Genomic DNA, 224,366 nt, shown 5'->3' on the forward strand with positions numbered 1-224,366 from the left:
GGGCCTCTCGGGCTTCACCGCCACCGGTGCGCTCGAGTCGCGCCCCCTGCCCGACGGCTTCCAGGTCGAGCTCCGGCCCTACCAGCAGCTCGGCTACGACTGGCTGTCGTTCCTCTACGACAACCAGCTCGGCGGCGTGCTCGCCGACGACATGGGCCTCGGCAAGACCGTGCAGTCCCTCGCCCTCATCGCCCGCGCGATGCAGGAGCAGCGGGCCGCTGCGGGCGACGCGGGCACCTCCCCGCGCCCCTTCCTGGTCGTCGCGCCGACGAGCGTCGTGCCCAACTGGGTCGGCGAGGCGAAGCGGTTCGCACCGGGGCTCACGGTCGTCGGCATCGACGAGACGTCGAAGAAGAAGCGCCGCGCCCTCACGAGCACGATCGGCGAGGCCGAGCTCGTCGTCACCTCCTACGCCCTCTTCCGCCTCGACTACGAGTCCTATGCGGGCATCCAGTGGGCCGGCCTCATGCTCGACGAGGCGCAGTTCGTCAAGAACCGGCAGTCGGCGACGCACCAGCTCGCACGCCGCCTCGACGTGCCGTTCAAGCTCGCCATCACGGGCACGCCGATGGAGAACAACGTGATGGAGCTGTGGTCGCTGCTCTCCATCGTGGCTCCGGGCCTCTTCCCCTCGCCGGCCGGCTTCGCCGAGTACTACCAGAAGCCGATCGAGCGGGAGGCCGACACCGAGCGCCTCACGCAGCTGCGCCGTCGCATCCGCCCGCTGATGCTGCGCCGCACGAAGGAGCTCGTCGCCACGGAGCTGCCGCCCAAGCAGGAGCAGACCATCGAGGTCGAGCTCGGCACCCGGCAGCGGAAGGTCTACGACACCTATCTCGCCCGGGAGCGGCAGCGGGTGCTGGGACTGATCGGCGACTTCGAGAAGAACCGCTTCGCGATCTTCCGGGCGCTCACGGTGCTCCGCCAGGTCGCGCTGGACGCCGCGCTCGTCGACGAGGCGCACGCCACCGTGCCCTCGACCAAGCTCGACCTGCTCGACGAGCTGCTCGCGGACGCGCTCTCCGAGGGCCACCGCGTGCTCGTCTTCAGCCAGTTCACCCGCTTCCTCGGCCGCGTGCGCGACCGCCTCGACGGGGCGGGGATCGAGTACGCCTACCTCGACGGAGCGACGAAGAAGCGCGACGAGGTCATCGACCGCTTCCGCTCGGGCGAGGCGGGCGTGTTCCTCATCTCGCTGAAGGCGGGCGGCTTCGGCCTCAACCTCACCGAGGCCGACTACTGCATCCTGCTCGACCCGTGGTGGAACCCGGCGACGGAGTCGCAGGCCGTCGACCGGGCGCACCGCATCGGCCAGACCCGCTCGGTGATGGTCTACCGCCTCGTGGCGAAGGACACGATCGAGGAGAAGGTCATGGCGCTCAAGGAGGCGAAGGCCGCCCTGTTCGCCGCCGTCATGTCGGACGACGGAGCGGCGTCGGCCGGCGGCATCACGGCCGAGGACGTGCGGGAGCTGCTGGGCTGACCGGCGTGGTCGTCAGCGCTGACCCGCGCGGTCGTCAGAGCTGACCCGCGCGGTCGTCAGCGCGAGGCCTGCTCCGCGGCCTCGCGCGCGGTGCGGACCGCGTGCACGACGTCGGCCGCGCGGCGACCGACCGCGGTGGCGGCGCGGAGCGACGGCGCTCGGTGCGGGTGCACGAGGCGCTGAGCGGCGGTGCAGGGCAGGCAGAACGCGCCGGTGACTCCCGCGTCGATGCCCTCGAGGCCGCCGTCGTCCCTCCCGAAGATCAGCTCGCGGCCCTCGCGGGCGAGCGCCTCGGGCAGGTCGGCCTCGCCGATCGGGAGGTGGAGCGCCCAGAGCAGCGTCGCGGCCGCGATCCGGCCGGGCAGCGGGCGCCCCAGATGCGAGGCGGCGAGCTCGCCGAAGAAGTCGGCGTGGCGCTCGAGGATCCCCGTGACGGCCTCCGCGAGGCGCTCCATCTCGGGGTGCAGCGAGAGCCGCGCGAGGCGGCGGTAGGCGTGCAGCGCGATGTGGGAGTCGACCGCGAGCACGAGCGCGACCGGTCCGGGCAGGAGCCGCGCGACGCGGGCGCGCAGGGCCGACGGAGCGGCGACCGGCTCCGGCGGCGCGGTCTCGACGCCGCGGATGCGCGGCGAGGCGGTCAGCACGTCGCCGAGCGCGTCGGCGATGCGGTGCCGCTCGGCGGCCCAGGCGGTCGCGAAGCCGCGGACCCGGGCGTCCGGGTGCGTCCGGGCGACGGGCAGGACGCGCGCGATCACCGCGTGCTCGAGAGCGCGGAGGTAGGCGGTGGCGACGATCGCCTCGCGGTCGAGCGGCACGTCCTCGAACTCCCGGATCGAGAAGTCCTCCCGGAGACTGCCGTGGGCGCTCCTGCTGTAGCTCTCGACGTCGAACGGCTCCGCGATGCCCATGACCCCGCCTCTCCTGCCGACGGCGTCGACGCTACCCCTCATCCTCCGCCGCCCGCTCGACGGGATCCTGGGAAACGACGGAACGCGCGGCGCCGGGCGCGAGTCGGGTCGCGGGCGCGCGTCCTGGAAGACTGGTGCGGCGCGCCGACCGGTGCGGGATCGGGGACCGGATGAACGCGCGCCTGCCGGCGATCGGCGCCGTGGTCCTCGCCGCCGTCTGCTTCGGCACCACCGGAACCGCTCAGGCGCTGGGAGCCGAGGGACTCGATCCGCTCCTGCTCGGGGCCGCGCGCATCGTCCTCGGCGGTGCGCTGCTGGCGCTGCTCCTCGGCGTCGAGACCGCCCGGTCGCGTCGGGTCGCGCGGCCCTCCGCGGCGGTGCTCGTCCTCGTGCTGCTCGGGGCCGCGGGAGTCGCGGCGTACCAGCCCGCGTTCTTCACCGGCACGGCCGAGAACGGGGTGGCCGTCGGCACGATCGTGGCGCTGGGCTCGGCGCCGGCGTTCACCGGCCTGCTCGAGTGGCTCGTCCTGCGCACCGCGCCCAGCCGGCGCTGGTTCGCGTCGACCGCGCTGGCGGCCGTCGGCGTGGTGCTGCTCTCGGGGCTCGCCACGGGCAGCGGATCCGGAGGCGTCTCGGTGCCGGGGCTGCTCGGCTCCGCGGGCGCGGGCGCCTCCTACGCCCTCTACGCCGTCTGCGGCAAGCTGCTGCTCGAGCGCGGGTTCACGCCCGCGGCGGCGATGGGGTCGCAGTTCGGGGTCGCCGCTCTGCTCTCGCTGCCGGTGCTGCTCGCGCGCGATGCGAGCAGGCTGGGCCCGGCGCTCCCCGCCGTCCTCTGGCTCGGCGTCGTGACGGTGGCGATCGCCTACACCTTCTTCGCGCGGGGCCTCCGGGTCCTGCCCGCCGCGACCGTGTCGACCCTGACCCTCGTCGAGCCCGCGACGGCGACCCTCCTGGGCGTCGCGCTGCTCGGAGAGCTCCTCACGCCCGACGCGGTCCTCGGAGTGGCGGTGCTCGTCGCCGCGGTGCTCCTGCTGGCCGTGCCCGGCCGCCGTCGCGTAAGAGCGCTCGGGCGCTGACCGGGCCCCGCCCGCACCTCTTCCCGCGAGACGTCTCCTCGACGGTTAGACGGACGGCTGGGGCGGAGCGGTGGCGGTGGCCCCCGTGCTCAGGCGCAGTCCGACTTCGGAGCCCTTGACGACCGACGTCCCCGCTGCGGGTTCCGTCAGCGCGACCTGTCCCGTCGGCACCTCCGAGTCGATCTGGGCGGTGTCGCCGACCATCAGGCCGGCCGCTCGGAGCGCGCTCGTCGCCGCGTCGACGCTGCGACCGGACACGTCGGGGACGGTCACCCGCGGTGCGGTCAGGAAGGACTCGTCCGCGCGGGTGAAGGCGCGGCCGCCGTAGGCGTCGTCGTACGCCGCCATCACCGGATTCCAGATCCGATGGCGCGCGAGGATCGCGGACCCGCTGTCGAAGTCGATCGAGTCCAGCGCCATCCGGTCGCCCGCGGGGTTCAACGGCGAGATGCTGCCGACCCACACGGCCAGCGCGACCTCGGTGGAGGCGCCGAGCGTCCACCCGTCCGCCGCCGCATCGGTCGTCCCGGTCTTGGTGATGTGCTCGGTGCCGTCCCCCGGGCTCGCGGCCGCGCCGGTCCCCTGCGACGTGACCTGGAGGAGGGCGTACTGAGTCGCGTGGGCGACGTCGGAGCCCATCGAGCGAGTGCAGCTGGATTCGGGTGCGGCGATGTCCTGTCCGTCGGGGCCCACGATCGAGTCGATCGCGACGGCCGAGCAGGTGACTCCGTCGTTCGCGATGCCGGCGTAGGCGACGGCCATCGTGAGCGGGGCGATCTCGTTCGTGCCGAGCACGGTCGCCGGCGACTTGAGGAGCGCCGTGGCGTCGGCCCGGTGCACGCCGAACGCCTCGGCCGTCTCGCGGATCGCGCAGAGATCGAGCAGGTGCGCCATCCCGATGAATCCGGTGTTGATGGACTGGATCGTCGACTCGAGCGCGTTCAGCGAGTCGGGGAAGATCTGCCCGCCGTTGTTCTGCGGATTGAAGGAGGCGTAGTTCTGCGTCCCGTCGCAGCTGTCGCGGAAGCCGGTCCAGTTCTGGTTCCGCGCGTCGAACTGCTCCAGCAGCGTGTGGTCGTTCTCCAGCCACTCGATGAGGGTGAAGACCTTGTAGGTCGACCCCGTCTGGAAGCCGTTTCCGCCCCCGTAGGCCGCATCGACGTTCAGATTGATCGCGGAGTACTCGCCACCGTCCTCCGACGCGATCTGCTCGGGATCCTGGCTGTAGCGCTTGTTCTGCACCATCGAGAGGATGCGCCCGGTCCCGGTCTCGACCCCGACCGCTGCGGCACCGACGTCGAAGCGGGGATCCGTCGCGGGGACCTGCTCGGACATGACATCGGCCGAGCGCTCCTGCATCGCGAGGTCGATCGTCGTGTAGACCTTGAGTCCGCCGCGCTTCACCGCCGCATACCGCTCGTCGTCGGTGTCGCCGAGCGCGCGGTCGTTCCGCAGCACGTGCGAGACGTAGTCGCAGAAGTACGCCGCGTCCCCCGCGGTCTGGCAGCCGGTCGACGGCGGGGTGATACGTGGCTGGAGCGCCTCCTCGACGGCGGCGTCGTGCACAGCGGCGTCGATCCTCCCGTACTCGAGCATGCGATCGAGGATGTAGTTGCGGCGGGCGGTGGTCAGCGCGTAGCCGTTCGCCTCGCCGTTGTCCGCATCGTCCGGACGGTCGAAGCGGAACTTCTCGGGATTGTTGACGATGGCCAAGAGCGCGGCGGACTGCCCCACCGTGAGGTCGGCGGCCGGGACGCCGTAGTAGTACTCGGCCGCAGCCTCGATGCCGTAGACCGTCCCTCCGAACAGGGCGATGTTGAGATAGCCGAGCAGGATGTCGTCCTTCGAGTACTCCTTCTCGAGTCCGATCGCGAGGCGCATCTCCCGGAGCTTGCGCTCCGGTGTCGTCGCCGTGGCGTCGGCGTAGGCCTTCTCGCGATCCGCCTCATCGCTGATCGTCTCGGCCTTCTGCACCAGCACGTTCTTGACGTACTGCTGGGTGATCGACGACCCGCCCTGCGTCTCGCTGTTCAGGACGTAGGTGCTCGCGATCGCGCGCAGGGTGCCCTGGAGGTCGATGCCGCCGTGGTCGAAGAACCGCGGATCCTCGCTGGCGACGAGCGCGTCCTTGACGGAATCGGCGATGCGGTCCGACGAGACCTCGATGCGGTTCTGGTCGTAGAAGGAGGCGAGGAGTGTCGGATCCTCCGGGTCGCCGGCGTAGACGTCGGTCTTCTGCATGAGCGCCCCGACCTCGAGGTAGCTCGGCAGCGACTGGAACGCCGAGATCGTCCCGGAGGTCGCCGCCCCGGTCAGGGCGACGGCAGGGGCGACCGCGAGGGTCGCCAGCAGGCCGGCGAGGACGCTGACGATGACGAATCCGAACAGCGCGCCGAGGGCTCCGTGGACGGTTCGACGGGGCTGGAAGACGGGGACGTTCGGTCGCTTCAGGATTGATCCTCTCGCTGCACCAGCACTGTAGGCGAGGTTCCCGGTCGCATCGCGGAGGCGCGCTGCGCGTCGGTGGCGGTGCGGAGGAGCCGCCGTCGCGAGGTCACCGGCCCACGTCACCGTCCCACGTCACTGTCCGATCAGATCGCCGTTCAGATCCGAGATGTCGCTCGAGTTCGCGGGGGGCTCGCCCGAGCTGACCTGCAGGGGGATCACGGTCCCGGTGAGGACGTCCTCCTCGGCGCTGGGGGTGGTCGAGACGACCGAGCCCGCGGGCACGGAGGACGACTGCACGACCTCGTTGCGGCCGACGGTGAAGCCGGCGGCGTTCAGCGTCGCGGTGGCCGCCTCGACGGTCTGGCCGGTCACGTCGGGGACGGACGAGACGGTGCCGCGGCGGGGCGAGGAGGCGAGCATCGACGTGGGCGGGTCGCTGAAGTCGTCCCCGCCGTACTTCGCGTCGATCGCGGCCATGATCGGCCGGAAGATCACGTGGCGGGCGTTCGAGGCGCGGACCGTGCCCTCGGCCCCGGTGAGGCTCAGCTGGCGCAGGCTGACCTTCGAGCCGTTCGCACGACCCTTGGTGCTGCCGACCCACACCGCGAGCGAGACGGCGCGGCTCGCCCCGGCCGTCCACACGTCCGCGGCGTCGTCCGTGGTGCCGGTCTTGCCGATGTGCTCGATGCCGTTGTACGGGTTCGACGCCTGACCGGTGCCCGAGGTCATCACGCGCTGCATCGCGTACTGCATGCCGTGCGCCACATCCGCCGAGACAGCCGCGGAGCAGTCAGCCGAGGGGACGGCCACCGCCGCGCCGTTCGCGTCGGTGATCCGGTCGATCACGACGGCCGAGCAGGCGACGCCGTCGTTGGCGATCCCCGCGTACGCGACCGCCATCGTCAGCGGCGCGATCTCGTTGGTGCCGAGCACGAACGCCGGTCCGTTGCGCAGCTCCGTGCCATCGGCGCGGTGCACGCCGAACGACTCCGCGGTGGTGCGGATGTCGCACAGATCGAGCTCGTGAGCCATGCCCATGAAGCCCGTGTTGATCGAGTTCGCCGTCGCGGTCAGCGCGGTCATCGACGAGGCGTTCTCGGAGGCGACGTCGTTGCGGGGTGCGAAGCGGGAGCCGGCGTAGAAACCGTCGTTCGCGATGTTGCACTTCTGCGAGTAGCCGGAGAAGCCGCCGGTCGGCGACGGGAACGACTCGTTGACGGTGTGGCCGGCGCGCAGCCACTCCGCGAGGGTGAACACCTTGAACGTCGACCCGGTCTGGACTCCCGTGCCGCCGCCCATGTCCGCGTCGACGTTGAGGTTGATCGCCGAGTACTCGGGGCTCGTCGCGATGACCTCGGGGTCCTGGCTGTAACGGGTGTTCTGCACCATCGAGAGGACGCGTCCGGTGCCGGCCTGCACCGAGGCGGCGGTCGCGCCGACGGCGAAGCGCGGGTCGGTCGCGGGGACGTAGGCGCTGAGCGACTCCTGGGAGGCGCTCTGGATGTCGAGGTCGAGCGTGGTCACGACATCGAAGCCGCCCTGGCGGATGCGCTGGTAGCGCTCGTCGTCGGTGGCTCCGAAGACCTCGTCGTTGCGGAGCACGTTGAGCACGTAGTCGCAGAAGTACGCGGCGTCGCCCGCGGTCGCGCAGCCCGTCGAGGGCTGCGTGATGTTCGGGGTGATCGGCTCCGCGATCGCGGCGTCGTAGGTCGCCTGGTCGATCTTCCCGTACTTCAGCTCCTCGCCGAGGATGTAGTCGCGGCGCTCCTTGGTCACGGCGTAGCCGTTGGCGGCGCCGTTCACCTCGCTCGAGGGGTCGTCGAACCGGAACTTCTCGGGATTGTTGACGATCGCGAGCAGCGCCGCCGCCTGGGAGGTCGAGAGCTGGCTCGCCGGGATGCCGTAGTAGTAGTTCGCAGCGGCCTCGATCCCGTAGACGGTGCCGCCGAAGAGGGCGATGTTGAGGTAGCCGAGGAGGATGTCGTCCTTCGAGTACTCCTTCTCGAGGCCGATCGCGAGGCGCATCTCCTTGAGCTTGCGCTCCGGCGTCGGCGCGGTGGCGACCTTGTACGCCGCGGCGCGCTCGGCCTCGTCGGCGATCGACTCCGCCTTCTGCACCAGCACGTTCTTGACGTACTGCTGGGTGATCGAGGAGCCGCCCTGGAGGTCGTCGCCCGAGAGGGTCACGGCAAGGGCGCGCAGGGTGCCCTGGACGTCGATCCCGCCGTGCTCGTAGAAGCGCGGGTCCTCACCGGCGACGGCGGCGTCCTTGGCGGTCTGCGCCACCTCGTCCCAACCGACCTCGACGCGGTTCTGGTCGTAGACGGAGGCGAGGAGCGTGGTGCCGTCGCCCGCGAAGATGTTGGTGCGCTGCATGGTCTGGCCGACGTCGAGGTAGCCGGGCAGGTTCTGGAACAACCCGATCGTGTTCGTCGTCGCGAGGCCCGTCAGCGCGAGCGCGGGGGTCACCCCGACCGTGATCAGGACCCCGGCGACCGCGCTCATGCCGATGAACCCCATGACGGCCCTCAACGACATCCCGAGCGGCCTGTCGGAGCGGCGGGACGCGGTGGGGAGAGCCATGGAGCGGAGGTCCTTTCGGCGCGGCGGACCGCGGTCTTCGGAGGGGGACGGGCGGCGCAGAGCCTCGCGGCCGTCGCGCGATGTCCCCCGTGAGAATGGTACGTGACCGTCCCCTCGCGCAGGGGTCCTCCGACAGGACGACATCCGCTCTGGCGGGGGATGTACAGCGGACGCTCCGAGCTGATAGCGGCAGGGGCGGATCGCCGTGGAGCGGCGCGGCGTCACAGGGCTTCCTCCGAGCCGATGCATCCGTATCGTGGGGGGTGCGGGCCCTCGTGAGCACCGCACCAGCACCTCGACCCAGCACCACTCGGCACCAGCGCCGGCCCCGGGGCCCCGGGACGGCCCCTCCCGGCAGGAAGCACACACCATGGCACGCATCCACGACGACGTGACGCAGCTCGTCGGCAACACCCCGCTCGTCCGCATCAACCGCCTCTCGGGCGCCGAGAGCGCCACGGTGCTCGCGAAGCTCGAGTTCTACAACCCGGCGAACAGCGTGAAGGACCGCATCGGAGTCGCGATCGTCGACGCGGCCGAGGCGTCGGGCGAGCTGCCGCCGGGCGGCACCATCGTCGAGGGGACGAGCGGCAACACGGGCATCGCCCTGGCGCTCGTCGGCGCGGCGCGCGGCTACAGGGTGATCCTGACGATGCCCGAGACCATGTCGGTCGAGCGCCGGGTCCTGCTGCGCGCCTACGGGGCCGAGATCGTGCTCACCCCGGGCGGCGAGGGCATGCGCGGCGCGGTCGAGCGCGCTCAGGCGATCGTGGCCGAGACGCCCGGGGCGATCCTCGCGCGCCAGTTCGAGAACGCCGCGAACCCCGAGGTGCACCGCCGCACCACCGCCGAGGAGATCTGGAACGACACCGACGGCGAGGTCGACGTGTTCGTCGCCGGCATCGGCACGGGCGGCACGATCACCGGCGTCGGCCAGGTCCTCAAGGGGCGCAAGCCCGGCGTGCAGATCATCGGCGTCGAGCCGATCGACTCGCCGCTGCTGACGCAGGGCACCGCCGGTCCGCACAAGATCCAGGGCATCGGGGCGAACTTCGTCCCGGCGAACCTCGACCGCGACGTCTACGACGAGATCATCGACGTCACCCTCGACGACTCGGTCCGCGTGGCCCGCGAGATGGCGGCGCAGGAGGGTGTCCTCGGCGGCATCTCCTCGGGCTCGATCATGTGGGCGGCGCTGGAGGTCGCGAAGCGGCCCGAGAACGCGGGGAAGACGATCGTCGCCATCGTGTGCGACTTCGGCGAGCGGTACATCTCGACCGTTCTGTACGAGGACCTCCGCAGCTGAGCCCCTCGGCAACCCGCCCCGGAGTGCTGACCCGGCTCCGGGAGGACGTGCGCAGCGCCCGAGTGCGCGATCCCGCCGCGCGCAGCTCGCTCGAGGTGCTGCTCTCGTACCCGGGTCTCCACGCCGTCTGGGCGCACCGCGTCGCGCACCGCTGGTGGCGGCGCGGCTTCCGCCTGCCGGCGCGACTGCTGTCGCAGCTGGCGCGGGCGATGACAGGGGTCGAGATCCATCCGGGCGCGGTGATCGGCCGCCGCCTCTTCATCGATCACGGCATGGGGGTCGTGATCGGCGAGACGGCACGCATCGGCGACGACTGCCTGCTGTACCACGGGGTCACGCTCGGCGGGCGCTCGACCCGGCGTGAGCGCCGGCACCCGTCGATCGGCGACCGGGTCGTGCTGGGCGCGGGATCGGTCGTGCTCGGGCCGATCGTCCTCGGCTCCGACGTGAGCGTCGGCGCCAACGCGGTCGTCGTGAAGGATGCGGGCGACGGAGCGGTGCTGGTCGGGATCCCGGCCCGCGACCTCCGCGCACTCGGCCGCGCCGAGGAGTCGGTGGCCGACCCGGCGTTCTTCATCGATCCCGCGATGTACATCTGACCCGTCGCGGGGCCGCCGCTCAGTCGTCCGAGGGGTGCGTGATGCTCCGCGGCGAGCTCTTGATCCGGGCGAAGGCGTCGAGCGCGTGCGCCCGCGTCTCCTTGAGGTCGAGGATCGGCGCCGGGTAGTCCTCGCCCTCCGGAGTGAGGGTCTCGGCGAGCGTCCACGGCTCGTGGATCGCGGAGCCCTCGACGGAGGCCAACTCCGGCACGTTCTTCCGCAGGTAGTCGCCGGCGGGATCGAACTTGTGCGACTGCGTCACCGGGTTGAAGACGCGGAAGAACGGAGACGCGTCGGCGCCGGACCCGGCGACCCACTGCCAGTTGGCCGCGTTGCTCGCGGGATCCGCGTCGACGAGCGTGTCCCAGAACCACTCCTCGCCCACGCGCCAGTCGACGAGCATGTTCTTGATCAGGAACGAGGCCGTGACCATCCGGACGCGGTTGTGCATGTAGCCCGTCCGCCAGAGCTCGCGCATGCCGGCGTCCACGAGCGGATAGCCGGTGCGGCCCCGATGCCAGGCGTCGATGTCGTGCTGCGTCGCGTGCGCCCAGGGGAAGCGGTCGAAGCGGGTGTCGAAGTTGGCCGTCGCGAGATCGGGCCAGTGGAACAGCAGGTGGTAGCAGAACTCGCGCCACAGCACCTCCGAGGCGAAGCGCTCGCGCCCCTGCTCGTGGTGCGGTCCCTCGCCGCGCGACTCCACGACGGCCTGCCACACCTGGAACGGGCTGATCTCGCCCCAGCGCAGGTGCGCCGAGAGGTTCGAGGTGGCATCGTCGGCGGGTCGGTCGCGGCCGTCGGAGTAGTCGTCGAGCTGCTCGGCGATGAAGGCCCGCAACCGCTCGGCCGCCGCCTTCTCGCTCGGCACCCAGCGCTCGCGGAGCCCGCCCGCCCAGTCGGGTCGGGTCGGCAGCAGGCCCCAGTCGTCGAGCCGGTCGGACTCGACAGCGGAGGAGACTCCGTCGATCGAGCGCGGCCGGGGGAGCGGCGCGCGGGGCGCTTCCTTCTTCTTGCAGGCGCGGGCGAACGGGGTGTAGACGGAGTAGGGGCCGCCGCCGCCGGTCTGCACGGTCCACGGCTCGAACAGGAGCGATCCCTGGTGGCTCTCGGCCTCGGTGCCGCGCGAGCGGAGCCCCTCCTTCACCGCGGTGTCCACCGCGCGCTCCGCACCGCCGTACCGCCGGTTCCAGTGCACGGCGCCGGCACCGAGCTCCTCGGCGAGCTGCAGGATCACGGCCTCTGCGGGTCCGCGGCGCAGGATCAGCGTTCCGCCGATCGCGGAGAGGTCGTCGCGCAGCGCGCTGAGGCTGCCGTGCAGCCACCAGCGGGCAGCGCCGCCCAGCGGTCGGATGCCCGGCGACTCGTCATCGAGCACGTAGCAGACCGCGATCGGGGCGCCGCGATCGATCGCCGCACGCAGCGCGGGGTTGTCGGCCAGGCGGAGGTCGTCGCGGAGCCAGACGAGGGTCGGGGAGGAGGTGCTCATGGTCCCTCCATGATCCGCGAGGCCGACCGCCCCGCGAAGTGCTGGCCGCGCCGACCGTGGAGTGCTAGCGGCGAGCGCGCCTGGGGAGGAGCGGCCCGCGCGCTGTTCCCGGTGCGGGGGTCAGGCGGAGGCGACGCCGGCGCGGAGCTTGTCGCAGAGCGCCGTCAGCTGCGCGAGCTCGTCGTCGTCGAGTGCGTCGCCGACGTGCTGCGAGATCGTCGTCATGTGGCGGAGCGCGACGGCGCGGAACAGGTCGTAGCCCTCGTCGGTGATCGCGATGACCGTTCCCCGGGCGTCGGTCGGATCCTCGCTCTTGCTGACGTAGCCGCGGCTCACGAGCCGGTCGATCAGGCGGCTGACGCTGGGCTGGGTGAGCAGCACGTGCTTGTTGAGGTCGCGCAGCCGGGCGCGGCGCTCGGGCTGCCGGGTCAGATTGAAGAGCACGTCGTACTCGTTGAGCGAGATCTCCTTGGAGGGGAACTCGCTGCTGAGCGCCCGCATCACGTGCACCTGAGCGCGGAACAGCGCCTCCCAGGCGGCGACAGCGCGTCTCGAACCCACCGGACCTCCTCCGTCGTGCCCAGGATACGGGGTCGCCGGTACACGGCGAGCGCGACTGCGCGATCGGTACGGCGCCCGTACCGGCGTCTCGGAGGCACCGCTCCGGAACGACAGAAGGCCGGCCGCTGAGGCGAGCGGCCGGCCTTCATTCCCTTGCACCAAGAGTGTCCTGCAATCACATTCGCGCTTCGCCGCCACAGCAAACGACTAACGCTCTTGAACTATATAACGGATCGATAACGCCGCAAGAGCCCATTTCCTGACACTTCCCTGAGCCCCGCATCCGCCCGCCGACCCCTACCGGAACGCGCGCCCGAACTCCTCCGTCCGGAGCCGCCGACCATGCGTCCCGTTCCTGATGAGGGTTACCGACGGCCCGCCCGCTCCCGGTACCGAGGCGCGCTGGAGTTCCCACGACCAAAGAGTTTCCGACGTGCTGGAGCGGGCCGCCCACCGGCCTCCCGTCCGAGCAGGGCGCCGGGGCGACAGGACTTCCGTCGCACGGTGCCGGCGAAGCCGCACCTCGTCCGGACCGTGCCGGCGAAGCCGCACCTCAGGCTTCGCGCCTCGACCAGCCGCCCGTCTCGAAGGCGATGGGCGAGAAACGCGTGCGAGCGTTTCGAGCGAGCCGAACGCACCCCGCTCTGCGGAACGCGACCCGTCGCGAAGCCGACCGCGGTTGAGGGAGCGCTCGCGCTCCCTCAACGAACAAGCACCGCCCGACCCGTGAGGGAGGAGCGCTCGCGCTCCTCCCTCAGAAAAGGTCGGGCGACGGCGTGGACGCGTACCGGATGGCGACGTCGGCGTGGCGGTCGAAGCGGTAGCCGACGCCGCGGACGGTTCGGACGATGTCCTCGTAGCGGCCGAGCTTGGCGCGGAGGCGGCGGACGTGGACGTCGATGGTGCGCTCGTTGGGGGCGTCGTCGTCGGCGGCTCCCCAGAGGGAGGCGATGAGCTCGGCGCGCTCGATGGTGCGGCCCTCGCGGAGGACGAGGTACTGCAGCAGCTCGAACTCCTTGTAGGTGAGGGCGGTGGTCTCGTCGTCGAGGATGACGCGCTTGCGGGAGATGTCGATGACGACTCCGCCGGGTGCGCGGTCGAGGTCGGGCTCGGCGTCGGCGCGGCGCTTGGCGACGGCGGCCGGGTCCTGGAGGGCGAGGCGGACGACGTCCACGTCGCGGCCGCCGGCGCCCTGGGGGGCGAGGGCGACGGAGGCGTAGGTCTCGGCGTCGGGGGCGAGGAGGGCGGTGACGCGCTTGAGCTCCTCGACGAGGCGGCCGAGGTCGACTCCGGCGGCACGGGCCTTGGCCTCGTCGATGCCGACGTAGAGGGCGAAGCCGCGGGCCTCGGTGCCCTGGGGCACGGCGCGGAGGCGGGGGGTGGTCGGGGTGCTCTCGGGAGCGGCCTGGAGGCGGGGGGTCTCGAGGGCGGCGGGAGCGGGGACGGTGCGAGCGTGGAGGAGGGACATGGCGAATCCTTGGGGCTGGTCGGATCCGGGACGAGTGTCCGGGAGAGCGGATCCGGGTGTGCGCTGCGGTGCCGGCGGCCGCGTGGTGCGGTCCGGCTGGGGCGGATGGAGTGCATCCGAGGGGTTCACCGCGCCTGCGACGCCGAGCCGATCGGACGGGGCGTGGAGCCCGGTCAGGAGGATCGGAGGGCGGAGGCTGTGCGGGAACCCGGCGAGGTCAGTGCCTCACGCACACATTCGACAACACATGACGAGGCCGCCGGCCATCATCATGCCGGCATCCCCGATGGCCTCAAGGGAGGTCAGGGCGAGCGCGTTGTCAGTCATGGGAGAAAGTAAAGCGGACTGTGACGGACCGAGTCAACAGATTTCGGGTCGGCGTCCAGGATCCGGCGCGGGATCGGCTCCTCCGGGCGCGTCGCGGCACCCGGAGGGGGGACGGTCAGCCGGCGAGGCCGTAGAGGCGGTCGCCGGCGTCGCCCAGGCCGGGCACGATGTAGCCGAGCTCGTTCAGGTGGTCGTCGAGCGCGCCCAGGACGATGGTCACCTCGCGACCCTCGAACGCCTTCTCGACGGCGGCGAGGCCCTCGGGCGCGGCGAGCAGGCAGACGGCCGTGACGTCGACGGCTCCGCGGTCGAAGAGGAACCTGATCGCCGCGATGAGCGACCCTCCGGTCGCGAGCATCGGGTCCAGGACGAAGCACTGGCGGTTCGAGAGGTCGTCGGGCAGGCGCTCGGCGTAGGTGGTGGGCTCGAGCGTCTCCTCGTTGCGCGCCATGCCGAGGAAGCCGACCTCGGCGGTCGGGATCAGCTTGACCATGCCCTCGAGCATGCCGAGGCCCGCGCGGAGGATCGGGACCACGAGCGGCTGCGGGTCGCTGAGCGCGAGACCGGTGGTCTGCGTGACGGGGGTCTCGATCGTCACGGTCCTGGTGCGGACGCCGCGCGTCGCCTCGTAGGCGAGCAGGGTCATCAGCTCCTCGGCGAGCTGCCGGAAGGTGGGGGAGGGGGTGCGCTTGTCGCGCAGCACGGTGAGCTTGTGCGTGATCAGCGGGTGGTCGGCTACGTGGACGCGCATAAGCTCAATCTACTTCCCGGTCCGAGCACGGCCGGACCGGACGCGGGCACGAGGGGGCGCGATGCGCGACAGCGACCTGCGCCTCCCCTCCGCCGCCGACGAGTGGATGGGTCTCGCGCTCGACGAGGCCCGGCGCGCCGCGGGCTGGGGCGATGTGCCGGTCGGTGCCGTGGTGGTCGACTCCGACGGCCGCGTCGTCGGGCGGGGACGCAACGAGCGCGAGCTGCGCACCGATCCGACCGCGCACGCCGAGGTGGTGGCGCTGCGGGACGCGGCGGCCGCCCTGGGCGACTGGCAGCTCACGGGCTGCACGCTCGTCGTGACGCTCGAGCCGTGCGTGATGTGCGCGGGAGCGATCCTGGCCGCTCGCATCGAGCGCGTCGTGTTCGGGGCGTGGGACGAGAAGGCGGGGGCGGTGGGTTCGCTGCACGACCTCCTCCGCGATCGGCGGCACACCTGGACGACCGAGGTCTACCCGGGGCTCCGCGCCGAGGAGAGCACGCGGCTGCTGCTCGACTTCTTCCGCGCGCGGCGCTGAGCGGGCGGCCTCAGTCGCGGGAGTGGCCGCCGAGCCACTCGGCCAGCATCAGCTCCGTCGCCTCCCGCATCCGGTCGAAGCGGCCCTCCTGCACGTCGTCGCGGAGCTGCTCGGCCGTGTAGCCGGCTCCGGCCGCGTACTCGGCGTCGCCCTCGAGCCAGCCCGCGGCCATCGCGCCGCTCAGCTCGGGGTGGAACTGCACGCCCAGCAGCCACTCGTCGATGCCGAACGCCTCGACGGCGTAGGCGTCCGAGGAGGCGAGCAGCGTCGTGCCCGCGGGGAGGTCGAAGGTGTCGCCGTGCCACTGCATCACCGGCACTCCCGCCAGGTGGCGCAGCGGTGAGCGCATCCCGGCGTCCGTGGGGTCGACGCGGCGGAAGCCGACCTCGCGGGTCGGACCGGGACGCACCTCGCGTCCGAGCGCGGCGGCGATCAGCTGGGCGCCGAAGCAGATGCCGAGGGTCGGCCGTCGGTGGTGCAGCCGCTCCTGCAGCAGGGCGATCTCGGGCGAGATGAACGGGTGCCGCGCGGTCTCGTAGACGCCGGCGCTGGAGCCGAGCGTGACGACGAGCTCGGGCTCGTCGAGGTCGACGGAGCCGAGATCGGTGCCGGCCACGGCGTCCACCGTCCAGCCGTGCTCCCGCAGCATCGGCTCGAGGACGCCCAGGCCCGCTCCGCGCTCGTTGACGATCGCCAGTGCGCGCCGCACCTCAGCCGACGCTCTCGGCCGCCGCGGGAGGGTTCCCGCTGTCGGCGCTTCTCGCCCTGCCGCCTCCGGATGCGCTCACGTGGTCTCCTCGTGGATCCTGGTGGTGCCGGTCGGTGGTCGGATCATCCTAGGGTCCTGCGGATCGGGGGAGGACCCCCTTCAGGTCCGCGGTCGCTCGCGGTTCGTAGGATGAGCGGGTGACCGACGACACCGTGCTGCTCCCCTCCATCGCCGTGCTCGGCCTGGGCTCGATGGGCGGTGCGATCCTCAGCGGACTGCTCGCCCCCGGCGTCCGCATCGACGGCGGTGTCCGGGTGACGAACCGCGACGCCGTCAAGGCCGCCGCGTGGAAGGACCACCCGGTCGTCACCGCGTTCGCGACCGAGGAGGACGCCGAGGCGAACCGCCGGGCCGTCGCGGGCGCCTCCGTCGTGCTCGTCGCGGTGAAGCCGCACATGGTGGCCGCGCTGCTCGAGGAGATCGCCGACGCGCTCGCTCCGGGGACCGTCGTCGTGAGCATCGCGGCCGGAGTCACCGTCGCCGCGTTCGAGAGCCGACTGCCCGACTCGGTGCCGGTGCTGCGCTCGATGCCGAACACGCCGGCCGTCGTCGGCCGCGCCGTCACGGGGCTGAGCGCGGGGACCCGCTCGAGCGGCGAGGACCTCGCGCTCGTCCGCCGCCTGTTCGAGACCGTCGGCGAGGTCATCGAGGTCCCGGAGTCGCAGCTGGACGCGCTCTCGACGATCTCGGGCTCGGGACCCGCCTACGTGTTCCTGCTGATCGAGGAGCTGATCACGGCTGCGATCGCCAAGGGGTTCACGCGCGAGCAGGCGTCGACGATGGTGACCGGCACGTTCCTCGGCGCCGCCGAGCTGCTCGTGCACTCGGGCGAGGAGCCCGCCGAGCTGCGCCGCCGGGTCACGAGCCCGAACGGCACGACCGAGCGGGCGATCGCCGTGCTGCAGGAGGCGGACCTGGCGTCGCTCTTCACCCGGGCGACGGACGCGGCGCTCGCCCGCGCACGGGAGCTCGCCGCGTCCTGAACGCCCGGGCCTAGGCCGTGTTGATCAAGATCTCGCGTGCTCCGCTCGTCCTGATCGCACGATCTGCGGCGTCGGAAACCTCGGTCGATGCCCGCATCGACCTTCGGCTTCCTCCTTGCAGCTCGCACGATCAGGCCGTGCTCGCGACGGCGACCTCTTGATCAACACGGCCTAGGAGCCCAGAGCCGCGAAGCGCTCGATGTCGCTGGGTGTTCCGCTGACGACGATGAGGTCGTGGTTCGAGACCACGGTCTGCTCGGTCGCGTAAGTGAACGGCTTGCCGGGGCTCTTGACGCCCACCACCGTGACCCGGTGCTTGCGCCGGACCCCCGACTCCGTGAGCGTGAGCCCGCGGATGGGCTTGGGCGGGTACATCTTGGCGAGCACGAAGTCGTCGTCGAACTCGATGAAGTCGAGCATGCGGCCCGAGACCAGGTGCGCGACGCGCTCGCCGGCCTCGGCCTCGGGGTAGATGACGTGGTTCGCGCCGATGCGCTCGAGGATCTTGCCGTGCGAGCGCGAGATGGCCTTGGCCCAGATCTGCGGGATCTTGAGGTCGACGAGGTTCGCGGTGATGAGCACGGACGCCTCGATCGAGGAGCCGACGGCGACGACGGCCACCTGGAAGTCCTGCGCGCCGATCTGCGCGAGGGCGTCGAGCGAGCGCGCATCCGCCTGGACCGCGTGGGTGACCCGCTCGGACCACTTCTGCACGAGCCCGGCGTCGGCGTCGACGGCGAGCACCTCGCGGTCGAGTCGGTCGAGCTGGCCGGCCGTGGCGGCACCGAAGCGCCCGAGGCCGATCACCAGCACCGGGGCGTCGTACCTGATGCGGTCAACCAACGATGGGCCTCTCTTCCGGTCGTCTGAACAACTGCCTCCGCTGACTCGCGGCGAGCGCGGCGGCGAGAGTCACGGTACCAACGCGGCCCATGAACATCGTCAGCGCCAGAACGTAGACGCCGGACGGCGGGAGCTCGGCCGTGAGCCCCGTCGACAGCCCCGACGTCGCGAAGGCCGAGATCACGTCGAACAGCACGTAGTCGAGGGAGGCCTTGGTGATGTGCAGGATGATCACCGACGAGACGGCGACGGTCGTCGCTCCCCACAGCACGACAGAGACCCCCAGGCGCAGCACGTCGTTGGGGATCCGGCGGCCGAACGCCTCCATGTCGTTGGTGCCGCGGGCCTCCGCGAACGCGGCGAGGAACAGGATCGCCAGCGTCGTGACCTTGATCCCGCCCGCGGTCGAGGCCGAGCCTCCGCCGATGAACATCAGCATGTCGGTGACGAGCAGGCTGGAGCCGTTCAGGTCGGGGACGGAGATCGTCGAGAAGCCGCCCGACCGGGTCATCGTGGAGAGGAAGAACGACTGGAAGACGGTGTCTCCCGCGTCGAGCACGCCGAACGTCTTCGGATTGTCGAACTCGAGCACGATGTAGAGCGCCGCCCCGGCGACCAGCAGGATCAGCGACGTGACGAGCGTGAGCTTGACGTGCACCGACCACTTTCGCGGGCGGCGCCAGCCGCGCGAGAAGGCGTAGATGACGGGGAAGCCGATCGAGCCGAGGAAGACGCCGATCATCAGGATCCCGAGGAACCAGTAGTCGTCCTGGAACGGGGTGAGCCCGGCGGCGTTCGGCGAGAACCCGGTGTTGGTGAACGCCATCGCCGAGTAGTAGAAGGAGTGCCACACCGCCTCGCCGATCGGGATCCCGTCGATCAGCATCCGCGGGAACAGCAGGAGGGCGACGACGATCTCGATGACGGCCGCGCTCACAGCGACGGTGGTCAGCAGTCCGCCGATCTCGCCGAGCCGCACCGCCTGGCCCTCGGCGACGGGGCCGGAGTGGATCCGCAGCGGGTTCGAGTCGCTCGCGACCATGAGCTTGGCGCGGAGGCCGAGGCGGCGCGAGACGGCCATGCCCATGATCGACGCGAGGGTCAGCACGCCCAGGGCGCCGATGTTGACGCCGACGAAGATGACGGAGTGGCCGAACGCCGACCAGTGCGTCGCCATGTCGACCGTGGCCAGGCCCGTGACGCAGATGACGGACATGGCGGTGAAGAACGCGTCGTGCAGCGGAGTGACCTCGCCGGCGGTCGTCGAGACCGGCAGGGAGAAGAGGAGCGTGAAGACCAGGATCAGCGCCGAGAAGATCAGGATCGCGAAGCGCGAGGGGGAGCGGCCGGCGAAGTCGTCGATGAGGTCGCGAGCCCGCTCGAAGCCCGACCACGGGGAGACGGGCGAGACCCCGACGGGGCTGCGGAACTGCTGGCGAACCACCACGGCGGATCCTCCACTCGATCGCGGCCATGCTACCCGGTCGCCGTGCGGCTCCCGGGCCCGCCGGCCGGCCGCTCTCCCGGGCGCCGCAGAGGGCGGCCTGGCTACTCTGGGCGCATGCCGGACATCTTCGCGGTGATCGCCGACGGCACCCGCCGCGACATCCTCTCCCTCCTGCGCGCGCAGAGGGAGGCGGGACCGTCGGGCGCCGGGGGCATCAGCGTCTCGCAGCTCGTCGCCCGCCTCGAGCTCAGCCAGCCCACCGTGTCGAAGCACCTCAAGGTGCTGCGCGACGCGGGACTCGTCACCGTGCGCGAGAGCGGGCAGCACCGCTTCTACGCGCTGCAGTACTCGCCCCTGGAGGAGGTCGAGGACTGGCTGATGCCGTTCCTCGAGACCGAGGACGAGCCCGCGCTGCTCGACGCGGCGGCCGCGGCCCGGGCGGAGTCGCTGGGCCGGGCGATCGCGGAGCGGACCCACCAGGTCAGCACGGTCGTGCAGGACATCCAGCGCGGGGTGAGCGAGGGGGCGACGAAGGTCGCCGAGGCGCTGCGCATCCGGAAGTGACGCGTGTCGGGGCGCTCGCCGCGTCGGGGGTCTGCTAGGCCGTGACCCGGGCGCCCGCTCGGTCGTGTAAGCTCGCGTGAGGCATTTTCTCGTAAGCGGCCGTCCGTCGGGCGGTCGACCCCCCTGAACGTTGTGAGGTCTTCGTGGGTTCTGTTATCAAGAAGCGTCGCAAGCGTATGGCGAAGAAGAAGCACCGCAAGCTGCTTCGCAAGACTCGCCACCAGCGTCGCAACAAGAAGTAGGCCCCGGCCTCTTCCCCTTCGAGCGTCCGCTCCCCACCGGGATCGGGCGCTCGTCTGCGTTCGGGAGCGATGCGGTCCTGTCGCGGTTCGGCCTGCGCCAGCGGGGTCGGGCCGCCCGAGCCTCCCGTCTAAACTGGGAGCATGGTGGACATCGCGCTGACTCTCGTGGGGAAGCCCGGCTGCCATCTCTGCGACGACGCCCGCGCGGTGGTGCAGGGGGTCCTCGCCGATCTCGGGCCCGCCGCTCCGGCCGTCTCGCTGTCGGAGGTCTCGATCCTGGACGACGCCGAGCTGCACGAGCGCTTCGTCGAGGAGATCCCCGTCCTCCTGATCAACGGTCGAGTCCACAACTACTGGCGCATCGACCCCGTCCGCCTCCGCCGAGCCCTCCTGGAGCACCCATGACCGTCCGCCACGTCGTCGCCTGGAAGCTGAACGCCGTCGACCCCGCGCAACGGGCCGAGCACACCGAGCAGATCTCGGAGGCGCTGCGCGGGCTGCTGCCGATCATCCCCGAGATCGAGTCGATGACGATCGGGAAGAACACCCTGTTCCCGAAGGACAACTTCGACATGGTGCTGATCGCGGACTACGCCGACGCCGACGCGCTCAACATCTACGTCGAGCACCCGGAGCACCGCCGCGTCGCGGGCTTCATCCGGCCGCTCGTGCGCGAGCGGGCCTGCGTCGACTTCGAGGTCTGAGCGGCGGGGTCTGACGGCGACCCGCCCCGAACCGACACGCGTCCGTGACCGGATCGTTGCGGTGAACCCCACACACGGGGGACGGACTGGCCGACGAGTGGGGCATGGATCCGCATAGTCTCTTTGCGGGGACCGCCGCTCCCCGCATCCGGGGTGCACTCAGCACTCCGACGGGGAGGAACATCCATGTCACGTCAGCGACGCCGCACCGCGGCCTCCGCGCTCGTCCTGGCCGCGCTCGTCGCCGGCCTCGCGCTGCCCGCCGCCGCTCAGGCGACCGAGCTGGTGCCCGGAGTCTCGGCGCCCGCGGTCACGGAGCCGGTCCTCGCTCCGGTGGTCGCGCCGGTCGTCCCGCCCGTCGAGGAGGTGCCCCCGGTCGTCGAGCCGGAGCCCGAGCCGGAGCCGGAGACGCCGACCGTGCCGAGCGTGCCCTCCGAGGAGCCGGCGCCCGAGGTGCCGGGCGTTCCGTCCGAGCCGGAGCCGACCACGCCGACGCAGCCCCAGCCGCAGCCGAGCACGCCGACCCAGCCGGAGCAGCCGGCGCCGGAGCAGCCCTCGCAGCCGACGCAGCCGAACCAGCCCGCCCAGCCCGCGCAGCCGAACCAGCCCGCCCAGCCGAATCAGCCCGCGCAGCCGCAGGCGCCGGCCGGGGGGACCACCGGCGGCACCGCCACCACCGAGGCCGGCACGACGGCTCCGCGGCCGTCCGCTCCCGGACGCACCCTGCTCTCGACCTCCGCCGCCGACCCGGCCGCGGCGCCCGCTCCCGTCGCCGAGGGCCAGCCGGTCGCCGAGTCCGCGGCTCCCGCCGTCTCGGTCTACCTCACCCGCGACGCGGGAGTGGACCCGGGCGCGCTGACGGTCGACCTCGCCCGCTTCTACGGTGTGGGTGCCGCCTACGCCGGGTTCCAGCGCGGCGAGAGCGCGACGGGCGTGCTGCGCGCGCCCGACGGCACCGAGACTCCGCTGACCGGCGACGACCGCCAGGACGGCGCGACGACCAGCACCGGCTCGGCCACCGTGCCGGCCTCGGCGCTGTCGGCGACGGGCGAGTACTCGATCACCGTCACCGGCGACCGCGGCTCCACCGCCTCGACCACCTTCTCGCTCGTGGCCTCCACCGGGCCGGGCGTCCTCGTCGAGCCTCGCGACGGCTCCGGCGCCGAGACCGGCGCTCCCCGCGGCGCGGTCTGGGGCTTCGACTCCGGCGAGGCCGTGACGATCGCCGCCGTCACGCCCACCGGTGTGAAGGCGGACCTCGCGGTCGGCGCGCTGTCGGTCCGGGTCGACGACCTCGGCTGGTCGGACCTCGTGCTGGGCGACGCGATCGTGGCGACGCCCACCGCTCCGGTCTACTGCCTCGTCGCGACGGGGACCGCCTCCGGGCGCACCGCCGCCGTCACCGTCGGCTACCCCGTGGACGGCGTCTCGGCCGATCTGCCCGACGCGGCGCAGGTCTGCGGCATCGCGATCGCGACCGCCGGCGCCGAGCCGGTGCTCCCCTCCGCCGAGGCCTCCGGGCAGACGGCCGGAGTGGCTCTGACGATCGGCGCGGGCGCGCTGGTGGCCGTGATCCTGGCGATCGTCATCGCGAACATCGTGATCCGCCGCCGCCGCGAGTACGACGACCTCTTCATCGGCGGACCGCTCCCGCACCAGACGCAGGAGTGACCCGACGCCGGCGGGAACGCCGGTCAGGACGCGGAACGCCCGCGGGACGACGAGGTCCCGCGGGCGTGCCGTGGTTCGTGGGCGACTGCGTGCTCAGTCGATCGGGCTGAACCGCAGGAGGATCGTGCGCGCCTCGGGTCGCAGCTGGAAGTCGGGCCAGACGTCGGGTCCGCAGGCGCGGGAGCCCAGGCCGTGCTGGGCCGCGTCGATCGTCAGCACCGAGCGCGTCGACTCCGGGAGCTCGTGCGGGTGCTGCGCGACCCCGATCTCCTGCGGGGTGTGCCGGGCGAGGGTGAAGCCGGGCAGGCGGCCGTGCAGATCGGCGCGGGCCTCGATCCGCAGGCGCGCCGCGCCGTTCTCGTGCAGCACGAGCTCGCGCAGCGAGGAGCGGTGCCCGCTCTCCTGCGGGCGAGCGTACGGCGTCGTCAGGGCGTCGATCCCCGCCGAGAAGCGTCCCACGCGGGCGGCGCGGAGGCTGTCGGGGTACGACTCGAGCGGTCCTGTGCCGAACCACGCGGCTCCGTCGATCGACCCGGGGAGCTCGAACGTGAGCCCGAGGCGGGGCCAGACGAGATCCCAGCGGCCGGTGGGCGCGAGGTCGGCGCGGAGGACGACCGCGTCGCCGTCGGCCGTCCAGTGCTCGTCGACCAGGAGCGCCGCGTCGAGGTCGGCGGCGGACCAGCGGGTGCGGCGGCGGAGGCCGTCCGAGGTGTCCAGGCTCTCGAGTCGGGATGTCAGCCGGTCCAGGCCGACTTCGCGCCAGCGGGCGGCCGAGGACGGGGCGGGCACTCCGCGTCCGTCGCCGGCGTTGGGGTCGCCGCTGAGGTAGGCGGGGAACCCGGCGCCCTCGTCGTTGTCGGTCGGGGCGCGCCAGAGCTCGGCGCGCGGGCCGTCGACCGCCAGCCCCGCGAGCGACCGGAGCCGTCCGCCGGCGAAGCGCGCCGCTCCGACCGCGTCGCCGCCCTGCGTGCCGCGTCGGGCCCGGGCCCACGCGGGCTGCGGCGCGGGGGCGGAGAGGCGGCGCTGCGCCGTGGAGACGAGGTGACCCTCCGGGGCCCAGGCGGTCGCCGCGGCGAGCACGACGTCGACGGTCAGCCAGGTCTCGCCTTCCGCGGCGACGTCGACCTCGGGGAGCGCGACGGTCGCGGAGTCGCCGGCGGCGATCGCTCCGGTCTCGAGGACGCCGTCGGCGATCCTCCGCCCGTCGACCTCGGCGCGCCAGAGCACGCGGAGGTCGGCGGTCGAGGCGTCGTGCCGCCGGTTCTCGATCAGCACGGAGTCCTCGCCGATACGGGCGCGGACGGGAGCGACGATCTGCTTCCACTCGAAGAGGCCCGGGCTCGGCGTGCTGTCCGAGAGGACCATGCCGTCCATCACGAAGTTGCCGTCGTGGACGACCTCGCCGAAGTCGCCGCCGTAGGCGTAGTACTCGACGCCGTCGGGCGTCCGGGCGCGCAGCCCGTGGTCGCGCCACTCCCAGACGAAGCCGCCGTGCAGGCGCGGGTAGCGCTCGACGAGGTCCTCGTACTGGTCGATGGCGCCCGGTCCGTTGCCCATCGCGTGCACGTACTCGCAGAGCAGGAACGGCTTGGAGCGCTGGCGCGCGGACTCGCCGGGGGAGCAGCCCAGGAGCGTCGTGCGCGAGTCGTCGTCGCCGATCTGCCGGGTCTCGGGCACCGAGGAGTACATCCGCGAGTACACGTCGGTGTACGCGCCGGTGTAGTCGCCCTCGTAGTGCACCGGGCGCTCGGGGTCGCGCCCGTGCACCCACGCCGACATCGCGGCGAGATTCGCTCCGGTGCCCGCCTCGTTGCCGAGCGACCAGATCACGATGCTCGGGTGGTTCTTGTCGCGCTCGACGGTGCGCTCGATGCGGTCGAGGTACGCCTCGCGCCAGGCGGGGTCGTCGCTGGGGTTGCCGGCCCAGCCCCAGCGCTCGAAGCCGTGCGTCTCGAGGTCGCACTCGAGGATGACCCAGAAGCCGAGCTCGTCGGCGAGGTCGATCAGGCGCGGGTGCGGCGGGTAGTGGCTGGTGCGGATCGCGTTGACGTTGAACCGCTTCATCAGGGCGAGGTCCTCGCGCGCGGCGTCCTCGTCGAAGGCGCGCCCGCGGTCCGGGTGCGTCTCGTGCCGGTTCACGCCGTGGAACACGACGCGCTCGCCGTTCACCAGGAAGCGGTCGCCGCGGATCTCGACGGTGCGGAAGCCCAGCCGGAGCGACACGGTCTCGCCGGAGGACGCGATCTCGGCGTCGTACAGGCGCGGCGACTCCGCCGACCACGGCTCGACGGCGTCGATCGCGATCGGGGCGACGTCCTCGGCGCTCGCCCACTCGACCTCGAGGTCGAGCTCAGGCACCCGGAGCACCACGGGGTAGGCCTCGGGGGACGCGACGAGCTCGGTCTCGAGCCGGCCCGCGCCGTCGGCGAACGCCGTCCGCACCCAGACGTCCTCGATGCCGCCGACCGGACGGGCGATCAGGTGCACGGAGCGGAAGATCCCGGGCAGCCACCACTGGTCCTGGTCCTCGACGTAGCTCGACGCCGACCACTGGTGCACGCGCACCACGACGAGGTTCTCGCCCGGGCGCACCGCCTCGGTCACGTCGAACTCCTGCGCGAGGCGGCTGCCCGATCCGATGCCGATCTCGACGCCGTTGACCCAGACGCGGTAGCGCGACTCGACCCCGTCGAACCGCAGGACGACCGCCTCGGCGCCGGTCCACGACTCCGGGACCTCGATCGTGCGGCGGTAGTCGCCGGTGGGGTTCTCATCCGGCACGAACGGCGGCTCCGTGGCGAATGGGAACTGGACGTTCGTGTAGGCGGGGAGGCCGTAGCGGCCGTCGCCCTGCAGAACCCAGTGCGCGGGCACGGGGATCGAATCCCAGGCGGAGTCGTCGAAGGACTCGGTGGCGACGTCGTCGACGCCCTCTCCCTCGGGCAGCGCGTCGATCCCGCCGAGGGTGCCCGGAGCGGCCGGCAGCAGGCGGAACCGCCACTGCCCGTCGAGCGGGATCGTCGGGGCGTCGGTGTGCAGCCACGAGCGGGCGCGGCGGCGCAGTCCCCGTCCGGGACCCGTGTCGGTGAGGTAGTGCTCGGGGGTGGGGGTCACTGCGCGGAGCCTTCCGTCAGGCCGCCGCGCCGGGACGCCGCGGCATCGCGCGCCTCGGAGCATCCGATCGGAGTCGAGTCGTCACGTCGTCGTGGGGGGCGCCGCCGCGGGCGGCTGCGCCGTTCTGGACGCTACCACAATCTCGAGTAGCCACTCGAATTTCAAGGGGAGGGGTCACATCGTCACGAACGAGATGATGGTCGGCCCCAGCACCGCGATGAAGAGGACCGGGAGGATGAAGAGCATGAGCGGGAAGAGGATGTTCACCGGGATCTTCATCGCCTTCTCCTCGGCGCGCATCCGCCGCTTCAGGCGCATCTCCTGCGCCTGCGTCCGCAGCACCGCGCTGACCGAGACACCGTAGGCGTCGGCCTGCACGATCGCGCGGACGAAGGTGCGCAGATCCGGGACCGACGTCCGCAGCTCCAGTGCGCGGTACGCGTCGCGGCGGGTCATGCCCACGCGCATGTCCTGCAGGGTGCGCACCAGCTCCTCGGCGAGCGGCCCCTTGCCGTTCTCGCCCGCGCGGGCCATGGCCGCCTCGAAGCCGAGCCCGGCCTCGACGGCGATCAGCATCTGGTCGAGGGTGTCGGGCAGCTCGAGGCCGATCGCCGCCTGCCGCTCGAGACCGCGGCTGTGCAGGAGGAGATCGGGCACGAAGTAGGCGACGACCACGACCACGAGGATCAGCAGGACGAGGATCGGCGGCGGCTGCCGGACGAGGACGAGGGATCCGGCTGCCGCCGCGACGAGCAGCAGGAGCGGCTTGGCCAGGACGACCCGGCCCAGCGGCCACCCGGCGGGGCGCCCGGCGTGCGCATGCAGGCGGTCGAGCCGTGCGAGGGCCCCGGGCGGCAGGAGCCGCTGGGCGATCCGCTCGAGCCGCTCGGCCGTCGACCGGGCGTCGACCGTCTCCTCGACGAGGCCCTGGGTCAGGTTGCGGCGGGCCGCGGTGCGCTCGTCACCGGCCGGCGCGAGAGCTGCGAACAGCAGGGGGAGCGCCGCCAGCAGGCAGAGGGACGCGATCAGCACGGGCTCCTCCTTCAGAACTTGAAGCTGATGACGCGGCGCATCCAGAGACCGCCGATCACGAACATGATCGCGGCGACCACCATCAGGACGAAGCCCAGCCAGTGCTCGGTGAACTTCGCCACGTAGGAGGGACTGGTGAGGGAGAGGATGCCGATCACCGCGAAGGGCATCGCCATCAGGATGTAGACCGACATCTTGCCCTCGGCGGCCAGCGCCGAGATCTGGCGGCGGATCTGGTTGCGCTCGCGGATCGTGTGGCCGACCTGGTCGAGCACCTCGGCCAGGTCGCCGCCGACCTCGCGGTGGATGCCGATCGCCTGCCCGACCCAGCTCAGGTCCTCGCTCCGCATGCGCTCGGCCATCTGGGCGAGCGACACGTTCAGGTCGCGGCCGAGGCGCGTCTCGTTGACGACGCGCGCGAACTCCTCGGCGGTCGGCGACTCCGACTCCCGCGAGGCCGCGTCGATCGCGCGCAGCAGGGAGTGGCCCGCGCGCAGACCGCTCGCGAGCAGCTGGAGGGTGCCGTCGAGCTGGTCGGCGAAGCGGCGCCGCCGTCGATCCGCGAGCGTGCGGAGGAGCACGACCGCACCGCCGAGGACGACGACGACGAGCAGGACGCCCAGGATCGCGGATCCCGCGAGCAGACCGAGCAGGAACGCCACGACGACGGCGGCCGCCACGAGGATCAGCAGCTCGGAGGGGGACTTCTTCAGGCCCGCGTCGCGCAGGGCTCCCGTCAGCCGCTCCGTCCAGCCCTGCTTCAGCAGCGCCGCCGAGATCACCTCGCTCGTCGAGCGGGTGAGCTGGGTCAGACCGGAGTCCTCGGCTCCCGCATCCGGGCGCCGACGCTCGATCGGCAGCCGGGGGCGGGAGGAGGCGAGCACTCCGAAGACCACGACGAGCACCGCGGCGTAGCAGAGCACGGCGCCCAGGACCGCCATCATCGGCGCTCACCCGGCACGGGCTGGGCGAACACCCGCGGCGAGACCGTGATGCCCAGCTCGGCGAAGCGGTCGAGGAACCGGGGCCGGACGCCGGTCGCGACCGGGCCGCCCTGGATCCGACCCGAAGCGTCGACTCCCGCGTAGTCGAAGACGAAGGCGTCCTGCAGCACGACCACGTCCCCCTCCATGCCCTGCACCTCGGTCACGTGCGTGACCCGGCGGCTGCCGTCGCGCATGCGGGTGAGCTGCACGATCACGTCGACGGCCGACGCGATCTGCTCGCGGATCGCCCGCAGCGGCAGATCCATCCCCGCCATCAGCACGAGCGTCTCGAGGCGGGCGATCGCGTCGCGCGGAGAGTTGGAGTGCACGGTCGAGAGCGAGCCGTCGTGCCCGGTGTTCATCGCCTGCAGCATGTCGAGCGCCTCGCCGCCGCGGCACTCGCCGACCACGATGCGATCGGGGCGCATCCGGAGGGAGTTGCGCAGCAGCTCCCGGATCGAGACCTCGCCGCGGCCCTCGATGTTCGCCGGGCGGCTCTCGAGCCGCACCACGTGCGACTGCTGCAGCTGCAGCTCGACCGCGTCCTCGATGGTGATGATGCGCTCGCCGTGGGGGATGAAGGAGGAGAGCACGTTGAGCAGGGTCGTCTTGCCCGTGCCGGTGCCGCCCGAGACGATGATGTTGAGGTGCGCGCGCACGCAGGCGTCGAGCAGCTCGGCCATCTCGGGCGTCACCGAGCCGAAGCCGACGAGGTCGGACACGGTGAGCGGATCGCGGGAGAACTTGCGGATGGTGAGGGACGAGCCGTTCACCGCGAGCGGCGGGATGACGGCGTTGACGCGCGAGCCGTCCTCGAGCCGGGCGTCGACCAGCGGCGACGACTCGTCGATGCGGCGCCCCACGCGGGTGACGATCTTCTCGATCACGGCGCGCAGCTGCGCCTCCGAGCGGAACCGCGTACCGCTCAGCGTCAGGCGGCCGCTGCGCTCGACGAAGATCTGCTCGTGCCCGTTCACCATGATCTCGGTGAGGGTCGGGTCGTCGAGCAGCGGCTGCAGGGGGCCGAAGCCGAGCACGTCGTCGGCGATCTGGGCGACGAGCCGCTGCCGCTCCTCGGGCGTGAGCGGGGCGGACTCGGCGTCGACGATCTCGCCGAGGATCTCGCGGGCCTGGCCGAGGAGGTCGGCCTCGGCGAGCGTGGGGTCGTTGAGCCTCGACCCCATCCGGCGGAAGAGCTCGTCGCCGACCCGGCTCTTGAGGGCGAGCAGTCCGTCCTCCCGCGCGCGCTCGTCCTCCTGCGGCTCGGGATCCGGTTCGGGCGCGGCAGGGGGGAGTGGCGCGGCGACCGGCACGTAGGGCGCGTCGCGCTCGGCGTGCTTGGACGCGAGGCGTTCGGCGAGGCTCACTGGATCCTGACCCTTCTGCGCGGGGCCGTGCCGACCGCGCCGGTGAACGAGCCCGCGAGCCTGCCGAGCAGCACGGCGGCTCGGGAGCGGCGCTTCGAGAGCAGCAGCGGCTGCCCCATGTTGACCGAGAGCGCGAGGTCGGCCGATCGCGGCACGACGGCCGTGACGGACATCCGCACGGTGGCCTCGATGTCCTTGACGGTGATGCCCGACTTCTTCTCGGCGAGGTTCACCACCAGGTGGCGGTTCTCGGGCAGGAGGCCCAGCTCCTCGAGCACGGTGAGCTCGCGGCGGAGTCCCCGGACGCCGGGGACGTCCATCGCCGTGACGAAGAGGGCGTCGGTCGCGACCTCGAGTGCGGCGAGGGTGTGGTCGGTGAGGCCGGCGGACGTGTCGACGACGACGTAGGCGAAGTCGGAGGACAGCTGGCGGAGCAGGTGCGTGACGGCGTCCGAGGAGATGCGGTCGGCGTCGGCGGGGTCCTTGGGCGCACTCAGGGAGTAGAAGCCGGCCTCGTGCACGGCCAGGTACGCCTTGAGCACGAGGAGGTCGGAGGCGGCCGCGGCTCCGACTGCGTCGCGGAGCGTGTGCACCGGATCCAGGCCCAGGGCGCTCGCGACGTCGCCGAACTGGGCGTCGAGGTCGACCAGCACGGTCGAGAGCGGAGCGACGCGGCCGAGCGCGACGGCGAGATTGACCGAGAGCATGGTCTTGCCCACTCCGCCTTTCGGGGACAGGACGACGACGACCTTGCGCTGCGGGCCGCTCCGGGCCGCCGGGCGGTCGCCGATCCGCGCCTGGGCCGCGCGGCTCGAGCGGCGCAGCACCTCGCCGAGGGCGGCGGCGTCCGCATCGGGGGCGATCACGTCGCGGACGCCGGCGCGCATCGCGGCGACGGCGAGCTCGGGATCGGGGTCGTCGACGAGGACGAGCGTGATCCGCGGGAAGGAGGAGTCGAGCGCGGCCGCGAAGCGCAGCGCGGCGGTGCGCTCGATCCCGGGGCCGATCAGGACCACGTCGACCGGCTCCTCGCCGGGCGGAGGGAGGATCGCCTCCGGGCGCAGGCCGGTCGCCTCGGCGGGGACCGCGGTGACGCCGGAGCCGTCGTCGCCGGCGAGGGCCGCCGAGACGCGGTCGAGGAAGGCGGCGGAGTCGGTCACCGCGAGGAAGCGGGTCACGGGAGGATCTCGGCGGGAGTGATCACGCGGATGCCGTTCGGGTCGGTACCCTCGGGCTGCTTGGTGAGCCAGATCGTGGCGGACTGGGCCGCGCTGACGATCAGCTCGGCGTCGGGGCCGTTCACGGCGAAGGTGACGAAGACGGATCCTCCGGGGAGCGGAGTGACTCCGCTCGCGTCGCCCTCGACCGGGGAGCCGAGCCCCTGGAGCGTCGTGATGAGGACGTTCTGCAGACGCATGTGCGTCTTGTCGCCGACTGTGATGACCACTCCGACGGTGTCGCCGGGAGCGAGGGCGCCTCCGACGACCCGCTCGGGGCTCAGCGGGACGGTGACCTCCTGCAGTCCGGCGGGGACGTCGACGCGGCCGGGCACGTCGAGAGCGTCCGGCGAGACCATCCGCGTCGCGAGCAGCTGCTCCCCGGTCACCAGGTCGACCGACGTGACCAGGCCGCCGAGGCCGTCGAGGGTGGTCGCGGCGCCGACGGCGACGGCTGCTTGAGGGAGGGCCTTCACCTCGACGTACTGCGAGAGCTGGTCGGCGGGGGTGCCGGCGGGGGCGTCACGGGCGAGCACGAGGACGTCGATCGGCCGCTGATCCTCGAGGGCGCGCTGATCGGCGTCCCGTGCGTAGAGGGTCACGGCCATCACGCCGACGACGGCGAGCACGAATCCGAGGATCGCGAAGAGGATGCGGAGCTTCACGGGGCAGGGGGTCCTAGTCCGACAGGGTGATGATGGAGGCGCCGAGATCCGCGCCGCCGTAGGTGAACGCGTCGTCGAGGGAGACGAAGCGGACGAACTTGCCGATGAGCCCCTTGCAGGTGCCCTTGCACCCCGCGCCCGCATAGGTCTGGTTGTTCCAGCTCATGCCGGGGAAGTTCCAGCCGAGCACCTGGAAGGCGGCGAACCCCTTGATCGTGTACCAGCCGCTCGATCCGGTCCCGCCCTTGTCGGAGTAGACGGGGAGCAGCACCGTGGTGCCGCCGAGCTTTGCCAACTGGGTGGAGCAGCCCGGAGGCAGGCTGACTCCGGTGCTGCCGGAGACGGGAGCGGGCTTCGCGACGTCGACCTTGGCGCGGCAGGTGCCGAGGGGATCGTTGAGCCAGCCGAAGCCGCCCGGGAGCAGCTGCCCGGAGGGGCTCGTGGTCTGGCAGGCGGTGCCGCCGGAGTCGCCGTGCATGCTGATGACCTGCACGGCTCCGTCGAGTCGGAAGACGCACGGAGCGAAGGCGAGCGCCAGCGCGGCCTCGCCCGCCGCGGGACTGCCCCAGGACGAGGTGGCCGACTGCCCGACCTCGAGGGAGTCGATCCCGAAGACGGGAGCGAACACCGTCGCCAGGGATCCGGCGCCGGTCGTGCCGTCCTCGGCGGAGGTGGTGACGCGCACCGAGTTCGCGGTGGGGAAGGTCGTGACGGCGCCGGACGCTCCGTCGCCGGCATTGGCGTCGGCGTAGGTCGCGGCGAGGGCGACGGCCGCGGCCTTCACAGCGGCGGTGGTGCAGGGGTTCGCCGCGCAGCTCTGAGCCACGGCGAGGGCGGCGGCGTCGGCGCCGTTCTGCAGCTCGGCGCGCTCGAGGTTGAGTCGGGCGAGGTCGATCGCGAGGGCGGCGCAGCCGAGCACGACGACCATCGCGACGGCCACGATGATCGAGACCGCTCCGCGCTCGTCCGAGAGGCGCGCAGTCAGCCGCCGCATCGCATCGCCGCCTTCCCGGTCAGGGTGATGCCGTCGCCGAAGAGGCCGGTCATCAAGTGGTACTGGTAGCGGATGGTGGTCGTCCCGAGGGTGCCCACGGTGCAGGCGGTCGGCGAGACGGTGATCTGAGCGTCCGTGAGACCGGGGGACAGGTTGAAGGCCGCATTCTTGACGGCAGTTCTCGCCGTCGCCGGATTGTTGTGCAGCGCCATGCTTCTGGCGCCTTCTCGGGCCGCATTCGTGATGGTCGTCTGCGCGGTGAAAAGGAGGGAGAACTCCACTATTCCGACGAGGATGACCATGAGTATGGGGAGGAGTAAAGCGAATTCCAGGGCGACTGCGCCTGAGTCCTCGTGCAATCGGGAAGACATGACCTCACTCCGGGCAGAAGCGGAAGAGGAGGGGCGCCGCGGACGGCGCGGCACCCTTCCTCCGTCGGACCGGATCCGCCTTACGGGGTGTTGGTCGGGGTGGCGGTCGCCTTCGGCAGGTCGTTGCTGACGGTGGCGAAGATGCTGCCCAGCTGCGGGCCGAGGAAGACGACGACGCCGATGATCACGACGGCGATCAGGCCGACCAGCAGGCCGTACTCGACGGCGGTCGCACCCTTCTGCTCCTCGCGGAGGCGGTCCTTCGCGGTGGTGACGAGAGTCTGGAGAGTGATGAGGAGAGAGAGCATGGTGAACCTCCGAGATGGGGTGAGCGAGACCGGTTTACAAGGGGAGCAGGCAGTCGACGACCCAGTGTGAGACCGATCGTGCGATAGCCGGTGGTGCTGTCGCGGAGAAAGAGGAGCAGTCGGATCACGGGGGTGATCGAGAGCCCGCCGATATTCATTCGGCTGCATTCACTTCTGCGACATCACTGATGATAGAGAGAACGCCCGGTCCGTCTCGTACCCTTCCGGGGGACAAACCGACTGACGATACGTCCCTCCGCGTCAGACCGGGAGAGCGAGCACCAGCACGGCCCCGGCGAGCATCATCGGCCCGAAGGGCAGCGGCGTCCCCCGCCGTGCTCGGCCGGTCAGCAGGAGCACCGCCGCGGCCAGCGCGGCGAGGACGAATCCGGCGGCGGCGCCCAGGAGCAGCTCCGTCCAGCCGCGCGACGCGAGCATCGTGCCGATGACCGCCGCGAACTTGACGTCGCCCATCCCGAGGCCGCCCGGTGAGACGAGGGCGAGCACGAGGTAGACCGCGAACAGCGCCAGCCCGCCCAGCAGCGCGCGGAGCCCGTCCCCGGGCCGCCCGTCGACGAGGCTCGCGACCAGGACGAGCAGCCCTCCGAGGGCGATCGCGGGCACGACCAGCACGTTCGGCAGCAGATGGTGCCGCAGGTCGATCACCGAGAGGTGCACGCCCACGACGGTGAGCAGCACGAGCACGGCCAGCACGGCGCTCGGCCGGTTCGCGGAGGTGAGGGCCGCCGCGCCCAGGGCGCTCACCACTCCCGTCGCGATCGCCACGGCCGCCGACGAGCGTCCCGGCGGCAGCCCCCGCTCGACGCGGGCGAGGCGGCGGAGCGCCGCGTCGATCAGGGCGCCCGCGGCGAAGGCGACGACGGCCGCGATCACGACGAGGGCGGCGGAGGAGGGCATGCGCTCCATCCTGCACGCCACGCCGCCGGACACGGCGCATTCCCGGCTTGACGGCGCATACTCGCGGCGGCCGCGTGCGGGAGACCCCGCGGTCCGCCGGCGTTCACGTCGGCGAGCGGGAGAGCGAGACCGTTCCACCGCCACACGGGAGCCCCCTGGCGTGAGACCCCGGGGGGCTCCTCCACTTCCTCCCCGGGACCTCCGCCCCTCCTGCTCGGCAGAGCTACTTCACGGAGCCCTCGGTGAGCCCGCCCCGCCAGAAGCGCTGCAGCACGATCATCGCGATCGCCAGCGGGATGATCGACAGCAGCACGCCTCCGGTCGTCAGCTCGTAGAACTCGGGCAGGCGGTCGACCTGGCTGAGCCAGTTGTTGAGCCCCAGCGTGATCGGGAACAGCTCCGTGTCCGACAGCATCACGAGCGGCAGGAAGTAGTTGTTCCAGATGCCGACGAGCTGGAAGAGGAACACGGTGACCAGCGCCGGAGTCAGGATGCGCAGCCCCAGCGTGTGGAAGATCCGCAGCTCGCTCGCCCCGTCGATCCGCGCCGCCTCGATGACCGCGGTGTCGACCGTCGCCTGCGCGTAGATGCGGCAGAGGAAGAGCCCGAACGGCGAGACCAGCGAGGGGATCAGCACGCTCCAGTACGTGTTCGCGATGCCCATCTGGCTGAAGAGGAGGAACAGCGGCAGGGCTGTCGCGGTGCCGGGCACGAGCACTCCCGCGAGGATCGTGCCGAACACGAGCCGGTTGCCCCGGAACTCGTACTTCGCGAGCGCGTAGCCGCCGGCCGCCGCGAGGTACGTCGCGAGCAGGGCGCCGACTCCGGCGTAGAGCACCGAGTTCAAGAACCAGCGGACGAAGATGCCGCCGTCGTACGACAGCACCTGGCCGAGGTTGTCCCAGAGCGCGAACGTCGGCGCGAACCAGAAGCCGTAGGTGGCGAAGAGGTCCTCGGTGGTCTTCGTCGCCGCGACCACGACCCAGTAGACGGGGACGAGGAAGTAGACCGCGACGATCACGAGGATCGCCGTGACGATGATCGTGGAGGCGCGGTTGCGGCCGGCCGAGCGGTCGGGGCCACGACCCGCCTTGGCGGGCCGGTTCGCGGTGACGACTCCGGTCGTCGTGGGCTGCGCTTCGGTACGCGTCGCCTGGCTCATGAGGACTTCCTGTTCGAGATCGAGAGGAACGTGAAGGAGAGGACGAACGCGACGAGGGCGATCAGCACGGCCTGCGCGGCGGCGACGTTGTAGTCGTTGTAGGCGAAGGCGGTCGTGTACGCGCTGAGGTTCGGCGTGTACTGGCTGTCGATCGCGGGCGCCACGGTCTTGAGGACCTGCGCCTCGGCGAAGAGCTGCAGGGTGCCGATGATCGAGAAGATCGTGGTCAGCACGAGCGCCGGGCGGATGAGCGGCAGCTGGATGCTGCGCGCGACGCGGAACGTGGACGCTCCGTCGACCTTCGCCGCCTCGTACAGCTCGACCGGGATCGCCTTCAACTGGGCGACGATGATCAGCATGTTGTAGCCGGTGTAGCTCCACAGTGAGATGTTCGCGATCGACCACAGCACCGAGTCCGCGCCGAGGAAGTCGGGCTCGAGGCCGACCACGTTCGCCGCGTCGATGATCGGGCTGAGCCCCGGCACGTAGAGGAACGACCAGAGGATCGTCGCGATCACTCCGGGCACCCCGTAGGGGAGGAAGTAGGCCGCGCGGAAGAACCCGGGGAACCGGGCCGAGGCCGACTCGAGCATCAGCGCGAGCACGGTGCAGAGCGCGATCATCACCGGCACCTGGACGACGCCGAAGAGGAACATGCGCCCGATCGAGGCGAGGAAGTTGCCGTCGGCGAGGGCCTGCGCGTAGTTCCCGAACCCGGCGAACTCGGTCGTCACTCCGGCCTCGCCGAAGAGGCCCGAGCGGGTCACCTTCGTGAAGCTCGAGCCGATGGCCACGACGATCGGGATGATGAAGGTGAGGACGAACAGTACGAGGAACGGGGCGAGCAGGATCCACGGGGCGCGCCCCTGGGCTCCGCCGCGCTTGCGGTTCCGGGTGCCGCCGGTGGCCGCGATGGCGGCGGCGGCGGGGGAGGTCGTCGTGGTCATGCCGAGGCCTTCCTGATGCTGAGGCCCTTGTTCTGGAAGACCGTGATGATCTGCTGCTCCGCTTCGGCGACCGCGTCGACGAGAGTGGTGCCCGACGCCTTCCTTCGGAAGCCGTCGCTGAGGATGTTGAAGGACTGCTGGGTGACCGGCCACCAGGACCAGTCGGGGTTCTGCTCCTTCGCCGCGGGCACGAGGATCTCCTCGTTGTAGTTCTGGCCCGAGAAGAACTCGCTCGGTCCCTTGCGCGCGGTGCCGATCTCGCCGACGGCGGGCGACCAGCCGATGCCGCTGTTCGCGATCATCGCGTCGATGCCCTCCTGCGAGGTCGTCATCCACACCGCGAACTCGAGCGCCTCCTTCGGGTGCGCGCTGCTGGCGAAGACGGCCGCCGTGGATCCGCCGAGGAAGCTCGAGCCGAAGCCCGTGTCGCCCCAGACCGGCATGGGCGCCACCCGCCACTTGCCTGAGCCGCCGCTCACGCCCTGAATGAGCGCGTCACCCCAGCTGCCCGTCGTGCAGGAGGCGATGCCGCCCGTCGCCGCCGCCGCGAACCACGCGGGGGAGTAGGCGCCGTAGCCGGTCTCGACGAGGTCCTGATCGATCGCGGTGTCGAAGAAGGACGCGACCTGCGTCGTGGCCTCGTCGGTCATGTCGATGACCCAGCCGTCCTCCTCCGCCGTCAGCCACTGCGCGCCGGCCTGCGTGGCGAAGGCCGCGAAGACGGAGGCGTCGGCGAGCGGGAAGCAGTCGATGTAGGAGTCGGCGCCGCGCAGCTCCGTCGCGACCGCCGCCCAGTCGTCCCAGGTGCGCGGCGGCTCGGCTCCCACGCGCCCGAGCACCTCGGGCTGGTAGAAGAAGGCCATCGGACCGCTGTCCTGGGGGATCCCGTAGACGCCGCCGGTGTAGCTCACCTGCCCCCAGAGAGTGGGGTCGTAGAGGTCGGCGTAGTCGGCCGCGCCGTAGCGGTTGAGGTCGACCAGCCCGTTCACGAGCATGAACTCGGGCAGCGAGCGCATCTCGACCTGGCCCAGGTCCGGTCCGCCGCCGGCCGCGAGGGCCGAGTACAGCTTCTGGTAGCCGCCCGCGTTGCCGCCGGGGATCCAGACCGCGTCGACCTGGACGTCCGGGTGCGAGGCGTTCCAGACGTCGCAGACCTTCTGCAGGTCCTTCAGCCAGGCCCAGTACTGCAGGCGGATCGGTCCGCTGGCGGCCGGGATCGCCGGCGCGGTGTTGACCGAGGTGGTCCCCGGGGTGGCGCAGGCCGCCAGGGTCCCGAGTGCGGCCGTGCCGAGTCCGGCGGCCATGAGCTGTCTCCGTGTGAACGGCTTCACTGTCCCTCACTTCGTCGTGGATGGGTGCCGTGGAGGTCTCCCGGCCCGGTGGATCGGACGCTATCACAAATTCGAGTAGCCGCTCGAAATTGGTGGGGACGCGGCCGGAGCGCGCGCTACGCTGGCCGCCTGAGAGCGGTTCCCGCTCTCGTGACCAGCGGAGGAAGGCGTCGTGTCCGAGACCACCGAGCCCGTCCGCACCCGCCGTGGGCCCTACGCGAAGTCGGCTCAGCGGCGCCGCGCGATCATCGAGGCGGCCCACGCGGTCTTCGCCTCCCGCGGCTACGCGCGCGGCTCGCTGCAGGAGGTCGCCGACCGGGTGGGCCTCAGCCAGACCAGCCTCCTGCACTACTTCCCGACCAAGACCGACCTGCTGCTCGCGGTGCTCGAGCACCGCGACGCCATCACCGGCGACGGCTCGGCTCCGCCGGACCCCGACGAGAGCATGGTCGAGGGGATCCTGCGCCAGACCCGCTACAACGAGACGGCCCCCGGAGTGATCGAGCTCTACGCGGTGCTGTGCGGCGACTCGACGACGGCCGATCATCCGGGCCGCGAGTTCTTCGCCCGCCGCTTCCGGTCGCTCCGCCAGGGCTACGCCGACGACCTGCGCGCCCTGCAGGCCGAGGGGCGCCTGCGCGAGGGCGCCGACCCCGACCGGGTCGCGGCGTCGATCATCGCGCTGTGGGACGGCATCCAGCTGCAGTGGCTCCTCGAGCGCGACGCGGTCGACATGGTCGCGTGCCTGACGGACTACCTCGACCTGATGGTCCTGCCGCCCCGGTGACCAGGCCCTAGGCTCCGGGCATGGGGACGACCTGGAACGACACCGGCTGGATCTGGATCGGCTTCGCGCTCGTGACCGCGGGGCTCGCGGAGCAGAAGGGGCGCTCGCGCTGGCGCTGGTTCGTGCTGGGCCTGCTGCTCGGGCCGCTCGCGCTGGCGCTGGTCGTGATCTGGGCGAGGCCCGAGCCGGGAGTGGTCACGGACGTCCGCTGGAACTTCGCGATCGGAGCGGGGGTCGCGGCCGTCGCCCTGCTGATCCTGGCGGCGACGTCAAGCCTGTGGCTCCTGCTCGTCCCGGCGGCGCTCGCGGCGGTGATCGCGGGTCTGCTGGCCTGGCTCAGCCGGCGCGTGCCGTTCGAGCGCCTCCCGCGCTGACCCCGGCTCCCGCACTCGAGCCCCGACGACGAGACGGCCCGGTGCCGTCGAGACGTCCCGATGGAACGGGCTGTCTCGACGGTACCGGGCCGTCTCGTGCGTGGCCCGGCCTACGGCAGCAGGCGCGACGGGCCGCGGAAGAGGTAGGTGACCTCGCGCAGGTTCGCCTGGTGCAGCATCAGCATGATCACGCGCGAGAGGCCCATGCCGAATCCTCCGTGCGGCGGGACGCCGTAGCGGAAGAAGTCGAGGTAGAAGCCGAGCTCCTCGGGGTCGAGGCCCTTCTCGCGGGCCTGCTCGACCAGCACGTCGACGCGGTGCTCGCGCTGCGCCCCGGTCGAGATCTCGACGCCGTTGTAGATGAGGTCGTAGCTGTTGGTGATGGCCCCGTCGCCCTCGCGGCGCATGTGGTAGAACGGCCGGATGCTCGAGGCGTAGTCGGTCAGGAACACGAAGTCGTGCCCGAACTCCTCCTTCACGTAGGCCGCGATGCGGCGCTCGCCCTCGGGGTCCATGTCGTCGTCGGCGCGGGGCACCTCGTAGCCGCGCTCGGCGACGATGCGCTTGGCCTCGGCGAGCGGGATGCGCGGGAACGGGGTGGTGGGCACCTCGAGGTCGATGTCGAAGAGCGCCTTCACCTCGGCGCCGTGCTTCTCGACGACGGCGGTGAGGCCGGCGACCATCAGCTGCTCGTGCAGCTCCATGACGTCCTCGTGCGACTCGATCCACGAGACCTCGGAGTCGACGCTCGTGAACTCGGTCGCGTGACGGGAGGTGAAGCTCGGGTCGGCGCGGAAGGCCGGCCCGACCTCGAACACCTTGCCGAAGCCCGCGGGCTGCGCCATCTGCTTGAAGAACTGCGGGCTCTGCGCGAGGTACGCCTTGGTCTCGAAGTACTCGACCTCGAACAACTCGGCGCGAGACTCCGAGGCGCTCGCCATGAGCTTCGGGGTGTGGATCTCGATGAAGTCGTTGTCGATCCAGTAGGTGCGCAGCGCGTGCTCGAAGGTGGTCTGCACGCGGGCGATGAGGTTCTGCTCCGGGCGGCGGAGGTCGAGGAAGCGCCAGTCCATGCGCTTGTCGATGCCGGAGTCGGGCGCGATGGGCGCCTCGGGGATCGACGCGGCGACGATCTCGAGCGACTCGAGCTTCACCTCGATGCCGCCGAGCTTCACGCGCTCGTCGTGCTTGAGCTGACCCGTCACCGTGACGAAGGAGCCCTGGGCGAGGCCCGAGATCTCCTCGGTGATCGCGAGCTTCGCGGCGGCGACCTCGTCGCCCTCCTCCGCCTCGCGGACGGCGGGGTTCACCAGCTGCACGGCGCCGGACTCGTCGCGGAGGACCACGAACTGCACCTTCTTCTGGTCGCGCACGGTCTCGACCCAGCCGGACACGCGGACGGGTCCGTCCTCGAGCGCGGCGAGCTTCTTGACGGTGGTTCGGGGGAGGCGGGTCTCGTCGGTCACGGTAGGGGAGTCTACCCGCGGGGCGGCGCGGGGCCGAGGGCGCCGGGTAGCGTCGGAGCGTGAGCACCGCACTGATCACCGGAGCGTCCACCGGCATCGGAGCCGCCTTCGCGCGGGCGTTCGCGCGCCGCGGCTGGAGCCTCGTGCTCGTCTCGCGCGACGAGGCGCGGCTCGAGGAGGCGGCGACCGCGTTCCGCGGGGTCGGCGCCCCGCACGTCGAGGTGCTGCCGGCCGACCTGACCGATCGGGAGCAGGTGGAGCGGGTGCGGGCCCGGCTCGTCGATCCGGAGCGGCCCGTGCGCGTGCTGGTCAACAACTCCGGATTCGGGATCGACGGCGGCTTCTCGGAGCCGGACGTCGCCGCGCAGGACGCGGCGTTCGAGGTGATGGTCCGCTCGGTGGCCGTGCTCTCGGGGGCGGCCGCCGAGGTCATGCGCGCCCGGGGCCGCGGAGCGATCCTGACGGTCGCGAGCGTCGCGGGGTTCGTGCACCTGGGCCCCTACTCCGCGGTCAAGGCGTGGGCGACCGCGTTCACGCAGTCGCTCGCGGTGGAGCTCCGCGGCACGGGCGTGCGGGCGGCGGCCCTCTGCCCCGGCTGGGTGCGGACCGAGTTCCACGAGCGGGCGGCGATGGACACCTCCTCCATCCCCTCGTTCCTCTGGCTCGACGCCGATGCGGTGGTCGAGGAGTTCCTCCGCGACGTGGCGCGCGGGCAGGTCGTCTCGGTGCCGTCGTGGCGCTTCGGAGTGCCGGTCGCCGTGGTGAAGCACCTGCCGGACGCGCTGGTCCGACGGATCTCGGCGGCAGTGCTGGCCAGGCGGTGAGAGCACGGCGCTGAGCACCCGTTCAGCCCCCGCCCAGACCCGCTGTTCCCGGCGTTCCCCCACGCGGCGTTCCGTACACTTGACGCTCGTGGTTGCCGATCAGATCCATCTCGTGCGGCACGGCGAGGTGTTCAACCCCGACCGGGTCCTCTACGGGCGACTCCCGAACTTCCGGCTCTCGGAGCTGGGCCACCGCATGGCCCGCGCCGCGGCCGACGACCTGCTCGAGCGGCGCCGCCACGTGACGACGCTCGTCGCCTCTCCGCTCCAGCGCACGCAGGAGTCGGCCCAGCCGATCTCGCAGGCCTTCGAGCTCGAGATCACGAGCGATCCGCGCGTGATCGAGCCGAGCAACCGCTTCGAGGGCAAGTCCCTCGCCGCCCGCAGCTCGGCGCTGAAGAACCCGAAGCACTGGCCGTGGCTGCGCAATCCGTTCGAGCCCAGCTGGGGCGAGCCCTACCTCTCCATCTCGGCGCGGATGTACGCGGCGATCGAGGCGGCGTGGCAGAGCACCGTCGAGGGCGACGCGGTCATCGTCAGCCACCAGCTGCCGATCTGGACCGTGCACCGCGCCCTCGCGGGGGAGCGGCTCTTCCACGATCCGCGCAAGCGCCGGTGCGCGCTCTCGAGCATCACCACGATCGAGCGTCGGGGCGACGGCTTCGTCGAGGTCGGCTACTCCGACCCCGCCGCGGGCCTCCAGGGGCTCGCGACCGACGTGGGCGCCGTCTGATGCGGCGTCGCGTCGTCGCCGCCACGGCCCTCGCGCTCGTGGCCGGAGCCGTCCTCACGGGCTGCACCCAGGATCCGCTCGCCGACCAGTACCGCAGCGGCAGCAACAAGGGCTACATCTCGGGCGACGGGACCGTCACCGAGATCGCGGCAGCAGACCGAAGCGATCCGATCGTCTTCTCAGGCACCGACGAGAACGGCGAGGCGATCGACTCCGACGACCTCGCGGGCCGCGTCGTCGTCGTCAACTTCTGGTACGCCAGCTGCGCTCCGTGCCGTGCCGAGGCCGCCGACCTCGAGTCGGTGAACGCCGAGTTCGACGGCCAGGACGTCTCGTTCGTCGGCGTGAACGTGCGCGACCAGGCGCCCCAGGCCGCCGCCTTCGCGAAGACCTACGGCATCACCTACCCCTCCATCGTCGACGTCGACGGATCCGCGCAGCTCGCCTTCAGCGGCAAGGTCCCGCCGAACGCGGTGCCCACCACCCTCGTGCTCGACCGCGAGGGCCGCGTCGCCTCCCGGATCCTGGGTCAGCTGCAGGAGGCGTCGATCCTGTCGACCCTCGTCGGCGACACGCTCGCGGAAGAGGAGTAGCTCGGTGGGCGAGATCGTCATCAGCGGTCAGCTGCTCCTCGCGGTCCCGATCGCGCTGCTGGCCGGCCTGGTGTCGTTCGCGTCGCCGTGCGTGCTGCCGCTCGTGCCGGGCTATCTCGCGTACGTCGGCGGCTTCACGGACGCCGACGAGCGCCGCGCTCGCGGACGCAGCCGGGTGCTGCTGGGCGTGCTGCTCTTCGTGCTGGGCTTCTCGCTCGTGTTCGTGCTCTACGGAGCGGCCGCCGGGTCGATCGGGTTCTGGATGAGCCGCTACAGCGATGTCATCACCCGCGTCCTCGGCGTGGTCGTCATCACGATGGGCCTCGTGTTCGTCGGCCAGTTCTCGTTCCTCCAGCGGACCCTCCGCCCGAGCATCCGCCCCGCGACGGGCCTGATCGGAGCGCCGCTGCTGGGCATCGTGTTCGGCATCGGCTGGACGCCGTGCCTGGGCCCGACGCTGAGCTCGATCCTGGCGCTCGGACTCGGCGCCGGCTCGCCCTGGCGCGGAGCGCTGCTCGCGCTGATGTACTGCCTGGGCCTCGGCCTCCCGTTCCTCCTGGTCGCGTTCGGCTTCAGCTGGGTCACGTCGACCCTCGCGTTCGTCAAGCGCCACATCCGCGCGATCAACATCATCGGCGGGGTCGCCCTCGTGGTCATCGGCCTGCTGATGGTCACCGGCGTCTGGAACGCCCTCGTCTACGGAGCCCTCGGCGAGGTGATCTATGGCTTCCAGCCCGCGATCTGATCGCAGCGACGTCGACGCGCAGAAGCGCGCCGACGCGAACTTCCGCCCGTCCGACCACTTCGACTCCGACGCCGAGACGATCACGCAGCCCAAGCTCGGCTTGGTCGGCTGGCTGCGCTGGATGTGGCGCCAGCTGACGAGCATGCGCACCGCGCTGTTCCTCCTCCTGCTGCTGGCCATCGCGGCGGTCCCCGGCTCGCTCGTGCCGCAGCGCTCCTCCGACCCCAACGGCGTCACCCAGTACTTCATCGACAACCCCGATCTGGCGCCGCTGCTCGACAGCGTGCAGGCCTTCGACACCTACACGTCGTCCTGGTTCTCGAGCATCTACCTGCTGCTGTTCGTCTCGCTCATCGGCTGCATCATCCCGCGCACGAAGCACCACTTCGAGGCGATGCGGTCGCGTCCGCCGAAGACGCCGGTGCGCCTGCAGCGCCTCGCGGGCTACACCGTGCGTGACGTCGAGGGGGCGACGACGGAGGAGGCGATCGCCTCCGGGCACGCCGTGCTGCGCCGCGCGGGCTACCGCGTCGAGCGCTACGACGACCCGCGCGGGCGCTGGAGCAGCGTGTCGGCCGAGCGCGGCTACCTCCGCGAGACCGGCAACCTGGTGTTCCACTCCGCGCTCGTCGGGATCCTCGTCGCCGTCGGCATCGGCGGCGGCTTCGGCTACAGCGGGCAGCGCGTGCTCGTCGAGGGCGGTCAGGGCTTCGCGAACAACCTGGCGGCCTACGACTCGTTCAACCCGGGGCGCTTCTTCGACAGCTCGCAGCTCGACCCGTACCAGCTGACGCTCGACGGCCTCGACGTGGAGTACGTGACCGAGCGGGGCGAGGCGTTCGGTCAGCCGATCGACTTCACCGCGAACGTCACGACGACGCAGCGCGGCGGCGGCACCGAGGAGCGGACCGTGAAGGTCAACGAGCCGCTCGCGGTCGGCGGCACCAACGTCTACCTGCTCGGCAACGGCTACGCGCCGACGATCACGGTGCGCGATCCCTCCGGTACCGCGATCTTCACCGACTCGGTGCCGTTCCTGCCGCAGGACGCGAACCTGACGTCGGTCGGCGTCGTCAAGGTCCCGGACGGCCTCGCCGAGCAGATCGGCATGACCGGCTTCTTCTACCCCACGCAGGACGAGCTCCAGACGGGCGCCTCGACGTCGATCTTCCCGGACCTGCAGTACCCCGTGCTCTCGCTCAACGTCTTCTCGGGCGACCTGGGCCTGGACGCCGGGGTGCCCACCTCGGTCTACGTGCTGAACACCGACTCGCTCACCCGCCTCACCGGCGGTGACACCGGCGTCGCCCCGCTGACGCTCAAGCCGGGCGAGACCGCGCAGCTGCCGAACGGCCTGGGCTCCGTGACCTTCGACAACGTCGGAGCCGACCCGGACGTCGTCGGCACCGACAGCGTGCGCCGGTTCGCCTCGTTCGACATCCACCACGACGCGACCCAGGGCTGGGTCCTCCTGTTCGCGATCCTCGTGCTCGCCGGGCTGCTGACCTCCCTGTTCGTGCCCCGACGACGGGTCTGGATCAAGGCGACGCCCGCCGAGGACGGCTCGCTGCGCCTCGAGTACGCGGGGCTCGCGCGCGGTGAGGATCCGCAGCTCGTGCGCGCGGTCCGCACCGTCGCCGACCGGCACGCACCGCTCGACTGAACCCCGCGGATCCGCCGAACCTGTGCATCCGTGCAGGGGTGGTTCCGAGCAGCGTCGCCTATCCTTGTCCGGTGATCGAGACCCTCTCCCAGTACTCGGTGCTGACCCTGTCCTCCGCGATGGGCGTCTACGCCCTCGCCTTCATCTTCTTCGCGATCGACCTGGCGCGCCGGTCCTCGCTGGCCGACGGTGAGGCGCTCGGAGTCGTGCAGGAGGCCGAGCGGGTCGCGTCCGTCGCCGCCGCGGACAAGGCCGCCAGCGGCAAGGCCACCGTCGCCGCCGGCACGGGTCGCCCCACCGCGACGCTCTCGCGGCTCGGCAGCCGCGTCGAGGACGAGGTCTACAACGCCCCCGCCCGGTCGAAGACGATGCGCATCGGGCTCTCGCTCACGCTCCTGGCCTTCGTCCTGCACGCCGCCGCCGCGGTCCTGCGCGGAGTGGCCGCCGGTCGGGTGCCGTGGGCCAACATGTACGAGTTCTCGCTCACGGGCACGCTCATCATCATCGGCGTGTTCCTCGCGGTGCAGCTGCGCTGGGACCTGCGCTTCCTCGGAGCGTTCATCACCGGTCTCGTGCTGGTGCTGCTGGGCATCGCGACGGTCAACTACTACGTGGCCGTCGTGCCGCTCCCGCCGGCCCTGCAGTCGTACTGGCTCGTCATCCACGTGCTCGTGGCGATCCTCGGCACCGCGTTCTTCGCGCTCGGCTTCGCGCTGTCGGTCACCCAGCTGCTGCAGGCCCGCCACGAGGGGGCGGAGGAGAACCCGCGCTCCGTCCTCCGGTTCCTGAAGACCCTGCCCAGCGCGCTCACGCTCGAGAACCTCGCCTACCGCGTCACGATCATCGGCTTCATCCTCTGGACCTTCACCCTGATCGCCGGCGCCGTCTGGGCCGAGAAGGCGTGGGGCCGCTACTGGGGCTGGGACACCAAGGAGGTCTGGACGTTCATCATCTGGACCATCTACGCCGGCTACATCCACGCCCGCGCGACCCGAGGCTGGCGCGGCACCCCGTCGGCGTGGCTCGCGATCATCGGCTTCGCGGCCGTGATGTTCAACTTCGGCGTGGTGAACGTGTTCTTCAAGGGGCTCCACGCGTACTCCGGCCTCGACACCGGAATGTAGTCGGCGGGCGCCGGCGGGGCCGCTCGCGGCGTTGTCGTCGGGGCTCGTAGCGCCGCTACGCGCCCCTCCTCCGCCTTGCGATCGACCCCACCGGCACCCGCCGACGGGCGGGCAGCAGAACGAAGGCCGAGAGCCCCGGATCACCGCACGTCTGCGGATCCGGAGCTCTCGGCCTTCACTGTGCGGGCGTCAGGCGTTCGAGACGATGACGTCGATCAGGTGCGGCGCGAATGGCTCGTCGAGCGCGAGCACGAAACGGATGCGGGAGCCCTCGGGGTGCACGTCGCGGTAGATGCCGCGGAGGTCCGGGAGGGTCTGCCCGCGACCCGGGCCCCAGGTGGCGTCGACCTCGACCGGGACGGTCGGGGCGGAGGCGATGCCGATCGCGTCGAGGGCGATGGCGGCGGCCATCGGGTCGTGCATCGCGGCGGTGCGCTCGCCGAAGTGGCCCACATAGAAGTCGAAGTAGTAGTCGAGGGCCTCGCCGATCGCCTCGGCGAGCGGGTCGCCGGAGTCGAGCAGGATCGCGCGGTGCTCCTGGCTCATCAGGTGCTTCATCGTGACGTCGAGCGGCACGAGGGTGAGGTCCCAGTCGGCGGCGACCACCTCGGCCGCCGCGGCCGGGTCGTGCCAGATGTTCGCCTCGGCGACGGCGCTGATGTTGCCGGGCACGAGTGCGGCTCCGCCCATGACGGTGACGGAGTGCAGCAGCCCCGGCAGCTCCGGGTGCCTGCGCAGCGCGAGGGCGATGTTGGTGAGGGGTCCGACAGCGATCAGCCGCAGTTCGCCCTCGTGCTCGCGGGCGAGCCGGAGGAGGAGGTCGGCCGGGTCCTCGTCGACCGGGCTGCCGCCGTCGGGGAGCTCGACGCCTCCGATGCCGTTGTCCCCGTGCACGTGCGGGGCGCCGCCGGCGTAGGGCTCCTCGAGGAAGTCGTGCGCGCCGACGGCGACCGGAACACCGGTGCGGCCCGCGAGCGCGAGCAGTCCCAGCGTGTTCACGGCGGCCTGGCGCGCATCCGTGTTGCCGCTGACGGTGCTGATGCCGACGAGGTCGGCGCGCGGAGAGCGGAGCAGGTAGGCGAGGGCGAGGGAGTCGTCGATGCCGGTGTCGCAGTCGAGGAAGACGGGAACGGTCGGTGCGGTCACGGGACTCCGATGCTCGAGGGGGAGGGGTGCGCCGCGGGCATCGGCGACCGGGCGGGGTCCATCATGCCGCAGTGCACCACTCGGTTCACACCGGGGGCGCCGCGATCCGCTCTCGAGCGAGGGCCAGCGCGCGGACGACGTGCCCGGACCAGCGCCGGAGCGAGGCGGGATCCTCGGCGAGCGGAGGGACGGAGACCCACTCCTTCAGCGGCCGCCGCCCCATCACGACCGGCTCGGCCGCGCCCGCCTCGACCAGGTCGAGCATCTCCTGCCGGGTCAGCTTGACGATCAGGTGCTCGTCGTGGCCGAGGAAGCACACGATCGTGCCCTGGAAGCGGATCGCGGGGGCGCCGAACATGGTCGCGATGTCGACGCCGTCGATCCCGCTCGCCTCGATCAGGTCCTCGAGGAGCGCCCGCCGACGCTCGATCCCGCTGTCCGTGCCCATGCGGTGAGGGTAGCGCCGGGCCGGTGCCCGGCCCAGGTCTCAGAGCAGGGCGTGCGCCGAGCGGAGGCGGTCGCGCCACCAGGCGAGGCGCTCGGGAGCGACGGCACGGCGCTCGAGGAGGGCCTCCGACACCTCGACCCGCTCGACCGGGATCGACCCGTCGACCGGTCGCAGCGGCCGCTCGGTGACGTCGGCGGCGAGGAGGGAGGCGGTGCCGAGACCGCAGTCGTAGGGCAGCTCGGGCAGCGCGGCGGCCAGGGCGGCGCCCATCGCGAGGCCGACGGAGCTGTCGAGGGCGCTCGAGACGACGGCCGGCAGCCCAGCCTCGGCCGTGATCGCCAGGGCCCGGTGCACGCCGCCGAGCGGCTGCGCCTTCACCACGAGCAGGTCCGCGGCTCCCGCCCGGGCGACGGCGAGCGGATCGGCTGCCTTGCGCACGCTCTCGTCGGCCGCGATCGGGATGCCCATGTACTTCACCCGCTTCCGCAGCTGCGCGAGCTCGTCGACGCTCGCGCACGGCTGCTCGACGTACTCGAGGTCGTACTCGGCGAGTGCGTGCACCGCGTGCTCGGCCTCGTCCACGTTCCAGCCGCCGTTCGCGTCCACGCGGATCCGCCCCTCCGGCCCGAGGACCCGGCGCACCTCGGCGACGCGCGCGACGTCGTCGGCGAGCGTCTGCCCGCGCTCGGCGACCTTCACCTTGGCCGTCCGGCAGCCGTGGTAGCTCGCGAGGATCGCCGCGACCTCGTCCACCCGGACGGCGGGCACGGTCGCGTTCACCGGGATGCGGTCGCGCAGCGGCGTCGGCAGCGGGTTCCAGCCGTAGTCGAGTGCTGCGCGGAGCCAGGCGGCCGACTCCTCCGGTCCGTACTCGAGGAACGGCGAGAACTCCGTCCAGCCCTCCGGGCCGCGCACCAGCGCGATCTCGCGGTGGTCGACTCCGCGGAACCGCGTCAGCAGGGGCAGCGCGACGACGCGCAGGCCCGCGTCGACCTCGTCGAGGGAGGGGTGAGCGGAGGGGGGCACGACGTCGTCCATGCCGCCATCATCCTCCGGGCCGGCCGCGCGGACGCCCGGATCGCGCGGCTCCCGTGCGATCTTCAGGGCGTGCAAAACTGGCGGGGTCTGCCGCTCGACACCCGGAGGAACGCGATGAGCCAGGTCCCGATGAGCCCGGTCCCGACGAACCCGCCGCCGTTCCCTCCCGCCGCACCGCCCCAGCGCGCGCCGCTGGGCGCCGGCGCCTGGACCGCGCTGGCGGTCAGCGCGGTGGTCGGTTTGGTCTACACCGGCGTGCTCGGAACGCTGCTCGCGCTCGGCATCGGCGCGGCCCTCGACACCGCGGAGTCGGCGACCACGAGCGCTCCCGCCCCGGGCGGCGCCGAGGGCCCGTTCGGGGAGGACCCCTTCGAGGACCCCTTCGGCGAGGACCCTCTCGGCGAGGACCCGGGCGACGCGTCCGATCCCCTCTACGGCTACCCCGGCTACGAGGACGGCGACGCCGCCGACGTGCTCGACCAGCCCTCCGCCGAGGAGGCGCTCGCCCTCTCGGAGGAGGCCGTCGCCGCGGTCGAGGCCGCCCTGATCGGCGAGTGGGACTCGGCCGACGACGAGTACTACGAGCGGTCCGAGAACCTCTACGGCGGTCCCTCCCTCCTCTACGACTACCTCTCGGCCACCGGCTACGCCGCCGCCGACCTCTCGACGGACACCGACAAGCAGGCCGTCGTCGACCGCTTCACCGCGACGCTCGCGCCGCTCGGCTTCGACACCGTCGACGTCGCCGACTCGCCGTCGGAGTGGGCCCGCGTCGGCTACGAGCTCGACGACGCCGTCGACGACGCGGAGGCGAGGGCGAGCCTCTGGATCGTCACGGCGTCCTCGACGCAGCGCGACGTGCCGGCCGTCGAACTCGGCCTCGTCGACCTCGACTCCGACCCCTCCGGCGCCGTGGAGCGGATGCTGGACGACGTCGGCCTCGAGCCGCCGACGCAGGGGGCGTTCCTCGCCGGCTATGCGAACAGCCTCCTCGAGGAGGGCGACCGCGACGAGTTCACCGCCCGCATGGAGGAGTTCGGCGGGGTGGCGACGGCCTGATCCGAGGCGCCGGTATCCGCATCCGCCCGCCCCCGCAAGCCCAGGTCCGCCGCAGGCGTGCCGCCTAGCGTGAGGGCATGGCGGAACCCCGAGCGACCAGGCCCCTGCGCGACTACGCGGCGATCGGTGACGGGAGGACGGTCGCCCTGATCGCGCGGGACGGCAGCGTCGACTGGATGCCGGTGCCCGACCTCGGCTCGACCCCCGCGTTCGCCGCGCTGATCGACCCGGAGTCCGGCGGCTGCGTCGAGCTGCGGCCCGAGGATCCCGCGGAGGTCACCCGCCGCTACCTGCAGGACACGAACGTCCTCGAGACCACCTTCACGACCGAGAAGGGCTCGGTCACGGTCACCGACGCCCTCGTGACCGGCATCGCGGGCCGCCTCCCGTGGGCCGAGCTCGCCCGCCGGGTCGACGGCGTGACGGGGGAGGTGCGGATGCACTGGGCCGTCCGTCCCGGCACCGGCCTCGGCACGGTCTCGCCGTGGATCCAGAACGCCGACGGCCGCTCCCTGATCCGCGCGGGCGACATCACGATCGGCGTCACCGGTCAGGAGCACGGACCGGACGGCGACGACGCCCCCTCCGGAGCGGGCGACGAGCTCACCGGGTCCTTCACCGTCTCGGGCGGGAAGAAGCCCAGCCGCCACGTCCTCGTGGTCTCGGCCACCCATGACGAGCCGCTGCACTTCCCCGACGCGCACAACGTCGACCGGGGCATCGACCGGACGATCCGCAGCTGGCGCGCCTGGTCGGAGGAGTTCTCCTACGACGGCCCGTGGGCCGACGCCGTGCAGCGCAGCGCCCTCGCGCTGAAGCTGCTGATCTACTCGCCCACCGGTGCCATCGCGGCCGCGGCGACGACCTCGCTCCCGGAGTCGCCCAACGGCGGCAAGAACTGGGACTACCGCTTCGCCTGGGTGCGCGACGCCGCCTACACCGCGCACGCGCTCGTCCGCTTCGGACTGCGGGAGGAGACGCACGCGGCGCTGTCGTGGCTCCTGCGCACGATCAAGGAGCACGGGCCGGACCTGCACATCTTCTACGGCCTCGACGGGTCCCTTCCCTCCGGAGTGACGGAGTACGACGTGCCCGGTTGGGCCGGCATCGGACCGGTCGTCTCGGGCAACGGCGCGCAGGACCAGCTGCAGCTCGGCGTCTTCGGCGACCTCTTCGACATCTGCCGCATCTACGTCGACTCGGGCAACGTGCTCGACATCCAGACCGGCCGCCTGCTCTCGCGCGTCGCCGACACCACCTGCGACCTCTGGCGCAACCGCGACGCGGGCATGTGGGAGCTCAAGGAGGAGCAGCACTACACGTCCTCCAAGATGGGCTGCTGGCAGGCGCTCGACGCCGCCGTCCACCTCGCCGAGCTCGGCCAGATCCCGGGCAGCCCCGACCGCTGGCGCTTCGAGCGCGACCGCCTGCGCGAGTGGATCGAGGAGCGCTGCTGGTCCGACGAGCTCGGCTCGTACGTGATGTACCCGGGCTCCTCGGAGCTCGACGCCTCGGTGCTGCTGCACGCTCCGAGCGGGTACGAGCGCGGCGAGCGGATGATCTCGACGATCGACGCCCTGGTGGGCGAGCTCGGCCGCGGCGCGCTGATGTTCCGCTACTCCGGGATGGAGGGCGAGGAGCATCCGTTCGTCGCCTGCTCGTTCTGGCTGGCGTCGGCGCTCGCCTGCGTCGGGCGGCACGACGAGGCGATCGCGCTGATGGACGAGCTGGTCGCCACCATGCCCAACGACGTCGGCATCATGTCCGAGATGGTCGCGACCGACGATCTGGCCTTCTGGGGCAACCTCCCGCAGGGACTCAGCCACCTGGCGCTCGTCAACGCGGCGATCACGATCGAGGAGCTCGCACCCGAGAAGGTCGGGTCGAGGAAGCCCGGGGCCAGGAAGCCCGGGAGCGGCAAGAGGAGGAGTTCATGAGCGAGCTGACTGCGCGGCTGTTCCGCGACACGAGGGCGATCCTGGTCGAGAGCCTGTTCTGGCTCGACGGCCGCCTGCTGTGGTGCGACATCTCGACCGGCACGATCCACGCGAGCGCGATCGACGGTGCGGTCGACGGCTCCGACGACCTGGTCGTGGCCGTGGAGGCACCGCTGGGATCCTTCCAGCCGGCGCGCGGGGGCGGCTTCGTCGCGGCCCTGGGCGACCGGATCGTGCTGCTCGACGACGCCTTCGCGATCGAGCGCGAGCTCGCTCCGATCGAGCACCTGCACGCCGGCCTCCGGATGAACGAGGGCAAGTGCGACCCCTCCGGGCGCTTCGTCGCGGGCTCGATGAACCTCACCACGGAGGAGCAGGACGGCGCGCTCTACCGCATCGACGCCTCCGGGCGCCTCGAGACGCTGCTCGGCGGCTTCGGAGTGGCGAACGGATTCGACTGGTCCGACGACGGCGCGACCTTCTACTTCACCGACACGAGCGTCTCGACCGTCTTCCGCTGCTCCTACGGCGACGAGCTCGGCGAACCCGAGCCGTTCCTCGTCGGCCGCTCGTTCGACGGACTCGCCCTCGACGTCGACGGCTGCTTCTGGACCGGCGCGAACGGCGAGAGCGCCGTGCTGCGCTGGAGCCCCGAGGGGGAGCTCCTCGACGAGATCGCGATCCCCGCGCCGAACGTGACCGGGCTGGGCTTCGGCGGCGCAGACCTCTCGACGCTGTTCGTCGGCACCGCGCGCGAGAAGCTCGAGGAGCAGCAGCTCGTCGACTCCCCGCTCTCGGGCGGCGTCTTCGCGATCGACACCCCCACGCGCGGTAGACCTGTGGAGGTGTTCGGCGCAAGTCGTTGAGCGGCTCGGGCGGGGGAGCGTAGACCGGAGGCATGGACTTAGGAATCACCGGACGCACCGCCCTCGTCACCGGAGCGGACTCCGGCATCGGACTCGCCACCGCGACGCTCCTCCTCGCGGAGGGGGCGACCGTCGTGATCTCGGACCGCGACCAGGAGAAGCTCGACGCCGCAGCCGCAGGGCTCGACGCACCGGAGGGACGCCTGTACGCCTTCGCCGCCGACGTCACGAGCATCGAGGAGCACGCCGCTCTCCACGCGAAGGTCGCCGAGGCCGTCGGAGAGATCGACATCCTCGTGCAGAGCGCCGGAGTGACCGGCGCCCAGGGTCTCTTCCACGAGATCGACGACGAGGGCTGGACCAGCACCCTCGAGACCGACCTGCTCGGGCCGGTCCGGCTGGTGCGCGAGTTCCTCCCTGACCTGCGTCACGGAGGATGGGGGCGCCTCGTGCTCGTCGCCTCCGAGGACGCGGTGCAGCCCTACGACGACGAGCTGCCGTACTGCGCCGCGAAGGCCGGCGTGCTCGCCCTCGCCAAGGGCCTCTCGCGCTCGTACGCCCTCGAGGGCCTGCTCGTGAACGCGGTCTCGCCCGCGTTCATCCGGAGCCCCATGACCGACGCCATGATGCAGAAGCGCGCGGAGCAGCGCGGCACGTCGACCGACGAGGCGATCTCGTCGTTCCTCGACGAGGAGCGGCCGTACATGGAGCTCAAGCGCCGCGGCGAGACCGACGAGGTCGCCGCCGTGATCGCGTTCCTCTGCTCCGACCGCGCCTCGTTCGTGAACGGGTCGAACTACCGGGTCGACTCCGGATCCGTCGCCACGATCTGGGCCGTCCTGCGCGCCCGGAGTCAACCCCCCTTCGCTCCCGGCCCCCGTCCGGGCACCGTCCAGCCACAGCAGTCACACTCGATGGAGGGGATCACCCCGACACCGTCAAGAGAAAGGAATGGTCCATGACCACCACCCTCGAACGCCACGTCGAAGCCCCCGCCGGCTCCGGAGCCAAGACCAGCCGTCGTCAGAACGCCGAGAAGGGCTTCAAGGCCTCGAAGGAGCTGCTCGACAGCCTCCAGATCGTCCTCGTCGACCTGATCGAGCTCCACGTGCAGGGCAAGCAGGCGCACTGGAACGTCGTCGGCAAGAACTTCCGCGACCTGCACCTGCAGCTCGACGAGATCATCGAGGCCGCGCGCGAGTTCAGCGACGACATCGCCGAGCGCATGCGCGCGTTGCACGGGATCCCGGACGGCCGCAGCGACACCGTCGCGGCGACCACCACGCTGCCCGAGTACCCGCACGGCGAGATCGACACCGCCGAGACGGTCGACCTCGTCACCATCCGCCTCGAGAACACCGCCGCCACCATGCGCGAGGTGCACGACCAGGTGGACGAGGAGGACCCGACCAGCGCGGACCTCCTGCACGCGATCATCCAGAGCCTGGAGCAGTTCGCCTGGATGGTGTCGGCCGAGAACCGCCGCACCTCCACCGCGAAGTAGCACTCCGCAGCACTGACGACAGAGGGACCCCGCGCATCGCGGGGTCCCTCTTCGCGTGCGGCCGGGCTCTGGTCTCGATACGCCGCCTGCGGCGGCTACTCGACCAGCAAGGGTGCTGATCGAGGAGCGCGCGTCTCGAGATCCACGTCTTGCTGGCCCCGGCGTCCGCTCGGCCCGCGACAGTAGGGTCGAGGGCATGAGCACGCAGGTTTCCGAGCTGTTCGACGCGAGCCGGTGGGAGCCGGTGCGCGGCTTCGACGCTCTCGAGGACATCACCTACCACCACGACCGCACCGGGCGCATCGCCCGCGTCGCCTTCGACCGCCCGGAGGTGCGCAACGCGTTCCGGCCGCGCACGGTCGACGAGCTCTACAACGCCCTCGAGGACGCGCGGATCAACCCGCGCATCGGCGTCGTGATCCTCACCGGCAACGGCCCGAGCCCGAAGGACGGCGGCTGGGCGTTCTGCTCCGGCGGCGACCAGCGCATCCGGGGGCGCGACGGCTACCGCTACTCCGACGGCGAGACGGCCGAGGGGATCGACGCGGCGCGCTCGGGCCGCCTGCACATCCTCGAGGTGCAGCGCCTCATCCGTTTCATGCCCAAGGTCGTCCTCGCGGCGGTCCCCGGCTGGGCGGCGGGCGGCGGCCACTCCTTGCACGTGGTCTGCGACCTCACGATCGCGTCGGCCGAGCACGGCCGCTTCAAGCAGACGGACGCCGACGTCGGGTCGTTCGACGCCGGCTACGGCTCGGCGTACTTCGCCCGCCAGATCGGGCAGAAGGCCGCCCGCGAGGTGTTCTTCCTCGCCCGCGAGTACTCGGCGCAGCGCGCCTACGAGATGGGCGCGGTGAACGCGGTCGTGCCGCACGCCGAGCTCGAGACGACGGCGCTGGAGTGGGCCGAGACGATCCTGACAAAGTCGCCCACCGCCATCCGCATGCTCAAGTACGCCTTCAACGCGGTCGACGACGGACTCGTCGGCCAGCAGCTGTTCGCCGGCGAGACGACGCGTCTCGCCTACGGCACCGACGAGGCCGTCGAGGGCCGCGACTCCTTCCTCGAGAAGCGCGATCCCGACTGGTCGCCGTTCCCGTGGCAGTTCTGAGCGCATGACCCGGGAGCTGATCGCGGTCGACTCCGCTCCGGAGTGGGTGCTGATCGCCCTGCGCGCCGCCCTCGACGGCAGCGGCCCGGCGATCCGCGTCGCCGCGCCCGGAGCGTCCGGAGCCCTCGCCGCGGTGGTCCCGCAGCGCGTGGCCGTCGTGGTCGAGACCTCCGGCTCCTCCGGTCCGCCCAAGCGCGTCGCTCTCGCGACCGGGGCGCTGCTGACCAGCGCCGCCGCCACCCTCGCCGAGCTCGGCGGCCCGGGCCGCTGGCTGCTGTGCCTGCCCACGCACTACATCGCCGGCGTGCAGGTGCTCGTGCGCTCGATCACCGCCGACGCCGATCCCGTCGTGCTGCCGGACGGGCACTTCGATCCGCTCGCGTTCCTGGCGCTCGCCCGGACGATGCCGGCGGGTGAGCGCCGGTACTCCTCCCTCGTGCCCGTGCAGCTCGCGCGGCTGCTCGACGCGGCGGAGGCGGATTCGGCCGAGGCTGCGACCCTCCGCTCCTTCGACGCGCTGCTGATCGGCGGACAGGCGGCGCCGCGACCTCTGCGCGAGCGTGCCGCCGCGCTGGGCGTGAAGGTCCGCCTGACCTACGGATCGAGCGAGACCGCGGGCGGCTGCGTCTACGACGGGTCGCCGCTGCGCGACGTGCGCGTCCGGATCGACGACGGCCAGGTGCTGCTCGGCGGCCCGACCCTCGCCGAGGGCTACCTCGACGCCGACGGCGGGTTCGACCTCGACCGCACCGCCTCCGCCTTCAGCAGCGTCGCGGGGGAGCGCTGGTACCGGACGGGCGACGCGGGCGAGCTGGTCGACGGTCGACTCCGCGTCACCGGCCGCCTCGACCGCGTGATCGTCTCGGGCGGGGAGAAGGTCTCGCTCGACGCGGTCGAGAAGGTGCTGCGCGACGGCCCCGTCCCCGACGCGGTCGTCGTGCGCCGGGCCGACGCCGAGTGGGGCGAGGTGCCGGTCGTCGTGACCGCCGCGGCTCCCGTCCCCGTGCTCGCCGAGGTCAGGGCGGTCGTGCGGGAGGCTCTCGGCCGGGCCGCTCAGCCCGTCGCGATCGTCCGCGTGGAGACCGTGCCGCTGCTCGCCTCCGGCAAGCCGGACCGCCGTGCGCTGGAGGGCCTCGCCGCGACCGCGGACTGAGGCGTCTCGGTAGGATTCCCTCCGTGTCGAGTACGAGTCGCAAGAAGAAGCCGCAGGCGAAGCCCCGGAGCGGCCGTCCGGGCGGCAACCCGCAGAAGGTCCAGGTGGCGCCGGCCGGCGCGCGCGAGTGGATCGCCGGAGCGCGCCTGCGCACCCTGCCGCTCGCGATCGCTCCCGTGCTCATCGGCACCGGAGCGACGCAGGTCACCGACGAGGGCTGGCACTGGGTGCGCGCCCTGCTCTGCCTCGCCGTCTCGCTCGCCCTGCAGATCGGCGTGAACTACGCGAACGACTACTCCGACGGCGTGCGCGGCACCGATGCGAACCGCGTCGGCCCCTCGCGCCTCACCGGGTCCGGAGCCGCGAAGCCGAAGCACGTGCTGACGGTCGCACTCGTCTTCTTCGGCCTCGCCGCCCTCGCGGGCCTCGTGCTGACCGTGCTCTCGGGCCACTGGTGGTTCCTGCTCGTCGGCGCCGCCGCGATCGCCGCCGGCTGGTTCTACACCGGCGGACGCCGCCCCTACGGCTATCTCGGACTCGGCGACGTCTTCGTCTTCGTCTTCTTCGGCCTCGTCGCCACCGTCGGCACGACCTTCGTGCAGATCGGCCGCACCAACCAGGAGTCGTGGCTCGGCGCGGTCGCCGCGGGCCTCTTCGCCTGCGCGGTCCTGATGGTCAACAACATCCGCGACATCCCGACCGACCGCGCGTCGGGCAAGCGCACGCTCGCCGTGATCGTGGGGCCAACCGTCGCCCGTGCGCTCTACAGCGCGTTCGTGCTGGTGCCGTTCGGCATCTCGGTGATCCTGGCGCTGTTCTACCCGCTCGCGTGGCTCACGCTGTTCGTGCTGCTCGCGATCCTGCCGGCGATCCTCATCACCCTGACGGCGCGCACGGCGAAGGAGCTGATCCTGGCGCTGCAGCTGACGAGCCTGGGCGGGCTCGCGTACGCGGCGATCCTGGCGGCGGCGCTCGCGTTCTGAGGCGCTGCGCCGGCGTTCGTCGCTTCTAGCGCTCCTCGCGCGAGCGGTCGACGGCGGCGTCCTCGATGTCGTCGTCGGTCGGGGCGCGCGGCACGTCCTTGCGGCGCTCGTAGATCGCCTGCGCGATGGTCTCGCGGGGCTTGCGCAGCACGATGTACGACAGCGACATGCTCGCGACGGCGGCGATCACTCCCGCGGTCACCGCGGCGGTGAGATCGGAGTCGAGGAACGTGCGCGCCGGCAGGTACACCAGCACGAAGACACCGGCGAACATCGCCAGACGCAGGAGCGAGTAGACGACGACGGCGCGGCTGAGTTTCACCGGGACAGTGTACGTCGGGCCCCTGCGCGAGGACCGCTGCACACCCGTCCGTGAGCACCCCGGGAGGCTCCTGTCCAGCCTCCGAGCGCCCGGTCGGCGAACAGCGTGCGGACGTAGACTGAATTCCGTGATCCGCCTCTTCATCGGCCTGCTCGTGGCCCTCGCCGTCTTCACGGTCTACACCGTGATCGACGTCGCGATGAGCAACCGGCACGCGGTGCGCGCGATCCCGAAGTGGTCCTGGGTCCTGGTCGTCCTCCTGCTGCCGCTGATCGGCGCGGGCCTGTGGTTCTGGATCGGCCGACCGCGCAAGGACCGCGCGGCGGGCCGGCGCTTCACGGCTCCCGACGACGACCCCGACTTCCTCGGCACGATCCGCCAGGAGCGCGATCCCGAGAAGGAGCGCGAGCAGGCCGAGCGCATCGCCCAGCTCGAGCGCGACCTGGCCGACCTCGACGACCCCGACAAGTCCGACGGCCCCGGCCGACGGGATGCCTGAGCACCCCCCGGTCGCGCCCTCCACCCGTTCCGCGGTCGACCTCCTCACCCGCTTCGTCGCGCTCGGCGTCCGCGACGTCGTCGTCGCTCCCGGATCGCGGTCGCAGGCCCTGGCACTCGTCGCGGCCGAGCTCGAGAGTCGCGGAGCGATCCGCCTGCACGTGCGCGTCGACGAGCGCTCGGCCGGATTCCTCGCCCTGGGGCTCGCGCTCGAGACGGGGCTGCCCGCCGTGGTGATCACCACCTCCGGGACCGCGCCCGCGAACCTGCACCCCGCCGTGCTCGAGGCCGACGCCTCGGACGTGCCGCTGATCGTGCTCACCGCCGACCGGCCGGACGAACTGCGCGGCATCCGCTCGAATCAGACGACGGAGCAGCGCGAGCTGTACGGCCGCGCCGTGCGGCTGTTCGAGGACGTCGCCGCGCCCGGGCCCGACTCGGCTCCGGAGGAGACCGCGGCGCTCGCCGACCGTGCCTTCTCGGCGGCGTTGCATCCGGGCGGGCCCGTGCACCTGAATCTCGCGTTCCGCGATCCGCTGTCCTCGCGCCTGCCGGAGTTCGAGATCCCGCCGGCGGCCGAGCCGCTCGCCGCAGGGCCCTCGGAGGAGGTCGAGCGGGTCGCCGCCGGTCCCGACGAGCCGCTGACGGTCGTCATCGCCGGAGACAAGGCGGGCGACGTCGCGGAGGCCGTCGCGCGCGCGGGCGACTGGCCGCTGCTCGCCGAGGTCTCCTCCGGCGCCCGTTTCGGACCGCAGCTCGTCGTCGCCTGGCGCCGGCTGCTGGGCGAGGCCGACTTCGGCGGACGCGTCCGCCGCGCGATCGTGTTCGGCCACCCGACGCTCTCGCGCGAGGTGCCGGAGCTCCTGCGCCGGGACGACGTCGAGGTGATCGTCGTCGACCGCGGCCGCCCGCAGTTCTACAACCCGGGCCGCCGTGCGCGCCGGGTCGCGGGGATCGAGGTGGTGCGCCCCTCCGACTCGCCGCGCCCCGACCGCGCCGAGCGCGCCTGGGCCGGGTCGTGGGTGTTCCGCAGCCGCGCGCTCGTCGTCGACCCTGACGCCCTGCCCGAGGTCGCCGACGGCGGCACCATGTCGCTGGAGGACCGCCGCGGCTTCGCCCGCAACGCCCTCGCCGCCGTGCGTGCGCCGCTGACCCGCGAGTTCGTGGTGTCGTCCGTCTGGCGCGTGACCTGGCCGCACGACCGCCTGCTCTTCGGGGCTTCGCGCCTCATCCGCGTGGCCGACGGGTCGCTGCCGGGGAAGAAGATCACCGTGCACTCGAACCGCGGCCTCGCGGGGATCGACGGGACCGTCTCGACCGCGCTCGGCATCGCCGTGGCCTCGCAGGCGGGCGAGCGGGGAGCCGCCGGAGTGACTCGCGTCGTCCTCGGCGATCTCACGCTGCTGCACGAGGCCGGCGGGCTGATGCTCGCCCCCGGCGAGCGGCGGCCGCGAGTGCAGGTCGTCGTGGTGAACGACGGGGGAGGCACGATCTTCGACGGCCTGGAGGTCGCGTCGAGCTCGGCCCCGGATGCCTTCGACCGGGTGCAGTTCACTCCGCAGTCCGTCGATCTCGAAGCGCTGGCGCGGGCGTACGGATGGGCGTACTCGCGGGTCTCGACGCGCGGTGAGCTGGAGCAGGCGCTGACCGCGCCGGGCGACGGGCCGGGGATCGTGGAGATCCCACTGGGGCGCTGAGAGCGCGGTCGATCGGGACGATGGCGTCGCTCCTCCCCAAGGGGACGGTACGGCGTGCTTCCACTGATCCGTGACCGGGCGGAACGGGTCGCGGCGGACCCGGCTTGACTCGGCGCATGGCAGGAACAGGAGCAGCGGAGGCGGCGCTGCGGGAGGTTCGGGCGCACGGCGACCGTGCGGCCGAGCTGGCGCTCAGTGCCGCGCCGGTCCTGCTCGCGGCCGCCGAAGCGCTGCACGCCGGCTACGTGGCGGCTCTCGCCTGCCCGGAATGGTTCGCACGCGGGCGGAGCGAGTCGCACGGCCTGGTGGAGCGATCCATCCGAGCCGAGTTCGCCGTGGTGCTGCAGGTGTCCGAGAGGGTCGCCGCTCGAGAGATCGAGCACGCGCGGCTGCTGGTCGAAGAGCTTCCGCGGACCCGTGCTGCTCTGGCCGAGGCGCGGATGCGATGGGAAGCGGGCGGGATCGTCTGCTCCGTCGCGGCGACCCTCCCGGTTTCCTCGCGGGCCGAGTTCGACGTCCGGGCGGCCGAGCTCGCCGTCGCGATGACCCCGACGCAGCTGAGGCGCGCGCTCGCGCTGCTGCGGGAGGAGCTGCACGAACAGCCTCTCGCCGAGCGGCACGCACGCGCTCGAGCGGACAGGTCGGTGTGGATCACGACCGACGATGACGGGATGGCGACGGTCTGCGCCCGCCTACCGGCGCCGATCGCGGTCGGCGCCCTGACACGCCTCGACAGGATCGCCCGCGAGCTCCGCTGCGACGAGGACCTGCGCACTCTCGCGCAGCTGCGAGCCGATGCTCTCGGCGACCTGCTGTGCCACGGCGAGGTGGCCGGTACGGTTCCGTCCGACGAGCTCTCCACGACCTTCGCGCCCGGCATCCGCGCCGAGGTGAGGCTGATGATGTCGGACGCCACCGCTTCCGGAACCGACGACGCCGCGGTCGATCTGGACGGCTACGGGCTCGTCCCCGCCGACGCCGCGCGCGATCTCGTCGGAGCGGACGCGACATTCACGCCGGTTCGGACCGACCCGAGGACGGGCGTGATCGTCTCGGTCGGGCGAGCGCACCGCACGCCGCCTCCGCCGATGCGCCTGCTCGTCCGACTGCGGGACCGGACCTGCCGATTCCCGGGCTGCACCCGGTCGGTGACCGCCGCGGAAGCCGATCACACCATTGAGTGGCGGAACGGCGGCGAGACGACACCCTCGAACCTCGCCTCGCTCTGCGTCGCGCACCACCACGTCCGACACGGGGACCGCTGGACGTACGTCCTGCATCCCGACGGGGTCGCGGACTGGACGACGCCGACAGGCCGTCGCATCACGACGCGGCCGTCGGCGACAGCTGCGGCACTCGTTCCACGACTCGGATCGGACCATCCGCCGTCACCACTCCGCGAGTAGTGACCGCTGCGCGTGCCGGGACGAGGAGACCCGGTGACGCTCAGCTCAGAGCGTCCTGCACCGGACGGAACTTGATCCGCGTCTCCGCGAGTTCGGCGTCGGGGTCGCTGTCGGCGACGATGCCGGCGCCGGCCCACGCTGTGACCTCGCCGTCCGTGGTGATCTGGGCGCTGCGGAGACCCACGGCCCACTCCCCGTCGCCGCGACCGTCGATCCAGCCCACGGGGCCGGCGTAGCGGCCACGGTCGAACGGCTCGAGCGCGTCGATCAGCTCGAGCGCGGTGCCGGTGGGGGTGCCGGCGACGGCGGCCGTCGGGTGCAGGGCGTCGACCAGGTCGAGCGCGGTGGAGGCGTCGCCGAGCGTGCCGCGCACGTCGGTGGCCAGGTGCCACAGGTTCGGCAGTTCTAGCGTGAACGGCTCGCCACTCGTGCTGAGCGACGTCGTGTGCGGCCGCAGCTCCCTGAGCAGGCTCGCGATCGCGAAGGCGTGCTCGGAGCGGTCCTTCGTGCTCTCCAGGAGCGCCTGCGCGATCGCCGCGTCAGTTGCCGCATCCGTTCCGCGCGCACTCGTCCCGGCGAGGACCCGCGCAGTGATCGCTCCGTGATCGACCCCGACGAGGGTCTCCGGGCTCGCGCCGACGAAGCCGTCGACGGCGAAGGTCCAGCAGTCGGGGTAGGTGCTCGCGAAGTCCACCAGGATCCGTCGCAGGTCGGCCCCGCGGGGCAGGCGCCCGTGGAGGTCCCGGGCGAGCACGACCTTCTCGAGCGCCCCCGCGCGGATGCTGCCGACCGCCGATGCCACCGCCGAGCGGTAGCCGTCGGGTGTCATCGCGCCCGGCACGAGCGAGACGCGGTACTCGTCCCCGAACGGCCGCGCGGCAGTCGGCTCTGAGCCGATAGCGCCCTCCGAGGAGATCGTCGTGACCCAGGAGCGTCCCCCGCGCGACCCGACGACCGTCCGCGGCACGATCAGCACGCTGGTGGCCGACGACCGCCCCGAGAACGCGAACGCCCCGAAGGCGACGAGCCCCGTCCCCGGCAGCCCGATCGGGTCGTCCACCTCGGCGGAGGCGGACAGCACCCTCCACGCGTCGGCCGCCTCGCGCAGACGGTCCGGCCCGGAGAACTCGAGGCGCAGCGCTTCACCGAGTCCCACCAGCCCGGCACCGTTGCGCTGCCAGAGGAGGGGACGCCGCGGGTCCGCGAGAGAGGGGAGCGCTGCGGGGGAGTCCAGCGGGGTCGTCTCCACATGGAGAGGGGGAGCCCCGGCGCCGATGAGCGTCACGCCCCCAGGGTACGCCCGCGGCAGGACGGGGCCGCTCGGAGCGGGAGGGTGTGCAGGCAGCGCGAGGAGCGCCAGAGGAGCGGACGTCCCACGCCTCGCCCTCGCCCGCCGGATCCGCGCCGGTACTGTGATCCGCGCCGGAGCCGCCCGCTAGGCGGAGCTGGGCGGTTCCGGTGTCCCGCACGTCCTCCCGGAACGCTCCGGCGGGGGCGGATGCACAGCCGCCGCCCCGCCGCCCGCTCTAGACTCGATGATCGTGACTAAGGCAGACCTCACCAAGCGCCCCGACGAGGTCGCCGCCATGTTCGACACGGTGGCACCCGCCTACGACCTGACCAACACGGTCCTCTCGGCGGGCAACGACCACCTGTGGCGCATCGCCACGACCCGCGCCGTGAATCCGGCGCCGGGCGAGCGGATCCTCGATGTCGCGGCGGGTACCGGCACCTCCTCCGCCTCGCTCGCCCGCTCGGGCGCGCACGTCGTCGCCGCCGACTTCTCGCCGGGGATGATCGCGGTCGGCCGCACCCGTCAGGCGGGCGACGACCGGATCGAGTTCGTGCAGGCCGACGCCATGGACCTGCCCTTCGAGGACGAGTCGTTCGACGCCGTCACGATCTCCTTCGGCCTCCGCAACGTCGCCGAGCCGCGCACCGCGCTCGCCGAGTTCTTCCGTGTCGTGAAGCCGGGCGGCCGCGTCGTGATCTGCGAGTTCTCGACTCCTCCGCTGAAGCCTCTCGCCGCGGCGTACGACCTCTACCTCGCGAAGGTCATGCCCGCGATCGTCGGACTCGCGTCCTCGAACGACCCGGCCTACGACTACCTCGGCGACTCCATCCGTGCGTGGCCCGAGCAGAAGGTCGTGGCGTCCTGGCTCCGCGCCGCCGGCTTCGAGCGGGTCGCCTACAAGGACCTCACCTTCGGCATCGTCGCGCTGCACCGCGGGATCAAGCCGATCGTCGCCACCTCATGACACCCGGGGGCCTCGAAGGCCGAGACGTTAGGGTTTCAGTGTGAACGCCACTGCGCCCGTCGCCCGCCGCAGCCCGTCCCTGACGGCGCAGCTCGGCCTCTCCGAGCGCATCTTCTCGACCGCATCCGACCGCTCGCTCGCGCGTGCGATCGACGAGGGGCTCGAGCAGGTCGAGACGGGGCTGGTCCACCAGCTGTCCTTCGCCGACCAGGTCGCCGACGTGTCGACGCGCTACCTCCTCGAGGCCGGGGGCAAGCGCGTGCGCCCCATGCTCACGCTCCTCGCCGCGCAACTGGGCCGCGGCAACACCCCGCAGGTGCTGCTGGGCGCCCAGGCCATCGAGATCACGCATCTCGCGTCGCTGTACCACGACGACGTCATGGACGAGGCGGAGAAGCGCCGCGGCGTCCCCTCCGCTCAGACCGTCTGGGGCAACAACGTCGCGATCCTCACCGGCGATCTGCTCTTCGCCCGCGCCAACCAGCTCATGATCGAGCTCGGCGACCGCGCGATCCGCCTCCAGGCCGACACGTTCGAGCGCCTCGTCCTCGGTCAGCTGCACGAGACCGTCGGGCCGACCGAGGGGGAGGACCCGGTCGAGCACTACCTCTCGGTGCTCGCCGACAAGACCGGCTCGCTGATCGCCGCGGCCGGGCGCACCGGAGTCGTCTTCGCCGAGGGTCCCGCCGAGTACGAGGAGGCGATGCGCGTCTTCGGCGAGAAGATCGGAGTCGCGTTCCAGATCGTCGACGACGTGATCGACCTCTCCCCGCAGCCCGAGGAGACCGGCAAGAACCCGGGCACCGACATCCGCGCCGGCGTCTCGACCCTGCCGATCCTCCGCCTGCGCGAGCGCGCCGCCTCCGACCGCGGTGCCGCCGAGCTCCTCGCCCGGATCGAGAGCTACGTCAGCCGCTCGAACGACGAGATCGCGCACACCGACGAGCAGCACGCCGACATCTCCGACGCCATCGCGCAGCTGCGCGACCACGATGTGACGGCGCAGACCCTCGCCGAGGCCCACCGCTGGGCCGACGAGGCCGTCGCCGCTCTCGCCCCGCTGCCCGACGGCTCGGTCCGCAAGGCGCTCTCGCGCTTCGCGGACACGGTCGTCGACCGCAACGGCTGACCCCGATCGTCGCGGCGCGCCCTGCGCCGCAGGAAATGAGACCGGACGTGCGCCACGGCGCCCCGGCAGGAGGAACGCAATGACCAAGCTCAGGCTGGCCATCGTCGGTGCGGGGCCCGCGGGCATCTACGCCGCCGACCTCATGATCAAGGCCGAGAAGAAGTACGACGTCTCGATCGACCTGTTCGAGCAGCTGCCGGCTCCCTACGGTCTCGTCCGCTACGGAGTCGCGCCCGATCACCCGCGCATCAAGGGCATCATCACGGCCCTGCGCGAGGTCCTCGACCGCGGCGACATCCGGATCTTCGGCAACGTGCACTTCGGCACCGACCTCACCCTCGAGGACCTCAAGCGTCACTACCACGCCGTGATCTTCTCGACGGGAGCGATCCGCGACGCCCCGCTCGACGTCCCCGGCGTCGACCTCGAGGGCTCGTACGGAGCGGCCGACTTCGTCAGCTGGTTCGACGGGCACCCCGACGTGCCGCGCACCTGGCCGCTCGAGGCCTCCTCCGTCGCGGTGATCGGCAACGGCAACGTGGCGCTCGACGTCTCGCGGATGCTCGCGAAGCACGCCGACGACCTGCTGCCCACCGAGGTCCCGCCGAACGTCTACGAGGGTCTGAAGGCCTCTCCCGTCACCGACGTGCACGTCTTCGGCCGCCGCGGACCCGCGCAGGTCAAGTTCACTCCGCTCGAGCTGCGCGAGCTCGGCGAGCTGCGCGACGTCGACATGATCGTCCACGACGAGGACTTCGTGCTCGACCCCGCCTCGCAGGCCGCGATCGAGACCAACAAGCAGGTCATGGTCATCAACCGTGTCCTGAACCAGTGGCGCACCCGCGAGACCGGCAGCGCCTCCCGTCGCCTCCACCTGCACTTCTGGGCGAAGCCGCTCGAGTTCGTCGACGACGGGCAGGGCCGCGTCGCCGCGATCCGCTACGAGCGCACGGAGCCCGACGGCGAGGGCGGCGTGCGCGGCACCGGCGAGATCCGCGAGGTCGCGGTGCAGGCCGTCTACCGCGCGGTCGGCTACTTCGGCTCCCCGCTCGACGGCCTGCCGTTCGACGAGATGCGCGGAGTGATCCCGAACCGCGAGGGCCAGGTCCTGGACGACGAGGACCAGCAGGTCCACGGCGTCTACGCGACCGGCTGGATCAAGCGCGGCCCGGTCGGCCTGATCGGCCACACCAAGTCCGACGCGATGGAGACCGTGGGCCACGTGCTGCGCGACCAGGCGTCGTGGTGGACCCCCGCGCACCCCGAGGAGTCGGCCATCGTCGGGCTGCTCGACGAGCGCGGCATCGCGTACACGGACCTCGAGGGCTGGCACCGCCTCGACGAGCACGAGCAGGCGCTCGGGGCTCCGGAGGGACGCGCCCGCGTCAAGGTCGTCCCCCGCGAGGACATGATCGCGATCTCGCGGGCCGAGCTCGTCTCGGACTGAGCCCGTCGCGGGCCGACCCGCCCGCTCCGACGAGGACCCTCCGGTGCACGCCGGGGGGTCCTCGTGCATGTCGGAGGGCTCCCGTACACTGCGGGCAGCCACGAGGGCGGGACGGACGGGGACACGATGACGAGCACGACGCAGCCGGGGCCCCACGACGTGATCCGGGTGCGGGGCGCCCGGCAGAACAACCTGCGCGGCGTCGACGTCGACATCCCCAAGCGCCGCATCACGGTCTTCACGGGCGTCTCCGGCTCGGGCAAGTCCTCGCTCGTCTTCGGCACGATCGCCGCGGAGTCGCAGCGGCTGATCAACGAGACGTACTCCGCCTTCCTGCAGCAGTTCATGGGCTCGCCCGCCCGGCCCGACGTCGAGTCGCTCGACGGGCTCTCGGCCACGATCGTGGTCGACCAGGAGCGGATGGGGGCCAACGGCCGCTCCACCGTCGGCACCGCGACCGACGCCTACACGATGCTGCGGATCCTCTTCAGCCGGATCGGCGACCCGCACGTCGGCACGAGCGGCGCGTTCTCCTTCAACCTGCCCGAGGGCATGTGCCCGCGCTGCGAGGGCACGGGCCGCGCCTCCGACATCGACCTCGACGCCCTCTTCGACCGCTCGAAGTCCCTCGAGGGCGGCGCGCTCGATGCGATCCCCAACTTCGTCGTCGGCGGCTGGTACTGGAAGGGGCTCGCCGAATCCGGCCTGTACCCGGCCGACGTCCCGATCGCCGACTTCACTCCGGAGCAGCTCGACGCGTTCCTCTACCGCCCCGCCACCAAGATGGCGATCGCGGGCATGAACATGACCTACGAGGGCCTCGTGGTCAAGGTCACCCGGCTCTACCTCGCGAAGGAGTCGCCGCAGGCGCACATCCGCGCGTTCGCCGAGCGGGTGGCGACCTTCGCCGCCTGCCCCGAGTGCGGGGGAGCGCGGCTCACCGGAGCCGCCCTCTCCTCCCGCATCGGCGGCCGGAACATCGCCGAGTGCTCGTCGATGCAGGCGACCGACCTGGCCGAGTGGCTGCGCGGGGTCGACGACCCCTCGGTCGCTCCGATCGTCGAGACCCTGCTCGGCACGCTCGACTCGCTCGTCCAGGTCGGGCTCGGGTACCTCTCGCTCGACCGCGAGTCGGGCACCCTCTCGGGCGGCGAGGCGCAGCGCGTCAAGATGGTCCGGCACCTGGGCTCGAGCCTCACCGACATCACCTACGTCTTCGACGAGCCGACCGCGGGCCTGCACCCGCACGACGTCTCGCGCATGATCGAGCTGCTCCGGCGCCTCCGCGACAAGGGCAACACCGTTCTGGTCGTCGAGCACAAGCCCGAGATCATCCTGATCGCCGACCACGTCGTCGATCTCGGGCCGCGGGCGGGCGCGCACGGCGGTGAGATCCGCTACGAGGGCTCCGTCGAGGGGCTGCGCGCCTCCGACACCCTCACCGGCGAGCACCTCGACCACCGCGTCCCGCTCAAGGAGTCGGTGCGCCGCCCGACGGCGTTCGCCGAGATCCGCGGTGCCGCGACCCACAACCTCCGCGGGGTCGATGTCGACGTGCCGCTCGGGGTGCTCACCGTCGTGACCGGAGTCGCGGGCTCGGGCAAGTCGTCCCTCCTGCACGGCAGTCTCGCGAAGCGCCCCGGAGTGGTCGTGGCCGACCAGTCGCCGATCCGCGGCTCCCGCAGGAGCAACCCGGCCACCTACACCGGCGTGCTCGACGCCATCCGCACCGCGTTCGCGAAGGAGAACGGCGTGAAGCCCGCGCTGTTCAGCGCCAACTCCGCCGGAGCCTGTCCCGTCTGCAAGGGGGCCGGCCTGATCTTCACCGAGCTGGGCCCGGCCGCCACGGTCTCGTCGGTCTGCGAGGAGTGCGAGGGCAAGCGATTCACCGCGGAGGTGCTCGAGTACCGGCTCCGGGGCCTGAACATCCACGAGGTGCTGTCGCTGCCGATCGTCGAGGCGGCAGAGTTCTTCGGCTCCGGTCCGGCGCACACGATCCTCGCTCGACTCGTCGACGTGGGTCTGGGCTACCTCACGCTCGGCCAGCCGCTCAACACCCTGTCGGGCGGGGAGCGGCAGCGGCTGAAGCTCGCGATCAACATGGCGTCGAAGGGCGCGGTCTACCTCCTCGACGAGCCGACCACAGGGCTCCACCTCGCCGACGTCGACAACCTGCTGGGACTGCTCGACCGGCTGGTCGACTCCGGGAGCTCGGTGATCGTGATCGAGCACCACCAGGCGGTGATGGCCCACGCCGACTGGATCATCGACGTCGGCCCGGGAGCCGGCCACGAGGGCGGATCGATCGTCTTCGAGGGCCCACCGAGCGCCCTCGTCGCCGACGGCTCCACCCTGACCGCCCGCGCGCTGAAGGCGTACGCGTCCTGAGCGGCGAGTGGCGGCCGGACGTCCTCGGCGCCGGCTTCGAGCAGCGGACGCTCCCGCTGGGGGAGGACGACGAGGGAGAGGTCGTCGCCACGCTCGTTCGCCATCGTCCGGTCGCGCCGCGCTGGCGGGGGCCGGCGTCCGGCATCGACGTGCTCTACGTCCACGGCTGGAGCGACTACTTCTTCCAGACGGGGCTGGCCGAGTTCTGGCACGGGCTCGGGGCCCGCTTCTTCGCGCTCGATCTGCGCAAGTACGGCCGCAGCCTGCGCCCGCACCAGACCCCCGGGTTCGCCTCCGATCTCGCCGTCTACGACGAGGACATCGCGGCAGCGCGGTCGGCGATGGGGGAGCACGGTCACCGCGGCCGGCGACTCGTGCTGATGGGCCACTCGACCGGCGGCCTCACCCTCAGCCTCTGGGCCGCGCGGCACCCCGAGGAGCTCACCGCGCTCGTGCTCAACAGCCCCTGGCTCGAGTTCCAGGCGCGGGCGGTCGGGAGGCAGATGCTCGCGCCGTGGATGATGCTGCGCGCCCGCGTCGCTCCGCACGGCACGCTGCCGGTGATCGACCAGGGCTTCTACTCGCGCACAGTGTCGGCGACGCTCGAGGGCGAGTGGGAGTACGACCCGGCCTGGCGTCCGGAGCGCGGCTTCCCCGTCAGCCCGGCCTGGTTGACGGCCGTGCTCGCGGGGCACCGCCGCGTCGAGCGGGGCCTGAACCTGCGGATGCCGGTGCTCACCCTGCTCTCCTCCCGCAGCGTGCTGCTGCCGTGGTGGAGCGACGAGATGCGCTCGGCCGACGTGGCGCTCGACGTGCGCTCGATCGGCGAGCGGGCCGCCACGCTCGGAACGACGATCACGATCGCCCGGATCGACGGCGCGGTGCACGACGTCGTGCTGTCGGCCCCGCGCATCCGAGCCCGGGCGTACGCCGAGATCGAGCGGTGGGCGCGAGGCTACCTCCCGGCCGACCGCCCGATCAGCGGGCGAACGGGCCGCGCAGCGCCGCCCACTGGAGCAGCATGATCGTCTTCGCGTCGACGATCTGCACGCCGATCTGCGTCAGGGCCTCGTCGAACGACAGCTCGACGACCTCGGTGTCCTCGCCCTCGTCGGCGAGGCCCGCGAAGGCGCCCTCGCGGGAGCCTGCGCGGTACCGCCCCGCGTAGAAGTGCAGCATCTCGGTGATCGAGCCGGGGCTCATGTAGGAGTCGAAGACGTGCTCGAGGCGGCCGACCTCGAGTCCGGTCTCCTCCGAGGCCTCGCGGCGCGCGCCCTCCTCGGGTCCGTCCTCGTCGAGCAGCCCGGCGGGCACCTCGAGCAGCATGCCGTCGAGGTTGCCGTTGACGTAGGTGGGGTAGCGGAACTGCCGCACGAGCACGACCGTCCGCGCCTCGAGGTCGTAGAGCAGCACGGCCGCCCCGTTGCCGCGGTCGTACGTCTCGCGGTGCTCGGTGGTCACCCGGCCGTCGCGGTGGCGGTACTCGAACTCGGTCGTGCGCAGCACGTACCAGTGGCTCGAGAGCAGGGTGACCCGCTTCACCACCACGTCCGGGTTGCCGGTGAGGTCGTAGCCCTCCTGGTCGAGGCCGATGCGGCCCCGACGGTCGGGCTCGTCGATGCCGACACTCATGCGCGTGCTCCTGTGCTCAGCACGCCTCAGCGGAAGTTGACGAACTGGAGATCGAGATCGAGGTCGGCGCCCCGGAGCAGCGACATCGTCGCCTGCAGGTCGTCGCGGCTCTTGGACGAGACGCGCAGCTCGTCGCCCTGGATCTGCGACTTCACCGACTTGGGGGCCTCGTCGCGGATCAGCTTGTTGATCTTCTTCGCGTGCTCCTGGTCGATGCCGTCCTTCAGGGTGGCCTCGATCCGGTACTCCTTGCCCGAGGCGAAGGGCTCGCCGGCGTCGAGGCTCTTGAGGCTGATGCCGCGCTTGATCAGCTTCGACTGGAAGACGTCGAGGATCGCGTTCGCGCGCTCCTCCGTGTTGGCCTTGATCAGGATCTTCTCGCCGCTCCACGCGATCGAGGCGCCGATGTTCTTGAAGTCGTAGCGCTGCTCGACCTCCTTGTGGGCCTGGTTCAGGGCGTTGTCCGCCTCCATCTTGTCGACCTTGCTGACGACGTCGAACGTTGAATCTGCCATGGCTCCGAGTTTAGCTTCCGGGCGTCGCGGACTCCCGGGCGGTGCGGGGCGTCCGCGGAGGCTGTCCTGGTACCACTGGAGGATGCGCCGTCTCCCCGCCCTGCTCCTGCTGCCGCTCGTCGGCGCGCTGCTCGCGGGATGCAGCGCCGCCACCACGTCGACGATCGAGTACGAGGGGGGAGTGGTGACGGTCCCGCCCACCGCGCCGACTCCCGCGGCACTCGATCCCGCTCTGCTCGAGGACTCGGACGCGACGGCCGCGACTCCCGTGCGCTTCCTGACCAGCCCGGAGTGGCTGTCCGGCACCGCCGAGGGGAGCGGGATCCCGGAGCGGGCGCTGACCGCGTATGCGGGAGCCGCGCTCCTCACCTCCTCCGTCGATCCGGACTGCCGCCTCGACTGGGCGACGCTCGCCGGCATCGGCTACGTCGAGAGCCGGCACGGCACCATCTTCGGCAGCGCGCTCGGCGAGGACGGCCGTGCCGCGGAGCCGATCTACGGCCCGCGCCTCGACGGCACCGAGTTCGACCGGGTCGAGGACAACGACGGAGGGGCGCTGGACGGCGATCCGGAGGTGGACCGCGCGATGGGTCCGCTCCAGATCATCCCGGCGACGTGGATGCGGTGGGCCTCCAGCGGCTGGGATCCGCAGAACGTCGACCAGCAGGCCGTGACCGCGGCCCGCTACCTCTGCGAGGCCGGCGGGGACCTGTCGACGGAGTCGGGCTGGCGCGCGGCGATCGCGGCCTACAACCCGGCGACGAGCTACGCGGGCAAGGTGGCCGAGGCGGCGTCCCGCTACGCCGCGGCGGCGGAGTGAGGCGCCGATTTCCGATCGTCGGGCCCCGCGGGTATATTTGTCCAGCGCCTTCGGTCGAGAGCACGATTCCCGGTCGGGTGCGCCACGGCGAGTTACCCTAGCGGCCAAAGGGATCTGACTGTAAATCAGACGGCGTAGCCTTCGGGGGTTCGAATCCCTCACTCGCCACGCACTCCGCAGAACGCCCCGGTCACCAGCAGGTGACCGGGGCGTTCCCGCGTCGCGGGCCCCTTCTCCGGAGCCCGCTCGTTCAGCGCCGCAGGCGCAGCGTCACCAGCTGGAACGGGCGGAGCGACAGGGTCGCGCCGGATTCGGTGACGGAGGAGATCGTCGCGTCGTCCTCGAGCGGGCGCTCGAGCAGGTCGGTCGCCACCACCGCCGACACAGCGAAGTCGGCGGTCAGCTCGGTCGTCGACCGCAGGCCCAGCGCCTCGTAGAGCCGCACGATCACGTCACCGCTGCCGTCCTCGGCGAGTTTGACCGCCTCGACGACCGCAGCAGGGGACGAGAGCGCGACGAGCGGCGCCAGTTCCGACTCCGCCGCGCCTTCGACGCGGCGCTCGGGCAGGTTGATCCGGTAGCCGGCGGTCACCGCGTCCTGGGTCGTGGCCCCGACGACGACGCCGACGCGGAGGCGGTGCTGCCCGCGGTCCTGCTGCGGGTCCGGGAACACCGCCGAGCGCAGCAGCGAGAGCCGCGCGACGGTGGTGCTGCCGCCACCGTGGCGGGGCTGCCGGGTGACGTCGTAGCCGTACGTCGAGTCGTTCGTGATCGCGACGCCGTACGCGCCCTCGCCCACGCGGATCCAGCGGTGCGCGCTGGTCTCGTAGCGGGCCGCGTCCCACGAGGTGTTGGCGTGCGTCGGCCGCTCGATGTGCCCGAACTGGATCTCGGAGGCGAACCGGTCCGCGTGCACGTCGACCGGGAACGCGAGCTTGAGGAGCTTCTGGCTCTCCTGCCAGTCGATGTCGACCGTGAGCCCGAGCTCGGCCGAGCCGGCCTCGAGGGTGATCGTCTCGACAAGGCGGGAGGACGAGAAGGAGCGCTCGACGATCACCGAGACCCCGTCGTCGCCCAGGCGCACGCTGTCGGCGGCGATCAGGTCGGTGACGTGGTGGCGGTAGTGGTGGTCGATGTCCCAGGCGTCCCACTTGTTCGGGGTGTCGCGGTGCAGCTGGAAGACGCCGGCGCGCTCGCCCGGGGGCACCGCGTCACGGCCCGACGCGAGGTCGACCAGCTCGGCCAGCAGGCCGTCGGAGTCGACGCGGACGCGGATCCGCTCGTTCTCGAGCACGAACCCTCCGTCCAGCTCCTGCACCCGGAGGCACGAGGGCGCCATGGCGGAGGACGACGCACCGAGCGCCTCGACGCCGGCACGCGCATGCGGAGCGGCGTTGACGCGGAGCAGGTGCTCACCCGTCCCCGCCAGTGCCCGGAGCGCCTCGGCGATCACGCCCTCCAGCCGCATCGCGATCGCCGCGTAGTTGCGTTCGGCGTCCTGGTGCACCCACGCGATGGACGAGCCCGGGAGGATGTCGTGGAACTGCTGCAGCAGCACGAGCTGCCAGAGTTCGCGCAGCTCGGCGGCGGGGTACTCGGCTCCCGTGCGCACAGTCGCGGTGCTCGCCCACAGCTCGGCCTCGCGGAGGAGGTGCTCGCTGCGGCGGTTGCCCTGCTTGGTGCGCAGCTGACTCGTGTAGACGCCGCGGTGCGACTCCAGGTAGAGCTCGCCGCTCCAGACCTCGGGCTGCGGGTACTCGGCCTCGGCGGCCTCGAAGAAGGCCCGGGGCGAGGAGTGCTCGACGCGCGGCGAGCCCTCGAGAGAGGTCGTGCGCGCGACCGTCGCGACCATCTCGCGGGTCGGCCCGCCCCCGCCGTCGCCGTAGCCGTAGGGGAGGAGGGAGGCGGTGCTGCGGCCGTGGTCGGCGAAGTTCCGCTCGGCGTGGGCGAGGTCGGACGCCACGAGGTCGGAGTTGTACTTGTCGACCGGCGGGAAGTGGGTGAAGATCCGCGTGCCGTCGATGCCCTCCCAGTCGAAGGTGTGGTGCGGCATCGTGTTGGTCTCGTTCCACGAGATCTTCTGCGTGAGGAACCAGCGGGCTCCTGCGGCGCGCGCGATCTGGGGGAGGGCGCCGGAGTAGCCGAACGAGTCCGGCAGCCAGACCTCCTCGCACTCCACGCCGAACTCCTCGAGGAAGAACTGCTTGCCCGCGACGAACTGCCGGGCCATCGCCTCGCCGCCCGGCAGGTTCGTGTCGGACTCGACCCACATCCCGCCCACCGGCACGAACTGACCGGCGGCGACCTTCTCGCGGATCCGCGCGAACAGCTCCGGGTAGTGCTGCTTCATCCAGGCGAACTGCTGCGCCGACGAGCAGGCGAAGACGAAGTCGGGGTGCTCGTCCATCAGGGCGATCACGTTCGAGAAGGTGCGCGCGCACTTGCGGATCGTCTCGCGCACGGGCCAGAGCCAGGCGGAGTCGATGTGCGCGTGGCCGACGGCGTGCAGGTGGTGGGCGCTGGGGACGGCGGGGCTCGCGAGCACGTCCTCGAGGGCGCGGCGGCCGGCTGCGGCGCTGCCGGCGACGTCCGACGGGTCGACGGCGTCGGTCATCCGCTCGAGCGCGGCGAGCACCTCGGCGCGGCGGGGCGAGCCGACCGACAGCTCGCCCACGAGGCCGCGCAGCACGCGCACGTCCTGCAGCAGCTCCCAGACGGTCACGTCGAGCAGCGCGACGTCGACGCGGCGCAGAACGTACTGCGGAGCGTCGCCCGCCGTCGCGAGGTCGCCCACTGCAGTGGGGCGGAAGCTCCAGTCGCTGCCGACGTCCGGGTTCGCCGCGGCCTCGATCAGCACGTCGACGCGGCCGTCCGCGTCGACCGCTCCGGCCGCGGCGCTGTTGTAGGGCGAGATCGCCTTCACGATCACGCCGTCCGGGCGCCAGACGAGCGCTTCGGATTGGAAGCCCGACTGGCCGCCGTCGAAGCCGAGGTCCACGACCAGCTCGGGTCGCACGCCCTCGGGCAGCGCTCCGTCGACGAGCCACTCGGCGGGCACGGAGCCCGATACCTTGAGCCAGAGCGTCGACCAGGGTCGGCCCCAGGCGGTTCCGGCCGAGAACGGAGCGTACTCGGCCGAGGCGGCCTCGGCGAAGGGCACCGGTTCGCCGGGCACCTGCCAGGCGAGGAGGTCCAGCGGAGCGGTGGCGCGGTGGACGGCGGGCAACAGGCGCTCGCGGACGAAGCGGTCGACGCGCTCTTCGACGAGCAGGCGGCGGTCGTGCATGAGGAGGATTCCTTCCGGAGGGTGCGGTCGGCCGGGCTCGGGCTCAGCCCTTGACGGCGCCGGCCAGCGCCGAGGCGCCGCCGAGACCGCGCTGGACGAGCACGTAGAGCGCCAGGACCGGCAGCGAGTAGACGAGGGAGTAGGCGGCGAGCTGGCCGTAGGCGACCGCTCCGTTCGCGCCGAAGAAGTTGAAGATGCTGACCGCGGCGGGCTGCTTGTCGGGGCTGAGCAGCAGCACGAAGGGGACGAAGAAGTTCCCCCAGGCCTGGACGAAGGTGAAGATGAAGACCACCGCGATCCCGGGGCGCATCAGCGGGATGACGATGCGGACGAGCGTCGTCATGGATGACGCCCCGTCCATCCACGCGGCCTCCTCGAGGCTGATCGGCACCGAGTCCATGAAGTTCTTCAGCATCCAGATAGCGATCGGCAGCGACGAGGCGGTGAGGAAGAACACGGTCCCCATCAGCGAGTCGATCAGGTTGAGCTGCACGAACAGGCTGTAGACGGGCACCATCATCGCGGTGATCGGGAGGCAGGTGCCGAAGAGGATCCCGTAGAGGAACGGCTTCGTGATCCGCATCCGGTACCGCGAGAGCGGGTAGGCGGCGAGCAGGCCCAGCACGACGGTGAGCAGCGCCGCGCCGCCCGAGAGCAGCACGCTGTTGCCCAGCGGTCCGAAGGTCAGCTCGGGGGTGAGGACGCTGCGGAAGTTCTCGAGGGTGAAGACCGTGGGCAGCCGGACCGAGAGGGTCGGATTCGCGTCGACGGAGGCGAGCACCAGCCACAGCAGCGGCAGGGCGAAGCATGCGCCGATGATCAGCAGCACGCTGTTCGAGAGCGTGCGCATCACGCGGTGCGAGGGGGCGGACATCGAGATCGACATGGTCAGTCCACTTCCGAGCGCAGCGCGCGCACGTAGAACACGGAGAAGATGCCGCCGACGAGCAGCATGATGGTGGCGATCGCGGTGCCGAACCCGATCTGGCCGAACTTGAACGCCTCCTGGTAGGCGAGCAGCGGCAGGGTCGTCGCCGAGGTGCCGGGTCCGCCGCCGGTCATGACGTAGACGAGAGTGAAGACCGAGAGGGTCTGCAGCGTCGTGATCATGGCGTTGGTGGCGATGGTGCGGCGGATCATCGGGACGGTGACGAAGAACAGGCGCTTCGCTCCGCTCGCTCCGTCCATCTCGGCCGCCTCGGTGATCTCCGGCGGCACGTCGGCCAGGGCGGCGGAGTAGACGAGCATCGAGAACGCGGTGCCGCGCCAGATGTTCGCCACGATCACCGTGACCATCGGGAACACGTAGAGCCAGCTCGGGCCGCTGATCCCGAGCAGGGCGAGGATCGAGTTGGCGGTGCCCTCGTCGCGGAAGAACGCGTAGGAGGCGAACGCCGCCACGATCTCGGGCAGGACCCACGCGGTCACGACGATCGTGCCGACGATGCTGCGGACGATCGGCCCGGAGGCCCGCATCAGCAGGGCGAGACCCAGGCCGAGCACGTTCTGCCCGATCACGGCCGAGCCGAGCACGAACACGACCGTGAGGATCACGGCGTTGGGGAAGTCCGGGTCCTGGAAGAGGGCGACGTAGTTGTCGAAGCCGACGAACGAGTTCGCCGCGGCGGTGCTGCCCGAGAGGGAGGAGTCGGTGAAGGATCCCCAGAACGAGACGAGGATCGGCCCGAGCAGGAAGATCGCGAGGATCAGCGTGGCGGGACCCAGGGGCAGGGTGCGCAGGAGCGAGCGGCGGCGGTGCAGCGCCGCCGTCCTCGCTCCCTCGCCGGCCGGCGGCCGGGAGCCCGGGAGCTCCTGGACGTCGACCGGCCGCACGGGCGCGCGGAGGGAGGGGGTCACGCTACTCGGCTTCCGTCACGCCGTCGGCTCCGACGACGCCCTCGACGGCCTCGTCGTAGGCGGCCGCGGCCTCCTCGACGCTCTGCTGCCCGGTCATCACGGACTCCATCGCCACGGTGATCGCGTTCGAGATCTGGCCGTAGTCCTCGGTGGCCGGGCGGAAGTGCGTGTTCGGCACCAGGCTCGAGAAGAACTCGAACGACGGGTTCGCGGCGGTGTACTCGGGGTCCTCGGCGACGTCGGCGCGGACCGCGATCTGCGAGTTCGAGATCGCGTACGACTGCGAGTTGTCCTTGTTCAGGGCCGTGGTGAGGAAGTCGAAGGCCAGGTCGGGCGCCTTCGTGTTCGCTCCGATGGCCAGGGTCCAGCCGCCGGACATGCTGGTGGAGCCCGGGGCGTCGCCGAACTGCGTCGGCATGGGTGCGAGGGCGAGGGTCGAGTCCCACTCGGGCCAGGGGCTCGAGCCGCCCTCGATCCAGGCGCCGGACTGCCAGGAGCCGTCGAGCGCGATCGCGAGGGTGCTGGAGGGCAGCCACTCCGCCGTCACGTTGGTGAAGATGTTGGGGTCGAGCGCCTGCTGCGGGGTCGGGCCGAGGCCGTCCTGGTACACGTCGCCGATGAAGGAGAGGGAGTCGCGGAAGCCCTGGCTGCCCACGATCCACTTCTTCGAGTCGGTGTCGTAGAGGGTGTCCTCGGTGCCGTAGAGCAGCATCTCGAGGCCCTGCATCGAGGCGGCCTCGCCGGCGGCCTTGCCGGAGTAGACGTTCAGCGGGATCACGTCGGGCAGCTCGCTCTTGATGGTCTCGGCCGCGTCGAGCACGTCCTGCCAGGTAGCGGGCGCCCAGGGGGTCGCGATGCCGGCCTGCTCGAAGAGCTCGGTGTTGTACCAGAGGCCGCGGGTGTCGGTGCCGAGCGAGACGCCGTAGGTCTTGCCGTCCGGGCCCAGGCCGGCCTGCTTCGCTCCGTCGGCGAACTGCGACCAGTCCTCCCACTCGGCGAGGCGGTCGTCCAGCGGGAGGAGGTAGCCGGCGGCGGCGTCGGACTGGATCTTGAAGGTGTCCTCGTACTGCACGTCGGGGGCGGTGGCCGCCGACTTGTTCATCAGTGCGAGCTTCGTGTAGTAGTCCGGGCCCTCGCCCTGGATCGGGACCAGCTCGATCGTGACTCCCTCGTGGGCGGCCTCGTACTGCTCCTTCGCATCCTCCATCAGCGTCTGCATCTGGGCGAAGGTGGCGGTGGTCTGGTACGCCACCTTGATGGACTTCGGCTCCTCGCCTCCGGCGGAAGGGGTCGACGCCGAGCAGGCCGTGAGGCCCATCACGACGGTGAGTGCAGCGGCGGCGACCGCGACTCGACGGGACATGAAAGCTCCTTTGCTTCAGGGTCGCGGCTGCGACCGGACGACCCCCGCCCCCGGGGGAGGGGCGAGGGTCGGAGCGCCCGCGCGTGCGGGTCTGCTCCAGGGACCGGGCAGGGTGTCCCACCGGCCTCCGGGCTATTTATAAAACGTATTGAATAACTCTGTCAAGAGCGACGGCCCGGTGGAGAGCCGGGCGATGATGACGATCAGGTCTCGATGAGGAGCGACGCCGTCGCGGGCGTCATCGCGCGGTCCAGCACCACGCAGGCGGCGCCGATCGCCGCGATGTCCTCGCCCAGCCGCGAGCTGCGCAACTGGACGCGGTGAGTCAGCATCGAGGCGGGGTCCTCGGCGAGCGCCGTGGCGACGACGGGGAGGATCGCGCCGGCCGCCCGCTCCCAGAAGGGTCCGCCGAAGATCACGTGGTCGAGGTCGAGCAGGCCGGTGATCCCGAGTACCCCGCGGGCGATCCGCTGCGCCGCGACACCGACGATCGACGCCGCGTCCGCGTCTCCGGCGTCCGCCTGCTCGAGCAGGCGGCTGAAGCCGGCGTCGACGGAGCTCGGATCGAGACCGTCACGGAGCGGGGGCAGGATCCCGCGCTCGACCGCCTCGGCGACGAGCGCGCTCGGGGCGATGGAGTCGCCGAGGCAGCCGCGCCGCCCGCAGCGGCACAGCGGCCCGTCCGGATCGACGATGAGGTGCCCGATGTCGCCCGCGTTGCTGCTCGCCCCGCGGACCACGGCGCCCTCGACGACCAGGCCGGCACCGACTCCGGTGCCGTAGTAGAAGAGCAGGCCGTTCGCGCCCACGTCGTGCGTCGAGATCCAGGTCTCGGCGACCATGGCCGCCGTCACGTCCTTCTCGACGTGCACGGGGAGGCCGGTCGAGGCCGACAGCGACTCGCCCAGCGGCACGTCGTGCCACTCCTCGAGCAGCGGCGGGTCGAAGATCCGGCCCTGCTCGGCGTCGAGCGGTCCCGGGAAGGCGATGCCGACTCCGAGGACCCTCTCGCGATCGACGCCCGAGGTCTCGATGATCGCGGCGACGGAGGCGCTGAGGCGAGCGATCGTCTCCTCGGGGCGGATGCCGCGCGGCGTGCGCGTGCGGGCGTGGGCGACGGTGCGGCCCTCGAGGTCCAGCACCACGCAGGTGGTGACGGTGGGGTCGATGTGCAGCCCGATCGCGAAACGCGCGTCGGGCTCCAGCTGCAGGATCGTGCGCGGCTTGCCGGGGCCGGAGCCGGACTTGCCCGCCTCGCGCACCAGCCCGTCCTGGAGGAGTCGGCGGGCGACGTTCGAGAGCGTCTGCGCCGAGAGGCCGGTCTGCGCGGCGAGCTCGATCCGGCTGATCCCGGCGGGCGCCCGGCGGATGAGCTCGAGCACCAGCGCCTGGTTGTAGCCGCCGAGCGCCGGGAGGTTGGTGCCCCGCTTCATCGCTGCTCGCGGGCCAGGAACCCGGCCAGCGACAGCGGCGGGCGCCCGGTGAGGCGCTCCACATCGTCCGAGACGTGCTCGAGCTGCCCCGCGGCGATCGCGGTGTAGGTGCTCACCCAGGCGTCGACCTGCCAGTCGGGGGCGTTCCAGCGCCGCCGGGAGGCGTAGGCCTCCTCGAGCGTCTCGTCGACGAACACGGCCGGACGCCCGGCGGCGCTGAGCGTCGAGGCCACCTCGTCGAGGGTCAGCGCCTCGGGCCCCGTGAGCTCGTAGACCGCACCTCGGTGCTCGTCGGGGGAGCGGAGGATCGCCGCGGCCGTGCGAGCCACGTCCTCGCGGGCGACCACCGCCGCACGTCCCGTGCCGGCCGGCCCGCGGATCACGCCGTCCGCGCCGAGCATGTCCGGCAGGAAGTCGAGGTACAGGTTGTCGCGCAGGAAGGTCCATCCCGTGCCGGAGTCGCGGAGCGCGTCCTCCGTCGCGGCGTGATCCCGCGCGAGGGTGAACGCGGCGTCGTGCGCCGCTCCGGCGAACGAGGTGTAGACCACGTGCTCGACGCCCGCTTCCGCGGCCGCAGCGACGAGCGAGCGGTGCTCCGCCAGGCGGTGCTCGTTCTCGGACGCCGAGACCATCAGCAGCAGGCTCACGCCCTCGAGCGAGGCGCCGGGCTCGGCGAAGGTCGCGCGCACCACCTCGGCGCCCGGCAGCTCGGGGGCGCGGGAGGGATCGCGGACCAGCAGGCGGAGGGGGAGGCCGGCCGCGGCGAGCTCGCGTGCGACGCGCCCGCCCACGGCTCCGGTGGCTCCAGTGATCGCGATCGGGATGCTCATGCCTCCATGATGGCGCGGTCCCTAGGCTGGGACCATGAGTGCCCACGCCTCCCTCCTCGCCATCGCCCGCTCGATCGCCGTCGAGGCGGCGCACCTCGCCCGACAGCGGCGGGAGGACGGCGTCGAGATCGCGGCGTCCAAGTCGTCGCCCGAGGACGTGGTCACGGCAGCCGACCGCGAGGTCGAGCAGCTGATCCGGCGACGTCTCGAGGAGGCGCGTCCCGACGACGGCTTCCTGGGGGAGGAGTCGGGGAGCGGAGGCGGCACCAGCGGGCTCACCTGGGTCGTCGATCCGATCGACGGCACCGTCAACTACCTCTACGGCATCCCGTCCTACGCGGTCAGCATCGCGGTCGTCGAGGGTGAGCCGGATCCGCGGACCTGGACGGCGCTCGCCGGCGCCGTGGTGAACGGGTCGACCGGGGAGGTGTACGCGGCCTCCCTGGGCGGCGGCGCCTCGCGGGACGGAGCCGTGCTGCGCGCCGTCGCGCCGGCCTCGCTCTCGCTGGCGCTGGTCGGCACGGGCTTCGGCTACGACTCCGCGCGGAGGATGCGCCAGGGCGCGGTGGTGCAGGAGCTGCTGGGCTCGGTGCGCGACATCCGCCGGATCGGCTCGGCGGCGCTGGATCTGTGCGCCGTCGCGTCGGGTCAGCTGAACGCCTACTTCGAGCGGGGGCTGAACCCGTGGGACCAGGCGGCGGGCGTGCTGATCGCCCAGGAGGCGGGGGTGCGCGTGGAGGGCTTCGAGGGCCGTCCGGCGAGTTCCGATCTGCTGATCGCGGCGCCGGACCCGTTGTTCGGCGAGCTCGAGCCTCTGCTCCGCCGCTTGCGCGCCGACGAGGTGTGAGCGCTCTCCGAGTGCGATCCGAGCGCGGAGTCGATGCATGCGTGCGAATGGGCACGCAACGGAGCAGTGCTCGCAGCGGCGTTCGACGCTCGGATCGTGCCTCTGCACCGACCGCTCTGGTTGGATTCCGCCTTCCGTGGGTATCCTTTATGAATTCGTGACATTCGCACAGGATGTCGTCGCGAAGACCCGAGACGCCGCCCGGCCCCTGACGGAGTGCGCCTCGCCCGCCTGTCCCCGACGGAAGATCCCGATTTCGTGAGCCCCGATTCGCCCTCCCCCGCTGCGTCCGCATCGACCCCCGGCGAATCGACCCCACCGCTCTCCCGACGCGAGCTGCGCGAGCGCGAGCGGGCTCAGGCCCTCGCGGCCGAGGTGGCCGCCGAGTCCGACACCGCCGCTCCGGTCGCCACCGACCTGCTCGACGCCGAGCGCCGGGTCGCCCGGGCGCGTGCCGCTGCGACCCGCGCTCCCGCTCCTGTACCGGCTCCCCGGGTGACCCCCCTCCGACCCGCGCCGCGCACCCGCGTCGGCGGGCTCGTCGCCCTGTCCTTCGTCGCCGCCATCGTCGCCGCGACCTCGCTGCCGGCGACCTCCCTCCTCACCGCCGAGGACGTCCAGGCGCAGAACCTGACCGGTGTGCTCGCTCCGGGGGTCGACCGGCGCGAGGGCTCGCAGTCCTTCGTCGCCGGGGCCGTCGGCGCCGAGACCGTCGCGCGCGACGGCTTCGGGGTCCAGGAGCGCAAGACGCAGACCGACGTCGCGGCCATCGTCCGCACCTCCGACGCCGGCTTCACGAACGACCAGAACGCGTCGATCCAGTGGCCCTTCGCCGTCGGAGTGCCGGTGGGAGACCGCTTCGGCTACCGCAACTGCGCGGGCTGCTCGGTGAACCACGGCGGCACGGACTTCAACCCCGGCAACGGCTCGCCGATCCAGGCGATCGCCGACGGAGTCGTGCGCACCGTGATCGATGGCGAGGGCTCCCTGGGCGTGCACGTGATCGTCGACCACGAGATCGACGGCGAGCTGGTCTCGAGCGTCTACGCCCACATGCAGCACGGCACCGCCGCGGTGAAGGAGGGCGACCCGGTGAAGGTCGGTCAGCTCCTCGGACTCGTCGGCAGCACGGGCATGTCGACCGGACCGCACCTGCACTTCGAGATCCGGATCGACGGGGTCACGAAGGTCGACTCGTACCTCTGGCTGAAGGCCAACGCCGGACGCTGACCGCCGGCGCAGTCGGGCCCGGCTGCTGGGCCGGTACCGTGACCGGACGCGCGTGCGATCTGCAGGTATTCGTACGATCTGCAGGCCTTCGCGGCGTGAGAGCGCGCTCAACCGCGAAGACTCCTCCGCTCGACCGCGGAAGCCCTGCACATCGCACCGATGCCTGCAGATCGCACGGACGCCTGCAGAGCGTGCAGGCGCCGGACCTGCCCGACCCGTCAGCTCGTGCGCAGCCAGACCGTCGTGTCGCCCGGCAGCGCCGGCTCGTGCAGCTCCTCGGAGGAGAGCACGACCGTGCCGACCGGCAGCTCCACCGGCTCGGAGCCGGTGTTCGCGACGACCGTGACGCCTCCGTTCCGGAACGCCACGACCTCCTCCGGGTACCCGTCGAGCCACTCGATCGACCCCTCGCCCAGCCGCGACGCGCGGCGCTCGGCGAGCAGCGCCCGGTAGAGCTCGAGGGTCGACCCCTCGACTCCGCGCTGCGCGTCGCGGGCGAAGGGCGCCCAGTCGCCGGGCTGCGGCAGCCAGGAGTCGCCCGACGCGCTGAAGCCGTAGGCGGGAGCGTGGGCCTCCCAGGGCAGGGGGACGCGGCAGCCGTCGCGGCCGTAGCGCTCGCCCTTCGTGCGGAACCAGGTCGGATCCTGCCGCGACTCGTCCGGCAGATCGATCGCCTCCGGCAGGCCGAGCTCCTCGCCCTGGTACACGTAGGCGGAGCCGGGCAGCGCGAGCATCAGCGCCGTGGCGGCGCGGGCGCGGCGCAGACCCAGCACCGGGTCGGGGAGTCCGGCGGACTTCGGGCCGATGCCGTAGCCCTGCGGGTTGTCGGCCGTGAGCGCGAGGCGGCTCGCGTGGCGCACGACGTCGTGGTTCGAGAGCACCCAGGTCGACGGGGCGCCCACCGCGGCGAACGCCGTGAGCGAGGAGTCGATGATGTCGCGCAGGGCGGGACCGGCCCACGGCGTCTCGAGGTACGCGAAGTTGAACGCCTGGTGCATCTCGTCGGGCCGGACCCAGCGGGCGAGCTTCGGCAGAGGCTGCACCCACGCCTCGGCGCAGAGCACGCGGTCGGCCGGGTACTCGGCGAGCAGCGCGTGCCAGTCGCGGTAGATCTCGTGCACGCCGTCCTGGGCCCAGTAGGGGGCCGTCTCGGGGTCGGGGTCGTCGGCCGGTGCCACTCCGCCCATGGAGCCGCTGTCGGCGGGGGGCGTGTAGTCGGGCAGGCCGTCGGCCTTGATCATGCCGTGCGCCACATCGACCCGGAAGCCGTCGACTCCGCGGTCGAGCCAGAAGCGCAGCACCTCGCGGAAGCGCTCGCGCACCCACTCGTTCGTCCAGTCGAAGTCGGGCTGCGACGTGTCGAAGAGGTGCAGGTACCACTGGCCGGCCGCGCCGTCGGGCTCCGTGATCCGCGTCCACGCCGGACCGCCGAAGACGGACTCCCAGTTGTTCGGCGGCAGTTCGCCGGTCTCGCCCCGGCCGTCCCGGAACAGGTAGCGCGCGCGCTCGGCGCTGCCCGCGGGCGCCGTCAGCGCCTCCTGGAACCAGCGGTGCGCGCTGGACGAGTGGTTGGGCACGAGGTCGACGATGATGCGGATGCCCAGCGCGTGCGCGCGGGCGAGCATCGCGTCGAAGTCGGCGAGGGTGCCGAAGAGCGGATCGACGTCGCAGTAGTCGGCGACGTCGTAGCCCGCGTCGTTCTGCGGGGAGGTCATGAAGGGCGAGAGCCAGATCGCGTCGACGCCCAGCTCGGCCAGGCTGTCGAGGCGGCCGGTGATACCGGGGAGGTCGCCGATGCCGTCGCCGTCCGCGTCCGCGAAGGACCGCGGGTAGATCTGGTAGATGATGGCGGAGCGCCACCACTCGGAGCCCGAAGTGCTCGGCGAGTCGGCGGGGAACACGACCGGCTCGTTCGCGGGCGCGCCGGAAACAGGGGATTCGAGGGGCATGCGGCCAGGATAGAGCACCCCTCGCGGGCAGGCGGTGCACGACGTCGTAGGGTCGACGGGTGACCGACGAGACTCCCGACGAGGCCAGAGCCCGCCGCCGCCGCGCCCTGCTCTGGGTGGTGCCGCTGCTGGTGCTCCTGCTCGGCGGCCTGCTCGCCGCGACCCTCGCGATCGGCGGCTTCGCGGCACGCTCGATGACGGGCGCTGCGGGAGCACCGACCGCCGGAGCGGCGCTCCTGCGCTGAACGCCTCGGCGCCTGCTCGAGGCCCCGCTCCGGGCTCGAATCGTCGCAGACCCGGCCTACGCCGTCGCCGCCGGCCCGTCCTCGTCCTCGGGCTGCGGCGCGCGCGAGGTCCGCGCCGCCTCCTCCGACGTGTGACCCGACTCCGGCCCCGTGGTCGTGCGTGCCTGCTCATCCGCCCGCGACACGGCCTCGGCGAGCTCGTCGGCCACGAGGTACCCGGTCGAGACCGCCTCGGCGCGGTACGCGGCGCGGCCGACCATGTGCGCCGAGACCGGCACGGTCAGCAGCTGGAACCCGATCACGAGGATGATCGTGCCGGCGGCGGCGAAGCCCGGGTTCCGGATCGCCACGGCCAGCATCACGCAGATCAGGCCGAGCACCTGCGGCTTGGTCCCCGCGTGCATCCGCGAGAGCAGGTCGTCGAAGCGCATCAATCCGATCGCCGCGACCAGCGAGAGCAGCCCGCCGGCGAGGAGCAGCACGGCGGTGAGGACGTCGAGCACGAGGTCCATGTCAGTCCTCCTCGCGGTTGGCCATGAACTTGGCGACGCTGATCGAGCCGAAGACGGCGAAGAGCGCGAGGCCGAGGGCGACGGGGAGGGTGGTGGCGTGCCGGTTGACCGCCATCTCGGCTCCGATCCCGCAGATGATCGTGGCGACCAGCACGTCCGCCGCGACCACGCGGTCGAGCACCGAGGGGCCGAGGAGGATGCGCACCAGCGCGAGCAGGCACGCGATGCCGAACACGGGCACGAGGATCCAGACGAGCCAGTCGATCATCGGAGCACCCCCGCACCCTCGCCGAGCGGCTGGTTCACGCGTGCGACGTCCTCCTTCGAGCCGATCGCGCGGACGATGCGCGCCTCGGTCCGGAGCACCGTGCGGCGCACCTCCTCGATCCGCTCGCCCTCGTCGTGGGTGACGCCGAGGACGTGCAGGTAGAGCACGTTCTGCTGCGGGTCGACGTCGATCACGAGCGAGCCCGGGACGAGCGACACCGCCTCGGTGGTCCAGACGAGCATGCCCTCGGAGCGGCTGCGCAGGTGCACCGCCACGATCGCGTTGTGCACCGGGACCGGAAGGGTGAGGATCTGCCACGACACGCGCACCGACGCGCTGGCGATGTCGAGCAGCAGGCGCAGGAGGAAGAGCAGCACGAACCACGGGTTGATGCGGTTCGAGAACTCGACGGGCGGGAGGTAGAAGACCCGGGTGATCAGCAGGGCGATCAGGAAGCCCGAGACGATCGAGAGCACAGAGACGTCGTCCCAGAGCAGCACCCAGATGCCGACGAGGGTGACGAACATCGCGACGCGGTTCCAGATGTCCACGCGGCGGCGGGGGCTCATCGGGGGCCCTCCTCTCCGAAGGACGAGTCGCGGTACACGGTGGCGATGTAGGTCGACGGGTCGGCGATCTCGGCCGCGGCGTGCTCGCTCGCGTCGTAGAGCGGACCGGCGCCGACGGTGAGCGCGATGCTCACGAGCACCATGCCGGCGGTCGCGAGCACCATCATGGGCGGCGAATGCCGGGTGCGGACGGTTCCCGTGTCGTGCGGATCCTCCTGCAGCTGGTCGATCAGCGGCGACTCGTAGCCGGGCACCTCCTCCTGGCGGCGCCAGAACGCCATGTTCCAGACGCGAGCGACGGCGTAGAGGGTGAGCAGCGAGGTGACGGCGCCGGCGGCGATGACCGCCCAGATCAGCCACGAGGGCTGGTCCGTCGCCGACTCCGTGCCGGCGACGAACAGGCCGACCTTGCCGAGGAAGCCGGTGAACGGAGGGATGCCGCCGAGGTTCATGGCGGGGATGAAGTAGAGGAGCGCCAGCAGCGGCGAGGCCTTCAGCAGCCCGCCCAGCCGCAGGATCGACGTCGTCCCTCCCACGCGCTCGATGAGCCCCGTCGCGAGGAACAGGGTGGTCTGCACCGTGATGTGGTGGATGACGTAGAAGATCGTCGCCGCGTATCCCGCCTGCGACCCGATCGCGATGCCGAAGACCATGTAGCCGATGTGCGAGACCAGCGTGAACGACAGCATGCGCTTGATGTCGGCCTGGGCGACCGCGCCGAGGATCCCGACGACGAGCGTCAACAGGGAGACCACGAGCAGGACCGCGCTGAGATCGCCGCCGGGGAACAGCAGCGTCTCGGTGCGGATCAGCGCGTAGACGCCGACCTTGGTGAGCAGGCCCGCGAACACCGCGGTGACCGGCGCGGGGGCGGTCGGGTACGAGTCGGGCAGCCAGAACGACAGCGGGAACACCGCCGCCTTGATGCCGAAGCCCAGCAGCAGCACCACGTGCAGAACGAGCTGCACGTCGGCGGGGAGCTCGGCGATGCGGATCGAGAGCTGCGCCATGTTGACCGTGCCGGTCGCTCCGTAGAGCAGGCCGATGGCCGAGAGGAAGAACACGCTCGAGACCAGGCTCACGACCACGTAGGTCGTGCCCGCCCGGATGCGCGGCGCGGTGCCGCCCAGCGTGATCAGCACGTAGCTCGCGGCCAGCAGGATCTCGAAGCCGACGTAGAGGTTGAAGAGGTCGCCCGCCACGAAGGCGTTGAGGATGCCCGCCGAGAGGATCAGGTAGGTCGGGTGGAAGATCGTGACCGGTGTCTCGCGGTTGCCGTCGACCAGGCCCTGGCCCACCGAGAACAGCAGGACGCCCAGCAGCGTGATCGAGGTGATCACGAGCATCAGCGCGGCGAGCGGATCGACGACCAGCACGATGCCCCACGGCGGCTCCCAGCCGCCCACGTAGACGGCGCTGCCGCCGTCGTCGTTCGTCAGCACGAGCACGAGCAGCACGGAGGAGATCACGAGGACCGCCGACAGCGTCACGATGTTGACGAGGATCTGGGCGCGGCGGTGGCGGCCGAGGACGAGCGCGACCGCGGCTCCCAGCAGGGGGAGGGTGACGACGAGGGGGATCAGCACGTTCATCGGTCCTCCTTCCTGTCGTCGCTCATCGAGCTCTCTCCGTGCCTGGCCGCCGTGCCCTCGTCGCTCGCCTCGAGCAGGTCGTCGAGGGCCTTGTCGTCGGCCGTGGTCTGCGCCGAGATGCCGGCGGCGTCGGCGCGCACCGACGCGTCGGTCTCGTCGTCCTCCACCTGGTCGGCGTTCGCGAGGCGCCACCGCCGGTAGATCATGGCGAGCAGGAACGCGGTGATGCCGAACGTGATCACGATCGCGGTCAGGATCAGCGCCTGGGGGAGCGGGTCGGCCATCCCCTCCGCGGTCTCCTCGTAGCTGCGGCCGTCGTTCACGAACGGAGCGAACCCCGACCGGCCCGCCATCAGCAGGATCAGGATGTTGGTCGCGTTGCCGATCAGGACGAAGCCGATCAGGATCCGGGTGAGGCTGCGCTCGAGCATCTGGTAGACGCCGGCGGCGTACATCACGGCCATCACGACCACGAGGACGAGGGTGGTGCTCATGCGCCGTCCCCCCGTCCCGGGCCGCCGACGACCGTGGATCCGGTGGGGAGCTTCGTCTCGAGCCCGTCGACCGTGCCGGCGCCGGGGCCGGGGGTGCTGTCGGTCGAGTGGGTGACGCCGTCGCCCGAGGGCGAGCCCTGCTCGGCCTCCTCGCCGTGGCGGTCGACCTCGCCGCCGAGGCTGCGGAGGATGTCGAGCGCCAGGCCGATCACGATGAGGTAGACCCCGATGTCGAAGAGGGTGGAGGTGCCCAGGTGCAGCTCGCCGAGGATCGGCACGTACAGGTCGAGCCAGCTCGACTCGAGCACCTCGAGTCCGAAGAAGAGGGAGGACACCGCGGTGCCGACGGCGAAGAGGAGCCCGAGTCCGAGCACCTTGCCCGCGTCGATCGGAGCGGCCTCGCCGAGCTCGAAGCGACCACCCGCGAGGTACCGCGCGACCAGGGCGAGGCCGGCGAGCAGGCCGCCCGCGAAGCCTCCGCCCGGGGTGTTGTGGCCGGTGAAGAGCAGGTAGACCGACACGATCATCGCGGGGTGGAACAGGAGGCGCACGAGCACCTCGAGCACGATCGAGCGGTTCTCGGGGCGGAGCGTCCGCCCGGCGACGAGCCAGGAGCCGCGATCGCCCTCGCCCGCGGACTGCTCGGACTGCGGCGCGGGGGCCGTGAGGTCGCTGGCGCGCTCGCGGCGGTCGTCGGCGCCCGGCTGCTCCAGGCGCGGGGCGCCTCCCGCCCGGCTCGAGAGGAAGATCAGGCTCGCGACTCCGGTGGCCACGACGACGAGGACCGAGATCTCGCCCATAGTGTCCCAGGCGCGGATGTCGACGAGCAGGACGTTGACGATGTTGCGGCCCTTCCCCTCCTCGTAGGCGAGGCGGGGCAGGTCGACCGAGATCGGAGTCGCGGTGCGGGCCCCGAGGGCGATGGTCGCGACGACCGCCATGACGGCTCCGACCGAGATGCCGATCACGGCGCGCAGGCGCTTGCGCATCGGCTGGTGCTTCGCGGCGATCCGGGTGGGCAGGCGGCGCAGCACGAGCACGAAGACGACCAGCGTCACCGTCTCGATGAGCGCCTGGGTCAGGGCGAGGTCGGGGGCGCCCTGGAGCGCGAAGAGCGCGACCATGCCGTAGCCCGTGGCTCCCGCCAGCAGCACGGCCGCGACGCGGTTGCGGGCGAGCGCGCAGAGGACCGCGGCGAGGATCATCACGGCGGCGACCGCCAGCTGGCCCGGGGTGTCCCAGAAGACCAGCTCATCGGGCCAGGTGCGGTTGAACGCCGCGGCACCGCCGGCTCCGACGACGAAGACCGCGAAGATCACGGTGAGGTAGCGGGGGAGCGATCCGCGCTGGACGAACTCGGTCACCGTGCTGGCGACGCGGTCGAGCCAGCGCACCGTGGCCCAGTAGCCCTCGGCCGAGTCGATGCGGTTGGGCACCTTCGACTGCAGGCGGGCGACCGCGACGCGCTTCGCGAAGAGCAGGAGGCCGATCGCGATCACGAGGGCGCTCAGCGCGAGCGCCGGCTCGAAGCCGTGCCAGAGCGCCAGGTGGTAGCCGCCGTGGTCCGACTCCTCGGCCGCCGCGACCAGCTCCGCGTCCCCGTCGGGAGCGCCGAACGGGAGGGTGTCGGCGTAGACCGCGATCAGCGGGTCGAGCACCGACGCGGCGATGCCGAACACGACGCTCGCGGCGGCCAGGAGCACCGGCGGAGCGGTGAAGGTCCACGGCTCGGCGTGCAGGTGAGTGTCCTCCAGCCCCTTCTTGCGCGCGAAGGCGCCCCAGAAGAAGCGCGCCGAGTACGCCACGGTGAGGATCGAGCCCAGGACGAGTCCGATCAGCGCCACCCAGGCCCAGGCCGAGCCCTGCTCGATCGCCGAGATCAGGCTCGTGAAGACGGCCTCCTTGGCGACGAATCCGAGCAGCGGGGGCACTCCCGCCATCGAGAGCACGCCCAGCAGCGCGGCCCCCGCGAGCACCGGCGCCCGGCGGCCGAGGCCGCTGAGCTTGCGCAGATCGCGGGTGCCCGCGCGGTGGTCGACGATGCCGACCACGAGGAAGAGGAGCGCCTTGAAGAGGGCGTGACCGACGAGCAGGGTGAGCCCGGCCAGCGCGGCGTCGCGTGAGCCGAAGCCGACCGCCACGGTCAGGAAGCCGAGCTGGCTGACGGTGCCGTAGGCGAGCACGAGCTTGAGGTCGTACTGGCGGAGCGATCGCCAGCCGCCGACGAGCATGGTCCAGACGCCGACGCTCACCACCACGGGCAGCCAGACGGAGTCGTCGGCGAACCCGGGCGCGAGGCGGGCGACGAGGTAGATGCCCGCCTTCACCATCGCGGCGGCGTGCAGGTAGGCGCTGACGGGGGTCGGCGCGGCCATGGCGGCCGGCAGCCAGAAGTGGAAGGGGACGAGTGCCGACTTCGAGAAGGCGCCGAGCAGCACCAGCACCAGGGCGGTCGAGACGATCGGGCCGGACGGCGCCGCGGCGACGATGCCCGCGAGGCTCGTGGTGTTCGACTCGACGATGAGGATCACGACGCCGACGAGCATCGCGAGACCGCCGAGCGTGGTCACGAGCAGGGCCTGGAGACCGGCTCCGCGGCTCTCCTTGCGACCGCTGTAGTGGCCGATCAGGAGGTAGGAGAGGACGCTCGTGGCCTCCCAGAAGACGAAGAGGATGATCACGTCGTCGGCGGTGACCAGCCCGTACATCACTCCGGCGAAGGCGGAGAGCAGGGCGGCGAAGCGGCCCAGCGACGGCTCGTCGCGCGAGAAGTAGGACGCGCAGTACGCCAGGACGAGGGCGCCGACTCCGCTGACCACGAGCGCCAGCACGACCGAGAGGGCGTCGAGGCGGAACGACAGCGCGATGTCGAGCGCGGGGATCCACGGCACGGTCTCGCGGATCTCGCCGCCGTCGAGGATCGTGGGGAGCGCGGTTGCGGTGGCGACGAAGGTGCCGGCGGGCACGAGCGCCAGGGCGTAGAAGGTCTTCGGGCCGAACCGGTCGACGATCCAGGGGGTCACGACGGCCAGGGCGAACGAGATCGCGAGGATGAGGAGCATCACATGTTCCTCCCAAGGCGTACCCAGCACAGTCGTACCTCCAGGGTATCCGAGGGGTGTGGCGCAGAACCTGAGTGCGGCGAGGCTTGACGGGTCACGGGGTCTCGGAGAAGCGCCGGGCTCCTGCCGCGGTGCGCCGCCGCACCGTAGCGTGGGGCCATGGCCCGCTCCCTCCTCCCCGATCAGCTCTGCCGGATCCGTGTGCACGACGTCGCCTCCGGCACGTCGACGACCGTCTTCGAGTCGCGCACTCTGCTCGTCGAAGCGCCCAACTGGTCGCCCGACGGCTCGTTCCTCGTCATCAACGGCGACGGCCTGCTGTTCCGGCTGCCGCTCGAGGGTGCCGACGCGGGCACGCTCCAGCCGGTCCCGCTCGACGGCGTGCCGGAGGAGCTCAACAACGACCATGTGCTCGCCCCTGGTGGCGGACTCTCGTACGTGTCGGCGCGCGACGGCCACCTCTACGCGGTGGCGCTCGACGGCTCGGCGCCGGCGCGGCGGCTGACGGAGGAGGCGCCCGGAGCGCGCTTCAAGCACTACCTCCACGGAGTCTCGCCCGACGGCACGCTGCTCGCCCTCATCGGCGGTGGCGAGGACGCCTCCGGCCGCTGGGTCACGAACGTGTACACGATGCCCGCCGAGGGAGGCCCGCTCACCGCGCTGACCGCCGACGAGCACCCCGACGACGGGGTCGACTTCGACGAGACCGGCGACGTCCTCTACTTCAACTCCGAGCGCGGTGGCGGAGGTCGGGCCCAGCTGTTCCGGATGCGCCTCGACGGCTCCGAGCTCGAGCGCGTCGTCGAGTCCGCCACCGTCGACTGGTTCCCGCACGTCTCTCCCGACGGAGCGCTCCTGCTCTCGCTCGCGTACCCGGACGGCACTGCAGGCCACCCGGAGAACCTCCCGGTGGAGCTGCGCCTGCTGGACCTCGCGGGCCGGCCCGCCGGATCCGTCGAGCCCGGCCGCGTGGTGGAGCGGCTCTTCGGCGGGCAGGGCACGATCAACGTCGCCGGCTGGGCTCCCGACTCGTCCCGCTTCGCCTACGCCGACTACCCGCTGCCCGAGCACCTCTGAGAGCGGAGCGGGCTCGGCGCCTGAGTGCTTGCTCCACATGCGCCGGAGGGGGAGTGAGCGCCCCGCACCCAGCGGGTTGAATCGGATCATGACGATCGACAGCGCCCCCACCGCCCACGACTCCTCCACCCGCGCACCGCTCGGCGACTCCGGCATCGAGGTCTTCCCGCTCTCGCTCGGCGGCAACGTCTTCGGCTGGACCGCGGGACGCCAGACCTCCTTCGACGTCCTCGACGGCTACGTGGCCGCGGGCGGGAACTTCATCGACACCGCCGACTCCTACTCGGCGTGGGTCCCCGGCAACAAGGGCGGCGAGTCCGAGACGATCGTCGGCGAGTGGCTGAGCCGCCGCTCGGACCGCGACGACGTGGTCGTCGCGACGAAGGTCAGCCGCCACCCCGAGTTCCCGGGCCTCGCCCCCGACACCGTGCGCGCCGCCGCCCGCGCCTCGCTCGAGCGCCTGCGCACCGACCGCATCGACCTCTACTACGCCCACTTCGACGACGACGCGGTCGAGATGGAGGACATCGCCCGCGTCTTCTCGGAGCTCGTCGACGAGGGCCTGGTGCGCGCGATCGGCGTCTCGAACTTCAGCGCCGAGCGCATCGCGGAGTGGCTCCGCATCGCTGCGGCGGAGGGACTGCACGCGCCTGTCGCCCTGCAGCCGCACTACAACCTCGTCGAGCGCGGCATCGAGGCCGACCTGCTGCCGCTCGCCCGCGAGCACGGCCTGGCGGCCGTCCCCTACTACGCCCTCGCCTCCGGGTTCCTGACCGGCAAGTACCGCGACGGCACGACGTCCGACTCGCCCCGTGCCTCCGGAGCCGCGCAGTACCTCGACGACCGCGGTCGCCGGGTGCTCGGCGCGCTGGACGCGGTGGCGGAGGGGCACGGAGTCGAGGTCGCGACGGTCGCGCTGGCCTGGCTCCGCTCGCAGCCCGGAGTCGTCGCGCCGATCGCCAGCGCCCGCGTGATGGAGCAGCTCCCCGCCCTGGTCGCCTCCGCGAGCCTCGTCCTCGGCGAGGCCGAGCTCGCCTCCCTCGACGCGGCGAGCCGCTCCTAGGCGGGCGGGTCTCGAGACGCGCCTGCGGCGCTCCTCGACCAGCGAGCTCGACCACCCCACCCGCGGTCACCGCCCCTCCAGCGAGGTGCTATTGTCTAACGGTGCCAAATCGCGGGCACGCCCCGAGAGGGGCAGGCCCCCCGGGGCCGGAGCCCGCAGGTGCGCCCCCTTAGCTCATTGGTAGAGCACTTCCTTGGTAAGGAAGAGGTAGTGGGTCCGATTCCCACAGGGGGCTCCGTTCCCCGCAGGTCGAGCCTGCGAAGAACGCGCGGCGGGGTAGCTCAGGTGGTTAGAGCACACGGCTCATAATCGTGGTGTCGCGGGTTCAAGTCCCGCTCCCGCTACGTTCCGGAAGAACCCCGGCTCCTCGAGAGCCGGGGTTCTTCTGCTTCCAGGCCGCGCCGTCAGACCGCGCAGCCCGCGAAGAGCACGTCGTCCGAGGCGACCAGGTCCTCCAGCCGCAGCAGCCGCTCCAGGTCGTGACCGGCCGCCAGCGCGTTCGCCTGCTCGAGGTCCGTCTGCGGCGCGAGCCGCCCCTCCATGACACCGCCCAGCGCGCGCACGGCGCACGCCGCGACGACGCCCTCCGGCGTCCCCCCGATGCCGAGAACCAGATCGACCGCGCCGTCGGGGTCGGCCGCCTCGATCGCGACAGACACGTCGCCTTCGCCGCGCAGCGACAGCGCGACTCCGACGCCGCGCAGCTCGGCGATCAGGGCGACGTGCCGCGGCTTGTCGAGCACCGCGACCACGAGCTCCTCCACCGGCCTGCCCAGTGCCTCCGCCAGCGCCCGCGCGTTGTCGCCGGGGGAGCGGTCGAGCGAGACGACTCCGGCGCCGGCCGCCGAGCAGACGAGCTTGTCCATGTAGAAGACGTCGCGCGGATCGAAGAGCGCGCCCCGCGGCGCCAGCGCGATCACGCAGACCGACCCGGGCAGCCCCTCGGCGGTCAGTCGTGTGCCGTCGAGCGGATCGACGGCCACGTCGCACGAGGGGGAGGTCGCGCGGCCGAGGCGCTCGCCGTTCGCGAGCATCGGCGCCTCGTCCTTCTCGCCCTCACCGATCACCACGACTCCGTCGAACGGAGCGTCGGCCAGCACCTCGCGCATCGCCGCGACGGCGGCGGCGTCGGCCGCCTCCTTGTCACCGCGTCCGTGCCAGGCCCTGGCCGCTTCCGCCGCCGCCCGCACACTGTCGGCGATCGCGTAGCGCAGCTCCAGGGAGTAGGCGTCCGACGCGATCAGCCGCACGTCGCTCATGCGCGAGCCGGCTGCGCCGTCGCGGTGCGCACGAGGCGCTCGAGCGTGCGCAGCCCGTCCGAGGACAGCACCGACTCCAGGTGGCCCTGCACCGACGCGACGTGCTCGCCGCGGAGCGCGTCGACCACTCCGCTGACCGGGTCGCCCGACACCTCGAGATCGAGCAGCGGGGTGCGCTCGACACCCGATCCCGCCACCGACGAGAAGGTGTTGTAGAAGCCGATCGCCGCCTCCTCGCCGAAGACGTCGACGGCGAGGCGCACGCCCTGCCGCGGAGCAGGCAGAGGCTCGACCGGCAGTCCGGCGAGCAGCGAGAGCATCTGGTGGCTGAGGCAGACGGCGAGCATCGGCCGCTCCGACTCGAGCCGCTCGGTCATCAGCTCCCGGAGTCGCGCGATGCGCGGCTCGGACCCGTCGCGCGGATCGCCGGGGCCGGGCCCGAACACCACGAGGTCGTCCGTGAGCACGTCCTCCACGCTCGACCAGCGCTCGACCCGGGCATCCATGCCGAGGTGCCGCAGCTGGTGCGCGAGCATCGTCGTGAACTGGTCCTCGTTGTCCACGATCAGTGCGGTGTGGCCGTCGAGCCCGGCGATGTGCTCGGGCGCCTGGGGCCGGAGCCAGAACGACGCTAGGCGCTCGTTGCGCGCCTCGAGCGCCTCGGCGACTCCGGGCTGCGCGTTGAGGTCGACGGCCGGCGGGACCGCCCGGCCCGGCAGGAGCCCGAGCGCCGACAGCACGCCCGACGCCTTGGCGCGCGTCTCGGCGACCTCCCCCTCCGGGGTCGAGTGGCGCACGAGGGTCGCGCCCGCGGGCACGGTGAGGCGCCCGTCGGGGCGGAGGTAGGCGGTGCGGATCAGGATCGGGGCGTCGACGGTGTAGCCGTGCTCCTCGGGCTCGAAGAGGGCGAGGACCCCGGAGTAGTAGCCGCGCGGCTCCTTCTCGTACTCGGCGATGACGGCGCAGGCGTTCTCCATCGGAGAGCCGGTGACGGTGGGCGCGAACATCGTCAGGCGCAGCACCTCGCGGACGTCGAGGTCGGTGCGCCCCTCGAGGAGGTACTCGGTGTGGCTGAGCCGCGACATCTGCTTGAGGAAGGGACCCAGGATGCGGCCGCCGTTCGGGCAGACCGCGCTCATCATCTTCATCTCCTCGTCCACGACCATGAAGAGCTCCTCGCTCTCCTTCACGTCGGCGAGGAACGCGAGCACCTCCTCGCCCGTGGGCCCGGCGGCCGGGTGGCGGAACGTGCCGCTGATGGGGTTCATCATCGCGACGCCGTCGCGCACCGAGACGTGCCGCTCGGGGGTCGCTCCGACCGCGGTCACGGTCTGGGCGCCGTCGACGCCGGGCGTGTGGATCGCGAAGGTCCAGTAGGCGCCCGACTCGTCGGTCAGCAGCCGGCGGAACCAGGCCAGCACCGCCTCGACCGGGGGAGCGTCGGTGTGGGCGACGAACGCGCGGTTGATGACGAAGTTCGCGCCCTCCCCACGGCCGATCTCGTTCTCGATCACGCGGCGCACGATGTCGGCGTACTCCTCGTCGGGCACGTCGAACCCGCGCTCCTCGACGGGGATCTCGCGCTCGGGCAGCAGGCGGAGCACGTCGTCCAGGGGCACGCTCTCGCGCTCGCGGACGATCAGGTTGCGCAGCGGCGCTCCGTCGTCCTTCGCGGCGAACCCGCGCTCGCGCACCTGTCGGTAGGGGACGAGGGTGAGGACGTCCTCGCCGTTCAGCGGGATGTCGGCGAGCCCCTCGACGTCGACGACGTCGCCGGTGAAGACGTCCACCTCGGACCGGCCCTGCCGGAGCACGACGGCGAACGGCAGCGATCCGTCGGAGGAGAGGATGCGGGAGAGGAGCGAGGTCATCGTGGTCCTTGGTTCGGGGTGTCCCTCACCCGGGCCCTGACATGCAGAACGACCGCCCGGATGAGGCGGTCGTGTGCGAGGGGTTCGCGCGTCGGTCCGCCTAGGAGGCGGGCCACCAGGGGCTTCGGGTCGACGTGCGCACGGGGGGAGTCTAGGGGACGCCCGCCCGGGCGGCCAAGCGGATCAGGGGGTCCCGGACGCGGCGACGCGCTCGGTCGTCTCGCCCCGGAGCGTGCGCAGGAGGAGCGTCGCCCCCGCGGTCGCAGCGGGGGTGGCGATGACCGCGCCGCCCGGGACGAGGAACGCGAGATAGACGGCGATCCCGAAGCCGAGCGACACGGCCCGGCGCTCGCCGAGGAGCCGTCGCCGTTCGCCGAGAGCCATGCCGCGTGCGTCGCCCGCGAAGCCCGTCAGCTCGAGGGCGAGCGCGCGACCGCCGACGAGGGCTCCCGCCACGAGGCCGATCACCTGGCCGACGATCGGGATCACGCCCAGCAGCACCAGCACGATCCCGATGCCCAGCGACGTCGCGATGAGCACGGCGGAGTCTCGGAGCGAGCGGGCCAGCCCGGCCCAGAACCCGGATTCCCGCTCGTCCGGCACGCCGCCGAGCTCGTCCTCGACACCGCGCCAGATCCGCTCGTAGAACGGATCGCCCACCAGCAGGGTGACCGCCGCGAACACGACGACCCCGAGGGCGACGAGGGCGCCGACCGCCGCGATCGAGATCGCCAGTCGGGCGTTCGACGCCCAGGTGTCGCTCCAGTCGTCGGCGAACGGGGTCAGCGCGGCGACGACGTCGCCCACGCGGGTCACGACGAGCACGAGCAGGCCGAGGAACACGAGGCCCACGATCAGCGGAGGGATCGCCCCCAGCAGCATCGCGCGGGGCGAGCGCACCCACGTGCCGAAGCCGCGGAGGAAGAGGCGGGCGCCGAGGGCGAGTTCGCGCAGGACCGTCATGCCCCGATCCTCGCAGCCCGATGCGACCGCTGTCAGACCCGCGCGAACGGAGCGAGCAGGCCCGACATCGCTTTCGGGCGCGGTGCGGCGAACTCGTCGCGCCGCGAGGTCGTGACGCCCATCGCCACGAGGCCTTCGACGAGGCGGACGGCTGCCGCGACTCCGTCGATCACCGGTACCCCCAGCTCGCTCGAGAGTTCGCGGCAGAAGTCGGCCATGCCGGCGCAGCCCAGCACGATCACGTCCGAGCCGTCGGCGGCCAGGGCGGCGGCGCACTCCTCGAGGACCACCCGGCGGGCGTCCGAGCCCGGGTCGTCGAGCTCGAGCACCGGGATGTCGCAGGCGTGCACGCCGGCGCACGCCTCCCCGAAGCCCGCTCGTCGGGCGATGTCCCACGCGCGACCGCTGGTCCGCGACAGCGTGGTCACCACGCTGAAGCGGCGGCCCACCAGGGTGGCCGTGTGCATCGCGGCCTCGGCGATGCCGACGACCGGGCCGCGCGCGATCTCGCGGGCGGCGTCCACTCCGGGATCCCCGAAGCACGCCACCACGAAGCCGTCGCTGCCCGCCGCGTCAGCCCGGACGATCTCGTGCAGCAGCCCGGGCACCGCCAGCGCCTCGTCGTAGTGGCTCTCGATCGAGGCGGGCCCCATCGGAGGCGTCACCGCCGTGATCTCGGTGCCGATCGAGGCGACGGAGCGGGCGGCCCGGCCGATCGCCTCCGTCATCCGCTCGCTGGTGTTCGGGTTGACGACGGTGATGCGCATGGCGTTCCTCGGGGACGTGGCGGGTGCGGGGAGGGCGGCCGCCCGGAGCGAGCGGCCACCCGCGCGGATCAGGCGGCGCTGCCGTCGCTGACGTTCTCGAGGTCCTCCTCGAGTCGGCCGATCCGCGGTGCGCGGCGCTCGAGCAGGGCCATGGCGACGAAGCCGAGTCCGCAGCCCAGGAACCAGCTGTAGTCGCCGAGCCAGGTGAAGGAGGGGCCGCCCGCCTCCGCGATCCAGCGGGGCACGAGCACCGAGGCGACCGACGGCACTCCGCCGATGACGGTGGCCCACACCGCGTTGGGGTTGAACCCCTTCGAGAACCAGTACCGTCCCGTCTCGCTCATCGTGTAGAGGTCGTCGACCCACACTCGCTGGCGGCTGATCAGGTAGTAGCCGGCGATGAGCACGCCGAACAGCGGACCGATGAGGGCGCCCAGGATCCCGAGCGTGTAGTGGATGGCGGTGTCGTTCGAGTACCAGTTCCACGGGGTCAGCAGCACCGAGCCGACGGCGGCGATCATGCCGCCCATCCGCCAGCTGATCTTCTTCGGGTTGACGTTCGAGAAGTCGAACGCGGGCGAGATGAAGTTGGCGACGATGTTGATGCCGATCGTCGCGATGACGAAGGTCAGCCCGCCGAGCAGCACCGCGAACCAGGTGTCGATCCGCTCGACCGTCTCGATCGGGTCGGTGATGAGCTCGCCGAAGACCGGCACCGTCGCGGACGCGGTGATGACGGTGAGGAGGGAGAAGAAGAGGAAGTTGATCGGCAGCCCGAGCAGGTTCCCCTTCTTCACCGCGCCGTAGCTGCGGGCGTAGCGCGAGAAGTCGCCGAAGTTGAGCATCGGCCCCGAGAAGTAGGAGACGACGAGCGCGACGGCCGAGATCATGACGGGCAGCGAGGCGGCGAAGTCGAGGACCTCGCCCGAGCCGAGGTTCAGCGAGATGTTCTCCCAGCCCGCCTGCGACACGAGGTAGACGGCCAGGACCAGCATCACCACGTAGACGGCGGGTCCGGCCCAGTCGATGAAGCGGCGGATCGACTCCATGCCCCGCCAGAACAGCGCGGCCTGGGCGACCCAGAGGATCGCGTACGAGAGGTAGCCCAGCGCGGACAGCCCGAGGAAGGACGCCTCCGGAGTGTTCCAGGCGGCGAGGTCGGGGAAGAACTTGAGGAACACGATGTTCAGCGACTGCGCCGCGAGGTAGGTCTGGACGCCGTACCAGGCGATCGCGATGAGGCCGCGGATGATCGCGGGGATGTTCGCCCCGCGGATGCCGAAGATCGCCCGGTTGATGACGGGGTAGGGCACGCCGGTGATCTGGCTCGGCTTGGCGACGAGGTTGCAGAAGATCTGCACGATGACGATGCCGACGACGAGTGCGACGAGGACCTGCCAGCCTGCGAGGCCGAGCGCGAAGAGGGATCCGGCGGTGACGTAGCCGCCGACGCTGTGCACGTCCGACATCCAGAACGCGAAGATGTTGTAGCTCGACCAGCGCTGCTTCACCAGCGGAGCGAGGTCCTCGTTCGCCAAGCGGTCGTCGTAGCCGGGCTTGATCAGCGCGGCGCCGGCCGGGAGCTCGGGGGCGGCGGGTGGGACGGCGGGCAGGTCGGTGCGGGGTGCTGTGGCGCGGTCGGTCATGGAGGATCCACCTCTCGGGCGGCCGGGCGCGGGCCCGGCTCGGATCGGATGTGTCAGGGTGGTCGTGGTGGCGGACCGAGGCGGTCGGCCGTCCCCGCGGAGTGCGTGAGGCGCTGTTCGTGGAGTCCGGTTCTGTGAAGCAGTGGCTTCACAGCATGTGAACCTATTGCTTGACACGCCCCGGCTCGTTTCGGGTCCGTTACGGGTGTGTGACGATCGCCGAAGGAGGGCCGCCCGATGCTCACCGAGGACTCGACTCCCGATGCCGGTGCCCCCGAGAGCCCGGTCGAGATCGCCGCGGGGGCGCTCGCCGCAGGCGTCGACCGCGAGCGCCTCGGTGCGCGCCTGCGCGAGCTGCGGCTCGCCTCCGGCATGTCGCTGCGCGCCCTCGCCCGGGAGCTCGGGATCTCGGCGAGCGCGGTCTCGCAGATCGAGCGCGGCTCGATGCAGCCCTCGGTCGGCCGCCTGATCGCCGTGGTCGGCGCGCTCGGGGTGCCGCTGTCGGCGGTCTTCGACGAGCCGGCGCCCCCGTCGGTCGCCACGGCGGTCGTGCGCGCGGGCGACGTCGCTCCGGTGACTCTCGACGGCGGCGTGCTGTTCCGTCGGCTCGCGCCCCGCCCGGTCGAGGCGGTCGACTTCTTCGAGTCGACCTACCCGCCGGGGTCGACCTCGACCGCGCATCGCCAGTTCCTGCGGCACGACGGCTTCGAGGTCGGCACGGTGACGCTCGGCGAGCTCACGGTGGAGTTCGAGGACGAGACCGTCGTGCTGGCGGCCGGCGATGCGATCACGTTCCCCTGCGAGCGTCCGCACCGCATGGTGAACCGCGGGGCGTCGACGGCCGTCGCGACCTGGCTGATCGTGCACCGCTGACCCGCCCGGCGCCGTCGTGCGCGGAACCACCTGGGTATGGGAGAGTGGCGTCGCTCCTCCACAGAGGGGGAGGGGTCGGAGGCTGTCCACACCCGCGACGGGACGCGGTCGAGGGCCCTCCTCGATGTCGGTGCCGACTGGTGTGCTGTGCGCCTCGAGCGATTGGTGCGGAACATGGACGGACGACAGAACGGCGGGCGCGACCACGGGTGCCCGATGTGGTGCGCGGGCGAGCACGACGAGGTGGGAGGGCGGGCGCGGCGGCTGCACCGCTCCGAGGCGCGCAGCGTGCCGGTCGTGCGCTGGCGGCCCGAGGTCTCCGCCGACGAGCCCGAGGCGCTCGTCGTGCACGTCTCGGTCTGCCGCCCGGGGGACGACGGCGAGGAGCGGCTCCGGATCGAGTCCGACGCGCTCGGAGCGCTCGATCTCGATCTCAGCGGAGCGGCCCGCCTCGTCCGGGCGGTCGAGCGGGCGCTCCTGCTACGAGGAGTCGCGGGATGAGACGCGGGGAGGATTCGGCGGGAGCAGGTCCGCCAGCTCGACGTCCAGCGCCTCGCAGAGCGCGAAGAGGGTCTTCAGCTGCGGGTTCGCGGGGGAGCCGGGCTTCGACTCCCCCTTCTCGAACTTCTGGTAGGTGTAGCCCGCGAGTCCGGCGGCGTGGGCGATGCGCTCCTGGCTCTCGTTCTTGGCCATGCGCGCGCGGTGGAGGTTGGTGCCGAGCTCGCGGGCGTACTCGGCCCAGTCGCGCTCGGGGAGGGGTGTCGACATGCTGGCCAGCTTCCGAGAAGAACGCGCGCGGGTCACCCATACGCGCATGGGAAATTGCGGATGGTCATACGCGCGTGCCACCCGGGCGAGGGGAGACCGCCACCGCGAGAAGGGCACCGCGTACACTGTCCGGGTGCCCGTGAACCCCGAACTGACCGGCCGCGCCTTCGCGCCCACCGCCGTCTACCAGGTGGGTCGAGAGAAGGTCCGCGAATTCGCGCGCGCCGTGCTCGCCACCTCTCCGCTCCACCACGACCCCGAGGCCGCGCGCCGCGCCGGGTACGCCGACGTGATCGCGCCGCCGACCTTCGCCGTCGTGCTGCAGGAGCTCACCGTCTCGCAGGTGCTGGCCGAGCCCGACTCCGGTATCGACTTCAGCCGGGTCGTCCACGGCGACCAGCGCTTCGTGCACTCCCGCCCCATCGTCGCCGGCGACGAGCTCGTGGCCGTGCTGAGCGTCTCGAGCGTCAAGCAGCTCGGTCCGCACTCCATGGTGACGATGGAGTCCGCCGTCACCGACAGCGACGGCGCGCACGTCGTCACCGCTGTGTCCACCCTCGTCGTCAGGGGAGACGAATGAGCACCGAGTCCGCCGCCGTGCCCACCGGGGAGCCGCTCGCGCCGCTCCCCGTCCTCGCCGAGCTCCAGCAGGGCCAGGTCCTCGCCGAGCGCCGTCTGCACTTCGAACGCGACACCCTCGTGCGCTACGCGGGTGCGTCGGGCGACTTCAACCCGATCCACTACCGCGACGACGTCGCCGCCGAGGTCGGGCTCCCCGGCGTCCTCGCGCACGGGATGCTCACCATGGGCACCGCGGTCCAGGTCGTCGTCGACTGGGTCGGCGATGCCGGCCGCATCCTCGACTACCAGGTCCGCTTCACCCGCCCCGTCGTCGTCGACCCCCGCGAGGGCGCCGACGTCGACGTGGTCGCCAAGGTCGGAGCGATCGACGCCGAGGCCGGCTGGGTCCGGGTCGATCTGGTGGTCTCGGTCGCCGGTCAGGCCGTGCTGGGCAAGGCCCAGGCGCGCGTCCGGCTCGTCTGACCCGGTGCCGATGACGCCGCCGTCCCTCTCCACGCTGACCACGCTGCGCGTCGGCGGCGCTCCCGAGCGCTACTTCGAGCCCGCCACCGCGACCGAGCTGGTCTCGGTGCTGCAGGAGCTGTGGGCCGACGACGAGCCGTGGCTGCTGCTGGGAGGCGGGTCGAACCTCCTCATCGGCGACGACGGAGTCGAGGGCGCGGTCGTCCGCGTCCGCACGACGGGAGTCGAGCGGCTGCACTCGGATCGGCCCGGCTCCGTGCACCTGCGCGTGCAGGCGGGCGAGTCGTGGGACGGACTGGTCGCGACCACCGTCCGGAACGGCTGGACCGGACTGGAGGCCCTCAGCGGGATCCCCGGAACCGTCGGAGCCTCGCCCGTGCAGAACATCGGCGCCTACGGCCAGGAGCTCAGCGACACGCTCGTCGCTGTCGACTTCCTCGACGAGGGCGCGCGCGAGCCCGTGCGCCTCACTGCGGCCGAGCTCGAGCTCGGCTACCGCACGTCGGTGCTCAAGCAGGGCCGCCGCGGCGCGGTCCTCGCCGTCGAGTTCGCCCTCGAGGAGACGGAGGGGGTCGGCGCCCCGATCGCGTACGCGCAGCTCGCCTCGGCGCTCGGCGTCGAGCTCGGCGACCGGGTCCCCGTCGACCGCGTGCGCGAGACCGTGCTCCGGCTGCGCTCCTCCAAGGGCATGGTGCTCGACGCCGACGACCCCGACACCGCCAGCGCGGGGTCCTTCTTCACGAACCCGATCGTCACGAGCGCCGCCGCCGCCGGGCTGCCGCCCACCGCACCGCGCTGGCCGGTCGAGCCGGCCGCCGAGGCCGACGTCGTCACTCCGCTCGACGCCGTCGCCGCGGGCGCGCCGATCGGTCTGCCCGCGCCCTCGGCGCCCGACGCCCTCGTCAAGCTCAGCGCAGCGTGGCTCATCGAGCACTCCGGAGTCTCGCGCGGGTTCGCCCTGCCCGGCTCGCGAGCGGCTGTGTCGAGCAAGCACACCCTCGCGCTGACCAACCGCGGCGGCGCGCGCGCCGAGGAGGTCGCGGAGCTCGCCCGCTACGTCCAGGGCCGCGTGCTCTCGGAGTTCGGCGTGCTGCTGCACCCCGAGCCCGTGGTCGTCGGCACCACGGTCTGAGGCGGCGCGGCCGTCCCCTGCTGGTCGAGCAGCCGCGGAGCGGCGCATCGAGACCCGCGATGTCCGGCGGGGGTGGATCTCGAGACGCGGCCTGCGGCCGCTACTCGATCAGCGAGGCCGGTCAGGCGTCGCGGCGGATCCAGCGGAACGTCAGGCGGCTCGCGAGGAGCCCGAGGACGAGCCAGACGCCGAGCACGATCGCCACGCCGCCGAGATCCCAGGCGCCGTCGACCTCGAGCTGCTCGAAGTCGGCGGGGAGGAACACGGCGCGCATGCCCTGCGCGATCCACTTCAGCGGGAACACGCTCGCGATGTTCTGCAGCCAGTCGGGCAGCGTGGTGAACGACAGGTACGAGCCCGAGATGAACTGCAGGACCAGCAGCGGCGGCACGATCACCGCGGTCGCGCTCTTGCCGGACCGGGGGAGCGCCGAGACCGCGATGCCGAGGATCGCGGAGGTCGCGACTCCGGCGAGGTAGATCCACGTGAAGGTCGCCCAGCGCCCGCCGTCGGTCGGGAGCTCGACCGAGAAGGCCGTGGCGGCGACCACCAGCAGGAGCGCCGTCTGCGCGACGCTCGTGACCAGCACCTGGCCGAACTTGCCGAGGAAGTAGCTCAGCACGGGCAGCGGAGCGCCGGCGAGGCGCTTCAGGGTGCCGTCGCTCCGCTCCACCGCGATGTCGACGCCGAGGTTCTGCACGCCCGAGAGCAGGATGCCCGCGGCGACCAGCCCGGGCACGTAGTACTCGGCCATGGTGATGCCCGGATCCTGCGGGTCCGCCTGCATGATCGCGTTCTCGCCGAACGCGACCGAGAAGATCGTGAGCAGCAGCACCGGGAAGAGGAAGGTGAAGAACACCTGGTCGGGCGCCCGGAAGTAGGAGCGGACCTCGTAGCGGGCGCGGGCGGCGCCGAGGCGCAGGGTGCGGCCCGGTCCGGTGCGCAGGCGGGTGCGGGGCCGGGCCTGGGTGATCGCGCTCATGCCGGCTCTCCGATCATGTCGAGGGCGATGCCGCCGTCGCTCGCCCGGTCGTCCCGGATGAGGTCGAGGTAGATGTCCTCGAGGCTGGGCCGCTGGACCTCGAGCGCCGGCGGCTCGCCGAGACGCGCCGAGAGCTCGGCGACGAAGCGGGTCGGCTCGCTCGTGCGGACCCGGTGGAGCACGCCGGCCTCCTCCCACTGCACGATGGGCACTCGCGCTTCGTCGCCGCCGATTTCGCCGATCGGGCCGATGGCCAGGAGCCGTCCGCCCGCGATGACCGCGGCCCGGTCGCCGAGACGGGCGGCCTCGTCGAGGTAGTGGGTGGTGAGGAGGATCGTGGTGCCCTCGCTCTTCAGGAGCGCGACGAGCTCCCAGAACGAGTGCCGCGCCTCCGGGTCGAAGCCCGTGGTGGGCTCGTCGAGGAACACCAGTTCGGGACGCCCGATGATGCCCAGGGCGACGTCGACCCTGCGGCGCTGACCGCCCGAGAGCTTGCCGATGCGCGAGCGCGCCTTCGAGGTGAGTCCGACGGCCTCGATGGTCTCGTCGACGTCGCGCGGACGCGGGTAGAGGCCGGCGAAGTGCGCGATCTGCTCGCGGACCGTCGCGTTGCCTGACTCTCCGCTGGACTGCAGCACGATGCCGAGCCGGGACTTCCAGGCGAGGTCGCCGTGGCGCGGGTCGACTCCGAGCACCGAGGCCTCGCCGCCGGAGCGGTCGCGGTAGCCCTCGAGGATCTCGATCGTCGTCGACTTGCCTGCGCCGTTGGGCCCCAGGAGGGCGAACGTCTCTCCGCGGTGGATGTCGAACGAGATGCCGGTCAGTGCGGGCGCGCCACCGTAGTCCTTCCGCAGATCTCGGACTCGGACTGCTGCGTCAGGGCTCATCGCACCAGCGTGCCCTGTCCCGGCCCCCATTGACAGCTCTGCACCCTTTTCGCCACCCCCTCTTGCGATTTCCCCCCTCGTCCCCCACGACCGCACCCGCCAGCGACAGGATGCTCGCCATCGACCGCGTCGCCTCGACCGACGCTCCCTCCACCGAGTGCAGTCCCCGCAATGGCGCCGGCACAGCCCCGTCGACCTTCCCCGAACGACAGAAGAAGCGGCCACCGGCTCGCCGGCACGGCCGAGCCGAACCTCCTCCGACGTCAGGAGAAGCGGCCACCGGCTCGCCGGCACGGCCGAGCCGAACCGGCGATCCGCGTGCGAGCGGATCGCCGTAGGCGGACGCTGGACGCCCTGCAGATCGCGACCACCTCGCGAGCCGACCGCGGCCGATCGACGACGGAGGAGGAGAGAGGCAGGAAGCTCAGCCGAACAGCTTCTGCAACCGCCGCACGCCCTCGAGCAGTGCGTCGTCGCCGAGTGCGTAGGAGAGGCGCAGGTATCCGCTCGGGCCGAAGGCCTCTCCGGGGACGGTGGCGACCTCGGCCTTCTCGAGGATCAGGTCGGCCAGCTCGAGGGAGGTGGTCGGCGTGACGCCGTCCCACTCGCGGTTCAGCAGGCCCCGGACGTCGGGGTAGACGTAGAACGCGCCGCCCGGGGTGGGGCAGTCGACGCCGTCGATCGCGTTCAGCTCGGCGACGATGGTGCGGCGGCGGCGGTCGAACGCGAGACGCATCTCCTCGGCCGGCTCCTGCGGACCCGTCAGGGCGGCGATGGCGGCGCGCTGCGAGATGTTGGAGACGTTGCTCGAGAGGTGCGACTGCAGGTTCGAGGCGCCCGAGATCGCGTCGGCGGGGCCGACCATCCATCCCACACGCCAGCCGGTCATCGCGTAGGTCTTCGCGACTCCGTTGACGAGGATCGTGCGGTCGCGCAGCTCCGGAACGGCCTCGACGATGGAGGTCGCCCGCTCGAGGGGACCGGCGTCGTCCTGGCCGTCGACGGCGTAGACGAGGTTCTGGTAGATCTCGTCCGCGATGACCCAGAGGCCGTGCTCCTGCGCCCACTCGCCGATGGCGCGGGTCTGCTCGGCCGAGTAGACCGCTCCGGTGGGGTTCGACGGCGAGACGAACAGGAGGACCTTGGTGCGCTCGGTGCGCGCCTCCTCGAGCTGCTCGACCGTGACGAGGTAGCCCTGGTCGGCTCCGGCGAAGACGTCGACCTGCACGCCGCCGGCGAGCTTGATCGCCTCGGGGTAGGTGGTCCAGTAGGGGGTCGGCACGAGGACCTCGTCGCCGTCGTCGAGGAGGGTCTGGAACGCCTGGTAGACGGCCTGCTTGCCGCCGTTGGTCACGACGACCTGCGACGCCTCGACGGCCCATCCGGAGTCGCGCGCCGTCTTCTCGGCGATCGCGGCGCGGAGATCCGGCAGGCCCGCCGCCGGGGTGTAGCGGTAGTTCTTCGGGTCGAGCACGGCGGCCGACGCGGCCTCGACGATGTGCTCGGGAGTGAGGAAGTCCGGCTCTCCCGCCGCGTAGGAGATGACGGGGCGCCCCTGCGCCTGGAGGGCCTTGGCCTTCGCGTCGACCTTGAGGGTCGCGGACTCGGCGATGGCGGAGATTCGGGCGGAGACGCGCGTGGGAGCAGACACGAGCGCCAGCGTATCCTCTGCGCGCGCGAGGCCGCATCCGAGCGCCGGGGCCCGGCTGGACACTCCTGGCGGGTCCACGTACACTCTTCCGAGGTAGTCGAACTCTGCCACTCTTCACCGCGCCCGACAGGGCTGCGACGGGTGTTGGAGGGTTCGGTTCCTCCTCGGATGCCCGCAACGGCATCCATAGGGCGGTGGCTCAATTGGTAGAGCAGCGGTCTCCAAAACCGCAGGTTGCAGGTTCGAGCCCTGTCCGCCCTGCACATCGATGCCCGTCGCACGCGGTCCCCGCGATGCAGCGGACATCGGTCCAGGGTCGCCCGATGGGCGGCCGGCCACACCGGAGGTTCCGGTGCGGGAAAGGTGCGTGCAGGTGGCCGGGAAAGCAGTCGACGAGCCGAGCGAGGACGTCGTCGCGATCGCGAATCAGCAGCGTGCGGCGCGGCGCAATCCGTTCGCGCGGATCGCCCTCTTCATCCGGCAGGTCATCGCCGAGCTGAAGAAGGTCGTGACGCCGACCAGGAAAGAACTCGGCAACTACGTCGTGGTGGTCCTGATCTTCGTCGTCATCATGATGGCGCTGGTGTCGTTCCTCGACTGGGTGTTCGCGCTGGCCGTCACGTACGTCTTCGGCACACCGGGCGCCTGACCCGGCGGCGTCCCGATCCGCTCAGCGGGGGACGCCGGCCACAGCGGGACGCGCCCTCGGGGCGCCGACCGCATCGATCGAGAGAGAGTTGTGACGAGTGTCTGACAGAAACCGCGACGACGTCGACTGGTCGACGGCTGCCGAGCAGTCGTCGGAGGTCGAGGAGACGCAGGAGGGCGGCACCCTCACGCAGGCGGAGGACTCCGTCGAGCCCGCCGAGGAGGGCGCCCTGAGCGTCATCGACGAGAACGAGTCCGAGGAGGACCTCGCGTCCGACCTCGAGGCCGCGCTCGACGCCATCGGGTCGGTCGACGACCCCGATGCCGACCGCGCCGTCGACGAGGCCGCGCACATCGACACCGTCGAGGAGGCCGAAGCGGCCCTCGAGGCCGTCGAGGACGAGGCCGAGGTCGCCGCCGAGGACGCGGAGGCCGCCGGCGAGGACCTCGCCGACATCGACCCCTACGAGGCGTTCCGCACGGAGCTCCGCGGCAAGCCCGGCAAGTGGTACGTCATCCACTCCTACGCCGGCTTCGAGAAGCGCGTGAAGTCGAACATCGAGAACCGCAAGGTCTCGCTCGAGGCCGAGGACTACATCTTCGAGGTCCAGGTCCCGATGGAGGACGTGGTCGAGATCAAGAACGGCCAGCGCAAGATGGTCACGCGCGTGCGCATCCCCGGCTACGTGCTGGTGCGCATGGACCTCAACGAGGACTCGTGGTCGGTCGTCCGCCACACCCCGGGTGTCACCGGCTTCGTGGGCAACGCCCACAACCCGACTCCGCTGCGCTTCGAGGAGGCCTTCACGATGCTGAAGAGCCTCGTCGAGATCAAGGACGTCGCCCCCTCGAAGGCGCCCGGCGCGAAGGGCCAGAAGCAGGCGCAGCGCGTGCTGCCCGCCGAGGTCGACTTCGAGATCGGCGAGACCATCACCATCAAGGAGGGCTCGTTCGCCGGGCTCCCCGGCTCCATCAGCGAGATCAAGCCCGAGAGCGGCAAGCTCACGGTGCTCGTGTCGCTGTTCGAGCGCGAGACCCCCGTCGAGCTGTCGTTCGACCAGGTCACCAAGCTCTGACGTCCCGACGTCCCGACGTCCCGACGTCCCGACGTCGCGACGACGCCCTCTCCGCTGCTGCGGAGGGGGCGTTCGCCGTTCCGGGGGTGCTCCTCGGCGCGGGTGCCGGTGCGATCTGCAGGGGATCCCGGCGAAGAAGCGCTTTCCTCCGCCTCGCAGGCGCGGGCCGGCCCGATTCCCCTGCAGACGGTGCGGATGCCTGCAGATGGTGCGCGTGCCTGCAGATGGTGCGCATGCCTGCAGAAGATGCGGGGCCCGCGGATCCGCCCTGTCGGGAGTGGCGAGAGCCGTGTAAGCTCGTACGGGTTTTCGTGTCGGCGCCCGTTCGCGTGCGCGCCGGCCGACCCTCCTCCACCGCGATCCGACTCCGTCGGGTGCGCGGGAGAGCGGCCGGGAACCCCCGACCACTCGAACCCTGAGAAAAGGAATCAGAATGGCCCCCAAGAAGAAGGTCACCGGCCTGATCAAGCTCCAGATCAAGGCCGGCGCGGCGAACCCCGCGCCCCCGATCGGTCCGGCGCTCGGTCAGCACGGCGTCAACATCATGGAGTTCTGCAAGGCGTACAACGCGCAGACCGAGTCGCAGCGCGGCAACGTCATCCCCGTCGAGATCACTGTCTACGAGGACCGCTCGTTCACCTTCATCCTGAAGACCCCGCCCGCCGCGGAGCTCATCAAGAAGGCCGCCGGCGTCGCCAAGGGCTCCTCGACCCCGCACACCGTGAAGGTCGCGAAGCTCACCCAGGCGCAGGTCCGCGAGATCGCCGAGGCGAAGCAGGTCGACCTGAACGCCAACGACATCGACGCCGCCGCGAAGATCATCGCCGGCACCGCTCGCTCGATGGGCATCACGGTCGAGGGCTAGTCCTCGCCCTTCCAGAACTCAACATCCGTGGGAGAGCCCGCCAGGCTCTAGAACCACATTCTCGTTTCAAGGAGAAACAACATGGCACAGAAGTCGAAGGCCTACCGGGCCGCCGCGGCCAAGCTCGAAGAGGGCAAGTACTACACCGCCGAGGAGGCCGTCGCGCTCGCTCGCGAGACCGGCTCCGCGAAGTTCAACAGCACCGTCGAGGTCGCGCTGAAGCTGGGCGTCGACCCGCGCAAGGCCGACCAGATGGTCCGCGGCACGGTCATCCTGCCGCACGGCACGGGCAAGACCGCCCGCGTCATCGTGTTCGCGACGGGTCCGGCCGCTGAGGCCGCGATCGCCGCGGGCGCCGACGAGGTCGGCGGCGCCGAGCTCATCGAGAAGGTCGCCGGCGGTTACGTCGCGTTCGACTCCGCCGTCTCGACGCCGGAGCTCATGGGCCAGGTCGGACGTCTCGGAAAGGTGCTCGGCCCCCGCGGCCTCATGCCCAACCCGAAGACCGGCACCGTGACCCCGGACGTGGCCAAGGCCGTGAACGAGATCAAGGGCGGAAAGATCGAGTTCCGCGTCGACAAGCACGCCAACGTGCACCTCGTCGTCGGCAAGGCCGCGTTCACCGAGGAGCAGCTCCAGGAGAACTTCAAGACGGCTCTCGACGAGATCAACCGCCTCAAGCCCTCCTCCTCGAAGGGCCGCTACATCCAGAAGGCCGCCGTCTCGACGACCTTCGGCCCCGGCATCCCGCTGGACGTCAACGTCCTCGCGTAAGTCGGAGTCGCTGCACTGCAGCACCGACAGGAGGGGGTCCGCTTCGGCGGGCCCCCTCCTTCGTTCTCGGTGTCCGGGACAACCGCGCGAAGGTGAACGTCGGGTGAACGAACGGCGCGGCGGCTCCCGGACGTTTGGCGTGCCGCGGGGCGCGACGCACACTGTTCGTCGTGCCCGAACTGCTCGTCCTGATCCTGGTGATCACCACCGCACTCGCCTTCGACTTCACGAACGGGTTCCACGACACCGGCAACGCGATGGCGTCGTCGATCGCGACGGGGGCACTGAAGCCCAAGCGCGCGGTCGCCCTCTCGGCGGTCCTCAACCTGGTGGGCGCGTTCCTCTCGATCGAGGTCGCGAAGACCGTCGGCGGCGACGTGGTCGACCTCAGCGCCGCCCAGGGCGAGCAGCTGATGCTCATCGTCTTCGCGGGACTCGTGGGCGGCATCATATGGAACCTCGCGACGTGGCTGTTCGGCCTGCCCTCCAGCTCCTCGCACGCCCTCTTCGGCGGCCTCATCGGCGCCGCGCTCGTCTGGGGTCTCGTCGCAGGGCTGAACGGCGTGAAGTGGGACGGAGTGCTGGCGAAGGTCGTCGTGCCGGCGCTCCTCGCTCCGGTGATCGCCTCACTCGTCGCGGCGACGGGGACGCGCCTCATCACCCGGATCACCCGCTCACTGCCGCGCGAGTCGTCCGAGCGCCGGTTCCGCTACGGACAGATCGGCTCCGCCTCGCTCATCTCACTGGCGCACGGCACCAACGACGCGCAGAAGACGATGGGCGTCATCTTCCTCGCCCTGATCGCCTACGGAGCGGCGACTCCCGAGAGCGACGTGCCGTTCTGGGTCAAGGCGTCGTGCGCCGTCGCGATCGCGCTCGGCACCTACCTCGGCGGCTGGCGCATCATCCGGACGCTCGGCAAGGGTCTCGTCGACATCACAGCCCCGCAGGGCCTCGCCGCCGACACCTCCTCGGCCGCCATCATCCTGACGTCGAGCCACCTCGGCCTGCCGCTGTCGACCACGCACGTGGCGACCGGCTCGATCCTGGGGTCGGGCCTCGGGCTTCCCGGCGGCTCGGTCCGCTGGCGGGTGGCGGGCCGGATGGTCCTCGCCTGGTTCATCACGCTCCCGGCCGCCGCCGTCGTGGGGGCGCTCTGCTGGCTGCTCGCGAACGCGGTGGGCGGACTCGGCGGCGTGCTGGTCGTCTTCGTGCTTCTCGTCGCCGCCGCGACCGCGATGTGGCTGCACTCGCGCCGCTCTCCGATCACCGCGGACAACGTCACCGAGGACTGGGAGGCCGCCGTGCCGGTTCCCGAACCCGTCCGCCCCGTCACCGTGGAGGGCTCGCGATGAGCATCGACCTCGCCGCCATCGGCGGATCCGTCCTGCAGGTCCTCGTCGTCGGGCTGCTGTTCGGCGCCGGGCTGCCCGCCCTGTTCGCCCTGGGGGTGCGCGCGTCGGCCGTCGCCGACGGCTCCGTCGACGGGCGGCCCGCTCAGGGGCGGGCCGTCGCGGTGCTGTGCTTCGGCCTCGCCGCCGCGGCGGTCGCGGCCGGCATCGTCGTGATCGTCTTCGGCAAGCAGATCTTCGGGGGCTGAGTGGACCCGCACTCGACAGGAGGAACGGGCGGCTCCGTGGTCCGCCGGGCGGTGGCGTCCGACGCTCCCGAGCTCGCCCGCGTCGCCGCGATCACGTTCCCGCTCGCCTGCCCGCCGCACACCACGGACGAGGCGAAGGCCGAGTTCGTCCGCACGGTGCTGTCGGAGGAGCGCTTCGCGGGCTACCTCGCGGATCCGGACCGGTCGCTGTTCGTCGCGGAGGACGCCTCCGGGGCCGCGACCGGCTACACGATGCTCGTACGGGGCGAGCCGGGCGACGCCGATGCGGCCGCCGCGGTGCGCCTGCGGCCGACCGTCGAGCTCAGCAAGTGCTACGTAATGCCCGGCAGCCACGGGAGCGGAGTCGCCTCCGCGCTGATGGAGGAGTCGCTCGAGGACGGCCGGGGGAGCGGGTCCGCCGGGGTGTGGCTCGGGGTGAACCGGCTCAACGAGCGCGCGCAGCGGTTCTACGCGCGGCACGGCTTCGCAGTGGTGGGGGAGAAGCGCTTCCTCGTCGGCGACCGATATGAGGACGACTTCGTGCTGGAGCGCCCGCTGCCCTGATGCTCGCGGAGGATCCTGGCGGGTCAGCCCTCGCAGACGGTGAGGACGATCTTGCCGCGCGTGTGGCCGGTCTCGAGCTGCTCGTGGGCCTCCGACGCCTTCTCGAGCGGGAAGACGCCGTCGATGAAGACGCGCACGTCGCCCGACTCGAGCAGGCGCGAGACGACGGCCAGCGTCGCTCCGTCGGGCGCGACCTTGAACGTCGAGGCGCGCACGCCCGCGGCGGCCGCCTCCTCGAAGAACCCGGGCCAGCTGCCGGTCGGCGCGTTCACGATCAGTCCGCCGGGTCGCAGCACGCGCAGCGAGCGGGAGCCGGTGTCGTCGTGCACGTTGCCGACGAGGTCGATCACGACGTCGACGTCGGCGAGCACCTCGTCGAAGCGCTCGGCGGTGTGGTCGACGACCTGGGAGGCGCCGAGCTCGCGCAGCCACTGCAGGTTGCGCGTGGATCCGGTCGCGATGACGGAGGCGCCGAAGTAGGCGGCGAACTGCACGGCGAAGTGGCCGACTCCGCCGGATCCGGCGTGGATGAGGATCCGCTGGCCCTCGTGCGCCTTGGCGAGCTCGACGACCATGCCCCACGCGGTGAGCGCGGCGAGCGGCACCCCGGCCGCCTCGACGTGCGACAGCGTCGAGGGCTTCCGCGAGACGGAGACGCTGGGCACGCTGACGTACTGGGCGTAGGAGCCCGAGTAGCGGGGCACCATCACGAAGCCGTAGACCTCGTCACCGGGGCGCAGCGGGTGCGCCGGGTACGGGCTCGAGACGACGACGCCCGAGAAGTCGTGGCCGAGGACCGCGGGGTAGGAGGTGATCTGCGACGCGACTCCGCGGCCCGCGCGAGTCTTCACGTCGAGGGGATTCACTCCGGCCGCGATCACCTTGACCGTGAACTCGGCGTTGATGGCCGTGGGGGTCGGCACCGTCTCGAGGTGCAGCACCGAGGCGTCGCCCGGCGCGTCGATGACCGCCGCCGTCATGGTGTCGGGCAGGACCACCTCCTCCGGGATGTCGCCGATCGTGAGGCCGTGTCCGAGCGCACTGCTGTGCATCATCGCCCTTCCTGTGTCCCGGCCCCGGTGGTGGTTCCAGGGGTGGGCGACGCGCTGGCGTGCGTCCCCCGACCCCGTCTCCGAGCGCCGCGCTCAGTCAATCGAGGTAATGAGTCCGGGCTGTTACGGCGGTGTCACCCGCCCGAGAAGATTGGCTCTCGGTCCCCCGTACGGGAGGTGAGGCGGGCTCGGAGGCGCGGTCTGGCACCATGGGGGAATGCAGCGTGGACGAGTCGAGGGCCCCCTGCTGATCGCCGGTTCCGTGCTCGTCCTGGCCGGCCTGGCGCTGCTGCTGGGCGCGCGCCTGAGCCTCACCCGCTGGGTCTACGTCAGCGAGATGGGCGCCCCCGACATGCCCACCGCGGGGGTCGTGCAGGCAGCGCTGCTCCTGGTCGCCGCAGGAGGCACCGCCGTCGCGATCGGCGCCCGCGCGGTGCGCACGCGGCTGCTGCCGGCTCTCCCGCCCGCGCTGGCCCTCCTGCTGGCGTCGGCGTGCTTCGCCCTCGCCTCGCAGGTGACCTGCACGGCCGGCTGCCCGCTGCCGGTCGGGCCGAGCTTCAGCTGGCAGGACCTGATCCACACGAGCGCCGCGGTGCTCGGCTTCGCCTCGGCGTGCGTCGCGATGCTGCAGCTCGCCACGGCGCGGGAGCGGGCGGCGGTCGCCCGCCTCTCGCTGATCGCCGGGATCGCGGTCGCGGTGGTCGCGGGCGCGGGCGCGATCCTCTCGCTCCTCCGCGTGTGGATGCGCCTGGGCGGAACGCTCGAGTTCGTCGCCACCGGGATCGCCCTGCTGTGGCTGGCGATCGTGGGCGCGGTGCTCGCGCGCGAGGAGCTCAGCTCTGCGCGAGCCAGTCGCGGACGTGTCCCCGCAGCAGCTCCGTCTGCCGCTGCTGACCGTCGTCCCGCGGCGGGACCCGCACGAGCCGTGCCTCCGGAAGACCTCTCGCCCACTGCTCCGCGACGGCGACCGGGTGCACCGGATCGCGCTCGGCGGCGATCACGAGCGTCCGCGCGATGACCTGCGCCAGCTCGGTGGAGTCGCGGTAAGCCGCGTTCCGCGGGATCTCGGCGAGGCGGACGGCGCGCTCCTCCGCCTTCGGCGCGCGGAACTGCTGCGCGAGCGCCTCGGCGCCCGCGGGCGACTCCTCCTGAGCGCGGTGGAAGAGCCCGGACGCGCGCAACACCCGCTCGCCGCGTTTGGCGCCGTGGTCGTGCAGCAGCTGGGCGAGGACGGGGAACACCGCGAGGTTCTCGGGAAGGGGCTCCGAGGTGAACGCGGGACGGACGAAGACGGCGCGGTCGATCGGCAGGAACCGCCGGGCGGCGAGGCGCAGGGCGATCGCCGCGCCCATCGAGATGCCGAGCACCGTGAGCGGCTTGTGCGCGGCTCCGGCCCGGACGACCTGCTCGGTGACCTCGTCGGCGAGGGAGTCGAGCGAGAAGTCGGCGCTCGAGCCCAGGAGCTCGGAGGCGCCGTGCGCGCGGACGTCGGGCGCGATCACCTCGCTTCCGGCGGGCAGCGCCGGACGGAGCAGCCCCAGCGGCTGGGAGCGGTCGCCGCCCAGGCCGTGGAGGAGGAGGACGGTCACCGCGCGCCCGCGCGGGTTCTCTCGTGCAGCTCGGCCATCAGCATGCCCGCGAGACGGACCAGGACGTGGATCTCGTCCTCGTCGCGGTCGACCCAGCGGAACTCGGGCTCGGCGTCGATCGGGACGAAGTCGCGGTGCTGCTCCCAGACGACCAGCGTGCGCTCGGCGCCGAGCACGTACTGCTGCCAGAAGACCTGCCGGAGGTAGTGGCGCGGGATGCTGCGCCAGGGCTTGGTCGTGGTCTTGATCTCGCAGAGCTCCAGCCGGCCGTCCTCGCGCAGGCCGATGCCGTCGGGGGTGGCGAGGTGGCGTCGCTCCTGGCTCGCGTGGAAGAGGGTGCTGCTGGGCTCGATCTCGTGCTCGCGGAGCACCCACGCGGCGATCTCGGGCTCGCGGGCCCGGCCGTGGTCGGTGAACGCGTTGCCGCCGAAGCCGCTGCCGTAGAGCTTGTCGAGCGCGACGCGGTCGATCGCGGCGGCCGAGGAGAGGCGGGCCACATCCGTCGCCGTGATGCCCCGGGAGCGGGCGCGCAGCCAGGCGACGCGATCACCGGAGTGGGCGACGACGCGCTTCAGGTGCGGCGGCTCGGCCTCCCGGAAGACGGGCTGCGTCTCCCAGGGGAACGTGAGCTGCAGATCGGGCACCGATCCATTCTGCGCCCGTTCCCAGGCGCTGCCGAATCGGCACGCGGGGCTCCGGCGTTCGCCGAGCGCGAGATCTCGCAGGATCCGGAGGACTGCGGGTGCAGGTCAGGAGGCCGCGAGGAAGGAGTCGACGACCGCGGGGGAGAGGAGGTGGCGGCGCACCATCAGGGCGGCTCCGCGGACGCCGCCGCCGCGGTCGCCGGAGGCCTGCACGATGTCGAGGGAGCGGGTGGCCAGGGGGAGGGAGCGGCGGTAGACGACCTCCCGGACGCCCGCGAGGACCTCGTGGCTCGCCTCCGCGATGCTGCCGCCGATGACGATGACCGAGGGGTTGAGCAGGTTCACGCAGGTGGCGAGCACCTCGCCGATGTCGCGGCCGGCGGCCCGGGTCAGCTCGACGGCCGTCGGGTCGCCCGCGTTCAGCAGCCGCACGACGTCGGAGGTGCTGCTCACGTCGCCGCCCAGCCGGCGGGCGATCGCGGAGCCGCTCGCGATCGCCTCGAGGTCGGCGTCGCCGTGATCGCCCGGCACCTGCACGTGCCCGAGATCGCCGGCCGCGCCCAGGGCGCCGCGCTGCAGCGCGCCTCCGCTGACGATGCCGGCGCCGATGCCGGTGGACACCTTCACGTAGAGGAGGTCGTCGACGCCGGCGTAGTGGTCGGCGTGCTCGCCCAGGGCCAGGAGGTTCACGTCGTTGTCGACGAGCACGGGCACGGGCAGGGTGCGCGCGACGAAGGCGGGGATGTCGAAGCGGTCCCAGCCGGGCATGATCGGCGGCTTCACCGGGCGGCCGGTGGCGTGCTCGACCGGCCCGGGGACGCCGACGCCGACGCCGGCGAGCGGGCCCGCGGCGGGGGCCCCGGCGAGCAGGGCGGCGGCGGTGTCGAGTGCGTGGCCCAGGACGGCGAGCGGGCCGTCGGCGATCGCGATCGCCTCGCGTCTCTCGGCCAGGACGACGCCGTCGAGGTCGGTGAGGGCGATGGTCGCGTGCGCGGCCCCGAGGTCGATCGCCAGCAGGCTGCGGGCGCTCGGGTCGAAGGCGATGCGGGCGGCGGGGCGGCCGCCGGAGGAGGGGGCGTCGTCGCGCCGGACGACGAGGCCGGTGGCGGCCAGCAGGTCGAGCTGGGCCGAGACCGCCGCGCGGGGGAGCCCGGTCTCGGCGACCACGTCGGCGCGGGTGCGGGCGTCTCCGTCGGAGAGGAGGAGGAGCAGCTCGCCCTGCGCGCTCGTGGCGGAGCGGCGGCGGGTCGGCATGGCGGAAGTCAACCACAGCACCGGGCCTTCTGCTGGCGACACGAACGACTTCTCCTGCGGAGTCGCGAAGTTCTGCTTGTTGCCGGTCAAAAGTCCGCGTAGGGTTCGGAGCACCCACGTTCGACGTCGATCAGGAGCACCCCCGGTGGCCACATCCACAGACCTCTCCGTCCAGCTCTACTCGGTCCGCGAGCCGCTCGCCGCCGACCTGCCCGCCACCCTCGACCGCCTCGCCGGCATCGGCTTCACGAAGGTCGAGCTCTTCTCGTTCGTCGACCTCGCGGAGGGCTACCGCTCGGCGCTGCCCGCCAGCGGCCTGACGGCGCCCAGCGCCCACGCGCGCCTCCTCGGACCGCAGGAGGGCACCTCGGTCGACGAGATCCTCGACATCGCCGCGTCGCTCGGCGTGCAGACCGTGATCGATCCGCACGTGGACCCGACCCGCTGGACCACCGCCGACGACGTGAAGACGATCGCCGACGAGCTCAACGCGCTCGTCGACTCCGCCGCCTCGCGCGGACTCGCCCTCGGCTACCACAACCACGCGTTCGAGTTCGAGAACCGCGTCGACGGCCTCAGCGCCTTCGAGCACCTCGCGAGCCTGCTCGACGACCGGATCGTCCTCGAGCTCGACACCTACTGGGCCGCGGTCGGCGGCGACGACCCCGCCGCGGTGCTCGGCCGACTCGGCGACAAGGTCCGCTTCCTCCACATCAAGGACGGCCCGGTCTCGAGCGACACGCAGGAGCAGCTTCCGGCCGGGAAGGGCGCGATGGACATCCCGTCGATCCTCGCCGCCGCCCCGCAGGCGCTCCCCGTGCTCGAGTTCGACGCCTACGCGGGCGACATCTTCGAGGGCCTGACCACCGGCTTCTCCTACGTCTCGGAGCTCTCCGCATGAGCGGCGCGGGACGCGTCGGCGTCGGCGTCATCGGCGCCGGGAACATCAGCACGCAGTACCTCACCAACCTCACGGTCTTCCCCGACCTCGAGGTGCTCTTCGTGGCCGACATCGACCTCGAGCGCGCGAAGGCCCAGGCCGAGGCGTTCGGCGTCCCGGGATCGGGCACCGTCGAGGAGCTGCTCGCGCACCCCGGCATCGAGATCGTCGTCAACCTGACGATCCCGGCCGCGCACGTCGAGGTCGCCCGCCGGGCCCTCGAGGCCGGCAAGCACGTCTGGACCGAGAAGCCCTTCTCGCTCGACCGCGACAGCGGCGTCGAGCTGCTGGCGCTGGCGAAGGAGAAGGGACTGCGCGTCGCGACGGCACCGGACACCTTCCTCGGCGCGGGCCTGCAGACCGCGCAGCGGGTCATCGAGAGCGGAGCCATCGGCACGCCCCTCTCGGCCATCACGTTGTTCCAGGGCCCCGGCCCCGAGGGCTGGCACCCGAACCCCGAGTTCTTCTTCGCGCCCGGCGGCGGCCCGCTGCTGGACATGGGGCCGTACTACATCACGACCCTCGTGCAGAACCTCGGCCCGGTCGAGAGCGTCACCGCGGTGTCCTCGCAGGCGCGCACCACCCGCGTCGTCGGCTCCGGCCCGCGCGAGGGGACCGAGTTCCCGGTCACGATCCCCACGCACATCGGCGGACTGCTCCGCTTCGAGTCCGGCGCCTCGGCGCAGGGCGTCTGGAGCTTCGAGTCGAGCATGCAGCGCATGGGCTTCGTCGAGATCAACGGCTCCGAGGGCACGCTCGTGCTGCCGGACCCCAACATGCACGACGGCGAGGTCACCCTGTACCGCCGCGGCGAGAAGGAGCCGGAGGTCATCACGGCCACCGGCTCGACGTTCTCGCGCGGCACCGGAGTGCTCGAGCTCGCCCGGGCGATCCGCGCCGATCGGCCCGAGGCGGCGTCCGGCGACCTCGCGTACCACGTGACCGACGTGATGCTGTCGCTCCTCGAGGCGGCCGAGACGGGCGAGAAGGTGCTCGTCGAGAGCACCGTCGCGCCGCGCCCGGCGGTCCCCGAGGACTGGGACCCGAGCGAAGCGACCCTGGTCTGATGGGCGGAGCCCTGCGCGTCGGCGTGCTCGGCGGCGGGTTCATGGCCGCCGTGCACAGCCGGGCGGCCCGGAGCGCCGGCGCGGTCCTGGCCGGCGTCGCCTCCTCCAGCCCCGAGAAGGGCGAGAGGGCGGCGGGCGAGCTCGGCTTCGAGCGCGCCTACGCCGACGCGCGGGCGCTGATCGAGGACGACGACATCGACGTGATCCACGTCTGCACGCCCAACGCGTCGCACGCCGAGCTCGCCCTGGCTGCGATCGCAGCGGGGAAGCACGTGGTCTGCGAGAAGCCGCTGGCCGCGACGGTGGCCGAGGCGGAGTCGCTCGCCAGCGCCGCGTCCGCCGCGGGGATCGTCGCGACGGTGCCGTTCGCCTACCGGTTCCACCCGATGGTGCGCGAGGCGCGCGCCCGGGTCGCCGCAGGAGAGACCGGTCGCCTGGTCACGGTGCGCGGCAGCTATCTGCAGGACTGGCTGCTGGGCGCGTCCGAGGACAATTGGCGCGTGGATCCGGCCGCCGGGGGGCGCTCGCGCGCCTTCGGCGACATCGGCTCGCACCTGGTCGACCTGCTCGAGTTCGTGACGGGCGAGCGGATCGAGGCTCTCGCGGCGATCACGAGCACGATCCACGCCGAGCGGGGCGGCCGCGCGGTCGAGACCGAGGACGTGGCCGGGGCGATCGTCCGCCTGGCCGGGGGCGCCGTCGGCACCCTCCTCGTCTCGCAGGTCACCGCCGGGCACCGCAACGAGCTCGTGCTGGAGGTGTCGGGACTCGAGGAGTCGCTGCGCTTCGAGCAGGAGCTGCCCGAGACGCTCTGGGTCGGGCGCCGCGACAGCGCGGTGCTCGTGCCGCGCGACGGCGCGATCCTCGCTCCCGACGCGGCCCGCCTCTCGATCGTGCCCAGCGGGCATCCGATGGGCTATCAGGACGCGTTCACCGCGTTCGCCCGCGACACCTACGCCGCGATCGCCGGAGCCCAGGTCGAGGGTCTACCGACCTTCGACGACGGACTCCGCGCCGCCCGCATCACCCAGGCCGTGCTCGACGCGGCCGACTCCGGCGCCTGGGTCACCGTGCCCGGCGCGCTCTGACACCCCTGTCGTCTGACACCCCTGTCGAAGGAGACAGCGCCATGAGCGAGAAGACCTACGCCGCCACCCGTCCGGTGACCCTGTTCACGGGCCAGTGGGCGGATCTGCCCTTCGAGGAGGTGGCGCGCCTGGCCTCCGAGTGGGGCTACGACGGCCTCGAGATCGCGGCGTCGGGCGACCACCTCGACCTCCAGCGCGCCGACGAGGACGACTCGTACGTCGCGTCGCGGCTCGAGATCCTGGACCGCTACGGACTCGAGGTCTTCGCGATCTCGAACCACCTCACCGGACAGGCCGTCTGCGACGACCCGATCGACTTCCGCCACAAGGCGCTCGTGCGGGACTACACGTGGGGCGACGGCGACGCCGAGGGCGTGCGGCAGCGGGCCGCGGAGGACATGAAGCGCTCGGCCCGCGTCGCCCGCAAGCTCGGCGTGGACGTGGTCGTCGGCTTCACGGGGTCGAAGATCTGGCCGTACGTGGCCCAGTTCCCGCCGGTGCCGGCCTCGGTCATCGAGGAGGGGTACCAGGACTTCGCGACCCGGTGGAACCCGATCCTGGACGAGTTCGACGCGCAGGGCGTCGTGTTCGCGCACGAGGTGCACCCGTCCGAGATCGCCTACGACTACTGGTCGAGCGTGCGGACGCTCGAGGCGATCGACCACCGGACGGCGTTCGGGTTCAACTGGGACCCGTCGCACATGATGTGGCAGAACATCGACCCGGTCGGCTTCCTCTGGGACTTCAAGGACCGGATCCACCACGTCGACTGCAAGGACACGCGCATGCGTCCGCAGAACGGCCGCGCCGGCGTGCTCGGCTCGCACCTGCCGTGGGGCGACCCGCGGCGCGGCTGGGACTTCGTCTCGACCGGGCACGGGGACGTGCCGTGGGAGGACGCGTTCCGCGCGCTCGAGGCGATCGGCTACTCCGGCCCGATCTCGATCGAGTGGGAGGACGCGGGGATGGACCGACTGCACGGGGCGGCGGAGGCCGTGGGGTTCATCCGCTCGCTGCTCTGGAAGACGCCGACGGCATCGTTCGACGCGGCGTTCTCGAACCAGTAGAGGGACGGACCGGGGTCGGGGAGGCTACTCGGCGGCCTTGGCGGCGCGCTCGGACTTCAGGCGGGCCTGCTCGCGGCGCACCTCGGCGTAGCGGTTCTGCTCGACGCGCAGCCACTCGGGGACCTCGTCGAGGAGGGCCTGGATCTCGTCGGTCGTGAGCGCCTCGGTGAGGCCGCCGCGGGCGAGCCCCGAGATCGAGACGTTCAGCCGCGAGGCGATGACGGGGCGGGGGTGCGGGCCGTTCTCGCGCAGCTCCACGAGCCACGCGGGCGGGTTGGCGACGAGCTCGTCGTACTGCTCGCGCGTGATCGCCGACTCCTGGAACTCCTCCGGGGTCGCGGGCAGGAAGATCTGGAGCTTCTTCGCCGCGGTCGCAGCCTTCATCGTCTGTGTCGCCTTGGCCATGCGGCAACCCTACCGTCGCGCGCACAGCGCCTACCCTGGACGGATGAGCGACGAGCCGGACACCGTGCAGCAGGACGCCTACGTCGTCGGGACGGAGCGCCTGGACGAGGGTGCGGTCGACGGGGACGAGGCGGACGCTGCTGAGACGGACGCTGAGGAGGTGGACGAGCCGGCCGGCCCGGTCTTCTCGGTCGCCCTCGCGCCCGGGGTCACCCCGACGAAGTGGACGCGCATCTGGGGCGACCGCCGCGCGGACCTGCCACTGCGCGTGCTGGCGCTCGCCGAGGACGAGACGACGCGCGCGCTGCTCGACGGCCGCGCGCAGGTGGCGTTCGTCCGCGGCGACGTCGACTCCTCCCTCCTCAGCGCCATCCACCTCTACGACGAGCAGCCGGTCGTGGTGCTCGGCCACGAGCACGCCTTCGCCGACGCGGAGTCGGTCGACGTCGCCGACCTGGCCGACGAGCACCTCCTGCAGGAGCCCTCGACGGTGCCGGAGTGGGCGACCGTCGCGGTGGAGATCGCCGACGGCTCGCGGCGACCGCTGCCGAGGATGTCCGGACTCGACGACGCCGTCGAGCAGGTGGCCGCGGGCGTGGGTGTGCTGATCGTGCCGCAGGCGGTCGCCCGCGTGCACAGCCGCAAGGACGTGCGGGCCGTGCCGGTCTCGGGAGTCGCGCCGACCGCGGTGCGCCTGGCCTGGGTCACGGAGGAGAAGACGGACGACGTCGAGGACTTCATCGGCGTGGTCCGCGGCCGCAGCTCGAACACGACGCGCGGCACCGCCGCGACGCCCAAGGTCGAGTCGCGCGCGAAGGCGGCGAAGGCGAAGGCCCGCGAGGCGCGGGAGAAGGCCGAGAAGGCGGGCGGCGGGAAGAAGAAGCCCGCACGTCCGGGCCCGGCGAAGGCCGTCGTGCGGCGCACGCGGAAGCCCCGTGGCCGCTGACTGGAGTCTGCGGGCGGCGACCGCCGACGACGCGGAGTGGATCGCGGAGCTCCGTGCCGTCGTGATGCGGCCCGACCTCGAGCGGCTCGACCGCTACGACGAGCACCGCGTGCGGCACCGATTCCTCGACCGATTCGTGCCCGAGCGCACCCGGGTGATCGTGGTCGACGGCATCGACGTCGGCTGCATCGCCTCGCGCGTCGAGGACGACGCGGTCTGGATCGAGCACTTCTACCTCGCGACGTCCGCGCAGGGCCGGGGCACCGGCTCCGCTGTGCTGCAGCACGTGATGGCCGAGGAGGCCCGGGCGAGGCTGCCGTTCCGGATCGACGTGCTGAAGCTCAGCCCCGCCCGCCGGCTCTACGAGCGCCACGGCTTCCGCTGGGAGCGCGCGGAGGAGTGGGACGACATCCTGGCGACGCCGGCATGGGCCTGACCCTACTCTGGGACGATGCGCCACGGCATCGTCATCCTCCCGCAGGAGACCTGGACCACCGCCCGCCGGAAGTGGCAGTCGGCGGAGGGACTCGGCTTCGACCACGCCTGGACCTACGACCACCTGTCGTGGCGCTCGCTCGCCGACCAGGTGTGGCACGCGACGATCCCCACGCTCACCGCGGCGGCGCTCGTCACCGAGACGATCCGGCTCGGCACCTTCGTCGCGTCGCCGAACTTCCGGCATCCGGTGCCGTTCGCGAAGGACGTCGCGACGGTCGACGATATCGCCGGCGGGCGCTTCGTGCTGGGCGTCGGCTCGGGAGGCACGGGCTTCGACGCGTCGGTGCTCGGGCAGCCCGCCTACACGGCCCGGCAGCGGCACGAGCGCTACGCGGAGTTCGTGTCGGCGCTGGACGTGCTGCTGCGGCACGAGGAGCCGGGATCGGGCGGGATCGACATCGACGGCGACTGGTTCACGGCCCGCGGGGCCCGGATGGTCGGTGAGCCGGCGCAGCGCCCGCGCGTGCCGTTCGTGCTCGCGGCCAACGGCCCGAAGGGTCTCGCGCTCGTCGCGGAGCGCGGGCAGGGCTGGGTGACCACCGGGCCCGAGGGCACGACGAGCGAGGAGTGGTGGTCGGCGGTGGCCGCGCTGAGCGGGCGGCTCGACGACGCGCTGGAGGCGGCGGGGCGCGATCCGCGCTCGATCGAGCGGCACCTGTCGCTCGACTCCGGGCCGCACTACTCGCTGTCGAGCGTCGACCTCTTCGAAGACATGGCCGGGCGGGCGGGGGAGCTCGGATTCACGGACGTGATCTCGCACTGGCCCCGGGTCGACGGGTTGTACGCGGGCGACGACGAGGTGCTGTACGAGGTGGCGGCGCGGTTCTGAGGGGGCGCGCGCTGTCGGGGCTGCTGGTGACGGTGGTCTCGATACGCCCCTGCGGGGCTACTCGACCAGCAGCAGGTGAGGCGGGTGCGCTGTGCTTGCTGATCGAGTAGCGCGCGGAGCGCGCGTATCGAGATCCGCGATGTCTGGAGTTGGTGGGTCTCGGTACGCCCCTGCGGGGCTACTCGACCAGCAAGGGGTGAGGGGGCGTCAGAGGAGGGAGCGCACGAGGCGGCCGACGACCGGCAGCTCGGTGAAGCCCTCGGACGCGAGGAAGTGGCGGCCGCCGGGGACGACGTCGACCGGGGCACCGAGTGCCGACGCCAGGGCGTCCGTCGCGGTGGGCGGGACGAACGGGTCGTCGTCGGAGCGGACGACGTGCACGGCGCCGAGATGCGGGCCCGCCTGGGCGACCACGGATCCCGGGTCCTCGCCGAGGAACGCATTCAGCGCCGGCAGGGCGGGCAGAGGCTCGACGAAGCCCGACACCAGCACGGCGGCGTCGACGCGAGTCCCGGTGGCGGCGATGGCGCGCAGGGCGGTCACGCAGCCGAGGCTGTGCGCGACCACGACGAGGCGGCCCGAGCCCCGGGCGGCGCCCAGGGCCTCCGCGACGCTCGAGCGCCAGGCGGCCGCATCCGGAGCCATCGCGTCGGGCAGGACGACGCGCGTCACCGTCGCGCCGAGCGACTCGGCCTCGCGCTCGAGCCACGGGAACCAGTGGGCCCGGACCGAGGCGCGGTAGCCGTGGACGATGAGCAGGTGCGAGGACATGCGGGGGACAACCGCGCGGCGCGCAGCGGGATTCCCGGTGACGCGGCGGTCACTCCTCCGAGGTGAAGAACGCCTCGACGGCGCGGGCGAGCGCGACGAGGTCGTCGACGTGCGCGAGCTCGCGGGCGGAGTGCATCGAGAGCAGCGGCACGCCCACGTCGAGGGTCGAGATGCCGAGGCGGGTCGCGGTGAGGGGGCCGATGGTCGAGCCGCAGGGGACGGAGTTGTTCGAGACGAACTCCTGGTACTCGACGCCGGCCTCCGCGCAGAGGCGGGACCAGAGCGCGGTGCCGCGCGCATCCGTCGCGTAGCGCTGCGAGGCGTTGATCTTGAGCAGCGGACCGGAGCCCGCGACGGGGCGGTTCACGGGGTCGTGCTTGTCGGCGCGGTTCGGGTGCACGGAGTGGCCCGCGTCGGCCGACAGGCACCAGGACGCCGCGATCGCCCGGGCGCGCTCGTCGACGCCGGCGCCGAGGGCGGCTCCGATGCGGGTCAGCACGTCCTCGAGGAACGGGCCGCTGGCTCCGGAGCGGCTCGCGGACCCGAGCTCCTCGTGGTCGAAGGCGGCGAGCACGCTGATGTGCCGCGGCTCCACGGGGGCGGCGCTCGCCGCGAGCAGGGCGACGAGACCGGCGTGGACCGAGCTCAGGTCGTCCATCCGGCCGGCGGCGAAGAGCGCGTCGTCGAGGCCGAAGCGGCGGGGCGGCTGGGTGTCGCAGGTCACGAGGTCGTAGCCGGCGATGTCGGACGCGTCGGCGAGCCCCGCCTCCGCGGCGAGCAGGTCGAGCAGGTCGACCTCGGAGGCGTCGCCGAGGCCGAACACCGGCACGGTGTGCTTCTGCCGGTCGAGGGTGAGGCCGTCGTTCTGCTCGCGGTCGAGGTGGATCGCGAGCTGCGGGATCCGGAGGAACGGCCCCGTGCGGACCAGCAGCTCCCTCCCGTCGCGGGTCACGACGCGACCGGCCAGCTCGAGCTCGCGGTCGAGCCAGGAGTTGAGGAGCGGTCCGCCGTAGACCTCGACGCCGGCCTGCAGCCAGCCCTCGGAGCCGATCGTGGGGTTCGGCTTGAGCGTGAAGCCGGGGGAGTCGGTGTGCGCGCCGAGGATGCGGAAGGGGGTCACCGCGTCGGCGGTGGCAGGGACGTGCCACGCGATGATCGCGCCGTCGCGGACCACGTGGTACCGGCCGGGCGCGGTGGGCCACGCCTCGGTCTCGTCGAGAGCGACGGACCCGGCATCGGCGAGGCGGCGCGCGGTCTCGGCCGCGGCGTGGAAGGAGGAGGGGGAGGCCGTCAGGAAGTCGGCGAAATCGGCGATGCGGGCGTCACGATCGGTCATCCCTCCAGTGAACCACCCGCGCGGCGGCGGTCGGTCTCACCGCACGACGACGCGGACGAAGGCGACGGAGTGCTCCGCTCCGGCGTTCACGTAGGAGTAGGGCCGGGCCGTCGAGAAGGCGACGTGCTGCCCGGCGGTCAGCGTCAGGTCCTCCTCCCCGTCGCGGGCCAGGAGGAGGGTTCCGTCGGTGACGAGCAGCATCTCGTGCCAGCCGTCGGGGTCGGGCTGCGCGTCGTAGCGCTCGCCCGGTCCGAGCGTCCAGGTCCAGAGCTGCGACTCCTCGCGGGAGGGGACCGAGGCGAGCAGGACCGCGACGCTCGCCGGATCCGCGCCGCGCCAGGCCACCTCGCCGATCGACGTCGGGGAGCCGCCGGGTGCCGAGACGAGCGCGGTGAAGCTGGTGCCGAGCGCCTCGGCGAGGCGGTCGACACCGGTCAAGCCGATGTTCGCCTCCCCGGCCTCGACGTTGACGATCGTGCGCCGGCTGATGCCCGAGCGCTCCGCGAGCGCGGCCTGGCTGAGCCCCGCGAGCAGCCGCGCCGCACGGAGGTTGCCGCCGACGTGGGCGAGGACCGAGGACGGTTGCATGCGCACTATTCTGCACCCTACAGTGTGCAGAATGCTGCACTTCCCGCTCCTCCGCTCCCTCCGGTTCTCGAAGCCCGAGTGGGCGCTCATCGGCATCACCGCGGTCTGGGGCGGGACCTTCCTCGCCGTGCACGTGGCGATGGAGCACAGCGGTCCGCTGTTCTTCGTCGGGCTCCGCTTCGTCGTCGCGGGCCTGATCAGCGCCCTCGTCTTCCGTCGGACGCTGCGCGGGATGCGGCGGATCGACCTCGGCGCGGGCGCGGCGATCGGGGTGATGATCGCGCTCGGCTACGGGCTCCAGACCTACGGCCTCCAGACGATCCCGAGCAGCACCTCCGCGTTCCTCACCGCCCTGTACGTGCCCCTGGTGCCGCTGCTGCAGTGGGTCGTGTTCCGCCGGCGACCGCGGGTCCTGACCCTGGTCGGGGTCGCGCTGGCCTTCGTCGGGCTCCTCTTCGTCGCCGGGCCGCAGCCAAGAGTCGCGCTGGGGGCGGGCGAGATCGCGACGCTCGTCAGCACCGTCCCGATCGCCGCCGAGATCATCCTGATCAGCGTCTTCGCCGGCCGCGTCGACCTCGGGCGCGTGACCGTGGTGCAGCTGCTCGTCGCGGGCGGGCTCGCGTTCGCGGCCATGCCCGTCGCGGGGGAGGCGATCCCCGCGTTCTCCTGGGTGTGGCTCGTCGCCGCCCTCGCCCTGGGAGCGAGCAGCTGCCTCATCCAGCTCACGATGAACTGGGCCCAGCGCTCCGTCTCGCCCAGCCGCGCGACGATCATCTACGCCGCGGAGCCGGTCTGGGGCGGGGTCGTCGGCCGCCTCGCCGGCGAGCGGCTGCCCGGTCTCGCGCTGGTCGGCGCCGCGCTGATCGTGGCGGGGACGATCGTGAGCGAGCTGCGGCCGCGGGCGGCGCGCGATCCGGCAGCGGAGCGCGCGGGCGGCGACTCCGTCGAGAACGTGTCGACGGACAGGGCCCCCGCCTGACGGCGCCGCCTCTGCGGAGGGCGATGAGCCGACAGGGCCGGGGTCAGCTCGACTTCAGCGCCTCGCGGAGCTTCACCCGCGAGCCCATCCGCAGCAGCGAGTTCGTGTAGATGGTGCTCGCCACGGCCATCACGGCGGTCGTCGCGACGATGAGGAGGGCGAGCGAGACGAGCGGCTCCCACCAGTCGGCCTCGCCGAAGAACAGGCGCACGGGCATCGCCACGGGAGCGCTGAACGGGACGTACGACAGGATCGTCATGACGAGCGCGTTGTCGCCGAAGAGCACGACGCCGAAGTACGGGACCATCACGAGCATCATCGCCGGAGTCATGACCGAGCCGGTGTCCTCCTGGCGCGAGACCAGGGCGGCTCCGGCGGCGAAGACGCTCGCGACCAGGACGAATCCGAAGACGAAGAAGACGACGAACCAGATCAGCGGAGCCGAGAGCAGATCGAGCAGCTCGGTCTGGCCGGTGATCGCCAGCCCGAGTGCGGACGCGGCGGCGATGGCGGCCGCCGTGCCGACTCCGATCACCGAGTTGCCGAGGATCTTGCCGGCGAGCAGCGCTCGGGCGGGGACGGCGGCGAGCAGGATCTCGACGATGCGCGACTGCTTCTCCTGGACCGTGTTCTGCATGATCGTCGCTCCCGAGCCGAGGACGGCGAGCATGAAGACCAGGCCGAAGGCGAGCCCGATGAGCGTACGGAGACCGGACGGGGTCTCGGAGGGCTCGAGGAGGGCGACCTCGGGGCTGACGGACAGGGCCGAGACCAGGCCCTCGGGGGCCTCGTCGAGGGCGACGATCGAGAAGCCGAGCGCGGAGTCGTCGGGGACGAGGGCCGCGTCGACGGTCCCGTCGCGCACCAGGTCCTCCGCGTCGGCCCGCGCCTGGACCTCGGTGATCTCGAGGGTGCTGGAGTCGGTGACGGCGGAGGGCACGGATCCGACGACCGCGACCGGGGTCGCCTCGGCGGTGCGGTTCCCCAGCACGCTCGAGAGGACGATGCCGCCGATCACCAGGACGAGGGTGATCACGGTCGAGACGAGGAACGCCTTCGAGCGCACCTGCGAGAGGATCTCGCGCTCGGCGACGAGGAGCGTCGCGCCCCAGGTGCCGAGCCGTGCATCGCGGGGGGCGTCCGGGCGAGGGGCGCTGCCGGTCGCGGGGGTGGTGGTGCTCGTGCTGGTGCTCATCAGGCTGCTGCTCTCTCGTCGGCACCCGAGGGTGTGCTGACCACGATGTCCCGGAAGATCTCTCCGAGGGTCGGCCTCACGGGCCGGAAGGACGACACGGTGCCCCGCTCGACCGCGGCGCGCAGGACCGCGTCGGCGGCCGCCGCGCCCGCGTGGAAGAGCGCCGACGTCCCGGCGAGCTCGGCCACCTCGACGCCGGGCAGGCCGCGGATCCAGCCGACGTCGCCGCTCATCTCGAGCGACCAGCGGTCACCGGAGTGCTGGTCGCGCAGGGCCTCGCGCTCGCCGGCCGCCTGCACCCTGCCGCCCGCGATGATGACCAGGTCGTCGCAGAGGCGCTCGACCACGTCGAGCTGGTGGGACGAGAACAGCACCGGCACTCCGCGCGCCGCGTGCTCGGCGATCACGGCGACGACCTCGTCGACGGCCAGCGGATCGAGCCCCGAGAACGGCTCGTCCATGATGAGCACGTCCGGGTCGTGCACGAGCGCCGCGGCGACCTGGACGCGCTGCTGGTTGCCGAGCGACAGCGCCTCGAGCTTGTCCCGCCGGCGCTCGATGAGTCCGAGCCGCTCGAGCAGGTCGTCGCCGCGCTGCACCGCGGTCGCCTTGTCGATGCCGTGCAGCCGCGCGAGGTAGGCCAGCTGCTCGCCGATCTCCATCTTGGGATAGAGGCCGCGCTCCTCCGGCATGTAGCCGAAGCCGTGCAGGGCGGCCTGGCCCACGGGCGAGCCGTCGAGCGTCACGGTGCCGGAGTCGGGGCGGAGGACCCCGAGGATCATCCGCATGGTGGTGGTCTTGCCGGCGCCGTTGCCGCCGACGAAGCCGGTGAGGCGCCCTCGGGCGACGTCGAAGCTGACGTCGTCGACGACGCGGCGCTCGCCGAAACTGCGACTGATGTTCTGCACGCTGAGCATGCGACCTCCCCGGGATCCGTTGACACCTCCACGCTAGGAGCGGGCCGCGTCGAGCGCTTCCGGCCCGGGGGTGAACCGGTATCTCCGCCTCGAGACGGAGGAAGGGGTCAGCCGACGAGGCCGGACCGGTAGGCGTAGACGACGGCCTGCACCCGGTCGCGCAGCGCCAGCTTCATCAGCACGTTCGACACGTGGGTCTTCACGGTGGCGCGGCCGACTCCGAGCAGGTCGGCGATCTCGTCGTTCGAGAGCCCCTGCGCCATCAGCCGCAGCACCTCGACCTCGCGCGGGGTCAGCTGGTCGGGCTCTGTGCCGCTCGGCGCAGGAGTCCGCACCCGGTCGGCGGCCACCGCGCGCTCGATGACCGCGCGGGTCAGCTCGGGCGCGAGCAGCGCCTCCCCGGCCGCGATCGCCCGCACCCCGTAGACCAGGTGCTCCGGAGGGGAGTTCTTCAGCAGGAATCCGCTCGCGCCGGCGTCGAGGGCCTCGAGCAGGTAGTCCTCGCGGTCGAAGGTGGTGAGCATGAGCACGCGCACCGGGGACTCCGGATCGGCGAGCAACCGCCTGGTCGCCTCGATCCCGCCGATGCCCGGCATCTCGACGTCCATGCAGACCACGTCGGGGCGGGTTCTCGCGACGAGCTCCAGGGCCTCCTCGCCGCTGGAGGCCTCGCCGACGACGTCGATGCCGGGCTGCACCGAGAGGATGGTGCTGATGCCCTGGCGCATCAGGGCGTGATCGTCGACGAGGACGACGCGGACGTCGCTCATGCCGCGACCCCCAGGGGGACGGCGACGCGGACGACCCAGCCGGAGCCGGCGCGCGGCCCCGCCTCGAGGGTGCCGTCCAGCGTGGCCGCGCGCTCGCGCATGCCGACGAGGCCCAGACCTCCGTTGCGCTGCCGGGGGCCGGGGCGGCCGAGCCCGTCGTCGGCGACCTCGAGCTCGACAGCGGCGTCGTCGTACCGGACGTGCACCCGCGCCCGCGTGCCCGGTCCGGCGTGCTTGAGCACGTTCGTGAGCGACTCCTGGGCGATGCGGTAGAGGTTCAGCCCGACCAGCGGCGGCACGTCGAACCGCTCGCCGACCTGCTCGAGCGTCACCCGCAGCCCGGCGGCCTCGGCGTCGGCGATCAGCGCGGGGAGGGAGTCGAGGCCGAGCGACGCGGTCACCGGGTCGAGCACCGACTCCTCGTCGCGGAGCGTGCCGAGCAGCTGGTACAGCTCGCCGACCGCCGCGCGCGACGTGCCCTCGAGAGCCTCGAGCTGGCCGCGGGCCCGACCGGGATCCGAGTCGAGCAGGGTCCGCGCCGCCGCCGCCTGGACGCCCATCAGCGAGACGTGGTGGGCGACGGCGTCGTGCAGCTCCCGGGCGATGCGGAGACGCTCGATCGTGATGGCCTGCCGCGCGACCTTCGCCTGCTCGTCCTCGAGCTGGCGGGTGCGGAGGTCGGTCAGGGCCCGCTGGCGCGCCGAGGCCCAGGCGTGGTTCCCGAACCACCAGGCCCCGGCGAAGTAGAGGATGTTGATCAGGATCTGCTGGAGCAGGTACGCGGCGACCGGGGTGAGCGCGCCGATGCCCGCGCCCTCGAACTCGAGGTCCTGCGTGCTCGCGCGGAAGAACGTCACGAGCAGCCACACGGCCATGACGATCACCAGCACGCCGCGCGTCCATTCGGCCCGCGCCCGCCTCGGCTCCCAGGCCCCGACGCTGTACATCGCCATGAAGAGGGCGATGTTGCTGATGGTCAGCTCGGGCACGCGCAGCTCGCCGACCAGCAGGAACGCCACCGAGGTGACGGCGAGGACGGGCACCGGGGCACTGCGGCGGAAGGCGAGCGGCAGGATCACCAGGGCGAGGAGGCCGATGCTCAGCGCCGGCTCGGCGCCGTCCGGGTACATCCCGATCGCGCGGCCGAGGACCAGCGAGAGGATCGAGGCGCCGAACAGGGCGGCGGCGGTCGCGGCGTCGGCCCGGCGCTGATCGGCCGTCACCGACGGCCTCCGCCACTGGCGCGAATCGGGATCGGCTGTCATCTCGCGGCCAATCTACCGGGGCACCGCCGTGGCCGCCGGGACGGGAGGGAGGGCGACGATCAGCACGACTCCGGCCCTGTGCCGAGAGGCGCTCCGGCGGAGGAGAACTCTCTGGGAGGAGGCTCGGAGAACGGGAATCCGTACCCCCCGACAAGGGCGAGCGTGTACCTTTCGCGTTCCCGTGACGCGGCTGCACTCCTACTGTGAGGCGACCGCGGGCATCGGCTCCCGGCAGCAGCCGCCAGGAGTAGCAGCGCATGCGTCGTCAGTCCTTCCTCTCGTCCCTCGTCGCCGGGGCGGTCCTCGTCGCCGGCATCGGGCTGAGCGTCGTGGTCGCGCCGACCGCGTCGGCCGCTCCGGTCTTCACCACGGCGTGCTTCACCTCGCCGAAGGTCGAGAGAGCTCTCGACTACACGGTGCCGGCCGGCGTGACCACGGTGCGCGCGATCCTGAGCGGTCAGAACGGCGGCGGCTCCGCTCCGTACTCGGTCAGCGGCATCGGTTTCGTGGGGGACGGGTCGAAGGGCGGGAGCGGCTCGACGCTCGTCGTGGACGTGGCCGTCACGCCGGGACAGGTCCTGCAGATCGGGCGCCTGAAGGGAGCCCCTGCGGGGGCGGCCGGATGGTCGGCCACCGACTGGCAGGGCCGCGGCGGCGTCGGCGGCGACGCGCAGTACCTCTCGACCATCGGGTCCGACGGCTGCCAGCACGGTCTCGCCGTCGCGGGCGCCGGCGGCGGTGGCGGCGGATCGACCGCGCGGGGCGGCGACGCCGACGCCGGCAGCGGTGCCAAGCCCGGCGCGAACGGCGGCACCAATCGCGAGGTCGACGGCGGTGGCGGTGGCGGCGGCGGCGCGAGCTCGGGCGGCAATCCCGGCGCTGCCGGCTACGCCACGATCAACACCTGCAGCAAGGGCAACGCCGGTCAGTGGGGCGTCTTCCTGAACGACGGCAAGGGCGGCGACGTCGGCAAGGTCATCACCACCGGCGCGTACAACTGCGGCGCCTCCAATCTCAGCGGCGGCGGCGGAGGTGCCGGCTGGTGGTACGGCGGCGGCGGAGGCTCGACCTACACGGGGGGCGACGGGCTGAGGCCGGCGAACCATCCGGGAGCCGGCGGCGGCGGGTCGAGCTACGTGCACCCGAGTGTCACCAAGGTCTCGCAGCGAGTCGGCCCGACGTACCCCGACCCGGTGATCGCTCCGGTGTACGACACCGCGACGACCGTGACGACGACGCCGACGTGGTCGACCGCGGGTCAGGAGGTCACGATCACCGCGCGGGTGACGGTGCCGAGTCTGGGCCGACCGGTGCCGGCCGGCGGGATCGTCGAGTTCCGGACGGGTGCCGGCGCCACGCAGGTGCCGGTCGACGCGAACGGCGAGGCCGTGCTGCGTACCCGCGACCTGCCGCAGGGCTGGAACGACGTCCGGGCGGTCTATCCCGACGCCTTCAGCTGGGAGATGGCGACGCGCGGGAGCACCTCGGGAGAGCCCGTCCTGCGGCACGAGGTCCGCGCGTGCGCCCCGGCACCGGTCTTCCGGCAGCAGCCCATCGACGACGTGATCGTGACCGGCCGGCAGCACACCCTCGACGCCTGGTGGGTCACGTCGTCGGTCTACGGCAGCATCCCCGTGATGTCGTGGGAGTCCTCCCGCGACGGCGGAGCGACCTGGCAGGTCGCCGAGGGTGAGGCGACTGTCGGGAGCGCCTCTACCCAGCTGGTCGTCCCGCCGCACACCCGGCCCGAGACGGTCCTGTACCGCGTGAAGGCCACCACCTGCGGCGGTCAGACGATCAGCAACCAGGTGACGGTGACGGTGATGGGAGCCCGCTTCGATCTGTCGACGCTGCCGCCGAAGACGTACGGCGACACGTTCGACATCAGCGGCTACGCGCAGGCGGTCACCCAGCCCGCACGGTCGATCGTCTTCAGCAGCAAGACGGCGGACACCTGCGCGGTGAGCGGCTCGACCGTCACCGTGATCAAGGTGGGGCTCTGCACGATCGGGGCGAAGGTCGATCCGATGACGCCCAACGGGTACCCCGCCGAAGCGCTGCAGAGCTTCACCGCGAAGCCCAAGGCCCTCACCGTGACCGCGAAGTCCTTCGACCATCCGCGCAATTCGCCGGCACCGGCCTTCGGCTGCACGGCGCCCTTCGTCGGGTCCGACACCTGGGTCACTCCGCCCACGCACGGCGTCTTCCGCCAGATCGTCACTCCGACGGACATCATCTACCGCCCGACGTCGAATTGGGCGAGCCTGACGGGCACCTACTCGTACTTCACCACCCGGTGCTACGGAGGGACCGTCGACGCCAACTACACGATCGCCGGGTACAAGGACGGCGCGTTGCGCATCGTCGCCCCGCTGCCCGTCCCGGTGAAGGTCACCGCGGCGTCGCCGACCGTCTCGTACGGCTCCGCTGCTCCCGAGATCACGGCCGCCGTCGGCGCCGGCCTCGTCGGCACTCTCTCGTGCAGCGCGTACGCGACGACCGACACGGCCTTCGCCTCGCCCCTCGCCCTCTCGAGCACGACTCCGGCCGGGCGCTACACGACGCACTGCTCCGGTCTCACGAACCCGACCGGCCCCATCGCCTACGTCGACGGCACCCTCACCGTGACTCCGGCGGTGCTGACGGTGACCGCGTCGAGCCCCGAGACCGGCGCGCACGGCGTCGCGACGGCTCCGACGATCACCTGCACCACCACCGGCTTCCTCGGCTCCGACCGCTTCCTCACCGAGCCGAGAGGCCGCTTCTCGAACGAGGACGGCGTGGTCGTGATCGACGCCACGACGCCCGTCGGCAGCTACGCCATCACGTGCGCCGGAGGCGATGCGGGCTCGAACTACAGCATCACGTCGGTGCCCGGCACCTTCCTCCTCGAGGACCGGAGCGGCCCGGTGGTCGCCGTGCCGGCGACTGTCGTCGCCGAGCCGACGAGCGTGTCCGGCGCCGTCGTCACCTACGCCGCCCCGGCGCGCGACGCGGTCGACGGCCCCGTCGACGGCACCTGTGCTCCCGCCTCCGGAACCGTGTTCCCCATCGGCGACACCACGGTGACCTGCTCCGCCGTCGATGCCGTCGGCAACACCGGAAGGGCCGCCTTCACCGTCTCGGTGAAGAAGATCGAGCAGACCGTCGCGTTCACCTCGCCGCGCCCCGCGAGGCCGGTCGCGCTCGGCAGCTTCACGCCGTCCACGACGGGCGGCGCCTCCGGTCTCCCCGTCGTGATCGGAGCGACCGGCGCCTGCTCGGTGGCGGACGGTGTCGTGACCTTCACCCGGTCCGGCATGTGCACGGTGACGGCGGAGCAGGCGGGGGACGCGCACTACGCCTCCGACGCTGAATCGTTCGACCTCACCGTCGCCAAGGCGACGCAGACCATCACCCCCGTCCTCCCCGCCCGGGGAGTGCTCGGCAGCACGGACGTCGTGTCCGCAACGGCGAGCTCGGGACTGCCGGTGGTGATCAGCACCTTCTTCGGCTGCACGGTCGCACCCGATGGGCAGGGCCGGCAGATCCTGACCTACACCGAGGGCAACACCTGCGCGGTGCAGTTCGATGTCGCGGGCGACGACGTCCACGAGGCCCCGGACTCTCTGGTGCGCTTCATCCTGCTCGACCGGATCCCGCAGGCGATCACGTTCACCTCGACCCCTCCGGCACGCGTCTTCACCGACGACACCTACACCGTGCAGGCGACCGGCGGAGGATCGGGCAACCCGCTGGAGATCTCGATCATCGAGAACGGCAACTGCACGATCGAGTACTCGACAGTGACGTTCTTCGGCGACGGGTACTGCACGGTGAAGGTGGATCAGCGCGGCGACGAGCAGCACAGCGCTGCTCCGCAGGCGCGTCAGGTCATCACCGTCGGGACGCCGGAGGGCAACCTCCGGTTCGGCGGCGAGCCGCCGCGCATCGCGAAGGTGCTCGAGACCTACACCCCGGTGATCGTTCCCGGTCCGTCGTCGGGAGTGCCCGTGCTGTCCGCGAGCGGTGCGTGCTCGCTGATGGCCGACGGGACGACCGTCCGCAACGACAAGGCGGGGCTCTGCCGGATGGCACTCGACCAGCCCGGTGACGGGTACTGGCCCGCGCGCCGTGCCGAGGCGGACATCTCCGTCGTGAAGCTCGAGCAGACCGTGCGGATCACCACGACGCCGCCGGTGAACGCGGCGGTCGGAGGCACCTACACGCCCGCCATCACTGCGGGCGCCTCCGGCACGACCCCGTGGATCATCACCAGCGTCGAGTGCTCGGTGAAGGACGGCGTCGTCACGTTCTCGAAGAAGGGGATCTGCCTGGTCGCCGCCTACCAGAACGGCACCGAGCAGTACGAGAACGCCCGACCCGACACCCAGTCGATCGAGGTCGGCTACGCGCCGGGCTCGGTCGGGATCTCGAGTCCCGTCCCCACAGGGGCGGCGGTCGGAGGATCCGTCACGCCGGTGCTCGTCCGGGGCCCGTCCACCGGGCCGGCGCTGCTCGCGGCATCGGGCGCCTGCTCGCTGGGCGAGAACGGCGTCGTGTCGTACGACTCCGCGGGCACCTGCACCGTCGTCGCCACCCACTACCGCGACGACACCTACGGAACCGCGCGGGCCGTGCAGACCTTCGAGATCGCGAAGCTCCCGCAGATCGTCGTCTTCACGTCGACCGCTCCGGCCACGGCGCTCGTCGACGCGACCTACCGGCCGACCGCTGACGGCCGCGCCTCCGGCAGTGCCGTCGTGATCGGAGCGACCGGGTCGTGCGCGATCGCGGACGGGCTCGTGACCTTCACCGGCGCGGGGACCTGCACGATCACGGCGGACCAGGCGGGGGACGACCGGTACTCGGCGGCTCCGCAGGTGTCGCAGCGCGTCGCGGTCGGTCTCGTGGCGGGGACCGTCGCGTTCGGCGGCGACGCTCCGGCGGACGCCCGGGTCGGCGGATCGTCGACCGTCGCGGTCGTCGCCGGTCCGTCCAGTGCCCCTCCGGTGCTGACGGCGTCCGGTGCGTGCTCGGTCGGACCCTTCCGACTCGTGTCCTACGACGCGGCGGGCACCTGCACGCTCACGCTGAACCAGGCGGGCGACGCGCGCCACGGCGCGGCTCCGGAGGTCGTCCGGTCGTTCGAGATCACGACGACCGCCCAGGTCGTGGCGTTCACCTCGGATGCGCCGACTTCGGCGCTCGCGGGCACCACCTACCGCCCCACGGCGACGGGTGGCGCCTCCGGGCGGCCGGTGCAGCTCGGTGCGACCGGGTCCTGCTCGATCGCGAGCGGAGTCGTGACCTTCACCGGGTCCGGCACCTGCACCGTGACGGCGGACCAGGCGGGTGGAGTCGGATACTCGGCGGCGCCTCAGGTGTCGCAGACGATCGCGGTGGGACTCACGGCGGGCACGGTCGCGTTCGGCGGCACCGCTCCCGTGGGCGCCAAGGTCGGCGGCTCCAGCACTCCGAGGATCGTGGCCGGGCCGTCGAGTGCCCGTCCGGTACTCACGGCGTCGGGCGCGTGCTCGGTGTCGGCGGGAGTCGTCTCCTACGACACCGCGGGCACCTGTGCGCTGACGCTGAACCAGGCGGGCGACGCCCTGCACGGTGCCGCCCCTGAAGCGACCCGCACGTTCGAGATCGCCGCGCTCGCGCAGACGCTGACGTTCACGTCCGACGCTCCGGAGTCGCCCCTCGTGGGCGGCACGTATCGGCCGACCGTCGCGGGTGGCGCGTCGAGCGCGCCCGTGGTGCTCGGAGTGACCGGGTCGTGCGCGATCGCCGACGGAGTCGTCACCTTCACCGGGTCGGGCAGCTGCACGATCACCGCGGACCAGGCGGGCGACGCGCGCTACGCGGCCGCTGCGCAGGTCTCGCAGACCGTCGAGATCGGCGTCTCGGAGGGGACGGTCGCCTTCGGCGGCGTCGCTCCGGCGGATGCCCGCTTCGGCGGGTCGTTCACTCCGGTGATCGTGCGCGGACCCTCCAGCGCTGCGCCGGTCCTCGCCGCGTCGGGAGCCTGCTCGGTCGAGTCGGGCGTCGTGTCCTACGACGCCGTGGGCACCTGTACGCTGACCCTCGATCAGCCGGGTGACGCGGAGCACGGTCCGGCGGATCAGGTCGTGCGGGCGTTCGAGGTCGGGAAGGCCGTTCAGACGGTGGCCTTCACGTCCGAGGCTCCGGCCGCGGCGGTCGCGGGCGGCACGTACACGCCGACGGCGACCGGTGGACCCTCGAGCGAGCCCGTGGTGTTCGGCACCGAGGGCTCCTGCTCGATCGAGGACGGTGTCGTGACGTTCTCCGGGTCCGGCACCTGCACGGTGACCGCCGATCAGGCCGGTGACGACACCCGCGAGGCCGCTCCTCGGGTGTCGCAGACCATCGCGGTCGGTCTGACGGCGGGCACCGTGTCCTTCGGAGGCACGGCTCCCACGGACGCGCGGGTGGGCGGCTCGTCCACTCCCGTGATCGTCCGGGGACCCTCGAGCGCGGATCCCGTGCTCACCGCGTCGGGCGCGTGCTCGACGGCGTCCGGAGTCGTGTCCTACGACTCCGCGGGCACCTGCACGCTGACGGTGGACCAGGCGGGCGATGCCCGTCACGGTGCCGCGCAGGCGGTGCGCACGTTCGAGATCGCGGGGAAGCTTGCGCAGACCGTGGCGTTCACCTCGGCCGCCCCGGCGGCGACGGCCGGAGGCGCCGTGTACGTGCCGACGGTGTCCGCGGGCGGGTCCTCCGCCCCGGTGGTGCTGGGGACGACGACGTCGACGGTCTGCTCCGTGACGGGCGGGACGGTGAAGTTCCTCAAGGCCGGTACCTGCAAGATCACGGCGTCTCAGGCCGGGGACGCGTCCTACGAGGCCGCGCCGCGAGTGACGCAGTCGGTCGCGGTGGCCGCGCCGGTGAAGGTCGTGAAGAAGGCGCAGACGATCGCGTTCACGACGACGATGCCGACCTCACCCGATCGGGGCATCGCGTACCTGGTGGCGGCGACCGCCTCCTCCGGTCTGCCGGTGGCGCTCACGGCCTCGGGCAGCTGCACGCTGGCGCCGACCGGGCCGGGCACCGCGACGGTGACGCTGACGGGGACCTCCTCCTGCACGGTCACGGCCGCGCAGGCCGGCGACTCCGTCTGGTCGGCAGCGCCTGCGGTGAAGCAGACGCTGCAGATGAAGCTGTTCACGCGAGCGGATCTGACGGTGGCGGTCGCTCCGGCAACGGGGCTGTCGGCGACGGCTCCGCTGTCGGTGAAGGTCACGGTGAAGAACGTCGGCACGCGTGACGCTGCGGCGACCACCACCCGCGTCGTCGTCACCGGGACCGTGGCGTCCGCTCCGGGCGCCGTCAAGACAGCCGGATCGGTGGCGGGCACCACGGTGCTCACCTGGAGGACGCCGAGCGTGACGACCGGGAAGAGCCTCGTCTACACGGTCGCGCTCGCGAACCGCCCGGCGTCGACCACCGTCGAGGCCAGGGCGTGGTCCGTGGTGTCGGACCCGACTCCGGGGAACAACATCGTGAAGCGCACCATGAAGTAGGGCGCGAGAGGGGGTGCTGCTGCCGGGCGACCGGCACCGGCACCCCCTCCGTCGTCGGCCGGTGAGGGAACCCCGGACCGTCGAGACGTCCCGCTGCAACGGGCTGTCTCGACGGTTCGGGGTTCCCTCGTGCCCCGTCGGGTTCCGTGGAAGGGTGGGCGCATGACCGCCGAGGGTGTCCGCCGCGTCGACTTCCTCCCGTGGGAGTACGACCCCGACTCCGCCGACGGGGCCGCGCAGGCCGAACGGATGGGCGAGCTGGCCGCGGGGGGAGCCGCGATCGGCGACCGGGTGTTCGTCGCCGCGAGTGCCGCCGTCTTCTGCGACCGGCTGTCGATCGGCGACCGCAGCTACATCGCAGCGCACGCGTACGTCACCGGCGACGTGACGATCGGAGCCGACTGCTCCGTCAATCCGTTCGCCGTGGTCCGCGGTGACGTGCGGATGGGCGCCGGCGTCCGGATCGGTGCGCACACCTCGATCCTGGGCTTCAACCACCTCATGGAGCCGGACGCCCCGGTCTTCACCCAGGGCCTCTCGAGCAGGGGGATCGTGCTCGGCGACGACGTCTGGATCGGCTCGCAGGCGACGATCCTCGACGGAGTGGTCGTCGGCGACCACGTCGTGATCGGCGCCGGCTCGGTGGTGACGAAGAGCGTCCCGGATCACGCGGTGGTGGCGGGGAATCCGGCGCGTGTCCTCCGCGACCGGCGGGCGCCGGCTCGCGACGCCGAGCTGCGGGAGGCGCTCCGGCGCTTCGGGGACACGGCTCGGGCCGAGATCCCGGCCGTGCTGGCGCGCTGCTTCGAGGGCGGCCGCTTCGTCGACCGGCCTGGCACGGCGGCGCCGGCCGTCCGCCCCTGGGCCGACGCCGTCGAGCTCGCCGATCTGCTGCTCGACGCCCCGCCGCCCGGGTTCGACGCCGCGGACCTGATCCGACGGCTGACGGCGAGGCAGGATCCGGCGACGGGGCTGGTCGCCGACGGCGACCTCTCGGATGCCGGTCTCGAGCGGATGCGGACGTCGTCGGAGCCGCTCTCGGACGTGCCGCTCTCGGCGTTCGTCGGGCCGGCGAGCTACCACGTCCTCAGCGTCGGCTACGCGGTGCGGCTGCTCGGCGGGCGGACGCCCCACCCGATCCGCGCCGTCCACGAACTCGCGGGGGCCGACCTGACCGCGGCCCTCGACGCCCGTGACTGGGCCGCCGGCGCCTGGGGATCCGGTGCCGCGGTCGACGCGCTCGCGACGGCGTGCGCCGTGAACGTGCTGGACCACTCCGACGCCTTCGACGACGGGGGAGCCGGGCCCCTCGCCACGCTGCTCGGCTGGGCGGTCGCCCGCGCGGACCCCGCGACGGGTCTGTGGGGGACGGTGCTGCCCGACCCCGAGTCGCCGCGGCTGCAGGCGGTGAACGGCTTCTACCGGCTGACCCGCGGGCTGTTCGCGCAGTTCGGAGTGCCGCTGCCGTATCCGGTCGCGACGATCGACACCGTGCTGCTGCACGCCGCCGACCTGTACCTCTCGACCCCCGCGGGCTGGACGGCGTGCAACGTGCTCGACATCGCGCATCCGCTCCGGCTCGCCGCGCAGCAGACCCCGCACCGCCGCGCCGAGATCGCGGAGTGGGCGCGAGGGGCGCTCGAGCAGGCGCTCGGCCAGTGGGTCCCCGGCGAGGGGATCGCGTTCGCGCCGCGGTCCGACGGCGCGGACGGCGTGCCCGGGCTGCAGGGGACCGAGATGTGGCTCGGGATCGTCTGGCTGCTGGCCGACCTGCTGCAGGCGTCGGACGCGCTCGGCTACCGCATGCGCGGGGTGCACCGGCCCGATCCGCTGGTGGTCCTCCCTCCGGTGGCGCGATCGGGATCGGAGGCGAGCGCGTGAGCGAGACGACGGAGATCCTGCACCGCGACGGCAGCCTCCGCGGCCGCGGCGGCATGCTCGACGGGGAGATGCACGGGTACTGGGAGTGGTTCCGGCTCGACGGCACGCTCCTGCGCAGCGGCACGCTCGACCGGGGGAGGCAGGTCGGAGTGTGGACGACGTACGACCGCTCGGGGGCGCCGTACAAGGAGACGCGGTTCGGGGAGTGAGCTGGGGCTGCAGCACGTCGACCCCCGCGGCCGTCCGCTAGGGTCCGAGGACCGCGAGCGCCCCAGCGCCTCGCACGAGAGGAGCCCCGACGTGCCCGACCTCGAGATCCGACCCGCGCAGACATCCGACGCCGCCACGATCCTCCGGTTCGTCCGCGAGCTCGCCGTGTTCGAGGAGTCCGAGCGCGAGGTCGTCGCGACCGAGCAGTCGATCGAGGCGACCCTCTTCGGCGACTCGTCGACCGCGCACGCCCTCATCTGCCTCGCCGACGACGTCCCGATCGGCTTCGCCGTCTACTTCTTCAACTACTCCACCTGGCAGGGCCGCAACGGCCTCTACCTGGAGGACCTCTACGTCTCTCCCGAGCACCGGGGCGCCGGCGCCGGAACGGCGATCCTCCGGCGCCTCGCCAACCTCGCCCTCGAGAACGACTGCGGCCGGTTCGAGTGGAGCGTGCTGCGGTGGAACACCCCCGCGATCCGCGTCTACGACGGCATCGGCGCGACGCCCAAGACGGAGTGGCTCGGGTACCGGCTCGCCGGCGACGCGCTCGAGGCGTTCGCGCGGGGAGGCGAGCGCTGACGCGTCCCTCGCTACGGCACCGCGCGGGTGACGAAGGCGAGGTCGAGGAACGGCAGATCGTCGCGCGCCAGCACGGCGGTGAGGTGCCGGTCGCCGAGTCCGAGGACGTGTGCGTCGGTATCGAGGCGGACGCCGTCCACGACGCCGCCGTCGATGCGCACCGGGATGCCCCGCTCGACGGCCGCCTCGGTCGCCGCGCCGAGCAGCTCGCCCGGCATCTCCCCGCGCACGCGGGTGTCGCGGAAGCGGTTCATCAGGATGTGGTTCACGTGCTCGACGAGCGTCGTGCCGATCGTCCGCTCCTCGTCGCCGAGGCCGAGGAGGGTGGTCTGCACCGCCTCCCACAGCATCGGGTACCGCATCCGCTCCCGGATCGCCATCAGCCCGTCGGGGAGGGGGAACCGCGGAGGCTCGTCGAGCTGCGCCCGGAGCTCGTCGCTGATCTCTGCCAGGTTGACGGGATCGTCGCGGTCGTCCGGTCGCCTCCACAACCCGTAGGAGATCGCAGCCGAGAGGAAGACCGGGTGCCGCCCCGCTCCGGCGGTGACCGTGCTGACGGCGATCTCCTCGGCGCCGGGCTGCGGCTCGAGCGTGAAGAGCGCGCCGGGGAACCGGGAGGTGACGTCGTCGAGCGACGGCGGAACGGGCAGGTCGTCAGGAGTCGCAGTCGTGTCGACGAACATGCGTCCAGCCTGTTCGCGCGCCGGACGCGGCGCAACGGCTCCCGCCGACGGCGCGCCCCCGCCGCGGAGGACCGGTCAGCGGAGGGGAGAGCCGGCCGACCCGTGTCTCGTCCTTCGGCAGTGGGCGCCGACCGGGGTCTGCGGAGCCGTGAAGGGCCGCTTCGTGTCGTCTCGGTGCTGGCATGCGCGGCGAGTGGTCTCGAATCGGGCTTCGAGGAGCTGCGTGACCCCGCTTCGTGTCGTCTCGGCGCTGCGGTCCGCGGCGATTGGGCGCGAAACGGGCTCGGAGCAGAGCGCGCGACCCGGAACGAGTCCGATCACCGAGGGAGCCGGCCGGACCGCGCACATATACCGATCATCGATGTATGCTCCGAGCATGGCAGGCACCCAGATGCAGGAGCCCACGTTCCTGATCCTCTCCGCCCTCGCAGGCGGACCGCGGCACGGCTATGCGCTCATCGAGGAGGTGGGCGTCCTCTCGCGCGGCTCGGTGCGGCTGCGGGCAGGGACGCTCTACGCGGCACTCGAGCGGCTCGTCGACTCCGGAGCGATCGCTCCCGCCGGTGAGACGGTCGTCGACGGCCGCACGCGGCGGCACTACGCACTGACCGACGACGGAGCGGCGATCCTGGCCGCCGAGGCCGACCGGCTCGAGCGGAACGCGGCGATCGCCCGGACGCGGCTGGCGCGGCGACTCGCGCCCACGACGGTCGGAGGCGTGGCGTGACCGGCGATCTCGAGGCGCGCTACCGCCGCCTCGCCGGGTGGTACCCGAGGTCGTGGCGCGCAGCGAACGAGGACGTCCTGATCGGCACGATGCTCGACATCGCCGAGGCCGAAGGTCGGACCGAGCCGACTCCCGCCGAACGGTGGGACCTCGCTCGCGCCGGAGTCGCCGCCCGCCTCGATGCCGTCGTCCCGGCGCGGGTCCGCGACGCGATCGCCGCCTCCTCCCTCGGGACCGGCGGGGCCTTCGCGCTCGTCTACTTCGTCTTCATCGTCTGGGCACCGTTCCTCCCGGACAGGGCCGTGCACCTCGCCGAGGCCGGCTCCGGGCCCTTCCTGAGCACCGGAGCCGTCACCGCGGTCGCGTTCGCGGCCCTCGTCGTCCTCGCCTGCGCCGGGCACCGGCGGTCGGCGCGGATCGCCGGAGTGCTGACGGTGCTCGCGGCGGTCGGGACCCTCGCAATCGGACGCGTGACTCCGGATCCAGCGTCGGCTGCCGCGACGAACATGCTCGTCCTCGGTCTCCTCGCGGGCCTGAGCCTCCTCGGGGCACCGCGGAGGATCCGGACCGTGCCGCTCGTCGGCGCCGCGTGGCTCGTCGTCCTGGTCGGGGGACTGGCGGTGAACGACCGGCTGCTCGGCATCGGGGAGCGCGAGCTGTGGACCGCGGTCGCGAGCCCCTATTCCGTACCGCCCGCCGCAGCACTCGCGCTGCTCGTCGCCGTCGCACTGCTCGCGGCTGGGCGTCCGGTGCCTGCAGTGGTCACGGCGTCCGGGACGCTGCCGTGGCTCGGGGCGACCGCGCTGCAGGCCGTCGACGCGGCCAATCCCGATCCGGTCGTGCTCCTGCTCCACGTGGTGTGCCTCGCCGCAGCCGCGACGATCAGCGTTCTCACCCTCCGCCGCACGGCGAGGGTCGCCGGCGAGCCCGGCGCAGCGGCGGTCGGCTGACCGCGGTCCCGCTCGTAGGATCGGGGAGGACGCGCGCGCCGCACGTCCCTCCGGCCGCACGTCGTCCCTCGACCAGCGGCCCTCGGACGAGAGGTGCACCGTGGAGGAGACACCCGTCGCCCCGTCGCGCGCCGGGCTCGCCCGGGTCGCCGACGAGGCGGGAGTCTCGATCTCGACGGTCTCGAAGGTGCTGAACGGCCGGTCCGACGTCGCGCCCGGCACCCGCAGCAGAGTCGAGGCGCTCCTGGATGCGCACGACTACCGCCGCCGCGGCGAGGGCTCGCGGTCGACGTACCTCGAGCTCGTCTTCCACGAGATCGAGAGCGCGTGGTCGACGCAGATCATCCAGGGGGTCGAGGCGGTCGCCCGCGAGCACGGCATGAGCGTGGTGCTGACGCTGAGCGGCGACCACCGCTCGCCGGGTCCGGAGTGGGTGACCGGCGTCCTCGCGCGGCGGCCGGCGGGCGTTGTGCTCGTCCTGTCGGGGCTGCCGGAGGAGCAGAAGCGGCGTCTGCGCGCCGCCGGCGTCCCCTTCGCGATCATCGACCCCTCCGGCGACCCCGCCCCCGACGTGCCGTCGGTCGGGTCGGCGAACTGGATGGGCGGGGTGCTCGCGACGCGGCACCTGCTCGACCTCGGGCACACGCGGATCGGAGTGATCACCGGTCCGCCGGACATGATGTGCTCCCGCGCGCGGCTCGACGGGTTCCGGTCCGCGATGGGCTCCGCGGGGGTCGAGGTCGACGAGTCGCTCCTCCGCTTCGGCGATTTCCACGTGCCCGGGGGGCGCGACCACGCGCTCGAGCTCCTGTCGGGCCCGACCCCGCCCACGGCCCTGTTCGCCGGCTCCGATCTGCAGGCCCTGGGTGTTCTCGAGGCGGCCCGGATGCGGGGGCTCCGCGTGCCGGAGGACCTCTCCCTCGTCGGGTACGACGACCTGCCGATCGCGGAGTGGACGTCGCCTCCGCTCACGACGGTGCACCAGCCGCTGCGCCTGATGGGCGAGGAGGCGACCCGACTCGTCGTGCGCCTGCGCGACGGAGATGCGGCGCAGCTGCGGATGGACCTGGCGACGACGCTCGTCGTGCGCGGCTCCACCGCGCGGATCTGATCCGCGACTCCTCGGCGACCACTGCCGTTCGTTGTGACGAGCAACAAACTGTTTCGAAAACAATTGACCCCTCCGAAGGGGGTCGGTTACCGTCCAGTCACCAACAGATTTCGACACTGAGGTCGAAACTTTCGAGAGGTGCTGTTCGATGAAGAACGATCCCATCCGGGACGACGACCGGATCACTCCGGCCACCCCCTGCCGCCTCACGGCGGCCCCCTCCACCCGGCACCGCCGCGGCCTGCTCGCCGGCGCCACCGCGTTCGGCCTGCTCACCGGCGCCCTCGTCCTGCCGTCGGCCCAGGCGGCCGAGACCGCGCCCGCGGTCCTCCTGCAGGAGGACTTCGAGGACGGCGCCTACGACCCGCTCGTGCAGAACGGCGGACCGACGCTGTCGGTGGTCGCCGAGGGCGGCGACCGCGCGCTGCTCGTGCAGGGCCGCGCGAACGACTACGACGGAGTGAAGACGCCGGCGAACCTGCTGCAGCCCGGCGGCTCCTACACGATGTCGGCCCAGGTGCGGCTCGCCGCTCCCGCCGGCACCACGGCCTCCGCGCGCTTCGTCGTCGAGCCGAGCTACTCCTGGGTGGGGAACACGACCGTGACCGCCGACGCGTGGACCACCGTGAGCGGCACCTTCTCGGCTCCGGCCGGCGCCGACCCCGCGACGCTCCGCGCCTACCTCGGCACGAGCGCGCTCGCAGGCCCCTACGACTACCTCCTGGACGACATCGTGATCACCGGCACCGCGGCTCCCGCGCCCGTCACCTGGCAGCCCACCCCCGACGCCTCGTTCGTGCCGGGAGGAGCGACCGCCGCCACCACGACGCCGGTCACCGCCGCGCGCGGCACCGGGAACCGGGTGGCGCTCACCTTCGACGACGGCCCCAACCCGGGCGAGACCACCGCGATCCTCGACCTCCTGAAGGCGCAGGGCATCCGCGCCACCTTCTGCATCATCGGGCAGAACGTCCAGCAGGCAGGCGGAGCGGAGCTGCTGCGGCGGATCGTCGCCGAGGGCCACACCCTCTGCAACCACGGCACCTCCTACGCCGACATGGGCTCGTGGACGCAGGCGCAGGTCGAGACCGACCTCAAGGCCAACCTCCGCATCATCCGCGAGGCCGTGGGCGACCCGGCGCTCGCCGTGCCGTACTTCCGCGCTTCCAACGGCAGCTGGGGCGCCACCGGCGCGGTGGCCGCGGCGCTCGGGATGCAGCCGCTCGGGCTGGGCTCGACCATCTCGGACTGGGACGGCAACGACCTCAGCGAGGCGACGCTGACCGCGAACCTCCGCGCCGCCTTCACTCCGGGTGCGATCGTCCTCGCCCACGACGGCGGAGGCGACCGCAGCAGCACGGTGAAGGCGGTCACGACCGTGGTCACCGAGAAGGCCGCCGAGGGCTGGGAGTTCGTGCTGCCCCAGGGCGGTGCGACGGCTGCGGTGCAGCCGGGCGTCTCCTCCGACTTCGAGGGCGACCTCGACGGCTGGGCGGCCCGCGGCGACGGCGTGCAGGTCGCGGCGAGCACCGACGCGCGGACCGGATCCGGTGCGATGCTCGTCACGAACCGCACGCAGCCGTGGCACGGCGCGACGCTCGACGTCACCGAGGGCCTGCCCGTGGGCACGGCCGTCGGCGTCTCGGTCTGGGCGAAGCTCGCTCCGGGCGAGTCGCCCGCGGGGCTGAAGATCTCGGTGCAGCGCGACAACGGCGGCGGCAGCGCCTACGAGGGCGTCGCCGGAGCCGGCGCGCAGATCACGGCCGACGGCTGGGTCCGCATGAGCGGCACCTACACCCTCGCGGCGGCGGCCGACCGGGTGCAGATCTACGTCGAGGGCCCGGTGGGTGTCGACTTCCTGCTCGACGACTTCGTCCTCGAGCCGATCGTCGAGAAGCCCATCCAGACCGACGTGCCCGCGCTGAAGGACGTGCTGGGCGCCGCCGGGATCGAGCACGTGGGAGTCGCCATCGACGCCCGCGAGACGGTCGGCACCGCCGCGGACCTCCTCCGCAAGCACTACAACGCGTTCACGCCCGAGAACGCCGGCAAGCCCGAGAGCGTGCAGCCCGTGGAAGGGCAGTTCGCCTTCACGCAGCTCGACCAGCTGCTCGACTTCGCCGACGCCGAGGGCATCGAGGTGTACGGGCACGTGCTGGCCTGGCACTCGCAGACCCCGGCGTGGTTCTTCCTCGACGGAGACCGGCCGCTGACGAGCAGCCCCGCCGACCAGGCGCTGCTGAAGTCCCGGATGCGGGCGCACATCGCCGGCATCGCCGCGCACATCGACGCCCGCTACCCCGACGGCGACAGCCCGATCTGGGCGTGGGACGTCGTGAACGAGGTCATCGCGGACGGCGACACCGCGAATCCGCACGACATGCGCGACAGCCGCTGGTTCCAGGTGCTGGGCGAGGGCTTCGTCGACGAGGCGTTCCGTCTCGCCGACCAGTACTTCCCGGACGCCGAGCTGTTCATCAACGACTACAACACCGAGATGCCCGAGAAGCGCGCGGACTACGTGGAGCTCATCGCGGCCCTGCAGGCCCGCGGGGTGCCGATCGACGGAGTGGGCCACCAGGCCCACGTGGACGTCGCCCGGCCGGTGCAGTGGCTCGAGGACTCGATCGAGGCGGTCGAGAAGCTCGATCCCACGCTGCTCCAGGCGATCACCGAGCTCGACGTGAACGCGTCGACCGAGAACCAGGGCGCCGACGTCAGCGGCGCCCCGGTCGACCCGTACAGCCCGGCGTTCGAGAACGACGAGGACGCGGCGGCCGAGGTGGGCTACTACTACCGCGACCTGTTCGCGATGCTCCGCGAGCACGACTCCTCGATCGAGTCGGTCACCTTCTGGGGCATCAGCAACGCCCGCACCTGGCTGCGGACGTGGCCGATGGCCCGCCCGTGGGAGCAGCCGCTGCCGTTCGACGACGACCTGCAGGTCGCGCCGGCCTACTGGGGGATCGTCGACCCGACGAAGCTGCCCGCCCGCCCGGCCGACGTGCTCGCTCCGCGCATCGCCGACGTGCCGGACGTGCACGCCGTGTCGAACGGGGCGTCCGGAGTGAAGCTGTCGTACACGCCGCCCTCGGCGATCGACACCCGCGACGGAGCGGTCCGCCTGGTCTGCAGCCCGCCCAGCGGCAGCCGCTTCTCGATCGGCACCACGACCGTGACCTGCACGGCGAAGGACGCGGCCGGCAACACCCGGACGAGCAGCTTCGACGTGATCGTCACGAGGAAGGTGCCGGGCAAGCACTGATCCGCCTCGCCGGCGCCGCCCCCGTTCCCCGCTCGCCGCGGGGGCCGGGGGCGGTGCCGTGCCCGTGCCATGCTGGCCGGAGGCGTCGGCCCGCAGGGCCGAGACGGGGGAGTGATCCGGATGAAGCGCATCAGAGAGATCCTGAGCAGGCTGCTGAGTCGCAGGCGCCCTCCGCTGCCACCGGACCCGTTCGGCGAGCCCGGCGGACCCGTCGGGACGAAGCGGACTCCGGACTCGGTCGCCCTCAGCCAGCTTCCGATCAACCAGGTCCGCGCGAACCTCTGAGGATCATCGGGTTCCGCGGCCGCGTCACGTCGGAGGACCGTCGCCGTCGAGTCCCGTCGACTCCACGCGCGCAGCGCCGGCCGCTCAGAGCAGCGGATGAACGTCGAAGTGCCTCAGGGTCAGCGGGCGGACGAGCAGCTCGTCCTCGCCCGGGAACGTGACCGGACTCGTCCGCCAGTCGGCGCCGGCATAGTCCACCAGCGCGTCCTCATCAGCCCAGGTGCTCGTGTACTGCACGCGCCGCTCGTCCCGCTGATCGACGAGGATCTCGTGGCGGACGAGGCCCTCGAAACGGGCGGGGAAATCGGCGACCAAGGCGCTGAGCAGCGCCATGAACTCCACCTCGCGGCCCTCGCGGACCTCTGCTTCGGACACTCTCACGATCATGAGCCGACGCTAACGCGGGTGGCTCCACCGAGAGACGCCCTCGCGGTCACCCGCCACGCACATTCAGCCAGGTTCGGAGGATGCGGACGAGGTCGTCTCCGGGTGCCGGGCACTCGCGCCGGAGCTCCTCCGCGCGAGGATCGCCCCGTGGGGACGGGGCCCCGGCGTCTGCCCCGTGCGGGTGTGCGTCTCGAGGATGTTGAAGCCGGCTGCGCGCAGCTTGTCCGCGAGTGCCTCCGGCGGCCATCGGTACGCCGTGGTGATCGCGTGTTCGAACGCCTCCACCTCGGAGCCGGTGAAGAACCCCACGAGGAGCGTCCCGCCCGGCCGGAGGACGCGCGCGAATTCAGCCAGCGCGCGCGGCAGGGCGCTCGGCTGGTGGTGGATCAGCGAGTACCAGGCGAGCACTCCGCCCAGGCTGCCGTCCCCCTCCTCCAGAGCGTCGAGGTCGCCGACGGCGAAGGACACCTCCGGGTGCGCCCGTCGAGCGAGCTCGACGAAGGCCGGCACGCGGTCGACCCCGCTGGCGTCCAGGCCCAGCCCAGCGAGGTGAGCCGTCCACTGCCCGGGGCCGCATCCGGCGTCGAGCAGGCGTCCCTCCACGCTCCGCGCCCACGACGAGACGAGGCGTTCGTCCGAGGGGTGCACCGAGGACATCGAGCCGAAGAGCTCGGCGTACTCGTCGGCTCGAGCGGAGTAGGACGCGACGACGTCGGCGCTCGACGACGCGCACGCCTCGGTGAGCAGGCGGATCGCCTTCGGCCCGACTCCGTGCAGCGTCGCCAGTTGCGCAAGCTCGCGGCCGCGGAGGTCCTCGAGCGTGCGGACTCCGACGGCCGCGAGCGCTCGGGTCGCGGGGGCGCCGATCGCGGGAAGCGCGGTCATGTCGCGGCTCCGTTCTCGTCGGCGCCCCACCGTCCGAGCGCGGCGATCGGCTCGCGCAGGGCGAGCCCGCGGTCGGTCAGCGCGTAGGCGCGGGTGTTGTGGCGGAGGGGCAGCCGGGTCAGCACGCCCGCCGCCTCCAGCTCGCGCAGTCGGGTCGCCAAGATGTTCGTCGGCACGCCGAGGTCGCGCTGCAGGTCGCCGTAGCGCTGCGGCCCGTCGAGCAGCCGCTCCACGATGAGCAGGGCCCACCGGGCGCCGACGACCTCGAGAGCCGCGGAGAGATCGCTCACTCCGCCGGATCGGCGTCCGGCTTCATCCAGAACGGCGAGTAGTGGTAGCCGTCGACGTCGTCGAACTGGCGCTGGTACATGAAGGGGTAGTCGTCGGTGTCGCCGACCCGCCCGCCCGCGGCGGCGGCCCGCTCGACCAGCTCGTCGACCGCCTCGCGGCTGGGGAGGTCGAACGACACCGTGACCTTCGACGGCGTTCCGGGCCCGCCGATCAGGTCCTCGGTGCCGCCGATGCCCGCGTACATCTCGCGGCTGCCGAGCATCACGTACTGCTCGGGCGCGATCGCGAAGCACGACACGTTGTGGTCGGACATGTCCGTGTTCAGGGTCCAGCCGAGGGCCGTGTAGAAGGCGGTCGCGCGCTCGACGCTGTCGACCGGGCAGGTGATGAAGAGGCTCATGCGAGCCATGCTTGCAAAATGCAAGCGCGAGGGCAAGAGGCGCGGCGGTCTCTCCGAAGCCGCCCTCACACCCTCCGCCAGCGGTCGTCGCCCATCGGGCGCACCCACTGCTGGCGCGGGGCGTCCGCTTCGCGCGCGCTGTCGGTCAGCCGGAGCGTGCTGTCGGGCGCCCAGCCGGCGATGACCGAGCCGTAGTCGTCGCCGACGGGGATCAGTCGCGTCGCCGCGGAGAGGTAGCCGAAGGTCGTGAGGTGCACGGCGTCCCAGTCGGCCGCAACGCGCTGCCAGTCGGGGATCAGCCAGCGTCCCTCCCATCCGGTGACGCGGTACCAGTCGTGCCGGCGGGAGGCGGTGACCTCCGCGGGGTGGGTGCGGCAGAGGTCGGCCCAGTCGGCCGCCGAGCCGATCTCGAGGGTGCGTCCGCCGCCGACCACCGGGATCACGGTGGCCGCGTCGAGCCCCGCGGAGTCCTCGACCAGCTCGAGCAGATCCTCGATCCGCGACTGCGTCTGCAGCAGACGGAGGGGGAGGGACCACCAGGTGCCCGAGAAGCGGGCCTGCGGGTCGGTCGGCCGCTCCCGTTCCTCGTCGGCACGTAGGTCCGTCGCCCACTCCTCCAGGAGTGCCGCGGCGCCGACGGGCAGGGGCCGCCCGGAGTCGGGGCGCCAGTCGACCGCCCACTGCTCCGACCCGCGGGGCCGCGTCCACTCCGCGGCGACCGGTGAGGCGAGCACGTCCTCGGCGACCCGGACGAGTGCCGAGCGGACCGCCGGCAGCGACGCGAGCACGTCCTGCCCGTCCGGCTCCTGCCAGTACCACGCGGAGTCGACACTCGCGCAGAGCCCCTCGCGGAGGACGTCGTCGGGGACGGCGTCACCCGGAAGAGCGTCGATCGCGGCGGCGACCTCCTCCGGCCCCGGATCGGGGGCCTCGGATTCACCCGAGTCGCCGTCGGAGGCGGTGAACCGGACACTGGTCCCCTGGTCGAAGGCGAGACAGGCGAGGAACGCGGCCGTCCTCACGGCCGGGTCCGCTCTCATCGCCACCTCCAGGCAGAGCCGTCGGCCCCGCGGGCCGCTCAGGAGGGTGTCCACCGCGTCGTCCATGGAGCCACTATGACCGTCCCCGCAGCGCGCCGCGCCGGTCGGGGCGGCACGATCGTCCTCCCCGCGATCCCTCGGCCGCCGTGCTCGCCGACCCGCCATCACCGACGGTGATCAGTCGGGGCTGTCCGCGTTGATGTTCGACAGGGTGCTCAGGACAGCGTCCTGGTCGGCTGTGGAGAGGCCGGTGCCGCGGAAGTCGACGACGAGGGGATCGATCTGATGGACGGACCCGCCCGCTCCGTCCACGTAGTCACCGGCGGAGGATGCGGAGTCGAACTTCAGGACCACGAGATCCTCGGAAGCGACCGCCTGGAGGCAGCCGACCAGGCCTGCGCAGACCTCGTCGCTCACGACCTCGAGGCCGCTCAGCGGCTCCCACTCCGTCCAGCGGTCGTCGGCGAACTCCTCGACGTCGATCTGCTGGCGGGAGTACTCGTTGCCCAGGACCGCGCAGCCGCCGAGCGCTGCGGCGAGGAGGACCAGTGCCGCGGCGCCTCCGGAGCGACGGAGTCCGGTCGTGGATCGGGTGCGTGCGGTGCTCGTCGGCATGCACCGATCGTGCCAGGTGGGTCGAGATCCGGCCTCGCCCGCCGGGAGGAGACCCCGTGAGCGGCCCGGCCGCGTCAGGTCCGCCGCTCCAGCAGGTGCACGACGACCTCGTCGCCCAGGTCCTTGCCGAGCGCCTTCCGCAGCTTCGCGCTGATCGAGAGCATGTGCCCGCCGGCGCCGGTGGGCAGCAGACCGGCCGCCACCGGCTCGCCGTCGACGGTCGCGCGGATCTTCACCGCCTTGCCGGTGCCGAACAGCTCCACCGAGCCGGGCACCTCCACGCACGACCAGAGCTCGCCCTTCACGGTGACGCCGATCGGCGCGGTGAAGGCGACGTCCAGGGGACCGGGGCTGGTGCTCATCGGGGGCTCCTCGTAGCGCGGCGGTGCGGTGCTCGCGTCCGAGCGTAGCCAGCGGAGGGGGCGCGGTCGGCTGAAGCGCGGGGCGGGGAGGGGAGGAGGCAGATGTTCGGGGGGACGTGGGTCTCGATACGCCCCTTCGGGGCTACTCGACCAGCAAGCAGTTCGGGGCTGTTCGACCAGCGAGCGGTTCGGGGCTGCTCGACCAGCAAGGAGAAAGCGATCAGTCCGCAGCGGGGAGAGGGCGGCGACGCTCGACGATGTCGGCGGACAGGACGGCGAGGTCGATCCGGAGCCGCTGCGCCTCGCGCTCGAGGATCGCGAGCGCGTCGTCGGGGGAGACCCGCAGGCCGGCGCCCACGAAGCCGGCGGCCTGGTGCACGACGGCCGCGTGCCGCGACAGCGCGGACGAGACGATCGACGGCTCGTCCGGCGGGATCGGGCCGTCGCTGTCTCCGGGACAGGAGCCGGATGTCGGCATCAGAACGCGTCGAGCTTCGAGTCGGGGCGGCGAACGCTGCGCATCCGGAAGCGGGTGCCTCCGTCGGTGGTCGGGATGCCCGTCGAGGCGTCGGTCGGCTGCTGCACTCCCTCAGTGTCAGTACGGACGACGGGTCCGTGCACGGGCTTGCGAGGCTAGGCGGACAGAGGGTATGCCGTTCCTGTCTCGGGGCAACGCGTCGGCACGCATCACAGGCGCGGAAGGACCACTACGCGGCGCAGGGGCAGCCGGACCGACGGGACTCGGGCATCCGGACGTCCTCCGCCTTCAGGGGGAGTAGCGTCGGCCACCTCCCTACTTCGGTTCTCATGACCGGTCCGCTCCTGTCGCGGATTCGATCCCGCGGATCTCCGCGCCGGCTGCACCGCGCTTCCGCGGGCCGCTCGACCGAGGAAAGAGGACGTGACCATGGGTGCACTGATCTTCGGCGCATGGCGCCGCCGGATCGAGTTCGACGACCGGACGCTCTCGCACGTGCGGACGGCCGTCGGCATGCGGATGTCTCGAGGAGTTCCGTTCCGGCTGACCTGGGGGACGCTTCACGAGGCGGAGTACCGCTCGCACGCGATCCTCGTCCAGCCCGCCGCGCTGCTCGAGTACCGTTTCGACGATTCTCGACTGGTCGTCCTCAACCGGCTGTGGCTGCGTGAGCTCCTGAGGCCGGGGCTCGGCCGGGACATGGTCGTCACAGACGAGCCGAGGGGGATCCGGCGGTCGGACGGCACCGATCCCCCGCCTCGTCGCAGGCGCCGTGACGGATCCGCCCGCCGCGGTGACCGCGGACGGGTCCCGTCCCGGCACCGCCGCCCGTGGCGGCCATCCGTCGCCCTGGAGAACTGACGCCGAGTACCTCATCGAGCAGGGGTGGTGATCATTCGGGGTCGTAGCCGCCCTCGCCGTCCCACTGGTCCAGGCCCTCGCGGACCGGAGTGATCGCCCTGCGGTCGGGGCGCCGCCAGGTCGAGGTCGCCGCGTCGGCCCAGGCGGTGGAGGAGCGGGGGTCGGCGTCGTAGGACGCCCAGAAGCGCGCGTGTCGAGCGGCCTCCTCGAGGAGACCGTCGGCGTCTGCGCCGAGTCGGTGCGACCCGGCGTCGACGGCGGCCAGCGATGCGGAGGGGCGTGGGGGCGGGGTGGAGACACCCGTCGCGGTGCTGAGGAGTGCGGTCATGCTCGGACCCTACGCCTCGGCCGGGGGTGCGGACCAGACCGCCCGATACTGCTCGCCCGGAACGACTCGAAGTCCCGCGAGCGGTGGGGTGCCGGGTCCGGTCTTCGCGTCGACGGCGCAGATGCGCGTCGATTGTCGGAGAAAGCACACGCGCGCCGGGTCGTTGGGCGTAGCCTCCACCCCGACCCCATCCGGACCCCCTTCGCGTGGCAACGGCATCCACCCCGGATGCACCCGACGGCAGGATCCTCATGGGACGACTCGTCTACGACTCGCGGCTCGACGTGCACTTCGACGACCGCGTCCTCGCTCATCTGCAAGCCGTGATCGGGATCCGGCTGCGCCGAGGTGAATCGTTCTACCTCTCCTGGAAGGACCTGCCGAACGTGGGCAACGGCCGCTCCTCGATCTGGCTGGATCCCAGGATCGCGCTCTGCTTCCGCTACGGCAGCGGGCCGGCGGTCGTGATCGACGGGGACAGGGTCAGGCGATGGGTCGCCGACTCCTACTCCCCGGGCGGGCTCCGCGTGACGGAGGATCCCGTCTGATTCGCCGAGCGCGGGAGCGGGTCGGCGTCCGATCCGCGGGCGGTGGTCCGGGGACCCGTCTCAACGCCCGAGCGGCCTGGCACTCACTCCCGTGCGTGGGTCGGCGGGTCGAAGTCGAGGTCGAGATCGACGTCGTCGCGGTGCTGCGCGGCGATGTCGGCGGCCGACTCGACCACGGGCCGCGCGACTCCGAGGGCGCCGGCGAGTTCGGTGAGGTGCTGCACGAGGGCGTCGTCGGTGAGCTCGGTCGCCGAGTCCTCCTCGGGGGTCTCGGAGAAGAGCTGGCTGGAGGGGCCGATCAGGATCGAGGCCACGCCGCGCTCGCCGGTCGACAGCAGCACCGGGATGTCCACCGTCGCCGACGACTGCTTCCCTGCGAGTGCCTGGGCGTAGGCGAGGACGGCCTGGGCGATGTCGGTCCCGGTGAGGACGGAGTCGCCGGCGTAGAAGATGCGCTGCATCCTCTCGTTGTACTCGCGTCGGACCGCCGGCGCAGGGGATTGCGGCGGCACGGTCGCCCGTGGAGGCGACACGACCGCGTCACCAGGGGCGGGCGGATCCGTCGGCGCCGAGCCGGTAGAGAGCGGTGCTGACTGGAGCGGCGTCGCCGGACTCGTAGAGGCCGCGGGCGAGCTCGCGCAGGCCCTCGACAGCCTCGGCGTCGTCCGTCCCGCAGAGGTGCATCGCGACGCGCTGCCCGATCGCGACCACCGGGTCGCCGGCCACGAACTCGTCCACGAGCGCGTGCACGACGTCCGCGCGCAGGATCAGGGACGCCGCGAGGTCCTCGCTGCCCTCCGGCATCTCGAGGCGGAACCGCCCGTCGCCGCCCGACGCGACGGGGGCGATGCGCGCGAGCCAGGCGAGCGACTCCTCCGCGACCGCCGCCTCGGTGAGGCTGAGCCGCGCGGCCGTCGCGGCGGTGACGTACTCCCACGCCGCCTCGCGCTCGAGGACGTACGCCACGGTCAGCCCCGAGTCGTGCACTCTGAGCAGCGGGCCGTCGGACCGAGAGCGCAGGGATGCGGCGGCGCGATCGTCCATCACCAGCGGGTACAGCGGCACGGCGTCGGCGCCGATGCGCGCGGTCCCCGCCACCGGATCGACGACCACGGGCACGGGATCCGGGTCGGCCGGACGTCGGGAGAACAGTCCCATGTCGGTTCCTCTCTCGAGCGGCCGCGGTGCTGCGGAGGCAGGACCCATCCTGTCGCGGTCCGGCACGCGGCGCCCGGACGGGGTGCGCCGCTCTGCGTTCCCGCCGCCGGGGCGACCGCGCGAGGAGTCTTTCCGGCCTGCCGTGACCCGCTGATGGGGGGGCCGCAGAGGGGATCCGCAGCACCGGGCAGCCATCGGGTAGGCGGTTACCGTGAAACGTGCCCCGCTTTCGACGCCTCTCCGCGCTCGCCCTCGCGGCAGTGGTGTCCGGGCTCGTCGGATGCTCGGGCCCGTCCGCCGGGGCTATCGCGTCGTGCATCGTCCGCCCTGCCGCCGAGATCGTGCCCGCGGAGGGCACGCTCTTCGGAGTGAACCTGGACTGGGGAGCCGAGACGCTGAAGGAGTACAGCACGGCTCTGGGCGAGCGCCCGTCCGTCGCGGTGGCCTTCGCCGACCTCCCGCTGACCGCGGGGGAGCGCGACGAGGTGCACGCGGCCGCCGAGCAGCTGCGGGTGAACGGCGGGACGCTCCTGCTCACCCTGGAGTCGATCGGCGGTCTCGCCGCGGTGACCGACGACGTCGCTGCCGACATCGCCGACCTGGCCGCCGCGGTGAACGAGCGGGGGGTGCCCGTCATCGTGCGGTTCGCGCACGAGATGAACGGCTCCTGGTACGCGTGGGGGCAGCAGCCGACGGCGTACGTCGAGACGTTCCGGCGGGTGGCGGCGGCCGTGCACGCGGACGCTCCCGGGACGGCGATGATGTGGGCGCCCAACAGTGCCGAGGGGTACCCCTTCTCAGGAGGTGCCTCCGCCGCGCAGCCGGGGACCGCGGACTTCGCCGTGCTCGACACGACCGGCGACGGGGTCCTCACCCTCGACGACGACCCCTACGCGCCGTACTACCCGGGCGACGACGCCGTCGACTGGGTGGGCATGTCGCTCTACCACTGGGGCTCCGCGCATCCGTGGGGCGAGAACGAGCTGCCCGAGCCCGGTAAGTTCGCCGCGCAGCTGACCGGCACCTACAGCGGGGCGGCGGGCGACGAGACGGCGGCCCCCGACTTCTACCGGACGTACGGAGTCGAGCACGGGAAGCCCGTCGCGATCCCCGAGACGGCGGCGCTCGTCGTGCCGCGGGGCGACCCGGAGGGGGAGCTCGCGATCAAGCAGGCGTGGTGGCGGCAGGTCCTCTCGGAGGACGTCGCGACGCGGTTCCCGAACATCAGGATGGTCAACTGGTTCGAGTGGGACAAGTTCGAGCCCGAGGTGCAGGGCGAGGTCCACTGGTCCGTCCTCGACGACGACGAGACGCGGAGGGCGTTCCGCGCCGACCTGCCGGACGGGCTCGTCTACTCCGACCTGTCGGAGCGCTGCACGACGCCTCCCGCGCCCGTCGGCTGATCCGGGGCCGGCGCGGCTCAGCTGTGCGTGGTGTTCTCCCGCATCTCCTCGAGGGTCAGCTCCGGTGCGCCGCCGGCCGCCGCCTCCGGGTCCATCCAGACGAAGTCCCAGTGGTGGCCGTCCGGGTCGTCGAAACTCTTCGAGTACATGAACCCGTGGTCCTGCTCGCCGGCGGGCGTCGCGCCCGCGGCGAGGGCCTTCGCGTGGATCGCGTCGACCTCCTCCTTGCTCTCGGCGCTGAGGGCGAGCTGCACCTCGGTCGAGGTGGTGGCGTCGATGATCGACTTGCTGGTGAACTCGGCGAAGAACTCCCGCGTGAGCAGCATGGCGACGATCGTGTCGCTGATCATGACGCTGACGGCGTTCTCGTCGCTGAAGCCCTCGTTGATCGAGTAGCCGAGCGATTCGAAGAACGAGCGGGAGCGGGCGAGATCGTCCACAGCCAGGTTGACGAAGATCATGGTGGGCATCGGTGCGCCGTTCCTCTCGGGGGCCGGCGGCTCGCCGCCGCCGATCGTCCCTGAATGATGATGAGCCGCTCCAGACGGTGTCAAGGGACGGAGACCGGACGGCGGACGAGGCGACGCCGCGGCGGGATCGTTCCCGCGGGGCAGCGCGCAGAACCTCGGTCGGGAGCGGTGCACAGCCGTCATCGTGGCTGAGCACCACTCCCGGCCGAGGTCCCGTTCGACGGACGAGATCCGCGGAGGCGCCGCGATCAGGCGGGATCGGGGTACGTGAGGAAGTCCAGATCCGGCAGGTCCGTCATCTCCTCGTTCCAGGAGGGCCGCGACGGCTGCATCCGCCGGGTCTCCTGCTCGATGTGGGCGATGGCCTCCGCGTCGACCGGCTCCTCGCCGTGGCTGTTCTCGACCGGCGTCGACCACAGCTGGCTGGCGGGTCCGATGAGCAGGTGCGCGGTGGCGCTGCTCCCGCCCTCGGTGATGACGGGGACGGAGATCACGTCGGACTTGCCGACGTCGGCGAGGGCGCGCGCGTAGCGGAGGACCGCCTTGCAGGTGACGTCGGCGACGAGCATGGTCCCGCTGGAGTAGTGCAGCTTCCTCATGACGACCACGGTGCCGGAGCCGCGCGCTGGTCGGGAGGGGATTGCGGACCGCTGCCCCCCTCCTCTACCGCGTCCTCAGAACTGGCGCGCGGCGACGTCCGCCCGGTGCGAGGCGGCGATGACCTCGCGGAGTCGATCCGCGGACACGGGGGCCCCCGGGTCGGCGAGGTAGTCCTTCGCGAGGCCCTCGAGGTCGGCGGCGTAGACCGGCGTGTACGCGCCCGACTCGGGCTCCGTGCGCCACGACTCGGCGAGCGTGCCCGCGTCGACCGGCTCGAAGCCGAGGTCGTCGACCAGCGCAGAGACGGCGGCCTTGGCCTGCTCGTCGTCGCCGGAGACCGCGAGCGCGGTGCGCGGGGTCGAGTGGGCGAGGTTCGGGATGTGGTGCCAGAGGATGTTGTTGAACGCCTTCACGATGACCGCGCCGGGGAGGAGCTCCTGCTCGAGCTCGGCGGTGGTCAGCTCGAGAGCGTCGAGTCGGGCGATCCGTCCGTCGCGGTGGGGGTAGTAGTTGCCGGTCGAGAGCACGGTGCGGCCGTCGAGGGCGCCCTCGGGCAGGCCCGGATAGGCGCCCAGCGGCACGGCGAGGACCGTGATGTCCCCGGACTCCGCGGCCTCGCGCGCGTCGCCGGCCCGCGCCTGCGGGCCGAGCTCCTCGATCAGGTCGCGGAGCGACTCCGGACCGCGCGAGTTCGCGAGGAGCACCTCGTGGCCTGCGGCGATCGCCAGGCGGGCGATGCCGCTCCCGATGTCTCCGCTGCCGATGATCCCGATGCTCGTCATGCCTGTCTCCTTCGTGAGGGGGTGGTCGTAGGGGTGGTCGTGGTGGGGGTCAGCCCCGGCCGGGGACGGGTTCGCGGGACGTCTCCCAGCCGCTGCGGGTGAGCGCGGCGAGAGCCGCGCCGGATGCGGGGTCCGCCAGTGCGGCGCCGCGCACCCAGCTCTGGGCCAGCGCGGCGAGGAAGAGGTCGCGGGCCCGGACGTCGCTGCGCGCTCGGCCGTCGCGCTGCGCGGCGTCGAGGAACTCGGCCGTCGTGGTCACGAACCCCTCGCAGGTGGTGGCGAGGGGGGACGAGTCGGCGTTGGTCGCGGCGCGGAGCGGATCGGGGAGGCCCTCGTAGGCTCCCGCCCAGTCGACGACCGCCCGGAGCCAGCCGTCGAGCGCCTCCGCCGGGTCGACCGAGCCGTCGCGGAGCGACTCGCGCTGAGCGACGAGTGCGTCGTCGCGGTCGGCGAGCAGCGCCGCGAGGAGCGCCTCGCGGGTCGGGAAGTGCCGGTAGAGGGTTCCGGCACCGATGCCGGCCCTCTTCGCGATCGCGTCGAGCGAGCCGCGGACGCCGTGCTCGGCGAAGTGCTGCTCGGCGGCGTCGAGGATCAGGTCCCGATTGCGCTGGGCGTCCGCCCTGGGCGCCCGGCTGCGCGTCGTCTCGGTGGGAGGCACGGCCGCTCCGTTCTTATCGGAGACTGTCTCCGTATCACCACGAGCATACGCCCGCCGACCCGATCCGGGGACGGTCCATCCCCGGACGACCGGTCTCTGCCTCGCCTCGCCGAACGGGCCTAGGGTCGCTCGGGCCGCCCGACCAGGGGCGGTACGACGAAGGAGCTCGACCACATGAACCTCACCGGGAACACCATCCTCATCACCGGCGGCACCTCGGGCATCGGCCTCGCGCTCGCCCTCCGCCTGCACGACGCCGGTAACACCGTGATCGTCGCGGGTCGGCGCCGGGCGCTCCTGGACGCCATCACGACCGAGCACCACGGACTCCACGCGATCGAGCTCGACATCGCCGATCCGGAGTCGATCGCCCGGGCCCGCGCGAGCCTGGAACTCACTCACCCCGACCTGAACGTCCTCGTCAACAACGCCGGGATCATGCTGAGGGAGGACCTGCTCGATCCGTCCGACGTCGGCATCGCCGAGCAGCACGTGCAGACCAACCTGCTCGGCACGATCCGGATGGTCTACGCGTTCGCCCCGGTCCTGGCAGGCAGGGACGGTGCCGCGATCCTCACCGTCTCCTCTGCGCTCGCCTTCGTGCCGTGGGCGGCGACCCCGACCTACAGCGCCACGAAGGCCGCGCTCCACTCGTTCACCGAGAGCGCCCGCATCTCGCTCGCAGGAGCGGGTGTGCAGGTCGTCGAGATCGTGCCGCCCGCGGTCCGGACGGCCCTGCTCGGTCAGGAGGACAGCCAGCAGGCCATGCCGCTCGACGAGTACGTGTCCGAAGTGCTCGCGCTGCTGCGCGAGAACCCGGACGCCCGCGAGCTGGTCGTCGAGAACGCCCGCTGGGCGCGCGACGCCGCGGCGAACGGCACCTACGCCGGCCTCGTGAGCTCGCTCAGCAGCCTCTGACCGGGCCTGAGCCGGGGAGCGGGGGATCACCGGTCCCTGGCTCCGCTCCGGCTCCGGGCCCATCATGAGCGGATGGACAGACGACTGCTCGCCGAATTCCTCCGCTCGCGCCGCGAACTGCTGCGCCCGCGCGACGTCGGGCTGTCGGAGGGGCCGCGGCGGCGCGCCCCGGGACTGCGCCGCGAGGAGGTCGCGCAGCTGGCCGGCATGTCCACCGACTACTACGCCCGTCTCGAGCAGCAGCGCGCTCCCGTCCCGTCGACGCAGATCGCCGCGGCGCTCGCCCGGGCGCTCCGACTGACCCTCGACGAGCGCGACCACCTGTTCGCCCTCATCGGGCACAACGCGCCGGGCAGGTCGGTCCACTCCGACCACGTGAGCCCGGCACTGATGAGCGTGCTCGACGGGCTGACCGACGTGCCCTGCCTCGTGCAGAACGACCTCCACGACACCCTCGCGATGAATCCGCTCGCCATCGCGCTGATCGGCGACGAGACGAGGTTCACCGGCGCCGACCGCAGCGGCTTCCACCGCTGGTTCACGGACCCCGACGAGCGCCGCCTCTACCCCGTCGACGCGCAGGAGGAGCACGGCAGGTTCCTCGTCGCCCGCCTGCGGATGGCCACGACGTCGGGCAGCGACACCGCCCGGGCCGTGACGCTCGCGGCCGAGCTCTCGAAGCGCAGTGCCGAGTTCGCCCGCCTCTGGCAGCTGCACGAGGTCGCGCGCAGCTACGACGACTGCAGGATCCTCCTGCACCCCGAGCTGGGGCCGATCGAGATCGACGCGCAGATGCTCTTCACCGAGGACCGCTCGCAGACGCTCCTCCTGCTCAACCCGGGCGGCAGCGGTGAGAGCCGCAGCAAGCTCGACCTGCTGAAGGTCATCGGCCGCCAGAGCCTCGGTCCCCGCGTCGCGGCGGACTGACACCCCCACCCCACGAGAAGGACGAGACCATGCACATCCCCGCCAGCAGCGCCAGAGAGATCACGACCCCCGAGGGGACCATCCGGAAGTACCGGGTCCTCCCCGAGGCGGGCCTCGCGCACCAGACCATCACGACGAGCAGCCCGGCCTCCGGGAGCCACCTCAACAAGGAGGTCCACGAGATCTACTTCGTCATCGCGGGGACCGCTGTCTTCACGGTGGGCGAGGACCGGTTCGAGGTGGGCGAGAAGGACATCGTCGTCGTGGAGCCGATGGTTCCCCACTCCATCGAGACCGAGGGGCTCACCTACATCACCGTCACCCGTCCGGACTGGTTCTTCGAGCAGTACGAGCACGTCCAGGGCTGAGCCCCGAGCCGCTCGCGGCCGGACTCCTCATCCGGCCGCGAGGTCGTGCAGATCGACCGCCAGGGCCGGAGTGATCCCGAGATCCGCTGCGACGCTGCCGGGACCCGTGGGGAGTGTCCGCGGATCGATCCCTAGCAGGCAACGCGGGGGCGCTGAAGGGGTGACGGCACGCGGGGAGTCACCCCCGGCGCGGGCGGGCGCCGTCGCTCAGAAGAGGGCGCGGCCGAGCCGGACGAGGTACTCGCCGTCGACGGCGTCCCCGGAGGCGCGACGCTCGTCGAGGACGGCGATCATCAGGTCCCGCCGGCGCGGCGCCGAGTCGGCATCGGCGGCGGCGAGGGCGCGCGACAGCTCGGCGGGATCCAGATCGGTGCAGTAGGCGGGGGAGCCCGGCTGCTGGCGCCACGACTCCCGCAGCGGGCCGGCGTCGAGCCCCGTGAACCCGGTCTCCTCGACGAGGCGCCGCCCGATCGCGCCCTCCGTCGCGTCGTCCGCGGCGACGGGGATCGCGAGGCGCTGCGGATCGCCTGCTCCGGTGGCCCGGTCGCGGAACGACTGCGAGGTGATGGCGTTCCACGCCTTCACGACGCGGCGATCCAGGATCTCGGACACGCGGACGCTCTCCGGCACCTCGCCGTCCAGTCCGGCGATGACTCCGTCGCGGTGCGGGAAGTAGTTCGACGTGTCGATGAGCACGGCGGAGTCCGGCGCGGTCCGCACGACCGGGACCACGTCGGGGAGCCGGCCGAAGGGCACCGAGACGATCAGCACCTCCGCACCCTCCGGAGCGGCTGCGACGTCGACGGCACGCGCTCCGGTGCTCAGGGCCTCGAGGTCGACGGTCTGCGGGCCGCGGGAGTTGGCGATGGCCACCTCGTGTCCGGCGGCCGCCAGTCGTCGTCCGAGCGTCGCGCCGATCGTGCCGGCGCCGATGATCCTGATCCTCATCGAGGGTCCTCTCCCGTCGGTGGTGCGTGAGCGGCTCCGTGCGCGCCTCGTGCGCGCCGAGCCCCGCCGGGCGGCCGGTGCTGCCGGCCGCCCGATCGTGTCGTGCCCTAGTGGACCGCGTACCCTCCGTCGATCACGAGCTCCTCGCCCGTGACGAAGCGCGACTCCTCGGAGGCCAGGTAGAGGATGCCGTACGCGATGTCGGAGGCCTCCCCGATGTGCGGCGGCAGGATCGAGTTGACCGGGTCGGCCGCCTGCTCGCGGGTGATGCCGTAGTTCTTCACGAGGTTGGTGTAGATCGGCCCGGGGTGGACCGAGTTCACGCGGATGCCGTCGGCGGCGAAGTAGTTGGCGGCGTGCTTGGTGAGGGACCGCACGGCGCCCTTCGAGGCGGAGTAGGCGGCACCGCCGCCGTCCGCCGGGCCCGAGATGATGGCCGCGAGGGACGAGACGTTCACGATCGAGCCTCCGCCGGCCGACTGCAGGACGGGGATCACCGTCTTCATCCCTAGCCAGGTGCCCGTCGCGTTGATCGCGAGGACCCTGTTCCACTCGTCGAGCCTGGTCTCGAGGATGCCCCGGGCGAACGCGATCCCCGCGTTGTTCACCAGGACGTCGATCGTGCCGAAGGCGGCGACGGCGTCGTCGACCACCCGCGTCCAGTCCTCGGGCGAGCTCACGTCGAGCGGGTGGGCGATCGCCTCGACCCCGTCGCCGGCGATCGACTCGAGGGCCTCGGCGAGTGCGGGTTCCGAGACGTCGGTGAGGACGACCCGCGCTCCTTCCGCCGCGAAGAGCTGCGCGGTGCTGAGTCCGATGCCGCTGGCGGCTCCGGTGATGAGGGCGACCTTGCCTGTGAGACGTGCCATGTCGTGCGTCCTTCCTGAACGAGGGGCGATGGCCGCGGGTCCGGCGGGCCCTCGGTCCGGTGCGTCGAGTCGCTTGACAGAGCGGAGATGCTCTCCGTATCGTCCTTGTAAGAGGAGACTATCTCCACTTAGCGCCGAGGTCCACCGCCCGGACCGCGGCGGAGAGAGGACATCGGCATGGACAGACGGATGCTCATCGGACTGCATCTCGGCAACGGCTACGGCAACCTCCCGGGCGCCTGGCGCGACCCCGCCACCGACCCTCGGAGCTACACGAGCTTCGACGCGAAGGTGCGGCACGCTCAGGCGGCGGAGCGCGGCAAGCTGCAGTTCCTCTTCCTGCCCGACGGGCCGACCCACGTCGGCGACATCGCGAACGAGCCGCCGAACTTCACTCTCGACGTCTCGGTGACCCTGGCGGCGGTGGCGCGGGAGACGAGCAGGATCGGCCTGGTCGCGACCGGCTCGACCACGTTCACCGAGCCCTTCAACCTCGCCCGGCAGTTCAAGGCGCTCGACATCCTGAGCCACGGGCGGATCGGCTGGAACGCCGTCACGTCCAGCGGCGAGGACGTCGCGGCGAACTACGGCGCCCGGATCCCCTCCGGTCCGGAGCGCTACGGACGGGCTCACGAGAGTGTGCAGCTGATCCAGGCGCTGTGGGGGAGCTGGGGTGCGGACGCCTGGGTCCACGACCCGGAGACGGGCCTCTACGCCCACCCCGAGCAGATCGCTCCCATCAACCTCGGCGGCCAGTACGTCGCGTCCCGTGGACCGCTGTACATCCCGCCGTCGGAGCAGGGGCAGCCCGTCGTGTTCCACGCCGGTGGCAGCGCGAACGCGCACGAGTTCGCCGGGCGCTGGGCGAGCGCCGTCATCGGGGTCGCCTTCACGACCGAGGACGCGCGGGCGCAGCGCACGGCGTTCCGCGAGGCGGCGGAGCGCGCGGGGAGGGATCCGGACGAGATCCGGTTCTTCGCCGGCCTGATGACGTCCCTCGCGAGCAACGAGCGCGAAGGGCTGGACCGCCGGATCGCCCTGAGCGGCCGGACCTTCCCGCAGCGCGCGTCCTACCTCGGCCGCATGCTCGGCCTTCACCTCGACGCGTCGCAGCTGGACCGGCCGCTCACGCGCGACCAGCTCCTGCAGGCGCGGCCCTCGCCCGGCGATCCGCGCTCGACCCGTGCGCTCGAGGTCGCCCGCGAGGGCTGGACGCTGCGCGACATCCTCGCCCACGGTGTCATCGACTACCACCCGGTCGTCGTCGGACCGCCCGTCGCCGCCGCCGACCACATGCAGGAGTGGTTCGAGGCCGAGGCGGTCGACGGCTTCTGGGTCTCGCCGGACGTCTACGAAGGCGGAGTCGACGCGTTCGTCGACGGGGTCGTGCCGATCCTCCAGGAGCGCGGGCTCTTCCACCGCGACTACGAGGGGGCCACGCTGCGCGAGCACTTGGGCGCCCGACCGCAGTACGGGGTCGACCCGCGGGTCACCCGGTAGACGGGGTGGCGGACGAGAGCCGTCTCCCGGTGCACCACCTCTCGGGCGGTCGTCCGCTCCGCGGCGGTGCGGACGCTCAGAGGCCGCTGAACATCGTCAGGAACTGCGAGTAGGCGCCGGTGGCGACCGCGTCGCGGATCGGCTTCGCGTTCTCGACGACGAGCTCCTGCGCGACGGGGTTCTCGCGCAGCAGGGTGACCAGCTCGTCGAGGAAGGCGTCCACGGGCATGGCCATCGGGTTGTCCTGGTTGCCCAGGAGTGTGGTGGCGACGGCCGGCGGGACGATCTCGACGACCTGCACTCCGGAGTCGGCGAGCTGCACGCGCAGGCCCTCGAGGAACGAGTGCACGGCGGCCTTGGTCGCGCTGTACGTCGGCGTCGCCGGGAACGGCACGAAGGCGAGCGCCGAGCTCGTGCTGAGGATCGCGGCGTCCTGCTGCGTCACCAGCTGGGGGAGGAACGCGTAGATCGTCCGGATCGTGCCGAGCAGGTTCGTGGCCACCTGCTCCTCGGCGATGCGGACGTCCTCGGGGTGGAGGACGTTCTCGAGCAGCTGGATGCCGGCGTTGGCGACCAGGACGTTGAGGTCCGGGTGGCTGACCGCCAGGCTCGCCGCAGCCCGGGCGATCGAGTCGGGGTCGGCGACGTCGAGCTCGACCGAGGCGAGGTCGGGGTGCTCGGCCGTGATCGAGTCCAGGAGCACCCTGCGGCGTCCGGCGATGATGACGGTGTTGCCGGCTTCCTGGAGGCGGAGGGCCAGGCCCAGGCCGATACCCGAGGTGCTGCCGGTGAGGAGGATCGTGTTGCCGGAGATCTTCATGGGGTCGTGCTCCTTCGTCGATCGCGGTCCCGGTGCGGGCCGCTGCTGCGACGGTAGGCGCCTGCCGGAGCGCCAGGCAGAGTCCTCCTGTCCCTGGATCGGTGGTCCCGGGATCACGGGGACCGGGTCGTGGACGAGGCCCGCGGGGCGCGAGGACCGTCGGCGCCGACGGGGCGGGACGGGGGCGGCGCGTCGCCGCTCCCCGTCCCTCCGCCCGTCAGCTGCCGGGACCGGCCAGCTCGGGATCCATCCCCTCCGACTCGAGGATCTCCCCGATGGTGCCGTCGGCGGTGAGGGTCTCGAGGTCGGCGTTGATCGCCTCGACGAGACCGGTGTCGTCCTGGGCGACGCCGATCACGACGTTCGAGAGCTCCTGTGACGTCGGGATCTCGGGGGAGGAAGCGAACGCCTCCGCCGTGAGGCCGTCGTCACTCGACACGCGGAAGGCGGCTTCGGCCGAGGTCAGGACGACCGCGTCGATCCGTCCGGCGTCCAGGTCGCTCATCATGCTCGACGAGTCCTGGTACTGGGTCACGGAGTCGGTTCCGAGGGCGCTCGCGAGCGCGTCGTTCCAGAGGTACCCCTGGATCACTCCGACGCCCTTGCCCGAGAGGTCCTCGAGCGAGGAGTACCCGTCGTTCGACACGATCGACATGCCGTCGCGGTACATCGGGTCGCTCAGGCCGATGGCCTCCGCTCGCTCCGCCGTGTAGTAGAGGCCCGAGATGAGCGCGTCGGCCCGATTCGATTGGACGCTGGAGACCGCGGCCGCCGAGGCCACGTTCGTCGGAGCGATGGTGAGGCACTCCATGTCGGCGATCGCCTGGATGATCTTCCCGTCGACTCCGCCGAGCTCGCCGTCCGCGGACAGCGTCGTGTAGGGCTCGGTCGTGTAGACGGACAGCGAGAGCGTTCCGGGGGTCAGGGTGGTGATGCCGTCGTGGACGGGGTCGCAGTCGGAGGAGGCCGAGACGGCGGCGGGCGTCGCCGCGCATCCGGAGAGCGCGAGGAGTGCCGCGCTGAGCGTGGTGGCGAGGAGAAGGCGGTTCCGGTTCATGCGAGTATCCGTTTCCTGGGGTTCGGGTCAGCTCACGAGGCGCAAGTTGGTCTGGTAGGAGGGGTCGACGAGTGCGGGGCGGGAGGCGCGGAAGAAGTCGATGTCGTGCGCGGAGGTCCCGGTCATCGAGACGTCGGCCATGATGTCCCCGATGAGACCGGCGAACTTCGCCGCGTGGCCGGCACCGATCCCGAGGGAGACCCGGGGGTGGGAGGGCACGCGGTCGAGGATGAAGTTGCGGTCGGGGGTCATGTCGTACACGCAGGTCTTGCTGAGGATCTCCGGCCCGACCGAGCCGGGCAGGTGCTGCTCGAGGAACGCACGGATCAGTGCCGTCTCCTCGGCCAGCGGCTCGTGGCTGCGGGTCGCCTGGGTGATGTAGCGCTCGCTGTTGTCGCGCGCCGCCTTCGTCCCGACCTCGCCGTAGACCGGGAAACCGTAGAACAGCGGGTAGTCGTGCCAGATCCAGATCGGGAACGCGTCGACCGAGAAGTCCTTGAGGTTCGGAGTGCCGAAGTAGGTGACCTGCTCCTGCGTCAGCGTCCACGGGAAGTCGAGCCCGAGCGTGGGGAGGAGCTCCTCGGTCCAGGACGCCGTGCAGATCACGATCTTGTCCGCGGTGATCTCACCGTTCGAGGTGCGGACGACCACGCCGTCCGCGTTCGGCAGGATCTCCAGGACCCGGGTGTTCTCCTCGAAGTGGACGCCGCGTCCACGGGCCAGCGCGACGTGGGTGGCGTTGGCGTGCCGGATGTCGAGGATGCCGCCGTCCTCCTGGTACACGGCGACGACGGAGTCGTCGATGTTCCACTGCGGGTAGTGCGCCCGGATCTCGGCGGCGTTCCAGTACTCGTACTCGTGCCCGGTCGCCTCGAGGGTCGAGCGGAAGTTCCTGATCTCCTCCATGCCGGCCGTGCCTTCGACGCCGAGGTCGAGCCCGCCGGTCTTGACGACGAGACGCTGCCCGCTCGCCTCCTCGAGTCGAGCCCAGTTGTCGTAGGCCGGCTGGGTGAGGTCGCCGTAGGCGGTGTTGTGGTACGAGTGCCGGATGATGCGCGAGTGGTCCTCGGAGGCGCCGAACGTGTGTCCCAGCGTGAACTGCTCGAGCACGAGGACGTCGGTCTCGCCCTTCTCCGCGAGCCAGTACGCCGTGGCGGTGCCGATGGCGCCCGCTCCGATGACGATCGTCTGATGCTGATTCCTACCCATGACACTCCTCCGTCTGCGTTGCGGCTCAGTCAAGGGCACGCGCGGGAGCGCCTCCACCGTCAGCGCACGCAATATCGCGGTGCGGATTGCTACGATCTTCGAAATCAGGGCGCTGCCCGAGTGTCCTGTCTTCGACAGAGAAGGTCGATCAGATGGACTCCATCCAGGAGATCGTGGACGACCTGGCGCGGACGATCTCGCGGTCGGTCGCCGTGGACGACCAGGACCTGAACCTGCTCGCGGCCAGCAGTCACTACGACGACGCGGACCCGGCGCGGATCGAAGCGCTCATCGGGCGCGTGGTCAGCCCTGAGCGAGCGAGGTGGGCACGGGAGCAGGGCGTCTTCCGGGCGATCGAGCCGATGCGCCTGCTCGGCAGCCTCGAGCTCGGCATCAAGCCCAGGCTCGTCGTCCCGGTCCGGGTCGACCGCGAGCTCGTCGCGCTCCTGTGGATCATCGACGACGGTCGGATCGCGGCGGACGAGCTCGCGGCGGTGACGGTCGCGGCCGGCCGGATCCGCCTCGTCCTCGACCGACGCGCCCGAGCGCGGGAGGAGGAGTGGGCGGAGGTCCGCGCTCTCGCGCTGGAGCTGCTCTCGGACCGCCCGCTCGAGGGCGACGAGATCGCGGCGGAGCTCGCCGCAGCCGGGTACTTCGCGGGCTCGGCCCACTTCCGCGTGCTGCTCGTCTCGCCGACGGCGCGGGAGAGACTCGACACGGGAGAGCACGCCGCGGTCGAGCGCGCCCTCCGGAGTGCGCTGCACTTCCTGAGCCGGCACTCCTGGCTGACGACGCAGGTCGACGGACTGGTCGTCGGCATCGTCGGCTCGCTCGCGCCGCTGACGGCGGATCGGCAGACGGCGATCGCCGAGACGGTCGCGCGGGAGTCGTCGGCGACCCTGGAGGTGGCCTTCGGCGGGTCCGTCGCCGACCTCGGTCTCGTGCACCGCTCGTACGAGCAGTCACTGATCGTGCGGACCGTGCGGCGGCGTCGCGCCGGACGCTCTCCTCTCTGGGACGACGGATCCTCCGAGGATCTCCTGGTGGGGATCGCGGCGGCCCCGATCCCTCGGCACCTGTTCCCGGGAGCGCTCGATGACGTGCTGTCGAAGGAGTCGCCGAAGTCCCTCGACGTCCTCCGGTCGTTCCTCGACCACGGCGGCAACGTCTCGCAGGTCCATCTCGAGCTGGGAGTGCACCGCACGACGATCTACTACCGGCTCGACCGGTTCCGGGACCGGACGGGGCTGGACCTCGACGACGGGAGGACGCGGCTGCTCGTCCAGCTCTGGCTGCTGGCCGCCGACCTGGGGCTGATCGGATCGGCGGAGTCCTAGCCGCAGGCCCGCTCCCGCGTGCCTGCGGCCGTGGGACCGTCCGCTCTACTCCCGGGTCACATCCAGGACGCGATCGAGAAGCTGCCGCCCGCGGGCCGATCGGCCGTGCGGGTCAGCTCCCTCACGCGGTCCGCGGACGTCGGGACGCCGGGGGCCTGGTAGATCCAGTCCATCGCCTTGTCCGCACTCACGTCCGCGGGCACCTCTCCGAAGTACGGCTTGCAGTAGACGGGGGTGCCGGGTTCGCTCCGCCAGCTGTCGGCGAGCGTGCCGATGTCGACCGCGTCGTAGCCGAGGAGGTCGAGCAGCTCCACGACCTCCGCCTTGGCGGCGGCGTCGTCGCCGGCGATCGGCATGGCGCTGCGGTCGGCCGCGCCCGAGGGGCGCACGAGGGCGGCGAGCTGGGTCGCGACGATGTTGCTGGCAGCCTTGACCACGCGCGCACCGGTCAGGTGTCGCTGCAGCAGCTCGCTGGAGGTCAGCTCGCTCGCGTCGAGCACGGCGATGTGGCCGTCGCGCGCCGGGTAGTAGTTCAGGGTGTCGATCACGATCTTGCCCACCAGCGGCGCGACCGGGAGCGTCTCGTAGGCGTTCATCGGGATGGACACGACCACCAGGTCGCCGGCCTCGGCCGCTTCGACCGGCGTGGCGGCCCGGGCGCGCGGCCCGAGTTCGGCGACGAGGTCGGCCAGCGACTCGGGTCCGCGGGAGTTGCTCAGGACGACGTCCAGGCCGGCGGCGACCGCCTGGCGGGCCAGGATGCTGCCGATGGCGCCGCTGCCGATGATGCCGAGTGTCTTGTTCATGGGGCTCTGTTCTCCAAAGGGATGAGGGGAGGCACGGCCGGGACGGAGGCGCCTGCTAGGCGGACCGACCGGTCATGTTAGCTACCCTACACCGAAAGTGACCATACGGTCATGTTAAGCCCGCACCCGTCCCGGGTTCGAGAGGAGATGCTCCTCGCCCGCGCGGCCCATGCCGGCGCGACGGAACGGAGCGGTGCGGTGCGACGCGGCTCAGGCGCGGACCCGCCTCCCGACGAGGAGGGTGGGGGAGAGCCGGCGGACCGGGCGGTCGCGGTGCGCCGATCCGATCCGGAGCAGCACGAGCACCGTGAGGGAGATGCTCGCGTACATCACGCCGGCGAGGACCAGCGACGAGGCGAACTGGTAGCTGAGCGAGGCGGCGGTGTAGGCGCGGCTGAGGAGCTCGGGGACGCTGACGGCGTAGGCCAGCGACGTGCCCTGGTAGAGCAGGATCGCGTAGCCGATCAGCGGAGGGACCACGCGGCGGACCGCCTGCGGCAGGACGATGAGCCGCATCCGCTGAGCGTGGGTGAGGGAGAGCGCCTCGCCCGCCTCCACCTGGCCACGGTCGACCGACCTGATCCCGGCCCGCAGGATCTCGCTCATGTACGCGGCGCTCGTGTAGCCGAACGCGACGACGCACGCCGCGAAGGCCGGCAGGGTCACGTTCACCTGGGGCAGGCCGAAGTAGACGATGTAGAGCGTGATCAGACCGGGGACTCCGCGGCCGATCTCGATCACCGCGATCGCGGTCCACCGCACGATCCGGCGCGGCGACGAGGCCCAGACGGCGAAGACCACGGCGAGGGCCAAGCCGACGAGGAGGGAGAGGACGGTGAGCTCGATCGTGACGAGCAGACCCGGGAGGAACTGGGGGAAGTAGTCCGGCCACGGAGCGAAGAAGTCGGTCATGCGAGGAGTCTCCGTTCGAGCCAGGACCCGCCGGCCCGCGCGGCGACCGCGATCGGGAGGCTGAGGACGAGGTAGAGGGCGGCCGCGAGCAGGAAGATGAGGAGTCCGTCGTTCGAGACCCGGGACTGCTGGTAGGCGAAGAAGGTGATGTCGGTGGCGCCGATGATCGAGGCCAGGGCGCTGTCCTTCAGCAGTCCGATGGCGTAGGTGGCGGCAGGGGGCACGGTCAGCGTGAGTGCTTGAGGCGCCAGCACTCTGACGAGGGTCGTCGTGCGGCGCAGTCCGAGGGCGTCGGCCCCCTCCGTCTGGCCCGGCGGTACCGCTGCCAGGGCCGCTCGGTAGATCTCGGCGAGGTAGGCGGCGGAGACGACGCCGAGCCCGACGATCGCGGCCGAGAGGGTGTCGAACCGGATCATCCCGATGCTGATGCCGTAGTAGGTGAGGAACAGCCAGACCACGGGGGGCACCGAGCGCACGACCTCGATGACGGCCGCGCCGATCAGGCGGAGCGGCCGGTGCTCGGAGCGGCGGAGGAGGGCGAGCGGGACCCCGAGCACGGCGCCGAGGGCGAACGCTCCGACGGTGATCTGGAGGGTCGTCAGCACGCCGCCCAGCAGGGCGGTCAGGATGCCGGTCATCGGCCGATGACCGCGTGCAGGAACTGCCGGGTCCGGGGAGCGCGCGGGTCGCGGATGACCTGCTGCGCGGGGCCCTCCTCGACGATGCGCCCGTCGGCCATGAAGACGACGCGATCGGCGACGGTCTCGGCGAAGTGCATCTCGTGCGTCACCACGAGCATGGTCATCCCCTCCTCGGCGAGCCGCCGCATCGTCGCGAGCACCTCCATGCCGCGCTCCGGATCCAGGGCCGAGGTGGGCTCGTCGAACAGCATCACCTTCGGGTCCATGGCCAGCGCCCGCGCGATCGCCACCCGCTGCTGCTGGCCTCCGCTGAGCTTGGCCGGCTTGCGGTCCGCGAACTCGGCGAGTCCCACGTGGGCGAGCTCCTCGAGAGCGCGGGCACGCGCCTGGGCGATCGGGCGCTTGAGCGCGTGGGTCTGAGCGAGGACGACGTTCTCGGCGGCGCTGAGGTGGGGGAACAGGTTGAAGTTCTGGAAGACCATGCCCACGTCGCGGCGGAGCTCCACGAGCGCCTCCGCCGAGACGGCGATCGCCGCGTCGACCTCGTGGTCGGCGACGCGGATGGTGCCGGCCGACGGGCGCTCGAGGTAGTTGACGGCCCGGATGAGACTGCTCTTGCCCGCTCCCGAGGGCCCGATGAGAGCGACGACCTGCCCCTCCTGGACGCTCAGGTCGATGTCGTGCACGACCCGATGGGCGTTGTAGTCGATGCAGACTCCGTGGAGTTCGATCAGGGCGGGAGCATCACTCATGCCTGTCATCCAAGCTGTCCCTCTCTCTCGAGGGATAGAGGAATCGAGCGAGGAGCGCGCGCCCGCTTTTCGACGATCGTCGGAAGAGACGGGATCCCGTTACGGTCACGTTTCGCGTCCGTTGCTGGTCCGCGTGGCGGAGGGGCCCCGCCGCCGGCAGTGGGGGCGGTACGACAGCACCCAGGGGAGACCCTGTCGACGAGGAGCGCGGTCGTACCGCGCCCGGAGGTCGGAGTTCCCGGATCTCGGCAGAGCATCGACGGGCCGTTCGCCGACTCGGAGCGCTTCCGCCTCGACCGCGTCTGCCCGCGTCCACTCGTCCGACCCGGGGACGCGCGGGTCGAGCAGTACGTGGAGCGACGGCGTCAGTGGCAGGACGCTCCTGGCGGGGTCGATGCAGTCGTTCACGAGGGCGGGAGCGGGCGCCCCGTCGAGGCGCGACGGCGCTCGTCGCCGCGGCACCTCGGCGCCGCGCTGCAGGTCTCGCGCGAGCGAAGGGTCGGCGGCGACGGTCCTGAGCCCGACGAACCGGGAGGGCCGGCGCGTGCGACCCGCTACGCCACCGCTCGCACGAGGGCGCCCCGCGCGGCGTCCTCCGCAGCGACTTCGGCGAGGGCCGCGGAGAGAGCGTCGACCGCGACCCCCGGGACCCCGGCGAGGTTGATCCGCCCCGAGGGGAGACCGTAGACGCCGAACTCGCGCTGGAGCCGGTGCATGGCCGCCGGCGACAGCGGGAGCGAGAGGAACAGGCCCCTCTGATCGCGGAGGGCGGCGAACTCCGCCGGAGCACCGGCCGAGAGCGCGCCGGTGACGAGGCGGTCCCGGAGCAGGGTGACCCTGTTCCGCATCCGATCGAGCTCGCCCCGCCACGAGTGCTCGAGCTCCTCGTCCTGGAGGATCGTCGCGACGATCGCCGCTCCGTGGTGCGGGGGCTGCGAGTAGGCGGTCCGTGCGATGCCCTCGAGAGTGTGCATCGCGCCGGCGGCGCCGGAGGGGTCGAGGAGGAGGAGGGCGCAGCCCACCCGCTCGCTGTACAGGCTGAACGCCTTGGAGCAGCTGACCGAGATCACGGCCTCGGGCACCCGCGCGAGCAGGCGGCGCATGCCGGCGAGATCCTCCTCGAGGCCGTCGCCGAGCCCGTAGTACGCCTGGTCGAGGAACGGGACGACGCCGGCGCGGACGATCTCGTCCGTCAGCCTGTCCCACATCGCGCTCGTCAGCGAGGCTCCGGTCGGGTTGTGGCAGTTGCCCTGCAGGAGCACCGCGTCGCCCGGGCGGGCGGAGCGCAGCGCGTCGATCGTCGGCTCCAGCCACGGCAGTCCGGACTCGTCCACGAAGGGCACCGAGTGGATCTCCAGACCCGCGGCGCGGAGCACGGGGGCGTGGTTGACGTAGGAGGGCGCGCCCAGGATCACCCGGCGCCCCGGCTCGAAGTGCGCCAGGAACTCGGCCAGCAGCCGCAGCGCACCGGTCCCGGCGACGGTCTGCACGCCGATGGCCCGCTCGGCCAGCTCCTCGCCGAGCAGGAGGGTGCTCATCCGCGCGGTGAAGTCGGGGTGGCCGCTCGGGCCCCGGTACTGCTTCGACTCGCGCCGGGCGAGCAGGATCCGCTCGGCGGCGTGGACGGCGTCCATGACCGGGGCGCGGAGACTGTCGTCGCGATACACGCCGAGGGTGAGGTCCAGGCGCGACGGGCGGGGGTCGGCGGCGTAGCGCCGGGTCAGCTCCCAGACGGGGTCGGGAGCGAGGCTGTTCGCGGTGACGATCATCGGTGACTCCTGGTCGGTGACGGGCGGAGGGGGCGGGCGGAGAGGAGATCGGGGACGGGGCGGAGCGGGCGGCCGCGTGGCGGAGCGTTCGCGACGACGACGCCGAGGACGACGAGAGCGAGCCCGACGATGTCGCCCGGCGGCAGCGACTCTCCGAACAGCGGGAGCGCTACCAGGGCCGTGACGACGGGGCTCAGCGAGCCGAAGGCCGCCGCGCGACCCGACCCGAGGTGCTGGACCGCGACCGTGTAGGCGAGCGCGGCGACGACTCCGACGCCGACCCCCTGGACGAGGGCGAAGGACGCGACCGCGCTCGGCTCCGCGGACCCCGTGAGCAGCGTGGTGGGCAGCGCCCCGGTCAGCGCCGCGAGGAGGCTGAGGAGGAACGACGGGGCGCAGACCGTGACGACCACCGAGACGGGGGTCAGGCGAGTGCGCCGCAGTCCGAGCGTGTAGACGGCCCAGAGGAGGCCGGCCGCGAGCAGGATCGCGATCCCCAGCGCGATGGAGGTCGCTGCCGTCAGCGCGACGATCACGGCGACGCCGACCACGATCGAGCCGAGGCCCACCAGGCGCGCGGCGCCCGGGCGCTCCCGCATCAGCCCCAGGGCGAGCAGCGCGACGAAGACCGGGACGGAGCCGGGGATCACCAGGCCGACGAGGGCGGCACTGGTCAGCCTCCCGCCCAGGGCCGCCGTGAGGAAGTAGGGCAGCCCCGCCCCGAGAGCCAGGCATGCGAGGGTGAGGGGCGACTCGCGGCGGATCGACCGCAGAGCGCGCGGGATCGCCGGTGCCAGCACCAGCAGCGGGAGGCCGAAGCGCAGGAGCGCCACGTCGTTCGAGGTCAGTCCGGACCCGCCGATGCCGCGGATGCTCAGGGCGAACCCGGCCCAGGTGGCGACGGTCGCGATCATCGCGATCGGTCCGGTGAGCGCGGATCTGGTCATCGTGGTCCTCTCGGCGCCGGTCGAGGCGGCTCCTCCGAGGCTAGGGCGGAGGCCGAGGCGCACGATTGCCGATTCCTGCGCGGTAGTCGCCTTTCCTCGCAGGATCTGCCACAGTCGGCCGTATGGACGACATCGATGCGCGCATTCTCGACGAGCTGCAGCGGGACGGCCGGCTCAGCAACCAGGACCTCGCCGACCGGGTGGGGCTCTCTCCCTCACCCTGCCTCCGACGGGTGCGCCGACTCGAGGAGGTCGGCGTCCTCACCGGGTACCGCGCCGTCGTCGACCCCCGCGCCGTGGGTCTCGCGATCACCGCCTTCGTGCGCCTCCGGCTCGAGAGCCACAGCCCCGAGATCGTGGCGCGGGTCGAGGCGGCCATCCGCGAGATCCCGCATGTGACCGAGGCGTACCTCATGGCCGGCGACAGCGACTTCCTCCTCAAGGTCGCCGTCGAGGACCTCGAGAGCTACGAGACGCTGGTCCGCACCCGGATCCGGATGATCCCCGCGCTCGCCTCGATCGAGACGTCCTTCGCCTACGGAGTGACCAAGCCGCAGTCGCCCCTCCCCGCGCGCAGGTGACCGCGGCGCCGTCCCCCGATCAGGTCCAGGCGTCGATCGAGAGGCTCCCGCCGGCTCGGCCGCGGACCGCTGCGGCGGTCGACTCCCTCACCCGATCGGCGGGTACCGGGAAGCCGGGAGTCGAGAAGATCCATCCCATCGTCTCGTCGTCGCTCAGGCCCGCGGGCACCTCTCCGTAGTAGGCCTTGCCGTAGACGGGGGTGCCCGGTTCGCTGCGCCAGCTGTCGGCGAGCCCGCCGATGTCCACGGCGTCGTAGCCGAGGTCGTCGAGCAGTGCGACGACCTCGGCCTTGGCGGAGGCGTCGTCGCCCGCGATCGGCATGCCGCTGCGGTCCGGCGCTCCCGACGGGCGGGCCAGGGCGGCGAGCTGGCTCGAGACGATGTTGCCGGCCGCCTTCACGACCCTCGAGCCGGCGAGGTGGCGCTGCAGCAGTTCGCTGGAGGTCACCTCGTTGCCGTCGAGCTCCGCGATGCGGCCGTCGCGTTCGGGGTAGTAGTTCAGCGTGTCGATCACGGTCTTGCCGGCCAGCTGCGCCGCCGGGAGGGTCTCGTACGCACCGAACGGGATGCTCACCACCACGAGGTCCCCGGCCTCGGCGGCTTCGACGGGAGTCGCTGCTCGGGCGCGAGGCCCGAGCTCCGCGACGAGGTCGGCGAGCGATCCGGGGCCGCGGGAATTGCTCAGGACGACGTCGATGCCTGCTGCGACGGCGTGGCGGGCCAGGATCCCGCCGATGGTGCCGCTGCCGATGAAGCCGAGTGTCGTGGTCATGGGGTCTCCTCGTGTCTGCTGGGGAAGCGGACCGATCGCGACGAGATGTCGTAAACGGACCGCACGGTCATTTTGCATACCGTAGCAGCAAGGTGACCGCTCGGTCATTTTGCGTAGACTGATCCCATGAGCAGTGGACCCTCCGCGACCGCGTCACCCCGTCCGATGCGAGCCGATGCTGTGCGGACCCGCGCGGCTCTGCTGAAGGCCGCCGCCGACGTGTTCGCCGATCGCGGCGCGGACGGCTCCATCGCCGAGATCGCGGCGCGGGCGGGCATCGGGAAGGGCACCGTCTTCCGCCACTTCCCGACGAAGGAGGACCTGCTCGCCGCGATCATCGGCGAGGAGATGGAGGAGCTGGCGGAGGTCGGTCGCGGGCAGGCGGAGCACGCCGATCCCGATGCTGCCCTGCTGCAGTTCATGAGCGCCGGCGTGGACCTCTACGCGACCAGGTCCCGAGCCTTCGTGCAGGCTCTCGGGACCATGCCCGATCGTCAGCACCCGGAGACCCGAGTCCGGTGGGAACAGCTGATCGGAGCGGCGGAGGTGCTCACGCGTCGAGCGCAGCGCGAGGGGTCGCTCCGCCCCGACCTGAACGGCGAGGACGTCATGCTGCTGATCTGCGGTGTGTACTACACGGCGGCGCCCCTGCTGGACTCCGACCCGTCGGCCTGGCGGCGGTACCTGCAGCTCACCTTCGACGGGATGCGCGCTCGGGAGGCCGGGCCGCTGCGCCCCGTGGGGGGCGAGGGAGGGGACCCTTCACGACCACCCTCCCCACCCTGGCAGTGACGGGCGTCACCGGCGTCCTCGGCGGCTCCGTCGCCCGCGCGCTCGCTGCCGACGGCGTCGCCCAGCGGCTGTTCGCCCGCATCCCCGCGAAGGCCCCGCGGCTGCCGGGCAGCATCGTCCACCCCTTCAGCTACAGCGACCGGCCCGCCTCGATCGAGGCGCTCACCGGCGTGGAGATCCGGCTCATGGTGTCCGCGTCCGAGAGCGCCGACCGCCTCGACCAGCACCGCACCTTCGTCGACGCCGCAGCCGCCGCCGGTGTCCGGCACATCGTCCACACATCGTTCATCGCCGCCGCCCCCGGCGCGGTCTTCACCCTCGCGCGCGATCACGGAGCGACGGAGGAGCACATCCGGGCGTCCGGCGTGGCGTGGACGTTCCTGAGGGACAGCTTCTCCATCGACTTCATGGAGGCGCTGGTGGGCGAGGACGGAGTGATCCGCGGCCCCGGAGGCGACGGCCGCGTCGCGATCGTGTCGCGCGCCGATGTGGCCCGCACCGCGGTGGCCGTGCTGCGCGACCCCTCCGCGCACGCCGGACGCACCTACGACCTCACCGGCCCCGAGGCGCTGAGCTTCGCGGAGATCGCCGCGACGATCGCCCGGGTCCGCGGCCGCGAGGTCTCGTTCCGCGACGAGAGCCTCGAGGAGGCCTACGCCTCGCGCGCCGTCTACGGCGCCCCCGACTGGCAGGTCGACGCCTGGGTGAGCACCTGCACCGCCGTCGCGAGCGGCGGCATGGCCGCGGTCAGCGACGCCGTTGAGACCGTGACCGGAGTCGCCCCGCAGTCGTTGGAGGCCTACCTGGCGTCGACGCCGCGCTGATCCGGGCCGGCGGCGTCCGCGCCGTCCCCGCCGTCCACCCCGTGAGACAGCCGGTGGTGCCGGGGTGAGGAGTCGACCGAGTGCTCAGCTTGGAAGATCGCGTCCGAGACGAGGCGGCGGGCGTGCTCGTCGACGAGCCGGTAGAAGACGCGGGTGCCGTCGTGCCGGGTGGTGACCATGCGCGCCAGGCGCAGCTTCGCGAGATGCTGCGACACGGCGGTGGGCGCCTTGTCGACGAGTCCGGCGAGCTCGGTGACGGAGCGCTCGCCGTCGCGCAGCGCGAGGATGATGCGGACGCGGGTGGCGTCGGCGAGCATCGCGAACACCTCGACGGCGAGTTCGACGTACTGGATGTCGTGGTCGGCCGGGGCGCGGTCTTCGTCCATGCGCCGATCCTGCCATGCGCCCGAGCGGCGGTCCTTCCGTGGGAGGAGGGGACCCTCCCGCACTCACCCGACTCCTGCACATCATCGAACCTGCGTGAGTATGCAGGTATAGAGTGGCGACTCCCGACGTCAGGAGTCGTCCCGTGCTGTCCGTCCTGCGCTCCCGCGCCTACCGCTCGCTGTTCGCCGCGCAGGTGATCGCGCTGATCGGCACCGGCCTGCTCACCGTCGCGCTGGGCCTGCTCGCCTACGACGTCGCGGGCGCGCGGGCGGGCGCCGTCCTCGGCACCGCGCTGACGATCAAGATGCTCGCGTACGTCGGCGTCGCTCCGGTGATCGCGGCGCTCGTGCACCGCCTGCCGAAGAAGGCCGTCCTCGTCGGCGCCGACCTGGTGCGGGCGGGAGTCGCTCTGTCGCTGCCGTTCCTGACGGAGATCTGGCAGATCTACGTCCTCGTGTTCCTCCTGCAGGCCGCGTCGGCGACATTCACGCCCGCCTTCCAGTCGCTCATCCCGGTGGTGCTGCCGGACGAGCGCGAGTACACGAAGGCGCTGTCGCTGTCGCGTCTCGCCTACGACCTCGAGGCGCTGGTCAGCCCGATCCTGGCCGCGATCCTCCTGACGGTGATCAGCTACCACTCCCTCTTCCTCGGAACCGTGATCGGGTTCCTCTGCTCCGCGATCCTCGTCGTGACGACCCCGCTGGGGGGCCGGCGCGAGGTCGCTGCCCCCGGCACCCTGTGGCAGCGCACCACCGCGGGGGTGCGCGTGTTCCTCCGCACCCCGTCGCTGCGGTTCCTGATGGGCCTGAACCTCACGGTCGGCGCCGCTACCGCACTCGTGCTCGTCAACACCGTCGTCTACGCCCGCGACGTGTTCGCGCTCGAGGACTCCAGCCTCGCCCTCGCGCTCGCCTGCTACGGCGGCGGCTCCCTCCTCGTCGCTCTCACGATTCCGCGGCTGATCGAGCGATGGGACGACCGGCGGGTCATGCTCGCCGGCAGCGTCCTCGCGATCTCCGGCCTCGCGCTCGCCGTCGCCGTGACGATCGCGTCCGCGAGCCGGCCGGGCGCCTGGTGGCTGCTGCTCGGGACCTGGGCGATCCTCGGCGCCGGGAACTCGCTGATGGGCACCCCGTCGTCGCGGCTGCTGATGCGGGCGGCGACGGAGGAGAACCGCAGCGCGATCTACACCGCGCAGTTCTCCCTCTCCCACGCCTGCTTCCTGCTCACCTATCCGCTCGCCGGCTGGATCGGCGCGGAGAGCCTCACCGCCGCGGCGATCGCGCTGCTCGCCCTCGCGCTCCTCGGCGCCGTCGTGGCTCGCCGAGCCTGGCCCGCGCAGCAGTCGGCCGAGCGGGCCGCCGCGCCGCAGCCCGCCGCGGCAGGAGGCCGGTCGTGACCGCCGAGCGGACGGCGAGGCGCGGAGGGCGAGCGGTGCGCGCTCCACTGGCCCTGCCGACGCTCCTGCCGGGCGTCATTCTCGCTGACGACCCTCCCCCCGGAGCCTGCTCACGAGGAGGCGCAGCTCCGAGTCGTGTATCCGCTTCCACTCCGAGACCTCCGGAGCCGCGAGCGGGTCGCCGTCCGCGCCGGCCGAGACGTACTGCAGCAGGGCGACGTCGACGAGGGTCGCGAACACGTCGTCATCAGCCTCGGTGGAGCGGCCGGCGACTCCGATCGTCGCGGAGCAGTCGATGCCCGGACCCGAGAGGGTGAGGGACCGCAGCTGGATCGGCCCCGAGGTCGTGCGCCTCGCGTGATCGGTCTTCGTGTGAGTGACGGTGATGACGACCCCGCCGACCGTTCGCTGCATGTGCCGCTCCTTCGCCTTCAGGCTCACGGGGAGTGAGGTGTCGACGCCCTCGGTGCCGGAACGGCCCGTTCTCGAAAGCCGAGGGGTGGGGAGTCCGTGGCGAACCTAGGGTGGACGCCATGGACACGACCCCGCCACCCCCGGACGAGTCGCGCGCTCAGGCGGAGCGCGCGCTGCGCGCCATCCGGAACGTGGACGACGGAGCCGACCCGGGTGCCGAGGCCTTCGCCCTCTCGAACGACTTCACCGATCGGCAGCTGGAGCGGCTGCGCGCCCTCTGGCGCCGCCGAGGGCGTCGCGGGAAGCCCGACCGCTCGAGCTGAGCGGAGCACGCGGGCCGGGCGCCCGGCCCGCGTCACTCCTCCGGATCGACCACGAGCGCGGTGCCGCCACCGCGACGCTCGGGTTCGGCGACCGCGGTCATCCGCCCCGAGGAGTCGACCTCGATCGCGGCGACGGCTCCGATCTCGGCGGCCGAGGTGAACGAGTCGCCCGAGGGCGTCAGCTGCTGACCGAAGGGCGCCAGGTCGTCGGCGTACGCCTCGATGAAGCCGGGCTCGGCGGTGGTCGCCGCCGTGTTGCGCTGCGAGGCCCGGGGAGCGGCCACCGCCTCCGGGAGGGTCATACCGAGGTCGATGCGGTTGACCAGCGTCTGGAGCACCGTCGTGATGATCGTCGATCCGCCCGGCGAGCCGACGACGAACTTCACCTCGCCGTCGTCGAGCACGATGGTCGGCGACATCGACGAGCGCGGGCGCTTGCCCGGCTCGATCCGGTTCGGATCGCCGTCGACGAAGACGGGGGAGAAGTCGGTGAGCTCGTTGTTGAGGAGGAAGCCGCGTCCGGGGACCGTCATGGCCGAGCCGCCGGTCTGCTCGATCGTCAGCGTGTAGGAGGCGGCGTTGCCCCACTTGTCGACGACGGAGAGGTGGGTGGTGGAGATGTTCTCGGTGTCGGCCTGCTCCTCGGAGAGGGCGGTCGCGCATCCGGAGCCGTCGATCGCGCCGGGAGCGACCGGGCGGACGGAGGCGGTCGTCGGGTCGATCGTGCAGTCCCGGGCGTCCGCGAACTCCTGGCTGAGCAGCGTGTCGGTGGGCACGTCGGTGAAGGCGGGGTCGCCGACGTAGGCGCCGCGATCAGCGAACGCGCGGGCCGACGCTTCGAGGTAGAGGTGCAGGGCACCGCCCGTGCTCTCGGCTCCGAGGTCGTGGTTCTCGAGGATGTTCAGCGCCTCGCCGACCGCGATGCCGCCGGAGGAGGAGGGCGCCATGCCGTAGACGTCGAGTCCGCGGTAGGAGACGCGGGTGGGCGCCTGCTCGAGGACGGAGTAGTCGGCGAGGTCGGCGGCGGTGAGCGAGCCGGCCGGAGCGGGCAGTGCGGAGTCGGGGGCGACGCGGGGGTTCTGGACCGTGTCGGCGATCTCGGCGGCCAGCGGTCCCTCGTAGAACGCGCTCGGACCCTGCGCCGCGATGCGGGTCAGCGTCTTCGCGAGGTCGAGGTTGCGGAAGGTGCTGCCGACCTTCGGGGCGTCGCCGCCGGGGAGGAACAGCTCCGCGGTGTCGGGGAACGCCTGGAACCGCTCGAGGTTGTCGAGCGTCTGGTTGCGGAAGGTCTCGTCGACCGGGAAGCCCTTGGCGGCCAGCGCGATGGACGGCGCGAGCACGACCGGGAGCGGCAGGGTGCCGAACCGGTCGACCGCGGTGTCCCACGTCGCGACAGTGCCCGGGACTCCGACCGCGACACCGGACGAGACGAGGTCGGGTGTGAAGGTGTACGGCGCGCCCGTCGCCGGGTCGAGGAAGGCATCGGGCGTGATGCCCGCCGGCGCGGTCTCGCGTCCGTCGATCGTGCTCACCTCGCCCGAGGCGGCGTCGAAGTAGACGAAGTAGCCGCCGCCGCCGATCCCGGCGCTGTAGGGCTCGGTCACGCCGAGGGCGGAGGCGGTCGCGACCGCGGCGTCGGCGGCGTTGCCGCCGCGCTTGAGCACCTCGAGCCCTGCGCGGCTCGCGCGGGCGTCGACGGACGAGACCGCGCCGCCGTAGCCGACCGAGGTCGAGGGCGAGACGACCGGCCCGCCGAGGGCGTCGCGGACGTCCCCGAGCGACGGCAGCCCGTCCCGTGGGAAGACCGGCCTGTCGAGAGCGGACGCCGGTGCGGCACCCGCCGCTCCGAGTGAGACGACCGCGACCAGCGCGAGCGCGATCCGGCGGAGACGGGGTGTCGTGTCCATGGCGTTCCTCCGGTGGAACTCGGTGGTGCGTGGCGGGTTCCCCCAACCTAGGGGGGTACGGGCGCACGGGCTAGGGGGCGGTCGGGTCTCGACGCGGCGCTCCTCCCGCATCGGCGGTGTCTCGGCCGGTCCTGTCCGCAGCTTCGGCTGCAGGAGTAAGGCCGGACGCGGTGGATCGCCGGACCTCGTCGGAATCGACGCGTTCAGCCTTACTTCTTCGGGCCGGACCGTTCGCACCCGAGGTTGAGACGGGCCGCGCGGGCCTCCTCCGGATCAGCGCCGCCTCCTGACCTCGGTTGCAGACGACACCCCTCTGCGGAACGCACCTCCGACCCCGACCCGACACCGTCGGCAACGCCCTCCGTCACCCTGGATCCGTGCAGCCGAGCGATCCGGTCCAGCCGTTCCGCCCCTCGACCCCTGACTCCGGGATCGACGATCTCCGAGCTCGCCTGCGAGGCGGGACGACGTCGTCGACCTGGCGCTGCGACAGCGGGCCATTCGCGGGCGGCCGCAGCATCGGTGGCCGATCCCGCCCCGCGTCCGCCTGCGCGGATCGATGAGCGGCGACAGAGCACGTGAACGACTCCATCCGCTCCGGCCCGCGGTCCGAGTCGCCACCGTGCCTGAGGCGACTCGGACCCGGGGAAGGGGCCTCGGCATTCCGTTCTCCGGGACGCGCGAGGTCCGCTCGTGCCGCGGCGGTCCGCCGTTCCGAGGTGGCCGATCCCGCCGCGCCGTCCTCAGAAGGAGACGCCCTTCACGCGATCCCAGTTGAAGGTGGACGGGGCACCCTCGACCGGGGTGAGCCTCTGCGTCACGCGGAAGGGCAGCACCTCGACGGGGATCGTGCCCCCGAGTTCCCCCTGCCCGAGCGTGCGACTGACGACGTAGGCATCCAATTTCACGACGCTGATCACCTTCCCGGATGCCGTGTCCGTCGTCGTCATCTCGAACGTGAGCGCACCGTCCTCGAGGATCTGCGGAATCCGCGCACTGGGCGCATCGATCGTCAGCGGAACGTTTCTCATGTCCAGACGACCGGCGCTGAGACTCAACGCGAAACAGTCGCCTCCGGCTGTCAGCGGATACGGTCGGGGCGATCCCAGGGCACCGGGCCTGGTGACCGTGATCGTTCGCGCCTGACCGGTGCTGGGGGAGCACACACCGTCCGTGTCTCTCGTCGTGACGGGTGCCGATGTGTCGGGGCCGCCCGGATCGACCTTGACCAGTTCGGTCGTGGATCCCTGTGCCGTCAGGGTCATGCGCGTCCAGGCGAGCTCGATGTACGTGCTGCCGTCACCGGCGGTGCTGATGTTCATCGCCACCGTAGTCAGGTCGCCGAACGTGTAGATCGCCGTACCGGCCGGTCGGTCGCAGGGGGCTGTCGAGGCACGGCACGCGGGTGATCCGGCCGACTGCGCCCCGAGCTGAACGCGGACACTCGCCATCGCTCGGTTCTCGAGCATGTCCTGCTGCAATCGGGTGGCGATCGGGCCCGCCTCGAGGGCCATGAACAGGGAGGACCAACTCGTCGGACCGGACTGGACGCCGGAGGTGGAGACCGCAGTCTCACGGGTCGACTGCAGGCAGAACGCCTGCCCGTCCAGGTAGACCGGTGCTGCGCCCGGATCGAAGGTGACGGCGACGAGGGGGGCGGTCTCGACCGTGCATCCCTCCGGGAAGTTCCTCGTGGCGTCCGCCGTCGTCTCGGCACCACCGGAAGGGCCTGCGGGACCAGCCGGGCCGGTGTCTCCCTGCTCGCCCTTGTCGCCCTTCTCGCCCTGCGGTCCGGTCTCGCCCTGGACACCCTGCAGGCCCTGCAGCCCCTGGGGGCCGACGAGACCCTCGATGCCCTGCTCGCCAGGAGCGGCGATCTGCACCCAGGCGTCCTGTCCGGATCCCGGAGCGACACCGGTGCTGTCCGCGATCGCGACGAAGGCTCCACCCGCATAGGCGACGACGCTGGACGGGGGTCCCACCTCGTACAGCCTGGATCCGCTCCACGGCGTGATGGTCGACCACGCAGCGGCGCCGTCCGTTCCCGCCGCACCCTGTGCACCGGTGGGGCCGGTCGCACCGTCTGCTCCGGTCGCACCCCGGGGTCCTGCCTCGCCCCGGGGTCCGGTGGCCCCCTGGCGTCCCGTCTCGCCCTGCACGCCCGTGGCTCCCTGAGGCCCGGTGTCACCCTGGGGTCCCGCTTCGCCCTGCGCGCCGGTGGCTCCCTGCGGCCCGGTCGCGCCCGTGGCTCCGGTGGCTCCCTTCGCCCCCGCGGCGCCCGTGGCTCCGGTGGCTCCCTTCGCCCCCGCGGCTCCCTTCGCCCCGGTGGCTCCCTTCGCTCCGGTGGCCCCCTTGAACCCTCGCGGCCCCGTGTACCCTCGCGGACCGGTGGCTCCGCGGGGGCCGGGCACGCCGGTGGCCGCGGTCGCAGCGGCACCCGTCGTGCTGCTGCTCGAGAGTGCGGACACGGCGTTCACCGAGGAGCCGTGGTCGGCTCCGACGGTCCAGCCGAGCGCGATCTCGGAGGTCTGCTCGCAGCTCGAGGGTGCCTCGACGGCGCGCAGTCCGCCGGTCGCGGAGCTGTAGCAGCCGACCTGACTCGCCTCGGCCGGCTCCTGCACCGCCAGAACGCTGCCAGCTGCCAGCGCGATCACCGCAGCGCCCGTGAGGACCCGAGCGAGCCGGGGGTACCGCCAGGAGGAAAAGGGCAGCTGCAAGGGAGTTCTCACCTTCGAGGGATCTGTCGCGTCACCGTGATGTGGACGCACCAGGGCCAGGAAGGTCGGAGCGAATTCCCGCTCCCATCGTAGAAGTCGACGCGAGCAACAGAATGGCCCCCGAACAGGGCGAGTTCGAGGGCTGAGGTCAGCAGCTCCTGATCGACGGCACCGAGCGTGGCGTCGCCGTGGTCGAGGACCGTGCCGGCGAACTGCTGGACGGTTCGGGCCATGCCGGTGAGGAGTGCTCCTACTTCGATGGCGGCGCAGAGGGAAAGGAGAGCGCATCCACCGTGCGCCCTCCTTTCCCTCTGTCACGGGAGACCGGTGCAATCAGATATTGGAGTGATTCCGCCGGCCTCGATCGAGAAGCCCGACTATCTCGTGCAGTCGGAATTGCTGATCGGATTCTTCCCGGAATTGGAGCAGGTCGCGATATTGCCCCAGGTCGACCAGTCCGACGGATTGTGCAGATAGATCGGAGAGGCGGGGGAATTCGCGACGTGATTCGCCGTGACGAGGTTCTTGTTGCCCGATCCGTCCGCGCGCGTGATCACCTGCACTCCGTACATCCGCGGATTGGACAAGGTGTTCCCGGCGGTCGTCCATCCGTTACCGGAGACCATCGTCAGCGACAGCACGTCGGTCGAGATGCGCGAGCCGCGGGCGACGACGTTGCCGATGATCATCCCGTCCCACGTCCCCTCCTTCGCCTCGATGGGCTCGGCGCCCGTGTCGCGGATGACGTTGTCGATCACCAGGTTGCGGTTCGACTTGTCCGGGGCGCAGCCGTTGTACTCGCACCAGTTGCGGTCGGAGGTGCCGACGTAGACGCCCTCGCCGTACTTCGCGGTGACGAGTCCCGTCCGGCTGATCGTGGAGCCCACGATGAGCGAGTCCACGGTCTGGTTGCGCAGGTGCACGCCCTCGTAGCCGATCTCGGAGACCGTCAGGTCCGCGATCCGGACCTGCGAGCTCGCGAGGACGTGCACGCCCTGGAACGCGTTCCTCACCGAGAAGCCGACGAGGTGCACGTTGTGCACGTCCCTGAGGGTCAGGGCGATGCCGGAGCGCGTGCTGCCGGTGGAGAGCACGGCGTTCGGGGAGCCGCACAGCCAGACACCCGCGGCGCTGTCCGGGATCGAGCGCAGATCGAAGGCGCCGGTGTACAGACCGTCCGCCATGCGGATGACCTGCCCGGGGCGGGCGCCGACGAGGGCGCTGCTCAGCTCCGAGGCGGTGCGCACGGTCTTCGTCGGAGTCGGGCAGTCCGAGGCGGCCTGCAGCGCGGCCCGCGTGCTCATCTGCTCGCCGGTGACGGTGGTCGGCGCGGTCACGGTGGACCTGCGGCCGTCGCTGTCTCGCGCGGTGATCCAGTAGGAGTAGGCCACTCCGAGCGCCGCGCCCTCGTCGCGGTACTGGCGGACCGGATCGGCGACCGTCGCGATCGTCTCGTCGCCGGAGCCCGAGCCGGAGGAGCGGTGCACGTCGTAGGAGACGACGTCGGAGGAGAACGGCGCGTTCCAGCCGAGGACGTAGCCGTCCACGAGGGGGAACGCCTGCACTCCGCCGACGGCCAGGCCGTCGCCCGCCAGCTCGAACGCGTCGATGATCAGGTTCTTGTCGCTGGACGCCCAGTTCTTCCGCCCGGTGTACGCGATCTTGACCGTGTGGACCGTGTCGGCCAAGTCCGAGCGCTCGAACACCGGCACCTGGTACTTCGTGGTGGAGCTGTAGCGGTCGACGGAGGCGACGACCTTGCCGTCGATGGACACGTCCGCGATCCCGGAGGTGGGGGTGGTGCGGCTGAGCCAGCGGAAGGAGGTGCCGGCGAAGGTGAACTGCACGCTGCCGGCGCCGTTCAGGTACTCGATGGTCCCTCCGCTGTCACCGCCGGTCATGGTGCGCCAGTCGCCGGAGTAGTCGAGCTTCCAGTGGCTGCCCTCGACGCGGAGCGGGTCGGTGCCGCTGGGGGTGAAGTCGGCCGTGGGAGTCGGAGTGGGCGGCGCCGTCGGAGTCGAGGTCGGGCGCGGGGTGGCGGTCGGAGTCGCCGTCGGTGTCGCGGTCGGAGTGGCCGTCGCGGTCGGCGTGGGGGAGGGGCTCGGCTCCGTCGGCGAGGCCTCCCTGCCGAGCTCGAACGCGTCGATGATCAGATTCGCATCGGTCGCCGCGGGGTTCTTCTCGCCCGTGTAGGCGATCTTCACGGTGTGCACCTGGTCCGGGAGCCCGATCCTGGTGAGGACCGGCACCTGGTACTGGGTCGACGACGAGTACCGGTCGACCTCGGTCAGGAGCTTGCCGTCGAGGTAGACGTTCGCGATCCCCGAGGTCACGCCCGTGCGGCTGATCCATCGGAAGGCGGTTCCGGTGAACTTGAACTGCACCCATCCCTCGCTGTTGAGGTACTTGATACCGCCGCCGCTGTCACCGCCCGACATGTCGCGCCAGGAACCCGAATAGGTGAGGTCGGCACTGCTTTCCTGCACCCTTATCGGGGTGGTCGGCGTGGGTTGGAGAATCGCCGCGGAAGCCGGCTGCGCTACTCCGCCGACGGTCAGAAGAGAGACCAGTGCGACGGTGAGAGCGCCGAATCGGAATCGGCGAGAAGACGCGGCAGTGGGGGCTGCGCGCGCAGAGGACGAGAAAGGCAAGAGAACTCCGCAGGGTCTCGAGGAAAGGGGATTGCCTCGAATCTACGTAGCCTTTATCGTCCTCTCTCCGATCGGAGCATTAATCGGGTTAGCCCTCCCCCAGATGGGCCGCACCCTCACCGGAAGCGAACCGAACGGCCTCACGCCCGTCCGGTCCCGTCCGCCCTCCGCCCTCACGGACGGAGAGGGGGCGAACCGGCGCGCCGAGCAGCACCCTCGGTCGCTGACGGCTCACAGATCCAGCAGCAGGAGCACCACCAGGTGCCCCACCACGATCACCGTGACCACCACCGCGACCGTCGCGATCACCCGCACGCCCCGTCGATCCTCCGCGCTCATCCGCTCAGTCAACCGCACACCGCTCAGGAAGCACGCGTCCCCCTCCCGGGGCGCACGGCTATCGTGCGGGGATGCCCACGAGCGATGAGACCTGGACCCTGGCCGACCACGACGTCCCGCTGTACCGCAGCGGAGAGGGCGAGCGCGCCCTCATCCTGATCCACGAGGTGTGGGGAGTGGACGGGCACATCCGCTCGGTCGCCGACCGGTACGCGGCCGAGGGGTTCCGCGTCGTCGCCCCCGAGCTGCTCGCCGACAGCGGCCTGCTCGAGCAGCTCGACACCGAGCAGCGGGCCGACTACGACCACCCCGTGCGGCGGCTGCCGCGGCAGGTCGAGCTGCGCACCTTCTTCGCGCCCGTGTTCACTCCCGAGCACGCGGCACGGAGCGTCGCGATCCTCCGCGCGCTCGTCACCCGCCTGCTGAGCGAGGACGGCGTGACGAGCGTCTCGGTCACCGGCTTCTGCTACGGCGGCACGTTCAGCTGGGCGCTGGCGCTCGCCGAGCGGCGACTCGCGGCGGCCGTCCCCTTCTACGGGCACGTCACGGCGTCCGACGAGGAGCTCGCGGCCCTCGAGGTCGGCGTGCTGGCCTTCGTCGGCGATCAGGACGCGCCGCTCGTCGAGCAGGTGCCCCGGATCCGCGAGGCGACGGCCGGGGAGGACGTCGAGGTGGTCGTCTACCCGGGCGCGGGCCACGCCTTCTTCAACGACTCGAACGAGGGCACCTACGTCCCGGAGGCGGCGGCCGACTCGTGGACGCGGGCGCTCGCGTTCCTCCGGGCCCGCGCGATCTAGGGCCTGGTGAACACGATCTCGCGTGCTCCGCTCGTCCTGATCGCACGATCTGCGGCGTCGGGAAACTCGACCACTGCCCGCAGTGGCCTTCGCTTCCCTCCATGCAGCTCGCACGATCAGGCCGTGCTCGCGACGGCGATCTCGTGTTCAACAGCCCCTAGGGGCCGGTGGGCACACCGGTCCTCAGCGGCGCGACCGCGTCGGCAGCAGACCCCGCTGCGCCGCGAGGACTCCCGCCTGGAACCGGCTCTCGGCGCCGAGCAGCTCGAACAGCACGGCGATGTGGCGGCGGCAGGTCCGCACGCTCATCCCGAGCCGCGCAGCGAGCGCGTCGTCCGTCAGACCCGAGGCGAGGCCGGCCAGCACCGAGCGCTGCACGGCGCTGAGAGGCACGTCCGGATCGACGGGGCTCGCGCTGAACGGGACGGCGAACTCCCACGCGGCGTCGAAGACGCGGGCGAGGGCCGATGCCAGATCCGGCGAGCGGACGACGAGGGCGGCGCGGTCGTCGTCGTCGCGGCCCCGCGAGACGACGGCGAGCGAGCGGTCGAAGACGACGAGGCGGAACGGCACGAGTGGCAGGGTGCGGAACTCGGCTCCCAGCGGCTCGAGCTGCTCGACGGAGCGCCTGGTGGCCGCGTGGTCGCGCCGGCGCTCGTGGTACAGGGTGCGGCGGAAGACTCCGCGGGCGAGGATCTCGCGGTCGGTCCCGTCGCTCGCGTCGTGCCGCTCGACGCTGCTCGTGCCCGGCGCGGCGATGAGGATCTCGCGGGTGGCGGTGCGCCCGAGATCCAGCAGGAGTCGCAGGACCGTCGCGGGGTCCTCGACCACCTCGATGTGCTCGGTGCCCGCGACGTCGCGCTGCGCACTGCGGTAGGCGGGCACGAGGGCCATCAGCTCGTTGCGGCGGCGCGAGATCGCGGCCTGGAGCTCGAGCACGCGGCGCTCGTCGTCGTCGACCAGCTCGGCCAGCGCGGTGTCGGGCGACGCGGTCCCGAAGGCCGATCCGCCCTCGTGCAGCGGGCGGAGCAGGCGGCTGCCGAGCAGCTCCTCGCGCGCCGACTCCAGGTCGCGGATCGCGAGCCCGAGCTCGTCGGACGCGCCCTCGAGGGTCCAGTCGCTGCGGACGCAGGCGTGCAGGTAGAGGGCGATCGCGTTCTCGCTCAGCACCGGTCGGCCCCCGTTCTCCCGCCTCGACGAGTCTAGGAGGGCGCTCGGCCGCGTCACCGCCGGGCGACCGCCGCGAGGACGGCCAGCTCGAGGGCGACCGCGGCTGCGACGACCGCGATCGCGACGGGGCCGACGACCGCGATCAACGGAGTGAGGGCCGCCAGCGCGAGGAACGGAGACAGCAGCCCGATCAGCACGCCAGCCCGTCGGGCCGCCGGGCGGGAGCGGACGAAGGGCACGACCGCGAGGCACAGGGCGGCGGCGGCGGCGATCACCACGGCGAGCAGAGCCACGGGAGACGTGCCCGGGACGACGAGCAGCACGGCGAGGGCGGCCCACGCGACGGAGCCGACCACGGCGGTCGGGCGCACGTGCGCGGCGGGGGAGCGGGTTCCGGTGACGGTCACGGTCATGGTGCGGTCCTCTCGGCGGGTGGTCCACCGGACCTCGCGGCCGGCGGTACTCCGAGACTCCGGCACCCGCACCGGTGCCGCCAGATCAGGCACTGGGCGCGGCAGCATGCTGACACGACCGGTATCCCCTACGCCCCGCAGAGCGGGAGTTCCGAGGGTGCCGAGGGTCGCGGCAGGATCCGGACACGGCAGCGTCCTGCCGCGCGTTCCGCTCACGCCGCCTCGGTCACCCGGCCCCCCTTCAGGTGCAGCCGACGCTGAGCGCGGCGTGCCACGGCGGAGTCGTGCGTCACGATCACGAGCGTCAGTCCGCGCTCGGTCCAGAGCGTCTCGAGCAGGGTCATGATGTCGTCGCGGGTGTCCTCGTCGAGGGCGCCGGTCGGCTCGTCGGCGAGCAGTACCCGGGGCCTCTTGACCAGGGCGCGGGCGATCGCGACCCGCTGCTGCTGCCCGCCCGACAGCTGGGCCGGGAGGTGCTCGCCGCGGTCGGCGAGTCCGACGGAGGCGAGGGCCTCGCGGGAGCGCTGCGTCCGCTCGGCGGCGGGCATCCGCTGCGGCGCGAGAGCCGTCTCGACGTTCTCGAGGGCGGTCAGCGTCGGGATCAGGTTGAAGCTCTGGAACACGATCCCCACCTCCGTCGCCCGCACCGCGGCGAGCCGGCGATCGCCGACGGACGAGATCTCGTGCTCGCCGAGGACGACCGTGCCCGAGGTGGGCCGGTCGAGCGCGCCGAGCATCTGCAGCAGCGTCGACTTGCCGCCGCCCGTCGGCCCCTGGATCGCGACCATCTGGCTGTCGGGGATGGTGAGGGTGACGTCCTTGAGCGCGGTGACCGCGGTCTGCGCGCCGGAGTAGCTCTTGGTGACGTTCGTGAGGGTGTACATGTCGTCCTTCGAGTAGGAGAGGGGTGTGGAGGTGGTCGGGTCAGCCGACCGAGCGGAGCGCCGCGGCGGGGCGCAGGCGCGCGGCCCGCCAGCCGCCGATCGTGCCGGCGAGCAGTCCGCCGAGGACCGCGAGGCCGACGGCGAGGAGGATCACCGGGATCGTGACCGGGAGCGAGAGCGCGACCTCCGTCGCCGTGGCCGCCACCGGCGCACCCGGCCCGAACCCTCCTCCGGGGCCGCCCGCGGACGTCGAGGCGGAGGCGCCCGACAGGGTGGGCGCGACGGCGTTCACGATCGCGATGCCGAGGAGGCCGATCGCGATGCCGGCGGCGCCTCCGATCAGGCCCTGCACGACCGACTCGCCCGCGACCTGCCGCACGACGCGGCCGTTCGACCAGCCGATCGCCTTCAGGGTGCCGAACTCGCGGGTGCGGCGGGTGACGCCCGAGATCGTGAAGAGCGTGGCGATCAGGAACGCCGCGGCCAGGACCAGCAGCGAGAGCCAGGTGCCGAGGTCCGCGACGAGGTCGCCGGCCGTCGAGAGCGACCCCGAGACGGAGGAGGCGAGGTCGGCCTGTGTCGCGACCGTGCTGTCGGGCAGGGCGGTCTCGAGGTCCGCCTGGATCCCCGCGATGTCCTCGGAGGACGCGGCCTGGACGTAGACGGAGGAGATCATCCCGGTCTCGCCCGAGAGCGTCTGCGCGACGTCGAGCGGGATGTAGGTGTCGGAGGCGGTGCTCGCGTCGGGGGAGTCGGTCGTGACGACGCCGATCACGGTGAACGCGGTGCCGCCGATCTCGACGGTCGAGCCGACGGACAGGGCGGCCGTGGTGGCGTAGGAGGAGTCGAGCACGACGACGTCCTGCCCGGCGTCCGCCGCGGTGAAGGTGCGCCCGTCGGTGAGGACGACGTCGGCGAGCGGGCCGATCGCGCTGCCCGCCGGGTCGAGGCCGAGCACCGAGAACGAGTCGACGCCGAAGGAGGAGCCGCCGGCCGGGGCCCCTGGGCTCGGAGCCGCTCCGGGCGCCGCGGCCTGCGACCGGTCCGGCATCTCGCCGCTGAAGGTGGTGCTGGTCAGCGAGAGCACGCCGATCGCCGTCTGCACGCCGTCGACCCCGAGGGCCGTGTCGACCGCCGAGGCGTCGAACGCGGTGGTCCCGCGATCGACCTCCAAGCGCGACTGGCTGACCGAGGTGGTGCCGCCGTCGGTGGTGCCGTCGTCCCCGCCGAAGTCGAACCGCTGGCCGCCCGCCCCGCCCTCGGTCGGCGCGGCCGCGGCCTGCGTCACGGTGATGTCGGTGCCGACCCCGTAGACGGAGCCGAGGACGGACGCCTGCGCGTTCCGGACCCCCGCGGCGAACGAGGTGACGAGGATCACGAGGGCGATCGCGAGCGCGAGACCCGCGGCGACGACGACCGTCTGCCGTCGCCGGTTGATGAGCTCCCTGCGGAGGTAGGTGGTGAACATCGTGTCCTTCCGGTCGAGGTGGGGAGGCCCCGGCACGGGGCGCTCGGCGGAGTCGTCCGCGCGATGCCCGACCGTAGGGACGGCACTTCTGCGTGGCGCATCGAGGAGCTGTGGGCAGTCCATGAGGCGCGGCCCCGTCGTGTCCCGCTCCGCACGCCTCCGACAGAGGGGCGCGCTTCTGCGCCAGGTCGGTCGGCCCGGTCAGGGGCCACCCGGTCGAGGGTGACGGTGCAGTCGACAACGCGGTGGGTGTCGATGACGGGCGCGGCGGCCCGGAACTGCGCGGATTCCTCCGCTCACGACGGGCAGGAGGGTCCCAGGCAACTCTCAGCCGAAGTGGAGTCGAGGATTCGTCGCACGGGACGGAGGCGTGGATCGCGCCGCGGTCCCGTCCCTACCTTTCCCGTACAGGCGTGAGGTGGATCACCGCACAGCCGCCCTCCGACCTCACTCCCACCTCCTCGAAAGGGAACACGTGCCCGAGAACTCACTCTCCCGCCGCAGTCTCACCACGTCCGCCGTCTGGAGCGTCCCCGTCGTCGCGGCGGCCGTCGCCGCCCCGATGGCCGCCGCCTCCGTCGCCAACGCGACGCTCGCGTGGAGCGGCAACGCCTCGAACCTGGCGACGCTGAACCTTCTCGATACCGGCGGCACGGTGACCGCCACGGCGCTGATCACCCGTCCGACTCAGTTCACCCTCACGAACGGCGACGGTGCCATCTCGGGCGAGACCGGAACGGTGACGATCATCGTTCAACGACCGGCCGGCATCAACATCCCCGTTGGAAGGGCTCGCGGCTTCGGAGTCAGCCAGTACAACGGCGTCGCGACCACATCGGGGGCGCGCACCGCCGTTTATCAGAGGGCGGCCATCACCAACCTCGCGTACGGATTCCCGCTCACCTCGTTCACGACGACGCAGCCGATCACCATCGCGTCGAACGGCACTCTGACTGTGCCCGTCGTGTTCGGTCTGGCCGGCTTCAGCGACCTGCTCGCCATCAGCGCTGTCGCGACCTTCCCGGTGACCCTCTCCGTCGTCGTCGCGGGCAGGACCCTGTCGGCGACGAGCACCATCACCGTGCCCGTCGGCGCTGGCGTCCTCTGACCCCACGACCGCGGAAGCGCCAGGACCTCCTCGGGGTCCTGGCGCTTCGTCGTTCCCGGAGTGGTCCGTCCACCGCCGAGGACTTCCCGTCACCGCTCGCCCGGTCCTAGGCTCGCGCTCAACCGGAACGAGCCGACGGAGGCGCCGATCATGACTGCGACACGCGAGAGCACGACCGCACCGCCGGAGCTGAAGCGGGTCCTCGGACCCAAGCTCCTCCTCCTGTTCGTCGTCGGGGACATCCTCGGCACCGGCATCTACGCGCTGACCGGGCAGGTGGCCGCCGAGGTGGGCGGAGCGGCCTGGCTGCCGTTCCTGATCGCCTTCGTCGTCGCCACCCTCACCGCCTGCTCGTACCTCGAGCTCGTGACCAAGTTCCCGCAGGCGGCCGGAGCGGCGCTCTACGCCCACAAGGCGTTCGGGATCCACTTCGTCACGTTCCTGGTCTGCTTCACGGTGATGGCGAGCGGCATCACCTCGGCGTCCGCCGCCTCCGGAGCGTTCGCGAGCAACTTCGCCATCGGCTTCGGCCTGGGCGAGGGGGCCGGCGTCAAGATCACGATCGCGCTCGTCTTCATGGTGCTGATCGCCCTCGTGAACCTGCGCGGGGTCGCCGAGAGCGTGGGCCTGAACGTGGTCCTCACCCTGATCGAGCTCTCGGGCCTGCTGCTCGTGATCTTCGTCTGCTTCTTCGCCGTGTTCGGCGGGCAGGCCGACTTCTCGCGGGTCGTCGCGTTCGAGACGTCGGGCGACAAGTCGCTGCTGCTGGCGGTCAGCGCGGCGACGTCGCTCGCGTTCTTCGCGATGGTCGGCTTCGAGGACTCGGTGAACATGGCGGAGGAGACCAAGGAGCCCAGCCGCATCTTCCCGAAGGTGATGCTCACGGGGCTCGGCATCACCGCGGTGGTCTACATCCTCGTCTCGACCCTCGCGGTCGCGATCGTGCCGGTCGGCGAGCTGGCCGGCAACGACACTCCGCTCGTCACGGTCGTCGAGACCGCCGCGCCCGACTTCCCGATCTCGACGCTGCTGCCGTTCATCTCGCTGTTCGCGGTCGCCAACAGCGCGCTGATCAACATGATGATGGCGAGCCGCCTGCTCTACGGCATGAGCAAGCAGGGCGTGCTGCCGCCGTTCCTGAAGAACGTGCTGCCGGGGCGCCGGACGCCGTGGGCGGCGATCCTGTTCACCACCGTCATCGCGCTGCTGCTCACCGCGTACGTGTCGCGCGACCCGCAGAACCCCATCGCGGTCCTGCTCGGCGGCACCACGTCGCTCCTGCTCCTCGCGGTCTTCGCCGTGGTGAACGTCTCGGTCCTCGTGCTGCGGCGGCAGCCGGTGGACCACCAGCACTTCCGGACGCCCACGGTGCTGCCGGTGCTGGGCGCGATCGCGTGCGTCTACCTGGTGCTGCCGATCACCTCCGGGCGCGACATCGCGCAGTACGAGATCGCGGCGGTGCTCCTCGTGATCGGCGTGCTGCTCTGGTTCGCGACCTTCGTCGATCGGCGGGTCCGCGGCTATGCGCGCTCGGCGGCGGTGGAGGAGCCCGAGCAGCCGGCGGACGCGCACAGCGACCGCATCGACCGCCCATAGCGTCCTCATAGGCTTCTCCCGATACTGGGAGTCATGCCCGCCCCCTCGAAGCACCTCGCCCCCGCGCAGCGCACCCGCCTCACGCGCGCCGACGGATCCCCGATCCGCGTCCTCGTCGTCGACGACGAGAGCACCCTCACCGACCTGCTCCAGATGGCGCTGCGCTACGAGGGCTGGGAGGTGCGCACCGCGGCCGAGGGCCGCTCGGCGATCACGATCACGCGCGAGTTCCGCCCCGACGTGATCGTGCTCGACGTGATGCTGCCGGACATCGACGGACTGCAGGTGCTGCAGCGGGTGCGCGCCGACGGCAGCCAGACCCCCGTACTCTTCCTCACCGCGAAGGACGCGCTCGACGACCGCATCGCGGGTCTCACCGCGGGCGGCGACGACTACGTCACCAAGCCCTTCTCGCTCGAGGAACTCGTGGCACGGATGCGCGGCCTCATCCGCCGCAGCACCCTGCTCGCGAACGACGTCGACGACCCGCGCGTGATCGTCGGCGACCTGGTGCTCGACGAGGACAGCCACGAGGTGCGCCGCGGCGACACCGAGATCGAGCTCACCGCGACCGAGTTCGAGCTGCTGCGCTTCCTGATGCGGAACCCCCGCCGGGTGCTGAGCAAGGCGCAGATCCTCGACCGGGTCTGGTCCTACGACTTCGGCGGCAAGTCGAGCGTGGTCGAGATCTACATCTCCTACCTGCGCAAGAAGATCGACGCCGGACGCGCGCCGATGATCCACACGGTGCGCGGCGCCGGCTACCTGCTGAAGCCCGCCGACTAGTGGCGCGGCCCGGCTTCGGCGACTTCGCGACCCCCTCGGCGCTGCGCGGCTCCCGATCGCGCCGCTCCGGCGGGCGCGCGCCGTGGACTCTCCGGCGCCGGATGGTCCTCGCCGTCGTCCTGATGGTCGCGATCACCGCGGGCGTCGTCGGCGCGGTCAGCGTGCTCTCGCTCCGGGGGATCCTCTACGAGAGCACCGACGCGCAGCTCTCCCAGTCCCTGACGCGGCTGCAGGAGTTCGACGGCCCCGGGCAGTTCGCCGGTCCCTCGGCCATCGAACGCGCCACGACCTGCCCGACCGGTTCGTTCGGCGGCCCGAACCAGAACCTCAGCACGATCACGGCCGTGCAGAACGCCGACGGCTCGTTCGTCGGCGCCTACATCGATGCGGACGGAGACTGCCGCGAGTTCGCGGAGCAGCCGGACTCGGTGCTCGCGCAGTCGATCGCCGCCGGCGGGGCCGAGACGACGGTCGATCTGGGCGGCGTCCTCGGGGAGTACCGCACGCGGGCGGCCGTCGTGGACGGCTCCGTGGTCGTCGTCGGCGTGCCGCTGGGCGAGACGACGCAGGTGCTGAGCTCGCTGACCGGAGTGGTGATCGCGATCACGCTGCTCGCGATGCTGCTCGTCGCGCTGATCGCGACCGCGATCATCCGGGTCGCCCTGCGGCCGCTGGACCGGGTGGAGGCGACGGCCACGCGCGTCGCCGAGCTGCCGCTCGAGCGCGGCCAGGTCGAGCTGGTCGAGCGGGTCCCGGAGGAGGACGCCGACACCCGCACCGAGGTCGGTCGGGTGGGCGCCGCCTTCAACCGGATGCTCGACCACGTCACCGGGGCGCTGCAGTCCCGCGAGGCGAGCGAGAACAAGGTGCGGCAGTTCGTCGCCGACGCCTCGCACGAGCTGCGCACGCCCCTCGCTGCGATCCGCGGCTACGCCGAGCTGCCCCGCCGCTCCGGATCGGAGCTGCCGGAGACGGCCGCCCACTCCCTCGAGCGCATCGAGTCGGCCGCCACCCGCATGACCTCGCTCGTCGAGGACCTCCTGCTCCTCGCGCGGCTCGACGAGGGCCGCGATCTCGAGAAGGAACCGGTGGACCTGACGATGCTGCTGATCGAGGCGGTCTCGGACGCGCACGTCGCCGGCCCCGACCACGACTGGGACCTCGACCTGCCGGAGGAGCCGGTCGAGATCCGCGGCGACGGCTTCCGACTGCACCAGGTCGTCGCGAACCTGCTGCGGAACGCGTCGGTGCACACGCCCGCCGGCACCCGGGTGGTGGCGGCGCTCGCGGAGGAGCGCGACCCCGCCGGCCGGCCGATCGCGGTCGTGACGGTCACCGACTCCGGCCCGGGCATCGCTCCGGAGCTCGTGCCCGTGCTGTTCGAGCGCTTCGCCCGCGGCGACTCGTCCCGCGCCCGGACGACCGGCTCGACCGGCCTCGGCCTCGCGATCGTGGCCGCGGTCGTCGAGGCCCACGGCGGACGCGTCCTGGTGGACTCGGAGCCCGGCCGCACCGCGTTCCGCGTCGAGCTGCCGGCCGGCTGACGCTCGTCTAGACCGACACCCCGATGCGGCGCCGGGCGTCGTCGAGCGTCCGCACGACCTGCACGACCTCGTCGAGCGGATGCAGCGGCGACTCCGTGCGCCCCTCGGCCAGGTAGGTCGCCAGGTGCACGGCCTCCCAGGCCAGCCCCTCGCCGTCGCGCAGCGGTGACTCGTCGAGCCAGGTCCCGGAGTCGTCCCCGCGTGTGAGCGTCACTCCGCCCGGTCGCCAGAAGGCCGGGTGCACGTCGATCCGGCCCTCGCTGCCCGCGACGCTCGCGGCCTGCAGGGTGTCGGCCAGCACGGTCGAGGTGGCGAGCGACTGCACGCCGCCCGCGTGGCGGCCGACGATCGTGGCGGTCGCGTCGACTCCGGTCTCGGTCAGCCCGCCCGACACGACGGTGCTCTGCGGGGTGCCGGCGACCATCGACACGAACGAGGACGCGTAGACGCCGACGTCGAGCAGCCCGCCGCCCGCCAGCGCGGGGTCGAAGATGCGGCTGGTCGGGTCGAACGGGAACGCCGCCCCGAAGTCGGCCGAGACCAGGGCGGGCGCGCCGACCGCGCCGTCCTCCATCAGGCGGCGCACGACGTCCATGTGCGGGAGGTAGCGCATCCACATCGCCTCCATGGCGAAGACGCCGGCGTCGCGCGCGGCGTGCACGATCATCTCGGCCTCGCCCGGAGTCGGCGCGAACGGCTTCTCGACCAGGATGTGCTTGCCCGCGGCGATGGCGAGCAGCGCCTGCCGGGCGTGCTCGGAGTGCGGGGACGCGATGTAGACGACGTCGACCTCGGGGTCGTTCACGACCGCCTCGTAGCCCGCGGAGGCCCGGGCGATGCCGAAGCGGTTCGCGAACTCCTGCGCGCGCTCGAGCGAGCGCGAGCCGACGGCCACGACCTCCTGGCGCGTGTGCGTGCGCAGCGCGGTGACGAAGCTCGTGGCGATGCCGCCCGGGGCCAGGATCCCCCACTTCAGAACGGGGGAGTCGAGGAGGGAGGGGAGACGGGGTTCCGGAAGCGTCAGTGCCATCCCTCCACGCTAGGGCCCGGGTGCGGGCGCGCGCGAGGGGTCGACGACGGAGTGGTCAGCGCCCGCGACGCAGCACCCGCTGCAGCAGCGGCACCGGCTCCCGCTCCGTCGGCTCCTCCACCTCGAGTCCGTAGAAGCGGCCGATGTCGCCGACGAACGCCGCACGCCGGGCCTTGTCGTAGGCGCGCAGCTCGCGGCGGAACGCGATCACCGTCGCGACGCACATCAGGATCATCACCACGCTGAACGGCAGCGCCGACAGGATCGCCGCCGTCTGCAGGGCGTCGAGACCGCCGGCGATCAGCAGGGCGATCGCGAGCAGTGCCGTCGCCAGGGCGAAGAACACGCGGATCGGGTTCTTCGGCTCGACGGAGCCGCCGGTCGCGATCATCGCCATCACCAGGGCGCCGGAGTCGGCCGAGGTGACGAAGAAGACGCCGATCAGGAGGATCGCGCCGAACGTCACGACGACGCCTCCCGGCAGGTCCGCCAGCATCTGGAAGAGCGCGAGGTTCGAGTCGACGGAGCCGTCCGCTCCGACCAGTCCGCCCGAGCCGTACAGCTCGCGGTACAGGGCCGCACCGCCGAGCACGCTGAACCAGAGGAACGTCATGATCGTCGGCACCAGGAGGACCCCGGCGACGAACTCGCGCACCGTGCGGCCCTTCGAGACGCGGGCGATGAAGATGCCCACGAACGGCGCCCACGACATCCACCAGCCCCAGTAGAACGTGGTCCAGCTCCCCTGCCACGCCTCGCCGTCCGCCCCCGCGAAGGCGCTGACGGTGAAGGAGAGGCCGAGGAAGTTCTGCAGGTAGTTGCCGAGCGACTGCACGAACTCGCGCAGGAGGAACTGGGTCGGCCCGGTGAAGAGGACGAACAGGAGCAGAGCCCCGGCGAGGATCAGGTTGCCGGACGACAGCCACTTCATGCCCCGGCCGACGCCGGAGACCAGGGAGAGGATCGTGATGCCGACGACCACGGCGATGACGACGAGCTGGACCGTGAGGGAGGACTCGACGATGCCGGAGGCCTCGAGCCCGGCCGAGATCTGCGTGACGCCGAGGCCGAGCGAGGTCGCGACTCCGAAGACCGTGCCGATCAGCGCGACCACGTCGATCGCGTTGCCCCAGCCGCCGCGCACGCGCCGGCCGAGCAGCGGCTCGAGCGCCCAGCGGATCGAGACGGGGCGCCCTCGGCGGTGGATCGCGTAGGCGAGGGCGAGGCCGACCACGACGTAGATCGACCAGGCGTGCACGCCCCAGTGCAGGTAGGTCTGCGACAGGGCGCTCTGCGCGAGCTGCTGCTCGGTGCCCGTCACTCCGGGCCGCGGGTTCGAGAAGTGGTTCAGCGGCTCGGCGACGCCGTAGAAGACGAGGCCGATGCCCATGCCGGCGGCGAAGAGGAGGGAGATCCACGCGAGCATCGAGAATTCGGGCTCGTCGTCGTCCTTGCCGAGCTTGATGTCGCCGAAGCGGCTGACGCCCATCCAGATCGCGAAGGCCACGAACGCGGCGGCGAGGAGCACGTAGTACCAGCTGAAGGTGTCGACCACCGTCGTCTGGAGGGAGGAGAACACCGCCGTCGCGGTGCCGGGTGCGAGCAGAGCGAAGGCGACGATCGCGAGGATCAGTGCGACGGCGGGCCAGAAGACCCAGGGCGCCAGGCGCTCCGTGGGCCGGGCGGAGCCGGTCGTGACCGGTGACTCGGACATGGTGGAACCCTCTCGTCGAAACGGACAAGGGTACACGGCGCCCTCCGGGGCCCCTCTAGGCTCGGCCCGTGACCTCCACCGCTCCTGCACCCCGCCGCCGCAACGTCCCCGGCGTGATCGCCTTCGTCCTCGCCGTGCTGCTGACCGTCACGCAGATCGTCCAGGTGTGCCTGACGACGATCGTGCCGGTGCTCGCCTACCGCAACGGGCTCGGCGCCACCGACATCGGAGCGGTGTTCGTGGTCATCGGGATTGGCCAGCTGATCCTCGCGGCGCTCACCGCGATCCTGGGCGTCGTCGGCGTCTCGCGCCGCGGACTCCCGAAGGTGCTGGCCGCGATCGCCCTCGGGGCCGGGGCCAACGGAGTGATCGTGCAGCTGTCGGCGCTGATCCTGCCTCCGCTGATCGGCGTCGGCCTCTCCTGACGACTCGCGCCCGGGCTCAGCGCCCGGCGTCGTAGTGGTTCTGGATCTGGGCCTGCGTGAGGACCGTCGAGTAGACGGCGGCGTAGCGGAGAGTGCCGGTGAAGTACGCGGCACCGACGTTCGTCCAGGAGCCGCCGAGGGTGTCGCCGCCGATCTTCCAGTAGCCGGTGGTGTTCTCCGGGCTCCGGAACGCGGTGTTGGACGCCACGCGCTGCCCGTCGAGCCAGAGGCTCAGCCCGGTCGTGGGGGACAGGGTCGAGACCACGTGGTGCCAGGCACCGTCGTTGACGACGCCGGGACTCGTGATCGCTTCGACGCCGTTGTTGTAGATGCCGAACATCAGCTTGCCGTTGGCGCCGATGTAGGTGTGCCGGTCGTACTGGCTGCCGCCGGCCGTCTGCGAGGCGCCGAAGGAGAACAGCTTCCCGCCGGCGACGGTGGTCTTGAACCAGATCTCGGTGCTGAAGGTGGTGGGGTTCGTGATCTGCAGCGGCGTGGTCATGTGCTGGCTGCTCGAGGCGGCGAGCTGCCACGAGCCGCCGGGGTCGCGCGGGCACGCCTTGGGCGTCGTGGGTGAGCTGACCATGCCGTTGCGGTAGGTGCCGGCGCGGTTGGCGGTGCCGGTGACGACGTCGGGGGCGGTCGCCGAGTTGGAGGCCTGCCCGAGGGTGTAGGCGAAGAGGGCGCTGCTCCTGTCGGCCGCGAAGGCCGAGTCGCAGGTGAAGAACGCGGCGGCGCTGCCGACGGTGTTGGTCGAGTTGCGGATCGACGCCGTGTAGGCGCCCGAGGTGGCGGGCGTGAGCAGGAGCGCCCCGGCGAGGGCGGCGACGGCGACGGCCGCGGTGGCCTTCCGCGGCTGTGCAAGGGCGGCACGGAGGCGGGCGAGCAGCGGGATCCGGGTGACGCGGTGGCGGCTCATCGGGCCGCGTCCTTCCCCGCGGCACGGCGACCGTGCTCTCCGGTGCGCTCGGTCGCCGCGGGCAGACCGATCACGAGCGTGTAGATCAGGGGCAGCGCGCACAGCAGCGCGAACACGACCCAGCCCCAGAACGGCAGGTGCAGAGCGGAGGAGACGCTGTACCAGTCCTGCTCGTTCGCCGGGACGCGGAGGCGGCCGACCTCGCCCGAGACGAGATCGAGCGGAGCGGCTCCCTCGGCGCTGACGCGGATCGGGAGGAGGCCGGTCGAGACCAGGGTGGCGTCGGTGTACCCGTTCTCGACGGTGGCCTCGAGGACCACCAGGCCGACGAACGGGCGGAGGAGGAACACGGTGATCGAGGCGACGAGCGACAGTCCGAGCATCCGCATCGCCGCGCGGTGCGTGGGCGAGGGCAGCAGGCGGGTGAGCAGCTGCACCAGGACGGCGCCGGCGAGCAGGAGCGGGAGCCCCTTGGCGAGCCAGCCGAGACCGGGGAGCGACGTGGTGACGACTCCGATCAGCTGGTCGGGGCCGGTGGCCCACGGGTCGACCGCTCCGTTGATGTCGCCCTGGGTGACCAGCGTGCCGTCGGCGGCCAGGTCGACCACGCGGTGGGTGTAGGTCTCGTCCGGGGTCGTGGAGGGGTGGAAGCTGACGACGTCGCCGACGCGGACGTCCTCGATCGCGGTGGGAGTGGTGAGGACGAGGGTGCCGACCGGGGCGAAGGTGCCCATCGACGGTGTCTGCACGATGAACCAGCGTCCGCCGGCGGAGTGGAAGAGGAGGGCGACGGCGACCAGGCCGACGAGGACGGCGGAGGCGGTCCAGATCGCGGCGGTGCGCAGGGCACTCGGGCGGCGCGACGGGGCGGGGGTGTCGGAGGGGGCGGAGGCGACGGGGGCGGTGGGGGTGTCCGTGAGCGTCATGTCCTCCGCCTCCTCGACGGTGTTCGGAGCGGGGCCGCCTCAGGGTGGCGGCCCCGCTCCTCGGGTGGGTGCTTCTCGGGGGTGGTGCGGGTGCCGTGGGGGCGGCGGGGTGGTGCTGTGGGGGAGGGGAAGCCGAGGGCCGTGGATCAGCTGGCGAAGGACCAGGTCAGGGGGAGCGAGGCGGAGAGGCCCTGGTAGGTGTTGTTGGCGGTGGAGTCGAGGGTGACCGCGATGCTGAACGGGGTGCTGACACCGGCGGCGACGGCGCCGAGGGACTTGGCGGCGGAACCGGCGAGGGTGGCGGCGGTGCCGTTGAAGATCTCGGTGGTGCCGGAGGTGATGACGACCTTGACCTTGGCGCAGAAGTCGGTCGCCGTGCCGCTGAGGGTGCCGTTGGTGGTCTGGGCGCAGGTGGCGCCCGGGGTCAGCGTGAAGGTGTTCGCGGCGACGGTGCCCGCGTTCTTGATGGTGATCCCGGTGGTGACCGTCTGACCCGGGGTCATGTTGGTCGAGCCGCCGAACTTGTTGATGGTGGAGCAGGTCGCGGTGTTGGTGCTGACGGTGCCGCCGTCGGTGCTGAGGCAGGTGACGGGCGTGGTGCCGGTCGACTTCTCCTCCATGACGAGCGTGCCGGAGGCCGCGGTGTTGTTGGAGTTGGTGATGCTGGCGACGAAGCCCGACAGGGTTCCGGACATCGAGACCGACAGCAGGGCGGCGGCCGCGATGCTGGTCGCGATGACCAGCGGGGCGAATCGGACGCGCTTGGTCTTGACGGTAGCGGTGTGGTTCGACATGACAGGACTCCTGATCGGGTAGAAGGTGAACTGCCGGGCAGTTCGTCTCGCTGGTGCGATTGCTTGATGATTAAGCTACTCCGCGATCAAGATACTTTGCAATTCTCAGAAACACCCCTGTCAGAGGGGCACCGCGCCGAGGTGCTCCCCCTTGCAGAAAGGAACCCATGACTCCCACTCCACCGCCCGAGGGCGCGGCGGCCGACGCACCCGTCGCCGCACTGCGCCACGCGCTCCGCCTGCTCGAGAGCGCTCAGCGCCAGCTGCGCAGCAGCATCGCCGCCGAGCTCGGCGTCGGCCTCTCGGAGCTGACCGCCCTCGAGACGATCGACGACCTCCCGGGCCTCACCCCCAAGATGCTCGCCCTCGAGCTGAACCTGACGACAGGAGCCGTGACCGCTCTGCTCGACCGCCTCGCCTCCTCCGGTCTCGTCGACCGCCTGCCCAACCCCAAGGACCGCCGCAGCGTGCTGCTCCGCCTGACGGAGGCCGGCGCGGCCCTGCCTGCACGCGTCGAGGAGCGCTACGGCGCCGTCAGCGCCGAGGTGCTGCGCGCCTCGCCGCGCCTGGGCGAGGCGGACGTGGTGGAGGAGCTCGCCCTCGCCGCCGCGGTGATCACCGCCCACACCATCCGCTGACACGGCGCGGTAGCGTCGGAGCGCCCTGTCGGTGAGGGGCTGCAGGAGGAGGAGCCGTGAGCGAGCCCCGCGAGGTCCCGCCGGAGTCGCCGTTCGCCCTCCTGGGCGACGAGGAGGCGGCCGTCTGGTACTCCTACATGAAGGTGCACCTGCGGCTCCGCTACGAGCTGAACCACCAGCTCCGCACGGCGACCGGGCTGTCGTTGGCCGACTACGACGTGCTCGTGGCGCTGACGAGCGAACCCGACGGGCGGATGAGCGTCGCGGACCTCGCCGCGCGGATCGGCTGGGAGCGCAGCCGCGTCTCGCACCGGCTCCGGGGTCTGCGCGAGCGCGAGCTGATCGAGACGCGGCCCGCACCCCGCGATCTGCGGAGCACCGAGGTCGTGCTCACCGACATCGGGCGCACGGCGCTGCGGGACGCCGGGCCCGGCCACATCGACTTCGTGCGCCGCGCGTTCCTCGACGCGCTCGACCCGGAGCGGATGGCGGCGATGCGCGAGTCGCTCGACGCCGTCTACGACCGGCTGATCGAGCACGGAACTCTGCCGCGGCCTGCGGACCACCCGTAGGCGCCTCTTCCCTTCTGCGTGAAACGTCACCTATTCTGAGCGCACCGACCCGAGGAGCGCTGTGGACGAGACTCTCGAGACCCTGATCGACCGCGTCGCGATCCGCGAGCTCGTCGACACCTACGCGCGCGGCGCCGACCGCCGGGACGCGGTGCTGGAGGCGTCGGTGTTCGCCGACGACGGCGAGGTCCTCCTCTTCTCCGGCGACCCGGAGACGACGGAGCCTGTCGACACGATCCGCGGACGCGACGCGCTCGTGCGGACCTTCGAGGGCCTGATCGCGCAGTACGACGCGACGACCTACCTGAACGGGCAGTCGTCGGTCCGCTTCGTCACCGCCGACGCGGCCGAGGGTGAGACGTACTGCACGGCGCTGCACCTGCTGCGCGACGCCGGGCAGCGGTACCTCCTGACGATGTCGATCCGCTACCTCGACCGCTTCGAGCGGATCGACGGCCGATGGAGGATCGCGCAGCGCCGCCTCGTCATCGACTGGACCGACCGCTCGGCCTCGGCGCCCTGACGCGCCCCCCCACCACCGCCACCACCGCCACCACCGCCACCACCGCCGAAGGAGAACCATGCCCCTGGACGCCCTGCTGCACGCCAACCTCGTCGAGGTCTTCGGCGAGCGCGACCCCGAGAAGCGCCGCGCCGCGATCGCCCGCCTCTACACGCCCGACGTCGAGTTCCTCGACCCTGAGGAGGTGGTCGTCGGGCACGACGCCCTGCACGCGAAGGCGCAGCGCCTGCTCGACGACGCCCCCGGCTTCGTCTTCTCGGCCGCCGGCCCCGCCTACGAGAACCACGACCTCGGCCACCTCGCCTGGAACTTCGGTCCCGAGGGAGCGCCTCCGGTCGTGTCGGGTCTCGACATCTGCCTCGTCGTCGACGGGCGCATCGCGAAGGTCTACACGACCCTGACCTGAGCCTGCGGAGCTCAGACCGTCATGTCGCCCACCGGCGGCTCGGATCCCAGGATCCGGTAGCGCAGCTGCACGACTCCGCGGGGCGAGGTGGCGGCCGGTTCGAGCAGCTCGAGCATCGCGGGGGCGGCACCGCCCTCGAAGACCCGCTTGCCCGCGCCGAGCACGATCGGATGGATCCAGAGCGTCAGCTCGTCGGCGAGGCGCTCGGCGAGCAGGGACTGCACGAGGTCGAGGCTGCCGATCACGTGGATCCGCTCGTGGCGCGTCCGCAGCTCGCGCACCGCCGCCGCGAGGTCCGGGCCGAGCAGGGTCGAGCGCTCCCACGGCAGGGGGACGTCCCGACGGGACGCCACGTATTTCGGGATCGAGTTCAGCAGCCGTCCGATGCCGGAGTCGTCGTGCCGCGGCCAGTAGTCGGCGAAGATCTCGGAGGTCCTCCGGCCGAGCAGCAGCGCGTCCATCCCCTCCATGCCGGACTGCACCCAGCCACCGGCGACCTCGTCCAGCAGCGGGGCCTGCCAGCCGCCGAAGGCGAAACCGCCCTGCGGATCCTCGTCGGGTCCGCCCGGCGACTGGGCGACACCGTCGAGGGACGTGAAGAGATCGATGCGCACGGTGCCCACGGGCTGCTCCTCCGCTCAGGGCCGCCGCATCCCGGCGGACGAGGAGACGGTCCCACGGGTGGGGCGTGCAGGCAAGGGGCGGGAGCGCACTGCCCGCCGTAGGGTGTCCCCGTGGAGTGGACGGCGGTGTTCGAGGCGGAGCGCGGCCGGCTGACCGGGCTCGCGACCCGGCTGCTCGACGACCGGCACGAGGCGGAGGACACCGTCCAGCTGGCCTGGCTGCGACTGCACGGCAGCGACGCCGTGCTCGAGAACCCCGCCGCCTGGCTGACCACGGTGACCACGCGGCTCTGCCTCGACCGGCTGCGCGCCCGCATCCCCGAGCCCGTCGAAGCCGTCGAGGATGCACCCGCCTCCGGTGCCGACCCCGCCGAGTCCGCGGAACGGCGCGACGAGGTGGGCCGGGCGCTGCACGTCGTGGTCGACCGGCTCAGCCCGAACGAGCGGGTCGCGCTCGTGCTGCACGAGTCGTTCGGCTACTCCTTCGACGCGATCGGCGGGATCCTCGACCGCTCGCCGGCGGCCGCGCGCAAGCTCGCCTCTCGGGCGCGCGAGAAGGTCGCGAGCGCCGAGCAGGACGGGCCGGCGTCCGACCGGAGCGTCCTGGACGCGTTCATGGCGGCGGCCCGCGGAGGGGACCTGGCCGGCCTCCTCGCGCTGCTCGCTCCGGGGGCGACCGTCCGCGCCGACGCCGACGCCATCACGGCGGGCACTCCCGAGCGGATCGACGGACGCGCGGCCGTCGCCGCGTTCTTCGACGGCAGCGCGCACGCCGCGCTCCCGGTGCTCACCGCCGGGCGACCGGCGTTCGCCTGGTTCCACCTCGGCGAGGCCAGGGTGCTGTTCGACTTCGCCGTCCGGGACGGCCGGGTCGAGTCGATCGTGTTCCGCGCCGCTCCCGAGGCCCTGGCCGGCGTCGTGCGACGGCCCCGCGACACGCCGGCGGTCACATCCGAGGGCCCTGGCCCGTCGTAGGAGCAGGAGCCGTCGTGCAGCGCGACGGCAGGAGGAGGACACCGTGAAGACCATGACGTGCCGCGACCTCGGCGGGCAGTGCGCCCTCGAGCACCGCGGGGCCACCGCCGACGAGATCATCAACGCCCAGGACCGCCACCTGAAGGACGCGGTGAAGGCGGGCGACGAGTCGCACCGCGAGGCGCGCGAGGCGATGAAGGGCCGCTGGATGCGGCCGAAGAAGGCGCTCGACTGGTACAACGGCGTCAAGCGCGCCTACGCCGAGCTCCCTGAGAGCTGAGCGGATCCGACCGTCCGTCCTCCGCCTCGTCGGGCGGCGCGCGCGCCGTTCGCGATGATCACGACCTCCGCGAGCTCGTGCACGAGCACGACCCCGGCGAGGCCCAGGACGCCGAGGAGCGCGAGGGGCAGGAGGACGGCGATCACGCCGAGCGCGAGGATCAGGTTCGCGGTCATGATCCGCCGGCCCCGGCGCGCGTGCCGGAGCGCGGCGGGGATCAGGCGCAGGTCGCTGCCGGTGAAGGCCACGTCGGCGGACTCGATCGCGGCCGCCGAGCCGGTCGCGCCCATCGCGATGCCGACGTCCGCTGCGGCGAGAGCCGGGGCGTCGTTGATGCCGTCGCCGATCATCGCCACGCGTCGGTGCCGGGCGATCCGCTCGATCGCGGCCGCCTTGCCGGCGGGCGTCTGCTCCGCGTGCACCTCCGCGATCCCCGCCCGGTCGGCGAGGGCGTGCGCGGTGCGGGCGTTGTCGCCGGTGATCATGACGGAGTCGATGCGGAGGCGGGCGAGCTCCGCGATCGTCGCGGCCGCCTCGGGCGCGAGCTCGTCGCGGACGCCGATCACGCCGAGGACCGCGCCGCCGCGCTCCACGACCACGGCCGTCATGCCGTCGCTCTCCATCGCCTCGCACTGCGCCGCCAGCGCTCCGGCCGTGACCCAGCGGGGGCTGCCGATGCGGACCGGGACCCCCGAGAGGCTGCCGGTGATGCCGTCGCCGGGATGCTCCGTGACGTCCTCGACCGCGGCCGGCGTCGAGCCGGCGGCGAGGATCGCGGCGGCGAGCGGATGGGTGCTGCGCGCCTCGAGCGCCGCGGCGACCGCCAGCACGTCCTCGCGGGTCGCGCCGGGGGCGGTGGCGACGTCGGCGACGCTCGGGTGGCCGGCGGTGAGGGTGCCGGTCTTGTCGAACGCGACGACCTGCACCGTGCCGAGGCGCTCGAACGCCTCGCCGGAGGTGATGACGAGCCCGAAGCCGCTGCCGGCGCCGATCGCCGAGATCACCGTCACCGGCACGGCGATCGCCAGCGCGCACGGCGAGGCGGCGACGAGCACGACCAGCGCGCGCTCGGTCCAGATGGTGGTGTCCCCGATCAGCACCCCGACCAGGGCGATCCCTGCGGCGAGCAGGAGCACGGCCGGGACGAGGGGCTTCGCGATGCGGTCCGCGAGCCGGGCCCGCTCGCCCTTGCGGGCGTGGGCCTGCTCGACCAGCCGCACGATCGTCGTCAGCGAATTGTCGGTGCCCGCCGCGGTCGCCTCGACCTGCAGCGCGCCGCCGCCGTTGATCGATCCGGCGCTCACCGCATCGCCCGGGCCGACCTCGACGGGGATCGACTCGCCCGTGATCGCGGAGGTGTCGAGGCTGCTGCGGCCCGAGACGACGACGCCGTCGGTGGCGATCCGGTCGCCGGGGCGCACCACGAGCACGTCGAGCTCGCGCAGCTGCCGCGCCGGGATCGTGACGTCGCCGTGCAGTCGCGAGACGATCGCGGTGTCGGGGAGCAGATCCAGCAGGGCGCGCAGGCTCCCGCGGGCCCGGTCCATCGCCCGGTCCTCGAGCGCCTCCGCGATCGAGAACAGGAACGCCAGCGCGGCCGCTTCTGCGACGTGCCCGAGCAGGACGGCGCCGACGGCCGCGATCGTCATCAGCAGGCCGACGCCGAGCCCGCCGCGCAGCAGCCGCCGCACGGCGCCCGGCGCGAACGTCGACGCGCCCGCGACCAGGCTCGCGCCGAGCACGATCGTGCCGGCGGGCCCCCGGCCGGTCCACTCCAGGACGGAGCCGAGGAGCAGCAGCGCACCGGCCGCGATCGGGACGAGGACGGTCCTGTCCCGCCACCACGGCACCGCGTCCTCCGGCTCTGCGCCGTGGTCGTGCTCGTCGTGCTCGTGCTCGGACGCCGCGTGCTCGTGCGGCCCGGCCTGCCCGGTCGGCCGCGCGCCGAGCGTCAGGGCGGCCGGCTCGTCCCCGCCGCAGCACTCCGCACTCACTCCGGCACCTCGCAGCACAGCGGCACGTCGCAGTCCTCGTCCGTGCAGTCCGCGCCGTCGTCGATCGCGAGCACGACGTCGACCATCGCGAGCAGCGCCTTCGAGAGGTGCGGATCCGCGATCTCGTACCGGGTGCTGCGTCCCTCCGGGATCGCGGCGACGATGCCGCACCCCCGCAGGCAGGTCAGGTGGTTCGAGACGTTCGAGCGCGTGAGGCCCAGCTCCTGCGCCAGCTCGCCCGGATGCCCGGGCCTCCCGATCAGCGACAGCAGGATCCGCGACCGGGTGTGATCGGCCATCGCCCGACCCAGCCGGTTCATGACGTCCAGACGCGAGGCGATGGTCAGCATGCACTGACCATACAGCGTCGGCTGACATGACGCCGGGCGGGAACGACGGGGACGACCGCGGTGGGGGACGGGGACGGGCGGGACCAGGACCGCCCGCCCCTCGACGGACCGCCGGGTACCGGTCCGCCGTCACCGCGGTGCACGAGGCGGCCGACGGCAACTCGCCGCGGGGGAGGGGCTCTCGATCGGATCGGAGCGGCCGCCCGCGCGGGAAGAGCGCGAGCAGCGCGGCTCGGGTCCGGGAGCGCACTGCGTCCCGGGCACCCTACGCGACCCTCCCGAGTCCGCTCCCAGGGGTCGCGCAGACGACGGCGCCCCTCCCTCCACGCGGGAGGAAGGGGCGCCGTCGTGCCGAGGGTGTGTCAGCAGGTGGCCGCCGCGTACCGCACCGAGGCCGAGAAGGCCGGCTGGTCGACCGCGGTGCCCGAGACGGACACCGCTCCCTCCGGCATCGTGCGCAGGCGGGTGGTGAAGGCGGCAGAGGCCGCAGCGCCCGGAGCGACCGAGGCGAACGACTTCGTGCCGTACGCGGAGTCGATCGTGACGGCGGCCGGAACCGTGTCGCCGTTGCGGACCGTCACCGTGAGCACGACCTTGCCGGCGACGCAGCGCGTCGTCACCGTGGGAGCGAGCTCGAGGGTGTCGAGGCTCACCGCAGCGGAGGTCGAGGCGAGCACGAGGGCGTCGGAGTAGCCGTCGTACGAGGCGGTGACGCCCGTCACTCCGGCCGGCACCGTCGCCGTGGCAGCGCCGCCGGTCAGGCGCACGGTCTGGCTCCAGCTGCCGCCGCGGAACGTGACGGTGCCCGCCACGTCGCCGGAATCGGCGGCCTTCACGGTCGCGGTCGCGGTCCGGCCGTCGACGGCGAGCGTCGTGGTCGAGCCGACGGCCTTGACCGGCGCCCACTCCTTCATGGCGGTGAGCACCGTCTGCGGGACGCTGACGAACGCGCCGTGGCGCGGGCTGGCCGGCAGGCCGCCCTTCGTCGAGACGTTCCAGTCGGCCGACTTCGACAGGCGCGAGGCCTGCGAGCTGCCGGCGATGGCCGCGCCCGAGGTCACGAAGGCCTTGTAGCCGCCGCTGCCGTAGTTGTCGACGAGGAACGCGTAGCCGTCACCGGTGCCCGTGGTGTCGTTCGGGTCGCCGGCGTTGAGCTTCACGATCTCGGGGCCCTCGCCCTCCTGGCCGGTCTCGAGACGCGTCATGTTGGTGTCGGTGAGCTGCCACGTCGTCGTCGGGTCGGCGCTCCAGTTCGACGAGGTCGTCGGGGCGGTGAGCACCGTCGACTTCTCGAGGAAGATGTCCTTGCCCGCCTCGAGGATGCCGGCGGCGCCGCCCTCCTCGTTCTTGGTGAAGCGGTAGTAGTAGTCGCCGATCTTGGTGATCGTCGAGTCGATCCGCGCGTAGCCGGTGTCCTGCCAGGTGGCCGGCGGCTGCGTGAAGGTGCGGAAGTCGCGGGTGATCACCGAGAAGACCCGCGAGTAGAGCTTGTCGCCGTTCGACTTCGTGGCGTCGGAGTAGAGGCGCGACGAGAAGAAGACGACGTACGACTGCAGAGCGTCGTCCCAGTACGCCTCCGGCGCCCAGGTCATGCCCGCGGCCGGCTGGTTGACCGTGATGCCGGTATCAGCGCCGTTGGTGCGGGTCCACGTCACGAGGTCGGTCGACTCCCAGACCTCGATCTTGAGGCTGCCCTTGGACTGCGCGTCGCCCCAGCTCGTGCCGCACGAGATGCAGAGGTCGGTGGCGACCATGTAGTACTTGTCGCCGTTGTGCGAGCGGAGGATGAACGGGTCGCGGAGTCCGCGGGTGTCGGTCGTCGAGGTGATGACCGCCTTGCCGTCGTTGACCGGCGAGAAGGTGAAGAAGTCGTTGCCGGACGTCGCCGCCTGGTAGATCTTCTCGTCGCCGTCCGACTTGAAGTACGCCGAGGCGTAGCCCGCGTCGGGAGCGGTGCGGCCGAGCTCGGCCACCGTCAGGGTGAAGCTGCGCGACTCCGACACTCCGTTGAGCGTCGCGTTCGCGGTCAGGGTCACGGTCGCGTCACCGCTGCCGTACGCGGGTCGCGCGACGACTCCGCCGCCCTGGTACGGGTCGGCGGCGCCCACGGCCGGGGCGACGTAGCCGGCGGTCGTCGGAGTGACGAGCGCCGGATTCGAGGAGGTCCACGTGATCGCGGTGCCGTTCTTCACGCCCTTGACGACGAGGGGCAGGTTCTCGGTGGTGCGCGGCGCGAGCACGATCGCGTCGAGGTCGTCGTTGATCCTCGGAGCGAGGACGACGAGCTCGAAGGTGATCGGGCCGCCGGAGCTCGGGGTGGCCGTCAGGGTGACCGGGGTGTCGGTCGTGATCGAGCGCGACACGGCTCCGGTGGTCGAGACGACCGCGGGGTTCGACGACGCCCAGGTGAGCGCGATGCCGTTGCTGGTCGTGGGGAGGTTCAGGTTCCCTGAGACGGCGGTGAGCGACGGGTTGCCGTTGAGCACGACCGGGAGGAGGTCGGAGCGCAGGAGCGCCGCCGTCGAGGCCCGCTTGGCGTCGGCGGTGGGCATGCTCGCTCCGACCTGCTCGGCGGTGAGCGAGGTGTCCCAGAACTTCACGTCGGTGACGTCGCCGGTGAAGAGGGCGTCGCCCTGGTAGAGCGAGCGGCCGAGGTAGCCGAGCGTGCTGCCGGAGGGGATGATGCTCGCCATCGACTTGGCCGCGGTGACCGTCGAGATCTGCGCGCCGTCGCGGTAGAGGGTGAGCGTGGTGCTCGAGCCGGTGCCCGATCCGACCACGGTGAGGGTCGTGAAGCCGGGGTTGAGGCCGCCGCCGGCCGGGAGCCGCTGCTCGCCGTTCCCGCTGTCCTTGACCCGGATGCCGGACAGGACCTGGTTGCTGTACCCGCCCTCCGAGCTGCGCGGGTTCACGAACACGTGGTTGCCCAGCGTCGTCGTGTTCCAGGGGCCGACGCCGTCGCCGATCACCCAGCCGAACTGGTTCGCCGAGGTCTGCGTCTTCACCGTGTACTCGACCGCGAAGGAGTTGTCGGTGCCCGTGACGAGGTTCTTCGGCAGGGCCGCGTAGCCGTTGGCGCGGAAGCGGGCGACCTGGTCGCCGCCCGCGTCCGCGAAGGACGCGTCGGTCAGCCCGGTGAGCGTCGCGTTCCGGCCGTTGCCCGAGATGTCGAGGAGGGCCGAGCCCGCGTGCGACATGTCGTAATGGGCGGTCGGAGCGGGGACGTCGACCGCGGAGGCGGACATCGGCACGAGGACGCCGGTCAGGGCGACGCTCGTGCACGCGAGCGTGGAGAGGAGGAGGGTGCGGGTCCGGCGCCGGGGCGCGGGGTGCTCCGAAGAGCGTCGTCTCATCATCGAGACCTTTCCGATCGTGGGGTGGGGCTCCCGGGGTCGGCGCGGACGCTCGGCCCGGTCCACACTCCCCTCCATCGGGGAGAGCGGGGGTGTGTTCACGTTAACACGCCCGGCATCGCGGGGAACAGGGCCGATGAACCCTTTCAGTCGAGATGCTCGAGGATGTCGCGGGTGTAGCCGGAGGGAGCGCCGCCGATCCACCTCGTGGAGATCCAGAGCTCGCCGCGGAGGTAGTCGCTGCGTCCGCTCTCGGTGTCCACACCGTCGACGGAGTCCGCCGCGGGGGTCACGGTCGTCTGGAAGTAGCGCGTCCCGCCGAGCAGCTCCTCCGTGTCGTCGCCGGAGGATCCGAGCATGCCGCGCACCGTCTCGGCCTCGGCCGGGTCGAGCCGCGTGAAGCGCGTCACGATGCCGTAGTGGATACTCGACGACTCCCAGAGGCAGATCCGGTCGTCGCCCCGGTCGGCGAGGATCTCCTCGGGTTCGGCGCCCGGATCGAATTCGCGCGCCGTCGTCTCGCGGAGCGTGAAGCCGAAGTCCACGATCCAGGCCGTCGTCTCGGGGCTCCACAGGTCGGCGCACGGGGGCAGGGGCGACGGGAAGGAGGAGGGTGCTGCGGCCGGAGCGGGTGGCTCGACCGGTTCCGGCGCCGGGGCCGGGGCGGCGGGCGGTGCCGCGGCCGGGGCGGAGGGGAGCGGGGCGGGCGCTGCCGAGGCGGGCGACTCGACCGTGGTCGGAGCGGCGGGACGGGGAGGGAGCAGCAGGGTCGCGCACCCGGCCAGCACGGCGGTCGAGGCGAGCAGCAGCGCGCAGCTGCCGAGCCGGCGGACACCCATGGGCGGATCCTCTCGATCGGCGCTCCCGGGGGAGGCGACGCCCAGTATGGAGTCGGGCGGCCGGGGAGCGCCCGCCTCCTGCGATCGGAGCGACATCGTGTCCCGCGCGGCGGATCCACCAGGCCCTAGGGTGTGTTCGCACGCGCCGCCGCGGGCAAGAGGAGGCTCGTCATGCCCGAGTGGTACACCCTCGGAGTCGTCGCGCTGGTGATCGTCGTGGTCGTCGTCGTGATCGTCCGGTTCCGCATCAACCCGGTCATCGCGCTCGCGCTGGGAGCCGCCGCGATCGGCCTCCTGACCGGACTCGGACCCGTCGACACCGTCTCGACCATGTCGACCGGCTTCGGCGAGGTGATGGCCGAGGCGGGCATCCTGATCGGCTGGGGCGTGCTGATCGGCGCCATGCTCAACGAGATGGGCGCGATCGTCCGCCTCGTCGAGGGTCTGATGCGCGTCTTCGGGCGCCGCGGGATCCCCTACGCGCTCGGCCTGTCGCTCGCCACGTACCTGCAGACGATCTTCGTCGACGTGCTGATCGTGATCGCCGCGCCGCTGGCTCGGAGGATCGCCCCGCGCCTGGGCCCGGCCGGCACCGGCATCATCGGCGTCACCTTCGCGGTCGGCCTCGAGATGGGCATCGTGATGATGGTGCCCGGCTTCGCGGCGGTCGCCCTGGCCGGCCTGCTCGGCGTGCCCCTCGGGGTCATGATGCTCGGCGGCTTCGCCGTCGTCGCGCCCACCGTCGTGCTCACGATCCTGCTGATGTCGCTGGCCTTCCGGCTCGGCTTCTGGGATCCGGCGCGCGACCAGCAGGTCGTCGTGCGCGACGACGACGACGACGAGGAGGCCGTGCTCGCCGGCGCGTCGGCGTCCTCCGGTTCGTCCGGCGCCTCGGCTTCCGCCGCCGCCCCGGCCACCGGCACCGTCCGCACCGCCGTCGGAGGAGTGCCCCGCGGACCGGCCGCCCTCCGGCCCGGTGCCGTCGAGGAGCGCCGGCGCCCCCTCCTGCTGCTCTTCGCGCCGATGCTCGTGGCGCTCCTGCTCATCGCCTCGCAGGCCGTGCTGAGCGTGGCCGGCGCGGAGGTGCCCGTGATGCAGTTCCTCGGCAACCCGATCATCGCCCTGCTGCTCGCCGTCATCGCGACCGGAGTGATCGGCCGCCTCGCCGTCGGCACCAAGCGCATCGAGAAGGCCGTCGTGAAGGGCTTCCAGGACGGCGGTCAGATCTTCCTCCTCACCGGCATCGGCGGCTCGCTCGCCGCCGTGATCGCGCAGGGCGACCTCGGCGACGTGCTGAAGGGCTACTTCTCGGCGTCCTCGTTCGCCCCGCTGCTGCTCGTCTGGCTCATGGCCGCCGTGCTGCACATCGCCGTCGGGTCGGTCACCCTCTCGGCGATCACGGCCGCCGGAGTCATCGCGCCCGTCGCCGCGTCGCTGGGACTGGACCCGCTGCTGATCGCGCTCGCCGCGGGCTCCGGCGCGCTGTTCTGCATCCACGTCACGTCGAACACGTTCTGGCTGCTGCAGTCCTTCCTCGACCAGTCGGTGAGCGGGGCGCTCAAGACGGTGACGGTGGGGGTGTCGCTGGCGTCGGTGCTGGCGCTCGGGATGACGCTGGTGCTGTCGCTGTTCCTGTAGGGGGTGTGGTCCTGTCTGAGGGAGTTCCTGTGCGGCGAGGGGGCGGCCCGGGCGTGCGGTCGGAGTCGCGGACGGAGTGACCGGGGCGGCTTCCGGTCGCAGGGCTTCGTCGGCGATCGCGGTCGCTCGAGAGGTCGGCGGCCGGTGCGGCAGCGGTGTGGCGCGTCCCTGGCGTGAACCGCTCGCGACACCGCGAGAACATGAGCGGATGTCAGTAGTCACTGGTTTCGTACTCGTATGACGGGATCAGACATGGCGGAGGTGCTCGAGGTCGTGCGGGAGCGCGGGGATCGGGCGGGTGAGTTGGCGCGGTCGGCATCGCCGGTGCTGCTGGCGGCGGCGGTCGAGCTGCATGCGGCGTACCGAGCGGCGGTGTCGTGTCCGGAGGCGTTCGCGCGGGGTCTGCCGCGGGGCGGGTCGGCGGATCTGGTGGAGCGCTCGGTCCGGGCGGAGCTCGCGGTGGGGTGCGGGGTGTCGGAGCGGGTGGTGTCCCGCGATCTGGAGGACGCGCGGCTGCTGATCGAGGATCTCCCGCGCACGCGGGAGGCGCTCGCTGGCGCGAGGCTGCGGTGGGAGGCGGGCCGGATCATCTGCGCGACCGCCGGCAGCCTGCCGCCGGAGTCGCGGGCGGTGTTCGACGAGCGGGCGTGCGAGCTGGCGCTCGTGCTGACGCCCACGCAGCTGCGGCGCCGGGTGGCGCGGTTGCGCGATGAGCTGCACGTCGAGCCGCTCGCTGCGCGGCATGCGCGGGCGCGTGAGGATCGCGCGGTCTGGGTGGTCCCGGACGCGGACGGCATGGCGCTGCTGTGCGCACTGCTGCCCGCCCCGGTCGCCGTCGGCGCGTACGCGCGGCTGGACCGCATCGCCCGCTGCCTCCGCGACGGGACCGACAGCGGAGGAGGGGACGTCGACCGGCCGGACGACGCCCGCACCCTCGCGCAGCTGCGCGCCGACGCGCTCGCCGACCTGCTCTGCGACGGCGACGTCACGGGCACCGCTCCCGACGTCGCCGGCGCTGCACCCGGCGATGCGGCGACTCCGACGTTCGTCTCCGGAGTGCGCGCCGAGGTCCGGTTGACCCTCGCCGCGAGCACCGCCACCGGCCGCGACGACGCCCCCGCCGACCTCGACGGCTACGGACTCATCCCCGCCCACGTCGCCCGCGAACTCGCCGGAGCCGCCACGACGATCACCCGCGTCCTCACCGACCCCGACACCGGCACGGTCCTCTCGGTGGGCCGCACCCACCGCGTCCCGCCACCCCGGATGCGGCTCGCCCTCCACCTGCGCGACCGGACCTGCCGCTTCCCCGGCTGCACCCGCCCCGCAGCTCGCACCGAGGCCGACCACACCCTCGAATGGCGTCACGGCGGGCAGACGAGCCTCGACAATCTCGCCTCCCTCTGCACCGCCCACCACCACGTCCGCCACGGCGACCGCTGGACCTACGTCCTCCACCCCGACGGCACCGCCCACTGGACCACTCCCACCGGGCGCCGCATCACCACGCGACCGGAGACCCTCCTCGCTGACCCCGCGCGCCTCCAGCCCGAACCGCGGTTCACGGAGCCGCCTCCGTTCTGAACCCGGGGCGCCGTCGACCAGCTACCCGACCGGACCCTCCGCTTCGCCGTTCGAAGCAGCGCAGTGCTGCGTTCTGCCGTACCTGCTTGCCTGCCGCGCCGTGCCCCGCCGTGCGCCAGGATGGTCCGCATGCTGCGAGCGACCGACATGCCCTGGGACCTCATCCGGGACCGCCGCCCGGCGCTCGCGCTGCTGCCGTTCGGCGCGCTCGAGGCGCACGGGCTGCACCTGCCGCTCTCGACCGACACGCTCGTCGCCGAAGCGGTCGCCGAGCGGATGGCGCACCGTCTCGACGCGCTGCTCCTCCCGGCGATCCCCTACGGGGCGACGGCCGGCACCGCCGGCTATCCGGGCACCGTCTCGCTGTCGGCGCCGACCGTGACGGTGGTCGCCGTCGACATCGCGCGGGCGCTCGCGGCCTCGGGCGTGGGCCTCCTCGTGATCGTCAACGGCGACTACGGCAACCGCGCCCCGCTGCGCGCAGCGGTCGACGCGCTCACCGCCGACGGGATCGAGGTGCTGCTGCTCGACTACCCCGGCTTCGAGGAGGCGGCCGCGAGGGTCCGCGAATCCCGCCCCGCCGCACCCGGACTCGCGCACGCGGAGGAGCTCGAGACCTCGCTGGTCCTGGCCCTCGCTCCCGAGCTGGTGCTGCGCGAGCGCTACGTCGTCTGCTACCCGGACTTCCCGCCGGAGTTCGGCACCGTCGAGATGCCACTGGACCCCTTCTCGGAGTCGGCCGTCTTCGGCGATCCGACCTCGGCGTCCGCCGAGAAGGGCGAGGCGATCCTGGAGGCGGTGGTCGAGGCGTCGGTCGAGGCGGTGCGCACGGCTCTCCGGTGAGCGGAGCCGCGCCTCCTCAGTGACGACGGGTCACCGGGACCCCGCCACCGCGGCCGTCGAGGTCCGCTCCACGAGCTCGACCGGCAGCTTCTCCCGCACCCGGGCCTCCGCCGGATCCGCCAGGGCGTCCAGCAGCAGTCGAGCCGCCCGGGATCCCATCGCGACGGCGGGCTGCCGGATCGTGGTCAGCCCGACGAGCGCCGCCGACTCGATGTCGTCGAAGCCGATCACCGAGACGTCCTGCGGAACCCGGAGGCCCGCGGTCCGCAGCCGGTCGACGGCTCCGATCGCGATCTCGTCGTTGCCGGCGGCGATCGCCGTGAACGGCGTCCCGCTGCGCAGCGCTTCGTCCACCAGAGCGGCCCCCGACGGCGCGGAGTAGTCGCCGGTGAGCATCAGCGCGTCGGGGAACGACTCCCGGACGCCCGCGGTGCGGTCCCGTGTCGAGACCAGGCCGCGCGGCCCGGCGATGATCAGCACCCGTTCGTGCCCGAGCGCGGCCAGATGCTCTCCGGCCAGGCGCCCTCCTCGCCGGTTGTCCGAGGTGACGACGGTCACGTTCTCGAGCGACGGGATCTCCTCGTCGGCGAGCACGAGCGGGTACTCGGCGGCGAACGGCCGCAGCTCCTCCGCATCGACGGGGGAGTCGCTCGCGACGTAGACGAGCCCGTCGACCGTGCGGTTCCGCAGCAGATCGAGGTAGCGCCGATGGCGATGGCCACCGAAGGACGTGCTGCAGATCAGCACGCCGTAGTCGAGCGGACCCGCGACCAGCTCGACGCCCTTCGCGATGCGGCTGAAGTAGGAGGCGGTGATGTCCGGCACCGCGACGGCGAGCAGTCGGCTCCGCCCGGACTGGAGGGTGCGGGCCGCCGAATCGGGGACGTAGCCCGCCTGCCGGATGATCGCGAGGATCCGCTCGGCCGTGCGCGGATTCACCGGGCGCTTGCCCGAGAGCACGTGCGAGACCGTCGTCACGCTGACCCCGGCCGACTGCGCGATCTGCTGCATGGTCGGTCTGCCCGCTCGCATCGTCGCCTCGACTCCCTCGCCCTGCAAAACGCTTTGCACCGCATTCCATCACATCACAGAAGCGCCTCCCTGCGCCCGACCGCAGAGGGCGCTCACCGTCGCCCCCCGGATCGGGGGAGGTGTCACCCCGCGTTTCCGACCCGTTTCCGCGGGAAGAAGACCCCATTACGAAGCGTCACTCGGGGACTGCCGGGCACCGCGCCGACCCTAGGCTCGGGAAATCCTCCTCAGGTGCGATGCCCCGAATGCAAAACCTTTTGCACACCCGACCGGAAGACCAGGTGACCGTGAAAGACCTCGATCTCGCCCGCGCCGCCCAGCGCGTCTCCGTCCCCGTCGTCGCCGTTCTGCTGGCGCTGGTCATCGGAGCGATCCTGATCACGGTGTCCGGGCGCTCGCCCGTCGACGCGATGGCGGCGATCGGCCGCGCCGCCTTCACCTGCGATCCCGGGTACTGCAACTTCGGCACCGTGCTCACGACGGCCACCCCGCTGATCATGACCACGCTCGGCGCCGTCATGGTTCTGCGGGCGGGCCTGTTCAGCATCGGCCAGGAGGGGCAGTACGGGCTCGGAGCCGTCGCGGCGGTCGTCGTGGGCTACCAGGTCCAGCTCCCCGGAGGGCTGCACCCGATCGTCGCGCTGCTCGCCGCGGGCGTCGCCGGAGCGCTGGTCGGACTCGTCCCCGCGGTCTTCCGCGTCTTCCTCGGAGCGAACGAGCTGATCGTCAGCATCATCCTCAACTCGATGGTCGCCCTGCTGCTGAGCTTCCTCATCAACTACCCGCTGCGGGACACGGGCGGGACGGCCTCCTACACGCCGCAGATCGACGAGACGGCGCGGCTCCCGATCTTCGACACCGCGACCAAGCTCGGCGCGAACCTCGTCGTGGCCCTCGCCTTCGTGATGATCGTCGCGGTGTACATGTCCCGCACCACCTGGGGCTACGAGCAGCGGATGGCGGGCGAGGCGCCCGTCTTCGCCCGCTACTCCGGGATGCGCACCCGCACGGCCGTGCTCCGAGCGGCCGCCCTCGGCGGAGCGCTCGCCGGCATCGGCGGCGGCATCCAGGTCCTCGGCATGAACTACCGCGTGATCGACGGGTTCCTCGACGGCACCGGCTTCAACGGGCTGACGGCGGCGATTCTCGGAGGCACCACCGTGATCGGCGGGTCCCTCGCCGCGATCCTGTTCTCGGCGATCACTGTCGGCGCGATCAACGGGCTGCAGATCCTGATGGGCGTGCCGCGCGAGATCGGCGCCGTGATCCTCGCGCTGATGATCCTCCTCGTCGCGATCCAGACGCCGCTCGCCGGACGTCTGGAGCTCTGGCTCAGCAAGCGCCGGGGCGCCCGCGAGATCGCCGCGCGGGCGGCCGCCGCTCCGCCGCCCCTGGAACTGGTCGACACTCCGCCGGACCCCGACGAGGTCCGCGCCCACGCGGCCGCCCGGAACGAGGAGTGAGCATGGACTTCCTCCTCGCCCTCCTGACTCCCGAGCTCATCCACAACGGGATCCAGCTCACCACCCCGATCCTCTTCGGCGCCCTCGCCGCCGCGCTCAGCTCGCGCGCCGGAGTCCTGAACCTCGCGATCGAGGCGAAGATGCTGGTCGGAGCGTTCGTCGGACTCGTCGCTCTCGACGGCACCGGGTCGCAGCTGCTCGCCGTCGTGATCGCCGCGCTGGCCGGAGCGCTCACCGGCGGGCTGATGGCCCTCGCGCACCGCGTCGGGGTCGACCTGATCGTCTTCGCGATCGGGCTCAACATGCTGCTGCTGCAGCTGTCGATCTACCTCATGCGGCAGTTCTTCGGCGGCGTGGGCGTCTGGACCCCCGACGTCGCGACGCTGCCGTCGATCCCCCTGCCGTTCCTCGAGGGCGTGCCCGTGCTCGGCCCGCTGCTCAGCGGCTACAACGCGCTGGTCTACCTCGCGTTCGCGCTCGCGGCCGCGTTCGGCCTGCTCTTCCGCTACCGGCCCGGCCGCCACCTCCTGGCGGTGGGCGAGGCTCCGGGAGCCGCGGCCGCCGCGGGCATCTCGGTCGAGCGGGTGCAGACGCTCTCGCTGGTCGGCTCCGGCGCCCTCGCCGCTCTCGGAGGCGCGTTCCTGACGGTCGGCGAGCTCGGGCTCTTCGCCCGCAACATGACCGACGGCGCCGGCTGGATCGCGATCACCGCGGCGCTGCTCGCGGTGAACCGCCCCGTGTTCCTCGTGCCGGCGTCCCTCCTCTTCGGCTTCTCCGACGCCTTCGCGATCCGCCTGCAGAGCACCACCGACCTGCCCCAGGTCCTCGTGCAGCTCATCCCGATGGCCGCGACGCTCCTCGTGCTGGGCTTCGTCGGCTACCGGGGACTCCGCGCCAAGGAGACCCTCGGCCTGCCCCGCCGCGCCCGCCGTCAGCTGGCCGGCGCTCTGCGCTGACGCTCGCGCCGCCCTCTCGCCCCTCCCTCCCACCCCGCACCCGACGAGAACGAAGGACACAGCCATGACCCTCCCCGCACCCTCCCGCCGCCGCGTCCGGCAGGCGTCCGCACTCTCCGCCTTGGCCGTCACGGCCCTCGCCCTCTCGGCCTGCAGCGGCGGAGGCTCCGCCTCGACCGCGGCCCCCGACTCCGACGCCTACACCGTCGCGCTGGTCGGCGGCGTCGCGGGCGACCTCTCCTACACCGACTCCGCCCTGGCCGGCCTCACCGAGGCGAAGGACACCCTCGGGGTCGCGACCTCGCACATCGAGGCGCCCGACGTGGCGCAGGGCGAGACCCTCCTCCGCTCGGCCATCCAGACCTCGCCGGACCTCGTGCTGAGCATCACCCTGCCGCTGGACACCGTCATCGCGATCGCCGAGCAGTACCCGGACCAGAAGATCGGCATGCCGGACCAGAGCCTCGAGGACTCCGAGGTGCCCGACAACCTCGAGCTCTACACGATCAACACCCACGAGGGCAGCTTCCTGGCGGGCCTGGTCGCGGGCACGATGACCACCACCAAGAAGGTCGGCGCGGTCGTCGGCGGCGACGCTCCGGGGCTCAACCAGTTCGCCTGGGCGTACGAGCAGGGCGTCAAGGAGGCGTGCGGCGACTGCACCGTGCAGCGCACCTACCTCAACTTCACCTTCAACGACCCGGCGCTGGGCAAGTCGACCGCCCTCGACATGCACAGCGACGGGGTCGACGTGATCTTCCAGGTCGCGGGCGGCTCGGGCACCGGCGTCATCGAGGCCGCGGAGGAGGAGGGCTTCTACGCCATCGGCGTCGACAGCGACCAGGACTCCGTCGCGCCCGGCACGGTCATCACCTCGATGATGAAGCACGTCGACGCCAACGTCCTCACGATGATCTCCTCGGCGCAGGAGGGGGAGTTCACCTCGGGCGCCACCAACGTGGGACTCGCCGAGGGCGCGACCGGGCTCTCGTGGGACGAGGGCTCCACGGTCTTCGAGGACGCCCACCCCGAGCTCGCCGAGCCCGTGGCCGCCGCCAAGAGCACCGTCGCCGACTACGAGACGCGGATCCTCGACGGCTCGTTCGAGGTCTGCGACGCCCTGAACGACCCCGACTCGGACGCCTGCTCGCCCTTCGCCGGCTGATCCTCCCCGACCGCAGGAGTCGCCGATCTCCCCCCCCGGTCGGCGGCTCCTGCGCTCCCCCTCTCGCGCCCCGCCGCGGCACCCGCACCAGGAAGGCCCCTCCATGACCACTCCGTTCCTCCGGCTCGACGGCCTGCGGAAGTACTTCGCCTCCTCCGGCGTCCTGGCGGTCGCCGACGTCTCGCTCGACGTCGGCGCCGGCGAGGTGGTCGCCCTGGTGGGCGAGAACGGCACGGGCAAGACCACTCTGATGAACCTGCTGTTCGGCGCGTTCCCGCTCGACGCCGGTCGGATCGAGATCGACGGCGAAGAGGTCGCGATCCGGGGGCCGCAGGACGCGATCGACCACGGTATCGGCATGGTGCAGCAGCACTTCGCGCTCGTCCCCTCCTTCACCGTCGCGCAGAACGTGCTGCTGGGCCGCGAGCCCCGACGCCGCGACGGCCGGATCGACGACGCCGCGGCGGAGCGCGAGGTCGGCGCCCTCGCCGATCGCCTCGGATTCCCGGTGGACCCGGCGAAGCTGGTCGCGGCCCTGCCGATCGGCCTGCAGCAGCGCGTCGAGATCCTCAAGGCGCTCGCGGGCGACACGAGGCTGCTGATCCTCGACGAGCCGACCGCGGTGCTCACCCCGTCCGAGGCGGAGGACCTGCTGCGCGCCGTCCGCCGACTCGCCTCCCTCGGGACCTCGGTCGTGTTCATCAGCCACAAGCTGCCCGAGGTCATGGCCGTCGCGGACCGCATCGTCGTGATGCGCCGCGGGCACGTGGTCGGCGGGATGACCGCCGCCGAGGCGACCGCTCCGGCGATCGCCCGGATGATGGTCGGCCGCGACGTGCTGCTCAGCGCCGACATCCCGCCGGGCAGCCCCGGGGCGGACGTCCTGCGGGTGTCCGGCGTCTCGGCGCCGCAGGTGAGCGCGGGCGACTCGGGACTCGACGACGTCTCGCTCACCATCGCGTCGGGGGAGATCCTCGGAGTCGCGGGCGTGAGCGGCAACGGCCAGGGCGCGCTGGTCGACGCGATCGCCGGGCTCCGCCGGGTGCGCGAGGGCACGGTCGAGATCGCCGGGACCGACACCACCGGTCGCGGCCCGCGCGCCGC

215 protein-coding genes, 4 tRNA genes and 2 pseudogenes (2 of these 221 only partly in view) are annotated in these 224,366 nt (G+C 72.1%); 107 read left to right on the forward strand and 114 right to left on the reverse strand.

Going from position 1 to position 224,366, the window contains the following annotated elements; translation table 11 throughout:
- Positions 1-1,483: the final stretch of a DEAD/DEAH box helicase gene (locus LRG51_RS14615; protein ID WP_230673350.1), read on the forward strand. Its footprint begins 1,961 nt before the window's first position; the window shows 1,483 of its 3,444 coding nt (coding positions 1,962-3,444); its start codon lies beyond the left edge, outside the window; the stop codon is at positions 1,481-1,483.
- Between the two features lie 56 nt (positions 1,484-1,539).
- On the opposite strand, the gene LRG51_RS14620 is transcribed toward LRG51_RS14615, so the two are convergent.
- Positions 1,540-2,391, reverse strand: coding sequence for a hypothetical protein (locus LRG51_RS14620; protein WP_230673352.1), 852 nt, complete (start codon positions 2,389-2,391; stop codon positions 1,540-1,542).
- A gap of 170 nt (positions 2,392-2,561) precedes the next feature.
- Here LRG51_RS14620 and LRG51_RS14625 point away from each other — a divergent pair, with 170 nt between their 5' ends.
- Positions 2,562-3,467, forward strand: coding sequence for a DMT family transporter (locus tag LRG51_RS14625; RefSeq protein ID WP_230673353.1), 906 nt, complete (start codon positions 2,562-2,564; stop codon positions 3,465-3,467).
- Between the two features lie 45 nt (positions 3,468-3,512).
- On the opposite strand, the gene LRG51_RS14630 is transcribed toward LRG51_RS14625, so the two are convergent.
- On the reverse strand, positions 3,513-6,038 hold the full coding sequence (locus tag LRG51_RS14630; RefSeq protein WP_230673355.1) for a transglycosylase domain-containing protein: 2,526 nt from the start codon (positions 6,036-6,038) through the stop codon (positions 3,513-3,515).
- 9 nt (positions 6,039-6,047) lie between these two features.
- Positions 6,048-8,498 carry a penicillin-binding protein gene (locus tag LRG51_RS14635; protein ID WP_230673358.1) on the reverse strand — a complete coding sequence of 817 codons (2,451 nt, stop codon included), beginning with the start codon at positions 8,496-8,498 and terminating at the stop codon, positions 6,048-6,050.
- 370 nt (positions 8,499-8,868) lie between these two features.
- Between LRG51_RS14635 and cysK the strand changes: the two genes are divergently transcribed.
- The gene (gene cysK, locus LRG51_RS14640) at positions 8,869-9,804 is read left to right on the forward strand and encodes a cysteine synthase A (protein ID WP_230673359.1); all 936 of its coding nucleotides are present in this window, start codon (positions 8,869-8,871) and stop codon (positions 9,802-9,804) included.
- Positions 9,805-9,851: 47 nt separating this feature from the next.
- Positions 9,852-10,403 carry a serine O-acetyltransferase EpsC gene (epsC, locus tag LRG51_RS14645; protein WP_230673361.1) on the forward strand — a complete coding sequence of 184 codons (552 nt, stop codon included), beginning with the start codon at positions 9,852-9,854 and terminating at the stop codon, positions 10,401-10,403.
- Between the two features lie 19 nt (positions 10,404-10,422).
- Here epsC and LRG51_RS14650 read toward each other — a convergent pair whose 3' ends face one another.
- From LRG51_RS14650 to upp, 4 genes are all read right to left on the reverse strand, one after another.
- The gene (locus LRG51_RS14650) at positions 10,423-11,889 is read right to left on the reverse strand and encodes a cryptochrome/photolyase family protein (RefSeq protein ID WP_230673363.1); all 1,467 of its coding nucleotides are present in this window, start codon (positions 11,887-11,889) and stop codon (positions 10,423-10,425) included.
- A gap of 120 nt (positions 11,890-12,009) precedes the next feature.
- The gene (locus LRG51_RS14655) at positions 12,010-12,390 is read right to left on the reverse strand and encodes a MarR family winged helix-turn-helix transcriptional regulator (RefSeq protein ID WP_230674074.1); all 381 of its coding nucleotides are present in this window, start codon (positions 12,388-12,390) and stop codon (positions 12,010-12,012) included.
- An 814-nt stretch (positions 12,391-13,204) separates the two neighbouring features.
- Entirely contained in the window at positions 13,205-13,918 is a 714-nt protein-coding gene (locus tag LRG51_RS14660; protein ID WP_230673365.1) for a winged helix-turn-helix domain-containing protein, read from the reverse strand.
- Positions 13,919-14,360: 442 nt separating this feature from the next.
- Entirely contained in the window at positions 14,361-14,996 is a 636-nt protein-coding gene (upp, locus tag LRG51_RS14665; protein ID WP_055790386.1) for a uracil phosphoribosyltransferase, read from the reverse strand.
- A 61-nt stretch (positions 14,997-15,057) separates the two neighbouring features.
- Between upp and LRG51_RS14670 the strand changes: the two genes are divergently transcribed.
- Positions 15,058-15,534 carry a nucleoside deaminase gene (locus tag LRG51_RS14670; RefSeq protein WP_230673366.1) on the forward strand — a complete coding sequence of 159 codons (477 nt, stop codon included), beginning with the start codon at positions 15,058-15,060 and terminating at the stop codon, positions 15,532-15,534.
- A 10-nt stretch (positions 15,535-15,544) separates the two neighbouring features.
- On the opposite strand, the gene LRG51_RS14675 is transcribed toward LRG51_RS14670, so the two are convergent.
- Complete coding sequence (locus LRG51_RS14675) at positions 15,545-16,243, reverse strand: glutamine amidotransferase-related protein (RefSeq protein ID WP_055790391.1); 699 nt, start codon at positions 16,241-16,243, stop codon at positions 15,545-15,547.
- A 197-nt stretch (positions 16,244-16,440) separates the two neighbouring features.
- On the opposite strand from LRG51_RS14675, the gene proC reads away from it, so the two are divergent.
- Positions 16,441-17,286 carry a pyrroline-5-carboxylate reductase gene (gene proC / locus LRG51_RS14680; RefSeq protein WP_268966607.1) on the forward strand — a complete coding sequence of 282 codons (846 nt, stop codon included), beginning with the start codon at positions 16,441-16,443 and terminating at the stop codon, positions 17,284-17,286.
- Positions 17,287-17,457: 171 nt separating this feature from the next.
- Here the strand turns inward: proC and LRG51_RS14685 are convergent, their stop codons facing one another.
- Both LRG51_RS14685 and LRG51_RS14690 read right to left on the reverse strand, forming a co-directional pair.
- Complete coding sequence (locus tag LRG51_RS14685) at positions 17,458-18,129, reverse strand: potassium channel family protein (RefSeq protein WP_055790397.1); 672 nt, start codon at positions 18,127-18,129, stop codon at positions 17,458-17,460.
- A complete protein-coding gene (locus LRG51_RS14690) occupies positions 18,122-19,492 on the reverse strand; it encodes a TrkH family potassium uptake protein (RefSeq protein ID WP_055791516.1) in 1,371 nt (456 codons plus the stop codon). The genes LRG51_RS14685 and LRG51_RS14690 overlap by 8 nt, the downstream gene beginning before the upstream one ends.
- 198 nt (positions 19,493-19,690) lie before the next feature.
- Between LRG51_RS14690 and LRG51_RS14695 the strand changes: the two genes are divergently transcribed.
- The 5 genes from LRG51_RS14695 to LRG51_RS14715 all read left to right on the forward strand — a co-directional run bounded on the left by LRG51_RS14695 (position 19,691) and on the right by LRG51_RS14715 (position 22,757).
- Positions 19,691-20,140: an ArsR/SmtB family transcription factor gene (locus tag LRG51_RS14695; RefSeq protein ID WP_055790400.1), complete on the forward strand. Its 450-nt coding sequence runs from the start codon at positions 19,691-19,693 to the stop codon at positions 20,138-20,140.
- Between the two features lie 143 nt (positions 20,141-20,283).
- On the forward strand, positions 20,284-20,382 hold the full coding sequence (locus LRG51_RS14700; protein WP_003792170.1) for a 30S ribosomal protein bS22: 99 nt from the start codon (positions 20,284-20,286) through the stop codon (positions 20,380-20,382).
- A 141-nt stretch (positions 20,383-20,523) separates the two neighbouring features.
- Positions 20,524-20,787: a glutaredoxin family protein gene (locus LRG51_RS14705; protein ID WP_230673369.1), complete on the forward strand. Its 264-nt coding sequence runs from the start codon at positions 20,524-20,526 to the stop codon at positions 20,785-20,787.
- The gene (locus tag LRG51_RS14710; protein ID WP_055790406.1) at positions 20,784-21,086 is read left to right on the forward strand and encodes a Dabb family protein; all 303 of its coding nucleotides are present in this window, start codon (positions 20,784-20,786) and stop codon (positions 21,084-21,086) included. The genes LRG51_RS14705 and LRG51_RS14710 overlap by 4 nt, the downstream gene beginning before the upstream one ends.
- Positions 21,087-21,272: 186 nt before the next feature.
- Positions 21,273-22,757 carry a hypothetical protein gene (locus tag LRG51_RS14715; RefSeq protein WP_230673370.1) on the forward strand — a complete coding sequence of 495 codons (1,485 nt, stop codon included), beginning with the start codon at positions 21,273-21,275 and terminating at the stop codon, positions 22,755-22,757.
- 93 nt (positions 22,758-22,850) lie between these two features.
- Here LRG51_RS14715 and LRG51_RS14720 read toward each other — a convergent pair whose 3' ends face one another.
- The 13 genes from LRG51_RS14720 to LRG51_RS14780 all read right to left on the reverse strand — a co-directional run bounded on the left by LRG51_RS14720 (position 22,851) and on the right by LRG51_RS14780 (position 37,169).
- Complete coding sequence (locus tag LRG51_RS14720) at positions 22,851-25,934, reverse strand: glycoside hydrolase family 2 TIM barrel-domain containing protein (RefSeq protein WP_442966668.1); 3,084 nt, start codon at positions 25,932-25,934, stop codon at positions 22,851-22,853.
- Positions 25,935-26,045: 111 nt separating this feature from the next.
- A complete protein-coding gene (locus LRG51_RS14725; protein WP_082481206.1) occupies positions 26,046-26,903 on the reverse strand; it encodes a type II secretion system F family protein in 858 nt (285 codons plus the stop codon).
- An 11-nt stretch (positions 26,904-26,914) separates the two neighbouring features.
- Entirely contained in the window at positions 26,915-27,847 is a 933-nt protein-coding gene (locus LRG51_RS14730) for a type II secretion system F family protein (RefSeq protein WP_055790415.1), read from the reverse strand.
- Positions 27,844-29,256, reverse strand: coding sequence for a CpaF family protein (locus tag LRG51_RS14735; protein ID WP_425326969.1), 1,413 nt, complete (start codon positions 29,254-29,256; stop codon positions 27,844-27,846). Before LRG51_RS14735 ends, LRG51_RS14730 begins: the two co-directional genes overlap by 4 nt.
- The gene (locus LRG51_RS14740; RefSeq protein ID WP_230673374.1) at positions 29,253-30,434 is read right to left on the reverse strand and encodes an AAA family ATPase; all 1,182 of its coding nucleotides are present in this window, start codon (positions 30,432-30,434) and stop codon (positions 29,253-29,255) included. Before LRG51_RS14740 ends, LRG51_RS14735 begins: the two co-directional genes overlap by 4 nt.
- Complete coding sequence (gene cpaB / locus LRG51_RS14745) at positions 30,431-31,138, reverse strand: Flp pilus assembly protein CpaB (RefSeq protein ID WP_230673376.1); 708 nt, start codon at positions 31,136-31,138, stop codon at positions 30,431-30,433. The genes LRG51_RS14740 and cpaB overlap by 4 nt, the downstream gene beginning before the upstream one ends.
- Before the next feature lie 13 nt (positions 31,139-31,151).
- A complete protein-coding gene (locus LRG51_RS14750) occupies positions 31,152-32,132 on the reverse strand; it encodes a pilus assembly protein TadG-related protein (RefSeq protein WP_055790427.1) in 981 nt (326 codons plus the stop codon).
- Positions 32,120-32,503, reverse strand: a complete 384-nt coding sequence (locus LRG51_RS14755; RefSeq protein ID WP_055790430.1) for a TadE/TadG family type IV pilus assembly protein — start codon at positions 32,501-32,503, stop codon at positions 32,120-32,122. The genes LRG51_RS14750 and LRG51_RS14755 overlap by 13 nt, the downstream gene beginning before the upstream one ends.
- Before the next feature lie 80 nt (positions 32,504-32,583).
- Positions 32,584-32,811, reverse strand: coding sequence for a Flp family type IVb pilin (locus LRG51_RS14760; RefSeq protein WP_055790433.1), 228 nt, complete (start codon positions 32,809-32,811; stop codon positions 32,584-32,586).
- A 261-nt stretch (positions 32,812-33,072) separates the two neighbouring features.
- Entirely contained in the window at positions 33,073-33,729 is a 657-nt protein-coding gene (locus tag LRG51_RS14765; protein ID WP_230673379.1) for a prepilin peptidase, read from the reverse strand.
- A 223-nt stretch (positions 33,730-33,952) separates the two neighbouring features.
- Positions 33,953-34,891, reverse strand: a complete 939-nt coding sequence (locus LRG51_RS14770; RefSeq protein WP_055790439.1) for a carbohydrate ABC transporter permease — start codon at positions 34,889-34,891, stop codon at positions 33,953-33,955.
- On the reverse strand, positions 34,888-35,838 hold the full coding sequence (locus LRG51_RS14775) for a carbohydrate ABC transporter permease (protein WP_055790442.1): 951 nt from the start codon (positions 35,836-35,838) through the stop codon (positions 34,888-34,890). The genes LRG51_RS14770 and LRG51_RS14775 overlap by 4 nt, the downstream gene beginning before the upstream one ends.
- Positions 35,835-37,169, reverse strand: a complete 1,335-nt coding sequence (locus LRG51_RS14780) for an ABC transporter substrate-binding protein (RefSeq protein ID WP_055790444.1) — start codon at positions 37,167-37,169, stop codon at positions 35,835-35,837. The genes LRG51_RS14775 and LRG51_RS14780 overlap by 4 nt, the downstream gene beginning before the upstream one ends.
- A gap of 172 nt (positions 37,170-37,341) precedes the next feature.
- On the opposite strand from LRG51_RS14780, the gene LRG51_RS14785 reads away from it, so the two are divergent.
- Both LRG51_RS14785 and LRG51_RS14790 read left to right on the forward strand, forming a co-directional pair.
- Positions 37,342-37,956, forward strand: a complete 615-nt coding sequence (locus tag LRG51_RS14785) for a TetR/AcrR family transcriptional regulator (protein ID WP_055790447.1) — start codon at positions 37,342-37,344, stop codon at positions 37,954-37,956.
- 20 nt (positions 37,957-37,976) lie between these two features.
- Positions 37,977-38,330: a hypothetical protein gene (locus LRG51_RS14790; protein WP_055790450.1), complete on the forward strand. Its 354-nt coding sequence runs from the start codon at positions 37,977-37,979 to the stop codon at positions 38,328-38,330.
- 110 nt (positions 38,331-38,440) lie between these two features.
- On the opposite strand, the gene aspS is transcribed toward LRG51_RS14790, so the two are convergent.
- The gene (gene aspS / locus LRG51_RS14795; RefSeq protein ID WP_055790453.1) at positions 38,441-39,796 is read right to left on the reverse strand and encodes an aspartate--tRNA(Asn) ligase; all 1,356 of its coding nucleotides are present in this window, start codon (positions 39,794-39,796) and stop codon (positions 38,441-38,443) included.
- Between the two features lie 59 nt (positions 39,797-39,855).
- Here aspS and LRG51_RS14800 point away from each other — a divergent pair, with 59 nt between their 5' ends.
- From LRG51_RS14800 to ccsB, 6 genes are all read left to right on the forward strand, one after another.
- Positions 39,856-40,620, forward strand: coding sequence for an SDR family NAD(P)-dependent oxidoreductase (locus LRG51_RS14800; RefSeq protein ID WP_055790456.1), 765 nt, complete (start codon positions 39,856-39,858; stop codon positions 40,618-40,620).
- 88 nt (positions 40,621-40,708) lie between these two features.
- Entirely contained in the window at positions 40,709-41,353 is a 645-nt protein-coding gene (locus LRG51_RS14805) for a histidine phosphatase family protein (protein WP_107573442.1), read from the forward strand.
- Positions 41,353-41,946, forward strand: coding sequence for a TlpA family protein disulfide reductase (locus LRG51_RS14810; protein ID WP_230673382.1), 594 nt, complete (start codon positions 41,353-41,355; stop codon positions 41,944-41,946). The genes LRG51_RS14805 and LRG51_RS14810 overlap by 1 nt, the downstream gene beginning before the upstream one ends.
- A 4-nt stretch (positions 41,947-41,950) precedes the next feature.
- Positions 41,951-42,691: a cytochrome c biogenesis CcdA family protein gene (locus LRG51_RS14815; RefSeq protein ID WP_230673384.1), complete on the forward strand. Its 741-nt coding sequence runs from the start codon at positions 41,951-41,953 to the stop codon at positions 42,689-42,691.
- Positions 42,669-44,354, forward strand: coding sequence for a cytochrome c biogenesis protein ResB (resB, locus tag LRG51_RS14820; RefSeq protein ID WP_230673386.1), 1,686 nt, complete (start codon positions 42,669-42,671; stop codon positions 44,352-44,354). Before LRG51_RS14815 ends, resB begins: the two co-directional genes overlap by 23 nt.
- Positions 44,355-44,425: 71 nt before the next feature.
- Positions 44,426-45,478, forward strand: a complete 1,053-nt coding sequence (ccsB, locus tag LRG51_RS14825) for a c-type cytochrome biogenesis protein CcsB (RefSeq protein WP_230673388.1) — start codon at positions 44,426-44,428, stop codon at positions 45,476-45,478.
- Positions 45,479-45,667: 189 nt separating this feature from the next.
- On the opposite strand, the gene LRG51_RS14830 is transcribed toward ccsB, so the two are convergent.
- The 3 genes from LRG51_RS14830 to LRG51_RS14840 form a co-directional block, all read right to left on the reverse strand.
- Positions 45,668-46,624: a nucleoside hydrolase gene (locus LRG51_RS14830; protein WP_230673390.1), complete on the reverse strand. Its 957-nt coding sequence runs from the start codon at positions 46,622-46,624 to the stop codon at positions 45,668-45,670.
- Between the two features lie 85 nt (positions 46,625-46,709).
- The gene (locus LRG51_RS14835) at positions 46,710-47,072 is read right to left on the reverse strand and encodes a TfoX/Sxy family protein (protein WP_230673392.1); all 363 of its coding nucleotides are present in this window, start codon (positions 47,070-47,072) and stop codon (positions 46,710-46,712) included.
- A 39-nt stretch (positions 47,073-47,111) separates the two neighbouring features.
- Positions 47,112-48,110, reverse strand: coding sequence for an o-succinylbenzoate synthase (locus LRG51_RS14840; protein WP_107573437.1), 999 nt, complete (start codon positions 48,108-48,110; stop codon positions 47,112-47,114).
- A gap of 114 nt (positions 48,111-48,224) precedes the next feature.
- On the opposite strand from LRG51_RS14840, the gene LRG51_RS14845 reads away from it, so the two are divergent.
- The 8 genes from LRG51_RS14845 to LRG51_RS14880 all read left to right on the forward strand — a co-directional run bounded on the left by LRG51_RS14845 (position 48,225) and on the right by LRG51_RS14880 (position 56,720).
- Positions 48,225-49,169 (forward strand): hypothetical protein, encoded by a 945-nt coding sequence (locus LRG51_RS14845; protein ID WP_230673394.1) that lies wholly within the window; start codon positions 48,225-48,227, stop codon positions 49,167-49,169.
- Positions 49,170-49,246: 77 nt separating this feature from the next.
- On the forward strand, positions 49,247-51,106 hold the full coding sequence (locus tag LRG51_RS14850; protein WP_230673396.1) for a glycoside hydrolase family 15 protein: 1,860 nt from the start codon (positions 49,247-49,249) through the stop codon (positions 51,104-51,106).
- Entirely contained in the window at positions 51,103-51,972 is an 870-nt protein-coding gene (locus LRG51_RS14855) for an SMP-30/gluconolactonase/LRE family protein (RefSeq protein ID WP_230673398.1), read from the forward strand. Before LRG51_RS14850 ends, LRG51_RS14855 begins: the two co-directional genes overlap by 4 nt.
- A 32-nt stretch (positions 51,973-52,004) precedes the next feature.
- Entirely contained in the window at positions 52,005-52,934 is a 930-nt protein-coding gene (locus tag LRG51_RS14860) for an SDR family NAD(P)-dependent oxidoreductase (RefSeq protein ID WP_230673400.1), read from the forward strand.
- Entirely contained in the window at positions 52,931-53,476 is a 546-nt protein-coding gene (locus tag LRG51_RS14865) for a Dps family protein (RefSeq protein WP_055790487.1), read from the forward strand. Before LRG51_RS14860 ends, LRG51_RS14865 begins: the two co-directional genes overlap by 4 nt.
- Positions 53,477-53,672: 196 nt before the next feature.
- Positions 53,673-54,584: a 1,4-dihydroxy-2-naphthoyl-CoA synthase gene (locus tag LRG51_RS14870; RefSeq protein ID WP_056868076.1), complete on the forward strand. Its 912-nt coding sequence runs from the start codon at positions 53,673-53,675 to the stop codon at positions 54,582-54,584.
- A 4-nt stretch (positions 54,585-54,588) separates the two neighbouring features.
- Positions 54,589-55,737, forward strand: a complete 1,149-nt coding sequence (locus tag LRG51_RS14875) for an AMP-binding protein (protein ID WP_230673402.1) — start codon at positions 54,589-54,591, stop codon at positions 55,735-55,737.
- A gap of 23 nt (positions 55,738-55,760) precedes the next feature.
- Positions 55,761-56,720 carry a 1,4-dihydroxy-2-naphthoate polyprenyltransferase gene (locus LRG51_RS14880; RefSeq protein ID WP_056868074.1) on the forward strand — a complete coding sequence of 320 codons (960 nt, stop codon included), beginning with the start codon at positions 55,761-55,763 and terminating at the stop codon, positions 56,718-56,720.
- 25 nt (positions 56,721-56,745) lie between these two features.
- Here LRG51_RS14880 and LRG51_RS14885 read toward each other — a convergent pair whose 3' ends face one another.
- Positions 56,746-57,042 carry a DUF4229 domain-containing protein gene (locus tag LRG51_RS14885; RefSeq protein ID WP_055790499.1) on the reverse strand — a complete coding sequence of 99 codons (297 nt, stop codon included), beginning with the start codon at positions 57,040-57,042 and terminating at the stop codon, positions 56,746-56,748.
- Between the two features lie 127 nt (positions 57,043-57,169).
- On the opposite strand from LRG51_RS14885, the gene LRG51_RS14890 reads away from it, so the two are divergent.
- From LRG51_RS14890 to LRG51_RS14900, 3 genes are all read left to right on the forward strand, one after another.
- Positions 57,170-57,541, forward strand: coding sequence for a PLDc N-terminal domain-containing protein (locus LRG51_RS14890; protein WP_230673403.1), 372 nt, complete (start codon positions 57,170-57,172; stop codon positions 57,539-57,541).
- A complete protein-coding gene (menD, locus tag LRG51_RS14895; RefSeq protein WP_230673405.1) occupies positions 57,534-59,237 on the forward strand; it encodes a 2-succinyl-5-enolpyruvyl-6-hydroxy-3-cyclohexene-1-carboxylic-acid synthase in 1,704 nt (567 codons plus the stop codon). Before LRG51_RS14890 ends, menD begins: the two co-directional genes overlap by 8 nt.
- 116 nt (positions 59,238-59,353) lie before the next feature.
- Complete coding sequence (locus LRG51_RS14900; protein WP_230673407.1) at positions 59,354-60,643, forward strand: HNH endonuclease signature motif containing protein; 1,290 nt, start codon at positions 59,354-59,356, stop codon at positions 60,641-60,643.
- A 40-nt stretch (positions 60,644-60,683) separates the two neighbouring features.
- Here LRG51_RS14900 and LRG51_RS14905 read toward each other — a convergent pair whose 3' ends face one another.
- Entirely contained in the window at positions 60,684-61,928 is a 1,245-nt protein-coding gene (locus LRG51_RS14905) for an isochorismate synthase (protein WP_230673410.1), read from the reverse strand.
- 256 nt (positions 61,929-62,184) lie between these two features.
- Here LRG51_RS14905 and ubiE point away from each other — a divergent pair, with 256 nt between their 5' ends.
- The 5 genes from ubiE to LRG51_RS14930 all read left to right on the forward strand — a co-directional run bounded on the left by ubiE (position 62,185) and on the right by LRG51_RS14930 (position 68,890).
- Complete coding sequence (ubiE, locus tag LRG51_RS14910) at positions 62,185-62,901, forward strand: bifunctional demethylmenaquinone methyltransferase/2-methoxy-6-polyprenyl-1,4-benzoquinol methylase UbiE (RefSeq protein WP_372488161.1); 717 nt, start codon at positions 62,185-62,187, stop codon at positions 62,899-62,901.
- Between the two features lie 40 nt (positions 62,902-62,941).
- Entirely contained in the window at positions 62,942-64,030 is a 1,089-nt protein-coding gene (locus LRG51_RS14915) for a polyprenyl synthetase family protein (protein WP_230673412.1), read from the forward strand.
- A gap of 79 nt (positions 64,031-64,109) precedes the next feature.
- Entirely contained in the window at positions 64,110-65,477 is a 1,368-nt protein-coding gene (locus LRG51_RS14920; protein WP_055790517.1) for an FAD-dependent oxidoreductase, read from the forward strand.
- A 126-nt stretch (positions 65,478-65,603) separates the two neighbouring features.
- Positions 65,604-67,865: an ATP-binding cassette domain-containing protein gene (locus LRG51_RS14925; protein WP_056868066.1), complete on the forward strand. Its 2,262-nt coding sequence runs from the start codon at positions 65,604-65,606 to the stop codon at positions 67,863-67,865.
- Between the two features lie 149 nt (positions 67,866-68,014).
- Entirely contained in the window at positions 68,015-68,890 is an 876-nt protein-coding gene (locus tag LRG51_RS14930) for an alpha/beta hydrolase (RefSeq protein ID WP_329958740.1), read from the forward strand.
- Here LRG51_RS14930 and LRG51_RS14935 read toward each other — a convergent pair.
- Both LRG51_RS14935 and LRG51_RS14940 read right to left on the reverse strand, forming a co-directional pair.
- Positions 68,844-69,497 (reverse strand): NUDIX domain-containing protein, encoded by a 654-nt coding sequence (locus LRG51_RS14935; RefSeq protein WP_230673415.1) that lies wholly within the window; start codon positions 69,495-69,497, stop codon positions 68,844-68,846. The genes LRG51_RS14930 and LRG51_RS14935 overlap by 47 nt on opposite strands.
- 26 nt (positions 69,498-69,523) lie before the next feature.
- Positions 69,524-70,012: a YajQ family cyclic di-GMP-binding protein gene (locus LRG51_RS14940; protein ID WP_230673416.1), complete on the reverse strand. Its 489-nt coding sequence runs from the start codon at positions 70,010-70,012 to the stop codon at positions 69,524-69,526.
- 82 nt (positions 70,013-70,094) lie between these two features.
- Here LRG51_RS14940 and LRG51_RS14945 point away from each other — a divergent pair, with 82 nt between their 5' ends.
- Together LRG51_RS14945 and LRG51_RS14950 are read left to right on the forward strand one after the other, a co-directional pair.
- Positions 70,095-70,832: a hypothetical protein gene (locus LRG51_RS14945; protein WP_055790534.1), complete on the forward strand. Its 738-nt coding sequence runs from the start codon at positions 70,095-70,097 to the stop codon at positions 70,830-70,832.
- A gap of 86 nt (positions 70,833-70,918) precedes the next feature.
- Positions 70,919-71,000, forward strand: a tRNA-Tyr gene (locus tag LRG51_RS14950).
- An 82-nt stretch (positions 71,001-71,082) separates the two neighbouring features.
- Here LRG51_RS14950 and LRG51_RS14955 read toward each other — a convergent pair.
- The 6 genes from LRG51_RS14955 to LRG51_RS14980 form a co-directional block, all read right to left on the reverse strand.
- On the reverse strand, positions 71,083-74,118 hold the full coding sequence (locus LRG51_RS14955) for an alpha-mannosidase (protein ID WP_230673418.1): 3,036 nt from the start codon (positions 74,116-74,118) through the stop codon (positions 71,083-71,085).
- 43 nt (positions 74,119-74,161) lie between these two features.
- Positions 74,162-75,004: a carbohydrate ABC transporter permease gene (locus tag LRG51_RS14960; protein WP_230673420.1), complete on the reverse strand. Its 843-nt coding sequence runs from the start codon at positions 75,002-75,004 to the stop codon at positions 74,162-74,164.
- Positions 75,005-75,006: 2 nt separating this feature from the next.
- Positions 75,007-75,975 carry a carbohydrate ABC transporter permease gene (locus LRG51_RS14965; RefSeq protein ID WP_442966669.1) on the reverse strand — a complete coding sequence of 323 codons (969 nt, stop codon included), beginning with the start codon at positions 75,973-75,975 and terminating at the stop codon, positions 75,007-75,009.
- Between the two features lies 1 nt (position 75,976).
- Positions 75,977-77,338, reverse strand: a complete 1,362-nt coding sequence (locus LRG51_RS14970) for an extracellular solute-binding protein (protein WP_230673422.1) — start codon at positions 77,336-77,338, stop codon at positions 75,977-75,979.
- A 203-nt stretch (positions 77,339-77,541) separates the two neighbouring features.
- Positions 77,542-78,771 carry an ROK family transcriptional regulator gene (locus LRG51_RS14975; protein ID WP_230673424.1) on the reverse strand — a complete coding sequence of 410 codons (1,230 nt, stop codon included), beginning with the start codon at positions 78,769-78,771 and terminating at the stop codon, positions 77,542-77,544.
- Positions 78,768-79,601: an SDR family oxidoreductase gene (locus tag LRG51_RS14980; RefSeq protein WP_230673426.1), complete on the reverse strand. Its 834-nt coding sequence runs from the start codon at positions 79,599-79,601 to the stop codon at positions 78,768-78,770. The genes LRG51_RS14975 and LRG51_RS14980 overlap by 4 nt, the downstream gene beginning before the upstream one ends.
- 34 nt (positions 79,602-79,635) lie before the next feature.
- Here LRG51_RS14980 and LRG51_RS14985 point away from each other — a divergent pair, with 34 nt between their 5' ends.
- Positions 79,636-80,448, forward strand: a complete 813-nt coding sequence (locus tag LRG51_RS14985) for an inositol monophosphatase family protein (RefSeq protein ID WP_230673428.1) — start codon at positions 79,636-79,638, stop codon at positions 80,446-80,448.
- 258 nt (positions 80,449-80,706) lie between these two features.
- On the forward strand, positions 80,707-81,678 hold the full coding sequence (locus tag LRG51_RS19600) for a M23 family metallopeptidase (RefSeq protein WP_329958741.1): 972 nt from the start codon (positions 80,707-80,709) through the stop codon (positions 81,676-81,678).
- Between the two features lie 218 nt (positions 81,679-81,896).
- Here the strand turns inward: LRG51_RS19600 and LRG51_RS14995 are convergent, their stop codons facing one another.
- A complete protein-coding gene (locus tag LRG51_RS14995) occupies positions 81,897-83,627 on the reverse strand; it encodes a glycoside hydrolase family 13 protein (protein ID WP_230673429.1) in 1,731 nt (576 codons plus the stop codon).
- 59 nt (positions 83,628-83,686) lie between these two features.
- Between LRG51_RS14995 and LRG51_RS15000 the strand changes: the two genes are divergently transcribed.
- Positions 83,687-83,872, forward strand: coding sequence for a hypothetical protein (locus LRG51_RS15000; protein WP_230673431.1), 186 nt, complete (start codon positions 83,687-83,689; stop codon positions 83,870-83,872).
- 56 nt (positions 83,873-83,928) lie between these two features.
- On the opposite strand, the gene mnhG is transcribed toward LRG51_RS15000, so the two are convergent.
- From mnhG to LRG51_RS15030, 6 genes are read right to left on the reverse strand one after another with little or no spacing between them, the layout of a single operon-like run.
- Entirely contained in the window at positions 83,929-84,384 is a 456-nt protein-coding gene (gene mnhG / locus LRG51_RS15005) for a monovalent cation/H(+) antiporter subunit G (RefSeq protein ID WP_082481217.1), read from the reverse strand.
- Between the two features lies 1 nt (position 84,385).
- Positions 84,386-84,652, reverse strand: a complete 267-nt coding sequence (locus LRG51_RS15010) for a monovalent cation/H+ antiporter complex subunit F (RefSeq protein ID WP_230673433.1) — start codon at positions 84,650-84,652, stop codon at positions 84,386-84,388.
- Entirely contained in the window at positions 84,649-85,221 is a 573-nt protein-coding gene (locus LRG51_RS15015; protein ID WP_107573420.1) for a Na+/H+ antiporter subunit E, read from the reverse strand. The genes LRG51_RS15010 and LRG51_RS15015 overlap by 4 nt, the downstream gene beginning before the upstream one ends.
- On the reverse strand, positions 85,218-86,813 hold the full coding sequence (locus LRG51_RS15020; protein ID WP_230673435.1) for a Na+/H+ antiporter subunit D: 1,596 nt from the start codon (positions 86,811-86,813) through the stop codon (positions 85,218-85,220). The genes LRG51_RS15015 and LRG51_RS15020 overlap by 4 nt, the downstream gene beginning before the upstream one ends.
- Positions 86,810-87,307, reverse strand: a complete 498-nt coding sequence (locus LRG51_RS15025; protein ID WP_055790568.1) for a Na(+)/H(+) antiporter subunit C — start codon at positions 87,305-87,307, stop codon at positions 86,810-86,812. Before LRG51_RS15025 ends, LRG51_RS15020 begins: the two co-directional genes overlap by 4 nt.
- The gene (locus LRG51_RS15030) at positions 87,304-90,369 is read right to left on the reverse strand and encodes a Na+/H+ antiporter subunit A (RefSeq protein ID WP_055790571.1); all 3,066 of its coding nucleotides are present in this window, start codon (positions 90,367-90,369) and stop codon (positions 87,304-87,306) included. The genes LRG51_RS15025 and LRG51_RS15030 overlap by 4 nt, the downstream gene beginning before the upstream one ends.
- A gap of 159 nt (positions 90,370-90,528) precedes the next feature.
- On the opposite strand from LRG51_RS15030, the gene LRG51_RS15035 reads away from it, so the two are divergent.
- The 4 genes from LRG51_RS15035 to LRG51_RS15050 all read left to right on the forward strand — a co-directional run bounded on the left by LRG51_RS15035 (position 90,529) and on the right by LRG51_RS15050 (position 92,853).
- The gene (locus LRG51_RS15035; RefSeq protein WP_230673437.1) at positions 90,529-91,446 is read left to right on the forward strand and encodes a TolB family protein; all 918 of its coding nucleotides are present in this window, start codon (positions 90,529-90,531) and stop codon (positions 91,444-91,446) included.
- A gap of 88 nt (positions 91,447-91,534) precedes the next feature.
- Entirely contained in the window at positions 91,535-92,509 is a 975-nt protein-coding gene (locus LRG51_RS15040) for an aldo/keto reductase (protein ID WP_230673439.1), read from the forward strand.
- A 163-nt stretch (positions 92,510-92,672) separates the two neighbouring features.
- Positions 92,673-92,744 (forward strand) — tRNA-Thr (locus LRG51_RS15045).
- A 35-nt stretch (positions 92,745-92,779) separates the two neighbouring features.
- Positions 92,780-92,853 (forward strand) — tRNA-Met (locus tag LRG51_RS15050).
- 60 nt (positions 92,854-92,913) lie between these two features.
- On the opposite strand, the gene LRG51_RS15055 is transcribed toward LRG51_RS15050, so the two are convergent.
- The 5 genes from LRG51_RS15055 to LRG51_RS15075 all read right to left on the reverse strand — a co-directional run bounded on the left by LRG51_RS15055 (position 92,914) and on the right by LRG51_RS15075 (position 99,015).
- The gene (locus LRG51_RS15055) at positions 92,914-93,768 is read right to left on the reverse strand and encodes a fructose-bisphosphatase class II family protein (protein WP_055790580.1); all 855 of its coding nucleotides are present in this window, start codon (positions 93,766-93,768) and stop codon (positions 92,914-92,916) included.
- Positions 93,765-95,639: an anthranilate synthase family protein gene (locus LRG51_RS15060; RefSeq protein WP_055790583.1), complete on the reverse strand. Its 1,875-nt coding sequence runs from the start codon at positions 95,637-95,639 to the stop codon at positions 93,765-93,767. Before LRG51_RS15060 ends, LRG51_RS15055 begins: the two co-directional genes overlap by 4 nt.
- A gap of 183 nt (positions 95,640-95,822) precedes the next feature.
- Positions 95,823-96,602, reverse strand: a complete 780-nt coding sequence (locus LRG51_RS15065) for an EI24 domain-containing protein (protein WP_055790586.1) — start codon at positions 96,600-96,602, stop codon at positions 95,823-95,825.
- Positions 96,603-96,634: 32 nt separating this feature from the next.
- Complete coding sequence (locus LRG51_RS15070; protein ID WP_055790588.1) at positions 96,635-97,369, reverse strand: aspartate/glutamate racemase family protein; 735 nt, start codon at positions 97,367-97,369, stop codon at positions 96,635-96,637.
- Positions 97,370-97,437: 68 nt separating this feature from the next.
- Positions 97,438-99,015, reverse strand: a complete 1,578-nt coding sequence (locus LRG51_RS15075) for an NCS1 family nucleobase:cation symporter-1 (RefSeq protein ID WP_055790591.1) — start codon at positions 99,013-99,015, stop codon at positions 97,438-97,440.
- Between the two features lie 237 nt (positions 99,016-99,252).
- Here LRG51_RS15075 and LRG51_RS15080 point away from each other — a divergent pair, with 237 nt between their 5' ends.
- Positions 99,253-99,888 (forward strand): helix-turn-helix domain-containing protein, encoded by a 636-nt coding sequence (locus tag LRG51_RS15080; RefSeq protein ID WP_107573407.1) that lies wholly within the window; start codon positions 99,253-99,255, stop codon positions 99,886-99,888.
- 174 nt (positions 99,889-100,062) lie between these two features.
- On the forward strand, positions 100,063-100,389 hold the full coding sequence (locus LRG51_RS15085) for a DUF6907 domain-containing protein (RefSeq protein WP_157603136.1): 327 nt from the start codon (positions 100,063-100,065) through the stop codon (positions 100,387-100,389).
- Here LRG51_RS15085 and LRG51_RS15090 read toward each other — a convergent pair.
- On the reverse strand, positions 100,369-100,656 hold the full coding sequence (locus tag LRG51_RS15090) for a helix-turn-helix domain-containing protein (RefSeq protein ID WP_055790599.1): 288 nt from the start codon (positions 100,654-100,656) through the stop codon (positions 100,369-100,371). The genes LRG51_RS15085 and LRG51_RS15090 overlap by 21 nt on opposite strands.
- A gap of 133 nt (positions 100,657-100,789) precedes the next feature.
- Here LRG51_RS15090 and LRG51_RS15095 point away from each other — a divergent pair, with 133 nt between their 5' ends.
- Genes LRG51_RS15095 through LRG51_RS15105 form a run of 3 tightly spaced genes read left to right on the forward strand, consistent with a single transcriptional unit; the run spans position 100,790 to position 102,832 of the window.
- A complete protein-coding gene (locus tag LRG51_RS15095) occupies positions 100,790-101,236 on the forward strand; it encodes an FAS1-like dehydratase domain-containing protein (RefSeq protein WP_082481220.1) in 447 nt (148 codons plus the stop codon).
- Complete coding sequence (locus LRG51_RS15100) at positions 101,233-101,700, forward strand: MaoC/PaaZ C-terminal domain-containing protein (RefSeq protein ID WP_082481223.1); 468 nt, start codon at positions 101,233-101,235, stop codon at positions 101,698-101,700. Before LRG51_RS15095 ends, LRG51_RS15100 begins: the two co-directional genes overlap by 4 nt.
- Positions 101,701-101,710: 10 nt before the next feature.
- The gene (locus LRG51_RS15105; RefSeq protein WP_211315536.1) at positions 101,711-102,832 is read left to right on the forward strand and encodes a UDP-N-acetylmuramate dehydrogenase; all 1,122 of its coding nucleotides are present in this window, start codon (positions 101,711-101,713) and stop codon (positions 102,830-102,832) included.
- 121 nt (positions 102,833-102,953) lie between these two features.
- Here LRG51_RS15105 and LRG51_RS15110 read toward each other — a convergent pair whose 3' ends face one another.
- From LRG51_RS15110 to LRG51_RS15120, 3 genes are all read right to left on the reverse strand, one after another.
- Positions 102,954-103,814: an ABC transporter permease gene (locus LRG51_RS15110; RefSeq protein WP_055790605.1), complete on the reverse strand. Its 861-nt coding sequence runs from the start codon at positions 103,812-103,814 to the stop codon at positions 102,954-102,956.
- Positions 103,811-104,701, reverse strand: a complete 891-nt coding sequence (locus LRG51_RS15115; protein WP_055790608.1) for an ABC transporter ATP-binding protein — start codon at positions 104,699-104,701, stop codon at positions 103,811-103,813. Before LRG51_RS15115 ends, LRG51_RS15110 begins: the two co-directional genes overlap by 4 nt.
- A gap of 424 nt (positions 104,702-105,125) precedes the next feature.
- Positions 105,126-106,352, reverse strand: a complete 1,227-nt coding sequence (locus LRG51_RS15120) for a pyridoxal phosphate-dependent aminotransferase (RefSeq protein ID WP_055790611.1) — start codon at positions 106,350-106,352, stop codon at positions 105,126-105,128.
- A gap of 188 nt (positions 106,353-106,540) precedes the next feature.
- Here LRG51_RS15120 and LRG51_RS15125 point away from each other — a divergent pair.
- The 8 genes from LRG51_RS15125 (at position 106,541) to LRG51_RS15160 (ending at position 111,879) form a co-directional block, all read left to right on the forward strand.
- A tRNA-Trp gene (locus tag LRG51_RS15125) sits at positions 106,541-106,613 on the forward strand.
- 112 nt (positions 106,614-106,725) lie between these two features.
- Positions 106,726-107,001 carry a preprotein translocase subunit SecE gene (gene secE / locus LRG51_RS15130; protein ID WP_055790614.1) on the forward strand — a complete coding sequence of 92 codons (276 nt, stop codon included), beginning with the start codon at positions 106,726-106,728 and terminating at the stop codon, positions 106,999-107,001.
- 97 nt (positions 107,002-107,098) lie between these two features.
- A complete protein-coding gene (gene nusG / locus LRG51_RS15135; protein WP_055790617.1) occupies positions 107,099-108,076 on the forward strand; it encodes a transcription termination/antitermination protein NusG in 978 nt (325 codons plus the stop codon).
- 433 nt (positions 108,077-108,509) lie between these two features.
- A complete protein-coding gene (rplK, locus tag LRG51_RS15140; RefSeq protein ID WP_055790620.1) occupies positions 108,510-108,941 on the forward strand; it encodes a 50S ribosomal protein L11 in 432 nt (143 codons plus the stop codon).
- 81 nt (positions 108,942-109,022) lie between these two features.
- Complete coding sequence (rplA, locus tag LRG51_RS15145; protein ID WP_055790630.1) at positions 109,023-109,715, forward strand: 50S ribosomal protein L1; 693 nt, start codon at positions 109,023-109,025, stop codon at positions 109,713-109,715.
- A 170-nt stretch (positions 109,716-109,885) separates the two neighbouring features.
- Positions 109,886-111,070 carry an inorganic phosphate transporter gene (locus LRG51_RS15150; RefSeq protein ID WP_055791549.1) on the forward strand — a complete coding sequence of 395 codons (1,185 nt, stop codon included), beginning with the start codon at positions 109,886-109,888 and terminating at the stop codon, positions 111,068-111,070.
- Entirely contained in the window at positions 111,067-111,315 is a 249-nt protein-coding gene (locus LRG51_RS15155) for a hypothetical protein (RefSeq protein ID WP_055790633.1), read from the forward strand. The genes LRG51_RS15150 and LRG51_RS15155 overlap by 4 nt, the downstream gene beginning before the upstream one ends.
- Positions 111,316-111,351: 36 nt before the next feature.
- The gene (locus LRG51_RS15160) at positions 111,352-111,879 is read left to right on the forward strand and encodes a GNAT family N-acetyltransferase (RefSeq protein ID WP_055790636.1); all 528 of its coding nucleotides are present in this window, start codon (positions 111,352-111,354) and stop codon (positions 111,877-111,879) included.
- A gap of 23 nt (positions 111,880-111,902) precedes the next feature.
- On the opposite strand, the gene LRG51_RS15165 is transcribed toward LRG51_RS15160, so the two are convergent.
- Positions 111,903-112,931 carry an NADP-dependent oxidoreductase gene (locus LRG51_RS15165; protein WP_230674078.1) on the reverse strand — a complete coding sequence of 343 codons (1,029 nt, stop codon included), beginning with the start codon at positions 112,929-112,931 and terminating at the stop codon, positions 111,903-111,905.
- A gap of 217 nt (positions 112,932-113,148) precedes the next feature.
- Here LRG51_RS15165 and LRG51_RS15170 point away from each other — a divergent pair.
- Positions 113,149-113,733 (forward strand): annotated as a pseudogene (locus LRG51_RS15170) (DUF998 domain-containing protein); the annotation flags it as partial.
- Positions 113,734-113,764: 31 nt separating this feature from the next.
- On the opposite strand, the gene LRG51_RS15175 reads toward LRG51_RS15170, so the two are convergent.
- From LRG51_RS15175 to LRG51_RS15185, 3 genes are all read right to left on the reverse strand, one after another.
- The gene (locus LRG51_RS15175; protein ID WP_055790641.1) at positions 113,765-114,520 is read right to left on the reverse strand and encodes an alpha/beta fold hydrolase; all 756 of its coding nucleotides are present in this window, start codon (positions 114,518-114,520) and stop codon (positions 113,765-113,767) included.
- Positions 114,517-115,164 carry a YqaJ viral recombinase family protein gene (locus tag LRG51_RS15180; RefSeq protein WP_055790644.1) on the reverse strand — a complete coding sequence of 216 codons (648 nt, stop codon included), beginning with the start codon at positions 115,162-115,164 and terminating at the stop codon, positions 114,517-114,519. Before LRG51_RS15180 ends, LRG51_RS15175 begins: the two co-directional genes overlap by 4 nt.
- Before the next feature lie 105 nt (positions 115,165-115,269).
- Positions 115,270-116,508 carry an ROK family transcriptional regulator gene (locus LRG51_RS15185; protein WP_230673440.1) on the reverse strand — a complete coding sequence of 413 codons (1,239 nt, stop codon included), beginning with the start codon at positions 116,506-116,508 and terminating at the stop codon, positions 115,270-115,272.
- Positions 116,509-116,563: 55 nt separating this feature from the next.
- Between LRG51_RS15185 and LRG51_RS15190 the strand changes: the two genes are divergently transcribed.
- Genes LRG51_RS15190 through LRG51_RS15205 form a run of 4 tightly spaced genes read left to right on the forward strand, consistent with a single transcriptional unit; the run spans position 116,564 to position 120,580 of the window.
- Positions 116,564-117,319 (forward strand): sugar phosphate isomerase/epimerase family protein, encoded by a 756-nt coding sequence (locus LRG51_RS15190; RefSeq protein ID WP_230673442.1) that lies wholly within the window; start codon positions 116,564-116,566, stop codon positions 117,317-117,319.
- Positions 117,316-118,425 (forward strand): Gfo/Idh/MocA family protein, encoded by a 1,110-nt coding sequence (locus LRG51_RS15195; protein ID WP_055790655.1) that lies wholly within the window; start codon positions 117,316-117,318, stop codon positions 118,423-118,425. Before LRG51_RS15190 ends, LRG51_RS15195 begins: the two co-directional genes overlap by 4 nt.
- Positions 118,425-119,513 (forward strand): Gfo/Idh/MocA family protein, encoded by a 1,089-nt coding sequence (locus tag LRG51_RS15200; RefSeq protein ID WP_230673443.1) that lies wholly within the window; start codon positions 118,425-118,427, stop codon positions 119,511-119,513. The genes LRG51_RS15195 and LRG51_RS15200 overlap by 1 nt, the downstream gene beginning before the upstream one ends.
- 41 nt (positions 119,514-119,554) lie before the next feature.
- Positions 119,555-120,580 (forward strand): sugar phosphate isomerase/epimerase family protein, encoded by a 1,026-nt coding sequence (locus LRG51_RS15205; protein WP_055790663.1) that lies wholly within the window; start codon positions 119,555-119,557, stop codon positions 120,578-120,580.
- Between the two features lie 24 nt (positions 120,581-120,604).
- Here the strand turns inward: LRG51_RS15205 and LRG51_RS15210 are convergent, their stop codons facing one another.
- Positions 120,605-120,985, reverse strand: coding sequence for a DUF5997 family protein (locus LRG51_RS15210; RefSeq protein ID WP_055790667.1), 381 nt, complete (start codon positions 120,983-120,985; stop codon positions 120,605-120,607).
- Positions 120,986-121,028: 43 nt separating this feature from the next.
- Here LRG51_RS15210 and LRG51_RS15215 point away from each other — a divergent pair, with 43 nt between their 5' ends.
- From LRG51_RS15215 to LRG51_RS15225, 3 genes are read left to right on the forward strand one after another with little or no spacing between them, the layout of a single operon-like run.
- The gene (locus tag LRG51_RS15215) at positions 121,029-121,931 is read left to right on the forward strand and encodes a LysR family transcriptional regulator substrate-binding protein (RefSeq protein WP_230673445.1); all 903 of its coding nucleotides are present in this window, start codon (positions 121,029-121,031) and stop codon (positions 121,929-121,931) included.
- Positions 121,921-122,367: a GNAT family N-acetyltransferase gene (locus LRG51_RS15220; protein WP_230673447.1), complete on the forward strand. Its 447-nt coding sequence runs from the start codon at positions 121,921-121,923 to the stop codon at positions 122,365-122,367. The genes LRG51_RS15215 and LRG51_RS15220 overlap by 11 nt, the downstream gene beginning before the upstream one ends.
- Positions 122,368-122,382: 15 nt before the next feature.
- Positions 122,383-123,258 (forward strand): LLM class flavin-dependent oxidoreductase, encoded by an 876-nt coding sequence (locus LRG51_RS15225; RefSeq protein WP_055790674.1) that lies wholly within the window; start codon positions 122,383-122,385, stop codon positions 123,256-123,258.
- 207 nt (positions 123,259-123,465) lie between these two features.
- Here the strand turns inward: LRG51_RS15225 and LRG51_RS15230 are convergent, their stop codons facing one another.
- From LRG51_RS15230 to LRG51_RS15240, 3 genes are read right to left on the reverse strand one after another with little or no spacing between them, the layout of a single operon-like run.
- The gene (locus LRG51_RS15230; protein ID WP_055790677.1) at positions 123,466-124,029 is read right to left on the reverse strand and encodes an RBBP9/YdeN family alpha/beta hydrolase; all 564 of its coding nucleotides are present in this window, start codon (positions 124,027-124,029) and stop codon (positions 123,466-123,468) included.
- Between the two features lie 49 nt (positions 124,030-124,078).
- Positions 124,079-125,365, reverse strand: a complete 1,287-nt coding sequence (locus tag LRG51_RS15235; protein ID WP_055790679.1) for a M18 family aminopeptidase — start codon at positions 125,363-125,365, stop codon at positions 124,079-124,081.
- Between the two features lie 36 nt (positions 125,366-125,401).
- Positions 125,402-125,953 carry an XRE family transcriptional regulator gene (locus LRG51_RS15240; RefSeq protein ID WP_230673449.1) on the reverse strand — a complete coding sequence of 184 codons (552 nt, stop codon included), beginning with the start codon at positions 125,951-125,953 and terminating at the stop codon, positions 125,402-125,404.
- 31 nt (positions 125,954-125,984) lie between these two features.
- Here LRG51_RS15240 and LRG51_RS15245 point away from each other — a divergent pair, with 31 nt between their 5' ends.
- Positions 125,985-126,932, forward strand: coding sequence for a DMT family transporter (locus LRG51_RS15245; protein ID WP_230673451.1), 948 nt, complete (start codon positions 125,985-125,987; stop codon positions 126,930-126,932).
- A gap of 43 nt (positions 126,933-126,975) precedes the next feature.
- Here the strand turns inward: LRG51_RS15245 and LRG51_RS15250 are convergent, their stop codons facing one another.
- The 4 genes from LRG51_RS15250 to LRG51_RS15265 all read right to left on the reverse strand — a co-directional run bounded on the left by LRG51_RS15250 (position 126,976) and on the right by LRG51_RS15265 (position 131,079).
- Entirely contained in the window at positions 126,976-128,127 is a 1,152-nt protein-coding gene (locus LRG51_RS15250; protein ID WP_230673453.1) for an ABC transporter permease, read from the reverse strand.
- A complete protein-coding gene (locus LRG51_RS15255; RefSeq protein WP_055790688.1) occupies positions 128,127-129,044 on the reverse strand; it encodes an ABC transporter ATP-binding protein in 918 nt (305 codons plus the stop codon). Before LRG51_RS15255 ends, LRG51_RS15250 begins: the two co-directional genes overlap by 1 nt.
- Positions 129,045-129,151: 107 nt before the next feature.
- Positions 129,152-129,814 carry a response regulator gene (locus LRG51_RS15260; RefSeq protein WP_055790691.1) on the reverse strand — a complete coding sequence of 221 codons (663 nt, stop codon included), beginning with the start codon at positions 129,812-129,814 and terminating at the stop codon, positions 129,152-129,154.
- Complete coding sequence (locus LRG51_RS15265; RefSeq protein WP_230673455.1) at positions 129,811-131,079, reverse strand: sensor histidine kinase; 1,269 nt, start codon at positions 131,077-131,079, stop codon at positions 129,811-129,813. The genes LRG51_RS15260 and LRG51_RS15265 overlap by 4 nt, the downstream gene beginning before the upstream one ends.
- Positions 131,080-131,336: 257 nt before the next feature.
- On the opposite strand from LRG51_RS15265, the gene LRG51_RS15270 reads away from it, so the two are divergent.
- From LRG51_RS15270 to LRG51_RS15285, 4 genes are all read left to right on the forward strand, one after another.
- Complete coding sequence (locus tag LRG51_RS15270; RefSeq protein WP_230673457.1) at positions 131,337-138,608, forward strand: MBG domain-containing protein; 7,272 nt, start codon at positions 131,337-131,339, stop codon at positions 138,606-138,608.
- Positions 138,609-138,770: 162 nt separating this feature from the next.
- Positions 138,771-140,489, forward strand: a complete 1,719-nt coding sequence (locus tag LRG51_RS15275; protein ID WP_230673459.1) for an acyltransferase — start codon at positions 138,771-138,773, stop codon at positions 140,487-140,489.
- Positions 140,486-140,698, forward strand: a complete 213-nt coding sequence (locus LRG51_RS15280) for a toxin-antitoxin system YwqK family antitoxin (RefSeq protein ID WP_055790703.1) — start codon at positions 140,486-140,488, stop codon at positions 140,696-140,698. Before LRG51_RS15275 ends, LRG51_RS15280 begins: the two co-directional genes overlap by 4 nt.
- A gap of 91 nt (positions 140,699-140,789) precedes the next feature.
- A complete protein-coding gene (locus LRG51_RS15285; protein ID WP_055791558.1) occupies positions 140,790-141,281 on the forward strand; it encodes a GNAT family N-acetyltransferase in 492 nt (163 codons plus the stop codon).
- Positions 141,282-141,292: 11 nt separating this feature from the next.
- Here LRG51_RS15285 and LRG51_RS15290 read toward each other — a convergent pair whose 3' ends face one another.
- Positions 141,293-141,964, reverse strand: a complete 672-nt coding sequence (locus tag LRG51_RS15290; protein WP_055790708.1) for a hypothetical protein — start codon at positions 141,962-141,964, stop codon at positions 141,293-141,295.
- Between the two features lie 376 nt (positions 141,965-142,340).
- Between LRG51_RS15290 and LRG51_RS15295 the strand changes: the two genes are divergently transcribed.
- From LRG51_RS15295 to LRG51_RS15315, 5 genes are all read left to right on the forward strand, one after another.
- Complete coding sequence (locus LRG51_RS15295; protein WP_055790711.1) at positions 142,341-142,691, forward strand: PadR family transcriptional regulator; 351 nt, start codon at positions 142,341-142,343, stop codon at positions 142,689-142,691.
- Positions 142,688-143,641, forward strand: coding sequence for a hypothetical protein (locus LRG51_RS15300; protein WP_230673461.1), 954 nt, complete (start codon positions 142,688-142,690; stop codon positions 143,639-143,641). The genes LRG51_RS15295 and LRG51_RS15300 overlap by 4 nt, the downstream gene beginning before the upstream one ends.
- A gap of 100 nt (positions 143,642-143,741) precedes the next feature.
- Positions 143,742-144,752, forward strand: coding sequence for a LacI family DNA-binding transcriptional regulator (locus LRG51_RS15305; RefSeq protein WP_230673463.1), 1,011 nt, complete (start codon positions 143,742-143,744; stop codon positions 144,750-144,752).
- 148 nt (positions 144,753-144,900) lie between these two features.
- Positions 144,901-148,017: an endo-1,4-beta-xylanase gene (locus tag LRG51_RS15310; RefSeq protein ID WP_230673465.1), complete on the forward strand. Its 3,117-nt coding sequence runs from the start codon at positions 144,901-144,903 to the stop codon at positions 148,015-148,017.
- A gap of 120 nt (positions 148,018-148,137) precedes the next feature.
- On the forward strand, positions 148,138-148,302 hold the full coding sequence (locus tag LRG51_RS15315) for a hypothetical protein (RefSeq protein ID WP_157603140.1): 165 nt from the start codon (positions 148,138-148,140) through the stop codon (positions 148,300-148,302).
- 84 nt (positions 148,303-148,386) lie between these two features.
- On the opposite strand, the gene LRG51_RS15320 is transcribed toward LRG51_RS15315, so the two are convergent.
- The 8 genes from LRG51_RS15320 to LRG51_RS15355 form a co-directional block, all read right to left on the reverse strand.
- Entirely contained in the window at positions 148,387-148,689 is a 303-nt protein-coding gene (locus LRG51_RS15320; RefSeq protein WP_055790721.1) for a putative quinol monooxygenase, read from the reverse strand.
- A 63-nt stretch (positions 148,690-148,752) separates the two neighbouring features.
- Positions 148,753-149,574 carry a methyltransferase domain-containing protein gene (locus LRG51_RS15325; protein ID WP_329958742.1) on the reverse strand — a complete coding sequence of 274 codons (822 nt, stop codon included), beginning with the start codon at positions 149,572-149,574 and terminating at the stop codon, positions 148,753-148,755.
- The gene (locus LRG51_RS15330) at positions 149,571-149,864 is read right to left on the reverse strand and encodes a winged helix-turn-helix transcriptional regulator (RefSeq protein ID WP_230673467.1); all 294 of its coding nucleotides are present in this window, start codon (positions 149,862-149,864) and stop codon (positions 149,571-149,573) included. The genes LRG51_RS15325 and LRG51_RS15330 overlap by 4 nt, the downstream gene beginning before the upstream one ends.
- On the reverse strand, positions 149,861-150,265 hold the full coding sequence (locus LRG51_RS15335) for a VOC family protein (RefSeq protein ID WP_230673469.1): 405 nt from the start codon (positions 150,263-150,265) through the stop codon (positions 149,861-149,863). Before LRG51_RS15335 ends, LRG51_RS15330 begins: the two co-directional genes overlap by 4 nt.
- Positions 150,266-150,330: 65 nt before the next feature.
- Positions 150,331-151,371, reverse strand: coding sequence for a hypothetical protein (locus LRG51_RS15340; protein WP_230673471.1), 1,041 nt, complete (start codon positions 151,369-151,371; stop codon positions 150,331-150,333).
- 111 nt (positions 151,372-151,482) lie between these two features.
- Positions 151,483-151,920, reverse strand: a complete 438-nt coding sequence (locus LRG51_RS15345; protein ID WP_230673473.1) for a hypothetical protein — start codon at positions 151,918-151,920, stop codon at positions 151,483-151,485.
- Positions 151,921-151,994: 74 nt separating this feature from the next.
- Entirely contained in the window at positions 151,995-152,282 is a 288-nt protein-coding gene (locus LRG51_RS15350) for a DUF1905 domain-containing protein (RefSeq protein ID WP_230673475.1), read from the reverse strand.
- A 220-nt stretch (positions 152,283-152,502) separates the two neighbouring features.
- Positions 152,503-152,760, reverse strand: a complete 258-nt coding sequence (locus LRG51_RS15355) for an ANTAR domain-containing protein (RefSeq protein ID WP_230673477.1) — start codon at positions 152,758-152,760, stop codon at positions 152,503-152,505.
- A gap of 429 nt (positions 152,761-153,189) precedes the next feature.
- Between LRG51_RS15355 and LRG51_RS15360 the strand changes: the two genes are divergently transcribed.
- The gene (locus LRG51_RS15360; protein WP_230673479.1) at positions 153,190-153,621 is read left to right on the forward strand and encodes a DUF7882 family protein; all 432 of its coding nucleotides are present in this window, start codon (positions 153,190-153,192) and stop codon (positions 153,619-153,621) included.
- 31 nt (positions 153,622-153,652) lie between these two features.
- Here LRG51_RS15360 and LRG51_RS15365 read toward each other — a convergent pair whose 3' ends face one another.
- On the reverse strand, positions 153,653-153,949 hold the full coding sequence (locus LRG51_RS15365; protein ID WP_107573365.1) for a hypothetical protein: 297 nt from the start codon (positions 153,947-153,949) through the stop codon (positions 153,653-153,655).
- A 251-nt stretch (positions 153,950-154,200) separates the two neighbouring features.
- Between LRG51_RS15365 and LRG51_RS15370 the strand changes: the two genes are divergently transcribed.
- Positions 154,201-154,497 carry a DUF7882 family protein gene (locus LRG51_RS15370; protein WP_107573364.1) on the forward strand — a complete coding sequence of 99 codons (297 nt, stop codon included), beginning with the start codon at positions 154,201-154,203 and terminating at the stop codon, positions 154,495-154,497.
- Positions 154,498-154,580: 83 nt separating this feature from the next.
- Here the strand turns inward: LRG51_RS15370 and LRG51_RS15375 are convergent, their stop codons facing one another.
- Positions 154,581-154,958, reverse strand: coding sequence for a hypothetical protein (locus tag LRG51_RS15375; RefSeq protein WP_055790754.1), 378 nt, complete (start codon positions 154,956-154,958; stop codon positions 154,581-154,583).
- Positions 154,959-155,037: 79 nt separating this feature from the next.
- Positions 155,038-155,655 (reverse strand): hypothetical protein, encoded by a 618-nt coding sequence (locus LRG51_RS15380; RefSeq protein WP_055790757.1) that lies wholly within the window; start codon positions 155,653-155,655, stop codon positions 155,038-155,040.
- A gap of 218 nt (positions 155,656-155,873) precedes the next feature.
- On the opposite strand from LRG51_RS15380, the gene LRG51_RS15385 reads away from it, so the two are divergent.
- Positions 155,874-157,058: a glycoside hydrolase family 26 protein gene (locus LRG51_RS15385; RefSeq protein ID WP_230673481.1), complete on the forward strand. Its 1,185-nt coding sequence runs from the start codon at positions 155,874-155,876 to the stop codon at positions 157,056-157,058.
- Positions 157,059-157,075: 17 nt separating this feature from the next.
- Here the strand turns inward: LRG51_RS15385 and LRG51_RS15390 are convergent, their stop codons facing one another.
- From LRG51_RS15390 to LRG51_RS15405, 4 genes are all read right to left on the reverse strand, one after another.
- Complete coding sequence (locus LRG51_RS15390; protein WP_230673483.1) at positions 157,076-157,528, reverse strand: VOC family protein; 453 nt, start codon at positions 157,526-157,528, stop codon at positions 157,076-157,078.
- Positions 157,529-157,776: 248 nt separating this feature from the next.
- Positions 157,777-158,127, reverse strand: coding sequence for a hypothetical protein (locus LRG51_RS15395; protein ID WP_157603142.1), 351 nt, complete (start codon positions 158,125-158,127; stop codon positions 157,777-157,779).
- Positions 158,128-158,202: 75 nt separating this feature from the next.
- Positions 158,203-158,910, reverse strand: a complete 708-nt coding sequence (locus LRG51_RS15400) for an NADPH-dependent F420 reductase (protein WP_055790771.1) — start codon at positions 158,908-158,910, stop codon at positions 158,203-158,205.
- Between the two features lie 49 nt (positions 158,911-158,959).
- A complete protein-coding gene (locus LRG51_RS15405; RefSeq protein ID WP_230673485.1) occupies positions 158,960-159,568 on the reverse strand; it encodes a TetR/AcrR family transcriptional regulator in 609 nt (202 codons plus the stop codon).
- Positions 159,569-159,742: 174 nt separating this feature from the next.
- Here LRG51_RS15405 and LRG51_RS15410 point away from each other — a divergent pair, with 174 nt between their 5' ends.
- The 3 genes from LRG51_RS15410 to LRG51_RS15420 all read left to right on the forward strand — a co-directional run bounded on the left by LRG51_RS15410 (position 159,743) and on the right by LRG51_RS15420 (position 161,781).
- On the forward strand, positions 159,743-160,486 hold the full coding sequence (locus LRG51_RS15410) for an SDR family oxidoreductase (protein WP_055790780.1): 744 nt from the start codon (positions 159,743-159,745) through the stop codon (positions 160,484-160,486).
- A gap of 72 nt (positions 160,487-160,558) precedes the next feature.
- A complete protein-coding gene (locus LRG51_RS15415) occupies positions 160,559-161,413 on the forward strand; it encodes a helix-turn-helix transcriptional regulator (protein ID WP_055790785.1) in 855 nt (284 codons plus the stop codon).
- A gap of 29 nt (positions 161,414-161,442) precedes the next feature.
- Positions 161,443-161,781, forward strand: a complete 339-nt coding sequence (locus tag LRG51_RS15420; RefSeq protein ID WP_055790790.1) for a cupin domain-containing protein — start codon at positions 161,443-161,445, stop codon at positions 161,779-161,781.
- A 207-nt stretch (positions 161,782-161,988) separates the two neighbouring features.
- Here LRG51_RS15420 and LRG51_RS15425 read toward each other — a convergent pair whose 3' ends face one another.
- Positions 161,989-162,729: an NAD(P)-binding domain-containing protein gene (locus LRG51_RS15425; protein WP_230673487.1), complete on the reverse strand. Its 741-nt coding sequence runs from the start codon at positions 162,727-162,729 to the stop codon at positions 161,989-161,991.
- Between the two features lie 107 nt (positions 162,730-162,836).
- On the reverse strand, positions 162,837-163,598 hold the full coding sequence (locus LRG51_RS15430) for an SDR family NAD(P)-dependent oxidoreductase (protein ID WP_230673489.1): 762 nt from the start codon (positions 163,596-163,598) through the stop codon (positions 162,837-162,839).
- A gap of 177 nt (positions 163,599-163,775) precedes the next feature.
- Here LRG51_RS15430 and LRG51_RS15435 point away from each other — a divergent pair, with 177 nt between their 5' ends.
- On the forward strand, positions 163,776-165,098 hold the full coding sequence (locus LRG51_RS15435; protein ID WP_055790803.1) for an NtaA/DmoA family FMN-dependent monooxygenase: 1,323 nt from the start codon (positions 163,776-163,778) through the stop codon (positions 165,096-165,098).
- Between the two features lie 76 nt (positions 165,099-165,174).
- On the opposite strand, the gene LRG51_RS15440 is transcribed toward LRG51_RS15435, so the two are convergent.
- The 3 genes from LRG51_RS15440 to solA form a co-directional block, all read right to left on the reverse strand.
- Entirely contained in the window at positions 165,175-165,918 is a 744-nt protein-coding gene (locus LRG51_RS15440; protein WP_055790806.1) for an SDR family oxidoreductase, read from the reverse strand.
- Between the two features lie 217 nt (positions 165,919-166,135).
- On the reverse strand, positions 166,136-166,975 hold the full coding sequence (locus LRG51_RS15445; RefSeq protein WP_055790809.1) for a substrate-binding periplasmic protein: 840 nt from the start codon (positions 166,973-166,975) through the stop codon (positions 166,136-166,138).
- A gap of 27 nt (positions 166,976-167,002) precedes the next feature.
- Positions 167,003-168,184 (reverse strand): N-methyl-L-tryptophan oxidase, encoded by a 1,182-nt coding sequence (gene solA, locus LRG51_RS15450; protein ID WP_230673491.1) that lies wholly within the window; start codon positions 168,182-168,184, stop codon positions 167,003-167,005.
- 152 nt (positions 168,185-168,336) lie between these two features.
- On the opposite strand from solA, the gene LRG51_RS15455 reads away from it, so the two are divergent.
- Positions 168,337-169,521, forward strand: a complete 1,185-nt coding sequence (locus LRG51_RS15455) for a PucR family transcriptional regulator (RefSeq protein WP_055790814.1) — start codon at positions 168,337-168,339, stop codon at positions 169,519-169,521.
- A gap of 56 nt (positions 169,522-169,577) precedes the next feature.
- On the opposite strand, the pseudogene LRG51_RS15460 reads toward LRG51_RS15455, so the two are convergent.
- From LRG51_RS15460 to LRG51_RS15485, 6 genes and pseudogenes are all read right to left on the reverse strand, one after another.
- Positions 169,578-170,363: pseudogene (locus LRG51_RS15460) on the reverse strand (NADPH-dependent F420 reductase); the annotation flags it as partial.
- Between the two features lie 174 nt (positions 170,364-170,537).
- Positions 170,538-171,239 carry an amino acid ABC transporter permease gene (locus LRG51_RS15465; RefSeq protein ID WP_055790820.1) on the reverse strand — a complete coding sequence of 234 codons (702 nt, stop codon included), beginning with the start codon at positions 171,237-171,239 and terminating at the stop codon, positions 170,538-170,540.
- Positions 171,236-171,877: an amino acid ABC transporter permease gene (locus LRG51_RS15470; RefSeq protein WP_055790823.1), complete on the reverse strand. Its 642-nt coding sequence runs from the start codon at positions 171,875-171,877 to the stop codon at positions 171,236-171,238. The genes LRG51_RS15465 and LRG51_RS15470 overlap by 4 nt, the downstream gene beginning before the upstream one ends.
- Positions 171,874-172,641 (reverse strand): amino acid ABC transporter ATP-binding protein, encoded by a 768-nt coding sequence (locus LRG51_RS15475; protein ID WP_200931004.1) that lies wholly within the window; start codon positions 172,639-172,641, stop codon positions 171,874-171,876. The genes LRG51_RS15470 and LRG51_RS15475 overlap by 4 nt, the downstream gene beginning before the upstream one ends.
- Before the next feature lie 545 nt (positions 172,642-173,186).
- Positions 173,187-174,401: an aromatic amino acid transaminase gene (locus tag LRG51_RS15480; RefSeq protein ID WP_230673493.1), complete on the reverse strand. Its 1,215-nt coding sequence runs from the start codon at positions 174,399-174,401 to the stop codon at positions 173,187-173,189.
- The gene (locus tag LRG51_RS15485; RefSeq protein ID WP_157603143.1) at positions 174,398-175,348 is read right to left on the reverse strand and encodes a DMT family transporter; all 951 of its coding nucleotides are present in this window, start codon (positions 175,346-175,348) and stop codon (positions 174,398-174,400) included. The genes LRG51_RS15480 and LRG51_RS15485 overlap by 4 nt, the downstream gene beginning before the upstream one ends.
- A gap of 122 nt (positions 175,349-175,470) precedes the next feature.
- Here LRG51_RS15485 and LRG51_RS15490 point away from each other — a divergent pair, with 122 nt between their 5' ends.
- Positions 175,471-175,929 (forward strand): Lrp/AsnC family transcriptional regulator, encoded by a 459-nt coding sequence (locus LRG51_RS15490; RefSeq protein ID WP_055790832.1) that lies wholly within the window; start codon positions 175,471-175,473, stop codon positions 175,927-175,929.
- Positions 175,930-175,948: 19 nt separating this feature from the next.
- Here the strand turns inward: LRG51_RS15490 and LRG51_RS15495 are convergent, their stop codons facing one another.
- Complete coding sequence (locus LRG51_RS15495) at positions 175,949-176,701, reverse strand: NADPH-dependent F420 reductase (RefSeq protein ID WP_230673495.1); 753 nt, start codon at positions 176,699-176,701, stop codon at positions 175,949-175,951.
- 126 nt (positions 176,702-176,827) lie between these two features.
- Between LRG51_RS15495 and LRG51_RS15500 the strand changes: the two genes are divergently transcribed.
- Both LRG51_RS15500 and LRG51_RS15505 read left to right on the forward strand, forming a co-directional pair.
- The gene (locus LRG51_RS15500) at positions 176,828-177,493 is read left to right on the forward strand and encodes a TetR/AcrR family transcriptional regulator (protein WP_230673497.1); all 666 of its coding nucleotides are present in this window, start codon (positions 176,828-176,830) and stop codon (positions 177,491-177,493) included.
- Positions 177,490-178,317: an SDR family oxidoreductase gene (locus LRG51_RS15505; RefSeq protein WP_230673499.1), complete on the forward strand. Its 828-nt coding sequence runs from the start codon at positions 177,490-177,492 to the stop codon at positions 178,315-178,317. Before LRG51_RS15500 ends, LRG51_RS15505 begins: the two co-directional genes overlap by 4 nt.
- On the opposite strand, the gene LRG51_RS15510 is transcribed toward LRG51_RS15505, so the two are convergent.
- The gene (locus LRG51_RS15510) at positions 178,293-178,703 is read right to left on the reverse strand and encodes an ArsR/SmtB family transcription factor (RefSeq protein ID WP_230673501.1); all 411 of its coding nucleotides are present in this window, start codon (positions 178,701-178,703) and stop codon (positions 178,293-178,295) included. The genes LRG51_RS15505 and LRG51_RS15510 overlap by 25 nt on opposite strands.
- Positions 178,704-178,846: 143 nt before the next feature.
- Between LRG51_RS15510 and LRG51_RS15515 the strand changes: the two genes are divergently transcribed.
- Positions 178,847-180,103, forward strand: coding sequence for an MFS transporter (locus tag LRG51_RS15515; RefSeq protein ID WP_055790845.1), 1,257 nt, complete (start codon positions 178,847-178,849; stop codon positions 180,101-180,103).
- Between the two features lie 75 nt (positions 180,104-180,178).
- Here the strand turns inward: LRG51_RS15515 and LRG51_RS15520 are convergent, their stop codons facing one another.
- Entirely contained in the window at positions 180,179-180,517 is a 339-nt protein-coding gene (locus tag LRG51_RS15520) for a hypothetical protein (RefSeq protein ID WP_157603144.1), read from the reverse strand.
- Between the two features lie 119 nt (positions 180,518-180,636).
- Between LRG51_RS15520 and LRG51_RS15525 the strand changes: the two genes are divergently transcribed.
- Positions 180,637-180,840, forward strand: a complete 204-nt coding sequence (locus LRG51_RS15525; RefSeq protein WP_230673503.1) for a hypothetical protein — start codon at positions 180,637-180,639, stop codon at positions 180,838-180,840.
- A gap of 32 nt (positions 180,841-180,872) precedes the next feature.
- On the opposite strand, the gene ggt is transcribed toward LRG51_RS15525, so the two are convergent.
- From ggt to LRG51_RS15545, 4 genes are all read right to left on the reverse strand, one after another.
- The gene (gene ggt / locus LRG51_RS15530; RefSeq protein ID WP_230673505.1) at positions 180,873-182,747 is read right to left on the reverse strand and encodes a gamma-glutamyltransferase; all 1,875 of its coding nucleotides are present in this window, start codon (positions 182,745-182,747) and stop codon (positions 180,873-180,875) included.
- A 743-nt stretch (positions 182,748-183,490) separates the two neighbouring features.
- Positions 183,491-185,476, reverse strand: a complete 1,986-nt coding sequence (locus LRG51_RS19605) for a hypothetical protein (protein ID WP_329958743.1) — start codon at positions 185,474-185,476, stop codon at positions 183,491-183,493.
- A complete protein-coding gene (locus LRG51_RS15540) occupies positions 185,473-185,697 on the reverse strand; it encodes a hypothetical protein (RefSeq protein ID WP_230673507.1) in 225 nt (74 codons plus the stop codon). Before LRG51_RS15540 ends, LRG51_RS19605 begins: the two co-directional genes overlap by 4 nt.
- 144 nt (positions 185,698-185,841) lie before the next feature.
- Positions 185,842-187,950, reverse strand: coding sequence for a right-handed parallel beta-helix repeat-containing protein (locus tag LRG51_RS15545; protein WP_230673509.1), 2,109 nt, complete (start codon positions 187,948-187,950; stop codon positions 185,842-185,844).
- 575 nt (positions 187,951-188,525) lie between these two features.
- On the opposite strand from LRG51_RS15545, the gene LRG51_RS15550 reads away from it, so the two are divergent.
- A complete protein-coding gene (locus LRG51_RS15550) occupies positions 188,526-189,251 on the forward strand; it encodes a dienelactone hydrolase family protein (RefSeq protein ID WP_055790866.1) in 726 nt (241 codons plus the stop codon).
- 183 nt (positions 189,252-189,434) lie between these two features.
- On the opposite strand, the gene LRG51_RS15555 is transcribed toward LRG51_RS15550, so the two are convergent.
- The 4 genes from LRG51_RS15555 to LRG51_RS15570 all read right to left on the reverse strand — a co-directional run bounded on the left by LRG51_RS15555 (position 189,435) and on the right by LRG51_RS15570 (position 193,186).
- Entirely contained in the window at positions 189,435-190,421 is a 987-nt protein-coding gene (locus LRG51_RS15555) for a helix-turn-helix domain-containing protein (RefSeq protein WP_055790869.1), read from the reverse strand.
- Between the two features lie 53 nt (positions 190,422-190,474).
- On the reverse strand, positions 190,475-190,834 hold the full coding sequence (locus LRG51_RS15560; protein ID WP_055790870.1) for a hypothetical protein: 360 nt from the start codon (positions 190,832-190,834) through the stop codon (positions 190,475-190,477).
- 212 nt (positions 190,835-191,046) lie between these two features.
- Complete coding sequence (locus tag LRG51_RS15565; protein ID WP_055790873.1) at positions 191,047-191,718, reverse strand: ABC transporter ATP-binding protein; 672 nt, start codon at positions 191,716-191,718, stop codon at positions 191,047-191,049.
- 40 nt (positions 191,719-191,758) lie between these two features.
- Positions 191,759-193,186 (reverse strand): ABC transporter permease, encoded by a 1,428-nt coding sequence (locus LRG51_RS15570; protein ID WP_055790876.1) that lies wholly within the window; start codon positions 193,184-193,186, stop codon positions 191,759-191,761.
- Positions 193,187-193,661: 475 nt separating this feature from the next.
- Between LRG51_RS15570 and LRG51_RS15575 the strand changes: the two genes are divergently transcribed.
- The 4 genes from LRG51_RS15575 to LRG51_RS15590 all read left to right on the forward strand — a co-directional run bounded on the left by LRG51_RS15575 (position 193,662) and on the right by LRG51_RS15590 (position 198,220).
- Positions 193,662-194,294 carry a hypothetical protein gene (locus LRG51_RS15575; protein ID WP_055790879.1) on the forward strand — a complete coding sequence of 211 codons (633 nt, stop codon included), beginning with the start codon at positions 193,662-193,664 and terminating at the stop codon, positions 194,292-194,294.
- A 150-nt stretch (positions 194,295-194,444) separates the two neighbouring features.
- Positions 194,445-195,890, forward strand: a complete 1,446-nt coding sequence (locus LRG51_RS15580) for an APC family permease (protein ID WP_055790882.1) — start codon at positions 194,445-194,447, stop codon at positions 195,888-195,890.
- Between the two features lie 33 nt (positions 195,891-195,923).
- Positions 195,924-196,676, forward strand: coding sequence for a response regulator transcription factor (locus tag LRG51_RS15585; RefSeq protein ID WP_230673511.1), 753 nt, complete (start codon positions 195,924-195,926; stop codon positions 196,674-196,676).
- 101 nt (positions 196,677-196,777) lie between these two features.
- Positions 196,778-198,220: a sensor histidine kinase gene (locus tag LRG51_RS15590; RefSeq protein WP_230673513.1), complete on the forward strand. Its 1,443-nt coding sequence runs from the start codon at positions 196,778-196,780 to the stop codon at positions 198,218-198,220.
- Positions 198,221-198,227: 7 nt separating this feature from the next.
- Here the strand turns inward: LRG51_RS15590 and LRG51_RS15595 are convergent, their stop codons facing one another.
- Both LRG51_RS15595 and LRG51_RS15600 read right to left on the reverse strand, forming a co-directional pair.
- Positions 198,228-199,250, reverse strand: coding sequence for a Gfo/Idh/MocA family protein (locus LRG51_RS15595; RefSeq protein WP_230673515.1), 1,023 nt, complete (start codon positions 199,248-199,250; stop codon positions 198,228-198,230).
- Positions 199,251-199,305: 55 nt separating this feature from the next.
- Positions 199,306-200,964, reverse strand: a complete 1,659-nt coding sequence (locus tag LRG51_RS15600) for a BCCT family transporter (RefSeq protein ID WP_230673517.1) — start codon at positions 200,962-200,964, stop codon at positions 199,306-199,308.
- Positions 200,965-201,032: 68 nt separating this feature from the next.
- Between LRG51_RS15600 and LRG51_RS15605 the strand changes: the two genes are divergently transcribed.
- Positions 201,033-201,389: a hypothetical protein gene (locus LRG51_RS15605; RefSeq protein ID WP_055790893.1), complete on the forward strand. Its 357-nt coding sequence runs from the start codon at positions 201,033-201,035 to the stop codon at positions 201,387-201,389.
- A gap of 16 nt (positions 201,390-201,405) precedes the next feature.
- On the opposite strand, the gene LRG51_RS15610 is transcribed toward LRG51_RS15605, so the two are convergent.
- From LRG51_RS15610 to LRG51_RS15620, 3 genes are all read right to left on the reverse strand, one after another.
- Positions 201,406-202,308, reverse strand: coding sequence for a LamG domain-containing protein (locus LRG51_RS15610; protein WP_230673519.1), 903 nt, complete (start codon positions 202,306-202,308; stop codon positions 201,406-201,408).
- Positions 202,305-203,234 carry a S26 family signal peptidase gene (locus LRG51_RS15615; protein ID WP_230673521.1) on the reverse strand — a complete coding sequence of 310 codons (930 nt, stop codon included), beginning with the start codon at positions 203,232-203,234 and terminating at the stop codon, positions 202,305-202,307. Before LRG51_RS15615 ends, LRG51_RS15610 begins: the two co-directional genes overlap by 4 nt.
- A gap of 146 nt (positions 203,235-203,380) precedes the next feature.
- Entirely contained in the window at positions 203,381-204,028 is a 648-nt protein-coding gene (locus tag LRG51_RS15620) for a hypothetical protein (RefSeq protein ID WP_230673523.1), read from the reverse strand.
- Between the two features lie 167 nt (positions 204,029-204,195).
- Between LRG51_RS15620 and LRG51_RS15625 the strand changes: the two genes are divergently transcribed.
- From LRG51_RS15625 to LRG51_RS15640, 4 genes are all read left to right on the forward strand, one after another.
- A complete protein-coding gene (locus LRG51_RS15625) occupies positions 204,196-204,666 on the forward strand; it encodes a MarR family transcriptional regulator (protein WP_055790901.1) in 471 nt (156 codons plus the stop codon).
- 56 nt (positions 204,667-204,722) lie between these two features.
- Entirely contained in the window at positions 204,723-205,238 is a 516-nt protein-coding gene (locus LRG51_RS15630; protein ID WP_055790904.1) for a MarR family winged helix-turn-helix transcriptional regulator, read from the forward strand.
- A gap of 61 nt (positions 205,239-205,299) precedes the next feature.
- Complete coding sequence (locus tag LRG51_RS15635) at positions 205,300-205,761, forward strand: nuclear transport factor 2 family protein (protein WP_230673525.1); 462 nt, start codon at positions 205,300-205,302, stop codon at positions 205,759-205,761.
- 58 nt (positions 205,762-205,819) lie between these two features.
- Positions 205,820-206,167, forward strand: a complete 348-nt coding sequence (locus LRG51_RS15640; RefSeq protein WP_230673527.1) for a nuclear transport factor 2 family protein — start codon at positions 205,820-205,822, stop codon at positions 206,165-206,167.
- A gap of 11 nt (positions 206,168-206,178) precedes the next feature.
- Here the strand turns inward: LRG51_RS15640 and LRG51_RS15645 are convergent, their stop codons facing one another.
- On the reverse strand, positions 206,179-206,790 hold the full coding sequence (locus LRG51_RS15645) for a dihydrofolate reductase family protein (RefSeq protein WP_230673529.1): 612 nt from the start codon (positions 206,788-206,790) through the stop codon (positions 206,179-206,181).
- A 111-nt stretch (positions 206,791-206,901) separates the two neighbouring features.
- On the opposite strand from LRG51_RS15645, the gene LRG51_RS15650 reads away from it, so the two are divergent.
- Complete coding sequence (locus tag LRG51_RS15650; protein WP_230673531.1) at positions 206,902-207,765, forward strand: sigma-70 family RNA polymerase sigma factor; 864 nt, start codon at positions 206,902-206,904, stop codon at positions 207,763-207,765.
- A gap of 52 nt (positions 207,766-207,817) precedes the next feature.
- Positions 207,818-208,045 (forward strand): DUF1059 domain-containing protein, encoded by a 228-nt coding sequence (locus tag LRG51_RS15655; RefSeq protein WP_230674080.1) that lies wholly within the window; start codon positions 207,818-207,820, stop codon positions 208,043-208,045.
- On the opposite strand, the gene LRG51_RS15660 is transcribed toward LRG51_RS15655, so the two are convergent.
- The 4 genes from LRG51_RS15660 to LRG51_RS15675 form a co-directional block, all read right to left on the reverse strand.
- Positions 208,021-210,039 (reverse strand): heavy metal translocating P-type ATPase, encoded by a 2,019-nt coding sequence (locus tag LRG51_RS15660; RefSeq protein ID WP_442966670.1) that lies wholly within the window; start codon positions 210,037-210,039, stop codon positions 208,021-208,023. The genes LRG51_RS15655 and LRG51_RS15660 overlap by 25 nt on opposite strands.
- Positions 210,036-210,389: a Cd(II)/Pb(II)-sensing metalloregulatory transcriptional regulator CmtR gene (gene cmtR / locus LRG51_RS15665; protein ID WP_230673533.1), complete on the reverse strand. Its 354-nt coding sequence runs from the start codon at positions 210,387-210,389 to the stop codon at positions 210,036-210,038. Before cmtR ends, LRG51_RS15660 begins: the two co-directional genes overlap by 4 nt.
- A 362-nt stretch (positions 210,390-210,751) precedes the next feature.
- Positions 210,752-213,742, reverse strand: coding sequence for an immunoglobulin-like domain-containing protein (locus LRG51_RS15670; protein WP_230673535.1), 2,991 nt, complete (start codon positions 213,740-213,742; stop codon positions 210,752-210,754).
- Positions 213,743-213,888: 146 nt separating this feature from the next.
- A complete protein-coding gene (locus tag LRG51_RS15675; protein ID WP_230673536.1) occupies positions 213,889-214,581 on the reverse strand; it encodes a hypothetical protein in 693 nt (230 codons plus the stop codon).
- Between the two features lie 171 nt (positions 214,582-214,752).
- On the opposite strand from LRG51_RS15675, the gene LRG51_RS15680 reads away from it, so the two are divergent.
- The 3 genes from LRG51_RS15680 (at position 214,753) to LRG51_RS15690 (ending at position 218,646) form a co-directional block, all read left to right on the forward strand.
- Entirely contained in the window at positions 214,753-216,219 is a 1,467-nt protein-coding gene (locus LRG51_RS15680) for a GntP family permease (RefSeq protein WP_230673538.1), read from the forward strand.
- Positions 216,220-216,456: 237 nt separating this feature from the next.
- The gene (locus LRG51_RS15685; RefSeq protein ID WP_230673539.1) at positions 216,457-217,803 is read left to right on the forward strand and encodes an HNH endonuclease signature motif containing protein; all 1,347 of its coding nucleotides are present in this window, start codon (positions 216,457-216,459) and stop codon (positions 217,801-217,803) included.
- 129 nt (positions 217,804-217,932) lie between these two features.
- Positions 217,933-218,646 carry a creatininase family protein gene (locus LRG51_RS15690; protein WP_230673542.1) on the forward strand — a complete coding sequence of 238 codons (714 nt, stop codon included), beginning with the start codon at positions 217,933-217,935 and terminating at the stop codon, positions 218,644-218,646.
- A gap of 30 nt (positions 218,647-218,676) precedes the next feature.
- On the opposite strand, the gene LRG51_RS15695 is transcribed toward LRG51_RS15690, so the two are convergent.
- Positions 218,677-219,678, reverse strand: coding sequence for a LacI family DNA-binding transcriptional regulator (locus tag LRG51_RS15695; protein ID WP_230673544.1), 1,002 nt, complete (start codon positions 219,676-219,678; stop codon positions 218,677-218,679).
- Between the two features lie 281 nt (positions 219,679-219,959).
- Here LRG51_RS15695 and LRG51_RS15700 point away from each other — a divergent pair, with 281 nt between their 5' ends.
- The 4 genes from LRG51_RS15700 to LRG51_RS15715 form a co-directional block, all read left to right on the forward strand.
- Positions 219,960-221,141, forward strand: coding sequence for an ABC transporter permease (locus LRG51_RS15700; RefSeq protein WP_230673546.1), 1,182 nt, complete (start codon positions 219,960-219,962; stop codon positions 221,139-221,141).
- Between the two features lie 2 nt (positions 221,142-221,143).
- Entirely contained in the window at positions 221,144-222,097 is a 954-nt protein-coding gene (locus LRG51_RS15705) for an ABC transporter permease (protein WP_230673548.1), read from the forward strand.
- 64 nt (positions 222,098-222,161) lie between these two features.
- Entirely contained in the window at positions 222,162-223,262 is a 1,101-nt protein-coding gene (locus LRG51_RS15710; protein WP_230673550.1) for a BMP family ABC transporter substrate-binding protein, read from the forward strand.
- Positions 223,263-223,365: 103 nt separating this feature from the next.
- Positions 223,366-224,366, forward strand: the 5' portion of a protein-coding gene (locus LRG51_RS15715) for an ABC transporter ATP-binding protein (protein WP_107573324.1). Its footprint extends 538 nt past the window's final position; the window shows 1,001 of its 1,539 coding nt (coding positions 1-1,001); it begins with the start codon at positions 223,366-223,368; its stop codon lies off the right edge, out of view.

The organism is Rathayibacter sp. Leaf248, assembly GCF_920939495.1.
Taxonomy (GTDB): Bacteria; Actinomycetota; Actinomycetes; order Actinomycetales; family Microbacteriaceae; genus Rathayibacter; species Rathayibacter caricis.

Bases quoted from the DNA above. Each gene is read 5' to 3' on its own strand.
- LRG51_RS14625 (WP_230673353.1), top strand. From the start codon at position 2,562: ATGAACGCGCGCCTGCCGGCGATCGGCGCCGTGGTCCTCGCCGCCGTC.
- LRG51_RS15500 (WP_230673497.1), top strand. From the start codon at position 176,828: ATGAGCAGTGGACCCTCCGCGACCGCGTCACCCCGTCCGATGCGAGCC.
- LRG51_RS14750 (WP_055790427.1), bottom strand. From the start codon at position 32,132: ATGCGGCGGCTGACTGCGCGCCTCTCGGACGAGCGCGGAGCGGTCTCG.
- LRG51_RS15015 (WP_107573420.1), bottom strand. From the start codon at position 85,221: ATGAGCCCCCGCCGCCGCGTGGACATCTGGAACCGCGTCGCGATGTTC.
- LRG51_RS14900 (WP_230673407.1), top strand. From the start codon at position 59,354: ATGGCAGGAACAGGAGCAGCGGAGGCGGCGCTGCGGGAGGTTCGGGCG.
- LRG51_RS15465 (WP_055790820.1), bottom strand. From the start codon at position 171,239: ATGACCGACTTCTTCGCTCCGTGGCCGGACTACTTCCCCCAGTTCCTC.
- LRG51_RS14945 (WP_055790534.1), top strand. From the start codon at position 70,095: ATGCGCCGTCTCCCCGCCCTGCTCCTGCTGCCGCTCGTCGGCGCGCTG.
- LRG51_RS15445 (WP_055790809.1), bottom strand. From the start codon at position 166,975: ATGAACCGGAACCGCCTTCTCCTCGCCACCACGCTCAGCGCGGCACTC.
- LRG51_RS15240 (WP_230673449.1), bottom strand. From the start codon at position 125,953: ATGCAACCGTCCTCGGTCCTCGCCCACGTCGGCGGCAACCTCCGTGCG.
- LRG51_RS14695 (WP_055790400.1), top strand. From the start codon at position 19,691: ATGCCGGACATCTTCGCGGTGATCGCCGACGGCACCCGCCGCGACATC.
- rplA (WP_055790630.1), top strand. From the start codon at position 109,023: ATGGCACAGAAGTCGAAGGCCTACCGGGCCGCCGCGGCCAAGCTCGAA.
- LRG51_RS15100 (WP_082481223.1), top strand. From the start codon at position 101,233: ATGAGCACCGAGTCCGCCGCCGTGCCCACCGGGGAGCCGCTCGCGCCG.
- solA (WP_230673491.1), bottom strand. From the start codon at position 168,184: ATGGGTAGGAATCAGCATCAGACGATCGTCATCGGAGCGGGCGCCATC.
- LRG51_RS15325 (WP_329958742.1), bottom strand. From the start codon at position 149,574: ATGACCGCGCTTCCCGCGATCGGCGCCCCCGCGACCCGAGCGCTCGCG.
- LRG51_RS14875 (WP_230673402.1), top strand. From the start codon at position 54,589: ATGACCCGGGAGCTGATCGCGGTCGACTCCGCTCCGGAGTGGGTGCTG.
- LRG51_RS15110 (WP_055790605.1), bottom strand. From the start codon at position 103,814: ATGAGCGCGATCACCCAGGCCCGGCCCCGCACCCGCCTGCGCACCGGA.
- LRG51_RS15020 (WP_230673435.1), bottom strand. From the start codon at position 86,813: ATGAACGTGCTGATCCCCCTCGTCGTCACCCTCCCCCTGCTGGGAGCC.
- LRG51_RS14775 (WP_055790442.1), bottom strand. From the start codon at position 35,838: ATGACCACGACGACCTCCCCCGCCGCCGCCGCCATCGCGGCCACCGGC.
- LRG51_RS15675 (WP_230673536.1), bottom strand. From the start codon at position 214,581: ATGGGTGTCCGCCGGCTCGGCAGCTGCGCGCTGCTGCTCGCCTCGACC.
- LRG51_RS15370 (WP_107573364.1), top strand. From the start codon at position 154,201: ATGGGACGACTCGTCTACGACTCGCGGCTCGACGTGCACTTCGACGAC.
- LRG51_RS15335 (WP_230673469.1), bottom strand. From the start codon at position 150,265: ATGAGCCTCTTCATCACCTGCCCGGTCGACAGCGTCGAGCGCGCGACC.
- LRG51_RS15155 (WP_055790633.1), top strand. From the start codon at position 111,067: ATGAGCATCGACCTCGCCGCCATCGGCGGATCCGTCCTGCAGGTCCTC.
- LRG51_RS15195 (WP_055790655.1), top strand. From the start codon at position 117,316: ATGAGCGGCGCGGGACGCGTCGGCGTCGGCGTCATCGGCGCCGGGAAC.
- LRG51_RS15640 (WP_230673527.1), top strand. From the start codon at position 205,820: ATGCCCCTGGACGCCCTGCTGCACGCCAACCTCGTCGAGGTCTTCGGC.
- LRG51_RS14995 (WP_230673429.1), bottom strand. From the start codon at position 83,627: ATGCCCCTCGAATCCCCTGTTTCCGGCGCGCCCGCGAACGAGCCGGTC.
- cmtR (WP_230673533.1), bottom strand. From the start codon at position 210,389: ATGCTGACCATCGCCTCGCGTCTGGACGTCATGAACCGGCTGGGTCGG.
- LRG51_RS14840 (WP_107573437.1), bottom strand. From the start codon at position 48,110: ATGGACGACGTCGTGCCCCCCTCCGCTCACCCCTCCCTCGACGAGGTC.
- LRG51_RS15070 (WP_055790588.1), bottom strand. From the start codon at position 97,369: ATGCGCATCACCGTCGTCAACCCGAACACCAGCGAGCGGATGACGGAG.
- LRG51_RS15600 (WP_230673517.1), bottom strand. From the start codon at position 200,964: ATGTCCGAGTCACCGGTCACGACCGGCTCCGCCCGGCCCACGGAGCGC.
- LRG51_RS14870 (WP_056868076.1), top strand. From the start codon at position 53,673: ATGAGCACGCAGGTTTCCGAGCTGTTCGACGCGAGCCGGTGGGAGCCG.
- LRG51_RS15365 (WP_107573365.1), bottom strand. From the start codon at position 153,949: ATGACCGCACTCCTCAGCACCGCGACGGGTGTCTCCACCCCGCCCCCA.
- LRG51_RS14940 (WP_230673416.1), bottom strand. From the start codon at position 70,012: ATGGCAGATTCAACGTTCGACGTCGTCAGCAAGGTCGACAAGATGGAG.
- LRG51_RS15035 (WP_230673437.1), top strand. From the start codon at position 90,529: ATGGCCCGCTCCCTCCTCCCCGATCAGCTCTGCCGGATCCGTGTGCAC.
- LRG51_RS15580 (WP_055790882.1), top strand. From the start codon at position 194,445: ATGACTGCGACACGCGAGAGCACGACCGCACCGCCGGAGCTGAAGCGG.
- LRG51_RS15165 (WP_230674078.1), bottom strand. From the start codon at position 112,931: ATGCACAGCAGTGCGCTCGGACACGGCCTCACGATCGGCGACATCCCG.
- LRG51_RS14835 (WP_230673392.1), bottom strand. From the start codon at position 47,072: ATGGGCACGGACAGCGGGATCGAGCGTCGGCGGGCGCTCCTCGAGGAC.
- LRG51_RS14985 (WP_230673428.1), top strand. From the start codon at position 79,636: ATGAGTGCCCACGCCTCCCTCCTCGCCATCGCCCGCTCGATCGCCGTC.
- LRG51_RS15400 (WP_055790771.1), bottom strand. From the start codon at position 158,910: ATGACGAGCATCGGGATCATCGGCAGCGGAGACATCGGGAGCGGCATC.
- LRG51_RS15225 (WP_055790674.1), top strand. From the start codon at position 122,383: ATGCGCCACGGCATCGTCATCCTCCCGCAGGAGACCTGGACCACCGCC.
- LRG51_RS15420 (WP_055790790.1), top strand. From the start codon at position 161,443: ATGCACATCCCCGCCAGCAGCGCCAGAGAGATCACGACCCCCGAGGGG.
- LRG51_RS15010 (WP_230673433.1), bottom strand. From the start codon at position 84,652: ATGATCGACTGGCTCGTCTGGATCCTCGTGCCCGTGTTCGGCATCGCG.
- LRG51_RS15350 (WP_230673475.1), bottom strand. From the start codon at position 152,282: ATGAGCACCAGCCCCGGTCCCCTGGACGTCGCCTTCACCGCGCCGATC.
- LRG51_RS14655 (WP_230674074.1), bottom strand. From the start codon at position 12,390: ATGCGGGCGCTCAGCAGCGAGTTCCCCTCCAAGGAGATCTCGCTCAAC.
- LRG51_RS15080 (WP_107573407.1), top strand. From the start codon at position 99,253: ATGCTCACCGAGGACTCGACTCCCGATGCCGGTGCCCCCGAGAGCCCG.
- LRG51_RS15690 (WP_230673542.1), top strand. From the start codon at position 217,933: ATGCTGCGAGCGACCGACATGCCCTGGGACCTCATCCGGGACCGCCGC.
- LRG51_RS15265 (WP_230673455.1), bottom strand. From the start codon at position 131,079: ATGACAGCCGATCCCGATTCGCGCCAGTGGCGGAGGCCGTCGGTGACG.
- LRG51_RS14755 (WP_055790430.1), bottom strand. From the start codon at position 32,503: ATGTCTTCCCGATTGCACGAGGACTCAGGCGCAGTCGCCCTGGAATTC.
- LRG51_RS14760 (WP_055790433.1), bottom strand. From the start codon at position 32,811: ATGCTCTCTCTCCTCATCACTCTCCAGACTCTCGTCACCACCGCGAAG.
- LRG51_RS15025 (WP_055790568.1), bottom strand. From the start codon at position 87,307: ATGAGCACCACCCTCGTCCTCGTGGTCGTGATGGCCGTGATGTACGCC.
- LRG51_RS14730 (WP_055790415.1), bottom strand. From the start codon at position 27,847: ATGATGGCGGTCCTGGGCGCCGTGCTCTGCTACGCCGCGGTGCTCGTC.
- LRG51_RS15115 (WP_055790608.1), bottom strand. From the start codon at position 104,701: ATGAGCCCTGACGCAGCAGTCCGAGTCCGAGATCTGCGGAAGGACTAC.
- LRG51_RS14855 (WP_230673398.1), top strand. From the start codon at position 51,103: ATGAGCGAGCTGACTGCGCGGCTGTTCCGCGACACGAGGGCGATCCTG.
- LRG51_RS15310 (WP_230673465.1), top strand. From the start codon at position 144,901: ATGAAGAACGATCCCATCCGGGACGACGACCGGATCACTCCGGCCACC.
- LRG51_RS15485 (WP_157603143.1), bottom strand. From the start codon at position 175,348: ATGACCAGATCCGCGCTCACCGGACCGATCGCGATGATCGCGACCGTC.
- LRG51_RS14705 (WP_230673369.1), top strand. From the start codon at position 20,524: ATGGTGGACATCGCGCTGACTCTCGTGGGGAAGCCCGGCTGCCATCTC.
- LRG51_RS14620 (WP_230673352.1), bottom strand. From the start codon at position 2,391: ATGGGCATCGCGGAGCCGTTCGACGTCGAGAGCTACAGCAGGAGCGCC.
- LRG51_RS15620 (WP_230673523.1), bottom strand. From the start codon at position 204,028: ATGTCGAACCACACCGCTACCGTCAAGACCAAGCGCGTCCGATTCGCC.
- LRG51_RS15540 (WP_230673507.1), bottom strand. From the start codon at position 185,697: ATGGCCCGAACCGTCCAGCAGTTCGCCGGCACGGTCCTCGACCACGGC.
- LRG51_RS15695 (WP_230673544.1), bottom strand. From the start codon at position 219,678: ATGCGAGCGGGCAGACCGACCATGCAGCAGATCGCGCAGTCGGCCGGG.
- LRG51_RS14715 (WP_230673370.1), top strand. From the start codon at position 21,273: ATGTCACGTCAGCGACGCCGCACCGCGGCCTCCGCGCTCGTCCTGGCC.
- LRG51_RS15390 (WP_230673483.1), bottom strand. From the start codon at position 157,528: ATGCCCACCATGATCTTCGTCAACCTGGCTGTGGACGATCTCGCCCGC.
- LRG51_RS15470 (WP_055790823.1), bottom strand. From the start codon at position 171,877: ATGACCGGCATCCTGACCGCCCTGCTGGGCGGCGTGCTGACGACCCTC.
- LRG51_RS14710 (WP_055790406.1), top strand. From the start codon at position 20,784: ATGACCGTCCGCCACGTCGTCGCCTGGAAGCTGAACGCCGTCGACCCC.
- LRG51_RS15655 (WP_230674080.1), top strand. From the start codon at position 207,818: ATGACGTGCCGCGACCTCGGCGGGCAGTGCGCCCTCGAGCACCGCGGG.
- LRG51_RS15570 (WP_055790876.1), bottom strand. From the start codon at position 193,186: ATGTTCACCACCTACCTCCGCAGGGAGCTCATCAACCGGCGACGGCAG.
- LRG51_RS15510 (WP_230673501.1), bottom strand. From the start codon at position 178,703: ATGGACGAAGACCGCGCCCCGGCCGACCACGACATCCAGTACGTCGAA.
- LRG51_RS15060 (WP_055790583.1), bottom strand. From the start codon at position 95,639: ATGACCTCGCTCCTCTCCCGCATCCTCTCCTCCGACGGATCGCTGCCG.
- LRG51_RS15235 (WP_055790679.1), bottom strand. From the start codon at position 125,365: ATGACCGATCGTGACGCCCGCATCGCCGATTTCGCCGACTTCCTGACG.
- LRG51_RS15315 (WP_157603140.1), top strand. From the start codon at position 148,138: ATGAAGCGCATCAGAGAGATCCTGAGCAGGCTGCTGAGTCGCAGGCGC.
- LRG51_RS14810 (WP_230673382.1), top strand. From the start codon at position 41,353: ATGCGGCGTCGCGTCGTCGCCGCCACGGCCCTCGCGCTCGTGGCCGGA.
- LRG51_RS15075 (WP_055790591.1), bottom strand. From the start codon at position 99,015: ATGACCGACCGCGCCACAGCACCCCGCACCGACCTGCCCGCCGTCCCA.
- LRG51_RS15290 (WP_055790708.1), bottom strand. From the start codon at position 141,964: ATGTTCGTCGACACGACTGCGACTCCTGACGACCTGCCCGTTCCGCCG.
- LRG51_RS15565 (WP_055790873.1), bottom strand. From the start codon at position 191,718: ATGTACACCCTCACGAACGTCACCAAGAGCTACTCCGGCGCGCAGACC.
- LRG51_RS15410 (WP_055790780.1), top strand. From the start codon at position 159,743: ATGAACCTCACCGGGAACACCATCCTCATCACCGGCGGCACCTCGGGC.
- ggt (WP_230673505.1), bottom strand. From the start codon at position 182,747: ATGGACACGACACCCCGTCTCCGCCGGATCGCGCTCGCGCTGGTCGCG.
- LRG51_RS15435 (WP_055790803.1), top strand. From the start codon at position 163,776: ATGGACAGACGGATGCTCATCGGACTGCATCTCGGCAACGGCTACGGC.
- LRG51_RS15625 (WP_055790901.1), top strand. From the start codon at position 204,196: ATGACTCCCACTCCACCGCCCGAGGGCGCGGCGGCCGACGCACCCGTC.
- LRG51_RS15355 (WP_230673477.1), bottom strand. From the start codon at position 152,760: ATGCCGACATCCGGCTCCTGTCCCGGAGACAGCGACGGCCCGATCCCG.
- LRG51_RS15055 (WP_055790580.1), bottom strand. From the start codon at position 93,768: ATGAGCGACGTGCGGCTGATCGCGTCGGACGCCTACTCCCTGGAGCTG.
- LRG51_RS15380 (WP_055790757.1), bottom strand. From the start codon at position 155,655: ATGGGACTGTTCTCCCGACGTCCGGCCGACCCGGATCCCGTGCCCGTG.
- LRG51_RS15615 (WP_230673521.1), bottom strand. From the start codon at position 203,234: ATGACGCTCACGGACACCCCCACCGCCCCCGTCGCCTCCGCCCCCTCC.
- LRG51_RS15345 (WP_230673473.1), bottom strand. From the start codon at position 151,920: ATGCCGACGAGCACCGCACGCACCCGATCCACGACCGGACTCCGTCGC.
- LRG51_RS15680 (WP_230673538.1), top strand. From the start codon at position 214,753: ATGCCCGAGTGGTACACCCTCGGAGTCGTCGCGCTGGTGATCGTCGTG.
- LRG51_RS14970 (WP_230673422.1), bottom strand. From the start codon at position 77,338: ATGTCCCGTCGAGTCGCGGTCGCCGCCGCTGCACTCACCGTCGTGATG.
- LRG51_RS15245 (WP_230673451.1), top strand. From the start codon at position 125,985: ATGCTGCACTTCCCGCTCCTCCGCTCCCTCCGGTTCTCGAAGCCCGAG.
- LRG51_RS15030 (WP_055790571.1), bottom strand. From the start codon at position 90,369: ATGCTCCTCATCCTCGCGATCTCGTTCGCCCTGGCCGTCGTGACCCCC.
- LRG51_RS14845 (WP_230673394.1), top strand. From the start codon at position 48,225: ATGAGCCAGGTCCCGATGAGCCCGGTCCCGACGAACCCGCCGCCGTTC.
- LRG51_RS15040 (WP_230673439.1), top strand. From the start codon at position 91,535: ATGACGATCGACAGCGCCCCCACCGCCCACGACTCCTCCACCCGCGCA.
- LRG51_RS15560 (WP_055790870.1), bottom strand. From the start codon at position 190,834: ATGACCGTGACCGTCACCGGAACCCGCTCCCCCGCCGCGCACGTGCGC.
- LRG51_RS15490 (WP_055790832.1), top strand. From the start codon at position 175,471: ATGGACGACATCGATGCGCGCATTCTCGACGAGCTGCAGCGGGACGGC.
- LRG51_RS14865 (WP_055790487.1), top strand. From the start codon at position 52,931: ATGACCACCACCCTCGAACGCCACGTCGAAGCCCCCGCCGGCTCCGGA.
- LRG51_RS14980 (WP_230673426.1), bottom strand. From the start codon at position 79,601: ATGAGCATCCCGATCGCGATCACTGGAGCCACCGGAGCCGTGGGCGGG.
- LRG51_RS15260 (WP_055790691.1), bottom strand. From the start codon at position 129,814: ATGAGCGACGTCCGCGTCGTCCTCGTCGACGATCACGCCCTGATGCGC.
- LRG51_RS15520 (WP_157603144.1), bottom strand. From the start codon at position 180,517: ATGCAGCGAACGGTCGGCGGGGTCGTCATCACCGTCACTCACACGAAG.
- LRG51_RS14650 (WP_230673363.1), bottom strand. From the start codon at position 11,889: ATGAGCACCTCCTCCCCGACCCTCGTCTGGCTCCGCGACGACCTCCGC.
- upp (WP_055790386.1), bottom strand. From the start codon at position 14,996: ATGCGCGTCCACGTAGCCGACCACCCGCTGATCACGCACAAGCTCACC.
- LRG51_RS14955 (WP_230673418.1), bottom strand. From the start codon at position 74,118: ATGCACGACCGCCGCCTGCTCGTCGAAGAGCGCGTCGACCGCTTCGTC.
- LRG51_RS15275 (WP_230673459.1), top strand. From the start codon at position 138,771: ATGACCGCCGAGGGTGTCCGCCGCGTCGACTTCCTCCCGTGGGAGTAC.
- LRG51_RS14765 (WP_230673379.1), bottom strand. From the start codon at position 33,729: ATGCCCTCCTCCGCCGCCCTCGTCGTGATCGCGGCCGTCGTCGCCTTC.
- LRG51_RS14850 (WP_230673396.1), top strand. From the start codon at position 49,247: ATGGCGGAACCCCGAGCGACCAGGCCCCTGCGCGACTACGCGGCGATC.
- LRG51_RS15610 (WP_230673519.1), bottom strand. From the start codon at position 202,308: ATGAGCCGCCACCGCGTCACCCGGATCCCGCTGCTCGCCCGCCTCCGT.
- rplK (WP_055790620.1), top strand. From the start codon at position 108,510: ATGGCCCCCAAGAAGAAGGTCACCGGCCTGATCAAGCTCCAGATCAAG.
- LRG51_RS15360 (WP_230673479.1), top strand. From the start codon at position 153,190: ATGGGTGCACTGATCTTCGGCGCATGGCGCCGCCGGATCGAGTTCGAC.
- LRG51_RS15200 (WP_230673443.1), top strand. From the start codon at position 118,425: ATGGGCGGAGCCCTGCGCGTCGGCGTGCTCGGCGGCGGGTTCATGGCC.
- LRG51_RS14975 (WP_230673424.1), bottom strand. From the start codon at position 78,771: ATGAAGCGGGGCACCAACCTCCCGGCGCTCGGCGGCTACAACCAGGCG.
- LRG51_RS14925 (WP_056868066.1), top strand. From the start codon at position 65,604: ATGACGAGCACGACGCAGCCGGGGCCCCACGACGTGATCCGGGTGCGG.
- LRG51_RS15090 (WP_055790599.1), bottom strand. From the start codon at position 100,656: ATGTCGACACCCCTCCCCGAGCGCGACTGGGCCGAGTACGCCCGCGAG.
- LRG51_RS15320 (WP_055790721.1), bottom strand. From the start codon at position 148,689: ATGATCGTGAGAGTGTCCGAAGCAGAGGTCCGCGAGGGCCGCGAGGTG.
- resB (WP_230673386.1), top strand. From the start codon at position 42,669: ATGGCTTCCAGCCCGCGATCTGATCGCAGCGACGTCGACGCGCAGAAG.
- LRG51_RS15480 (WP_230673493.1), bottom strand. From the start codon at position 174,401: ATGATCGTCACCGCGAACAGCCTCGCTCCCGACCCCGTCTGGGAGCTG.
- LRG51_RS15430 (WP_230673489.1), bottom strand. From the start codon at position 163,598: ATGGCACGTCTCACAGGCAAGGTCGCCCTCATCACCGGAGCCGCCAGC.
- LRG51_RS15595 (WP_230673515.1), bottom strand. From the start codon at position 199,250: ATGGCACTGACGCTTCCGGAACCCCGTCTCCCCTCCCTCCTCGACTCC.
- LRG51_RS15205 (WP_055790663.1), top strand. From the start codon at position 119,555: ATGAGCGAGAAGACCTACGCCGCCACCCGTCCGGTGACCCTGTTCACG.
- LRG51_RS15425 (WP_230673487.1), bottom strand. From the start codon at position 162,729: ATGAGGATCAGGATCATCGGCGCCGGCACGATCGGCGCGACGCTCGGA.
- LRG51_RS15440 (WP_055790806.1), bottom strand. From the start codon at position 165,918: ATGAAGATCTCCGGCAACACGATCCTCCTCACCGGCAGCACCTCGGGT.
- LRG51_RS14860 (WP_230673400.1), top strand. From the start codon at position 52,005: ATGGACTTAGGAATCACCGGACGCACCGCCCTCGTCACCGGAGCGGAC.
- LRG51_RS15270 (WP_230673457.1), top strand. From the start codon at position 131,337: ATGCGTCGTCAGTCCTTCCTCTCGTCCCTCGTCGCCGGGGCGGTCCTC.
- LRG51_RS14720 (WP_442966668.1), bottom strand. From the start codon at position 25,934: ATGCTCCGAGGCGCGCGATGCCGCGGCGTCCCGGCGCGGCGGCCTGAC.
- LRG51_RS15475 (WP_200931004.1), bottom strand. From the start codon at position 172,641: ATGACAGGCATGAGTGATGCTCCCGCCCTGATCGAACTCCACGGAGTC.
- LRG51_RS15295 (WP_055790711.1), top strand. From the start codon at position 142,341: ATGGCAGGCACCCAGATGCAGGAGCCCACGTTCCTGATCCTCTCCGCC.
- cysK (WP_230673359.1), top strand. From the start codon at position 8,869: ATGGCACGCATCCACGACGACGTGACGCAGCTCGTCGGCAACACCCCG.
- LRG51_RS15105 (WP_211315536.1), top strand. From the start codon at position 101,711: ATGACGCCGCCGTCCCTCTCCACGCTGACCACGCTGCGCGTCGGCGGC.
- LRG51_RS15085 (WP_157603136.1), top strand. From the start codon at position 100,063: ATGGACGGACGACAGAACGGCGGGCGCGACCACGGGTGCCCGATGTGG.
- LRG51_RS14960 (WP_230673420.1), bottom strand. From the start codon at position 75,004: ATGTCGATCTCGATGTCCGCCCCCTCGCACCGCGTGATGCGCACGCTC.
- LRG51_RS15395 (WP_157603142.1), bottom strand. From the start codon at position 158,127: ATGAGGAAGCTGCACTACTCCAGCGGGACCATGCTCGTCGCCGACGTC.
- LRG51_RS15455 (WP_055790814.1), top strand. From the start codon at position 168,337: ATGGACTCCATCCAGGAGATCGTGGACGACCTGGCGCGGACGATCTCG.
- LRG51_RS14790 (WP_055790450.1), top strand. From the start codon at position 37,977: ATGGGGACGACCTGGAACGACACCGGCTGGATCTGGATCGGCTTCGCG.
- LRG51_RS15415 (WP_055790785.1), top strand. From the start codon at position 160,559: ATGGACAGACGACTGCTCGCCGAATTCCTCCGCTCGCGCCGCGAACTG.
- LRG51_RS15065 (WP_055790586.1), bottom strand. From the start codon at position 96,602: ATGACGGTCCTGCGCGAACTCGCCCTCGGCGCCCGCCTCTTCCTCCGC.
- LRG51_RS14635 (WP_230673358.1), bottom strand. From the start codon at position 8,498: ATGGCTCTCCCCACCGCGTCCCGCCGCTCCGACAGGCCGCTCGGGATG.
- LRG51_RS15250 (WP_230673453.1), bottom strand. From the start codon at position 128,127: ATGAGCACCAGCACGAGCACCACCACCCCCGCGACCGGCAGCGCCCCT.
- LRG51_RS15215 (WP_230673445.1), top strand. From the start codon at position 121,029: ATGAGCGACGAGCCGGACACCGTGCAGCAGGACGCCTACGTCGTCGGG.
- LRG51_RS15670 (WP_230673535.1), bottom strand. From the start codon at position 213,742: ATGAGACGACGCTCTTCGGAGCACCCCGCGCCCCGGCGCCGGACCCGC.
- LRG51_RS15495 (WP_230673495.1), bottom strand. From the start codon at position 176,701: ATGACCACGACACTCGGCTTCATCGGCAGCGGCACCATCGGCGGGATC.
- LRG51_RS15340 (WP_230673471.1), bottom strand. From the start codon at position 151,371: ATGGACGACGCGGTGGACACCCTCCTGAGCGGCCCGCGGGGCCGACGG.
- LRG51_RS15685 (WP_230673539.1), top strand. From the start codon at position 216,457: ATGACGGGATCAGACATGGCGGAGGTGCTCGAGGTCGTGCGGGAGCGC.
- LRG51_RS15585 (WP_230673511.1), top strand. From the start codon at position 195,924: ATGCCCGCCCCCTCGAAGCACCTCGCCCCCGCGCAGCGCACCCGCCTC.
- LRG51_RS14660 (WP_230673365.1), bottom strand. From the start codon at position 13,918: ATGTCCCTCCTCCACGCTCGCACCGTCCCCGCTCCCGCCGCCCTCGAG.
- mnhG (WP_082481217.1), bottom strand. From the start codon at position 84,384: ATGGACCTCGTGCTCGACGTCCTCACCGCCGTGCTGCTCCTCGCCGGC.
- LRG51_RS15550 (WP_055790866.1), top strand. From the start codon at position 188,526: ATGCCCACGAGCGATGAGACCTGGACCCTGGCCGACCACGACGTCCCG.
- LRG51_RS15210 (WP_055790667.1), bottom strand. From the start codon at position 120,985: ATGGCCAAGGCGACACAGACGATGAAGGCTGCGACCGCGGCGAAGAAG.
- LRG51_RS15590 (WP_230673513.1), top strand. From the start codon at position 196,778: ATGGTCCTCGCCGTCGTCCTGATGGTCGCGATCACCGCGGGCGTCGTC.
- menD (WP_230673405.1), top strand. From the start codon at position 57,534: ATGCCTGAGCACCCCCCGGTCGCGCCCTCCACCCGTTCCGCGGTCGAC.
- LRG51_RS15255 (WP_055790688.1), bottom strand. From the start codon at position 129,044: ATGCTCAGCGTGCAGAACATCAGTCGCAGTTTCGGCGAGCGCCGCGTC.
- LRG51_RS14770 (WP_055790439.1), bottom strand. From the start codon at position 34,891: ATGAGCCAGGCGACGCGTACCGAAGCGCAGCCCACGACGACCGGAGTC.
- LRG51_RS15710 (WP_230673550.1), top strand. From the start codon at position 222,162: ATGACCCTCCCCGCACCCTCCCGCCGCCGCGTCCGGCAGGCGTCCGCA.
- LRG51_RS14935 (WP_230673415.1), bottom strand. From the start codon at position 69,497: ATGAGTGTCGGCATCGACGAGCCCGACCGTCGGGGCCGCATCGGCCTC.
- LRG51_RS14920 (WP_055790517.1), top strand. From the start codon at position 64,110: ATGACCAAGCTCAGGCTGGCCATCGTCGGTGCGGGGCCCGCGGGCATC.
- LRG51_RS14670 (WP_230673366.1), top strand. From the start codon at position 15,058: ATGCGCGACAGCGACCTGCGCCTCCCCTCCGCCGCCGACGAGTGGATG.
- LRG51_RS15375 (WP_055790754.1), bottom strand. From the start codon at position 154,958: ATGCAGCGCATCTTCTACGCCGGCGACTCCGTCCTCACCGGGACCGAC.
- LRG51_RS15525 (WP_230673503.1), top strand. From the start codon at position 180,637: ATGGACACGACCCCGCCACCCCCGGACGAGTCGCGCGCTCAGGCGGAG.
- LRG51_RS15705 (WP_230673548.1), top strand. From the start codon at position 221,144: ATGGACTTCCTCCTCGCCCTCCTGACTCCCGAGCTCATCCACAACGGG.
- LRG51_RS15230 (WP_055790677.1), bottom strand. From the start codon at position 124,029: ATGTCCTCGCACCTGCTCATCGTCCACGGCTACCGCGCCTCGGTCCGG.